We start from the raw sequence: 226,852 nt of genomic DNA, 5'->3' as shown, positions 1-226,852 counted from the left end.
TCGAACGCACCGTCCGCCGCCGTCATCCCAACGACTATCTTGCCGCCATGCAGAGCAATCCGCATGAAGCAGTCGAACGCAAAACTGTTGCTGCCGAAGACCTTCCATTTGAATTCATGATGAACGCCCTACGCCTGACCGACGGCGTACCTGCCGCAATGCTGCAAGAACGTACCGGTGTACCCACTGCAAAAATCATGGCACAAATCGAAACCGCCAGACAAAAAGGCCTGCTTGAATCAGACCCGACCGTGTTCCACCCGACAGAGCAAGGCCGTTTGTTCTTAAACGATTTGTTACAGTGTTTTTTATAAATGCGGTTTTACAACAGCTAAAACATTTTTAGATTTGCTTAATTTTCCACAAGAAAATACAATCAGAATAATTGTTGGGGTAGGTGCTCATGTGGCTGTTAATCATGCTTCAACAAAAGTTGAGACAGCTAATTCATATTATGAACGCAGTGATACTAAAACTGGTGTTGGAGCAATGGCTGGCGTAAGCTACGAAGTAACACCTAACGTTGCATTGGATGCAGGCTATCGCTATAACCATTGGAGCAAGATCAATAACGTTAAGCTCCATACTCACGAAGTATCTGCCGGTGTACGCATAAAATTCTAATATTTGAATACTTGGCATGAAGCAATCATTGCTTCAAATATCAAGTAACAAAAGGCCGTCTGAAACCTGTTTCTCAGGATTTCAGACGGCCTTTAAGTTTTTTAAATATATCTAACTTTTTGCTGCTTTTACTTTTGCTGCAAACCACAGCGCTGCAGTCGTACCTGCCATATCGGCAATACCGTCCGCGATCGAACCTTGGCGCGTAGCAGTCAGAAATGCCTGAGCCAGCTCGCTTCCTACTGCAAATAATAAAGCGGCAAACAGAATGCCTTTATAGGGAATATTCCTATTGTCTTGAATAAATATTTTTGCACACAACCATGCCTGACCGAAAAACAGTCCGAAATGGCCGACTTTATCAAAATGGGGAAATGGCGGCGGGCTATTACCGCCCTCTTTGAAAAGTAAGGCATAAATGGCGGCGGCAAACCAGATTAAGGCAGCGACAGTAAATTTGTTTAATGGTAAGGCTTTCATTTTTCGGCCTCTTCATCCAGCCATGTTTGGCAAATACTTGCCAAGCGGACAAATTTCCCACCCCGCGCCTTCAAAATATCACGCCATTGTTCCACTTCTTCTGCATTTGGGGCATCTTCAATACTGCATTCGTAAAGGCAGAAGTCTAATGTTTCGCCAACAATGCCTGGGGCTTCGGTCTGCATCAGGCTGGTCAGTTCGTTCATATTTACTGTTTCTTTAATTAGTTTATCGCTAGCCAGACTGCGCCGTCTGTTTTCAGGCCGTCTGAACATGATGTGCAAAGCTGCCCATTCGGCTTACTTACTGTGCAAAAAACGTATTGCTTCTTCCCATTCGCCATTCAACACGGCCGGCAATCCTTGCAGGGATTTGGCGATGGAATCATCAATTTGCTGTCTATGTTCCGCCGACGGTTTATTCAACACATAACCGACAACCAGATTACGGTCGCCCGGATGATCAATACCCAAGCGCAGGCGGTAAAAATTAGGCGTACCCAAACGAGCCTGAATGTCTTTGAGGCCGTTGTGTCCGCCGTTGCCGCCGCCAAGTTTGAATTTGATACGGCCGCATGGAATATCCAGCTCGTCATGAACCACTAAGATTTCCTCCGGCTTGATTTTGTAAAACTGAGCCAAAGCTGCTACTGCCTGACCGGAGCGGTTCATAAAAGTCATGGGTTTGAGCAGCCAAACATCGCCATCAGGCGTAGCAGCGCGCGCTACTTCGCCGTAAAATTTCTTTTCGTCTTTAAAATTGACTTTCCATTTCCACGCCAGTTCGTCCAACAGCCAAAAGCCGACATTGTGGCGCGTTTGTTCGTATTCTTGGCCTGGATTGCCCAAACCGACGATTAATTTAATTTTCAAGCTCATTACTGTTCTTTCAGTTTGACAGGCCGTCTGAAAAAGTTTCAGACGGCCTTGGATTTATTCTTGCCCGGCGCGTTTACGTCGCGCTTCTTTCGGATCGATCAACAATGGACGATAAACTTCAATCCGATCGCCATCGCGCAACACCGTCTCGTCTTTCACCGCCTTGCCGAAAATACCCAAAGGCGCTTGTTGCAAATCCAACTCTGGAAACTCTACCTCCAAACCGCTTTGCAGGGCGGCTTCGCGTACGGTTGTACCTTCGGTAACGGTCATACCCTTCAACACTTGCCTATCGGCCAGTCCGTAAACAATTTCAATCTCAAGCATAGCGGCGGTCGGCCTCTTTAATAAAAGCATCCACCAGCGTGCCGGCAAGATGGCCGAACACCGGGGAAATCATGGCAGAGAGTACGGCATTGGAGAAATCGTATTCTAATCTGAATTCGACTTTACACATATCATCGCCCAAATCGATAAATTTCCAAGTGCCGCGCAGGGTTTTAAATGGCCCTTCGAGCAAATCCATGCGGATTTCCTGCCCCGGGATATTGTGGTTGTGCGTCGCAAACGACTGTTTGACGCGCATATAGTCCATAAACAGGCGCGCTTTGAGCTCGTTGCCTTTGCGTTCGATGACTTCGGTCTTGCTGTACCACGGCAAAAATTTTGGATAGTCCTCAACTTTGTCCACTAGCTCAAACATTTCCTTAGCGCTATGCAGCACCAATACGTTTTTCTCGACTTTTTTCATGTTGGTTGTAGACCTTGTTTTTGAATATTCGGGGTTCAGACGGCATGATTTAGAAAAATATTTGCCCTACTTTGGGACAAAATTCCAAATTTAAACCGCTTCGCCATTTTGTTTCGCTTCCAGCCATTCCCAGCGTTCCAGCTTTTCCAAAAGCGACATCTCAATTTCTTCAGCCCTGCTTTGTAACGCACCTGCTTTTTCGTAAGCTTTGAAAATTTCAGGATCGGAAAGCTGGGTATTGATTTCAGCCTGCTCGGTCTCCAAAGCAGCGATTTCGTCGGGTAGCGCGTCGAGTTCGCGCTGCTCTTTGTAGGAAAGTTTGACTGTGCGGTTGGCTTTGGGTTTGACTTTTTCAGGCTCGGCAACCGCTTTAGGCACAGAGGCCGTCTGAATTTTATCTTCCCGCGATTTTGCGTCGATATAGTCCTGATAGCCGCCGATGTATTCTTTCAGACGGCCTTGTCCTTCGAAAACAATGCTTTGGGTAATCACATTATCCAAGAACATACGGTCATGCGAAACAAGGAATACCGTGCCTTGATAATCTCGCAGCAAGTCTTCAAGCAGCTCTTGGGTGTCGATATCCAAGTCATTGGTCGGTTCGTCCAAGACCAAAATATTAGCAGGACGGGTAAAGAGTTTTGCCAACAGGAGGCGGTTGCGTTCGCCGCCGGAGAGCGATGAAACGGGACTTTGTGCGCGGGCTGGATGGAACAGGAAATCTTCCAAATAGCTCATCACATGCTTTTTCTTACCGCCGACTTCAACGTAATCGTTGCCCTGTCCGAGCGTGTAAAACACAGTGTCGTTTTCATTCAAGGCGCTGCGGAACTGGTCAAAATAAGCAACTTCCTGCTTACTACCGATACGGATTCTGCCGTAGGTCGGCTGCAATTCGCCCAAAATCAGCTTGAGGAAGGTGGTTTTACCGATACCGTTTGGACCGATTAAGCCGATTTTGTCGCCGCGCTGCAAAATGGCGGAGAATTTGTCCATGATGACTTTGTCGCCATAGGCAAAAGAAGCGTGTTCCAATTCGGCGATGATTTTGCCGCTTTTTTCGCCGCTGTCGAGCTTAAAGTTGACCTGCCCTTGTACATTGCGGCGCTCGGCGCGCTGGCGGCGCAGCTCTTCCAAACGGCGCACGCGGCCTTCATTACGGGTACGGCGCGCTTCGATGCCTTTACGTATCCACGCTTCTTCCTGAGCATGAAATTTGTCGAAGAGGCGGTTGTGTTCTGCTTCAACCGCCAATTCCTGCGCTTTTTTCTCGCTGTATTTGGAGAACGAGCCGGGATAGGAGCGCAGAATGCCGCGGTCGAGTTCGACGATGCGCGTGGCGATATTGTCCAGAAAACGGCGGTCGTGGGTAATCACGACCAAGCTGCCTTCAAACGCTTTGAGCAGATTTTCCAACCAAATAATCGCATCGATATCCAAATGGTTGGTCGGTTCGTCCAGCAGCAATACGTCGGGCTTTTGCACCCAAGCCTGCGCCAAGGCGACGCGCTTTTTCTGACCGCCGGAGAGGTTGCCGATTTTTTCGTTTTCCGGTAAACCCAGTTCTCCCAAAGTCTGCTTGACTGCCGCATCCAGTTTCCAGCCATCCTTCGCTTCGATTTCAAGTTGCAATTCGTTGAGCTCTTTCAACAAAGCCTCACTCGAACCATTTTCCAACTCATAGCTGACATGATGATAACGGCGCAATAAATCGCGAATTTCGCCCAAACCTTCGGCAACGGTATCAAATACGGTTGCGTCCTTATCAAAAAAGGACTCCTGCGGCACATAAACGATTTTGAGGTTGTTTTGGACAATAATCTGCCCGTCATCGAGCTTTTGTACACCGGCGAGGATTTTTAAAAACGAAGACTTACCCGCACCATTACGACCGATCAAACCGATTTTCTCACCGCTGTCGAGTTGAAAAGAAGTTTTGTCGAGCAAGGCGACGTGGCCGACGGCAAAAGAAGCATTTTCTACGGATAAGATATTCATGGGGAAACTTCAAAAAAGAAAAGGGGAACATTTTAACCGATTATCGGCAGATATTTGCCGACAATCATATAAAATTGAAAGTATCAGGCCGTCTGAAAGCAGTTTTCAGACGGCCTTCATTATTATTCTTGAACCTTCAAGCCGAAATGCAGATAAGCTCGTTCGGTTGCTACGCGTCCGCGCGGTGTGCGCTGCAAAAAGCCTTGTTGAATCAGATAAGGCTCAATCACATCTTCGATGGTATCGGTCGATTCGCCAATCGCAGCAGCCACGTTTTCCAAACCGACAGGACCGCCGCTGAACTTGTGCAAAATCGCCTCAAGGAATTTCCTGTCCATCACATCCAAACCTTGCCCGTCCACATCCAGCATACTCAAGGCAGCATCGGCAATTTCCGCATCAATGACACCATTGTTTTTTACATCGGCATAATCGCGCACACGTCGCAAAAGGCGGTTGGCAATACGCGGCGTACCGCGGCTGCGCTTGGCCACTTCCATCGCGCCCTCGTCGCCCATATCCAACTGCAACAATTGTGCAGAACGGGCAACAATAGTTGCCAAATCTTTGTTTTGATAAAACTCTAATCGGGACACGATACCGAAACGGTCGCGCAAAGGATTGGTCAGCATACCGGCACGGGTCGTCGCGCCTACCAATGTAAACGGCGGCAAATCGATTTTGACCGAACGCGCGGCCGGTCCTTCGCCTATCATGATGTCCAACTGATAATCTTCAAGCGCAGGATAAAGGATTTCCTCAACCACTGGGCTTAAACGGTGGATTTCATCGATAAACAGCACATCATGCGGCTCGAGATTGGTCAACAAGGCTGCAAGGTCGCCTGCACGTTCCAAAACCGGGCCGCTGGTTTGGCGCAAATTAACGCCTAACTCTTTGGCGATAATGTGCGCCAAAGTAGTTTTACCCAAACCCGGAGGGCCAAACAGCAAAGTGTGGTCAAGCGCTTCGCCACGTTTTTTCGCCGCCTGAATAAAAATGGCCAACTGCTCTTTTGCTTTATCCTGCCCGATATAGCCGTCTAAAGTTTTCGGACGTAAAGCGCGTTCAAGCAATTCTTCCTGAGCGGAAATATTTTGAGCAGTGATAATACGCTGAGGTTGTGCAGAAGTAAGATTATCGGTTTGTAACATAATGTTTCTAAATTCTAAGACCGTTCCCGACCCGTTATTTCAGACGGCCCGAACAATCAGACAAAGCGGTTAAATTATGATTTTGGCCATTATACCCGATAAGGCCGAACCACTTTTTCCTCAAATTCAAATCACACAAAAATTTTCGTTTTCAGACGGCCAAAGCAACGTATAATAAACGGTTAATTCAAATACCTATCGCATTCAGGAGAACACATGAGCCTCAAGCAAAAAGTCATCGCCATCGACGGCCCCAGCGCATCCGGCAAAGGGACGGTTGCCTCACGCGTAGCCGAAGCCTTGGGTTTTCTTTACCTCGACTCCGGTGCGCTTTACCGCCTGACCGCACTTTACGCACAAAAACAAAATGTTGCCTGGACAGATGAAGATGCCGTCAGCACACTGGCAGAAACTTTGCCCGCACAATTTGAAGGCAGCATCGTGTTATTAAACGGCGAAGATGTATCCGAACAAATCCGTACCGAAGCGATCGGCATGGGTGCATCTGTCGTCGCGCAGTTGCCTAAAGTGCGTACTGCCCTTTTGCAGCGCCAACGCGATTTCCTGACTGAGAAAGGTTTGGTCGCCGACGGCCGAGATATCGGCTCGGTTATTTTCCCTGATGCCGCATTAAAAATCTTCCTGACTGCAAGTGCCAATGTTCGCGCCCAACGTCGTGCCAAACAACTCGGTATCCCATGCGAAGGCGTGGCATTCGAGCGTATTCTGTCGGACATTGAAGCGCGCGACGAAGCAGACCGCCGCCGCCCTGTTGCTCCGTTGAAACAGCTTCCCGACGCCCTGCTTTTAGATACTGATAACCTTTCTATCGAAGAAGCTGTAAAAAAAGTGCTTGATTGGTATCATAAAGTTTAAAATTTGGAGTATAATCGCGAAGTTTTCATTTCAGACGGCCTGTTGACCCTAATAACAAGGCCGTCTGAAAACATTTCCCAACCTGCCGCGCCAAGGACGGCAGGTCATTTCAAACCTAACCCGCACCCCTTGGCGGTGTACCGAAAAGAGTATATATGACTATGGAAAATTTTGCCCAGCTGCTGGAAGAAAGCTTTACCCTGCAAGAGATGAACCCAGGTGAAGTGATTACTGCCGAAGTAGTCGGCATCGATCAAAACTTCGTTACCGTTAACGCAGGTCTGAAATCAGAATCTCTGATTGATGTTGCTGAATTCAAAAACGCTCAGGGCGAGATTGAAGTTAAAGTTGGCGATTTCGTTACCGTTACCATCGAATCTGTTGAAAACGGCTTCGGCGAAACCAAACTGTCCCGCGAAAAAGCCAAACGCGCTGCCGACTGGATCGCTTTGGAAGAAGCTATGGAAAACGGCGACATCCTGTCCGGCGTTATCAATGGCAAAGTCAAAGGTGGTCTGACTGTTATGATCAACAGCATCCGCGCATTCCTGCCGGGTTCTTTGGTTGACGTACGTCCTGTAAAAGACACTTCTCACTTCGAAGGCAAAGAAATTGAATTCAAAGTGATCAAACTGGACAAAAAACGCAACAACGTTGTTGTGTCTCGCCGCGCTGTTCTGGAAGCCACTTTGGGCGAAGAACGCAAAGCCTTGCTGGAAAACCTGCAAGAAGGTTCAGTTATCAAAGGTATCGTTAAAAACATCACCGATTACGGTGCATTCGTTGACTTGGGCGGCATCGACGGTCTGTTGCACATCACCGACTTGGCATGGCGCCGTGTGAAACACCCAAGCGAAGTTTTGGAAGTTGGTCAAGAAGTAGAAGCCAAAGTCCTGAAATTCGACCAAGACAAACAACGCGTTTCCCTAGGTATGAAACAACTGGGCGAAGATCCTTGGAGCGGCCTGACCCGTCGTTACCCACAAGGTACCCGCCTGTTCGGTAAAGTATCCAACCTGACCGACTATGGTGCGTTCGTTGAAATCGAACAAGGCATCGAAGGTTTGGTACACGTTTCCGAAATGGATTGGACCAACAAAAACGTACACCCAAGCAAAGTTGTTCAACTGGGTGACGAAGTTGAAGTCATGATTCTGGAAATCGACGAAGACCGCCGCCGTATCTCTTTGGGTATGAAACAATGCCAAGCTAACCCTTGGGAAGAGTTTGCGGCCAACCACAACAAAGGCGACAAAATCTCCGGCGCAGTTAAATCTATCACTGACTTCGGCGTATTCGTAGGTCTGCCTGGCGGCATCGACGGCCTGGTTCACTTATCCGACCTGTCTTGGACTGAAGCCGGCGAAGAAGCTGTACGCAAATACAAAAAAGGCGAAGAAGTTGAAGCCGTTGTATTGGCCATCGACGTTGAAAAAGAACGCATCTCTTTGGGTATCAAACAACTGGAAGGTGATCCGTTCGGCAACTTCATCAGCGTAAACGACAAAGGTTCTTTGGTTAAAGGTTCTGTGAAATCTGTTGACGCCAAAGGTGCCGTAGTCGCTCTGTCTGAAGAAGTTGAAGGCTACCTGCCTGCTTCTGAATTCGCCGCTGACCGCGTTGAAGACCTGACTACCAAACTGAAAGAAGGCGACGAAGTTGAAGCCGTTATCGTTACCGTTGACCGCAAAAACCGCAGTATCCGTCTGTCTGTTAAAGCGAAAGACGCTAAAGAAAACCGCGAAGCGCTGAATTCAGTTAACGCCGCTGCAACTGCCAATGCCGGTACTACCAGCTTGGGCGACTTGCTGAAAGCCAAACTGTCCGGCGACCAAGAATAAGGTTGCAGACATGACGAAGTCTGAATTGATGGTTCGCCTTGCAGAAGTGTTTGCCGAAAAAAATGGCAACCAACTGCTGGCTAAAGATGTCGAATACAGTGTAAAAGTCTTGGTTGATACCATGACCCGCTCACTAGCTCGTGGACAACGTATCGAAATCCGCGGCTTCGGCAGCTTCGACTTGAACCACCGCCCTGCCCGTATCGGGCGCAACCCGAAAACCGGTGAACGCGTGGAAGTGCCAGAAAAGCATGTTCCTCACTTCAAACCGGGTAAAGAGTTGCGTGAGCGTGTAGACTTGGCATTGCAAGAAAGTGCTCATTAATACTTAGTAGCAAAACGCCGCAGAAATGCGGCGTTTTTTTGTTTTTTCAAAAATACTAAAGCCAGCCCTTTTTACTTGCACCTTAATCGCACACTTTTCCAACTATATTGACAACAAAGCCTTTGCAAAAAACGCAGGCCGTCTGAAATCATTTATAATAGACCGACCATTCCGTAATGAGAACATCATTCCGACTACTGTCCAAATTATTGCGGAAGATGTTTCGACTATCGCCAGCAAAACATAATAAAGGTTATACATGAGCAATAGAGACCAACTATTTACGCCACCGCCATTTGAAAACCACAGCCCATTGACTTGGTATCAGGCCGCCGCCGAACAACCCAACTTCATCCGTGACGAAGCACAAGCACGAGCCATTGAATATTTGGATCGCTTATGGACCGAGCTGATGATGTTCAAACGCAAACGCAACCGTTTTCTCGGCCGTAGCTTGCGTTCCCCTCAAGTACCTAAAGGACTCTATTTTTATGGCGGCGTAGGGCGCGGTAAAAGCTTTTTGATGGATGCTTTTTTCGGCTGCCTCCCTTATCGTCGTAAGCGTCGCGTGCATTTCCATGCCTTTATGGCCGAAATTCATCAACGACTAAAAGCTTTAAAGAGTGAAGCAAATCCTTTAAAAGCCGTTGCAACAGAAATTGCCAAAGAAACACGCGTATTATGCTTTGACGAATTCCATGTCAGTGATATTGCTGATGCCATGATTTTGGGCCGTTTGCTGGAAAACCTGTTGAGTGAAGGTGTAGTCTTGGTAGCCACTTCCAACTACGCCCCATCCGAACTCTATCCTCAAGGCCAAAACCGCAGCAGCTTTCTACCAACCATCGCCCTTATCGAGTCCAACCTGACCGTTTTAAATGTAGATGGTGGCGAAGATTACCGATTGCGCACACTACGTCCTGCCGAAATTTTCTTTGTGCCCAATAATGAAGAGAACGAGCAAAAACTGGCTGCTTTATTTAAAGAAATGAGCGGAATCTCTGAATTAAACCCAGGCATCAGCATTATTCATGGACGGGAAATTCCCCATAAAGCCCAGTCAGAACGCGCCATCTGGTTTGATTTCCGCGCATTATGTTTTGGCCCGCGCTCACAAGCTGACTATCTGTATTTAGCCGAACATTACGAGATGGTTTTCCTTTCAGGATTAGAACGCCTAACCCCTCAAGAAAAAGCAGAAGCACGCCGCCTGACATGGTTAATTGACGTTTTATACGATTTCCGTGTGAAATTGTGTGCCACCAGCGCAGTTGGCGTAAACGATATTTACGTTGAAGGCGATTTTGCCGAAGAATTTACCCGTACAGCCAGCCGTATGATCGAAATGCAATCCGAAGTCTATTTGGAACAACCACACCTGACTTTAAGCAAATAATGCCTTTCCCAAAAAGGGGCGAAATTTGGTAGAATACACTTCCCTCGCCTCTTGGCTACGGCAACTTACCTATTAATAAAAACAAGGACATAACATGGCCATCGAACGTACGATTTCCATCATCAAACCCGATGCAGTAGAAAAAAACGTCATCGGCAAGATTTACAGCCGCTTTGAAGAAAACGGCTTGCGCATTATTGCGGCGAAAATGAAACATCTCTCTGAGCGTGAAGCAAAAGAGTTTTATGCCGTACACAAAGACCGCCCTTTTTATGAAGACTTGGTTAAATTCATGACTCGCAATCCTGTCATGATTCAAGTATTGGAAGGTGAAAACGCCGTTGCCAAAAATCGCGAATTGATGGGCGCAACCAATCCAGCCGATGCAGCTCCTGGCACAATCCGTGCCGACTTTGCAGAATCTGTCAGTGTCAATGCCGTACATGGTTCTGACAGCGTGGAAAATGCTGCAATTGAAATTGCTTACTTCTTCAGCCAAAGCGAAATCTGCCCACGCTAAGAGTAAAAGCCTATAGCCGCTTTACGGCCGTCCGATTTATATCGGACGGCAAAACTGCTTTGTATGTCCTACAAATTAAAGGCCGTCTGAAAACCCAAAGGCTTTTAAAGCAAAGCTGCCCAATAAGCCCCTTTGCTTTAAAAGCTTTACTGAGAAACATAAAAATACATGAAAACCAATCTACTGAACTACGATTTAAACGGACTGACGCAACACTTTGCCGAAATGGGCGAAAAACCTTTTCGCGCCAAGCAGGTAATGCGTTGGATGCATCAAGCCGGTGCACAAAACTTTGAAGAAATGACTGATTTGGCCAAATCATTACGCGCCAAGCTGAATGAACAAGCCACAATCGAAGTGCCTAAATTAATGATGGCACAAGAATCTACTGATGGCACACGCAAATGGTTGCTGGATGTCGGCACGGGCAACGGTGTAGAAACCGTCTTCATTCCCGAAGCCGAACGCGGTACTTTGTGTATCTCTTCCCAAGTCGGTTGCGCATTGGAATGCACCTTCTGCTCTACCGGACGACAAGGTTTCAACCGTAATCTGACTGCCGCTGAAATTATCGGTCAGCTTTGGTGGGCCAATAAAGCCATGGGCGTTACCCCAAAAAACGAACGCGTTATCTCCAACGTGGTGATGATGGGTATGGGCGAACCCATGGCAAACTTTGATAATGTTGTTACCGCTTTGAGCATTATGCTGGATGATCACGGCTACGGCTTGAGCCGCCGCCGCGTAACTGTTTCCACTTCGGGCATGGTTCCACAAATGGACAGACTGCGTGATGCAATGCCTGTTGCTTTAGCCGTGTCTTTACACGCATCCAACGATGAAGTGCGCGATCAAATTGTTCCACTCAACAAAAAATACCCGCTCAAAGAATTGATGGCGGCTTGTCAACGTTATCTAGTCAAAGCCCCCCGCGACTTTATTACCTTTGAATACGTTATGCTCGATGGCATCAACGATAAAGCACAACATGCGCGTGAATTGATTGAATTGGTTAAAGACGTACCCTGCAAATTCAATCTGATTCCGTTCAATCCTTTCCCAAATTCCGGCTACGAACGTTCTACCAACGAAAATATCCGTATCTTCCGCGATATTCTGCAACAAGCCGGCTTTGTCGTTACTGTCCGCAAAACCCGCGGCGACGATATCGATGCCGCTTGCGGACAATTGGCCGGACAAGTACAAGATAAAACACGCCGCCAACAAAAATGGCAACAAATTTTGGTCGAACAATAAGGTTAATTATGAAAATCAAGTTCGGATTCGCTTTACTTACCGCACTGACTCTTTCTGCCTGCGCATCCTCTTCCGGACCAAGTCCCAAAGAACGTGCCATTCAGGTTTCTAATATCAAAACCCAGCTTGCCGTAGAATATATGCGCGGCCAAAACTATCGCCAAGCTACCGAAAGTATCGAAGAGGCGCTTAAATTCAATTCAAAAAACGATATTGCTTGGTTGGTACGCGCTGAAATTTACCAGTATCTGAAAGTCCGCGATAAAGCTCAGGAAAGCTTTCTTAAAGCATTGTCTTTAAAACCGGATAGTGCTGAAGTTAACAACAATTACGGTTGGTTCTTATGCAATCAAATGAATGCACCTGCCGAATCTATGGCTTATTTTGATAAAGCACTGGCCGACCCGACCTACCCGAGCCCCTTTATTGCCAATATGAATAAAGGCATTTGCAGCGCAAGGTTAGGCCAATACTCTTTGGCTCAAGCCTATTTGGAAAGGTCTTTGGCGGCCAATCCACAATTCTTCCCTGCTTTCAAAGAGCTTGCCCGAACCAAAATGATGGCAGGCAATCTGAACGATGCCGACTATTATTTCCGCCAATACCAAAGTAAAGTCGATGTCCTGCAGGCTGATGATTTACTTTTAGGCTGGCGCTTGGCCACCGCCTTGGGCAATAAACACGCCGCATACGAATACGAAGCCCAACTTAGGGCAAACTTCCCTTATTCAGACGAACTACAAACTGTCACAACAGGCCACTAAATGGAAAATAACGATAAAATCAACTACGACACACAAGCCGCCAAAACATTGGGAGATGAATTACGCAAACACAGAACTGATGCCAAAATCGATATTCAAGATGTTGCTTCACGGTTGAAACTGTCTGCCGAACAAATTGATGCTTTGGAAAAAGGGGAATATTCCGGCTTTCCCGGTTTAGTCTTTGTTTCAGGCTATCTGCGTTCATATGCACGATTTCTGAAAATCGACGAACAAACCATCGCCAAACATTTGCTCTCCATTACTCCGCAACTTGAAGACCATGTATACGCGGTAACACGCAGCGCCAACGCCGGCTTAAGCTACAAAGACACTGAAAAACAAGGTTTCCCAAAATGGATATTGGGGATAGCCGCACTGGCTTTGGCTGTAGGCGGTGTTTACTTTTGGCAAAGTAAATCCAGTTTTGAAAACGAGCAGGCAAATATTCAAAACAGCAAAGATGTTGCCGATACGATGAAAACGCCTGCTTTGAAAACGGATAATGTCGCCGTTAGCGAAATGACCGAAGAGGGTAAAAAAGAAATTACCAATAAGCCTGAAGCAGCCAATGAACAAGCAGCTTCAGCTGCTTCTGCCGTTGTAGAAGAAAAGCCTACCGTCAAAGTCGAGAAAGACGAACTGTGGATTAAAGTCCAATACCGGAGCAATCTGATTATTACAGACAAAGATGGAAAAGTAGTATTCAGCCGCATTGTTCCGGCCGGAAGCGAACATCGTCTGAGAGGCGGCGCGCCTTATAATGTTTGGATCGGTATTGCAGCCGGTTCGGAAGCCAATTACGGCGGCACACCAATCGAACCTTTAAAACACCGTGTTGCCGGTGAAAAATCCGCCTCTTTTGTTGCAGGAAAAAACTAAAATGACCACACCTAAACGCCGTCTGACACATCAAGTACAAATCGATCATCTCATCGTCGGTTCGGATGCGCCCGTTGTTGTGCAATCTATGACCAATACCGACACCGCAGATGCAGAAGCAACCGCCCGACAGGTCAAAGAGTTGAGCGATGCCGGCTCGGAAATGGTACGCATCACGGTCAATACTCCGGAAGCGGCTTCCAAAGTCGCCGAAATCCGCAGCCGCTTAGACGATATGGGTTACACCACACCCCTAATCGGCGACTTCCATTTCAATGGCGAACGCTTATTGGCTGAATTTCCCGAGTGCGGAAAGGCCCTGTCTAAATACCGCATCAACCCGGGCAATGTCGGCAAAGGCGCAAAAGGCGATGAGAAATTTGCCTTTATGATTCGTACAGCGGCAGAAAACAATAAAGCCGTACGCATCGGTGTGAACTGGGGTTCACTTGATCAAAGCCTTGCCAAGCGCATGATGGATGCCAACTTAGCCTCTGCCACACCGAAGCCGCCTGAAGAAATCATGAAAGAGGCTTTGATTGTTTCGGCGCTGGAGTCGGCAGAAAAAGCCGTGGCTTTGGGCTTGCCTGAAGATAAAATCATTTTGTCGTGCAAGGTCAGCGCCGTACAAGACTTGATTCAGGTTTACCGCGAATTGGGCAGCCGTTGCCACTATCCGCTCCATCTCGGTCTGACCGAGGCCGGCATGGGCAGCAAAGGTATTGTGGCATCTACCGCTGCCTTGGCTGTATTGCTGCAAGAAGGTATCGGTGACACCATTCGAATCTCCCTAACCCCCGAGCCCGGCAGTTCGCGCACTCAGGAAGTCATTGTCGGTCAGGAAATCCTGCAAACCATGGGCTTGCGTTCCTTCACACCAATGGTTACAGCCTGCCCGGGCTGCGGCCGTACCACCAGTACCGTATTCCAAGAATTGGCGCAAGACGTACAAAACTATTTACGCCAAAAAATGACTGTTTGGCGCACTGAGTATCCAGGCGTTGAATCATTGAACGTTGCCGTAATGGGTTGCGTAGTCAATGGCCCGGGCGAAAGCAAGCTTGCCGATATCGGTATCAGCCTGCCAGGCACTGGAGAGACACCGGTTGCGCCGGTTTATGTAGACGGCGAACGCAAAGTGACCCTCAAAGGCGACAATATCGCTGCCGAGTTTTTGCAAATCGTTGAAGATTATGTCAAAACCAACTATTGTGAAGGTGGCGCAAAACGTAAGCAAAACCGTGTCATTCCGATTCAGTCCGCCTAAAACATTATCAAGCTAAAGAGGCCGTCTGAAAATATGTTGGGCAAACTGGATACTTGGCTGACTGAGCATCCCAAACGCAAGGATTTGCATGGTTGGCGACGCTTTATCGTTGAATTTTGGTTTTTCGGTTTGAAAGAAGCACGAGCCTGCTTATTTGCAGGCTTGTTTTTCATTGCTATGTTTCTTATTCCGAAAACAGGTTGGCTGGGAATTTCGCGCTACGACCTACTGCTGATTTTTGCCGTCTCCGTACAAGCGGCCATGCTGTATTTCAAGCTGGAAACTTGGGACGAAGTAAAATCGATTACGCTGTTTCACTTGGTGGGCTTTGCTTTAGAGTGGTTCAAAACATCGGGCAGTATCCAATCCTGGAGCTATCCGGAAGAAGCATATACCAAAATCGGCGGCGTACCGCTGTTTGCGGGCTTTATGTATGCCGCGGTCGGCAGCTATATTATCCAAGCATGGCGGCTGTTTGACCTCAAAATCAAAAGCCATCCGCCGTATTGGTTGGGCACTTTGTGCGCACTGGCGATTTATATCAATTTTTTCACCCATCACTACATCGGCGACTATCGCTGGTATCTTGCAGCTTTTGCTCTCGGTCTATACGCCCGGACGACAGTCTTGTACACGCCCTATGACACCACTCGCAAAATGCCGCTCCTGCTCGCTTTCGTCCTGATTGGATTTTTCATTTGGCTGGCGGAAAATTTAGGAACTTTATTCGGCGTTTGGCGCTATCCCAACCAAATCGGCGCGTGGGCATCGGTACACATCAGCAAATGGAGCTCATGGGCTTTACTGGTGATGATGACTTTTACCATCGTTGCGAATTTAAAACATATCAAGCATACCATCAGCGTATCGAAAGATTAGTTGTTTAACATTTAAAAAGGCCGTCTGAAACTTTCAGACGGCCTTTCATTTTCAACAATCAATTAAACAAACTTAAGGCTTTCACAAACACCATAATGACGCCGTAGCCCAAAGGAATGCAGACCAAAGCCCAGCGCCACCATACACCGATACCGCCCGCTGATACTTTTTTACTAATCAGATAGGCATCGGATACAGCGGTTTCATCATCGGGATTGCGGCTATGTGCCGCTACTTTAATGTCTTTCTCGTGATGCTTTTCATGAACCGAACGGACACTCAAGTTACACAGCAAACCGACAATCAACAAACCCGCCATGATGTACATGGTAATACTATAAGCCTCGGCAGCCGGAACGCCGCTTTCAATTTGACTTTGGCGGATATAGTTAACCAATACCGGGCCAATAACGGCCGCAGTTGACCATGCCAGCAAAATCCTGCCATGGATTGCACCGACTTGATAAGTGCCGAACAAATCCTTCAAATACGCCGGAATGGCTGCAAAACCGCCGCCATACATGGAAATAATGACGCAAAAACCAATGACAAACAAAGCCTTGTTACCGCTCCCGCCAATAGACGGAATGGCGAAATATAACAGCGAGCCGAGCACGAAGAAAATGGTATAAGTATTTTTACGGCCGATTTTATCGGACACGCTGGACCACAAAAAGCGGCCGCCCATATTAAACAGGCTCAACAGGCTCACAAAACCTGCCGCCGCACCCGCACCAATGGCCGCTTGTTTTCCTACAGATGCCTCGGAAAAAAGCTCCTGAATCATGACGGAAGCCTGTCCCAGCACACCAATACCGGCCGTTACATTCAAACACAACACCCAAAACAAGAGCCAGAATTGCGGCGTTTTCATGGCTTGTGAAACATTGACATGATTGCTGCTGACCAATTTGCTTTTGTTTTTCGGCGCAACATAACCTTTAGGTTTCCAGCCATCGGCAGGTATGCGGATGGTAAACGCGCCGAACATCATCAATACCAAATAAAACAACCCTAAAACCACAAAAGTCTGTGCAACGCCAACCGAAGTTTCACTGGAGAAAAAATTCATCAGCGACACGGATAAAGGCGAGGCCAACATCGCGCCGCCACCAAAGCCCATAATCGCCAAGCCTGTCGCCATACCCGGTTTATCGGGAAACCATTTCATCAAAGTCGATACAGGCCCGATATAGCCCAAGCCCAAACCAACCCCGCCAATCACACCGTTACCCAAATAAAGCAAAAACAGATTGTGCGTATGAACGCCAATAGCCGACACAAAAAAGCCCAAACTAAAACAGCAGGCTGCAACAAACATCGCCTTACGCGGCCCAACGCGTTCCATCCAAGTTCCGAACATGGCCGCAGACGCACCCAACATCGCCAAGGCAATACTGAAAATCCAACCGACCGTGGTCAGCTTCCAATCTCCGGCAGCCGACTCAGTGATACCGATAAGCTTGGTTAAAGGCGCATTAAACACGGAATAAGCGTATATCTGCCCAATGGCAAGATGCACAGCCAAAGCGGCAGGCGGTACCAGCCAACGATTAAAGCCGGGTTTGGCAATGGTCGCCTCACGGTCTAAAAACTTCATAAAATCCTCTTATCTTATGTATGTCAAACGCTGATTCCATATCATATGGAATCGAAAAATTGTTAACAATATTGTAACATTAATCTCCCATTTTCCTTTTTGTCCGCTCCATGATAATTTTGCGCATCAGACAGAAAAAACATTCATCTAAACCATTTTCCTCATCCAATATCAACAAAAAGGCCGTCTGAAAATCTTTCAGACGGCCTTTTCATTCATATCGTTTTATGCGGCGAAGCGTTTGGCAACTTCATCCCAGTTAACGATTTCCCAAAAACCTTTTAGGTAGTTAGGACGGCTGTTGCGGTAGTCGATGTAGTAGGCGTGTTCCCATACGTCGCAAGTCAACAGCGGAGTATTTTCAGTAGTCAGCGGAGTACCTGCATTGGAAGTAGAAACCAGATCCAATTCACCGGCAGGCGTTTTCACCAACCATGCCCAACCGGAACCGAAAGTACCGGCCGCACAGGCATTGAACGCTTCTTGGAATTTCTCGAAGCTGCCCCATTTGGCATCGATGGCCGCAGCCAATTCACCGGCAGGTTTGCCTTGGCCTTTAGGGGTAAAGCCCAGCCAGTAGAAAGTGTGGTTCCAAGTTTGGGCAGCGTTGTTGAACATACCGCCGGAAGATTTTTTCACGATTTCTTCCAAAGGCATTTCTTCAAACTCAGTGCCTTTGATTTGATTGTTCAAGTTGGTGATGTAGGTTTGATGGTGTTTGCCGTAGTGGAACTCCAAAGTTTCTTTGGTCAGATGTGGGGACAATGCGTCCAGTTCATAAGGCAGTTGTGGCAGCTTATGTTCCATTTTTGTGCTCCTGATTGTTGATATTTATATTTTGGTAGTGTGCGTCGTCATATTGACAACATGACTATTTTACCTGCTTTAGCCTAAACAAACCAATTGAACTTACACTGCGTTATAATAGCGGATTACAATTTTCCAGCCAGAGATGCCCGTCATGAGCAATTATTCCGACATGCCGTCTGAAGACCGTGAAATCAGCGCATTATCCTTGCCGCCGCATTCCACAGAAGCGGAGCAATCCGTTTTGGGCGGCCTGATGCTGGAAAATTCTGCTTGGGACCGTATTGCCGATGTCGTTTCCGGCGAAGATTTCTACCGCCACGAACACCGCCTGATTTTTCGTGCCATTGCCAACCTGATTAACGAAAGCCGCCCTGCAGACGTCATTACCGTTCAGGAAAGTTTGGAACGCAATGAAGAATTGGAAGCGGCAGGCGGATTCAACTATCTGATTACGCTGGCGCAAAACACGCCATCCGCAGCCAATATCCGCCGCTACGCCGAAATCGTGCGCGAACGTTCCATCATGCGCCAGCTTGCCGAAGTCGGCACGGAAATTGCACGCAGTGCATACAATCCGCAAGGGCGCGATGCAGGCCAGCTTTTGGACGAGGCGGAAAACAAAGTATTCCAAATCGCCGAAAGTACCGCCAAATCCAAACAAGGCTTTCTTGAGATGCCCGACCTGTTGAAAGAAGTGGTCGAGCGCATCGATATGCTTTATTCGCGCGACAATCCTGATGAGGTAACCGGCATATCGACAGGTTTTATCGATCTCGACAAAAAAACATCAGGCCTCCAACCGGGTGATTTGATTATCGTCGCAGGCCGTCCGTCTATGGGTAAAACCGCCTTTTCGATCAATATTGCCGAACACGTTGCCGTAGAGGGCAAACTGCCTGTCGCTGTATTCTCGATGGAGATGGGCGGTGCGCAGCTGGTTATGCGTATGCTGGGTTCAGTCGGACGTTTGGATCAAAGCGTTTTGAAAACTGGCAGATTGCAAGACGAACACTGGGGCCGTCTGAACGAAGCGGTCGTTAAACTTTCCGATGCACCCATGTATATCGATGAAACTCCGGGCTTGACCGCGCTCGAACTACGCGCCCGCGCCCGTCGCCTTGCGCGCCAGTTCAACGGCAAATTGGGTTTGATCGTCATCGACTACCTGCAATTGATGTCAGGCTCCGGCCGTTCTGACAACCGCGCTTCCGAGCTTGGCGAAATTTCCCGCTCCCTCAAAGCATTGGCGAAAGAGTTGCAAGTTCCCGTCATTGCCCTGTCGCAGTTGAGCCGTACGGTTGAGCAGCGTACCGACAAACGCCCGATGATGTCCGATTTGCGTGAATCCGGCGCAATCGAACAAGATGCCGACTTGATTATGTTCATGTATCGTGATGAATACTACAACTCAGAATCACCCGCAAAAGGCTTGGCGGAATGTATTATCGGCAAACACCGTAACGGTCCCGTCGGGAAAGTATTCCTCACTTGGATGGGTCAATTTACCAAATTTGATAATGCTGCCTATGTTCCAGAATCCATGTTGATGGAAGATTGAGACAGATTGTCTGAAAAACTAACCGAATTTCATATTTCATTAGTCACGCATTACAAAATCGTTTAAAATAAATCTAATAAAAGCAAAAGCATTGCCGCAGGCAAGTGCAAAAGAGAAAACGTCAGTTACCCAACACATTACTACCAAAAAATCACTCATGTATCAGACACAAAAAGGCTTCACCCTAATTGAGTTGCTGATTGTCATTACTATTGCAGCAGTAATGGCCGTCATCGCACTTCCCAATATGAATCAATGGATTGCCTCCAGACGTGCAGCATCGCAAGCAGAGCAAATTGCCAATCTGCTGCGCTTCGCTCGTAATGAGGCCGTCCGTCTAAATCTTCCCGTTTACATCTGCCCGGTCAAAATCAAATCTGATGGTTCGCCCAATAATGGTTGTAATTCCAAATATGCCGGTAATGGTATGTTGGCCTACGCCGATAAAAACGAAGACTTACGCTATCAAAACGATACCGTCGATTTATCCATCCGCTCCATTATTCTTAATGGGGATACCGACAAAGTGGAATACAGCTTCGACTATATCCCTATCAGCAATGACCGTTCTGCCCTCTCTGCTTCAGCTTCAAAAGAAGTCTGGTGGAGATTCCTGCCCAATGGTACATTTAGCCATTCAACTGATGGCAAGGATTATCAATTTTCAGACGGCCACATCAAAATCAGCCTGACAGATAAATCTGCCACCGATGCTGAAACCAAGAAAGCCCGTGCTACCGTACTTTTAATTAATGGCAATGGGCATGTCGAAATCTGTGCCAAAAACGATGAGCGCAAAATGTGCGAATACACTTCCAAATGATAACAACGGTATCTTATGAACATTACTAATCCTACTCATCTCAGATCATTTAAAGGCCGTCTGAAAACCAGCCCAACAAGCTTTACCCCAAAACTTCAATCAGGTATGACCCTGATTGAAGTTTTGATTGCCATGTTTGTCCTTGCTATCGGCGTACTCGCCCTGCTGGCTGTTCAATTGCGTACCGTATCCAACGTACGTGAGTCTGAAAATCAAACCACAGTCGCCCAAATTACACAAAATCTAATCGAAGGTATGCTCATTAATCCGACTCTCTCTGAAGAAACCGATACTGCAGGCGAAAAAACTACCCGTTATAAAAAATCCTATGATGCCTATCTAAAATCCGACTCTAAACAAACTGGAAAATTTGAAGCCAAAATGAGCAAAGCCCAACTTGCACAGGCTCAAATTGCACAGTTTAAGGCCGACTTAGCCAAAGCCCTTCCCGAAGCCCAAGTGTTCTCAACCATCTGCAAAGATTCTTCCGGTGCAGAGCCGACTTACGAAAATGGCTTCCAAGCAAACTGCGATGGCAAAGGCGACACGACCATTGTTAAAGTTTTATGGCTGCAAGATGTCGAAGAAGAAAATAGCGCAAAACATCTCAATACATCGGGGCATCATGTTGTCTATACCTACCAATCACGCGTAAGAGACTAACAATGAACAATAAACGCTTACTCAACCATATTCCAAATAAAAGTGCTATTCGAGGCTTCAGCATCCTTGAATTTCTGGTTGCCAGCCTGCTCAGCATGATCGTCTTAATGGCTGTCAGCTCCACCTACTTTACTGCGCGCGGATTAAACAAGTCTGCCAACGCCCGTATCGGTATTCAACAAGATTTGCGCAACACCGCCAATATGATCGTCCGTGATGCGCGTATGGCAGGCAATTTCGGCTGCTTCAATATGTCGAATTCTCCTGCCTCTGCAGTGATAGAAGACAAAAGCTCAGCTGAATATGCCTTGAAAACAGCCGGTGTTAATAAGCTGTTACCGGTTAAAGAAATCAATTTAAGCTATCCCGGCTTTACTCAAATCGGCCCAGCCCTGCTGTTTCAATACGGTATCGACATCGACAAGGCAAAATCTACTGCAAAAACTGCCATTGTCAGCAGCTGCTCCCGTATTGCCAAACCTCACACAAAAATTAAAGATTTGGATACGGCAAAATCGGCTTTGAATTTAAAAATTACCGACTCTGATCAAAACGGCAGTATCGCCATCATGAAACATGAAATGATTACCTACGCCGTTGGTACGCTTGGCGAAGAGAGCAAAGAGCGCAGCTTATTCCGTTTCCAATTATCTGATGACGGCTCATGGGGTAATCCGCAGCTGTTGATTAAAGGCATCACTGCTATGGATATCCATTATATCTATGCAGAATGTTCTGATTCTGAAAATGCATCAGCAAGTGGAGCAAATGCGGAAACCTTTTATGAAGATAAATTTGATACCTCAAAGGCTGAGGCTTACTCTCTAGCTTCTGTCCAAATCATATTAAATAAGGATAAGGGCAGCATTAACCCCTCAAAAGAACAAGACAATAAAGTCGATATCTATAATATTAATGCCACTATCCGCGGAGGAAACGTATGCGCCGACCGATCACTCTAATCAAACCTGACCGGCAGCAGGGCTATGCTTTGTTTATCGTTTTAATGATGATGGTCGTCATCGCCCTGCTCGTGGTCACAGCTACCCAATCCTACAATACTGAACAGCGTATCAGCACCAATGATGCCGACCGCAAACTGGCAACCACCCTAGCCGAAGCTGCACTGCGTGAAGGTGAAAATCAAATTTTTGATATTGAAGGGAAAAAGACTACTTTTACCGCAAAATGTGAAAAAGGTTTATGTTCCACACCAAATGTAAAATCCAATGGCGATTTTACTGAAGAAGGTAGCCCAACCGTAGATGCTTGGAAGCGTAAATGCGACAAAAGCCTGTGTATTGACACCAATGGTACGGAATATCCTTTAGATAAAAAAAGCGGCATCGCAAACAATCCACGCTACATCATCGAATATTTAGGCAAAACTACCGAGGGTCGAATTACCTACCGCGTTACTGCCAAAGCATGGGGTAAGAATGCCAATACCCAAGTCGTTCTTCAGTCTTACGTTGCCAGCGAATAATATAATGAATACCACCTCTACCAAACAACTAGGCTTTACGCTGGTTGAGATGATGATTGCTGTCGCCATCTTAGCCATCCTGAGCGTGATTGCCATTCCCTCTTACAATCGCTACATTGAACGTGGCTACCAATCACAAGCGCATGCCGAGTTAGTCGCCATCAATTCTGCTTTTAAAAACCAGATGGTTAAAAATCCAAAGTGGGAAACTGATAGGATTGAAAAGGAATTGGATGCCTTTATTTCCTCATATAAAGGCCATAAAGATTTGGCAGACAAATACAAATACTCTGCCGAAATGATTGATACCAGTACAAGCCGAGCCTCCAATAAAAGCCGAGCCTATCGTTTGAAAGCCATTCCCACCAAAACAGGCTATACCCTTTCCGTTTGGATGGATAGTTTGGGCAATGCTTACAAATGTACTGATATTAATTCTGCCAAAGATTCCAAAACTACAATGACCAATGGAAAAGGTTGCGAATCGGTTTCCAAAAAGAAATCTTCTTAGACTGGCAAACATAAAAAAGCAGTGTCATCTTACTGACACTGCTTTTTTATTTTACTGCTTCCAATCATCGTCTCGGCGTTGACGTTTCAACAAAATCCTGACTGCACCATCATTGCCTTGTCGAGGCTCGACATAAGCCAACACATCAGGATGCTGCATCAACCAGCGGCGCGTCATATTTTTTAAAACCGGTTTATAGCCTGCAGAACCCAAGCCGCTGCCGTGGACAATCTCGCCGCAAACGCCGCGTTTTTTCGTAAACTCAATAAACTCGTTCAATACCTGCTGCGCTTCTTCCTGCGTATAGCCATGCAAATCCACATCAGCTACCACAGGATAATGGCCGTTTCGCAAACGCATCAAATCATTTTTACCCTGCCCGTTTTTACTGAACGAAGCCGGCGGTTCTTCCCAGCCGCCGCTACCCACATAAAAATAATCTTCCTGCTCCAAAGTTGCCATTTCTTTAGGTCGCGGCTTGATAGGTGATTTATCACGGGGCTGTTCATAATAGTTACCGGCATTTTTTAACGGCGTAACCTTGCCAACCGCCTTGCTGAAGTCCACATCCTCTACCTGCTTTTTAGCCTTCGCTTCGGCTTCCCGCTCCGCTGCTTCCTTTTTCGCCTGTTTGCCCAAAGCCTTCAGCGTTTCTTGAAAGTTTGCCGTCATGGTTTGTCCTTTCCAAAAAATTGATTGCGCACATTATAGCAAACCCGGCTACAAGGCCGTCTGAAAGACTCTTATCATCGCTTCTTGTTTAGGGTATAGTATTAACGCATTGCCAGTCCTATAAAAGAGAAAAATCATGTTTAAACGCCCGGAAGAAATTATTGTTTTGGTACTTGCCCTATTATGGGTCGCACTCAGCTACTACTTTGCCGCCATCCTGATTTCAGATGCCTACACCATTCTCCTGATTACCGTACTGACTTTCGTTTGGGCGGCCATCTGTTTCCTTTTATGGCAACGCAACTTAAGCCGTCATATTTGGCCGCTGTTCCTCGGCAGCCTAGTTGCCTGTTGGTGGCCGTACTTCACTTGGCTTGCAAGCGATGTTCCCGAAGGTACATGGTATTCAGGCTGGACATTCAAATCCATTATTGCCCTGATTCCCGTTATTGCCGCTTATCTCTTCAAGTGGAAACGAAGCCGGAAAAACAAAATCTCCAATACCCTTGCCTGATACCTCGCGCCGTCTTTTTCAGACGGCGTTTTCCATATCTGACATAACGCTCAGACTGTCAACAATCCCAATAAAATGCTATACTCTTCACACGATTTAACACCCTAAAACAGGCCGTCTGAAAGACTTATCAAGATGATCAGCAAACAAGAATACCAAGCCCAAGCCGCACAAGGTTACAACCGCATTCCACTCGTTCAAGAGCTGCTTGCCGACTTGGACACACCGCTCTCAATCTACCTCAAACTTGCCAACAAGCCTTTCACCTACCTGCTCGAATCCGTTGTCGGTGGCGAACGCTTCGGCCGCTATTCTTTTATCGGCCTGCCTTGCAGCCACTATCTCAAAACCAGCGGCAAACATGTCGATGTGTATCAAAACGGCGAAATCGTCGAACAACACGACGGCAATCCCCTGCCCTTTATCGAAGCCTTCCACAACCGCTTCAAAACGCCCGAAATCCCAAGCCTGCCGCGCTTTACCGGCGGCCTGGTCGGCTACTTCGGTTATGAAACCATCTACAATTTCGAACATTTTGCCCACCGCCTGAAACATACGGCCAAAGCCGATCCGCTCGGTACGCCCGACATCCTCCTGATGCTCTCGCAAGAGCTTGCCGTAGTGGATAACCTAAGCGGCAAAATCTACCTGATTGTTTATGCCGATCCGTCTCAAGCCAACGGCTACGAACGCGCACGCGAACGTCTTGAAGACATCCGTACCCAGCTACGCCAAAGTTGCGCCATCCCGCTTTCCCTCGGCAGCAAACAAACCCAAGCAGTCAGCGAATTTGAAGAAGAACCTTTCAAAGCCTGCGTCAATAAAATCAAAGACTACATCTTTGCAGGCGACTGCATGCAGGTTGTCCCCAGCCAACGCATGAGCATGGAATTTACCGATAATCCGCTTGCCCTCTACCGCGCCCTGCGTACGCTGAACCCATCGCCGTATATGTTCTACTACGATTTCGGCGATTTCCATATTGTCGGCTCTTCACCCGAAATCCTCGTCCGCCGAGAACGCGACGATGTCATCGTCCGCCCTATCGCCGGCACACGCCTGCGCGGCAAAACACCAGCCGAAGACCTCGCCAACGAACAAGACCTGCTGAGCGATGCCAAAGAAATTGCCGAACACGTCATGTTGATTGACTTAGGACGCAACGACGTCGGCCGCATCAGTAAAACCGGCGAAGTCAAAGTCACCGACAAAATGGTGATTGAAAAATACTCCCATGTAATGCACATCGTCTCCAACGTCGAAGGCCGTCTGAAAGACGGTATGAGCAACATGGACATCCTTGCCGCCACCTTCCCTGCAGGCACACTTTCCGGCGCCCCAAAAGTCCGCGCCATGGAAATCATCGAAGAAGTCGAACCGAGCAAACGTGGCATCTACGGCGGCGCAGTCGGCGTATGGAGTTTCAACAACGACATGGACTTGGCCATTGCCATCCGCACTGCCGTGATTAAAAACAATACCCTCTTCGTCCAAAGCGGCGCAGGCGTAGTTGCCGATTCCGACCCAACATCCGAATGGCAGGAAACCCAAAACAAAGCCCGGGCAGTAATTCGCGCAGCGCAAATGGTGCAAGAAGGATTGGATAAATAATTTTCAGACGGCCTGCGCTCTGAAATGACTAAACAATAAGATTATGATACTAAAAGAAAAACAACTAAAATCCATCAGCAAATTCCTCAGCTTTATCTTACGTCATCATCCCGAGCAAATCGGCATTACTTTGGATAAAGACGGCTGGGTGGATATTGATACCCTGCTGACGCAGGTAAATCATCCCGAGCGCGGCTTTACGGGTAATCCGCTGACCTACGAAGTATTGCTGGAAGTGGTCGAAAACAACGATAAAAAACGGTTTACCGTATCAGAAGACGGCAAACGCATCCGCGCAGCGCAAGGTCATTCGACGGCACAAGTTCAAGTTGAACACAAAGTGGCAACGCCTCCTCAGATTTTGTATCACGGTACGGCTGAGCACTCTGTTCCGTCTATTTTGGAGCAAGGCCTGCATTCTGCCTCGCGCCATTTTGTCCATCTGTCTGCCGATGCCGCAACAGCCGTCAACGTCGGCTCCCGACACGGCAAGCCGGTTGTATTGACCATCGACACTGTCGCCATGCTTGCGGCAGGACATCAATTTTATTTGGCGGACAATGGCGTATGGTTAACTGAAAACGTTCCGCCGCAATTTATCGGCAAACTTTAAAACATCAGGCCGTCTGAAACCCATAAACCCTTTTCAGACGGCCTGCAAACACCCTACCCAATTTCTTTATAAAGCGATTATCCATGAACACATCCCCCATCCTCCCTCCTGCTATGCTCGGCATTCTTGGCGGCGGACAATTAGGCAGAATGTTTACTGTTGCTGCCAAAACCATGGGCTACAAAGTAACCGTACTCGATCCCGACCCGAATGCGCCGGCAGCGGAATTTGCCGACTGCCATTTATGCGCGCCATTTGATAATGAAGCAGCTTTGGAAGAATTAGCAAAATGCGCGGCAGTTACGACCGAGTTTGAAAACGTCAATGCCGACGCGATGCGTTTTCTCGCCAAACATACCAATGTTTCCCCCAGCGGCGACTGCGTTGCCATCGCGCAAAACCGCATTCAGGAAAAGGCATGGATACGAAAAGCAGGTCTGCAAACCGCACCATATCAAGCAGTTTGCAAGGCCGAAGACATTACTGAAGAAAGCGTACAATTTTTGCCCGGCATCTTGAAAACTGCCACTTTGGGCTACGACGGCAAAGGCCAAATCCGCGTAAAAACATTGGATGAACTCAAAGCCGCATTTGCCGAACACGGCGACGTGGATTGCGTTTTAGAAAAAATGGTGGGCTTGCGCGGCGAGATTTCCGTTATCGTATGCCGTCTGAACAATGACAACGTGCAAACTTTCGACCCTGCCGAAAACATTCACGAAAACGGCATCCTCGCCTACTCCATCGTCCCTGCGCGTCTGAGTGCCGACATTCAGCAACAGGCGCGACAAATGGCGCAGCGTTTGGCCGATGAATTGAACTACGTCGGCGTATTGGCAGTAGAAATGTTTGTTGTCGGCGATACACATGAATTGGTCGTCAACGAAATCGCACCGCGTCCGCACAACTCCGGCCACCATACCATCGACGCCTGTGCGGCAGACCAATTCCAGCAACAGGTTCGCCTGATGTGCAACCTGCCGCCTGCTGACACCAAATTGCTGAGTTCTTGCTGTATGGCGAATATTTTAGGCGACGTTTGGAAGGAAGACGGCGGCGAACCAGAATGGCTGCCGCTGCAAAGCAACCCGAATGCACATCTGCATCTTTACGGTAAAAAAGCCGCGCGCAAAGGCCGAAAAATGGGCCACTTTACCGTCTTGGCCAACGATGCGGACAACGCGTTCCAAACCGCACAAACCTTACATCAAAGCCTGTAACCTTACCCACTTTTTTCAGACGGCCTTTGATTGCCAAAGGCCGTCTGAAATCAATTTTTCCGACCATCCGCCATGAGCCTTCTGACCATCCTCCGTCCAGCAACCGAAAAAGACTGCCAAGACATACACAACGCCCATCTGCATGCCGTTCAATACGCCTGCATCCGCAGTTACGATGAAACCATTATGCACGCATGGGAAAGTCTGCTCGACATCAACAGCTATTTGGAAACCATCTCCGATAAAAACAAAGCATTGTGGGTGGTCGAATACAAAGGGCTGATTCAAGGCTTCTTCCAAGTCGATTTCAAAGAAGCGCAACTGGACGCCTTATACGTCCATCCGCTCTTCCACAATCTCGGCTTGGGCACGGCCCTGCTCAGCCGCGCCGAAGAAATGGCACGAAATGCAGGCCTCAGCTTTCTCAAACTGTATGCCTCACTCAATTCCGTGCCTTTTTATCGGCTCAATCGCTACGAGTCGCTCGGTACTGCCGTGTTGCAGCTGAACAAAACCGTCCGCGTCGAATGCGAATTGATGCGCAAATACCTGTAATTTCCCCTTCCGCCGTTGCTTTTTTGAAAGAAACCAATGTCCCGAATTGCCGCCCTGCCCGACCATCTTGTCAACCAAATCGCCGCCGGCGAAGTGGTCGAACGTCCTGCCAACGCCTTGAAAGAAATCGTTGAAAACAGCATCGATGCAGGCGCGACAGCGATTGATGTCGAGCTGGCCGGCGGCGGCATCCGCCTGATTCGCGTCAGCGACAACGGCAGCGGTATCCATCCGGACGACATTGAGCTTGCGCTCCACCGCCACGCCACCAGCAAAATCAAAACTTTAAACGATTTGGAACACGTTGCCAGCATGGGCTTTCGCGGAGAAGGCTTGGCAAGCATCGCCTCCGTCAGCCGCCTGACCCTGACCAGCCGTCAAGAAGACAGCACGCATGCGACCCAAGTCAAAGCCGAAGACGGCAAACTCAGCAGCCCTACCGCCGCCGCCCACCCCGTCGGCACCACCATCGAAGCCGCCGAACTCTTCTTCAATACCCCTGCGCGACGCAAGTTCCTCAAATCTGAAAACACCGAATACGCCCACTGCGCTACCATGCTCGAACGCCTCGCGCTGGCGCATCCGCACATTGCCTTCTCACTCAACCGCGACGGCAAACAAGTGTTCAAACTTCCTGCACAAAGCCTGCATGAACGGATTGCCGCCATTGTCGGCGATGATTTTCAGACGGCCTCATTGGAAATTGACAGCGGCAATGGCGCGCTAAGGCTCTATGGCGCGATTGCCAAGCCGACTTTCGCCAAAGGCAAAACCGACAAACAATTCTGCTTCGTCAACCATCGTTTTGTCCGCGACAAAGTCATGCTCCATGCCGTCAAACAGGCATACCGAGACGTTTTGCACAACGCGTTGACGCCTGCTTTCGTCCTCTTTCTCGACCTGCCGCCCGAAGCCGTGGATGTCAACGTCCACCCGACCAAAACCGAAATCCGCTTCCGCGACAGCCAGCAAGTACACCAACTCGTGTTCCACACGCTCAACAAAGCCCTTGCCGACACGCGTGCCGACTTGACCGAAAGCGTCAGCAACGCAGGCGAAGTGTTGCATGACATTACCGGCGTTACGCCTGCACCAATGCCGTCTGAAAACAACAGCGAAAATCTGTTTGATAGCGCATCCAACTACCCGACAGGCAACAAATCCGACACACGCAATGCCTTTGGTTCATCAGGCAAAACCGCGCCCATGCCTTACCAAGCTGCACGCGCACCGCAACAACGCAGCCTGTCCCTGCGCGAAAGCCGCGCGGCCATGAATACTTACGCCGAACTCTACAAAAAAACCGACGATATCGACCTTGAGTTGAGCCAATTCGAGCAGGCACGTTTCGGCAATATGCCGTCTGAAATCCCTACCCAAAAAACAGATACGCCGCTTTCAGACGGCCTTCCATCACAATCCGAACTGCCGCCGCTCGGCTTTGCCATTGCCCAATTATTAGGCATCTACATCCTTGCCCAAGCCGAAGACAGCCTTTTGCTCATCGATATGCACGCCGCTGCCGAGCGCGTCAACTACGAGAAAATGAAACGCCAACGTCAGGAAAACGGCAACCTGCAAAGCCAACGCCTGCTTATTCCCGTAACCTTTGCCGCGTCCCACGAAGAATGCGCCGCCCTTGCCGATCATGCCGAAACGCTGGCAGGCTTCGGGCTGGAACTGTCCGACATGGGCGGCAATACCCTTGCCGTCCGCGCAGTTCCCGCCATGCTCAGCAAAGCCGACGTCGTTTCATTGGCCAAAGATGTTTTGGGTGAACTTGCCCAAGTCGGCAGCAGCCAAACCATCGAAGAACACGAAAACCACATCCTCGCCACCATGTCCTGCCACGGCTCCGTCCGCGCCGGCCGCCAACTTACCCTGCCGGAAATGAATGCGCTCCTGCGCGATATGGAAAATACGCCGCGCAGCAACCAGTGTAATCACGGCCGTCCGACTTGGGTCAAACTGACTTTAAAAGAATTGGACGCACTGTTTTTGCGCGGACAGTAATGCCAATAAAAAGGCCGTCTGAAACTGCTTTCAGACGGCCTTTTAATTGATTGACCCTTAACGAATATCCATAGGTGCAAACGATTTCACGGTTTCATCAATCGCTTTAACACGGGTCAGGAAGTCTTCCAATTGGGCAAGCGGCAATGCGCTTGGGCCATCGCATTTGGCTTGGTCTGGATTGGCATGGGATTCGAGGAACAAACCGGCCAATCGGGTTGCCATGCCGGCAAGCGCCAAGTCCAATACTTGGGCGCGACGGCCGCCTGATGCGGCAGCACCGGATTCGCGCGTTTGCAGGGAATGGGTTACGTCAAAAATAACGGGCAGGTTGTGACACGTTTTTTTCATCACGCCAAAGCCGAGCATATCGACCACCAAGTTGTCGTAGCCGAAGTTTGCGCCGCGTTCGCACAAAATGATTTGCTCGTTGCCTGCTTCTTGGAATTTCTCGACGATGTTTTTCATTTGAGACGGGCTGAGGAATTGCGGCTTTTTGATGTTGATGACATTGCCGGTTTTCGCCATTGCCACCACCAAATCGGTTTGGCGTGCCAAGAATGCTGGCAGCTGGATGACATCGCAGACTTCGGCAACCGGCTGACATTGGTAAGGCTCGTGAACATCGGTAATCACGGGAACATTAAACTCGCGCTTCACCGCTTGAAAAATCTTCATGCCTTCATCCAAACCCACACCGCGGAAAGAGTGGATGGAAGAGCGGTTTGCCTTGTCGAAAGAGGCTTTGAACACGTAAGGGATGCCGAGTTTATCGGTTACTTTAACGTATTGCTCACAGGCTTTCAGCGTAGAGTCGAGGTCTTCAAGGACATTGATGCCACCGAAAAGGGTAAAGGGCGCATCGTTGCTGACGGTGATGTTGTTGATTTGGATATTCACGGCAAAGCCTTTCAGATAAGTTGAATTTGGGAAACAGGCCGTCTGAAACGTTTCAGACGGCCTTTGTTTGAATATTACAACACGGTGTGCGGCGGCTCATAAGAAATCACGTCGCGGATTTTATTGTTTTCATCGACAAGGACGACTTTCGGCTCATGCGCTGCAATTTCGGGTTCGGACAACATGACGTAAGACATGATGATCACGATATCGCCTTTTTGAACCAAACGCGCAGCCGCGCCATTCAAGCAAACGACGCCGCTGCCGCGTTCACCGGGGATGGTGTAGGTTTCAAGGCGTTCGCCGTTGTTATTGTTGACGATGGCGACTTTTTCGTTCACGCAAATACCTGCCGCATCCAGCAGGTCTTGGTCAACGGTAATGCTGCCGACGTAGTTGAGGTCGGCTTCGGTAACGGTGGCACGGTGGATTTTGCCGCCGAGCATGGTACGGAACATGGGTTTCCTTTTTGATTGTGGGTTGATTTGCGGTTTTAACTTCAGTGAAGCTAAAACCGCTGTTTGTGTGATTGAGGATTAGTTATTGGGAAAGTCTGCTTCGTCAAACTCAGGTTCCGGGTCGCTTTGAAGGACTTTTCCGTTTAATTTCAACTCGCTGTTTTGCAGAGTCAGATGGGTTTTGACATTATCGTCTTCTAAGGTCAGATATTTCTCGCTTGCCATGCTTTTGATGGTGCTGTCTACCATCAGGCGCAAGGTCTCGTTGATATCGTCAATACTGGCGCGGCCTGCGGCTTCATCTTCGGCATTGACGCTAAACAGGCTGCTTGCCTGGTTGACGGCGAGCTGCTCCAACAATTTTTGCGGTACGCTCATGTTGAAGTCGGCTTCGGTTTTCTTCAGCATATCGCCCAAATTGTTGAGGTCTTTGGCTGCCAAACCTTTAAACGCGAGTTTGCCGCTGACATCGACATCGCCATGAGGCATGGTGAATTTGAAGGTTTTGACGTTTAAAACCGGATTATTGGTAAACAGGCCCGAAGCCTCGTTTTTGGCCGTCTGAATCAAGGAAGCCTGAATTTCTTCTTCGCTCATTTTCTTCACGGACACTTCGGCAATTTTGTTTTTCAATGCCAAAAGTGATGCCGCATCCAAATGCTCGGCAGCGACATTGATGTCCAGAGGGCCGTATTTGTCTTCGCCATAAGTCAGGCTTTCAAATTGGAAGCGGCCTTCACTGTTGATGAATTTATCAACTTCGCCGGTCTGAGTATCGAAACGCAGTTTGCTGACTTCGATTTTAGATGGAGCAATCGTGCCGGTCGGATTGATGAATGCACCGATTTGCAGGTTGGTCACAAGGTTGACCAGTTCGTTCAACTTAACGTTGTAATCGATGTTTTCTTTCCATTGCAACAGGAATTTATCCAGCGTAATGCTGCTCTTGCCCAAAGCAAGCTTGGTCAGGCCGTCTTCCGTTTCGGATTGGAAGTGCAGGTTTTCCAAAGACACATCGCCTTTGTCGGCCAATTTGACTTGTAAAGACGGCGCAAGGTAATCGTGGCGATAGCTTTTGAAGCCTTGGCTGTAATCGGTATTGCCGCCAAAGCCTTTCCAGTTGAGCTTGATACCGGAAAGCTCTTCATAGTCGAAGGCAGGGATATTGAGGCTGAGTTTGCCGTCGCCGGAAAGGTAAACCGTATTGGTCATGGTCAACGGCGTTTGCTGGCCGAAGAAGCGGTCCAAAACTTTTTTGGTTTCCGGATGATATTGGAACTCGGTCTCTACGTGTGCACGCGTACCGAAGCCGCCGGCAAACGGGCCGTGGGTCACGTGGTTGATGACCGTAATCGGCTCTTGCAGGACGGTTTTCAAATTGTCCGGCAGGTATTTTTGCGTATTTTGAAGCAGGGTCGGTTTGAGGCGGATGACGGTCGTCTCGGTTGAACTGAACCAGCCGCGATCGTATTGGTGGGACTCAACGGTCAGGAAACCGGATTCCTGCAACAGCTTTTGTTGCTCGGTCAGGCTTTCTTCCGCTTTGACACCAAGATAATAAGGCGTGCCGAGCGCAGCGGCGACAACGACGGCGGTAGTCGGGATAAGATACTTTTTCATCACTTCAAACAGATTAGGTTCAAAACATAAAGCATAGCATTTTTTAGTTGTTTTGTCTTATCCGCCGTTTCAGACGGCCTTTTGGGCTATGGCTTGCTGATTTCAGACGATCTTTTTAATTTAGTTGGGTTTTAAACCCAACCTACGCTTACTACAACTTACTAAATTTCATTTAAAAAATCAGGATTTTCAAATAACTTATAAATAAAACTCTCTATTGAATCAGCTAAGGGATTTTCCATATCCCATATCCAATAGACAGGTTGTTTAGGCTTATTTAAATTTCGCCTATCAAAACAAATAAAATATTCACTAAATCTTTCGAAAAATGGTACTTGATATGGCTCAATAATAAAATTAGAAGAAACTTGTTCTGACTCCCCAATCAATATATCTAAAATGGATAAAGGATCCATAATTCGATTATCGGACTCTGATCGAATACTTCCACTTTCATTTACAGTAAGAAAACCATAACCAATTTCTTTCCAAAAGCAGAATAAATCATATGGAATTTGGATATGCTTTTCTAACTCTAGAAAATCACTATCTAGTAATTTAAAAAATAGATTTTTCTCTTGGCATAATGAATACTCATTGAAATTATTCACAATAATAGAAGAATTTTTTATTCGTTCAAACATATTATCTATCCAATTTTTTTTGAAGATTTCTTAATGGTCCATCTGCCCGATGAATGCCGCCTTGATGCTGTTCAGGATACCTAGCTGGAGTAATGTTTTGCCAAATATTACCACCATTATTTTCTAATGGTTGAATATGGTGAGCATCATACTTACTTCCTGTTGGCTTTATAAGCCTACCAGTTCTGGAAGATATTACAGGTTCAGTATAAGTTGGCCATTTTTTCCCTGTATTCTTTTCCCATTCTCGAATCAAGGCATCTCGATTTTTACCAAATTCTGCCCTACGTCTAGCTAACTCCTGCTGGCTTGGTTTGACCGTACCATGAGTTCTTATGTATTTAAGTAATCCTAAGGTAAAGATTGTGATATTATGCAAACATAAACGATTTTTACACTTTTGGCAGGCCTTATCCTGTCTGCCAAAATGTCATTAAAGGTTTGCAAATGCTTTTATTCATTGATAATTACGACAGCTTCACCTACAACATCGTCCAATACTTTGCCGAATTGGGGCAGGAAGTTTTGGTTCGCTGCAACGATGAAATCACCATCGAAGAAATCGAAGCCCTGAAACCTCAATATCTGGTCATCGGCCCCGGCCCTTGTTCCCCGAAAGAAGCAGGCATTTCTGTTGCGGCCATGCAGCACTTTGCCGGCAGGCTGCCCGTTATGGGCGTGTGCCTCGGCCATCAAACCATGGGCGAAGCGTTCGGCGGCAATGTCGTGCGCGCGCAAACGATGATGCACGGCAAAGTCTCCCCCGTTTTCCATCACGGCACAGGCATGTTTAAAGACCTGCCCAATCCGGTCAACTGCACGCGCTACCACAGCCTGGCCATCGACCGCACCACCCTGCCCGACTGCCTCGAAATTACTGCATGGACGGAAGACGGCGAAATCATGGGCGTACGCCACAAAGAATATGCCGTCGAAGGCGTACAGTTCCACCCCGAAGCCCTGCTGACCGAACACGGCCACGATATGCTGAAAAACTTCTTGGAAGAATTCAAAGACTACCGCCCACAAAAATCTTAATGAAAGGCCGTCTGAAATGTGTTTGACAGTGTTCAAACCGCATTTTCAGACGGCCTGAATCACATCGGACACGAACAAAGGAACAATCATGATTACCCCTCAACAAGCGATTGAACGCCTCATCAGCAACAACGAACTTTTCTACGATGAAATGACCGACCTCATGCGCCAAATCATGAGCGGCCAAGTTCCGCCCGAGAAAATCGCCGCCATTCTGACCGGTCTGCGGATTAAAGTTGAAACCGTTTCCGAGATTACCGCCGCAGCCAGCGTAATGCGTGAATTCGCCACCAAAGTGCCGCTGGAAAATGCCGATGATTTGGTCGATATTGTCGGCACAGGCGGCGATGGTGCCAAAACTTTCAATATTTCCACGACTTCCATGTTTGTCGCAGCGGCGGCTGGCGCGAAAGTCGCCAAACACGGCGGCCGCTCCGTTTCTTCATCCAGCGGCGCTGCCGATGTCATGGAACAAATGGGCGCCAACCTCAACCTCAACCCCGAACAGGTCGCCCAAAGCATTCAGCAAACTGGCATCGGCTTTATGTTCGCACCCAACCATCACAGCGCCATGCGCTATGTCGCCCCTGTCCGCCGTTCGCTCGGTTTCCGCAGCATCTTCAATATCTTGGGCCCGCTGACCAATCCGGCCGGCGCAGCAAACCAACTCTTGGGCGTGTTCCACATCGACTTGTGCGGCATTCTTTCCCGCGTATTGCAACAACTGGGCTCCAAACATGTTTTGGTTGTATGCGGCGAAGGCGGTTTGGATGAAATCACGCTGACCGGCAAAACCCGCGTTGCCGAACTGAAAGACGGCAAAATCACCGAATACGATATCAGCCCGGCCGATTTCGGCATGGAAATCCGCCGCAATTTGGACGAAATCAAAGTCGAAAACGCGCAAGAATCCCTGCAAAAAATGAACGAAGTGCTGGATGGCAAAGTCGGTGCCGCACGCGACATCGTCGTCCTCAATGCAGCCGCCGCGCTCTACGCAGGAAATGTGGTCGCATCGCTGGCGGACGGTGTCAAAGCCGCGCAAGAAGCCATCGACTCCGGCAAAGCCAAAGCCAAAAAAGACGAGTTTATCGAATTTGGCAAACAGTTTGCCTAAACTTTAAAACCATAAACAAAGGCCGTCTGAAAAATCTTTCAGACGGCCTTTTATTCTTTAAATATTAAAATTTGCTTTTAATATCATTAATCAAGCCTTCAGCTTTTTCTTTGGCTTCTTCAGCCAAGTGTGCTACTTTCTCTTTGGCTTCACCTGCAAAGTTTTCTACTTTTTCTTTAGCCTCGCCTGCGAAGTGCGCCGCTTTTTCTTTGGCTTCACCTGCAAAGTTTTCTGCTTTTTCTTTAGCATCCGCAGCAACTTCTTTTGTCTTACCGACGCCTTGTTGAACTACGCCTTCAGCTTTGAGTTTGGAATCGTCAAGAACTTCGCCGGCTTTCTCTTTTACTTCACCGCTGATTTGATCTAATTTGCCAGTCATCATTTATTCCTTCTTAGTTTCATGTTGATAAGAGTAATCACTATATCCCAAAAGATATTGGGTTGCAACTTAAAGTCTGTCTCAATATTAAAAACATAATAAAAATGGATTACGTCAAGTTAGCACAACTGTTTCAATATCGCTTCGGCTACTGCCTTGCCTATCATCTTACTGCCAAACTCATTGAAATGAAGCCCGTCGCACAGCATCACATCAGTCAAATCCTGCTCAAACATCAGGCTGTATAAATCATTGATGGCAAAGCCATATTGCCTTGCCAAATCCTCCGCCACACGGTTATAGGCCTTCAAATCAGCCAGATAGCGGCGCGAGGGTTTGACGATATTGTGTACGCTTTCCAAAAACGGCGTACTGCACGCCCAAATAATTTTTGCACCTGTCTGTTTCAAATAATCAAAAATTTGAATCAGGTTGCTGCGATAGGTTTTTATATCGGCCACCGGCTCATTACAGCCTTGATTATGGCGGATGTCGTGCAAACCGCAATTGATGTGGATAATGTCTCCCACAGTCGCGCCCTCTGTCCATTGCCTGATATGCTCTAACACATCATGCGACGAACGGCAGTTTTCCGATGGAGAAACAATATCCACCTCAGGCAAAGCGGCGCGCGTGTAAGGCTCCGAAGCAAGCCGAACGGAGTCGCCGATTAAGTAAACGGTCATTTTTGTTCTCCTCCCTTTATTTGAACCAACAGCAAGGCCGTCTGAAATATCACTTATATTATTATAAGAGTGCTATTTCAGACGGCCTTAACTTCAGTCAAGTTCTATCGTTAAATTATCAATTAACGCTGACTGTTTTTATAAAAATCAATTAATTGCTTGGCCTGCAACATGGGCAGCCCAAAACGGTCGCTCACGGCTTTCAAATCCTTCCATTCCTGACCGGTCAGATTCTGCCCAACCCATTTGAGGTTTTCCGGATTGCTTTTGATTTTCTCAAAATACGCCTGCTTGCGTTTCCAGTTACGCGACCACACCAGCAACATGGTAAAAATACATAAAACAATCAATACAATATTGGTAAACAACATCATGTCCATACGACATACTCCCGCTTGAGTCTCGAAATCAGAAAATATGGATTAAAGGCCGTCTGAAAAACAATCTTCAAACGGCCTCAGCGTGACGCTCAACGTTGCATTTCCATCATTAACGCCTGACAAGCGGATTCGTTTTCCAAAGCACAAGATTCGCTCAGTTGGTTTAAACGGCTGTCGCGGTCTGGTGTATTGCCTTGCGCCATCTCTGCTTTAGTTTCTTCAAAATTGGTACAGGCATTTTCATAACCGCCTTTACAGGCTCGCTCGTAGAGCTTGACTGCGGCGGCATAATCCATGCCTAAACCGCTGGACGGATTGAGATACAGATTACCCAAAACATTGCAGCCGCGCATATTGCCGCCATCGCAGGCTTTTTTCAGAAACGGATAAGCATGAGCAGGCGCTTCAAGATAATCGCGCATCCAAACGGCCGCAGTGACACAACTTTCCAGATTGTTCCGATTGCATTCTCGTATCAGCTTATCGTGCTGCTTCTCGCTGTAATCCCCAGCCTGCACGCTAAACCCCGTAGCAACCAATGCCAAGCCAAACAATAAACGAAGTGTTCTCATCTGATTATTCCTTCAAAAATACTTAAATGACAGGCCGTCTGAAAAACAATCTTCAGACGGCCTTTATATTATCACTCAATCTTCACCCGTTTCAGGCGCAAGGCATTGCTCAACACGGAAACCGAGCTTGCCGCCATTGCCGCACCTGCGATAACAGGGTTTAGGAAGCCGAGCGCGGCGAGCGGAACACCCAATATATTGTAGAAGAAGGCGAAGAACAGGTTTTGCTTGATGTTTTTCAAGGTTGCCTGCGACACCAGCAGGGCATCGGCGAGTTGGTTGACCGAATGCTGCATCAGCGTGGCGGATGCGGTATGTTCGGCAACGTCCGCACCGCCCTTCATGGCGAAACTGACGTTGGCGGCGGCGAGCGCGGGCGCATCGTTGATACCGTCGCCGACCATCGCCACGGTTTTGCCGGCAGCTTTGAGTTTCTGCACTTCGGCAGCTTTATCGCGCGGACTCATATTGCCGAAGGCGTGTGCGATGCCCAGTTGTTTGGCGACGTATTCGACCGTGCCTTGGTTGTCGCCGCTCATGATGTAAACATCGATATTGTGTTTTTTCAGACGGCCTATGGCTTCGGCGGTATCGGCTTTCAACGCGTCGGCAAGTGCGAATGCGCCGATAGGTTTGTTATCGACTGAGACTGCAACAATGCTTGCAATATCCCAAACGCCGTCTGAAAACTTCGGCAAGGTCAATTCGGCAAATTCGGCTTTGCCTGCTTTCACCAAACCCACGCCTTCCACTTCGGCGGTAATGCCTGCGCCGACAACAGTTTGCGCGTTTTGTGCGGCAGGAATCTCCAAGCCGCGCGCTTGGGCGGCGGAAACGATGGCGCGGGCAAGCGGATGAGCGGCGTTTTGTTCGACGGCGGCGGCGATGCGGTACAAAGCGTCTTCGTCAAAGCCGCTGTCGGGAACGCAATAAACGGCGGCAACCTGCGGCCTGCCTTCGGTCAGCGTGCCGGTTTTGTCCAACACGACGGCATCGACATGGGCGGCTTCTTCCATCGCCGCCGCGTCTTTGAACCAAATGCCGTGTTTCACCGCCTTGCCCATGCCGACCATAATCGCAGCGGGCGTCGCCAGACCGAGCGCGCACGGACAAGCAATTACCAAAACGGCAACGGCGTGCATCAGAGCAACCGTCCAATCGCCTTTCACCAGCCAAGTGGCGATAAAAGTCAGAAGCGCGATGCCCACGACGGCAGGCACAAACACCGCCGCCGCCTTGTCTGCCACGCGCGCAATCGGCGCTTTACTGCCCTGCGCTTCGGACAGCGCGTTCATCATGTCGCCAAGCAGGGTTTGGCTGCCGAGTTGTGTGGCGCGGTACACCACGCTGCCTTCGGTCATCAACGCACCCGCCAATACTTTTCCGCCCGCTTTTTTCTCTTCGGGGTTGGATTCGCCGGTAAGATGGCTCTCATCCGCCCAACCGCTGCCGCTCTCGATGATGCCGTCGGCGGCAATGCGTTCGCCGTGGTTGGCGCGGATAAGGTCGCCGATTTGCACTTGGTCGATGGGCAGTTGTTTCCATTCGCCATCGCGTTGCACGTTGACTTGGGTCGGCGTGAGTTTGAGCAGCAAGCCCAAGCTGTTCAGGCTGGATTTTTTGGTGCGGTGTTCCAAAAATTTGCCCAGCGACACAAAACCGATCACCATCACGCCTACTTCAAAATACACGTGTGCCATGCCGTGCGCCGCGTGCGGGCTGAAAAACAGCATATAGACGGAATACAGGTAAATCGATACCGTACCGATGGTAACCAGCACGTCCATGTTCGCCAACCCGCCCTTAATGCTCGCCCACGCGCTTTTGTAAAACGGCACCGCCAGCCAAAGCTGCACCACGCTCGCCAGCGCAAACTGCCATACAGGCGGAATCATCCAATCGTGCCGCCCGATCATCATCCCTGCCATGCCGATAAGGAACGGAATATTGATGGCCAACAAAAGCCACAGCCTCCAGCTTACATGCGCTGCTTCTTCGGGCTGCGGCAGCGCGTCTTCCGTTTTTTCCTTCGCGCCGTAGCCGGTTTTCTCGATAATTTTGGCGATGTCGGCTGCGGAGGTTTTGCTGTCGTCAAACGTAACCTGCGCTTCCTCGCTGGCAAAGTTCACCCCTGCCGATTCGACAAAATCTTTTTTGTTCAACACTTTTTCAATACGCGAAGCACAGGCCTGACAAGTCATGCCTTCGATTTGAAAACGGACTTTTTGTTGCATGGTTTCTTCCTTCTGAATGTGGTTGGGCTACCTGAAAAAAGCGGAGCAGGATTTCAGGTAGCCTTTGGGGTGTTGCAGTCGATTTGTTGCGATTCGATTTACAAAGCCGCATCAAAGCCGCCGTCTTCCACCGCTTCTATCAGCGCGGCGGGGTTGGTTTGGGCGGGGTCGAATTCCACGACGGCATTCTTGTTTTCCAGGCTCACTTCGGCCTTGTCCACGCCGTTTACGCCTTCGAGGATGCTGGTAACGCTTTTCACGCAGCCGCCGCAGGTCATGCCTTCGATGTTTAATGTGATGGTTTGCATAGGGTTTCCTTTCTGTTGGAATGAGGCTGAGGTTTTAAAGCCCGTTGCAGCCAAAGCTTTCAGGTAACCTGAAATGATGGGTCTGCTCTTGCTTTCCCGCTAAGTGCCGCCACTATAAAGCTTTACCCGAAGTAAAGGTCAAGCATCATGATGAACATCAGCCAGGCCGCGGCCGAGAGCAGCCTTTCCGCCAAACAAATCCGCGACTACGAAAAGCACGGCCTAATCGCCCCGGCCGCGCGCAGCGAAGCGGGCTACCGCCGCTACGGACATGCCGACCTTGTCCGGCTGCGCTTTATCCGCCATGCGCGGGAAGTGGGCTTTTCGCTGCCGCAGATCGGGCAGCTTTTGAGCCTGCAACACAACCCGCAGCGTACCAGCCGCGAAGTGAAAACGCTCACCGCGCGGCACATCGCCGAGCTGGAGGCCAAAATCGAACGCTTGCAGGGCATGGTGGCCGAGCTGCAACGTTGGCACGATGCCTGCGCGGGAGACGACTGCCCGGATTGTGCGATTTTGGCCGGACTGGAGGAGCGTTAGGCGGCTTGGGCAGAATAGAAACAGGTTACCTGAAAAGTTTCAGGTAGCCTTAGTCGGCCGCTAACGGTTTGGTACAGGCCTCGTCGTAATACGGCAGCCACTTGCCGCCGCTTTGCTTCAGATATGCGCGAAAACTTTTGTTTACCCGTGTGGCGGTGTAATCCAAATAATGGCAAAAAGTAAGTGATCAAGAGACAAAGGCCGTCTGAAGCGTTTCAGACGGCCTTTATTCAAAAATACGCTTATCGGTTACAAAGCCACATCGTAGCCGCCGTCTTCTACGGCATCAATCAGCGCGTCGGTATCTGTCTTGCTTTCATCAAAAGTAATCACTGCATTTTTGTTTTCCAAGCTGACTTCTGCTTTTTCCACGCCTTCTACGCCTTCCAAAAGACGGGTTACGCTTTTCACGCAGCCGCCGCAGGTCATGCCGTCGATGTTGAGGGTAACAGTTTGCATTTGTATTTCCTTTCATTCAAACAAATATGGTTGCCAAACACTTTACTCCTTACGCAAACAGCTTGCAAATTCTTTATTAAGGCCGTCTGAAAAATGCAGATAGGCGTACAATAACGCCTTTTGCTTCATCAAACGGACATAATAATGACTTCAACATTCAAACAATGGGTTAGCGTATGCGCGCTGGCGGTGGGGGCGTTTATTTTCAATACCACCGAATACATTCCGATTGCGCTTTTGAGCGACATTGGTCAGAGCTTTGGCAAACCGGCAACGGAAGTGGGCATGATGATTACGGTGTATGCGTGGATTGTTGCGCTCCTATCGCTGCCGCTGATGCTGATGACGAAAAACATCGAACGGCGCAAATTATTGCTGATGCTGTTTGCACTGTTTGCGCTGTTTCACGCGCTGTCGTTCTTTTCTTGGAACTTCAACATCCTCTTGGTCAGCCGTATCGGGATTGCGCTGACACACGCGGTATTTTGGTCGATTACGGCCTCGTTGGCAGTCCGCCTTGCGCCAGACGGTAAGACCAATCAGGCTTTGGGCCTGCTCAGTACGGGTACGGTTTTGGCGATGGTGTTGGGTATTCCGCTCGGACGTGTGGTCGGGCAATATTTTAGCTGGCAGCTCAGTTTCCTGCTGATCGGCGTCTGTGCTGCCGGCGTAATGCTGGTGTTGGCTAAAAACCTGCCTGCTTTACCCAGCCAAAATACCGGCTCTTTAAGCAGCCTGCCGAGTTTGTTCAAACGCCGTAACCTGATGCTGCTCTATGCCATGACGGTGTTGATTATTACGGCACATTTCACGGCATACAGCTATATCGAGCCTTTTGTGTTGCAAGTTGGCGGATTTAAGGCAGAACAAGTTACCATCGTTTTGAGCCTGTACGGTTTGGCAGGATTTGCCGCGTCTTATCTGTTTGGCAAATGGTTTGCCAAAGCGCAACGTTTGTTTATGCTCGGCGCGGTGGCGGTCATCCTGCTCTCCGCCCTGCTGCTTCTGCCGCTTGCCTCTTTCCCGTATGCGGTATATGCGCTAGTGTTTATTTGGGGCGTGGCCATCGTCATCGTCAGCTTGGGCATGGTATCGAAAGTCTTGGCATTTGCCTCGGATGCAACTGATGTGGCCAACTCGATTTATTCAGGTTTGTACAATGTCGGTATCGGCGGCGGTGCACTTTTGGGGCATTATGTGACCGTCTGGTTCGGCCTTTCCAATATCGGCATTGCAGGCGCGCTCTTAGCTGCTGCAGGTTTTGCCGTTTGCGGTTTGTTGTTTAAGGAACAAGACAATCTGACGCAAAATGTTTAAATCCATATAAATCAGGATGGTATTACTGACTCTGCCGTAATTTTGGCAATTTTACCGATTTGTCCTGATTCTTATTAGCTCACAATGGGTTTTCATTCCACCGGATAAGCAGTTTTCTTGCTGCTTATCCGGTTTTCATTTCATTTTTAAAAAATAATTTACAATTTGTTTACACTACATCAAATTACAAATATACTGTCGCCTATTAGGCCGTCTGAACGTACGGCTGAAAAGAAAAACCAATCATGTTTCAGAGGAATACATCATGGACTTAAACGCCAAGGATAAAACTCAGCATCCTGAGAACGTTGAGCTTCTCAGTGCGCAGAAGCCGATTACCGACTTTAAAGGACTGCTGACGACCATTATCTCTGCTGTTGTCTGCTTCGGCATTTATTACATCCTTCCCTACAGCACCGATGCCAACAAAGGTATCGCACTGTTGATTTTCGTTGCGGCACTTTGGTTTACCGAAGCCGTACACATCACGGTAACCGCATTGATGGTACCAATTCTCGCCGTCGTACTCGGCTTCCCCGACATGGACATCAAAAAGGCGATGGCGGGCTTTGCCGATCCGACGATTTACATCTTCTTCGGCGGTTTCGCGCTTGCAACCGCCCTACACATGCAACGTCTCGACCGTAAAATCGCTGTCAGCCTGTTGCGCCTGTCCCGCGGCAATATGAAAGTTGCCGTGTTGATGCTGTTTGCCGTTACCGCCTTCCTGTCTATGTGGATCAGTAACACTGCTACTGCAGCGATGATGTTGCCTTTGGCAATGGGTATGATGAGCCACCTCGACCAGGAAAAAGAACGCAAAACCTACGTTTTCGTCCTGCTCGGTATCGCCTACTGCGCCAGTATCGGCGGCTTGGGTACCGTGGTCGGTTCTCCGCCGAACATGATTGCCGCCAAAGCGCTGAACTTGGACTTCGTCGGCTGGATGAAGCTCGGCCTGCCGATGATGCTGTTGATTCTGCCGTTAATGCTGTTCTCCATGTACGTCATCCTCAAACCTAATTTGAACGAGCGCGTGGAAGTTAAAGCCGAATCTATCCCTTGGACTTTACACCGCATGATCGCGCTGTTGATTTTCTTGGCCGCCGCCATCTCTTGGGTATTCAGCTCCAAAATCAAAGACGCATTCGGTATTTCCAACCCCGATACCGTTATCGCCCTGATTGCCGCCGTTGCCGTCGTTGTATTCGGCGTGGCGCAATGGAAAGAAGTTGCCCGCAATACCGACTGGGGTGTATTGATGCTCTTCGGTGGCGGCATCAGCTTGAGCGCTTTGTTGCAATCTTCCGGCGCATCTGAAGCACTGGGTCAGCAAGTTGCTTCCACGTTCGCCCACTCTCCTGCATTGCTGGTGATTTTCGTGGTTGCAACCTTCATCATCTTCCTGACCGAGTTCACCAGTAACACGGCTTCCGCCGCCCTGCTTGTGCCTATTTTCGCCAGCATCGCCGCGCAAATGGGTCTGCCTGAACAAGTCTTGGTATTCGTTATCGGCATTGGCGCATCTTGTGCCTTCATGCTGCCGGTTGCCACGCCGCCTAACGCGATTGTGTTTGGTACAGGCTTGATTAAGCAACGCGAAATGATGAATGTCGGCTTATTGCTGAATGTCCTCTGTATCCTGTTGGTTGCGCTGTGGGCTTATTTCGTCCTGATGCCGTAAACCCGTAAACATAGTCCAGGCCGTCTGAAAGAATATTTTTCAGACGGCCTTGAAGTTTGTCGTTCAGACACAATTTAACGAATGATTCAAAACCGGATTCTAACGAAAGGAAACCCATGATTATCCTGCACACCAATAAAGGCGACATCAAAATCGAACTCGATTTCGACAAAGCCCCCATTACTGCTAAAAACTTCGAGCAATACGTTAAAGACGGCTTCTACGACGGCGTAATCTTCCACCGCGTTATCAAAGGCTTTATGATTCAAGGTGGCGGCATGGATGAAAACATGAACGAAAAAGAAACCCGCGATCCGATTCAAAACGAAGCGTCCAACGGTTTGCCTAACGAAAAATACACCATCGCCATGGCGCGTACTTCCGATCCGCACTCTGCCAGCGCGCAATTCTTCATCAACACTGCCGACAACGCTTTCCTGAACTTCCGTTCTAAAGAATTGTACGGCAAAACCGTCGTCCAAGACTGGGGCTACGCCGTATTCGGCAAAGTCGTTGACGGTTTTGATGTAGTCGATGCCATCGAAGGCGTTTCTACCAAACGCCACGGCTACCACGACGATGTACCGAGCGAACCCGTCATCATCACCAAAGCCGAAGTGGTTTAATTGATTTGATTTCCCATAAAAACAGCCTGTCCGAATTAAAACCGGACAGGCTGTTTTTCAATAATGACGCATACCGTCACACATCATAAGTACCGACTACGCATGCCGAATCCAACACATGGCCCTGCATGGCAAAATGCAGCTCATTAAAGCGGAAACCGCGCGGCAAATCCAAAACAGTGTCCAGCGCGTACACAATCAGCTCGTAACGATGGCGGTTGTTCGGTGGCGCCATACCGCCATAAAACGAAGCCTCTTCGATTTCAAATTTACCCAACGCGCTCGCCCAAGTGTTCGCGCCTTGCGTGAAATCCGTTGCAGAAATACTTTCATTTTCTGCCACGGAAGTACGTTTCAAATCCGAAATCAACCAATGCGTCCATACGAAACCCGATGCCGAAATGGCATCTTTGTCTTCCAATACCACGGCAAACGATTTTGTTCCCTCCGGCGCATCTTCGATCTCAAAAGGAATCGAATAAGAAGGCATACCGCTCGGGCTAAACTGGCTGCCGCGCTTGCCGTATTTGTCTTCAAATTCACCGTTGACAATAGCTTTACTGCTAACTTTCATCTTATATCTCCCAATAGTAGGTTTGTTCATTCTAACAAACACCAAGGCCGTCTGAAAGATACTGCCGTTTTCACTTTCCCGATACCGCATTTTCAGACGGCCTCCAGCAATATTCGCAATTCGATCAAACACATTCGACATTCCATAGTATAATCCGCCGCATGAAAACTACACAGGATACACATTATGGATTGGAAAGGTCGTGAACAAAGCCAAAACGTCGAAGATCGCCGCGGAAGCCGTGGCGGCGGCGGCAAAACGCCGGGCATACTCGGCATTATCGTGGTTTTGGTCGGCGCATATTACGGCGTGGATTTGAGCGGCTTGGTTGGCGGCTCATCTTCGATGGGCATTCCTACCCAGCAAGCCTCCCGACTCGACAGCCAACAAGAAGCCGAGTTGAATGAGCTGTCCCGCGTCGTCCTTGCCGATACGGAAAAAGCATGGAGCAAATATTTCCAACAACACGACCAACGCTATACACCGGCAATCATGGTGTTGTATGAAGGCGGTACGTCCACTGCCTGTGGTACGGGTCAATATACCATGGGTCCGTTTTACTGCCCGGGCGACCAAAAAGTTTATTTGGATTTGAGCTTCTACGAAGACATGCGCACCAAGCTCGAATCCGCCAGCGATGCCGCGTTTGCCTACGTTATTGCCCATGAAGTCGGCCATCACGTTCAAAACCTGCTCGGCATCCTGCCTAAAGTCCACAAAATGCAGCAGCAAGTCGGCAAGAAAGAGGCCAATGCCCTTTCCGTCAAACTCGAATTGCAGGCCGACTGTTTCGCCGGTATTTGGGGACACTACGCCGTCAACAACAATATCTTCAAAGCCGAAGACATTCAAAAAGCCATGCTTGCCGCCGAATCCGTCGGCGACGACCGTTTGCAGAAACAGGCTCAGGGCTATGTTGTTCCCGACAGCTTTACCCATGGCTCATCCGAAGAACGCATGACTTGGCTCAAGCGCGGTTTGGAAAGCGGCGACATCAACCAGTGCAACACTTTTAACAATTGATTCGTCCAAGCAACACTGTTCTTTGATGTAACGACAAAAGGCCGTCTGAATTCTTCAGACGGCCTTTTAGCCGTGTTAGAATAACGCCTATTATTTTCCCTTAAATTCAAAGGAAATCCACATGGCAAATATCGCCCGCGACATTTTCAAAGCCTACGACATCCGAGGCATCGTCGGTAAAACCCTGACCGACGATGCTGCCTACTTAATCGGCAAAGCCATTGCCACCAAAGCCTCCGAAAAAGGCATTACCCGTATCGCACTCGGCCGCGACGGCCGTTTGAGCGGTCCCGGCCTGATGGCACAAATTCAACGCGGTTTCACAGACAGCGGCATTGACGTCCTCAACGTCGGCATGGTTGCCACCCCTATGCTCTACTTCGCAGCCATCAACGAATGCGGCGGCAGCGGCGTGATGATTACCGGCAGCCACAATCCGCCCGATTACAACGGTTTCAAAATGATGCTCGGCGGTGACACGCTTGCAGGCGAAGCCATTCAAGAACTTTTAGCTATTGTTGAGAAAGACGGTTTTGTTGCCGCCGACAAACAAGGCAGCGTAACCGAAAAAGACATCTCCGGCGAATACCACAACAACATCGTCGGCCACATCAAGCTCAAACGCCCGATGAAAATCGTGATTGATGCGGGCAACGGTGTCGGCGGCGCATTTGCAGGCAAACTCTACAAAGGTTTGGGCAATGAAGTTACCGAACTTTTCTGCGAAGTGGACGGCAATTTCCCTAATCACCACCCTGATCCTTCCAAACCGAAAAACCTGCAAGACCTTATCGTCGAGCTTAAAAACAGCGATGCCGAAATCGGCTTGGCATTTGATGGCGATGCCGACCGCTTGGGCGTGGTCACCAAAGACGGCAACATCATCTATCCAGACCGCCAACTGATGCTTTTCGCGCAAGACGTGTTGAGCCGCAATCCTAAAGCCAAAGTGATTTTCGACGTCAAATCCACCCGTCTGCTCGCGCCTTGGATTAAAGAACACGGCGGCGAACCTGTAATGGAAAAAACCGGCCACAGCTTCATCAAATCCACCATGAAAAAAACCGGCGCACTGGTTGCCGGTGAAATGAGCGGCCACGTTTTCTTTAAAGAACGCTGGTTCGGCTTCGACGACGGCATGTATGCCGGCGCACGCCTCTTGGAAATCCTGTCTGCCTTCGACAATCCGTCCGAAGTGTTAAACAAGCTGCCGCAAAGCATTTCCACTCCGGAACTCAACATTGACCTGCCGGAAGGCAGCAACGGCCACAAAGTGATTGAAGAGCTGGCTGCCAATGCCAAGTTTGAAGGTGCGACCGAAATCATCACCATCGACGGCTTACGCGTTGAATTCCCTGACGGCTTCGGCCTGATGCGTGCTTCCAATACCACGCCGATTTTGGTATTGCGTTTTGAAGCGGATACGCAAGAAGCGATTGAGCGTATTCAAAACCAATTCAAAGCAGTCATTGAAAGCAATCCAGCATTGAAATGGCCGCTGTAAGGGTTTAGGCTAAAAAAGGCCGTCTGAAAATCATTTCAGACGGCCTTTAATATTAAACATTGATTATTTAAAAGTTTGAAAACCGAGAATATCCCGGCTTAATTATCCGACTTGCGCTAACTGCTGACGCATTTCATCGATAACGGCTTTGTAATTCGGTTTGCCAAAAATCGCCGAACCGGCCACAAACGTATCCGCACCTGCCGCCGCAATTTCAGCAATATTGTCTGCCTTCACGCCACCATCGACTTCCAATGCGATATGGCGGCCGCTTTGCCGTTCATACTCGTCCAACATCTCGCGCACTTTGCGGATTTTCACCAGCGTATTCGGGATAAAGCTTTGTCCGCCGAAGCCCGGGTTGACCGACATCAGCAACACCATATCCAGTTTGTCCAAAACGTTTTCCAGAATATTGACCGGCGTAGCAGGGTTCAATACCAAACCTACCTGACAGCCGTATTCTTTAATCAAACCCAAGCTGCGGTCGACATGGCGGCTGGCTTCCGGATGAAAAGTAATAATATTGGCACCGGCTTTGGCAAACGAATGAATCAAATCGTCCACCGGCTCAACCATCAAATGCACATCGACCGGCACGGTTGCATACGGTTTCAAAGCCGCGCAAACCATAGGGCCGAAAGTCAGATTCGGCACATAATGATTGTCCATCACGTCAAAATGAATCAAATCCGCACCGGCGCGGATAACTTCGGCAACCTCTTCGCCCAAGCGGGCAAAATCGGCAGACAAAATACTGGGGGCAATACGGTAGTCGGTCATGTTTATTCTCCTAAAGTGTGTTCCTTTGTCATTATCGCATTTTTAATCCTATGTTGTATGCTGCCGACAACATCTCTGCCGTCATTTTTATGAATTTACATTTCATATACATTAATGAAACTTATAATCACATAGTAAGGCTTTGAAAATAAATTATTAGATTACATACATCTGCAAAAAAATCTAACATCATTAACAAAAGTTAACTGCATTGATACTGCCTTTCACACGCTTATCGGTTATATTTCCAAACCTGATGAAACATTAGGAAAACACCGTGTCTGTCGCACTTTCCCGCTATCCGACTTTTACTTTCTTAGCACTCGCCCTACTCTGTTCCAGCCTGCCTGCCCATGCAGGTCCGTTTCTGGCCACTTTGGACGACTTCCACCCCAATTGCGATATCCGACAGCTTAATCTATCCGCCGACCAACACGCCGCCCTGCGCCGCCTGCGTACCGACTTCAAACAAATCAACGATAAAGCCTACCGCAAAACCGTACGCTCTGACCGCAACCGCCGTCAAACCATCATCAAAATCCTCTCCGGCGACTCATTCGATTCAAACGCCGCCCGCGACTATGTTGAAAGTCGCTACCTCTCCAGCATGGACTATGCAGTGGATGAAATGGAAATCCAATACCGCCTCTATCATCTGCTCAATCCGCGCCAACGCCAGCAGTGGTTGTCTTCATGCTTGCGCTGATGGATAAATAAAAATACAAAAGGCCGCCTGAAACCATATTCAGACGGCCTTTACTTTTCAGCCTTAATCTAGCACTCTTTCTTCCGGCAACCGTCCTGCCCAGTCGCAGGCAAACTGCCACGCCGAACGGCCTGAACGGCTGCCGCGCATTTGCGCCCATTGCAACGCGGCTTGGCGCGCGGTATCGTCAAAAGGCACATTGAAATCGTCCAACCAGTTGGCTACAGCGGTCAAATAATCGTTTTGGTCAAAAGGATAAAAACTCAACCATAAGCCGAAGCGGTCGGAAAGGGAAATTTTCTCCTCGACGGCTTCCTTCTGATGGATTTCGCCGCGGGTGCCCGTAGTACCGCCGTTTTCATCCATGTATTCGGGAATTAAATGGCGGCGGTTGGACGTGGCATAAACCAAAACATTCGTGCAACGTTGCGACAGTCCGCCGTCTAAAGCAGTTTTCAAGGCTTTATAGGTTTCATCACCACTTTCAAACGACAAATCATCGCAGAAAACGATAAATTTCTCGGGACGCTCGGACAACAGTGTCAACAAAGCCGGCAGACTGATCAAATCGCTTTTGTCCACTTCAATCAGTCGCAGGCCGCGCTCGGCGTATTCGTGCAACAACGCTTTAACCAAGGAAGATTTACCCGTACCGCGTGCGCCGGTCATCAAGACATTATTTGCTGGGCGACCTGCCAAAAATTGCTCGGTATTGCGTTTCAGCCTGTCAGTTTGCGAACCGACTGCCGCCAATCTGCTCAAAGGAAACGTATGCGGACGCGGCAGGCTTTCCAAAATACCTTTTTTGCCCACGCTGTGCCAACGGTAGGCCAAAGCGCGCCAGTCGGTTTTACCGGCTTCGTCAGGCAGGATTAAATCCAGACGGTTTAAAACGGAATTAGCTTTTTTCAAAAAATTGGATAATTTCATTTCGGCTTTCTTTTTTTCAGACGGCCTTTTGTGCCAATACTCGCATCACGGTATCGACAACGGCTTGGGTTTGCGGATCGATTTCAATATTGATGAGGTCGCCTTCTTTGCGGCTGCCAAACAGGGTACGCTCCAAAGTCTCCGGAATCAGGTGTACGCAAAATTCGCTGTCGCCGACTTCGCCTATGGTCAGGCTGCAACCGTCCAAACCGACAAAGCCTTTGGTCAGGATATAGGGCTTGAGGTTTTCCGGCAGCTCAAACCAAACTGTACGGTTGAACTCGCTGGATTCGATACGGGAAATTCGGGTAACCGCCATCACATGGCCGCTCATCACATGGCCGCCGATTTCATCGCCAAACCGCGCCGCGCGTTCCAAGTTGACACTGTCGCCGACTTTCAAGCTGCCGAGATTGGTTTTGCGTAAGGTTTCGTCCATCAAATCAAAGCTGACTTTGTTGCCGTCGATTCGGGTAATGGTCAGGCAGCAGCCGTTGTTGGCGACAGAAGCGCCGGTTTGCAGATTGTCGGCGATTTCGGGGGGCAGCTCGACAGTGTGGGTACGAAAGTCGGGCGAAGGTTGGACGATGTCTGTAATTTTGCCCATGCCTTGTACGATGCCTGTAAACATGATGTCTTCTTTCCGATGGTACGATAAGGCGGATATTGTAGCATTTTCCAGGCACAAAGGCCGTCTGAAAGCGGTGGTGTCGATGGTTTGGGGTATAATCGGATTTTTATTTCCGCCGCCCAATCATGCTCAGCTACCGCCACGCCTTCCATGCCGGCAACCATGCCGATATGCTCAAGCACTTTACCCTCTTCCTCGTCCTCGAATATTTCAACCGCAAAGACAAGCCTTATTGGTATATCGATACGCACAGCGGTGCCGGTTTGTATGATTTGGGCGGCGACGAAGCGCAAAAAGTCGGCGAATACAAACAAGGCATTGCGCTCTTGGAACAAGCTGACAAGCTGCCTGCCGAATTGGCCGAATTTATAGGCCGTCTGAAACAAATCCTGCCGCAAGACAACCTTTACTGCGGCTCGCCTTGGCTGGCACAGGCGCTCACGCGCGACAGCGACAAAATGCGCCTCTTTGAGCTGCATCCTGCCGATTTTGTCCATTTGCAAAACAATATGCGCGAAGTCCGTCCGACGCGCAAAGTACAGGTCAGCCAAGCGGACGGTTATCAAGGCCTGATTTCGCTCTTGCCTCCTCCGCCCCGCCGCGCCGCCGTCTTGATTGATCCGCCCTACGAAGAAAAACAAGACTACCGCCGCGTCGTCCAAGTTTTGAAAGATGCTTTAAAACGCTTTGAAACCGGCTGCTACATGGTTTGGTATCCCTGCTTGAGCCGCGAAGAAAGCCGCAAACTGCCGGACGAACTCAAAAAAATCGCTCCCGACAATTATCTGCACGCCGAGCTTCATGTCCATACGCCGCGCAGCGACGGCTTCGGTATGCACGGCAGCGGCATGTTCGTCATCAATCCGCCCTATATGCTTGCCGAACAGTTGCAAAACAATCTGCCCGAGCTTTCCAAAATTCTGGCGCAAGATGCCGGCGCGCATTATGTATTGGAAAGCAAAACGAAATAAACGTTGCCGTCTGAACGCATACCCAAGCGCTTCGATTTTGCCGCCATACCCGTTCAGACGGCCTTAAACCTTTATACTTAAGCCTTTTTCCACTACAATTCACAACATAACAATTAACGGCCGTCCACTCATGAATATACGCACACCCCTAGCCTGCACGCTCCTGCTTTGCGCATGCAGCGAATCTGTAAAAAACGAATTTAAAGAAGAATTTACCCAAAGTTTCCGCACCGAATTTGTCCGCTCGGCAACCGAAGCCTGCGTAGAAAAAGCCTCCGGAAAAAGCCCGTTTGATTCCGTGACCACTGAAAAAATCTGCCGCTGTATCGGTGAAAAAACAGTTGATAAAATCAGCCCTGAAGAAGCAACCTCGCTTTTGGGCGGCAGCAACACCATGAGCGACGAGCTGAAAAAACACATCAAGGATGTCAGCATCGCCTGCACTAAAGAAGTTTTAGGCATGGCCGAGAGCAAAACCAAATGAACACGCCGTTTTCAGACGACCTGAAATTGAAAAATATTCGATTCAAACTTAGGAAAAGAGTGAAACCATGAAGACATTGAACCAATTCTTAGCCCAACACCTGCCCGAACACAAACTGCCGCAAGAGCTGGCCGGCGTACTGGAATCCGTAGCCGCCGCCTGTTTGGACATCAACGCCAAAGTCCGCCTCGGCGCGCTTTCCGGCGTTTTAGGCATGGCCGGTACCGGCAACATCCAAGGCGAAGACCAAAAGAAACTCGATGTCATCGCCAACAACATCATGATTGATGTTTTAAAAGCCAATGCCAACATCGCAGGCCTTGCCAGCGAAGAAGAAGACACCTATGTCGCCACACACGACAACGGCGGCTATTTGGTATTGTTTGACCCGCTGGACGGCTCTTCCAATATCGACGTCAACATCTCCGTCGGCACCATCTTCTCCATCTTGGCGAAACCTGAAGGCGCATTGACTACCGAATCCTTCCTGCAAAAAGGCCGCGACCAAGTGGCCGCAGGTTATGTTTTATACGGTCCGCAAACCCAACTGGTACTGACTGTCGGTCACGGCGTATTCGTATTCACTCTGGACGATGCCAACCAATTCCTGCTGACCAAAGAAAATCCGCGCGTTCCCGAATCCACTAAAGAATTCGCTATCAATATGTCCAACCAAAGACATTGGTTCGCCCCTGTTCAACAATACATTGACGAATTGCTGGCAGGCGAAACCGGCGTACGCGGCAAAAACTACAATATGCGCTGGGTAGCCAGCATGGTTGCCGAAATTCACCGCATCCTGATGCGCGGCGGCGTATTCATGTATCCGCAAGACAAACGCGACCCATCCAAACCGGGCAAACTGCGCCTGATGTACGAAGCCAACCCGATGAGCCTGATTATGGAACAGGCCGGCGGCGCATCAAACAACGCCATCGAAGCCATGCTCGACATCCAACCTACCGGTCTGCACCAACGTGTTGCCGTATTCATGGGCAGCCGCGAAGAAGTCGAATACGTTTACAATCTGCATCAAAAATAATCAGATGTATTGATTTCAAACCCAAAAAAGGCCGTCTGAAATATAATTTTCAGACGGCCTTTGGTTAAAAAATAAAAGAAACAAAAAATCAAAAGGCAGACTCAAATCTGCCCTTTGCTGCTTCCCATCTAATCTTTATTGGATTACGCCGAACGAGCCAGCTCTTCCGCCGCTTTTTGTACTCTATCCGGCGTCAGTTTGTTCAAACAATCCGTATGCCCCAACGGACATTCGCGCTTGAAACAAGGCGAGCAATCTAAATTCAAGCTGACGATTTTTGCCTTTTGGCTGAGAGGCGGCGTATGGTCAGGGCTGGATGAGCCGTAAACCGCAACCAATTTCCGATCAAGCGCGGCCGCAAGGTGCATCAGACCGCTGTCGTTGCACACGACCGTATCGGCGCAAGACAACAAATCAATCGCCTCCGAAAGATTGGTTTTGCCGCAAAGATTGGTACACAGGCCGTCTGAAAACCGGTTGATTTCATCTGCAATATCGAAATCTTTTTGCGAACCAAACAGCCAAACCTGCCAACCCTCAGCCAAATAGCGGCGGCCCAGTTCGGCAAAATGACGCGCAGGCCAACGCTTGGCCGGGCCATATTCAGCACCGGGACAAAATGCCAAAATCGGTTTATCCGTCGCTAAGCCATGTTTTGCCAAAGCGGCTTGACGGCTTTCGGGATCAATCTTAAAACACGGATTATCGGAATGCCCGTTAAAATCCGCTTGGGTCGGATACGCCAGCGCAGTATAGCGGTCGACCATCAGAGGCAACGCGGCCTTATCCAACTTGCGGATATCGTTCAGCAAAAAATAGCGCGATTCGCCGACGTAGCCCGTACGCTGTTTAATACCCGTAGCCAAGGCAATGATGGCGGATTTGAGCGAACCGGGCAAAATAATCACTTGATCATAGCCTTCTTTTCCCAATTCACGCCCGATACGCCAGCGTTTTTTCAATTCCAACGCACCATGTCCAAACGGATTTTCCATCACACGGTTGATTTCAGGCATACGCTCAAATACAGCCATCGACCATTTGGGTGCAAAAGCATCAATGGTGCAGCCGGGATACAGCTCATGCAAACGGCGATAAAGCGGTTGGGTCATGACGCAGTCGCCAATCCAGCTTGGGGTAATAATCAGGATTTTTTTGGACATAATGGAATGTGTTTTTAATTTTGGCTTATTGTAATACGATTTTTAAAAGGCCGTCTGAAACTTGGTTTAATCGCTCAGTTTAAAACGTACTAGTTGATACACGTCATTTCAACAGATGCACTCTGGTTTGAGCGCTTGAAGCGTTTGTCTTCCCAATTATTCTGCAAATACCACGCCCCAAATACTAAGCATAACGTCAGCAAGCAATATTCTCTTCATTTTTAAAACTTTATAAAAACAGAAAGGCCGTCTGAAATATTTTCAGACGACCTTTTTATAGTGGTTTAACGATGGTAGTTAGGCGCTTCTTTAGTAATTTGTACGTCGTGAACGTGGGATTCGCTCATACCGGCAGAAGTGATTTCCACAAATTCTGCTTTCTCGTGCATTTCAGCAATATTGGCGCAACCCAAGTAACCCATGCTGGAGCGCAGACCGCCGGTCAGTTGGTGGATGATGTTCACAATCGGGCCTTTATAAGGAACGCGGCCTTCAATGCCTTCAGGAACATATTTGTCTGTGCTGTCGGTTTTGTCTTGGAAGTAGCGGTCGGCAGAGCCTTGGCTCATCGCACCCAATGAACCCATGCCGCGGTAAGACTTGTAAGAGCGGCCTTGGTAGAGTTCGATTTCGCCCGGTGCTTCTTCCGTACCGGCAAACATACCGCCTAGCATGACGCTGTATGCACCTGCTGCCAGAGCTTTGGCAATATCGCCGGAGAAGCGGATACCGCCATCGGCAATCAGGGGAACGCCTGTACCTTTCAGGGCTTCGGAAACATTGTGAATCGCAGTCAGCTGAGGCACGCCCACGCCTGCCACGATACGGGTCGTACAAATAGAGCCCGGGCCGATACCGACTTTAACGGCATCCGCACCTGCGGCCACCAAATCCAAAGCGGCTTGGGCAGTCGCGATGTTGCCGCCAATGACTTGGATGTGCGGATAAGTTTCTTTTACCCAGCGCACGCGATCGATAACGCCTTGGCTATGACCGTGGGCAGTATCGACTACAATCACGTCCACGCCTGCTTCTACCAATGCTTTGACGCGCTCTTCGGTATCGCCGCCGGTACCCACCGCTGCACCAACGCGCAGACGGCCTTCGGCATCTTTGCTGGCATTAGGGAATTCGGTTGTTTTCAGAATATCTTTAACGGTAATCAGACCTTTGAGTTCATCTTGGTCGTTCAATACCAAAACGCGCTCTACTTTGTGCGCATGCATGATTTCGCGTGCTTCGTCGATGCTGGTACCTTCAGGAACGGTAACCAAACGGTCGCGGGGGGTCATGATGGCAGAAACCGGCAGATCGACACGGTTTTCAAAACGCAGGTCGCGGTTGGTCACGATACCGACCACTTTGCCGTTTTCAACAACAGGCAGACCGGACATTTTGCGTTTACGTTGTGCGCGCATTTCCAATACGTCGCGGATCAATGCGGTCGGCGCAACGGTAACGGGATCTTTCACCACGCCGCTCTCATGGCGCTTCACTTTGGAAACGGCACGCGCTTGCAACTCCGGCGTCATGTTTTTATGGATAATGCCGATGCCGCCTTCTTGAGCCATAGAGATGGCCAGACGCGCTTCAGTAACGGTATCCATTGCAGCAGAAAGTAGAGGGAGGTTGAGCGTGATATCGCGGGTGAGTTTGGTTTGAAGTTTGACATCTCGAGGCAGCACGTTTGAGTGCGCTGGAACCAACAAAACGTCGTCGAAAGTATAGGCTTTTTCTACAATACGCATGATGCTCGGTCTTTCAGTTTGTGCAAGATGCACGGCATTATATCACACCGGCTTGATGCTAACATTGGCAATACACGTTTTAACGTTATTTTTTTACATGATTTGATTTGGCGTACAAAAATATGCCAACGCATTGCAGTTTCAAGTAAAATAAGCCGCATGAGAACATCATTTACATAAGGGAAACCCATGAAATCTTCCGTACTCAAAACCTGTCTGACAGCAGCCCTTCTCTCTTCCGCCGCCCTGACCGGCGCGGCCGAGGTTTACACTTGGAAAGGCACATCGGGCAACAGCTATTCCGATACGCCAAACCGCCTGCAACCGAAGCGTTCCGGCGTGGTCAACATCCGCACGCACAACGTCAAACCTGCCGTTGCGCCTGCTGTTGCAGCATCTGAGCCGGTTGCCGAGCAGCCTAATGAGCAGGTTGCGGAACAAAACAAACAAATCGAAGAGCGCAATAAAAAAATCGAAGAGCAAAACCGCCAAAACAAGCTGGAAAACTGCAAAATCGCCAAAATCAACCGCCAAGTCGCCGAAAGCGCACGCTTGGCCAATCGCGACAGCCTGATTAAGCAATACCAAAACGACGTCAATAAATACTGCAATTAAGCTCTCGGATAACAATATCAAAAAGGCCGTCTGAAATTTAATTTCAGACGGCCTTTATTTTTCAATCCATCAATAATACAGTTGAACCAACAACAAACCGAAAGCCAAACTAAATACCATGCTCAACAAGCCCGGTATCATGAAGCTGTGGTTGAAGATGAATTTGCCGATTTTGGTCGAGCCGGTTGTATCGAAGTCGATAGCGGCAATAATCGGACCGTAGTTTGGAATGAAGAAATAGCCGTTTACCGCAACGAATGTACCGATAATGATGGGCGCAGGAATACCCAGTTTGATGGCGATTGGGAACAGCGTCGCCACTGTCGCGCCTTGGCTGTTGACCAATACCGACAAGATAAACAGGGCAAAGGCAAAGGTCCACGGTGCAGACTCAACCAAATGGCTGACGGTCGACTCCACTTCTGTTAAGTGGCCGTTCATCAAGGTATCGCCTAACCAAGCCACGCCAAACACCGCAATCACGGCACGCATACCGGCATGGAATACCGAACCTCGGGTAATCGCATCGCCATTGGGTTTACACGCCAAAATAATCAGCGCAGAAGCAGACAACATCACGATTTCAATCGTATGCGCCATGCCCATAGGCTTAATCGCGCCATCGTGTTCAAAAGCCGGACGCAACTCAGGTAGCGCCCCCATCACGACCACCAGCAATGCCGCAGTCAAGAAAATACCGACCGACAATTTGGCTTTCGGCGAAATAGTGACATCGGTTTGTTGTTCCTCCACATCGATGTATTCTTTCACATAGTTCGGGTCTTTCAGCAAAGCCTGATAATGCGGATCGTCTTTCAATTCTTTGCCCAGTTTGTTTACGAACACGCAAGCCAAACCGATACCCAAAATCGTGGACGGAACGGTTACTTTCAACACGTCTGCCATCGTGATGTGTTGCGGCTCAAGCATGGTGACACAGGCAACAACGGCGGCGGCAATCGGGCTGGCGACAATCGCAAATTGGGAAGCGATAACCGCCATCGTTAGCGGACGGGAAGGACGGATGCCATTGCGACGGCTGACTTCGGCAATCACGGGCAAGACCGAGTAAGCCACATGGCCCGTACCTGCCAAGACGGTAAAGGTGTAAGTTACCGCCGGTGCGATAAAGGTGATGTATTTCGGATTGCGGTGCAACACGCGCGTGGCAATCTTAATCATATAGTCCAAACCGCCGCTGGCCTGCATGGCCGCCGCGGCAGACACTACCGCCATAATCATCAGCATCACATCAATCGGCGGGCTGGTCGGCTGAAGATGGAAACCAAAAGACAATACGGCCAAGCCGATACCGCCGAGCACGCCCAAACCAATACCGCCAACCTGCGCACCAATCAGGATACACAGCAGCACAATGGCAAACTGGATAAAAAACATAGTTGACATCACAACTCCCAAAATCCGGCCTTAGCCGAAATAAAATTACAAACGGTTGGATTATAGAGTAAACCCTCTTCCATAACCATACTTTACCTAATTATACATACTGATCTATATCAAATAAATAATATTCTCATTTAACCGCTAGGTTTTTAAAAACACAAAAAAGGCCGTCTGAAGATTTTCAGACGGCCTCTATGATTTAAAAAGATGATAAGGCTATTTTCCGGCTACTTCTTCATCTTTTACAAAATCCGATACGCCATGGACACAGCGGATTTTGCGTTCCGACAACGTTGCCTCCAACAAGGCATCGTTTTGCGGCAATGAATCGCGTTCTGCCTCATTGTGCCAGAGGTGGTACGCAATGCCGGCAAATTTCAAATTATGGCGTTTCATACCGTTATGATAGCAACGGGCGACAAATTCGCTGTCTTCCCTGCCCCAACCGACAAAGCTATTGTCAAACCCATTGACAGCAAGCGCATCGCTGCGGAAAAAGCCCATATTGCAGGTTTTGATGCCTTTGTGCTTGCGGTTGCCTTTTCGGCCTGCCAATTTGGCCAAACAACGGCAGCGCAGGGCGGACAGCCGTTTTTCTATTCCCGAGCTGAACATAGACAAGGCAGGCAAATCGCCTTCGTCTAAAATATCCTGCGTTTTATCCTTAGTCAAAATCACGCGGGAACCCTGTATCAGACGTCCTTTGCGGGCAATCTTTAAATGATCGGCGATAAAAGACGGATCCAAAACCATATCGCCGTCAATCAACACAATATAATCGCTTTTCGCCTGCGCCAGCGCACGGTTGCGCGATTCGGCGGCACGAAAGCCTCTATCCGGCTGCCATGAATGTTTGATCGGAATGCTTGTCCTACGGCGGATAAAATCAACCACTTCGGTGGTTTCCTGCCTTGAGCCGTCATCTGCGACAATAATCTCATCCGGCAGACGGGTTTGCGATAAAGCCGATTTCAACACCAGCTCCAAAGCATCGGGGCGATTGTAAGTGGTGATGATGAGGGAGACGGTTATCGTGCGGTTGCGCTCGTAGAGTTTGACATATTTGTAATACGAACCTTGTGCGTTGGAAACTGAAATCGTCAGGCCGTCCGCACCATAAGCAAAACCGCGCTTGAGCAGGTAATTTTTCACAAACGATACGCCGCCATGCAACAAAGCCTTAAACGGCGAACTGTCTTTCTTGAAGCGGTTTTCTTCCGCATACAGCGAGCTGTACTGCTGCATTTTCTGAATCAGCCCTTCGGCGTTTTCAAAAGAATAATGTTTCAGACGACCATCAAGTTGTTTAACCTTGGCCTCCTGCGGCAACACCAAAGACTCATGCACCTGACGGTCGGAAAAACGGGTAAATCTGCGATGATAAAGGCGCGGAATAATATCCGGATACCAGCCGCAGCCCTTAATCAGTCTGCCGTGATAATGGTTCAGACGGGAAAGCGAAAAAATATGCTCCTTCTCATTTTCCAAAACGGCCGCACGAATGGATTCGATTAAAGCCTCATCCGCCACTTCATCGCTGTCTATGCTGAAAATCCAATCGTTTTGCGCCAGTCTGGCCGCCAGATTTTTCATCGGGCCAAATCCGATAAAGTCATGCTTGTAATAGCTGACATTGGGAAAGCCCTTGGCAATTTCAAAAGTACGGTCGGTCGAGCCGTTGTCCAACAGCAGGATTTCGTCAAAGTCTTTCAGCGCACTCAAAACTTCTGAAAGATAACGTTCTGAATTTTTTACCAACATGGCGGCGGTTGCCGGAATTGTGTGCATCATAAAAAGGCCGTCTGAAAAAGGAAGCTGTATTTTAACCGATATACCGCTACAATATGTCCTCCTTTTTTCAGACGGCCTGACCCATGCAGCTTATTCTTGCCCCCATGCAGGGGCTGGTGGATGATGTGATGCGCGACCTGTTAACGCGTATTGGCGGATTTGACGAATGCGTCAGCGAATTTGTCCGCATTACGCACACGGTCCACTCACGCGCCACTTGGCTTAAATATGTTCCCGAAATCGCCCATGCCAACCGCACGCCGGCCGGCACGCCCTGCACTGTCCAGCTTTTGGGCAGCGATGCGGAAAACATGGCCGTCAATGCTTTGGAAGCCGTGCGTTTCGGTGCGGACAAAATCGACCTCAACTTCGGCTGCCCCGCGCCGACTGTCAACAAACACAAAGGCGGCGCGGTCTTGCTTAAAGAGCCCGACTTGATTTACCACATCGTCCACACCCTGCGCCAACGCCTGCCGCAACACATTCCGCTGACTGCCAAGATGCGGCTCGGTTATGAAGACAAAAGTCTGGCATTGGAATGCGCCTCCGCGATTGAAAACGGCGGCGCATGCGCGTTAACCGTCCATGCGCGCACCAAAGTCGAAGGCTACGAACCGCCGGCACATTGGGAATGGGTGCGCAAAATCCGCGATGCAGTCAGTATTCCCGTTACTGCCAACGGCGATGTATTCAGCCTTCAAGACTATCTCGACATTAAAACCGTCAGCGGCTGCAACAGCGTGATGCTGGGTCGAGGCGCGGTTATCCGTCCCGACTTGGCGCGGCAAATCAAGCAATATGAAAATGGCGAAACAGTGAAAGACACCGACTTTGCCGAAGTCTCCTCATGGATAGTCCAATTCTTCGACTTATGCCTTGCCAAAGAAGCCAACAACAAATATCCGGTTGCCCGTTTGAAACAATGGCTGGGCATGATGAAAAAAGAGTTTGAACAGGCGCAGATATTGTTCGACCGCATCCGCGCCGTCAAAGAAGCGGATGAAGTAAAACAGATTCTGCTGTCGTTTGAACAAGAGATGCATTCATGATTTAAAAAGGCCGTCTGAATTTCAGACGGCCTTTAATATGATTACTGACAGATATAATCAGCCAACAGTCTGCCTTTTTCCGCGCTGGCTGCATTGGCCATATTCACATGCCTGGTCTCAGGGCCATTCTTGGATTTCAGGGCTTCGCCATATTTTTTGGCGAACTCTTCATTGGCACTGGTCACTCTTGACTCAGTGGCATCCAATACAAACCCGTCTTGCTCATATTTGCCTTGCGCAGTGATAATCAAGATATTTTCAGGCGAAGGATAATCCGGAAAATTAACATAGTTGGTAACCAGCTTGTAGGAAACGCCTTTGCCGTGTTTCATATCCTGACAGATGCCGTTAGGCGCGGTAAAGACTGCGTGGCCGATACGGCCGTGGCCGAAATCGTAAAAATCGATTCTCTTAGCGGAAGCCAACAGTTTTCTATCGTTGCCGTCATTGATATTTAATGACTTGCCGTTTACCAGAAACAGGGTTGGCAACAAGGGGCTGCCATGAGAGGCTTCCAAATTATATGCTTCGCCCAACAGCTTGCCCTGGCGATACACCGTCAAGACAGGCTTTTTCAGACCATTTTCCGGATTGCCGGTTTTCTTAAAAGAAATCTTCTGAACCACATTGCCAAATTCATAATAAGGCCGCGACTGCACGCCTGTTTTCGTATCCTGCAAGGCGCTCCAGTTGCCGTCCGTCGTTTGGGCGCACGCAGTCAGAGCAACAAACAGAATACCCGATAGTAAAACTTTAGAATGTTTCATTCATAAACTCCTTCTCAAGTAAACAAAAGAACGGATGTGTGCCTTTACTGCCTAATTTTGTTTCTTTGTTAAAATTTTAGAACCATTGCACTAAATTAGCAAGGGATTAAACAACAGGCCGTCTGAACATTCAGACGGCCTTGATTAACCTCAAATTTTAAGAAGCCAAAACGCGGTGGAACAAAATCTCATTTTCCAAATGGATATGGTCTTTCAAATCATCCACCATCTCTTTGGCCAAAGTATACAAACGGGTCCAGCTGCCGCAAGCGCCTTCGGGAAGCTCAAAATTGTTGGTCAATTCTTCCAAACGCGCGATGGCTTGGTCGTGTTCTTCATGCTCGTGCATCATCACGCTGATGGGCATTGCCGCACCACGGCCCACGCCCTGATTAATCATCGGGAACAACATTCGCTCCTCTTTCATCATGTGCATCAACAGCTCGTTTTGCATATAGGCCAACAAATCAGGAACTTCGGCAGGGAAAGTATCAGCATGAACCTGCGCCACTTTTTGCGCCAGCGGAACCAACTCTTCAAACTGGGCGCGGTGGACATTGTGGTAACGCTGCAAAATATGGTCAATGGTGGAATTGAAAGGTGCGGTTTCCCAAACGGTAAAGTCGGTCATGGCTGTGTTCCTTTAAAGATTGATATTGGATGAATGTTAGACATAAGGATACACGCTGCAAACGGCTTTGTATAGTTTTTTTAATTGCTTAATTAATTGATAATAAAAGTTATTTTCAAAATTAAAATACCAAACAGGCCATCTGAAACATAAAGTCAAAGTTTCAGACGGCCTGCCCTTTTCTTAAATAATCCAACGATATAAGGCAATCATTACCGGCATGGTTACCACGCAAAGCAAGGTCGTCAACCCATAAATCGCACTGGCTTTTTGGGCATTTTTGCCGTAAACAACCGCCATTTGGGTAACTGTCGAAGCGGCAGGCGAAGTCGTTGCCAAAAAGCTGATTAACACAACCGTATCCGCATGCGCATCATGATGGGCAAAACCGCAGGCTTTGACGGCGAAAAGCAATAATACCGGAATCAAAATCAGCCTTAAAAAAGCAACGAGATAAAGCCTCGATGTCCACACAATCGAACGCAACGGCAAAGAGGCCAGCAGCATGCCCGCCACCAACATGGCAACCGGGCCAATCATACTGCCCACCGTCGCCAAAGTATTATCGACAATGTGCGGCAGCTTGATTTGAAAGGCAAACATCAGCAGCCCGACCAACATGGATAAAATGTTGATATTGGTAAAAATGGTTTTCCAAGCCACATTGCCGCGGCCGCAAATCAACAGGCGCAGATGTGTCCAAAACAAAAATGTCTGCACCATGATAAAACCGCTGGTGTAAATCACCCATTCCGCACCAAAGACCGACATCACCAAAGGGATAATCAGGTTGCCCGAATTACTGTACACCGTAGCCGCGTGTTCGAGCGCATCGAGTTTGAACAAGTGTTTAAACAATCTGCCCAAAACAATCAACACCACATGGAAAAACACCGCCAGCATGACGGAAAGCTTCAACCCTTCGATAATCTGCGGCGTATTGTCCATCTGAAAAGCGTGAATCATGACGGACGGGCTGATCAGGTAAAGCGCAATGACCGAGAGCGTGTAGCTGTTTTCCGATTTCAACAGCCCGGCCTTCACCAAGGCCACGCCCATCAAAACAATCAGCGTCAGCTCGGTAATTTTTCCGGCAAGCAGGAAAGAGGTTTCCATGATAAAAAAGCGGCAAAAACGTTGATTTTACGCTTCTACCGCTTCGCATGCCAAATTCAGACGGCCTCAACATTCAAGGCCATCTGAAATTTTCTACCACAGATAGGTTACGCTGGCTCCACCGCCTGCACCACCCTTAGATGCGCCGACAGCCGAACCTTTCACCAGCCATTTGCCGCTGGCGGATACTTTCGAGACTCCGACAGCAAAACCGGCCTTTCCGCGCCAAACGCCGCTGCCAATGGATACCGCACCCTGTCCCGGCTGGTAAGCTTGTCCCAGATTACCCACCGCAATCGCAGCGGCAGAGCCGGCATCCGCACGGTCTTCCAGTTTTTTCATTTCTACGCGTGTTTCAGCTCGTATCTGATTGATTTGAGCAGCCACCGCCGACTCTTTTTGCTGACTATCGGCCTGCCATCTTTCCGCAAGCCTTTTAACCTGAGCCACATTTACCGCATCCGTATCCTGAGTACCGGCAGCCACATGGGTAATTTGACGGCTGTCCTTTTCATTGCCAACCGAAACCGCGCCCAATGTCGATTTCCATGCCTTTTCTTCAGATTGACTTACCGACTGTGTCGCAAAATCATAGCCTGCCTGCCCTGCAGCCAAATCCGCAATACTTTGCGCACCCAGAGCCACCCCTTTCTCGGCTTTACCTTTGGCTTGGAAACCGAGTGCCAAAGATTTCTCTTCCAAAGCCGATGCACCGCCGCCGACTGCCGTACCACCTTCTTTACGCACACTGGAGCTGGTGCCGACAGCCAGACCGTTCAAGGCTGTAGCGGAAGACTCGACACCCAAAGCTACACTGTTTACGGCATTCGATACCGCACGCGTACCAACCGCCACTGCTTGATAACCTTCTGCTTCAGCAGCCGATGCCAGCGCAAGTGATTGAGTTCCACGTGCTTTAGCTCGATCACCTAAGGCCGTCGCGCTGAGCGCATCCGCCTCACTATCTCTGCCGATAGCTACTGCATCAATATTACTTGCCTGAGCGCCATTACCTACCGCAACGGCACGCAAAGCCGAAGCCTTGGACAGCAGACCGACTGCAACGGATTGACCGCCAGAAGCAGCCGCTGCGCCACCGACTGCTACATCATTTGTTCCCTTGGCATGGGCCCGAAAGCCAACCGCCACCGACCGCAATGCCTCAGCTTTGGATTCGCCACCCAAAGCAGTTGCGCTCAAACCGGAAGCGGCAGAATCATAACCCAAAGCAGCCGCCTTATAGCCACCTGCTTTAGCCTTGTCGCCAACTGCAGCGGCATTTTCGCCCGATACGGATTCCTTACCGACAGCCAAAGAACCCATCTTGTGCATGGTTCCAGCAACAATACCTCCGTCCGCATACGCAGTACCGAAAAAAAGCGCTAAAGCCAAACACAAAGGACTGAGCGATACATTCAGTTTCATCTTTATATTCTCCATTTTTTAAATATTAAAAATATCTCGTTCAATCGAATTAATACTTTTGAACTAGTTATATTGTATATATTTTTATTCTCATATTAAATAGTTCGGATAAATATTTTGATTTATGTCATAAATTTCAAACATCCTGGCAAATGTTCCTGACCATCCTTCTAAACAACCATCAGTTTCAGACGGCCTGAAGCCTTTTTCCAACAACCCGATATAATTTGCCCTGCCGCAAAGCAAATCAATATAAATCTGCCCGTATATCCGCTATAATCAGCCATTTTCTTCAAATAGGAAACATCATGTCCCCCAGCCGTTTCAATCAAACGGGCCCCAAAATCGGCCTGAGCGTACGCCTTGCAGAAACCCAAGCTGAAATCGAAGCCGCCCAAAGATTGCGCTATCAGGTTTTTGCCCAAGAACTGGGGGCGGAAATCGAAAGCGATGACGGCCGCGATGTCGATCCTTATGATGAACATTGCCACCATCTGCTCGCGTTTGACGATGCAACCGGCGAAGTTATCGGTTGCTACCGCCTGATTACCGAAGAAACCGCAAAAAAAGTCGGCGGCTGGTACAGCGAGCATGAATTCGACCTTGAGCCTTTGAAAGACATTCTGCCGCAAACCGTCGAACTCGGCCGCGCCTGTACCCACCCGGACTACCGCAACGGCGGCTTGGTCATGCTGTTGTGGACCGGTTTGGTCAAATTCATGAAAGACGAAAACCTGCGCTTTATGATTGGTTGCGGCAGTATCGAAATGCGTGACGGCGGCAACGATGCGGCCGGCCTGTATCATGCTTTGAAAGACAAATACCTTGCTCCGGAACAATGGCGCGTCAAACCGCTCAACCCGCTCAAATGGGACAGCATCACGCCGTCTGAAAATCCGCCTGTACCCGCCCTGATCAAAGGCTATCTCAAAGCAGGCGCGTGGTTCTGCGGCGAGCCTTGCGTCGATGAAGCATTCAACTGCGCGGATGTGCTGATCATGATGGACATCAACCACCTTTCCGACCGCTACTTGCAGCGTTTTGCCCCTAAAACCGATTCATAATAAAAGGCCGTCTGAAACTTCAGACGGCCTGCCTAATCTTTATAAAAACACACACAATGACCGCTAAAATCCGTTTTATCTTCCGCCTTCTCTGTATTGCCGGCTGCCTTTTATACGGCATGGCTGAAATGTTTTTTCTGTTTCCCTTTTACAGCAGCAAACGCAAACTGCGCGCAATCCAATTATGGTCGCTGCGCGTGCTCGCTTCCTGCGGCATGAAACTGCAAACTTTCGGCACGCCGCCGCAAGAGGGCCGCGGCCAAATGCTTATCAGCAACCATATTTCATGGTTGGATATTATGGCTGTCAACGGCGCATTCCCCGGCCGTTTCGTAGCTAAAGACGATGTAGCCAAATGGCCGGTGGTCGGTTATCTCGCCACACAGGCGCAAACGGTTTACGTCTCGCGCAACCGCGGCATCAAAGGCAATTCCGCCAAAATCGCCGGCGTGACCGAAGCACTGAAAAATGGCGATACCGTCACCATTTTCCCCGAAGGCACCAGTACCGAAGGCCGTGAAATCCTGCCGTTCAAACCCAGCTTTTTTCAGACGGCCTATGATGCAGGCGTACCGATTATTCCGACGCTCTGCCGCTATCCGAATCCGGACGGCAGCAGCCCCAATCCGCACACTGCCTACTACGGCGACATCAGCCTCTGGCAATCTATCTGCATGGTCATCAGCCAGCCTTCCAGCACGGTCGAGCTGCATTTCCTTGATCCGATTGAAGCAGGAGAAGATCGCTACGCTACCGCGCTTCACGTACATGCCCTTTTGAGCGAAAAGCAAAAACAGTTGGGCTGATCAAACAAAAGGCCGTCTGAATGTTCAGACGGCCTTTTCCATTATCTTATGTCTTAAGATGAATATTGTACCGAATCGCTACCGCTTTTCTTTTGAATAAATTCAATTTTGTAGCCGTCCGGATCTTCGACAAACGCAATCACGGTCGTACCGTGTTTCATCGGACCGGCTTCGCGTACCACTTTACCGCCCATTTCTTTGACACGTTCGCACGCGGCGTAAGCATCATCGACTTCAATCGCGATGTGGCCGTAAGCATCGCCCAAGTCGTAAGACTCGGTATCCCAGTTGTGGGTCAGTTCCAAAACAGTATGATCCGCCTCATCGCCATAACCGACAAAAGCCAAAGTAAAACGGCCTTCAGGATAATCGCGGCGGCGCAGCAGTTGCATGTTCAATACGTTTTGATAGAAATCCAAAGAGCGTTCGAGATTGCCGACACGCAACATAGTATGAAGCAAGCGCATGATTTTGTTCCTTTCTGAATTATGTTTGGTCATGGATTATAACACATCAGGCATTTGCCCCCTCATCTTAGAAAATGCCGATACATACACCGTGTAGAAATGAAGCGTATCCTCTATCGCCATTTGAATTTCATGTATTAACAAGCACACCAACCGACTAAATTGCTATAATCGCCACACTTACAACACAACACTTCAAACCGCCATGAAAACCTTTGTTCTTCCCGATACCCGCCCTTATCCGCAAAGCCCTATCAAAAACCATCTTCTGCTCAATGCCTATCAGCTGGCGCACAACTCCTCCTCCGCATCACGCAAGCTTTCGGCCGGCCAACTGCAAACCGAAATCCGCACCATGCTCAGCCAAAACCATTACATCAACCTTTCATTGGCGATGACCATGGCGCCCGATGTCGGCACTTACACCAGCCTGATCCAAAGCGTGGGCGAAGTCCTGAAGGCAGAAAACGATAACGAAGCCCAATGGTTTGCCCTGCCTGTGGTTTTGGTTGCCGGTTGCAAAAAAGAACAAACCCTGCCGCTCACGCTGCCTACCGAATCCCTCTTCGCCTGCCTGCAAAACTACCCCAACCTGCGCGCCCTCACGCAAAACACGCAATGGCTGCCCTACCTCGTCCAATCGACTGATTTGAGCAGCGTTACCCCGGGCGAATGGTTCCAAGCCAAGCAAAACGATGAAGCGGCAGGCGCATTCCTGCAAAAATTCGAATACAAACCATTGACGCTGCCCGAAGGTCAATCCGTCCATGTTGTTTACGCGCTGGGCTACGGCGATAAAAGCATTCAGACGGCCTTGGGCCTCAACCTGCAACAGGCAGGCCTGCCGCTGATGCAGGTCTGGCAAGAGCATCTCGCCCTCGACGGCGTTACCCTCTTCACCAACCCGCTCTCGCCCAATACACCGCTTGACGCACTGACCGACGGCAGCCATACCCGCCAACGCATGGCCATGGACGTTTTTGCCACCAACGCCATCCGCGCCATCCGCATGCAAAGCCCGCGCGTCGGCGTTGTTGCCGCAGCCAAGGCGGACGGCAAGCTCCAGTTCAGCTTCAACGCGACAGACAGCGCGTTTGAAATCGTTCCGCAGACCTTCACTTGGGAGCTGGCCTCAACCGACAATATCGCCATCGTGCAGCAAAACTTCCTCGACCTGATGGCCGAATGCCGCATCGAGCACCTCTACCTGCTGCACAACCCACTGGGCGAAAACGAGAACATCCCGACTTATGCCCAAGCGTTGAAGCTGGAAGGCCACAATCCTTTCTTCAGCAATGTAAACTAAATTGAAAATGCAACACGCAAGGCCGTCTGAAAACGGTTCAGCGTGTTGCATTGATTTTCAAACCTTACCGCTCATTTTCATAAACATGAAAACCCACAAAATCCTTTTCGTCTGCCTCGGCAACATCTGCCGCTCCCCCATGGCCGAATACGTCCTGCGCCACCGCGCCCGCGAAGCAGGCATGGGCAATGCCGTCATCACAGCCAGCGCAGGCACATCAGGTTGGCACGACGGCGAAAACATGCACGAAGGCACGCGCCGCGCACTCAAACAACACGGCATCGACCCGTCAGGCTTTACCAGCAGCAAAATCAAACCCAGCGATACCGAACATTTCGACTACATCATCGTGATGGACGACAACAACCTCAGAGAAACTGAAAAGCAGCTCGGCTTCCACCCCGGCAAAATCTTCAAACTGACCGACCTTATTCCCGATTCAGGTTACAACCATGTTCCCGATCCGTGGTACACAGGCGACTTTGACGAAACCTACCGTCTGGTCGATGCCGGCAGCTTGGCCTTGTTGGAAAAATTGAAACAGGCTTAAACCGGCTTTAAGAATAAAAGGCCGTCTGAACAGGTATCCGCAAAGCCATGCTTTCGTGATTACCTGTTCAGACGGCCTTTATCTATGACCGCAATCAACCTACGCGATAAAACGCCAGACTGCCTAATAAATTCGGCAGATGTTTGACCTGTCGGTTTCCTGTCATGACCGCACGCTCAAGCACGCGGATTTTGTTTTTGGCGCACAATAAATCAAAGTCTTTAAGGGTACACCAATGGATATTGGGCGTATCATACCAATGATACGGCATTCGCTCGGAAACCGGCATATGGCCGCCAACGGCGATTTGAAAACGGTTGCGCCAGTAGCCGAAATTAGGGAAGCTGACAATGGCCTGTTTGGCCACGCGCATCAGGCAGCGCAGGATTTTTTCCGTATTCTGCATCGCCTGAATGGTTTGGCTCAAGACAATCACATCAAAACTTTGATCGCCAAACGCCACCAAGCCTTCTTCCAAATCGGCTTGAATGACGTTCACGCCGCGGGTCATGGCGGCAATCACGCTGTCGGTATCGATTTCAACACCGTAGCCGGTGCAGTTTTTATGTTCCACCAACGCAGCCAACAGTTCGCCGTCGCCGCAGCCCAAATCGAGTACGCGGCTGCCTTCGGGTATCCAATCGTAAATGAGTTGCAAATCATCGCGCAGATTCATTGTTGGCAGTCCTTGTAAACGTTGTTCATATAAGCGGTAACCGCGCGGATATAGGCTTCGTCTTCCATCAAGAAAGCATCGTGGCCGTGATTGGATTTGACTTCAATGTATTGCACGGATTTTTGCGCGGCGATTAATGCCTTGACCAATTCATGCGAACGTTGCGGCGAGAAGCGCCAGTCGGTACTGAAGCTGGCAACAAAAAACTTGGCCTGCACATTCTCCACGGCGCGCGTGAGGTTGTGGCCGTAATCGGCGGCCGGGTCGAAGTAGTCAAGCGCCTTGGTCATCAACAGATAAGTATTGGCATCAAAACGGCCGACAAACTTGTCGCCTTGATAACGCAGATAAGATTCCACTTCAAATTCAACGCCGTAACCATACTGGTAGCCGTCTGATTTTAAATCACGGCCGAATTTTTTACCCAAACCGTCTTCGGCAAGATAGGTGATGTGCCCCATCATGCGCGCGATACGCAAACCGCGTGAAGGAACGGTATGATGGCTGCGGTAATTACCTTCGTGGAAATCGGGATCGGTCAAAATCGCCTGACGGGCAACATCGTTAAACGCGATGTTTTGGGTGGAAAGTTTAGGCGCGGAAGCGATAACGAGTGCGTGGGCAACCCGTTCGGGCAAAGAAATCGTCCATTGCAATGCCTGCATGCCGCCCAAGCTGCCGCCGACAACGGCCGCCCATTTTTGAATGCCGAGATAATCGGCAAGCATGGCTTGGGACTTCACCCAGTCTTTGACGGTTACAACCGGAAAATCCGCACCATATTCGCGGCCGGTTTCAGGATTCTCGGACAAAGGGCCGGTGCTGCCGTCGCAGCCGCCCAAGTTGTTCAAACCGACCACAAAAAAGCGTTCGGTATCGATGGGTTTGCCGGGGCCGACCATATTGTCCCACCAACCGGCGTATTTATCCTCCGCACTGTGCTTACCGGCAACATGATGATTGCCTGATAAAGCGTGGCAGATAAGGACGGCATTGCTTTTGTCGGCATTGAGCGTGCCGTAGGTTTCAATCATCAGGTCGAAACGAGGTAAGGTTTTGCCGTTTTCCAGAGCAAGCGGTGTGTCAAACGGAATTTTCCGGGGCGTTACAATGCCCACTGAGGCATTTGTTGTCATTTGTAATTTCCAAGTGATGCGGCAAAAGGGGTATTATAACGTTTCGTTTTTGTTTTGTGCATGAGGCTTCAGACGGCCTGCCCTAATTAGAGGCAATATTTTTGGGAGGATATGGAATGATAGGCAGGCTTTTGCGATTTTTTTTCTTTTGCGCCATCGCGGCATTGATTGTGAACCGTCTGTTCAGCCGCCAACAAAAGCGCACCATTCGGGAAATCGCCAAAATCAGCGCGTGGGTATTGCTGGGGGCGGCGGCGGCTACACTGTTTTGGTATCTAATGATGCTGTTTTTCAAGCATATGCCCAATTCTTATTGAAATAAAATATAAAAGGCCGTCTGAAAACCTTAATCCAGCGTTTTCAGACGGCCTTTTGATATTCAAACTTAAAACAGCTCTTCCGGAATCTTGCAAACCGGAATCGGATTGACTTTGTGCTGCATGGCTTTGTGCAATCGGGTATAGATTGCCAAAACTTCGCGCTGTCTGCCTTCAAAATCTTCAGGCTTGTGGCTGCCGTACACGCTCATCGCCCATTCGAGTTCGGGATAAGATGCGCCCATTTGCTCTTCATCGGTACGCTCGGTATCCCAAAGTCCGTCTGTCGGTACGGCTTTTTGAATGTCTTCCGATACGTCCAACTCGGCTGCCAGCGCGTACACTTGAGTCTTGGTCAAATCGGCAATCGGACTGATGTCCACGCCGCCGTCGCCGTATTTGGTGAAGAAACCGACGCCGAAATCTTCAATTTTATTGCCCGTCCCCGCCACCAGCAAACCATGCAGCTGGCCGTAATAATAAAGCGTCGTCATGCGCAGGCGGCTGCGTGCATTGGCCAGTGCCAGCTGTTTATTGGGAAATTCGGTTTCGCTGACGTCAACAGTATCGGCAAAAGTATCGAACGTTTGGGTCAAGTCAACACTTTGCGCTTTTACATTGGGATAACGCTGTTTCAGACGGCCCATGTGTTCTTGTGCGCGGTTGACTTGGTCGGACTTCTGACGAATCGGCATTTCCAACAACAAAACCGACAAACCGGTTTGCGCGGCAAGGGTGGAAACCACGGCAGAATCGATGCCGCCGGATACGCCGACGACAAAACCTTTGGCACGCGCCTGCTCGGCGTAATCTTTGAGCCATTGAACGATATGGCGGATGATGGCTTGGGTTTGCATAGGGATAAATGTTCGCTTCAAATAAACCGAATGATAGCCTGATTTGCACTTGTCTGAAAGACGACAGGGTATAATGTTTCTTTTATTTCTTGCACACACACCATGTCCAAACCCATCCTTCTGCGCTGGCTCGCCGTCTGCCTGATTCCGCTCGCCACCCTTTTGTGGTTTGCCCTCAACCCACCCGAAGACAAAACGCAACACCTCATCAACGGCATCATCCTTGCCTGCGAAGCCACGTTCCTATTTAAATTCGTCCTCTTTGACGTCATCAAACACCACCTCAAACAAGAGCCCGAATTGAAACGGCAAAGCATATGGATGTTTATCCCGATTGTTTTGCTGATTGTTTATTTGTTCCACTATTTCGGCGCATTCTGATATTTCAGACGGCCTTGGGCATATTTTTCCATGAACACTCCCCCACCTTATACCTGCTGGATTTTCTGCAACGTCATCGACAACTTCGGCGACATCGGCGTTTCATGGCGGCTGGCGCGTATTTTGCAACGCGAACTCGGCTGGCAAGTGCATTTGTGGACAGATGATTTCCGATCCCTTCAAGCAATCTGCCCTGATTTGACCTCGATTCCCAACATCCATCAAGGTATCGGCATTCACGCTTGGCAAGCCGACCATGCCGAAGATACCGACACAGCCCCTACTCCCGACATCGTCATCGAAACCTTCGCCTGCGAACTACCCGACAACGTTCAATCCATCATCCGCCAACACCGACCGCTTTGGCTTAACTGGGAATACCTCAGCGCAGAAGACAGCAACGAAAGGCTGCACTTAATGCCCTCGCTCCAAGCCGGCGGCATACAGAAATATTTTTGGTTTATGGGTTTCAGCGAAAAAAGCGGCGGCCTGCTGCGCGAATGCGATTACGCTGAATCTACCAGCTTTGATACAGAAGCCTTACGCCGACAACTCAAACTTCCTGCAAAAAATGCGCCCGAATGGCTGCTTTTCGGCTATCAAAGCGATATTTGGGCAAAGTGGCTGACCATGTGGCAACAGGCCGGCCAACCCATTACCTTGCTGCTTGCAGGTACACAAATCATCGCCAGCCTGAAAAACAGCGGCCTAGTGCCGCAAAACGCCCTGCTTGAAGACGGCGATGTGTATCAGAGCGAACACATTACCCTGATCAAAATCCCTTTCGTTGCCCAACAAGATTTCGACAAACTGATCAATCTGGCCGACGGCGCCGTCATACGCGGCGAAGACAGCTTTATTCGCGCCCAGCTCGCCGGAAAACCTTTCTTTTGGCACATCTACCCGCAAGAAGAAAATATCCACCTCGACAAGCTGCACGCGTTTTGGGACAAAGCGCATCAGATTTATCCGGATGTTGTCGCCACAGCACACCGCCTCCTTTCCGACGAACTCAACAACGGCGAAGCACTCAGCGACAACCAACGCCTGCAGGCATGGCAAACCCTGACGGCACATCAAAACGAATGGCGCCAAAGCGCGGCAAAATGGCGGGACGGACTTTTTGCCCAAAAAAGTGCCGTCGAAAAACTTGCCGCCTTTATTTCAAAGCACAAAAAAATACGCTAAAATAGCGCGTTTTATTACAACCGATTTGATTGGAAAACCACAATGAAAACAGCACAAGAACTGCGCGCCGGCAACGTATTCATGGTCGGCAACGATCCTATGGTCGTTCAAAAAACCGAATACATCAAAGGCGGCCGCTCTTCCGCCAAAGTCAGCATGAAACTGAAAAACCTGCTGACCGGTGCCGCTACTGAAACCATTTACAAAGCCGACGACAAATTCGACGTCGTGATCCTGTCCCGCAAAAACTGTACTTACAGCTACTTTGCCGACCCAATGTACGTCTTCATGGACGAAGAGTTCAACCAATACGAAATCGAAGCTGACAACATCGGCGACGCGTTGAAATTCATCGTTGACGGCATGGAAGACGTATGCGAAGTTACTTTCTACGAAGGCAACCCAATCTCCGTAGAATTGCCTACTATCATCGTTCGCGAAGTTGAATACACCGAGCCTGCCGTTAAAGGCGATACCTCCGGTAAAGTAATGAAAACCGCACGTCTGGTCGGCGGCACTGAAATCCAAGTGATGTCTTACATCGAAAACGGCGACAAAGTCGAAATCGATACCCGTACCGGCGAATTCCGCAAACGCGCCTAATCAGCCCGTAATACAAAAAGGCCGTCTGAAACAAGTTTCAGACGGCCTTTTATCAATCTGCCTTATTGTTTCTTCAAGCCCTTGGCTTCGACAGTGGCAATCGTACCGTCAATGCCTTTGCTCTTAATCAGCTCGCCAAATTGATTTCGGTATACCGTTACCAAGCTGGTACCATCCACGCGGATATTGTAAATCTTATACGCACCACCGCTTTGGTAAAGCTGGTAGGCCACTTCATACTTAGTGCCTTTTTTGGTCTGAATTTCCGAGAAAACGTCAAACTTATTGCCGTTTGCCGTCATCTTCGGCAACAGGCGCACATTCGCATCCGCCGCACCAATCAGTGCAGAATGCGAGTACATCGCAATCACCATATCTTTGAATGCACGGATAAAATCGGTTTTCTGTTTGGCAGAAAATTCACGCCATGGCGCACCGACAGCCAAAGCCGAAATACGTTCATAATCCAGATAACGGTTGGCATACTGCTCAACCTGTTTCACACGTTGCGCTTCTGTCAAAGACGTATTGCGTGCAATTTTCAACACAGCATCAATATTCTGCTGCATCTGCTTTTGTGCCGGATGCGTTTCCGCCGCCACATAAGGCGCGGCAATTACCATCGGTGCGGCCACAATCAAAGTCTGAAGAAAACGGTTCATGACGATATCCATCCAAAATAAAACCGCATTGTAAAAACAATCTATTCCAAAAAACTTAATTCTTTGTAAAAGCAGTCATGAGCAATGAAAAATCCTGCAATCAAATTTCAGACGGCCTGATAAAAATAAGATAACATGTGAACGCTATTTTAAAAGGAAAAAGCCATGCCTTATGTCAACATCAAAGTAACCGGCGGCAGCGAAGCCCCGAGTGCAGAGCAAAAAGCCGAATTAATCCGCGGCGTCACCGAATTACTCTCACGCGTTCTCAACAAAAATCCTGAGACAACCGTCGTCGTTATTGACGAAATCGATATGGACAACTGGGGCATAGGTGGCAAAAGCGTGACGGTTCGCCGCGCTGAAGCACGCAATAAGTAAGCTTTGGCCGTCTGAAACCCTTTTAATTTACCCGCAAAAAGAGTACATTTATCCCATTGTCTACAATTTTACGGAACACACATCATGGAGAAATTCCCCAAATCATCCAAACTGGACCACGTTTGCTACGACATCCGCGGCCCGGTTCATAAAAAAGCCCTACAACTGGAAGAAGAAGGCAACAAAATCCTCAAGCTCAATATCGGCAACCCTGCCCCATTCGGCTTTGAAGCGCCTGATGAAATCTTGGTTGACGTTATCCGCAACCTGCCGACTTCTCAAGGCTATTGCGACTCCAAAGGCCTTTACTCCGCACGCAAAGCCATCGTCCATTACTATCAAACCAAAGGACTGCTCGACGTTACCGTCAACGACGTTTACATCGGCAACGGCGTGTCCGAGCTGATTACCATGTCCATGCAGGCATTGCTCAACGACGGCGATGAAATCCTGATTCCTGCACCTGACTATCCACTGTGGACCGCCGCTGCAACACTGGCCGGTGGCAATGTGCGTCATTATTTGTGCGACGAAGAAAACGACTGGTTCCCGAATTTGGCCGATATAGAAGCCAAAATTACACCAAAAACCAAAGCCATCGTCGTCATCAATCCCAACAACCCTACCGGCGCGGTGTACAGCAAAGAAATCCTGCTGGAAATCGCCGAATTAGCGCGTAAACACGGCCTGATTATTTTTGCCGATGAAATTTACGACAAAATTCTTTACGATGGTGCCGTACACCATCACATTGCCGCCCTCGCCCCCGACTTGCTGACCATTACCTTTAACGGTCTCTCCAAAGCCTACCGCGTAGCCGGTTTCCGCCAAGGCTGGATGGTGCTCAACGGTCCGAAACATCATGCCAAAGGCTATATCGAAGGCCTCGACATGCTCTCCTCCATGCGTCTGTGTGCCAATACGCCGATGCAACACGCCATTCAGACGGCCTTGGGCGGCTATCAAAGTATCAACGAGTTTATCCTGCCCGGCGGCCGCCTGTTGGAACAACGCAATAAAGCATGGGAACTGATCAACCAAATCCCCGGTGTTTCCTGCGTTAAACCGATGGGTGCAATGTATATGTTCCCGAAAATCGACACCGAAATGTACGGTATTCAAGATGACATGAAATTCGTCTACGATTTGCTCGTGCGTGAAAAAGTCTTGTTCGTCCAAGGTACAGGCTTCAACTGGATACGCCCCGACCACTTCCGTATCGTTACCCTGCCGCCCGTTCATCAAATCGAAGAAGCCATGGACAAACTCAAACGCTTCTTGCAAAACTACCATCAATAAATCTAAACCAAACAGGCCGTCTGAAAAAGCAAACTGCTGTTCAGACGGCCTTTTCAATCAATCGGCAGCTTGGCAAAGCACGCTGACATGCGTATAATCGACTTTTCCTATCTGGGGGCGATCTTGGTTTCGACGGGGGTTGCAAAGCAGATGCGGGCATACCGGGGTCTCAGATTCCCCGTAAAACACTGAATTTAAATAGTCGCAAACGACGAATCTTACGCACTGGCCGCTTAAGGCCTGCCGTTGCAGCAGTTGGTCAATGGGCTGTGTAGCGCAAGCTACCGCAACGTCATTCTACATTGACTGGTTTTCTGTCGGGTTACTTGGCAGGAAACGAGATTTAAGGTAACTGGTTCTCTGAAGGCCTGTTGGTCGGCATGATGGGGACGAGATTCTAAATAGACACAACTAAGTATGTAGAACGCTCTGTAGAGGACTTTCGGACGGGGGTTCGATTCCCCCCGCCTCCACCATACCCAATTTTCAGCAGTATCCTGTAATACGCATAAAGCCTTGAGCCATAACGGTTTCAAGGCTTTTTTATTGCCTCGAATATGCTGGCGTATGCTTGAGTTTTCATCATTTATGGGGTAACTTTTAGGGTAACTTTTCAGGAATTACCCAAAAAACAAGCCCGAAAAGTGGGCAAATTAGCCCTATTTTTTTAAACAAGTTACCCCAAAAATCCATAAAACCAATTATTAACAATGGCTTAATGAGTTTTTAAAAGTTACCCCAAACTGGATTAAAAATGCCTAAACAGACGCTGCCACTTACAGATAGCCAATGCAAAAAACTACAACCGCCGAATCAATTATCAGACGGCGGCGGCTTATATCTTCAAGCAAGGGGAAACGGCAAATACTGGCGTTTTCGTTACTACCGGCCAAGCGACAACAAACGCGATGAAATGCGACTGGGTGTCTATCCTGAAATCAGCTTAAAAGAAGCAAGAGAAAAACGCGAAGAATTACGCGGGCTGATAGCAAAAGGGATAGACCCTAAGCTACACCAGCAAGACAAAGCACAGAGGCAGGCAGAGCAGCTAAAAAACACATTTGAGGCTATTGCGCGCAAATGGCACAGCGACCAAGTAGCAAAGCCGAATAAATGGAAGCCCGACCATGCACAAAGAGTTATCCGCAGCCTTGAGCTTCATATTTTCCCTGACCTTGCAACACGCAAAATAGACGAAATCATGCCGCTTGAGGTTTTAGGACTGTTACAGAGGCTGGAATCGGCGGGGAAATATGACACGGCACAAAAAATTTATGACGTAGTAAACCAAGTTTTCAAATATGCCGTGAAACTTCGCTTGAGCCTATTCAATCCCGCCGCCGAATTGCGGGGAGAGCTGGCAAAGGTGGAGCAGAAACATTACCGTTTCATTAAAGACCCGCAAAAGCTAGGCGAAGTGTTACGGGCTTTTGACGGTTACACTGGCTTTCCGCAAACACGCGCCCTATTACAGCTTTCCCCTTATGTATTTGCCCGCCCTTCCGAATTGCGTTTATTGCGCTGGTGTGAAATTGATTGGGAGGAGCAGCAATACTATAAAGACGGCGTAAACATGAAGAACAAGATAGACCATATTGTCCCCTTGAGCCGCCAAGCCTTAGCAATACTGGACGGCTTGAAACCTGTAACAGGGCATTATGAATATGTATTTTGTAACACCAGCAAAAAACAGCCCTTGAGCGAGGGAGCAATACGAAAAGCATTAGACCGTCTAGGATTCTTGGAAGAAACCACACAGCACGGCTTTAGACATACAGCCAGCACGATATTGAATGAGATGGGCTATAACGCCGATTGGGTAGAGCGACAACTAGCCCACAAAGACCCCAATACGACAAGGGCAGCCTACAACCATGCAAAATATTTAGAACAACGCGCCGATATGGTTCAAAAATGGGCTGATTATCTTGATGAATTGAAAGCACATTCAGGCATATTGCAGGAAACGGCAGAATAAACTATCATCTTAAGCATTACGAAAGAAAACCATGCGGATATTTAGAAACCAGTGGATAACGAAATTTGCCAAGAAACACAAAATCAGCGATTCCGAGCTAATAGAAGCAGTAGAGCGGGCAGATGACGGACTGATAGACGCAGATTTAGGCGGCGGTGTTATTAAGCAGCGCATAGCAAGGCAAGGACAAGGCAGAAGCGGCGGTTATCGTAGCCTGATATTTTTCAGGCATGGAGAACGGGCGTTTTTCATGACCGCTTTTGCCAAGAACGACCGCGAAAACATCACGGACAAAGAACTTGCAGAATTAAAGAAAGCCGCCGCCATCATCTTGGCAATGACGGAAACCGACATAGAACAAGCCAAATCAAACGGCACTTTCACGGAGATACAGCCATGAAATACAAAAGCGAGATTTTTGCAGCAATACATGAAACCATGCAGGGTTTGCACGACATCGGCATTATCGACAAAAAAACCATGCGCGATTTTGACAAATCATGCCTGACCGAAATCAAACCATTGAGCGGCGAAGACATCAAGGCAATCAGAGAGCGTGAAGCATTATCTCAAGCCGCTTTTGCCATGTATCTAAACATCGGTAAAAACCAAGTTTCCGAATGGGAGCGGGGTATTAAAAAGCCGAGCGGCGCAGCTTTGAAGTTGCTTACCATCGTCAAGAACAAGGGAATTGAGGCGATTGCCTAAAAATACGTCTGAAAATATCCGCTTCAAGTTATCGGGGAAATTTAAGGCTAACATAATGAGAACATGGGAAGAATTAGAAAATTTGGCTTGGCAGGCTAGTAGCTTTTCAGCACCAGCTACAAGCAGACTGTTAGCAGCGTTAAAGCGATTGTTGCAGAACAGGACGCATGAGCAAATTGAATATGCTATTAGATTGATTGATGAAAACATCGAATATTATTTTCAAGAGGAAGAAGATACAGCCATTCGTGAACTAAAAGAAGCCCTTCACTTTGATGATAGTCTGCATGATTTGTTCGAGTGGGATTATTCAGATGGAGAGGTAAATTGTTATCCAACACATCGAGCTATCGAATATATCCAAGAGACATCATACTTAGAAACAGAGGAAAACACTGAGGATTATGAAGCACTACTAGGGTATGTTGAGAGATATGGGATAGATGATGAAGATGATGAGCTTCCAAATGTAAAAGAGTTTGAATTAGTCGCAGTTTTAGCTTTAAAGCATTTTGAAAATGCTATGAGTGGGTTTTACCCACAAACTATTGAAGATGAAGCAAGTGATATAGATTTTCCAATCCCTCTTCAAGAATGGAAAGAGTTTCGTAGAAAAAATGCAGTGAGCGATTTATTGAGGGCATGGAACATTTTAAGGATTGCTGAATATGATTTTATGAGCAGTCAGAGAGATGAGGAACTGAAGAAACTTATAAAAGAAGTAAAAGAAAATGCAATTTCGGAAAACGCTAAAAGAGCAGGAAAAGCCAAGCAAAGCCCTTATGAAAAAGCAGGAACGATAGCAGCCGTAAATCAGTTATTGGAGGAAAGAAAGGAAAAGTTAAATCAAAGAGGAGGAAAAGCTGAATTAATCAGCCTGATTATCCGTAAAATTAATAACGGTGAAATCCCCGCCCCTGATGTTCCAACAGAAAGAACGGTTGTAGAGTGGATAAAAAAATTTGAGCAAAACATGAAATCAACTAGCTGACTTCATGAAATCAACACGCTATTTCATGAAATCAACACGCTACTGCCTAAACAGCCGCCCATTGAGGCGGCTATATTTGTGCCTATCGAAACGCCAGCAACCCGCAGGCGTGATTAGCCAAACGGAGGCAATAAATGCACATTATCAATATCGACAACTTACCTGATACCGCGCAATTAACTATTGCAGAACTTGAGACCAGCCAAGCGAAAGGACGGCGCGGAATCACTCGCTTGAGCAGCAGCCAAATTAGACGACTGGAGGCAGCAGGACAATTCCCACAATCACGCCAAATCACAGGCACACGCAGCCGCTTTTATGTAGCAGGAGAAGTGAAGAAATGGCTTACAGAACAGGCAAGCTAATGAAAGGAGAACAGGAGTTTTCGTAACAGTACGCGCCCGCGCGCGCGATTGTAACTCAAGACCTAATTTTTGAAAAATAAAACCGCCTGAACGGACATTCAGACGGCAGAAAGAAGAGTAGATTATGAAATTTGATTGTATCAATAACAAGCCCAAAACGCCAAGCCAAAGAGAGCGCATTTTAAACCGATTGAGAAAAGGGAGCGTTACATCATGGGAGCTGACACAGATGGGCATACTTGGCTATAACACGCGCATTATGGAGCTTCGCAGAGCGGGGCATGAAATCATAACCGTGATGGAAGAAGTGCAAAACCAATTCGGGGAGACCGTGAAACGCGGGCGGTTTTCTTTGCTGGTGTCGGAAAGGAGCAAGTCATAACGCCAAGCGCGCCTGTAAAACGTGCTAGACGAGGCATAAATCCTTTTAATTAAAAGCAGAATCAGGCGCTTATAAAAATACCGTCTGAAAAGTATTTACAAACACCAAGCAAAACGGCAAGATTATCAAACCTGTTCAATAGCAGGTCAGCCGTAGGAAGCTGAAACAAACAGGCAGATACAAAGCCGCCTAGCGGTTTTTTTTGTATCTATCCCCTAGCTTTACCTTTCATGGTGGGCGGGGGCAAGGAGGGCATACGCCCGCTGGTACTGTTTGCCAGTTTCCTACCCTTGCCCTTTGCCCGCCGCCCCACCGTGTAGGAACGGAAAGGCGGTATTAGCCAAACAGAAAGGTAACATCTCATGAAATCTTCAAATTCTACCCAAATCCAAACCATTCAAAATCAATCCCAAACGGTAACCATCCCTTTAGAGCTGGCAAACCGCATTATGGACGCGCTGTACTACGGCGGCGAATTTATCGCCAATACGGGCGCAATCATCGACACCATTTGCGACAACATGGCCGCCCATCCCGTCCACAACGCCCCCATAAGTGCGATCATAAGCACGGCACGCCTTGCCACAGTCATTCAAACCCTAGTCCCCCATGCGGAAAACTTGGAATCTTTCGGTTTGTCATCCGAGCTTGAGGGATATATTCAAAACCGACCCCACCCCGCGCCCTGACGATTCAGACGGCGGCGGCTACATCTGCAACCAATGCCCCCCCAAAGGCGGCAGCGGTTTTGACCTGCTGACGTTGGTGTTTGGTTACAGCTTTACGGAATCTGTAAATCAGGTTTCCGCCCTGCTTGGGCTTTCAGACGGCCTGAAAGAATGGGCTTCTTACAGCGTAACCCACGCCGGTTAAGCCCACCTATTCCCTGACATCTACCCGCCTTTATGCCGCCTATTTCAGACGGCATAGGGCAAACTTCACCCTAGTGTTTTTATAACCTATTGATTTTATTAGATTCATGTTTTGAAACACTGGAGGCAGAGCAAAGGATAAAACCATGAAACAGACCAATAAATCCGACCGTTTTCGCCGGTATTTAAACCGCGCTTTGCTGGTGTTTTGGGTGTTGCTTTTGGCTTTGGTAGTCCGAGCCTGTAACCAGCCCGCCCACGCTGACACGGAGCAACTAGAGCAGGAAACGCCCGCGATATGGGAAACAGACCCGACCGCCGGAATTGTTTTAGAGCCAATATCAGAGGAGGCAGAGCAATGAAAACCATCATGGATAAACTGGCAAACCAACTAAACAGCAAAGAAAAGGCAATCGCAGCGGTGGACGTTGTAAGCACTATCTTGCTGATTGTGAATGACGGATCAAGCCAAAAAGAGGCGATTCATACTGTATCAGTCATAGCCCGCGAAGCTATGGACAGATTCGAGGAGGTAGGAAAATGAAACCAACATACAAAGAAATCAGAGCGGCCGCGCAATACCGCTGGCCGGAAATCCACGCCGCTATCGGCATAGACCCGCGATACCTGAAAAACAAACACCAGCCCTGCCCCGCGTGTGGAGGGAAAGACCGTTTCAGATATGACGACAAGGACGGAAACGGCACATTCATTTGCAGCCATTACAACAACGGTGCGGGCGATGGTTTCGGCTTGGTAATGCACTATTTGCAATGCGACTTTCAGACGGCTTTAAAGCAGGTTTCAGGCGTTTTAGGCATGGACAATGCAGACCCCTTGCCGATACCGTCAACACGCCCACAAGAGCAACCATGCCCCGAAAAAGACCAAATCGAGAAACTGGCCGAATTGTGGAGAAGCACAGAACCTATCCGCCCCGATTCCCCTGTTATCCAGTATTTGAAATCACGCGGTTTGGAGATGGCGCATTTACCCGAAAACGTCCGTTTCCTACCTGAAAAAGACTATTGGGCAACGGGAGCGGATAAGCCGCTTTTGCTTGGTAGTTTCCCGTGTATGGTTTGCGCTATCCGCGATATGGACGAGGAGTTACAAGGCTTGCACCTGACCTATTTGCAGGCGGGCTATGACAAGCCATGCGGAGAGGACGGACTACACGCCCCGCGCTATCAGAAACTGGAAATCAAAGACCCTGAAACGGGCGAAACATTACCGGCCAAGAAAATGCGAAACCGTAAGCAAGGCAGCATATCGGGGCAAGCCGTCCACTTGTTCCCGATTCCTGAAAATGGCCGTCTTGTCATTGCAGAGGGCATAGAAACCGCCCTTGCCGCCCGCGAATTGTGCAAGGCTTACGATTGGGGCTTATACGCGGCCTTGAGCGCAAACAGCATGGCAAATTTTCACTTTCCGAACGGTATAAAAGAAATTGCGATTATTGCCGATAACGACACGCCCCGCCCTGTTGGTTACAGAGCCGCTTATGACTTGGCAATGCGAGCCTTTAAGCAGGGAATCATGGCGAAAGTATGGAGAAGCAAAACGCCCGGCTATGACGCACTAGACGAACTGAACGAGAAGAAGCAATCAGACAACCATTTCGGAGGACAGACAGCATGAAAAATACCGAAACAGCGAAGCAGGAAAGTACCAACGATTACAACCTTGAAAATATCGAGTCATTCCGTCCACACCCTCGCTTTGACACCAATAATCGGGGCGTATGGTGGATAAACGTTAGAACCGACAAAGACGGCGATATTGTCGAAGCAGAGCCGCTATTGCTTTCCGACCCTATCGACATTATAGGCACGGGGCAAGACAATGATGGCGCGTATTATCGGATTATCAAGTTTAAAGACAAAATCACACGCCAACAAAAGACCACCGCCCTACCACAAGCAGAAATCGGCACAGTTCAAGGCTGGCAGCGTTTGCAGAATTTCGGCCTAGTCATCATGAGCGGGCGGGCAAAAAGGGAAAGACTGGCAGACTATTTGCAGAAAGAGGGAAGCCAGGCGGCCTTTACCATTACCGACCGCGCAGGCTGGCACGAAGACAGCTACATTATGCCTAGCGGGGAAACCATCACAGCGACCGACAAAGACCCCGCCATTATCTACAACGGCGACACCAGCCAAGCAAAGGCATATCAGCCAAACGGAGAGCTTACCGACTGGCAGCAAAATATAGCCCGATATGCAGTAAGAAATAGCCGTTTATGCCTTGCTTTGGGAGCTTCATTTGCCGCCCCGTTACTTTCCCTGTTAAACGAAGAATCGGGGGGCTTCCACTTGATGGGCGATTCTTCAGACGGTAAAACCACAGCCGCAAAAGTAGCTTTGAGCGTATGGGGCAAACCATCAGGCAGCCTGTTGTCTTGGAGCGGTACGAAAATAGGCTTTTCCAACACAGCCGCCGCCCGTAATGATGGCTTGCTGGTGTTGGACGAAATAGGACAGGCAAGCCCGCACGTTATCGGCGATACTGTTTATAGCGTTATGAACGGGATCAACAAAGTGCAAGGCGCAAAACAAGGCGGAAACCGCGCTTTAAGCCGCTGGAAAGTGATGATGTTTTCCACCGGCGAAAAGACCCCTGATTCCATCTTGAAGCACCATAAGGGCGATTGGAACGCAGGACAAGCCGCCCGTTTGCCTAGTATCAGAGCCGCCGCGCAATACGGCATTTATGACACATTGCACGGATTTGAAGATGGCGCATTGTTGAGCGAACATATCGCCCAATCAACAGAAAAATATCACGGAACGGCAGGAAGACTATTTATCCGACAGCTTTTAGACGACCTAGAACAAGCCAAACAGCAGGCAACGGAGCGCATGGCCGCATTTATGGCAACCATTCCCGAATTATCAGGACAGGCGCGAAGAGTAGCAAAACGCTTTGCGATTGCCGCCGCTGCTTTGGAACTTGCCGCCCCTGTTACCGGCTTGCCCGTAGGTGTAGGCATGGCAGGCGTGAAAAAATGCTTTGATGAATGGCTGGAAGCCAACGGAGCAGGAAAACACGAAGACCGCCGAATTATTGAGCAGGCAGAGGATTTTATCGCCCAACACGCATTAGGCACGCGGTTTATGGAATGGAGCGATAAAAGCACCAATAAAGATCATGCAGGATATAGGAAACAGGAGGGGGAAAAATTGGAATTGTGGGTAATCCGCCGTGTCTTTGCCGATGAAATCGCCCAAAGTTTCGATGAATCAAAAGTATGCCGTGTGTTGGCAGATAATGGATTGTTGAAATATAACCACAAAAACAGAGGCTATCAACACCAGCGGAAAGGTAACGGCTGGTTTCATGTTTTAGCTACAAATATAGAACTGGACGACTAATCATTTACATGGGGTTAATTCCAAAATCCCAACCAAGCCCGCTATTACCGACACAGGCGGGCTTTTTTACGTCTAAACATTCAGGCAGACCAACCAAGAAAGCATAAAATCAACAGGAAGCCCCTAAATATCAAAAATTAGAGCCATTCACACCCCGCCCTATACCTACCCATACCAAGTCAACAAAACACGCTTACAGCGCAATTACGCCCTATTCCCGCCATATCTACCAAAAAAGCAAGCAGAGGAATAAATAATTTCAAGACCAATACGCGCGCGCGTAATAATGCAGCCCTTGAATTTTTGGAGTCCATAAAAAGGAAAGAAGACCAAGACACGCGAATAGATAAAACCATATGCGCGAGACAAAATCACTTGTTACCTTTGTTACCACAAAATTTAACATTTATAACTATATGAATATAAATATAAAAACATAGAAAAAACGGTAACAAATGAACATAACTTTACTTGTTACCGATTTGTTACCACTTGTTACCCTTTTATATTCAGATGGTTACGCTTAAAAAATAGGAGCGGTAACAAATGGTAACAAGGTTAAAATATGTGTTTTGTTACCACGAAAGCCACGAATGGCAAGGCTTTCAGCCATTGGTAACAAGGTAACAAACGATTTTTGCGTTTTTTTCTGTATATACGCTTTTTTTGTTTGGGCGCATGACTGACAGAGCCGATACAAACAAAAGCCGCCTGAGAGGCAATATCAGACGGCTGGAAGAAGAAAGCAGAGAACACCCCACAAGCGCGGATAATTTCCAGTGTTACAATTCAACCATGTTTACAGCTTGGCAGAAATGCCGCAAAATATTTTCGCCCTGCTACCCAAACGGCTTAAACTGGCAATCTAACAAAGAGAAAAATAGTGGCAAAAAAATGCACCTACCTGACATTTTTGGGGTAACTTTTGGGGTAACTTTTACCGAATATAAAGATATGATTCCATTTAAATCAATGAGTTAATCTCAAAGTACGGTTGACCCCGCCTCCACCAGATTTAAAGCGCAAACTTTTGATATAAAAAGGTTTGCGCTTTTTTATAAACTTAAACAGGCCGTCTGAAACTTTTCAGACGGCCTGTTTTTGTCTCAAATATCTGAGTGAAAAAACTTTTTAATACATTACCACCAATAGTGCTTTAAAAAATTTCAGCCTTACATTTTTCTATCTGATTTCATATTCATTTTACGATGAGGCCTAACCGTTACACTCAAGGGCAGATGATCTGACAAATGTTGCCAGTCTTTACTGTTGTGAATTTCAGAATCGATGACATCAAGATTGCGCGTATAAATGCGGTCGAGGCTGAGGATGGGCAGGCGCGAAGGGAAGGTTTTGGGGCGTTTGCCTGTATTATCGACGAATACTTCGTTCAAATCTAATGCCCTACCCAGCTCACGCGCTGATTTCTGCCGCCAGTCATTGAAATCGCCGGCGATAATCAACGGGCTTTCCGGACGAATGTATCGGCCAACGTAGTCGCTGATGGCGCGGTATTGTTTGAGGCGGTCCGGCTCGCGCAGATTGAGATGCACGCACAAACATACTAGCGGATCTTCCCAACCTTCGGGCACGACTTCGCAATGCAACAGGCCGCGTTGTTCGAGTTTATTGACGCTGATGTTGAGGTTGTTTTCCGTTTTCAGCGGCAGGCGGCTGAGAATGGCGTTGCCGTGGTGTCGTTTGGGATAGACGGCATTTTTGCCGTAGCTGCGATGATAATCGAGGCTGTCGCCGATGATGTCGTAATGCGGTGCATCGGGAAAGTCGGTACGGCGGCTTCTGTTGAGATGTTGTCCTTGGACTTCTTGTAAAAACAAAACATCCGAACCCAATGCACCCAGCGCGTCAGCCATGCGGTTGACTTGCACTTTGCGGTTGAGTGCGGACATGCCTTTGTGCATATTGTAGGAAGTAATGGTAACTGGACGGGGAGACATGATGTATGATGAAGCGGTTTATTTGTTTCAGTATAGCACCGGAGCGTGTGGTTTTACGGCAATTTTGGTTATACTTGTTTAAAGAATAAAACAGCGTTTTGACAGGGAATTTCCCAATCAAAACGCCTTCTGTTTTTCAGACGGCCTTGCGTCCGAATCAGTTATTGATTACTTCAACATTGGTTTCAAAAGTAACAGTGTGCTGATATTTAGATGCGGTTTTGCGTTTTGGATAAGGATATTTGGAAACGCTTTTCACTGCACGTTCGTCCATTTCAGGATTGCCGCTGGATTGAATGATATTCACGCGGTCAACGTTGCCGGCAGGAGTCGTGAAAACATCCATCAAAACGGTTTTAACGCTGCCGTTTTGCGCTTTCATGGCTTCCAGAGTTTCGGTATCGGCTGCTTGTGCGGTACCGAATACAGTGGCAAACAACAGGGCTGAGGCGAGGAGTTTAGTCGTTTTCATGTTTTAGTCCTTATTAGGGTTGTGGTTAGGTTAAATATTTCAGACGGCCTGATTCGTCGTTATTTGAAATTCAAAATCGGCCAACCTTTTGCTTTGGCTTCTTTTTCCAGCTCGGCATCCGGATTGACGGCGACAGGTTCGTCCACGATACGCAGCAGCGGCAAGTCGTTTTTGGAGTCGCTATAAAAATAAACCTTGCCGTAGCTTTCAAAGGTCTGGCCGCGCTCGGCAAGCCATTGGTTCAATCGGGTAATTTTGCCTTCTTTCAGGCTGGGCGTACCGACATAGTTGCCGGTATATCGGCCGTCTTCGCCGGTTTCAAGCTGTGTGCCGATAACGTTGTGAATACCGAAAAGATGGCAGATTGGAGTAATGATAAATTCATTGGTCGAAGAAATAACCAACATTTCGTCGCCTGCCATTTGATGGCTTTGCACCAACATACGCTGCATCAGAGAAATATGCGGAACAATATATTCGGCCATAAACTCGCGATGAAACTCAGCCAATTCTTCCTTGCTGAAACGGGCCAAAGGCGCGAGATGGAATTTAAGAAAGGCATCAATATCAAGACAACCGTTTTGATAGTCTTGGTAAAACTTTTCATTTTGCGCCTCGGTTTCAGCCGCATCGACTATGCCTTTTTTAATCAGGTATTGCGGCCAGGAGTGATCCGAATCGGTATTGATCAAGGTATTGTCGAGATCGAAAATGGCAAGGTTTTTCATTGGGTTTCCTGTTGTTTTAAAAGCTGGCGCAAAAGCGGTAAAGTAATGCGCTTACCCATCATAACGGCGTAGTTGTCGAGGGTATCGAGCATTTGTATCAGACTGTCCATATCGCGCCGCCAATGGTTCAGCAGGTATTCGAAGATTTCCGGGTCGATGGTTACCTGACGGGCAGCCGCCATGCTGACGAGCGCATCGATTTTTTCCCGGTCGGTCAACGGTTTGACTTCGTAAACCAAGCAATACGCCATGCGTGTGCGCAGGTCTTCTCGGATAACGAGCTGCTGCGGCGTATATTCGGAACTCAAAAGCAAAAAGCCTTTGCCGCTGTTGCGGAAGCGGTTGAAGATGGCAAACAGTAAAGCCTGTTCTTCATTATTGAGCTTTTCGATTTGGTCAATGGCAAGATATTCCGCATCCAGCGCAGCTTCTGTCAGCGGCGTGGCGGCGGCGTCAATATAGAGGGCATTTCGTCCGGCATCGAGCGCCTGGGCGACCCATGCCTGCAAGAGATGGCTTTTGCCTGCGCCCTCTTCTCCCCAAACATAGATAAATTGCCCATGTTTGTGCTGCAACACATACACCAGCTCGGCATTTTCTGTTCCCAGAAATTTGTCGAAGCCGGGATAATCATGGCTGGCAAAATCGAAGATGAGCTGGTTCACAAAGGCGCACCGGTTAGGTTGAAATCGGCTTTATTTTACGTTGTTTTGCGGTTCACCATCAAGGATAAAGGCCGTCTGAAGCCTATACCTGCAACATATCTGCACTTCTAAACAGCTTACGGCATTGGTTTTATTCCGCTTTGGTTTTACAATGTCGAACTTCTCGCCGAAACATTTGTCTGTTCTTTTTCAGACGGCCTTTTTATTTGGGAACCCTAGTGATTTCTACCATTATCGATTTCATCCTCCATATCGACCAACACCTTGTCCACCTCTCCGCCCAATACGGCCCGTGGATTTACGCGATTTTGTTTGTTGTGATTTTCTGCGAAACTGGTTTGGTCGTAACGCCATTTTTACCCGGCGACTCGCTGCTTTTTGCCGCCGGCGGTATTGCGGCCATCGGCGGCATGAACATCCACGTCATGGTATTGCTGCTCTTGGCGGCCGCCATTTTAGGCGATGCGGCCAACTTTATGATTGGCAAGTATTTTGGACAAAAACTGTTTGCCAATCCGGATTCCAAAATTTTCCGCCGTTCGTATTTGGAAAAAACCCATGCGTTCTATGAAAAACATGGCGGCAAAACCATCATCATTGCGCGCTTTGTGCCGATTGTGCGGACGTTTGCGCCATTTGTCGCCGGTATGGGCGATATGCACTACGCGACGTTTATCCGTTACAACATTATCGGCGCGGTGTTGTGGGTATTGTCGTTTTCCTATGCAGGCTACTTCTTCGCCAACATCCCCGTCGTCAAAAACAATTTGGGCTTAGTCATGGCGGCAATCATCGTGATTTCGATTTTACCCGCGGTAGTCGAAGTCATCCGCGCCAAACTTAACGCTAAAAAATAACAATCAATCGAAAAGTTTGAAAGTTTAAACACATCAAGGAATTGTCATGCCGTTGTTGTCTATTGAGTTTGCGGTATTCTTTATCGTATTTTTGCCGCTGTACTGGGCATTTGCACGTTTGCCGAAAGTTCAAAACGTTTTACTTTTGGTTGCCGGGCTGGGCTGGCTTTACCGTATCGACCCCATTTTTGCCGCGCTGATTTTGGTTTACTCGTCTGTGGTTTACCTGATCAGCGTGCTGATGTTTTCTGAAAACGAGAATATCCGCAAATTTTGGCTGGGTTGCGGTATTTCGGCGGCATTGACTGTTTTGTGTTTCTTCAAATATTTCGACTTTTTCCGCCCGATTATTCAGCAATATACAGGGCAAAGCGCCATCATCGACATTATTTTGCCCTTGGGCTTATCTTATTACACCTTCCAATCGCTGGCTTACTTGGTGTATTGCTACCGCGAGCCTAAAGGAGACCGTTTTGAATGGCACGAGCTCCTACTGCATCTGAGCTTCTTCCCCACCATCACATCCGGCCCGATTATCCGTGCAGCCGCTTTTAAAAGCATAGACGGAGAACAAGCGGGCGCATTGGCGCAAATCCGCACCAAACAGACACGCCAGCTGATTTACCCGGCGTTGGCGGTCGGCCTGATTGTATTGGGCATTGCCAAAAAATGGTGGCTTGCCGGCGTATTGGCAGAAGGCTGGGTATCGCCTGTTTTTGAAAATCCGGCCCAGTTCGACGGCTGGGGCGTGTTGTCTGCGATTTATGGCTATACCTTCCAACTCTTTTTCGACTTTTCCGGCTATTCGGATTTGGTCATCGGTTTGGCCATGCTGCTCGGCTTCCAGTTGCCGAAAAACTTTGCCGCGCCGCTTCGCGCCATCAACATCCGCGACTTCTGGGACAGATGGCACATCAGCCTGTCCACTTGGATTCGCGACTATATCTATATCCCTTTGGGCGGCAGCAAAAAAGGCTTCGGACGCACCCAGCTCAATCTGATGATTGCCATGTTGCTTTCCGGCATTTGGCATGGCTACGGCTGGAGCTTTTTGATTTGGGGCGCGCTGCACGGTGCGGCTTTGGTATTCCTTAACTGCGGCGACAAAATCGTCGGCCGCAATGCCTTAGGCCGTCTGAAAATCGGCAAACCGCTCGCCTGGCTGTTTACCTTCCATTTCGTTTGTTTCGCTTTCGTCGTGTTCAACAGCGCAACGCTTGCCGATACGGAAATGCTGTTCAGCGCCTTATTTGCCAATGATAAAGGTTGGAACGCGCCTCTGCCGACCGACCTTATGTTGCTGGGTGCATTTGCGATGATGCTTTTGCTGTACCCGTATTTGCTTCGCTTATTTGAAGCATCGGTAAAAGGCTTGGACAAACTGCCTGCATGGCTGTGGTTCATCCCCATCACGCTGATCCTCGCCCTGATTATCGTCTTCGCCCCGTCCGGCATTCCCGGCTTTATTTACGCCAACTTCTAAGGAGCAGAACATGAAACGCTTTATCTCCCTGTTTGTTTCGATTCTGCTCAGTGCAGTTGTGCTGACGTGGTTTGCCCAAAACTCCATCAATGCCTATTGGCAGCAGACCTATCATGAGAACAGTCCGCTTGAGCCTTTATCCGAATACGCTTGGTGGCGTATCGGTGCGGATTGGCAACAAAAAGCCTACGAATTTTCAGACGGCCTGAAAGCTTCGCTGGAAGCAGAAGACGCTTTAGCTTCGGAAGACTCTGGCATTGAAACAACAGGGCCGTCTGAAAATACGGAAGACATTGAAGTATCGGACAATCAAAAAGAGACTGCCGCTTCTGATGCTGCTAACAATACGGATACCGCCGCCAGCGAGCCAAGCAATCAGGCTGATCAGTCGGCAACGCAGGTTGTATTGAAAAAAGGCAACAAAGTTTTCTTTGCCGGCGACTCGCTGATGCAGGGCGTTGCACCTTTCGTACAAAAACACCTCAAGCAAGAATATGGCGTACAATCGATCAACCTCAGCAAACAAAGCACCGGCTTGTCCTACCCCAACTTCTTCGACTGGCCGAAAACCATCGAACAAACTTTGCAAAAAGAACCCGACATCCGCGTTTTGGTTGTATTCTTAGGCCCCAACGACCCTTGGGATTTCCCGATGGGTAAAAAATACCTGAAGTTCGCCTCCCCAGAATGGGAAGCGGAATACCTCAGCCGCGTCCGCCGTATTCTTGATGCAGCCTCCGCACATGATGTCCAAGTCATTTGGCTGGGCATTCCTTACATGAAAAAAGCCAAGCTCAACGAACAGATGCGCTACCTCGACAAAATCCTGTCAGGCACAGTGTCGCCTCAAGCCATCTGGCTGCCGACCGACAAACTGTTGAGCAATGGCGCAGAAGAATATGCCGACTCCGTCAAAGTCAACGGAAAAATCATCCGTTACCGCAGCAAGGACGGCATCCACTTTTCCGCAGAAGGCCAAAAACTACTGGCCGAAAAAATTATGGAAAAAATTAATTTTACACACGATACACAACCATGAAATTGAATAAAACCTTACTCCTCACGCTTCTTGCACTCCCTATGACCGCCTGTGCCGCCGATGACGGCCTATTAAGCAACTACGGCTCCAACCGCCCTGCCTGGCTGAACAAACTGCAACAGCTCAACAATACTTCAGACGGCAAGTTCCGCATTATCCAAGTTGGCGACTCACACACCGCCGGCGACTATTTCACCGACCGCCTGCGCCGCCGTTTACAACAACAATGGGGCAACGGCGGCATCGGTTGGGTTTATCCCAACACCGTCAAAGGCCAGCGCATGGCAACCGTCCGTTACAGCGGCAGCGGTTGGAACACCATCAGCAGCCGCAAATCACACAGCGATTTCTCTTTCGGCGGCATTGAAGCACGCGCCGATGGTGGCAGCGTTACCTTAAGCGCGGCCGACGGCAACATGGACATGCAACAAATCTCCATTTTCGGTAAACCGGTTTGGTCCGAGCAAACCCTGATTGTCAACGGCCGCGAAATCCCGGCCAAACAAAACGGCTGGCAACTGTTGCATACCAACGCATCCCTGCCGATAACCCTCAGCAGCAGCATGCCTTGGCAAATCAGTTTCATTAATATCGAACGCCCCGGACGCGGCGTAACCGTTTCCGCCATGGGCATCAACGGCGCGCAATTGTCCCAATGGTCAAAATGGCGGCCGGGCATGTGGGAAGATTTGGCACAAACCAAAGCCGATTTAATCATTCTTGCCTACGGTACCAACGAAGCCTTTTCCGGCAACCTCGATATTTCCTCTACCGAGCGGACATGGCGCAACTACATCCGTCAAATCAAAAACACCCTACCCAACGCAGGCATCCTGATCCTCGGTGCGCCGGAATCTTTGAAAACCGCCTACGGCAGCTGCGGCAACCGCCCTGTCTTGCTCAGCGAAGTACAACAAATGCAGCAACGCATCGCCCGTGACGAAAAAATCATGTTCTGGTCCTGGCAAGATGCAATGGGCGGAGCATGCAGCATGAAAAACTGGATGGCTCAAGGCTTGGCAGCCAAAGACGGCGTTCACTTCTCCGCACAAGGCTATGAAACTGCAGCCGATAAGCTTGCCGACAGCCTGATCCGCTTTGCCCAATAAATTGGCAAAAGCCTAAGTGCTTTTCATTAACAGTACACAAAAGGCCGTCTGAAATTCATATTTCAGACGGCCTTTTATTTATGGCTTATTCAATAAACTGCTTTATTTTTAAGCCAATATATTGCTGCTTATTCGTTGCGTTTGATTTTCTGTAAAACGAACCAATCTTGCCTGCTTGTCAAAGCCTAATGGCTTGGCGACAAGGCGGTTGGGCAATTTGTTTAAATGGTGGTTGTAGCTTCCGGCTCTGCGGTTGTAAGTGCGGCGTGCCGATGCGACTTCTGCTTCTGCGGCATCCAGCATTTCCATCAAACCGGCCAATTTCTCATCAGGATGTTGTTTCAACAGGCTGTTGACGGCGGTTTGTAATTTTTTCAGCGCATGATTCAATGCTGTTTCGGTTTCGCACAGATGTTTGATTTTGGATTCGGAAAATGTTTTGGCAGTTTGCGCCAATGCGGTTTCAACTTCGGCACACATCTGCTGAACGTTTTGATCCGATGCAATGCCCTGCTCTTGCAGGTGTTTGCTGTATGCATCCAATACATGACGGACGGCATGATGTCGGCAGTCGAGCGCAATGCGCAAAGAGACAAAGGATTCGCGACAGTCTTTTTTGCGGTCTTTCAACTGTTGTTTGAAATACAATAAGACGGCGGCGATTGATACGAAGATAAGTGCAAGACTGATAATGCCCATAGTGAGTTCCCTAGTTATGATGCCACTCATATCGGTGGCTGATTTTATTTACATCGATTATAATCCAATTTCAATATTTTTTCCCAATTTTCATAAAAAAGGCCGTCTGAAATTCAGACGGCCTGAAGTTTATATTTCTATTTCAATGCTTTGACTTGATGTCAATCACCCACACTTCTGATTGCGAACCCAAACGCAGGGGAATGCCCCAGAAGCCGTAGCCCGAAGTGGTGAAGAAATGGCCGTTGCCGATTGCCTCGTAGCCGTAAGCAAGACGATAAAGCGTACGGACGATAAGGTTGGCGGGTGCGACTTGGCCGTTGTGGACATGGCCGGAAACCTGCACATCAATCGGCAGCCGGGCATGGGTTTCAATTGAAGTAGGACGGTGGTCCATCAGCAAAACCGGTAATTGGGTATTTTGACCTTCCAAAAGCTGCTCCGCACTGGGGCGTTTGTGATCCAAATCATCGCTCCGCCCCACCAGCAACACACCATTCACTTCCAAAACCTGATTGGCCAAAACCGTCAAACCTGCCGCTTCCAATTCATGTTTGATGCGTTTCTGATCACGGAACCAATCATGATTGCCCAAAGTGGCGTAAACGCCCATCGGCACAGTCAGCTTCTGTAAATGCGGTTTCATGTTTTCTTTCAGGTACGCATCAACGGTATCGTCCATCAAATCCCCCGGCAGCAACACCATATCGACTTGTTCCCGCTTCATAATGTCCGTCAGCTTGTCCAATTGACGCGCGCCGAACAAAATCCCCAAGTGCAAATCGCTGGCCACGCCGATACGCAGCGGTTTATCCATTTTCTTATTGATGAATACAGTCTGATGGCGGACAACGGGCGTATAGGCGTTATACATCCCCAAACCGAGCAAACCGATCACAAACAAAGGCGCAAACAAACGCAGGCTTCGAGAAAGCGGTTGGCGCGCCACAAAACGGCGCAGCAAAAGATACAGGATAAATGTCGCCAACGCGGCATACATCACAAACAGCAAGATTACCATCCAAAACGCCACCACGCGGAACATCATATGCCCCAACTCCAGCAGCAAGCCGACCAGCAAGCCGTTTGTAATGAAATAGGAAATACCCATCAGCCAACGCCTGCCGACTTTGCCGATCCAAGGCGCAAACAGCCATTGCAGCGAACGCCCAAGCCCGAATGTAAACACTTGCAACAGAATGACGCTCACAAAAAACATCTTGCCAAACATGCCTTTCCGCCCTGAAAAATCAAAAGGCAGATTTTAGGCCGTCTGAAACTTTCAGTGTATAATCCACCGCGTAAAAACCCATAATATTTTGAAAGGAATCATCATGAGCCATCCCCAATCAGCCATTATTCCTGATCACGCACAAGCCGGTATTTTTATCGAAGCAGATATTTCAGACGGCCGCAACGAAGACATCAAATCTGCCTGCCGCCTTTCTTTGGAATCCTTGGCCAAACTGAAAACCCGTTTTCCAAATGATATTTTAGGTTTGACCATTGCCTTCGGCAGCCGCGCATGGCAATCGTTCGGCCATACTGAAGAAGGCAGCGAAATCAAACCTTTCCCTGAATTGGGCAACGGCCTTGCACCTTCCACCCAACACGACCTCTATATCCACATCCAAGCTACCGAGCAAAAAGCCGCCTATGCCTTGGCACAATCCGTATTAAGCGCATTCGGAGACAGCATCCGCGTAGCTACTGAAGAACACGGCCTGCGCCTGTATGAAGACCGCGGTTTGGACGGTTTTGTCGATGGCACGGAAAATCCGCAGGGCGATGACAATGTGCGCAATGTTGCCATCATTCCAGAAGGCAAGCCGGATGCCGGCGGCAGCTATGTTTTGCTGCAAAAATACCTGCACGATTTGAAAAAATGGGATGCTGTTTCTACTGCCGAACAAGAAGCCAGCGTGGGCCGCAGCAAAGAAACCAATGACGAATTCAGCAAAGACGTGCGCCTGCCCGACTCCCATCTCGGCCGCGTCAATGTCAAAGAAAACGGTGTTAGCCTGGAAATCGTCCGCCGCAGCCTGCCCTTCGGCAAAATCAGTGGCGAACACGGTCTGATGTTCACTTCCTATTGCAACACGCTGCACAATATTGAAGTTCAACTGCTCAATATGTTCGGCGATGCAGACGGCAAAACCGACTTACTGCTGAAATATTTGTCTAAAGCCGTATCAGGTGCTTACTACTACGCACCTTCTGTCGAACGTTTGCAAAATCTTTAACGGCTCAAAGGCCGTCTGAAAAAACCTGCCTTTTCAAAGGCAGGTTTTTGTTATTCAAATCCCATTAATATTTTTATGGTATCATCATAGAAATTGATTCCATTATTGCTTCATAAACCCTGATTGCAGACAACGATAAAAACTGATACGCCCCAGACAGCTATTTTCGATAAAATAAACCCGATTATTATCCCTATAAAATTACGACACCATGTATAAATCCCGCCTCCTTCCCCTGCCCGTATTGATTCTCTCCGCTCTGAACGCCTATGCGGCCAATACGCCAAATCCGCCTGATCAAATCGATAAAAACGTATCCAACCAATTCGACAAAGACTTCCGCGACAATCTCGACCAGATTCATTCGGTTGAAATCCAAAAACGCGAGCAGTCGGCATGGGATTTACAGAAAAAACAAGATAACGACGCGGTTGCACAAGAGGTGCCGTCTGAAAACAATACCGAATGTTTGGATTACACCGGTATCGAACTTTCCGGCATTACGCTCATCGATTCCAAAAAGATTGAAGCCAAGCTCCCAAAATGCATCAATCAAAACAACATCAACCAACTGAACCGGGATATCGTTGCCGAATATATCGCTCAAGGCTATCCGCACACGCAAATCAAATTTGAAACCACGCCTGAACGCATCCTGAAATTAGCAGTCATCGAAGGCAAAATCCGTGAGATTACCGGCGGCTCCCGTACAGTTAACGTCGACACCCTCTTCCCCAATCATCAAGGCAAACCGCTAAACATCCAATACCTCGACCAAGGTATCGAACAGGCAAACCATGTTGCCGGCAACAACGTCAGCATCGATGTTTATCCGCATGATGACGGCACCGCCTCCATCCAACTCAACAACGATGCCGAAAAACATTGGGGCGGCAGCATTACCATCGACAATAAAGGCAGCAAACCCAATACCAAGACGCTGCGCGGCAGCCTGAATATTGGCAGCCCGTTGGGATTGAGCGACTCCCTTTATCTAAACGGCTACACCAATCTAAACAACCACGACAGCCATTACAGTCGCGGCGGCAGCCTGTTCTACCAAGTTCCTTATGGCGCATGGACATTCAGCACTTACGCTGCCGCGTCGCAATCGCAAAGCATCCTAACACCCAGCGTAACGCGCTACGCCTACCGCTCCCAATCCAAAGCGGCAGGAATCAAAGCAGACCGAGTATTCTCACGCAGTCAAAAACACATTGCCTCCGCCTATGCCGGCATCGATTATGTGAAACAGACTGCAAAATTTGCCGACAGCAAACTGGAATTGCAAAGCCCGGAAATCTATTCGGCACAAGTCGGCCTGTCGCACACGGCCATCCTGCCAAACGGCATTTGGCTCAACAATATCGGCGTGGAACAAGGGTTTGCGAAAAATACCGAACACACACCGTTCGACAAACGCTATACCTCTGTATCCTTGCAAAGCAATTTGATTCAAAACCGCCCATTGGGCAAATGGATCGTGCGGAACCATCACCAAATCGATGCCCAATATAGCCCGCATGATTTGTTTGCCGCCAAAGAAATGGACATCGTCGGTTATCAAAATGTACGCGGTTTCCGTTCGACTTCTTTGAGCGCAAACAGCGCAGTCTTGTTAAGCAATACCGTTTATTTCCGCCGCAATACGCCTCACGGCATCTATATCGAACCTTATCTGGGCGCAGACATCGGCGTTGCCAAAAATCATCACGAAGGTTCGCAAAGCGCCATGGGCTTAGTGGCAGGTTTGAATTTGGGCAAGGCGGACAAATGGCAGCTTTCTGCCGATTACGGCAAAGGGTTTGCACGCATGCCCAACCAATCAAATAGCGAAAAACAGGATCATGTGACTGTTTCTTTGCGCATTCCATTTTAAAGTTATGTAAATATATATCCTTTTATCCAATATATAAACCGCCCATCTTAACGTTATTAATTTTCCATTAATATCAATGAGATGATCGGTTTATATTTGCATTTGAAATAGTGCACACAAGACCGTACTAGTGGTATGATTGTAAAAAAATTTATAACAATGTTAATACATTCAAAAATTTCCTCAACAGAAATCCCATACCCAATATGGGATTTCTGATTCAATCTCCATCACGATAAATAAGGATTAAAATCCATGAAAATCGACACTTTATATCAGCCTAAGCTCTCAGCTTCCGGCAAAGTAACTGTCGCCGTGTGCTTTGCATTCCTGGGAAATGCAGCGGTAGCGGCCAATATCGAAGCCATCGGCCAAACTTCGGTACAGCAGCAGAACAATGTCGACATCGTCAACATTGCCGCACCGACGGCCCAAGGTCTTTCTCACAACCAATACAACAAGTACAACGTTTCCCAACACGGCGCCGTTTTGAATAACGCCCTGTCCGCCGGTAAATCCCAACTGGCCGGAAACCTGTCTGCCAACAAAAACTTCCAAGGTCAGGCCGCATCTGTGATCTTGAATGAAGTGGTCAGCAAAAACCCTTCCCTGATTTTGGGTCAACAAGAGATCTTCGGTATTGCCGCAGACTATGTTTTGGCAAACCCTAACGGCATTACCCACAACGGCGGCAGCATCCTGAATGCCAACCGCGCATCCTTGGTTGTCGGTACGCCAACCGTTTCAGACGGCGCGTTGAAATCTTTCCATATCAGCGACAATGGCAAACAGCTGCAAGTAAACGGCAATTTGAGCGGCAACCGCGTGGTTGACCTGCTCGCGCCGCAAGTTGTGGTCGGCAAATCAGCCAACGTCAATGCCGCCGACGCCATCAACGTTTCTTCAGGCAAAAGCAACTTCGACTACAAAACTGCACAAATCGAAGCCTTGGACGCTGCTTCAAATGCGCCGGTTCTTGACGGCCATATCTTCGGCAGCATGCGCGCCGGTACCATCCGCATCCACGCGACCGACAAACGCGCCAAACAAAACATTCAAAATGCCACCATTACCGGTACCCGCTACCTGAATATCGACAGCAAAGGCAATCTGAGCCTCCAGTCCGCCAATCTGACCGGCGCACAAATGGAACTGTTTGCCCGCGATACCGACATCAAAGGCACGGTTACTAGCCATTCAGCCAACAAATCTTCCAGTGGCAAAGAGGCGAAAAATGTTCAGCACTTCCGCTCGGACCGCAACAAAACGGAAACCTTTACCGCCAGCAATATCAATGCATCCGAGTCATTGACTTTGAACAATAGCGGCAGCCTCAACCTGAGCGCGGCCAACATCAATGCCGGTGCGCTGACTGCATCTGCCACGGGTAACATCAATTCTAACGCGGTCAAAACAACCAACCGTACAGAATCCGACCACACTCAAAGCAAAGGCCTTTGGTACAACAACAACCTGAGCTCCTCTACTGATGAAAGCCTGCATCAAACCAAAATCAATGCCGGTTCTGTCAATATTGCCACCACAGGCAAAGTCCAATTGGATGCGACCGAACTGAACTCGGCTGCTGATGCTCGCATTGCCGCCCAACAAGGCATCGTATTGAGCAGCAACAGCGAAACCGACAGCAGCTCGACTTATGTCAGCTTCAAAAATGAAACCGCCGCCCTGAAAACCGGTATCGCAACAAAATCTTCCAAAAACTCTACCGCCCATCAAACCAAAATCTCCGCAGCCGGTGATATCGGTTTGATTTCCGAAGGCGATTTGAGCACTTACGGCGCAAGCATTGCGGCAAACGGCAATGTCGTTACCGATGTCAACAAGATCAACTTGGGCACTCAAACCACCACTAATACCAACAGCCTCGACGACCAGAAAAAATACTGGGGCGGCCTGTTCGGCGGTGAAAGCCAAGTTCAAAACAACCGTACCGAAAACCTGCACGGCAGCAGCATTACTGCCAACTCAAACGTAGTCTTGGGTGCAAAAAACGGTGTCAACGTTTACGGCAGTACCGTTGAAGGCCAAGCCGGTACATTCGTCAGCTCCAAAGCAGGCAATGTTGATATTAAAAACGCCACCAGCACCGACACTTCCTCACAAAGCGCGCGTAAAGGTACGATTTTCAATATCACGACCTCCAAAACCAGCAGCAACAGCAGCATTGAAAAAGTAACCGGTTCAACCCTGGTTTCCAATGCCGACCTGACCGTTGTTTCCAACAAGGACATCAATGTAATCGGTTCTGCATTGTTTGCGGCACAAAAACTGCAACTGTCTTCCGCAGGCGATTTGACCATCGATGCTGCCAAAGCAGTAGAAAACAAACAGGTCAACGAGTATTCCATCAAAGGCTACTCCGGTACTGAAACCAATAAAGAAAACGGCAGCGTGACTGCCAAAGCCGGTATCAAATTCACCGATACCCACACCGACACCCATTCTGTCGGCCTGAGTGGCAGCATTTTGACCGGTAAAAACACCCAGTTGTCTTCCAACTCAAACGTTACCGTCAGCGGTAGCCAAGTCAACGGCGAAGAATCCGTCAACATTTCCGCAGCAAATGACGTCAATGTTGTTGCCTCCAAAGGCAGCAACACTGTGACCGAATCCGGCCGCGTAACGGATTTGGGCGTATCTGCTACTGCATACGGAAAAAATAACGTTGCAGGCATCGGCTTGTCTGTCGGCATTACCAGCACCAAAACAGATGCAACTACCGTAACGAATACATCCCATGTATCCAACATCAACACCGGTGGCAACACTACCATCACTGCAAACGGCAATATTAATCAAGAAGGTACCGTGATTAATGCGACTGGCAATGTGGTTGAATCTGCCAAAAACGTTACCCATGCAGCGGCACACAGCGGCGCGAAATCCGATGTAAAACAAAACGGCGGCGGTTTAGTCGTTTCTGTCGGCATCAGCACCAACAAAGGCATCGGCGGTGAAATCACTGCACAAGGTCAAGGCAACTCTTCGACCCACAATGAATCCACTGCAACCGTCACCACCATCAACGCAGGCAATGCCATCGTTTTGGCAAATAACAAAGTGTCTGATGAAGGTACAAAATACGATGTTACCGGTGCGATCAACATTGATGCAGGTTCATACCACAATACTGCCGCACACAACACCAGCAACAGCAGCAGCAAACAAGGCGGCGCTTCTTTGACTATCGGCGCATACACCAAAGACGGTTCAAACGTTGATGTGAATGCCAACCTGAACGTCAACTACGCTGATGAAAACAAAAAAGAATCTACCGCCGTCAAAGGCGATATGAATGCGACCAATGTTGTCATCAACGCCAAAGACTCTGCTGAAATCGCATCCAACATTACTGCCAACAACAACGTCAACATTACCGCAGGCAACGGCGTAACCTTCACCGAGTCAGCCAATACTGCCTCCAACCAAGGTACAGCCGTTAATGTCGGTATCGGCGCTGGTGCGACAATCAATGTTGAAACCGGTGTTGCCGTTCCTCACGTCAACGGCTCTGTCGGCGTCAACAAAACCGATAACGCTTCTTCTACCGCCACAGGCGCGAATGTAGCGGCCGGCAACGATATTAAAATCAATGCCAACAACGGAGACGTCAACCTGCACGGTACCAACCTGGTATCCAACAACTCCGTTGAAGTAGAAGGCAACAAAGTCAATACTTCCGGCGCGATCAGCAGCGTTAACGAAAAAAATCTGACCGTCAATGTCAACGGCAGCTATGCTTCAGGCAAACCAAACGGCAACATCAACGCCAAAGGTAAAAACGAAGCTACCGTAACCAATACGGCAAACACCATCCAAAGCGACAATGTCGTTATCACTACCGGCTCTCCAACCGGTTTGAGCGTCAACAATACGGCCATCAACGGTAATAATGTTGCGTACTACTATGACGACAGTAAAGCTCCTGCGGCGAACCGTTATACCTATCGTCCCCGCCAACCAAGCTACGCCAAACGCCGTTTGCGTTACTAAGATGCGCTATTGAAGTCATTTGAATAGCCATTAAGACATGCCGTCTGAAAACAGAAAGTTTTCAGACGGCATTTTTATCATCGATGCAAAACCACACACTATCTCTGTTATGATAATGCCTCGCTAATATTATTCCGTTCCAACCATGTCTTCCGCCCTTCCTTTTGACGCGCTCACACTTTCCATCGACGGCACCAACCTGATCGAAGCTTCTGCCGGTACGGGTAAAACCTACGGCATTGCTGCGCTCTTTACCCGACTGATTGTTTTAGAAAAAAAAGACATCGAGAAAATTCTGGTCGTTACCTTTACCAAAGCGGCGACGGCAGAACTGAAAACCCGTTTGCGTGCGCGTTTGGACGAAGTGTTGCAGGTTTTAAACGAAATCCAAACCTTGGGCGGCAAGCCGGAACATATTTCAGACGGCCTGAACAAATATTACGAAAAAGAGAAAAAATCCCCCGATGACTTTCTCAATCGCTTGATTCCTTTGGCTTTAGGCGAGCAAGACGGACAAGAAAGCTGCCATCGCCTGATTCTCCGCCTCAAAGCCGCGCTGAGCCAGTTTGACAACGCTTCGATTTACACCATCCATGGCTTCTGTCAGCGCGTCTTGCGCGATTACGCGTTTTTGTGCGGCGCGCCTTTGGATGTCGAGCTGTCGGACGACTCGCGCGAGAGGCTGCTGATTCCAGCGCAGGACTTTTGGCGGCAGAAAGTGGCAACCGATGCCACATTGGCACAATTGGTTTTTGACCGAAAATGCACGCCCGAAGAAATGCTTGCCGAAATTAAAAGCTATACCGGCCGCCCCTATCTGAAATTCAGACGGCCTGAAGGCGATTTGAAAGAAGCCCAAGCCAACCTTCAAGAAACATGGCAAAAAATTTGCGGCCAGTTGGAAGACTTGGAAAAAGCGTTTTGGGCAATTTTTCCCAAACTTAACGGCCAAACCTACAAAAGAAAAACCTTTGAAAATGTTTTTACCGATTTAAAAACAAACGCCGAATCCAACCGTCTGCTCCGCCTGAGCAAACAAACGCTAGAAAAATTAAGCCTCTTCAGTATCGACACGCTCAACAGCAAACTGAAAAAAGAATATAAAGCCGATGCCGATGCGCCGGAAATTATTCAGCTGCAAGCCTTGGCCAATCTCGGTCGTGACTTGCAGGCAATGGAAAGTGCGGAAGAAGCAGTCTTCATCTGCCTGCAACTCGACCTCCTTTCCCACATCAACCAATCTATTGCCGAACAAAAAAAATCACGCCGCGAGCGCGTGTTTGACGATTTGCTGCTGGACGTCCATCAGGCATTGACCACCAATGAACACGGCAACACATTGGCAAAAACGGCGGCGGCAAACTGGGAAATTGCGCTGATTGACGAATTCCAAGATACCGACCCGTTGCAATACGAAATTTTCCGCCAAATTTTTATCGAACAAAGCTGCCCGCTGTTTCTCGTTGGCGACCCCAAACAGGCGATTTACAGCTTTCGCGGTGCGGACATTTACGCCTATCTGCAAGCCGCGCAAGATGCGGACAGGCATTACACCCTCGCCGTCAACTACCGCAGCCATGCCAAGCTGATCAACGGCATCAGCGCCTTGTTCAAACAAAAAAAACACCCCTTCGTGTTGGAAAACATCGATTACAGCGAGATCTCCGCCAGCCGTGCCGAAAGCCGGCTGTCGCCACACCGCCCCGCCATCCAAGTGCGCTGGCTCAATACGGACGATCAAACCGGCAAAGAGATTTTGCGCAGCCGAGCCGCCGAATATTGCGCCGATGAAATTGCCTTTGCGCTCAATGAAGCAGCCGAAGGCCGTCTGAATTTCAAAGGCCGCGCGCTGGAATCCGGCGATATTGCCGTCTTGGTGCGCACCAACAACGAAGCGGCGATGATTGCAGGGAAACTGAAACAGCGCCGTATCCAAAGCGTGTTGCTGTCGCGCCAGTCCGTTTTCGATTCCGCCGAGGCCGACTCGCTGTCCGCGCTGATCGGCTTTTGGCTCAACCCAAGGCAAACCGACTGGCTGCGCTTTGTCTTGACCGGCGTTTTGTTCGGCTATACCGCCAAAGAGATTTACGAACTCAACCATAACGAACACCAGCTGCTGAAATGGCTGGAGTCGTCTGCCGAGGCCATGGAAAAATGGCGGAAAGGCGGCATTTTTGCCGCCGTGCAGCAGTTTGCCGCCCTACATGACATCGAAACACGCCTGCTCAAAGGCGGCAACGAACGCAGCCTGACCAACTACTATCAAATTCTGGAGCTTTTAGCCGAAGAAGACAGCCAAAGCCGCAACCCTGCCGCCCTGCATAAATGGCTGAACGAACAAATCAGCCGTGCGCGCAGCGGCCATTTCCCGTCAGACGCGCAAACCATCCGTCTTGAAAGCGACGAAAAACTGGTCAAAATCGTTACCATGCACGCGTCAAAAGGTTTGCAATATCCTTTGGTTTACTGCCCCTTCGCGTGGGATACCAAAGACAATTCCAAAGAAAACTGGAAAATCCTACATACCGAAAACCACGAAACCGAGCTGCTGGCAAAATCGCAAACCTCGGAAGCAGAACTAAGCCATCTTGCCGACGAAAAGACGGCAGAAGATTTGCGCCTGCTCTATGTCGCCCTTACCCGTGCCGAAGAACAGCTCAACATCTACGCTGCCGCCAACAAAAACTGTACGCCAAACAATCCTTTTGCCTATCTGCTCGAAGGTTTGCCGGATGCCGGCCGCGAAAGCGTCAGCCAAAGCTATAAAAGCGCGACAGACGTTGTAGAAATGCTTAAAACCAACTGGCAACGCTTTATTAAAAATGCGCCCGAAAATACGGAATTCACCTTCACGGAAGAAGCCCCGCCGGAAACCATCTATCAATACAGCCGCCAACAAGACCAAGCTTTGAATGCACAGAGCATTAAACGCCGCAATTTTGACTTTATCCGCCACACCAGCTTTACCGGTTTGAGCCGGCACACCAAGTCAAGCGACGAGCAACACGAGCCTTTGCAACCTGCCATCGACCCGGCAGAAAGCGCAGACCGTGCCATGCCGTCTGAAAACCTGCCGTCCCCGCTTTCAGACGGCCTCGATATCCATCATTTCCCCCGCGGCACCAATGCCGGCGTATGTTTGCATGAAATGCTGGAAAAACTCGACTTCGCCGCCTCTGCCGAGAGCCAATCCGAAATGATTGCCGAAGTTTTGCAACGCCACAGCTTTGAAGACAAATGGCTGCCAACGGTAAGCACCATGCTCGACACTTGCCGCCTGACGCCTTTAATCAACGAGAGCCTGTCGCAGATTCCGCCGACCCGACGCCTGCCCGAAATGGGGTTCACCCTGTACATGGACGATTTCAAACTGGACGACTTACGCCGTTGGTTTGCCTCAAGCGAAGCAAACCTGCCGCCCGAATGCGTCCAAACCGCGCAACTGCTTGATTTCCATGATTTACAAGGCTATTTGAACGGCTTTATCGATATGGTTTGCCAAGATTCAGACGGCCATGTCGTTTTAATCGACTACAAATCCAACCATTTGGGCAACGATGCAAGCGCCTACACGCAACAGGCGATGAACGAAGCCGTGGCGCATCATCACTACTACCTGCAAGCCCTGATCTACGCCGTTGCCATCGCGCGCTACTATGCCCTGCGCGGCAAGCCCTTGCCCAAGATCGCCATCCGCTACCTCTTCCTACGCGGCATGGACGGCTCGGATCAAGGCATATGGAAATGGGACATCGATACCGCCCTACTTTCCACTTTCGTTGAGCGAAAAACAAATTCTTGATAAATATTTTGTTAAACCGTCAAAAAGGCCGTCTGAAACGTTTTCAGACGGCCTTTGATTATTTGTGCAAACCACATTCCTTACTGTCTTTACTTTCCCACCACCATCGCCCGGCGCGGATATTTTCGCCCAGCTTGACCGGACGCGTGCAGGGTTCGCACCCGATGCTGGGATAGCCCTGATGATACAGCGCATTGAGCGGAACTTGGTGCTCGTGCGCATATGCCCAAACATCCTGCTCTTCCCAATCGAAAATAGGATTGAATTTGGCGATGTTGCGGCCTGTATCCTGCTCTTCAAAATTCAATTCGCTGCGCGTTTCGGACTGGCTGCGGCGTTGTCCGGTCAGCCATGCGGGGGCGTTATGCAAAGCGCGGTTGAGCGGTTCGATTTTACGGATATGGCAACAACGGCGGCGCAACTCGACGCTGTCGTACATGGCGGTCGTGCCGAATTCCGCTTCAAATTCATCGGCGGTTTGCTGGTTGGGATAAAACACTTCCAATTCGGTTTGATAACGCGCATTGGTTTCGGCAATCAGCGCGGCGGTTTCGGGATTGAGTTTGCCCGTATTGAGCGTAATGATGCGGATGGGCAGTTTCAGACGGCACACGGCATCGGTAATGACCATATCTTCAACCGCAAGGCTGGATGCGAACACGGCTTGCGGATAGCGCGCGGCAATGTCTTGCAAACGACGCTCCAAAGCAGCCACCAACTCAGGCAGGCGGCGGCGTTCGGCATCATTGGTTTCGGGGATTTTCCAAAATTGAGGACGGAATAAAGACATGGCTGGTTGTTCCTAATAATTTTCAGACGGCCTGTTGAAACGGCTGTCGATATGGTTATGGAACGATATTGTCCTGCGCCCTATCTTCAAACGGAAAGAATGCTTTTCTATTTCTTTATAACCAAAGCGTCTGCTGCTGGTTTTTCGGCAGCAAATGGCTCACTCCGATGCCGATCAGGCGGAAGGCGTCTTCGCGTTGCGGCGGTATGCGTTGCAGCAAAGTATGCGCCGCCTGAAGCAGCGAGGCGCTGTCGGGAAGGACGGAAGAATACGTCAGCGAACGCGTAATAATGCGGAAATCGTGGGTTTTGAGTTTGAGGGTAACGCCTTTGGCTTCGACGTTTTTGCGCTCAATCTGCCGCCAAAGGTCTTCGGCAAGGTGCGGCAAATGGCTTGAAGCCTGCTCTAAAGACAAATCTTCGGGCAAAGTGATTTCGGTTGAGATTTGCAGGCGTTCGCGTTCGGCTTTGACCGGCCGCTCGTCGATACCGCGTGCCAAATCGTAAAGGCGGTAGCCGTAGCGGCCGAAATGGTTTAAAAGTTCGCCGCGCTCAAAACGGCGTAAATCGCCGGCAGTCTGCATGCCGAGGGCATTCATCTTTTTCAGCGTGACTTTGCCGACACCGGGAATCTTACCCAACGGCAGGCTCTCCAAAAACGCCATGATTTTTTGCGGCGGCAGCACAAACTGTCCGTTCGGTTTGCGCCAGTCGGATGCGATTTTGGCCAAAAACTTATTGGGCGCGATGCCTGCGGAGGCTGTCAAACCGGTTTCTTCAAAAATTTCGGCACGAATGCGTTTGGCCACCTCGCTGGCGTACGGGATATTTTCAAAATTTCGGGTAACATCCAAATAAGCCTCGTCCAAAGACAAAGGCTCGATCAAATCGGTATAACGCCGAAACACGGCATGAATCTGCGCCGACACTTGACGGTACAAATCGAAATGCGGCGGCACAAACACCGCCTGCGGACACAGCCTTTTCGCCGTCGCCACCGACATGGCCGAGTGCAAACCGAATTTGCGCGCCTCATAAGAAGCGGCACAAATGACCGACCGCGTACCGTCCCACGCCACAACGACGGGCAGCCCTTTCAGGTGCGGCTGCTCGCGCAGTTCTACCGAAGCGTAGAATGCGTCCATATCGATATGGATGATTTTGCGTTGAGACATGGGAAAAGGTGGATAAGAAAAAGGCTTATTGTAGCAAAAGGCCGTCTGAAGTTTCAGACGGCCTCTATATTCAAGCCTTATTTTTTACTGGAAAGCTGGTCAAACAATCCACCATCGGCAAAGAATTTTTTCATGATTTCTTCCCACGGGCCAAATTTCTCATTCGGATTAAACGTCTCAATCTCAGGGAAATCGGCTTTGTGTTTCGCCAATACTTCGGCGTTGCGCGGACGCAGGTAAAGATTGGCGGCCAACTCTTGGGCCGGTTCGCTCCAAAGGTTTTGCAGATAGGCTTCGGCAGCGGCGCGTGTGCCTTTCTTATCGACTACGCTGTCCACGACGGCAACCGGCGCTTCAGAAAGAATAGTGTAGCTTGGGTAGACAATTTCAAATTGGTCTTGGGTCAGCTTTTTGCTGACGTAGTTGGCCTCATTTTCAAAGGTAACCAAGACATCGCCGATATTGCGTTGGCTGAAGGTCGTCGTTGCTGCGCGGCCGCCGTTTTCAAACACAGGCGTGTTTTTCAGCAATGCGGCCACAAAATCTTTGGTTTTACCTTCATCGCCGTTATTGACTTTCAAACCATAACCGTACGCACCCAAAAAGGCGTAGCGGCCGTTGCCGGTGGTTTTCGGGTTGGCCAAAACGATTTGCACGCCGTCTTTGGCCAAATCGCCCCAGTCTTGGATGTGTTTCGGATTGCCTTTGCGTACCAAGAAAACGACGTTGCTGGTATAAGGCACGGCATTGTCCGGCAGGCGCGTGTTCCAATCGGCTTTGACCAAACCTTTTTTCACCAAAAGCTCGATATCGGAAGTCTGGTTCATGGTCACCACATCGGCAGCCAAACCGTTGGCGACAGCCAAAGCCTGCTTGCTGGAGCCGCCGTGCGACTGTTGGACTTCAACCGTCTGTCCGCCGTTTTTTGCAGCAAACTCTTTGACAAATAAAGGGTTGTATTCTTTATAAAAATCGCGGGCAACATCGTAGGAGACGTTCAGCAATTTGACTTCGCCCCCCTTACCTCCGGCAGCTTGAGAGGCATTGTCGGCGGATTGTTCGGTTTTTGGCGAGCACGCGCTCAAAGCCAGCGCGGCGGTCAAAGCGGCAAAAGAAAGCGTACGGATATTCATGGTCGGCTCCTGTTGAAAATATGGGAGCACTTTATCGGGATTGGATGCAAACTGGAAATAATGTTTGCTTTCGCGTTTATCAGTTTTGGTTATATACAATCCGGGCGGAAGTTGGGAAAAATGCCCACACAGATAAGCATTACGATAAATTATATATACATCAATCAGATAAAGATTAAAGCAGCTATTTATACAAGATAAACATACGTTGCAAACAGCATTGCCCAATGCGTCAGGCCGTCTGAAAATCCAATATAAATAATTATTTATAATTAAAAAAATATAATCCTTATTATTTACAAAAAATGCAAATAAGAGTAATGTTCCTACTCGCCAAAATACAAGGCCTTTCATTCAACAACAAAATGGAGTGTAGAAACTATGAAACAATGGATGCTTTTAGGATTGCTGGGATTGGGCGCAGTGGCGCAGGCGCACGATGTTTGGGTGGCCGCACCGACACATCAGCCTGCCGGCCAAATCCTGCATGCGGATTTGGGTTACAGCCATGACTTCCCCAATGTCGAAAAAATCGCCGATGACCGCGTGCATATTTTCAAACCACTGCAATTGACCGGCAGCTCAAAGAAAACCGTTGATTTGGTAAATAAAGGCGAAAACTATCAATACGTTTCTAAAGCCGCTTTGCCTGAAGGCTCCTACTGGGTCAGCGCAACCTACCAACCGACTTTCTGGTCGAAAAACCAAGACGGCTGGAAACAGCAAACCTTGAAACAGCTGGCCGGTTCAACCTATTGCGAACAATCGCAAATGTTCGGAAAGAGCTTTGTCCAAGTGGGCAACGGCGCAGTTGATGAAGCTGTGTTGACCCGCCCTATCGGCCAAGAGCTGGAACTTGTTCCGCTGAAAAATCCGAACGAAGTCAAAGCGGGCGGTATTTTGCCGGTCAAAGTCCTGTACAAAGGCGAGCCTTTGGTTAAAGCCACCGTTACCGCCAGCTCGGACACTTTGGCCGAAATGGACTTGGAATCGACCCATGACCACCGCGAGCCTCAAGGCTTCTCCGGCAAAACCGATAAAAACGGCGTGGTCAATGTGATTACGTTGATTGACGGTTTATGGAAAATCAAAGTCGTGAACGAGACCGATTACAGCGATAAAAGCGTATGTCAGAAAGACAATACTTACGCAACGCTGATCGTACCTGTTGGCACCAAACGCGCGGCTGCACGCCATGCCCATCAGCATTAACAGCCATTAAAAAAGGCCGTCTGAACTTTCAGACGGCCTTAATTTATTCCCATTCATAACCTAAATTTCTAAAAAAACGGGAGTATGTTTCCAATTTATCCTCATTCAATTGGGCAAACCGGACACGGTTGCAGCCGGTCAAGACCACATTGCCCATCCAGTGCGCCCCAAAGACGCGCTCTAAAGGGACATTCCTCATTTGATTGATAAACGGTACTTCTGAAGAAAATTGCGTAGCAATATTCGGAGGCGCAAATTTCAAACCCAAGTCCTGCAATCTATAACGGTGTTGCGCCGTCAAAAACATATCTTCGTGGTGCAGCCGTACCAGCCATTCCATATCGGCAATTTTTTCGTCTTTCGGCGGCAAAGGCGGTCGGATTTCTACATTTAAGCCCAGTTGTCGTGGCATGGTTAAAAGCCGTCTGCTGCGCAGGCTGAAACCGCCGTTCTGCGGCTCGTCCAAACTCGGAGAAGTCTGAATCAGATGTTGTTTGGCCAAATATTGGTCGGTTCCCTTCAGGAAAAACTGCCCGTCGGCTTCGGTTTCCAACAAAATCGGCAAAGGTGCGCCGATATAGTCATATTCCCGATAGGCATCCTGCCAGTTTTGACCGTTCAACACCCAGCCGTCATTCTGAACAATCAGACAATAATCGGTTTCGATGTAATACATCAGTTGGTACAAAACAAACAGATTGTATTCGAGATAACCGAATGGCCGGCAAGGCTGATGCAGGATATTTTCCGGCAAACCTTGCGGACGGCTCGGGCTGATCAGCAATCCACGGCTGCCGGGCAATTCGGCACAGCTGCGGGCAACAGCATACATCGTGCCCTCGGTATAAGAATCTGCACCGGTAATACCAACCACGGTAATGTCAGCAAAACTCATTATATGTTTCCCCTGTTTCAGACGGCCTTTACGTTGTTTACGACACCTTGTTGCAGATTTCTTTCAAGCGATACAAGGCATCCAAGGCTTCGCGCGGCGTGAGGTTGTCGGGCTGGATTTGCGCCAACGCTTCGGCCAACTCATCGGTCTGGGCATGGCAAACCGGTTCAATTTCCTGTTCTTCCTCACCCACTCTATTTTCAGACGGCATGGCGCTGAAAATATCCAACTGCGGACGGTTGGCAGCGGCTTGGGCTTCGAGTTCGTCCAGATGTTTTTGGGCGGCTTTGAGGGCGCGGTTGGGCAGGCCGGCGAGTTTGGCGACGGCGATACCGTAGCTTTTGCTGGCGGGGCCGGGTTCGATGTGGTGGAGGAAGACGATGTCTTGTCCTTGTTCGAGCGCAGAGAGGTGCATATTGACCGCCGTTGCGTGGGCTTCGGGCAGGCGGGTCAGCTCGAAATAGTGGGTGGCGAAGAGGCTGAAGGATTTGTTTTTTTGCAGCAAATGTTCGGCGATGGCTTGGGCAAGGGCGAGGCCGTCAAAAGTCGAAGTTCCGCGACCGACTTCGTCCATGAGAACGAGGGATTGCTCGGTGGCGTGGTGGAGGATGTAGGCGGTTTCGCTCATTTCGACCATGAAGGTGGAACGGTTGGAGGCGAGGTCGTCGGAGGCGCCGATGCGGGTGAAGATTTGGTCGATGGGGCCGATTTGAGCTGAATCGGCAGGCACGAAGCTGCCGGTGTGCGCCATGAGGACGATGTGGGCGACTTGGCGCATGTAGGTGGATTTGCCGCCCATGTTGGGGCCGGTCAGGAGCATGAGGCGGTGTTTGTGGTCGAGGCGGGTGTGGTTGGCGGTGAAGTGGCGCACTTGTTGCTCGACGACGGGATGGCGGCCGTTTTCGATATGGATGACGGGGTAGTCGGCAAACTCTGGGCAGACGAAGCCGCGTTCGGCAGCGGTGGCGGCGAAGGTGGAGAGTACGTCCAGCGCAGCGGCGGCTTTGGCGGCTTTTTGAAGCTGTGGCAAGGCCGTCTGAACTTCTTTCAGCAGGGCTTCAAACAGGCGTTTTTCCAATGCTAATGCTTGCTCTTGCGCGGTCAGGACTTTGTCTTCGAAGGTTTTGAGTTCGGGGGTGATGAAGCGTTCGGCGTTTTTCAGGGTCTGGCGGCGTTGGTAGTCGGCGGGGGCTTGTTCGGCCTGGACTTTGGATAGCTCGATGTAGAAGCCGTGGACGCGGTTGAACTCGACTTTGAGGGTAGAGAGGCCGGTGCGTTCGCGTTCGCGCGCTTCGAGGTCGAGCAGGAATTCGTCGCCGTGGTTTTGGATGTGGCGTAACTCGTCGAGTTCCGCGGAATAGCCTTGGTTGATGACGCCGCCGTCTTTGAGCCAGACGGAGGGTTCGGGCATCACGGCGGCTTTGAGGGTTTCGGCGACGGGCAGGGTTTCGGGGAAAACGGCTTTGAGGGTTTCTAAGAGACTGCTGCCCTCGGCGGACAGTTCGATTTCATTCAGGGCAAACAGGCTGTCGCGCAGGGCGGCGAGGTCGCGCGGGCGGGCGTTGCCGACGGCGATGCGGGCGGCGATGCGTTCGATGTCCGCGATGTTTTTCAGACGGCCTTGCAGGGTTTCGTATTGCGAACCCAACGCGGCAACGGCTTCTTGGCGGGCGCGGATGTGGGCGCGGCTGCGTAAGGGGTGGTGCAGCCAGAGTGCCAAGAGGCGGCTGCCCATGTGGGTGGCGCAGCCGTCCAGTATGGAAAACAGGGTCGGTGATTTTTTGCCGGAGAGGGTTTGCGTGATTTCGAGATTGCGGCGCGTGGCGGCGTCCATGCCGATATATTGGCTGTCGGTTTCGAGCGAAATGCCGTCTAAGTGTTGCGGCATCAGGTTTTGCGTCAGGCGGATGTAGTTCAACAGCGCGCCCGCCGCGCCGACGGCGGCTTCGTGCTCCTTGCCGTCCAAACCGAAACCGTGTAGGTCTTGGCAGCCGAAGTATTCGGTCAATAATTTTGCGCCCGCGTCGGCGGCAAACTGCCATGAGTTCAGGCGCGTGATGTTGGCGGAGGTCGTCTGAAAACCATTAGGCAGACTTTTGCCTTCGGGCAACAGGATTTCCGCCGCCTGTAAACGCGCCAGCTCGTCGGCGAGTTTGTCCGCCGTCGTCAGCTTGGTTTTGAATTCGCCGCTTTGCAAAGATGCCCATGCGATGGCGATGTGTTTTTTATCCGCGTTCACCGCCGCGATGCGGTTGGTTTCCTTATCTTCCAAAAACGCCGCGTCGGTCAGCGTGCCGGGCGTAACGATGCGCACGACTTTGCGCTCTACCGGCCCTTTGCCCGCGCCGACTTCACCCACCTGCTCGCACACCGCCACGCTTTTGCCCATCTTCACCAGCCGCGCCAGATACTGCTCCGCCGCGTGAAACGGCACACCCGCCATCTTAATCGGCACGCCGTCCATCTGCCCGCGCGTGGTCAGGGTGATGTCCAACAGCTTCGCCGCTTCCACTGCGTCATCCAAAAACAACTCGTAAAAATCGCCCATGCGGTAAAACACCAGCTTGTCGGCGTGCTGCGATTTGATGGCGAGATACTGCTGCATCATCGGGGAAACGGTGGGTTTGGACATGGAAAAGCCTTAGAAACGCAAAAGCGTTATTGTAACAAAAGGCCGTCTGAAAAACAGGTTTCAGACGGCCTTTACCAGCGGCTTGGTTTTAAGCCAAAGTCACTTCCACATTATCAATCAGGCGCGTGGTACCCAAACGGGCGGCGGCAAGCACCACCAATTCTTTATCGCCGACATGAGCCACTGCCAAGCTGTGTGCATGGCGGATTTCAACGTAATCAACCACCCAGCCGGCATCGGTCAAACGGCGGATACATTCAGCCTCGAGCTGGGCGTAATCTAGATTGCCGTTTTTCAAGGCGGCGGCAATGTTTTGCAACTCTTGATAGAGGCGGGGCGCTTCTGCGCGCTCTGCTTCGCTCAAATATTGGTTGCGGCTGGAAAGTGCCAGGCCGTCTGAAGCGCGGCCGGTGTCAACTGGGACGATTTCGATATTGAAATTCAAGTCTTCGACAAAGCCTTTGATAATCGCCAGCTGCTGATAGTCTTTTTTGCCGAAACAGGCGGTATCGGGTTGAACGATGTTGAACAACTTGGTCACAACGGTCGCAACGCCGCGGAAATGGCCCGGACGGAATTTGCCGCACAATTCGTTTTGCAGGTGCGGAGGCTCGACATTGAAACGCTGTTCCACATTCGGATACAGCTCTTTTTCATCAGGCGCAAACACGACGGCAACGCCCTCGCCTGCCAATTTGTCGGCATCTTGCTGCAAAGTGCGCGGATATTTGTCGAAATCTTCGCCTTGTCCGAATTGCAGGCGGTTGACAAAAATACTGACCACAACGTTATCGGCACGTTTTTTCGCTTCGCGCACCAGCGCAAGATGGCCTTCGTGCAGATTGCCCATGGTCGGCACAAATGCCACTTTTCCGGCAGTTTTGCGCCACTCGCGCAATTCTTTAATCGTATGAATGATTTGCATGGTTTGAAAAATCCTTTATCTTTTCCGCCGTTTCATCAACGGAAATCACGCGCCGATTATACGCTTTTATTCATTAAAAAGGCCGTCTGAAATAAGTTTCAGACGGCCTGGAGTGTATTTTATCCGGCAAACGTATGTTCGACAGATGGGAACGTTTTTGCTTTGACTTCGTCCACATAGGCTTTGACCGCAGCTTGAACGCTGTCTTTACCCTGCATAAAGTTCTTCACGAATTTGGCGGTTTTACCGGGGAAAATGCCGAGCATATCGTGCATCACCAAAACCTGACCGTCGCAATCCACGCCTGCGCCAATACCGATGGTCGGGCAAGAAACGGTCTCGGTCACTTTTTTCGCCAATTCCGCAGGAACGCACTCCATCAATACGATTGCCGCACCTGCCGCATCATGCGCTTTAGCGTCGTTGAGCAACGCTTCCGCCTTGTCGCCTCGGCCTTGAACTTTATAGCCGCCGAATGCAAACACGGATTGCGGGGTCAGGCCGATGTGGGCGCAAACAGGGATACCGCGCATTTGCAGAAATTCAGTGGTCTCCGCCATCCAGACGCCGCCTTCGAGTTTGACCATATGCGCGCCGGCCGCCATCAATTCGGCCGCCGCCGCAAATGCCTGCTCTTTGCTCTGCTGATACGCACCAAACGGCAAGTCGCTGACAATCATGGCATTTTGAGTGCCGCGAGCCACGCATTCAGTGTGGTAGCACATATCCTGCAAGCTCACCGGCAAAGTGGACTGACGACCTTGCACCGCCATGCCCAAAGAATCGCCGACCAGCAATACATCTACGCCGGCATTGTCCATCAGTGCGGCAAAGCTGGATTCATAAGCGGTCAGCATGGCGATTTTCTCGCCCTCTGCTTTCATTTTTTGCAAAGTGTTTACGGTAATCATGGTGTTGTGTGTTCTGCCCGGTGGGCAGCCCTTTGTTATAAATGGAAACGCGGTATTATAAGGTCTGCTTTTAAAATATCAAAGCATAAGCAAAAAGCCCGACTGCTTTCACAATCGGGCTTTTAATTGGTGCCGGCACCAAGAGTCGAACTCGGGACCCCCTGATTACAAGTCAGGTGCTCTACCAACTGAGCTATACCGGCTTACTGAAATGCCTTACAGCACCATCAGTCTTTAACTGGTGCCGGCACCAAGAGTCGAACTCGGGACCCCCTGATTACAAGTCAGGTGCTCTACCAACTGAGCTATACCGGCAAGGAAGTCGGCATTATGCCGACAAGTTCCCATCTTGGCAAGCATTTTCAAACAAAGTTACTCACGAAATTATAAAAACCAATGATTTTAAAGAAAATTAAATACATGCCTTATCTTTCCATCCAACACACTCAAAGGCCGTCTGAAAACCGCTCCAGCGCAAAACATCATGGTTTCTGTTAAAATAACGCCTTCTACATCTTTCCGTCTTTGCCCATGCCGCCCCGCCATCCTTACCGCCGCCTGCGCCCTGCCAAATCCCATCTGCCCGAAGTCGGCATTTCCGAAGAAGGCAATATCCGTTCCCTGCACTTGGGCAGCGACACCATTCAAAGCTCCATGAATGTCGATCATCCGTCCGAGCTGGTGTTGTCGTACAGCCGCGCCATGATGGGTTGGCTGCTGTTTGCAGAAACCCCGCCCAAACACATCACCCAAATCGGCTTGGGCGGTGGCTCGTTTGCCCGTTGGATAGACAGCTATCTGCCCGATACCAAGCAAACCGCCATTGACATCAATCCGCAAGTCATCGCCGTGGCGCGCAGCCTGTTTGAATTGCCGCACGAAGGCGAAAATTTTGAAATTATCGAGGCAGATGGCGCGGAATATATTAAAGTGTTCCGCCACAATACCGATGTAATTTTGGTAGATGGTTTTGACGGCGAACAGATTATCGATGCTTTGGTGGAAGAACCCTTCTTCCAAGACTGCCGCAACGCCCTCTCCCCCGACGGCGTATTTGTCACCAACTGGTGGAGCGGCGACCAGCGTTATCAACGCTTTATCGAACGCCTGCTCAACGTCTTTGACGGCCGCGTACTCGAGCTGCCGGCCGAGAGCCACGGCAACGTAGCGGTTATGGCGTTCCAAAGCAGCCCCAAAGAACAAAATCTCGACAACCTGAAAAAACGTGCCGAAAAATTAAGCGAAAAATACGGCTTGGACTTCAAACGGATGCTTGCTGATTTGAAAGCCAACAATCAAAACAACGGCAAGAATTTTTATCTGTAAACCGTTTCAGGCCGTCTGAAAAAACAAACAAGGACACACCCATGCTCAAACCCGACATCATTCAAATCCCCGGCCCGGCCGGTTTGCTGGAAACCATCTACCTGCCAAGCACACAAGAGTCCGCCCGCGGCGTCGCCGTCATCAACCACCCCAATCCCCTGCAAGGCGGCACCAACACCAACAAAGTCATCCAAACCGCCGCCAAAGCCTTATCGCAACTCGGTTTTCACTGCTATCTACCGAACCTGCGCGGCGTAGGCAATAGCGAAGGCGAACACGACTACGGCCGCGGCGAAACACAAGACTGCATTGCCGTTATCGACTACGCCCGCGCGCAACATCCAGACGCACCGCAATTCGCCCTGGCCGGCTTCTCATTCGGCGGCTACGTTTCTACCTTTGCCGCCCAAGAACGCACGCCTGATTTGCTGTTGCTGATGGGCGCAGCCGTCCATCACTACAAAGACCGCCCGGAACCATCCGACGTTCCTGATGTCGCCAAAACATTGATGATTCATGGCGCGGAAGACGAGGTCGTCGAAATCAACAAAGCCCTGACATGGGCAGAACCCCAAGGCCTACCGGTTGTGACCATTGCCGGTTCGTCCCACTTCTTCCACGGCAAACTCATCGTTTTACGCGATACGATCACACGGTTCGCACCGGCTTTATTAGGTTAAAATCCGGCTACAAAATAAAACAAGGCCGTCTGAAAGCTTTTTCAGACGGCCTTTTGTTTGTCTCTTAACATATCAATTTTGAGTCAACCAATACTGCAAACCAATCAAAGTCTTACCATCTTTGATTTCATCGTTTGCCAATGCAGCGCGCACCTCTTCCTTGCTCATCAAGACGGTTTCAGTAATTTCATCTTCATCATTGCTCAACTCGCTGCCCAAACGCACGCCTTGCGCTTGGTAGAGATACATTTTCTCATCACAAAAACCGACTGCCGTGTAAAAGCTGTACAACAATTTAACACTGTCGGCAACGTATGGCGTTTCTTCCGCCAACTCACGCAAAGCGCATTCGGCAGGATCTTCGCCTGCAATATCCAATTTACCCGCCGGCAATTCCAACGTCGCCTGATCAGCGGCATAACGCCACTGGCGAACCAAAACAACTTTGCCGTCTTCCGTTTCCGCCAACACACACGCAGCACCCGGATGGCGGATCACAACCCGTTGGCTTTCATTGCCGTTGGGCAGGCGCACCCGATCGCGGCTGATGGTAACAAAAGAACCTTCATAGATTGGCTCGCTGCTTAATTTAGTTTCTTTCAAATCCATTTTTTTACCTCATTTCCAAATTATTGAATATTAAAGGCCGTCTGAAATTTTACAGAAAATAAACTCAGAGGATGCCTTTTCTAATAGTTACCGCTGATGTCGTTGTTGCAAACGCTCCGTATGTGTTCGCAGCTTCTCACTATTTGCTTGGTAGTCACTTGAAGACAATACAGCAACTATTGCCTCTACCTCATGAGGAAGCAATACAGCCGTCTGAAAATTCCTAATATAAGCCGCCGCCTTCCTAATACGGCAAACATTGGGTGGCATTTTCGATTTCAATTCACAATCACCTAAGAAAACTACCATTGAATGAAACTTCTCCTCAGGAAATTGCAATAGTTCTGACAATGCTTTGATATGAGCATAATTCTGACGCAACGGGTTTTGGAAATAATGTTTCTGTTTATAGATGATTTGAGTCCATTTAGATTGCTTTTCACTACCAAAAATCCAACCTGTATAATTTTTAGTTTCTATCACAAATATTCCAAAAATTGAGACATAAATATGATCAATTTGTGTCGTACCATCTCGAGACGGAATAATTAAATCGTGAAACTCAAAATAAGTTTTCTCATCTAAATTTTTTCCAATTACAGAACGAACTGCTATTTCCCCCATGCTTCCCTTTATTTTAGGATTTCTCAACAGTGCTTTTAATAAAAGCAAAGGAATAATGATCAGAAAAATCCAAAATATACCTGACATACTTCCCAATATTTGTTCAATCATGACGTTTTCTTTTTTATTTAAACCTAAAAATTTATATATTTATGGTTTATTCCCGAGTACGTTCAATTTCAATACCGACCTGTGCCACATCGGGCAAGATACCCGGTTTCACAATACGGACGCGCACTTTGACCGCACCAAAATCATTTAAAATCAATTGGGCGATATGTTCCGCCAACGTTTCCAGCAGTAAAAAATCCTGTTCGGCAAGGTTGCGGCGTACGACTTCACATACTTCGCCATAATGGATGGTGTCGCCGATATCGTCGCTCGTGCCCGTACGCTCGGGAACACTGATTTCCAAATCCAAAATCAAAGTCTGTTTACGCTCGCGTTCCCAATCATATACGCCGATTAAAGTATCGGCCTTCATGCCGTACAAAAAGATTTTATCCATTTGCCTGTCCGTTTTTTTGATAGAATAACCATTCCCATTTTAAGTAAAGCACCCAAAATGTTCAATGTACTCGCCATTATTGCCGCCTATCTTATCGGCTCCCTGTCTTTTGCCGTCATCGTATCAAAATATTACGGCATGGACGATCCGCGCACTTACGGCTCCGGCAACCCCGGCGCCACCAACGTCTTGCGCAGCGGTAAGAAAAAAGCAGCCGCACTGACTCTGCTCGGCGATGCAGTAAAAGGCTTGGTTGCCGTCATCTTGGCGCGCTGTCTGCAAGATGCTTTAAATTTGTCTGATGCAACAATAGCCCTGGTCGCCATCGCCGCACTGGTCGGCCATATGTGGCCAATATTTTTCAATTTTAAAGGCGGCAAAGGCGTAGCCACCGCATTGGGCGTCTTGCTCGCCCTCTCCCCCGCAACCGCCCTGCTCTGCGCCTTGATTTGGCTGGTCATGGCATTCGGTTTCAAAGTATCCTCCCTCGCCGCACTGGTCGCCACCGTCTGCGCCCCTATCTTCGCCTTCTTCATGATGCCGCACGCCTCTTGGGCATGGGCAGCCGTATTCATTGCCGCATTGGTGTTATACCGCCATAAAAGCAATATTCAAAACCTGATTCAAGGCAAAGAAAGCAAAATCGGGGATAAAGCCGGAAAATCTTAAAAGCGTAGTTACCATGCATAAAAGGCCGTCTGAAGTCTATTTTTCAGACGGCCTTTTGTAGTTTCATTCGCATTATTCACGCGTAATCAGTCAATCTTAATATACTCCACCGACAAAATCTCTATAACCTCCTGCCCTTCCGGCATATTCAAGACAACTTCATCGCCTTCGCGCGCTTTAATCAGGCTGCGTGCCAAAGGGGAAATCCATGAGATTTTGTTTTTAGCGGTATCGATTTCATCTACGCCGACGATTTTGACGGTTTGTTCTCGACCGTCTCCGCGCAGTAAGCCAACAGTTGCGCCGAAGAAAATCTGGTCCGTGGCTTCGCGCGCTTCTGGATCGACGACGACGGCGGCTTCCAAGCGTTTGGTTAGGAAGCGGATACGGCGGTCAATTTCGCGCATACGGCGTTTGCCGTAAAGATAGTCGCCATTTTCGCTGCGGTCACCATTGCTTGCTGCCCAATTAACGATTTGGACGATTTCCGGGCGTTCTTTGTTGACCAGATGATAAAGTTCGTCTTTCAGTGCCTGCCAGCCGGTAGGCGTGATGTAATTTTTGGTTTCGGTACTCATGATGTGTCTAAAACATAATTAAAGGCCGTCTGAACGTTGATTTTCAGACGGCCTTTATTGTAAGTCAATTTACTTTATTCTTCATCATCGCTATCGCTGATACTGATGCTGTGTTCCATTTTGCTTGGATGTACTTTCAAGCCGCCGCAACCTGATTTTTCGGCGGAGAGGCGGTTTAGGTATGCTTCGTCGATATCGCCGGTTTGATAAACACCGTTGAAGCATGAAGAATCAAAGGATTCGATTTTTGGATTGAGTGCTTTGACTACTGCTTCCAAGTCTTCTAAATTTTGGAAGACGATACCGTCCGCGCCAATTTCGACTGCGATTTCTGCCGCGCTGCGGCCGTTTGCAATCAATTCTTCACGGGTCGGCATATCGATGCCGTACACATTCGGATAGCGTACTTCAGGAGCGGCAGAAGCGATATAGACTTTGCGTGCGCCTGCCGCGCGTACCATTTCGACGATTTCACGGCTGGTCGTACCGCGTACGATGGAATCATCCACCAATAAAACGCTCTTGCCGTTAAACTCGGTTTCCATCGGGCTGAGTTTTTGGCGTACTGATTTTTTGCGTGTTGCCTGGCCAGGCATAATAAAGGTGCGGCCGATATAACGGTTTTTAATCAGACCTTCGCGGTAAGGTTTTTCGAGATGGACGGCAAGCTCCATCGCGCTGGGCCGGCTGGTATCGGGAATAGGCATAACAACATCGATATCGTCGACAGGCAGCTCGCGTTTGATTTTTTTTGCCAAAGATACACCCATATCCATACGGGACTGATAAACGGAAACGCCATCGATGACGGAATCCGGGCGGGCAAAATAAACATATTCGAAAAGACAAGGGCTTAATTTGGCTTTATCGCTGCATTGACGGGAAATAATCGTACCGTCAAAACCAATAAATACGGCTTCGCCCGGATGGATATCGCGTTCCAAATCATAGGCAAGCGCATTGAAGGCAACGGATTCGGAGGCAACGGCATAAGATTTTTTACCGGATTCGTCAATTTGCGAACCCAAAACCAACGGACGGATACCGAAAGGATCCCGGAAAGCCAGCATGCCGTATCCTGCAATCATGGCTACTACGCCGTATGCGCCGCGCACCAAACGGTGCACTTCGGAAACAGCGTTGAAAATATTGTCGATGGTGAGTTGGTAAGGAACTGTATTTTTAGAGACTTCGCGGCGCAATTCATGCGCGAATACATTGAGTAATACTTCGGAATCGGAGCTGGTATTAACATGGCGCAGGTGTTTGTTGCACACATTCTCATACAGCTCTTCGGTATTGGTCAGATTACCATTATGTGCCAAAACAATGCCAAACGGAGAGCTGACATAGAAAGGCTGGGCCTCTGCACTGCTGCCTGCATTGCCGGCGGTCGGATAGCGGACATGTGCGATGCCGGCATTACCTACCAAGTCGCGCATGTTTCGGGTACGGAACACTTCACGCACCATGCCTTTGCCTTTGTGCATATGAAACGTGCTGCCCTCTGCAGTCACAATGCCTGCCGCATCCTGACCACGATGCTGCAGCATCTGCAGACCGTCATACAGCAGCTGATTGACCGGCTCATGACTGACCAAACCTAATACACCACACATATCGACACTCTCCGAGTTTTAGGGTTAAATGGGTAAGGCGTCATTATAAAATAATTTAGAGGAGTTTGCCCAAATTGTTGACAATATAATGCTACCTTCAGACAAATAAAAAACGGTTTCAAACGACCTTCAGGCCGTCTGAAACCGTTAACATCAATCATCCGCTTCCTCATGCGTATCTTCTTTTTCCGGCAGATACGGCATTGCGGCATCGGCAAGTGATTCAAAATACGGAATTGTGTGCGAACTTTGCCACTCTTCCGTTTTCGACAAATCAGTGTGTGAAAAAACCATCACTGCCAGTGTCACCAAAATCACACCTTTCACTGCACCGAATACGCCGCCAAGCAAACGGTTGATGCTTCCCAGACCAACGGCAGACACCAAACTGCTTAACAGCGACCGTGCCAGTTTTTGCAACAGCCACGCCAGAAAAAACACAGCGGCAAAACCCATGGCAACCGCCAAAGCATGCGGCTCAACCGATTTAAAGACCACATCGGCAAACGGCACGGCAAGCGTTCTGGCAGCAATAAACGACACGACCCACGCCACCATCGCCCCTGCTTCGGCAATAATCCCCCGCGTCAGCGAGATAATGATGCAGATGACGATGACGGCGGCAACCAACAAATCGGCGACAGGCAAATTACTCACTGGTTACCTGACCGGCAATGCCATGTACACGCAATTTGTTCAAATCACGCTCGGCATCGCGTGCATTTTTATAACTGGCTGATTTCACGCGATACACCTTACCTTTATCGGTCATGACTTCAGTAATGGTCGAATCGATACCTGCCGCTTTCATTTTACGTTGCAGGCTTTGTGCGCGTTCTTTTTCAGCATAACCAGCCTGAATAGCGGCTTTTTTTGCAGGTTTGGCTTCTGCTGTTTCTTTTTCGGCTTTAGGCTTGGCTTTTTCAGACGGCTTCTCAGCAGTTTTTACCTTATCGGCTTTTTCAGCTTTGGCAGTTTCCGGTTTAGCCTTTTCATTTTTTGGTTTTTCAACTTTGGCTTCTGCTTTCTTAGCAGGTTCGGCCTTGTCTTTTACGCTGTCTTTGCTGTTTTTGGCAGATTTACGCTCGGCAATGGCTTTCTCTGCTTTTTCCAATTGTGCCAATTTATTGCGTTCGGCAGCGGCTTCACGCTCTGCTTTCTCAGCACGCGCTTGAAGTGCGCGTTTTTTAGCTGCCAATGCGTTTTCTTTTTCATCCGCTTCCTGTTGGGCTTGTGCCTTGCGTGCCGCAGCACGTTGTTCTGCCTGACGTTGGCGGCGTTCTTCGGCTCGGCGTTCGGCAGCTTCGCGTTTGGCGGCCTCAGCGCGTTGAATACGTTCGGACTCTTCCAAACCTTTAATATTGCCGTCATCCAAAGTATCGTTAATCAAAACCAACGGCTCGCCGACATCTTCGGGAGCGGATTCACGGCTCGGCTTCAGCACTTCGACCGGCGCATTATCTTCTTCATCGCCGGCATTTTGAGGTTTATTTTGCGCTTCGGCATCCGCATGGCGGGCTGCCTCTTCAGCCATCGCGACATCCTCTTTATTCGGCTCTAGGACAACAGCCTTGCTGGGCTCATCCGCCGTTTTGACTTGGCTCTGACCGACAGGCGCTTCTTTAAACGGTGAATTTTTATCGTCGCCGGAAGTCAGTGCCAGACCGAACAGCATACCCGATGCCACTACCAAGCCGGAGGCCAAGACCAAGCGACGGCGGTTGCGACGTTTGAGTTGTTCGTAACCGTCTAAATCGTATCCGTTTGGAGTTTCTTTTTGTTTATTGTCGGACATGATAATTTCCTCGTTAGTGTTCTTTCAAAACAGCCATTACATCGGCAACAGTATGGAATGAGCCGAAAACAACGATTCTATCATTTTCGGTTGCTTTAGCCAAAGCAGCGCGGTAGGCAGCAGCGACAGTTTCAAAAACATTTACATTGTCGATACCGTGTTCAGCCAATTTGGCCTGCAAAGCCTCTACCGTCATGCCGCGCGGCACATCTAAAGGCGCGATATTCCACTCGTCAAACTGGTCTCTAACGATTTCCAGCACGCCGTCAATATCTTTGTCGGACAACATACTGAATACGGCGGTACGTTTTTGTGCAAAGGCAAGGTTAATCAGGCTGCGGCGCAAAGCACGGGCTGCGTGCGGATTGTGGCCGACATCCAAAACCACCAGCGGACGGCCGGGCAAAACTTGGAAACGCCCAGGATTCTCAACCAACAGCAAACCGCGTTTAATCGCGCCGATATCAACCGGCAATTGTTCGTTCAAACATTCCAACACCGTCAATGCACACGCGGCATTGGACAACTGATAGGCACCGCGCAAAGCAGGAAACGGCAAAGAATTGCGGTTACGGCTTTGGCCGTCTGAAGATTGCGGATGAAAGCGGTAGTTCCACTGTACGCTTTCCATTGATGCAAAATCAAAATCTCGCTGAACCATCAACAGCTTTGCGCCAATTTCTTCTGCGTGTTTGACCAATGATTCAGGCGCAGGATTCTGACCGCATACAGCAGGCTTACCGCTACGGAACACTCCGGCTTTTTCAAAACCGACCTGCTCGACAGTATCGCCCAAAAATGCCTGATGATCCAAATCCACGCTGGTAACGACCGAACAGTCGCCGTCAAATACATTCACAGCATCCAATCGTCCGCCCAAACCGACTTCCAAAATCATTACGTCCACATTTTCATGCATGAAAATATCAACGGCAGCCAAAGCATTAAACTCAAAATACGTCAGAGAAATTTCGCCGCGCGCCGCTTCGATACGCTCAAATGAGGAAACAATCAATTCATCTGAAACCGGCTGAGTGTTGATGGCGATTCGTTCGTTGTAACGCAGAAGATGAGGACTGGTCAGCGTACCGACTTTAAAACCGGCCTCTTTATAAATATGCGACAAATAGGCACATACGGAACCTTTACCATTAGTACCCGCCACCACCACGACAGGACATTGCGGCACCAAATTCATGCGTTTTTTCACTTCTCCCACGCGTTCCAAACCCATATCGATAAGGCCGGAACTATGGGCAGTTTCCAAATGAGAAAGCCAGTCTTGTAATGTTTTCATTAGTATTTATCACTTCAAAAGGCCGTCTGAAACAGCCGTTTAATCCATATCTGCCGCAAGTTCTGCTTTGTCTTCTTTTCCCCGGCACCAGCGTGCCCACACTTTCAGACGGCGGTAGGCATCGCGGTCGGTCATGTCGGGCAAGATGCAGTGTTTAACCATTTTTCCGTCAACACTCCATTGCAGAAACAAAGCATAAACTGTCAACATACTGCCATCTTGCAAAACCGCGCTTCTTCCTTCTTTCTCGTCATTCAAGTAAACCGTTGCACGGTATTGACGGTCGATGATAATTTTTCTGACCGCATTTTGAGTCTGAAAATTAACGTTGCGCCAAGCATAGGTAAAACTGCCAGCCAATGCCGCCAAACCCAGCCACATCATCCAGCCGTAAAACTCGGCAAGGCATAAGGCAACTGCCGAAAGGTGTAAGAAGACAATCAGAATTTTCAAAGAACGCGAGGGCTTTAAGGCCGTCTGAAAACTTCGCACGGCTTTACATCATATTGTCGAAAACAGGCGTAATGTTCAATTCCGCCTCTTCCATATCCAAAACCATATCGTGGATTTCGGTATCGAAAAATTCCCAAAAAGCCTTCAGGCTCATGTCTTGCGGCCATTTGCTTTTATCGATGTCCCAGCCTGCCAATTCGGCTTCAAAAATCTGCTGGTAGCGTTCGTCAAAATAAGAAATGACAGATTCTGGCTCGTCAAATTGCGGCACAAGGAATACGGAACAGTTGGTGCGCAGTTGCTCGACGGTCAAATCGGGCATATTCTCATCGGAGGATTTCAACCATTCTAAAAAACGGGCGGTCGGCTTCAGCACGACAGCAGTACGGTCAACAAAATACATAATGTTCAACTTTCAAAATCATTCAAACCGATCATGCCGTCTGAAATTTCAGACGGCCTGAGTTTAATGTGTCATCACCTGTTGCAGGAATTGTTTGGCACGCTCGTGTTTCGGATTGGTAAAAAACTCTTCCGGCGTTTCATCTTCCAGAATCTGGCCTTTATCGACAAAAATCACACGGTCGGCGACTTCGCGCGCAAAACCCATTTCATGGGTTACACACATCATGGTCATACCGCTTTCCGCCAAGTCTTTCATCACTTTTAATACTTCGCCGACCATTTCAGGGTCAAGCGCAGAAGTCGGCTCGTCAAACAACATCACGCGCGGCTCCATCGCCAAACCGCGTGCAATCGCCACACGCTGCTGCTGACCGCCGGAAAGCTGGCCGGGCAGCGCGTCTTTTTTATGCGCCAAGCCGACGCGTTCCAAAAGCTCCATTGCTTTCTTTTCCGCCTCTTCACGGCTTTGGTTTTTTACTTTCATCGGAGAAAGAATAATGTTCTCCAAGACAGTCAAATGCGGATACAGATTGAACCCTTGGAACACAAAGCCCACTTCTTCGCGCACTTTGTTCAAATCGGTTTTCGGATCGGCAACATTGATGCCGTCCACCCAAATCTCGCCGCTTTCAATGCGCTCGAGTTGGTTTACCGTACGAATCAGCGTAGATTTGCCACTGCCCGAAGGACCGCATACAACGACTACTTCGCCTTGTTTGACTTCCAGATTCACGCCGTTGATAACGTGCAAATCTTTAAAATGTTTGTGTACATTTTTGAATTTAATCATTATTTCTTTCCAAACTGCCAAAATTTTCGGAGCTTGAGTTGCGTTTGCCGCTGCCAAAGCAAAGGAATAGCAATTTCCAGCCAAAAGCGACAACTGACTATGTCGCCGGAGATTCCGCCTTTATTGTACCGATTGACTTTAAATTGCTCTTCCCTATCGAGACGATGCCCGGTCAATACCCAAACTGCGCCGATAATTGCTGCTTCAAAACGATGCCGCTCAGGCGGCATATCCTTACCGGAAAAATACTGCGCCAACTCGCACCACAAATATGAATCACCCTGAACCTCCCATTGAATAGGAGGTTGCTTAAAAATTGCCATCACTGCTTCAGACGGCCTTTTGAACCAGATAATTGCTCAATTCCACATATTTCTCAGCAGCAATGTGTTCTGCCCTGTCCTGCGGATTAATGCCGACTGCCTGCAAATCATCATCGCCGGCAAGTTCCTTCAAATTATTGCGTATGGTTTTGCGGCGTTGATGGAAAGCCAGTTTCACCAGTTTGGCAAAATGTTCAAAATCTTCTGCTTTGCCGATACGGTGTTTCACCGGAATCATGCGCACGACGGCCGAATCCACTTTCGGCGCAGGATCAAAGGACTCGGGCGGTACTTCAATCAACATTTCCATATCGAAGAAATATTGCAGCATTACGCCCAGACGGCCATAGTCGTTGGTTTTCGGCTGCGCCACCATGCGTTCGACCACTTCTTTTTGCAGCATAAAGTGCATATCGATCACATCGTCTGCCACTTTGCTCAATCGGAACAAAAGCGGTGTGGAAATATTGTACGGCAGGTTGCCGACAATTTTTTTCTTGCCTTCAATACTGTTGAAATCAAACTGCAATACATCGCCTTCGTGTATCACCAATTTATCTGCAAACGGCAAGGTTTTCAGACGGCGTACGATGTCTCGGTCGATTTCGCAAACATGCAGGCGATTGAGTTTTTTCGCCAAAGGCTCGGTAATAGCTGCCAAGCCCGGGCCGATTTCAATCACAATATCATCGGGCTGCGGTCTGACCGCGTTGACAATATCGCTAATAATCCGCGTATCCCGCAAAAAATTCTGCCCGAAGCGTTTCCGGGCCTTATGTTCTTTCATATCTTTCTTCAAACAAGCTATTTAAGGCAGTATTGTAACTGAAACAGGCGTTTTTGTCGGCACGCTTTCAGACGGCATTTGCCTAATTTTAAGCAAACGGCGGCGCTGCCAAACCCAAAGATTTCAGTAGTTGCGCGGTCTCATAAACCGGCAAACCCATCACGCCGGTAAAACTGCCCTGCAAATGCTCGACAAATACGCCGCCCAAGCCCTGAATCCCATACGCACCGGCTTTATCCATCGGCTCGCCGCTGGCAACATAGGCTACAATCTCCTCAGTCGTCAACGTTTTAAAGCGCACTTCGCTCGTCTGCACCACATCATGGCGCACGCCTTGCCAGTAAACGCATACAGCCGTCAGCACTTGATGCGTCCGTCCGGACAAACGTTCCAGCATATCGACCGCATCCGCTTCGGATTCCGGTTTACCCAAAATAACTGCACCATCCGCCACCGTCGTATCCGCCGTCAATACAGCAAACTCAGGCTCTTGATCATGAGTAGCAAACCATTGCGCCACTGCCGCCTGATTTTTCTCGCAGGCCATACGGCGCACATACTCTACTGCTGCTTCGCCTTCTTTAGGGGTTTCATCAATATCCACAGGAAGGCGGCGTACCGTGAAACCCAAATTCTCCAAAATCTCACGACGGCGCGGACTGCCCGAAGCCAGATAAATTGCGTTCATTGTATTGGTTTTCCTTATTTTGAAATTTTATGCTGGCCGGACAGGCGGACATAATGCGCGGACGAATACGTCAAAAATTCCTTTTCCTCATCCGTCAGCGGACGCACTTGTTTCACAGGCGAGCCAACGTATAAAAAACCGCTTTCCAAACGTTTGCGCGGAGGCACCAAACTGCCCGCGCCTATCATCACATCATCTTCGACAACCGTATCATCCAAAATAATCGAGCCCATGCCCACCAACACACGATTCCCAATTCGGCAGCCATGCAGCATGACCTTATGCCCAATCGTCACATCATCGCCGATAATCAAAGGTGAACCGTCAGGCTTCGCCGCATTCTTATGCGACACATGCAAAACGCTGCCGTCCTGCACATTGCTGCGCTTGCCGATAGAAATGCTGTTCACATCGCCACGCAATACGGCATAAGGCCAAACGGATACATCTTCCGCCAGCGACACTTCGCCAATCACAACCGAAGTCTCATCTATAAAACAAGACTCATCAACCGACGGCACATAATCCAGAAACGCACGAATAGGGTTTGCCATTTCCAATATCCTTTTCTCAAAACCAAAACTGATCAGGCCGTCTGAAAACACGGCGTAAAACGATTTTATACTACAACCATACTAAATCAAGCCAAAAAATCATCAAAAGGCCGTCTGAAACAGCTTTCAGACGGCCTTTCATCATAAACCTTTATCTTGGCTTACCACTATTTATCATTAGCGCCTCATCCATCTTTTATGGAATAATCGTCTTCATTTGATTGATGGAGAAGCCGATGGAGACACGTTCGGGAAATTATGCAGCATCCCTATTGGTCGTCGGCTGCGTCGTCTTCGGCTTGGGCAGTTTGATCGTCAAATTTGTCGATGTCGGCTCTTACGCCATCGCATTCTGGCGTTTGCTGATTGCCGCCCCCATATTCTTCCTGCTCGGGCGTTTTTTCAGACAAAAAATGCCCACGAAAAGAAAAACGGTTGGCTACGCAATCTTATCCGGCGTTTTCCTCGCATTCGACCTCGCCCTTTGGCACGAAAGCATTCACGCCGTAGGCCCCGGCATTTCCACCTTGCTCAACAGCCTGCAGATTTTCTTTTTAGCCGCCATCGGCTTCTTCTTTTATTCGGAACGCCTAAGTACCTTACAAATTTTAAGTTTGATATTGGCCACCATAGGCGTAGCCTTGATCGGCAGCCCGGAGTTCGGTCATAACGACAATGCCGCATGGGGATTTGTCAGCGGCGTAGTATCCGGTGCCATGCTGACCCTGTCTATGGTTTTCGTACGCAAAACCCATGAGCAGGAAAAAGTCGGTTTGTTTCCGCTCATGATGATTTTAAGCTTCGGCGGTGCAATGGCGCTGGTCATCCCATCTCTACTATTCGATGCCGCCCATCTCTACCCCAAAACTTTAAACGATGTGATTCTTGTCTCCATCTACGGCATCGTCATGCAATGCTTCGCTTGGGCATTAATTGCTTACACCATCCCGCTTTTATCCTTGTCACTGACCGGCCTACTACTGCTCTCCGAACCAGTCGCCGCCATGTTGATTGATTATTTCTGGTTGGATAAACCGATTAATATCGTCCAATGGAGTGGCGCCACTTTGACTTTATTGGCAATTTATTTGGGTTCGTTAAAAGACAAAAAATAGATACAAAAAAGGCCGTCTGAAAAATTTCAGACGGCCTTTTAATCTGTTTATTGCTTATTGGATGCTGGTACCGATACGGCTGAGTTCGCCAAAGTTCATCCAAACAAAGAAGGCTTTACCAACGATCAGTTTGTCATCAACAAATCCCCAATAACGGGAGTCGGCGCTGTTGTCGCGGTTGTCGCCCATCGCGAAATAACGGCCTTCGGGAACTTTACAGATAAAGCCATTGCCGTCTTCTGCGTATTCGCAATTTTCCAAACCGCTTGTTTCAAGCGAGTAATTGCTTTCAGGCATTACTTCGGAGGTGTATTTGTTCAATACGGCAATAGATACGGAAGGCTGACCGGCCTCTTTGATAACGTCAAAATTTTTGCCGTTTAAGGCCGTCTGAAAACGCTCAAGTGTATGAATCATAGACGGATCGGTATCATCTGCGTATTGATAATTGCCGTTTGGTTTTTCGGGAATAATTTCACCGTTAACAGTCAAAACCTTATCACGGTACTCCACAACGTCGCCCGGGATACCGACGATACGTTTGATGTAATTCATCTCAGGCTGGAGCGGATAATTGAACACCACGACATCGCCTCGGGCAATATTGCCGACAGGGATAATGACCTTATTCAAAATCGGCAGGCGGATACCGTAAGAGAATTTGTTCACCAAAATAAAATCGCCTTTGACCAAGCCCGGACGCATGGAGCTGGACGGAATTTGGAACGGCTCGGCAATAAAGCTGCGTAAGACAAAGATAACCAAGATGATGGGAAAAAAACCGCCCATGTAGTCGGTAAAATGCGCATTGTCTTCGCCGGCCTCACTTTTTTTCAGACGGCCTTTATGAATTGCCCAAACAATACCGGTGAACACGACAAACACCAGCAATACGGCGGTAAAGCTCATAAATTCGGACAAAATACCGAATACGCCGACCATGCACAGGAGATAACTCCATTGCAGGCCGGAGCTCCATTCGCCGTTTTCCTGACGCTCTTTACTGCTTTTGAAGTTAAGGACCAAGCCGGCCAGCAGTACAACGATTGCGCCTAAAGTCAGATTTATACTCATTATTTATCACTCACTTGCAGAATCGCCAAGAATGCGCTTTGCGGGATTTCCACATTGCCCACTTGTTTCATGCGGCGCTTACCTGCTTTTTGTTTTTCAAGAAGTTTTTTCTTACGCGTAATATCGCCGCCGTAACATTTCGCCAAAACGTTTTTACGCAGGGCTTTGACGTTTTCACGGGCGATAATCTGACTGCCGATGGCGGCCTGTACGGCAATATCAAACATCTGGCGCGGAATCAGTTCACGCATTTTTGCTGCCAGCTCACGACCGCGGTGAACGGCGCTTTGACGGTGGACAATCAGGCTCAAGGCATCGACTTTTTCGCCGTTGACCATGATGTCGAGCTTAATCAAATCAGACGGTTGGAACTCTTTGAAATGGTAATCCAACGAAGCATAGCCGCGCGAAGTCGATTTAAGCTTATCGAAGAAATCCATTACAACTTCGTTCATCGGCAAATCATAAGTCAGCATGACTTGACGGCCCATGTATTGCATATTGACCTGAACACCGCGCTTTTGGTTACACAAAGTCATGACGTTGCCGACATATTCCTGCGGCACAAGAATGGTCGCGGTAATAATCGGCTCGAGAATGGTTTCGATGCTGCCGATGTCGGGCAGTTTGGACGGGTTTTCGACTTCGATTTTCTCGCCGCTTTTCAACACGACTTCGTAAACCACCGTTGGCGCGGTGGTAATCAAATCCATGTCGAACTCGCGCTCCAAACGTTCCTGCACGATTTCCAAATGCAACAGGCCCAAGAAGCCGCAACGGAAACCGAAGCCTAATGCCTGGGAAACTTCAGGTTCAAATTTCAACGAAGCATCGTTCAGTTGCAATTTTTCCAAAGCATCGCGCAAGGCTTCATAGTCGTGGCTTTCCACGGGATAGAGGCCCGCAAATACTTGGCTTTGTACTTCTTGGAAACCGGGCAGCGGCTCAGAGGCAGGGTTGGCAACCAAAGTAACCGTATCGCCGACTTTTGCCTGTCCCAATTCTTTTACGCCGGTAATCAAAAAGCCTACTTCGCCGGCTTTCAGTTCTTGTTTTTGAACTGATTTTGGTGTGAAAACGCCCAGCTGCTCAACCTGCGTTTCCGCTTTGGTGCTCATAAAGCGCACTTTGTCTTTCAGCTTGATGGTGCCGTTTTTCACACGAATCAGCATGACCACGCCGACGTAATTGTCAAACCACGAATCGACAATAACCGCTTGCAACGGCGCATTTTCATCTCCGGTCGGCGCGGGGATTTTGGCAACGATTTCTTCCAAAACATCTTCCACACCAATGCCGCTTTTGGCAGAACATTGCACCGCACCGACGGCATCAATGCCGATAATGTCTTCGATTTCCTGCTCAACACGATCGGGTTCTGCGGCAGGCAAGTCGATTTTGTTCAAAACAGGCACAACTTCCACGCCTAAATCAATCGCGGTATAGCAGTTCGCCACGGTTTGCGCTTCTACACCTTGGGACGCATCGACCACCAAAAGCGCGCCTTCGCAAGCTGAAAGCGAACGGGATACTTCGTAAGAGAAGTCAACGTGTCCCGGAGTATCAATCAGATTGAGTTGATACACCTGCCCATCGCGTGCTTTATAGTTGAGCGCGGCGGTTTGCGCTTTAATGGTAATACCGCGCTCTTTTTCGATGTCCATGGAGTCGAGCACCTGCGTACTCATTTCGCGTAAATCCAAACCGCCGCAGTATTGGATAAAACGGTCGGCAAGCGTCGATTTACCGTGGTCGATGTGGGCAATAATGGAGAAATTCCGTATGTTTTTCATATTGTTATTAAGATAAATGCAATTAAAGTCGGAAAGGCCGTCTGAAAAAACAGGGATTCGGTTTTCAGACGGCCTTAGAATAAGGTTGAATCGTTCCGTATTCTAACGGAAATTCAACGTTTCTGCATGATTTTATAGCGATTTGACAATCTCGGTAACCATCTTCGCCGAGCTGACGGCAGCCGTTTTCAAAAACTCTTCAAAGCTGATGTCCGCTTTCTCATCTGCCGAATCGGATACGGCGCGAATAATCACAAACGGCACTTCCAACTGGTAACAAGTCTGCGCAATCGCCGCAGCTTCCATTTCCACTGCTTTTACTTCTGGGAAATGGCTGCGGATTTCCGCAACACCTTCGCTGCTGTGCACAAAACGGTCGCCACTGACAATCAGGCCTTGCGTGACAGCCGCTCCGTCAAACACTTGCGCCGCCTTTTCTGCTTGGCGAATCAAGTTTGAATCCGATGCAAACACGGCAGGAAGTTGCGGTACTTGTCCCCAAACATAACCAAAAGCCGTTACGTCAACATCATGATGCGCCACAGTTTCGCCGATGACCACATCACCGACCTTCAGGCCCTTGCCCAAACCGCCTGCACTGCCGGTATTGATGACGCAATCCGGTGCAAACTGATGAATGACCCAAGAAGTCGAAACCGCCGCATTGACTTTACCGATACCGCTCAAAACCAATACCATACGTTTTCCGGCCAATTCACCTTCATACGCCGAGAATTTACCGAAGGACACATGCTTGACATTGGTCATGCTTTCACGCAAAAGCTCGATTTCCTGTTCCATTGCGCCGACCACGGCAATTGTTTGTACTGACATCTCGTTACCTTTCCATTCACTAATCGGGCAACATTATAACAGCAGAATTTAAAATCACAGGGATACTGAAAAATCTGCTATATTCCCAGAACGACACCCAATTTAAAACAGATTGATGCTCTAGCTAGCAATCAGCAAATGATGATTGCCTCTGTTATAATTACTATAGATAAAATAACTCTATTTTAAATACCTGAATTCTTATGTTTGACGAAAATACTCCGGGCGCAAAAGAAGAATTGTTCGCTTGGCTACGCCATATGAACAAATACAAAGGCTCCGACCTTTTCATTACCACCAATTTCCCGCCAGCCATGAAAGTGGACGGCAAAATCACGCGACTGAGCGATGAGCCGCTGAGTGCTGAAAAATGTATGGAAATCGCTTTTTCGATTATGTCTTCCAAACAAATCGAAGAATTTTCTTCCACCAACGAATGCAACTTCGCCATCAGCCTGCCCGATACCAGCCGCTTCCGTGTCAATGCCATGGTTCAACGCGGTGCGACTGCTTTGGTGTTCCGCTCCATTACCAGCAATATCCCGAAATTTGAAACGCTCAATCTGCCCCCTATTCTGAAAGACATTGCCCTCAGAAAACGCGGTTTGGTTATTTTTGTTGGCGGTACAGGTTCGGGCAAGTCCACCTCCCTCGCCTCCCTTATCGACTATCGAAACGAAAACAGCTTCGACCATATTATTACCATCGAAGACCCGATTGAATTTATCCACCAACATAAAAACTGCATTATCACCCAACGCGAAATCGGCGTAGATACCGAAAATTGGCCGATTGCGCTGAAAAATACCCTGCGCCAAGCGCCGGATGTTATCCTGATTGGCGAAATCCGCGACCGCGAGACCATGGACTACGCCATTTCCTTCGCGGAAACCGGCCATTTGTGTATGGCAACACTGCACGCCAACAGTACCAACCAAGCGCTCGACCGCATCATCAACTTCTTCCCCGAAGAGCGCCGTAACCAATTGCTAACCGATTTATCGCTCAACCTGCAAGCCTTTATTTCACAACGCCTGATTCCCCGTGAAAGCGGACGGGGACGCGTAGCGGCTGTCGAGGTTTTGCTCAATTCGCCCATTATTGCCGACTTGATTCGAAAAGGCGAAGTCCACAACATCAAAGAAATGATGAAAAAATCAACCGGCATGGGCATGATTACTTTTGACCAGGCTTTGTATGATTTGTATGAAAACGGCGATATCAGCTATCAAGACGCTATTAAAAATGCCGACTCCGCACACGATTTGCGCCTAGATATTCAATTACGAAGCCGTCGCGCACAAAATGCCGGCCCGGATTTAGAATTGATTTAAAAGTAAAAGCTTCAAAGTATAAAAAAGGCCGTCTGAAACCTCATTGCGGGTTTCAAACGGCCTTTATTCCATCAAATAATCAAGCCTGTTTCAGTTTTGCATCGGCATCACGCAATGCAGTACGCAGACCTTCCTCGATAACCGGATGATAGAACGGCATATCCAACATTTGTGGAATCGTCATTTTCATTTGATGCGCCCAAGCCATCAAGTGTGCCAAATGTTCGGCAGCAGGGCCGACAACTTCCGCACCAATGAAACGGCCGGTTGCTTTTTCGGCATACAAACGCATATGGCCTTTGTTTACCAACATAACGCGACTGCGGCCTTGGTTTTTAAACGATACTTCGCCGACAACAAATTCTTCAGGTTGATATTTCGCCGCAACTTGCGCGTATTTCAAGCCGACAGAGGCAATTTGCGGATTGGTGAACACCACGCCGATTACACTACGGCGCAAACCACCCTCAATATTCGGGAAAATAGCGGCATTGTGACCGGCAATTTTGCCTTGGTCGGAAGCTTCGTGCAACAAAGGCAATTGATTGGACGCATCGCCTGCGATAAAGATGTGCGGAATGCTGGTTTGCATGGTCAGCGGATCGGCAACAGGCACACCACGCGCATCTTTTTCGATATTCAGGTTTTCCAAACCGATATTGTCTACGTTCGGACGGCGACCGGCGGCAGCCAAAGCATATTCGGCATGGAATACACCTTTTTCGCCATCTTGTTCCCAATGAACTTCAACATTGCCTTCTGCATCCAATTTAACTTCGGTTTTGGCATCCAAATGCAAAGTCAATTCTTCGCCAAAAACGGTTTTGGCTTCTTCAGCGACAACAGGGTCTGAAATACCGCCAATCGCGCCTGCTACGCCAAAAATTTCAACTTTTACGCCCAAACGGTGCAAAGCCTGACCCAACTCTAAGCCGATTACGCCAGGACCAAACACGGCCACACTCTTAGGCAGGGTATCCCAAGAGAAAACATCATCGTTCACAATCAAGCGATCGCCCAAAGCTTCCCACTGAGGGAAAATCACAGGGCGCGAACCGGTAGCAATCACAAAACTTTTTGCAGTGATTTGAGTGTGGTCATCGATTTGGACGGTGTGTTCGTCAACAAATTTTGCCGTACCCATAATACGCTTGTCGGCAGGCCACTCTTCTACATCGCTGACTACAAAACCGACAAAACGGTCGCGTTCGGATTTGACGCGTTGCATGACTTCTTCGCCGTTTACCGTTACGCTGTCTTTATCCAAATGCACGCCAAACGGATCGGTATGCAAAGCATGATGGCGCGCCTCCGCAGCCGCAATCAGCAATTTGGACGGCATACAGCCGACACGCGCACAAGTTGTTCCGAATACATTGTTTTCAATCAGGTAAACATTGTCTGTTTGAAGTCGGGCATTGCGAAATGCGCCCATACCGGCTGTACCGCCACCCAGTACTACCACATCTGCTTGAATCTTTTTCATATTTTATCCTTACTGTCTATATCCAAACCGATATTGCCATCAGGTTATCCGTTTTCAGACGGCCTAAACTTCATAAACTATCAAAATTTAAAAATCAATAGTTAATACCTAAATATCGATTTAAAACAATAATCTCAAATTCTACTTGTAAATATAGAGTTATTCAGAACGCCGATTTGCAAACGTCGTCTGAATAACTCTATATTTGGGTCTTTCAGACGGCCTTTTCAAGCCGTCTCAAGCATACAGGCAATTAGTTTTTAGCCAAGTAAGCTTCCAAGTCTTCGCTGCCGCCGATGTATTTGCCGCCGATGAATACTTGAGGAGCAGTCATCTTGCCGGTAATAGCGCGTACGGAAGTAACAGTTGCATCTTTACCCAATACGATTTCTTCGTAAGACAAGCCTTTGTCTTGCAGCGCTTTTTTAGCTTTAGCACAGAATTGGCAGCCAGGTTTGGTGAAGATGGCAACAGACTCTTGAGCTTTCCAGTCAGGAGCAATGTATTTCAACATAGTGTCAGCGTCAGACACTTTGAAAGGATCGCCTGGTTCTTCAGGTTCGATAAACATTTTTTCAATCACACCGTCGTTAACCAGCATGGAGTAACGCCAAGAGCGTTTGCCGAAGCCTAAGTCTTCTTTGCCAACCAACATGCCCATGCCTTCAGTGAATTCACCGTTGCCATCAGGAATCATGTAGATGTTGTCAGCTTCTTCTTCAGCAGCCCAAGCGTTCATTACGAAAGTGTCGTTTACAGATACGCAGTAGATTGCATCAACACCGTTTTCTTTGAACGCGCCAAACAATTCGTTGTAGCGTGGCAGGTGAGAAGAAGAGCAAGTCGGAGTAAATGCGCCAGGCAGAGAGAACACGACTACTTTTTTGCCTTTGAACAAATCATCAGTAGAAACATCTTTCCAAGTGTCGCCGACACGAGTGCGGAATACTACGGAAGGTACTTTTTGACCGGTACGATCTTGCAAAGCCATTTTTAAGCTCCTTTTAAAAATTCGGGTTAGAGAAATGAATCAATGCTTGTATTGTAATGCAGGCCTATCGATTTGTATAATTTATAGTTCAAATAATATTAATTATATTAAACTATCAATTTAACCCAACCGAAAACAGCTAAATCATTAAATAAAGGCTATCTGAAATAAAACAAGTACCTGACTGAAATTATTTTTTAGGTAAGGGCTGAACGGGAGAATCCGAAGCCACAATTTCGCCGATGGCTGTTTCCGCAATATCCTTCAAAGCATAGCGGTCTTTATCCGGCATATCTGTCGGTTTGTATTGAGGCGAGAAATCCAAACGGATACGGATTTTCTTCATCGAAACAATGCGCCATAAAGACTGAAACAGGTTTACCTCCGCATAGGATGGCAGATCCGTCCGTTGTCCTTCGTCATCATAATAGCGCAAAGTTACTGCCTGAATCGGCGCTTTCGCATCAATAGCCGATTGAAACAGGGCAGCTTTAAACGGCAAAATGCTCAAGCCAGAAGAAGTGCGCGCTTCGGGGAAAAAACTTACATTCTGCCCTGCTTTCAATGCCGCACAAATCGCCTGATTAATCGGCTCGACATCACGGCGGGAATTGCGGTTGATAAATACCGTACCGGCATTTTTACCCATTTTCCCCAAAACCGGCCAACTGCTGATTTCCTGTTTCGCAATAAAACTGCTCGGATAAACGGCACTCATGGCAAAAATATCCAACCAAGATACATGATTGGCCACCACCAAAGTACCGCTCACATTTCCTTGAGGCGGTACGCCGATTTCCAATTCGATATCCAAAGCATCCAACGCACCTTTTCCCAAAACAACCACAGCGTGATTGCGTTCCTCTGCATTGTTGCCATCGATGGCACGCAAATCCCGGCCGGTTCTGAATAACCAAGCTGCCAAACGGCAAAGTCGGCTCAGACGTTTAAAAAAAGGAGCTTTTTGTTTAGACATAAAATTTCTTCTGTATTGTGTTCATTATTTTCAGACGGCCTCTGACATTTAAGGCAGTCTGAAACTATTTCTGGCAATTTGGACAATAAAATGTTCCACGCTGCCCCAAAGTTTCTTTAAAAATCAACCCGCCACATTGGACACAAGGCTCATTGTGGCGTCCATAGACCGTATATTCCTGCTGAAAGTAGCCGCTTTTCCCATCGCTATTAACGAAATCTCGCAGCGTACTGCCACCGGTTTCAATCGCCCTTTGCAGAACCGCTTTAACGGTTTCCACCAATAATGCGCATTCTTTCTTGGTCAGCTTATTCGCCGGACGCAATGGCGAAATACCTGACTTAAACAGACTTTCATTCGCATAAATATTACCAACGCCAACCACCACCACATTATCCATCAATGCTAATTTGACTGCTCGCTTTTGGGTTTTCAATTTCTGATACAGGTAATTTGCATCAAAATCGTCCGAGAGCGGCTCCGGTCCCAACTTTTCCAACAGCGGATGATGCTCGGCAATACCCTCATACCACAACACCGCACCAAATTTACGCGGGTCGTGATAACGCAATACGGTACCGTCATCAAATACAAAATCTAAATGATCGTGTTTATCCGGCGTGGCGATACGCTCATCATCGGCGGTAAAAATCCGTAAACTGCCGGACATACCCAAATGAATAAGTAAAATACCCGTTTCAAAAGTAATAATCAAATACTTCGCACGCCGGTTGCATGCCAAAACTTTGCGCCCAGCCAAAATTTGCGCCAAGTTCGGATGAATAGGCCATCTCAATTTAAACTGGCGAATAATGACTTTTTCTATCTTTTTGCCATCAATATGCGGCTCTATCCCGCGTAAAGTCGTTTCCACCTCAGGTAATTCAGGCATCATTATTCTCCAAATTCATCATTAATATACAGGCCGTCTGAAAACTATTCGGCCAAACGTGCCGTACTTAAAGCAACCGTATTGCCATCAAATGCAGATTCCAATTCAGGCAAAGGATGGACACCAATCAAATGTTTCGTTAACACCATCCCATAAACCGCCGCACACTGCGGCCACCACCTATCCCCCGCCTTTTCCATAAACCGCCAAAACTTCAAAGCAGAAGGCGAATTCACAGCAGGCAGATAATCCATAAACTGCCCATATTCCATTTCAAAACCAATATCCGCAATTTTTCGTTTCAGCTCGGCTAAAGCCAAACATTGAGATTTCAAAGGCAGCTTTTCCCCATCAAACCAAGAGCTCAACCCCCACAAAGATTTAGGGTTGAACCCCGTCAAAATCAACCTGCCTTCAGGTTTTAATATCCTAAACGCCTCTTGCAACACCAAATCTGCAGATGAAACTTCCAAAAGATGAGGCATCAATAACACATCCACGGAATGCGTTTCAAATGCCAACATTTCAGCATCCATCCGCACATCGCGGGGCACTACAATCATGTTTTCAGACGGCCTCTGCCATACACCGCCCAATTGAACCGCCACCTGCCTATTCAAATACTGCAAATGCCGTCTGAAAAAATCCGCCTCTTTTTGAGCAAGATATTGCCCCATTGGCGTTTGCATAAAAAAAACTTCCATTCAAGGCTCCCCTATGCATCCCGACTTGTGTGACAGAATTTTAACACCACGGCCACATCACACAAGCAAATTCCCTGCTCGACTTGACGTTTAAATGCTGAAACGATACTATCAAAAAGACGAAATTTTATTATATATTTGATAACTTTATTTACTATGGCAAAACTAAAAACCATCGCTCTGACCGTTTCAAGCCTGTCGGCGGTTTCCGCCACAGCCTACGCACAAAACGCTACACCCAACCAAGTCGGCATGGCCATGATGCGCCTCAACTCCGCCCTGCTCGACCAAGCCAAAGCACAAACCTTCGGCTCCGGCAGTTTATGGGCATCGTTGCGTAAAGACTTCCGCATCAACGAAGTCAACACAGAACTGGTTCGCCGCCATGAAAACAAATTTGCTGCAAACAGCGCATATTTCGACCGCACCATCTCACGCAGCAAACCTTATATGTACCATATTGCCAATGAAGTTAAAAAACGCAATATGCCCGCCGAAATCGCTTTGCTGCCTTTCATTGAAAGCGCATTCGTAACCAAAGCCAAATCACACGTCGGCGCATCCGGCCTGTGGCAATTTATGCCGGCTACCGGCCGCCACTTCGGCTTGGAAAAAACACCTTTGTATGACGGCCGCCACGACGTTTACGCCGCTACCGATGCTGCATTGAACTACCTGCAATACTTGCACGGTATGTTCGGCGACTGGTCTTTGGCCCTTGCCGCTTACAACTGGGGTGAAGGTAACGTCGGTCGCGCCGTAAACCGTGCCCGCGCGCAAGGTTTGGAGCCGACATACGAAAACCTGCGTATGCCGAACGAAACACGCAACTACGTTCCCAAACTTTTGGCCGTCCGCAATATCGTTGCCAATCCGCAAACCTTCGGTATGAATATCAGCGAAATCAGCAATCAGCCGTATTTCAAATCTGTCAGCATCGACAAACCTATTGATAACAGCACAATTGCTCGCTTTGCAAACATCAGCGAAAGCGAACTGTTGGCGCTCAACCCAGGTTTCAATGCCCCGGTATTCATCCCTAAAAACAATCGTCGTCTGTTATTGCCTGTTTCTGCGGTTTCCGCATTTGAGAAGAACTACCGCAATGCCAATCCAGATACCCTGATGTCTTGGGATATTTATACTTCTTTGGGCAACAAAAAACTTAATGCCATCGCCAACGATACCGGCATGAGCGTAGCCGAACTCAAGCGCCTCAATGGCCTGAGCGGTAGCGCCATTTCTGAAGGCCGCAGCATTTTAGTGGCTAAAAACTCAGCTATCCAAAGCCAAGACATTATTAACTTTATTGACAAAGACAATACGGCGGATACTTACCAATCCAATATGCCGGCCATGTCTCCGATTATTGCTTCCAACGTAGCAGAACCGGTTAAAGTCGCTCAAACTACCGTGACCAATATTGTTGCACCTGTTGTTCCTCAGTCCACTAAACCGGTTGACTTTATTGCACACAGCAAAACTGAAAACGTTACTTCCGTAGCGGTAACAGAAACCAAACAGCAGCCTCAAGTTGCAAGTATAGAAATGACCGCCCCAGTTGTAGCCATGGTCCATACTGCTATTGAGCCTGCTACCACAAATGTTGCAGAAGCACCCAAAGCGGCTATCCCTGCCGACTTGACTGCACCGACTGTTGCCGCAAACAATGTAGCCCCTTCTCCAGCAGTTGAATCTGTTGCTGCTGCGCCGGTTCAAGAAGAGCATGATGACCTGATGGCTTTGGTACAAAGCCGACCTGCAGAGGAACCTGCAGCGACTGTTGCTGAAGCGACTCCTGAAACCAAACAAGTTCAAACTGTTGTCACTACTGAAAACGCTCGTACAGAACGTATCGCAGCCAATACCGTTAAACAACAAAGCCGAATCAATGCACGTCTTGCCCGTGTAAGTGGTCAACAAAACACACAAACTGCAGCACTTGCAGCAGGCACACACCGTGTGGAAGATGGCGATACGCTGTTTAACATCTCCAAACGTTACAACTTAAGCGTAGCCGATTTGATTATTGCCAACAACATCAAAGGCAACAATATCAAAAAAGGCCAAATCCTCCGTGTTACAGCTGCTCCGGCAAAAGTCCGCGGCAACCCGATTCAAAACATTTCCTACACTGTACGCAAAGGCGATACTTTGAACACCATTGCCAGCCGTTTCAATGTTGATGTTAATGATATTCGTCGTTGGAACCGCAATACCCGTACTGTGACCCCTGGTCAACGTTTGAAACTGATTGGTAGCTAATACTTGCTTCAAAACAAAGGCCGTCTGAAATATTCAGACGGCCTTTTTCTTTATGATAAATAATCAATTCAATTTTTAAAAACAAAATAGCTATATAAGCATCTGTTCAATAACTACCACATAGAAAAAAGAGTGTGCAAAAACACACTCTTTTTCAAACAGATTGCCATCAAATTCTACTCTTAACACCTGCATTCAAACATATAAATCCTGTATACACATCACTATGCCGGTGAAAAAGCATCACAGAAGAAGGCATCTTCCGGTAAAGCGCATTTTTGAGTCAGCAAACTTTGCGCATTCTCCGTCATGGCTGGTGACCCGCAAGCATAAACTTCATATTGGCTCAAATCAGGATAATTTTGTGCGGCAACATTTTGCACGTATCTACTCCCCCCTTTCCAATCGGAATCAGGCTTAGAAAGAACAGACGAGAATTTCGCATTTTTCAGACGGCCTATTAATGCTTCTGCTTCTTCCAATGCGTACAAATCCTCCTGCTGACGTGCCCCCCAGTAAAAATGAACCTGACGTTCGCTATTCTGATGAATCAAATCAAGCAAAATACTGCGGATAGGTGCGTAACCTGTACCCGTTGCCAACAAAATCATCGGTTTATTGCTGTCTTGTTGCAAAGTAAACGTACCCAATGGGCCTTTAACGCGGACAATGCCTTTTTCTTTGATTTTAGGCTCGGCACCAAAAATCATTTCCGAACATACGCCATTTTCACGTTTACGGATATGCAGCTCCAAAACACCTTCTTGGTCAGGAGAATTGGCGATTGAATAGCTGCGGCTGATATTGCTGGGAAGCAGCAAATCAATATATTGTCCGGCATAAAATGCAAATGACGGCGCTTTAGGTAAAGCCAATCTCAACAAAGCAACATCATGTTTGATTTCAATCGTTTCGATGCGTACAGGCAAAGTGCGCACCTGCAAAGCATTCGGATTAAACCCCGGCACATTGATTTTCAGGTCACTCTTCGCAGTAGTACAGCACAATAGCACTTTGCCCTGCGCTTTTTCTTCTGCGCTGATGGCTTTATCAATATGATCGCCCATTTCAAATTCGCCACTCATCAACTCGGCCTTACATTGTCCACAGGCGCCACTTTTACAAGAATGGGGCAGATTTAAATTCTGACGGGTCGCAGCAGCAAGAACGGTTTCATCATCGTTTGCCGTAAATGTTATTTGATCTGATAAGGTAATAGTATGTGTCATGGTATTTAGAATAATTTTAGAATCAAAAATAAAGGCCGTCTGAAAAATAAGACCTATTTTTCAGACGGCCTGTCCTATCTATCAAGCTAATTTGGCTTTAATCAGCTCTTGAACTTGAGCCGGATTGGCCTTGCCTTTACTTGCTTTCATCACTTGGCCGACAATCGCATTCAAGGCTTTTTCATTGCCGGAACGGAATTGCTCAATGGCTTTCGCATTGTTTGCCAATACTTCATCTACCATCACTTCAATTGCACCAGTGTCAGTAATTTGTTGCAAACCATGTTTCTCGATAATTTCGGCAATACCTGCTTCAGACTCAGCCCACATTGCTTCAAAAGCTTTTTTCGCCAATTTGCTGCTTAATGTTCCATCCGCAACTTTAGCAACCAACTCGGCAAGGCGTGGAGCTGTAATCGGGCTTTCAGCCAATTCCAAACCTTCTTTGTTCAAAGTAGCTGCAAGCTCGCCGTTCATCCAGTTTGCCGTTAATTTACCTTGGCCGCAGGCTTTGGCTGCTTCTTCAAAATAGGCGGCTTGAGCGCGGCTGGCAGTCAACAGACGCGCATCATAGTCAGACACGCCGTAGTCGGCAACAAAACGCGCCGCCATTTCATGTGGCAATTCAGGCATTTGCTCTTTGGCTTTTTGCAACTGGCCGTCTGAAATAATGACCGGCAGCAAATCTGGATCTGGGAAATAGCGGTAATCGTGCGCATCTTCTTTCAAACGCATCACACGGGTTTCACCTTTTTCAGGGTCAAACAACATGGTTGCCTGCTGTACTTTACCGCCGTCTTCCAAGATTTCGATTTGCGCTTCCACTTCATAATTGATGGCTTGTTCCAAGAAGCGGAAAGAGTTAAGGTTTTTGATTTCACGGCGTGTACCGAACTCCGCCTGACCTTTTGGGCGTACAGAAACGTTGGCATCAACACGGAACGAGCCTTCCGCCATATTACCGTCGCAAATGTCCAGCCAAGTTACCAAACCATGCAACGCTTTAGCATATGCCACAGCTTCGGCTGCAGAGCGCATTTCAGGCTCGGAGACAACTTCCAACAAAGGCGTACCGGCACGGTTCAAGTCGATACCGGTAGCACCGTTCAAACCTTCATGTACGGATTTACCCGCATCTTCTTCCATGTGCGCACGGGTAACATTAATGGTTTTAACCTCATCGCCCACTACGATTTCCAGCTTGCCGTGTTCCACAATCGGCAAATCCAACTGGCTGATTTGATAGCCTTTTGGCAAATCAGGATAAAAATAGTTTTTACGGTCGAACACGTTTTTCTGATTGATTTTCGCATCCAAAGCCAAACCGAGTTTGATGGCTTTTTCGACGACTTCGCGGTTCATTACCGGCAATACGCCCGGCAACGCACACTCAACCACGCTGGCGTGGGCATTAGGCTCGGCACCGAATGCAGTGGATGCGCCGCTGAAGATTTTGGATTGGGTGTTGAGTTGGACGTGGATTTCCAGTCCGATTACGGTTTCCCAAGTCATAAGGGTCTTTCTGTCGAAAAAAAGTTAATCGGTTAAATGAGTGATTCGTTTTTCAGACGGCCTGAATAAAAAACCATAACAGGCCGTCTGTAAGATAAGTTTATTTCCTGCGGCGTTGGAAACCGGGCAGTTGCCAATGGAAACGGTATGCAGTCAGGCGAAACAACAATCCGCCGGCAAAGAGCAGGTTTAACGTAAAAATATTAATCCAGCCCAAATGTCCGAACAGATAAATCAGCCCGCCAATCAAAATAGCCACGCTGCCGTAAAGGTCGGTGCGCAAAATCATCGGCACATCATTGACCAAAATATCGCGCGCAATACCGCCACCAACAGCAGTCACAAAAGCCAAAGAAATAACGCCGAACAGATTGAGCTGCAAGGCCATACCGATTTGTGCACCGGTAATGCTGAACGCAGCCAAACCAATGGCATCGGCAATAATAAAAGCAGCGGCCAAATAGGTGCTGCGATAACGTTGCACCCTTATCAACCATGCAATGGAAAGCGTAGCAAACACAACAATCAGCGCATCGGTTTGCAAAAATACTTGCGGAATCCGACCGACCAAACCATCGCGTATCATGCCGCCGCCGACAGCCGTCAGTAACGCAGTAATGACAACACCGAGTACATCCAATCGCTTGTTGTAGCCGACCAAATAGCCGGAAATAGCAAACGCGGCTGTCCCAATGATTTGAATGAAGTCGGTAGCTGTCATGTTTTTAAATATCTACAATATGCAGCACCTCAATACATTCAGGCGCTTTTATATGGTTTATTTTCAGACGGCCTTGAATCATCAAGGCCCTAAAACATTATTCCGGCGCTTTGGTGTGCCAATCGCTGCTCAGCTGAACTTGATGTGCGGCACCCAAAATTTTGGCTTCGGAGAAATAGTTGCCGATAAATTGCACACCAATCGGCAGACCGTTTGCGCTGAAACCGGCAGGCAGAGTCAGTGCAGGCAAACCGGCAAGGTTCACGGCGATGGTGTAAATATCGGACAAGTACATTTGCACAGGGTCGTGAATGTCGCTGCCAAGTTTTGGCGCAGCAGTCGGTGCAGTCGGCGCCAAAATGAAATCACATTGACCAAAGGCCGTCTGAAAATCATTGGCAACCAGACGGCGCAGTTTTTGCGCTTTCAGATAATAAGCATCGTAGTAACCATGGCTCAATACATAAGTACCGATCATGATACGTCGTTTGACCTCGCTGCCGAAACCTTCGGCACGGGTGTTGCTGTACATTTCTTCCAAATCGCCGAATTGCGCCGCACGATGGCCATAACGTACGCCATCGAAACGGGACAAGTTGGTACTTGCTTCCGCAGAAGCGAGAACGTAATAAGCGGGAATCGACAATGATGTTTGCGGCAGGGAAACTTCAACAGTCTCCGCGCCTTGGGCTTTGAGCAAATCGATAACGCTTTGTAAGGCCGTCTGAACATCGGCATCTGCGCCTTCGCCAAAATATTCTTTAGGCAAACCGATTTTCAAACCTTTGAGCGGCTTGTCCAAATCACGGGTGTAGTCTTCTTTGTCGCGCTCCAAACTGGTGGAATCGCGCTCGTCAAAGCTGGCCATAGCGTTCAACAAAATCGCGCAGTCTTCGGCTGTTTGCGCCATAGGGCCGGCTTGGTCGAAGCTGGAAGCATAGGCAACCATACCAAAGCGTGAAACCGTACCGTAAGTCGGCTTAATGCCGGTAATGCCGCAATGCGATGCAGGCTGACGGATAGAACCGCCGGTATCCGAACCCAAGGCAGCCGGTGCCAAACGCGCCGCAATCACGGCAGCTGAACCGCCTGACGAACCGCCGGGAACATGTTCAAGATTCCATGGGTTTTTGGTTGCGCCGTAGAATGAAGTCTCATTGGTTGAGCCCATGGCAAATTCGTCCATATTGGTACGGCCGAGAGTAACCATGCCGGCATCCAACAGATTTTGCACCACAGTGGCAGTATAAGGGGAAACAAAGTTATCCAACATTTTGGAACTGCATGCACTGCGCCAACCTGTTTGGCAGAAAATATCTTTGTAAGCAACCGGCACACCGGTCAAAGCCGTTGCATTACCGGCCGCGATACGCGCATCGGCTGCTTTGGCTTCAGCAAGGGTCTTATCTTGATCAATGGTCACATAGCCGTTGATGGCGGGGTTTTTCGCAGCAATAGCGGCCAAATATTCGGTCGCCAATTCGACTGCGGAAATTTGTTTGGATTGCAGCAGGCTGCTGGCTTGTTTGAGCGTGTAAGCGGTCATTGTGCCGTACTTTCTATAAAACAGTTTTTGCTTTCAAAACAGATATTGAAAACATCCGTTTAAATCAATAAATCGGGCCGTCTGAACAGAATATACTTTCAGACGGCCTTGCAATAGGGGCTTGCCGATAAGCAAAGGCCGTCTGAAACCTTATTCCTCAATCACTTGAGGAACGATATACAGACGATTGCGCACTTCGGGGGCAACAGCCTGATATTCTGCAGCATGGTCGGTTTCAGTCACTTTATCTTCGCGCAGGCGCAAAGCGGCTTCGTGCGGATGCGCCATAGGTTCGATGCCGTCGGTATTGACGCTTTGCATGTTTTCAACCATGGCGAAAATGTCGTTCAACTCGGCAAGCGTTTTGTTTTTTTCTTCGTCCGTTAAAGTGAGGCGCGAGAGTTTTGCGATTTTTTCCACGTCATTTAAGCTTAAAGCCATAAAAAATCCTTGTCTGATAGCAATGCACCTTGGGTTTGGGGTATCATTGCATTTCGTCTTCTATGAAGCGAAGAATTATAACCGAAAACCAAACAGGTTGGCATGGTGTTTTGATTCAGACGGCCTTTTAAGGGCGCATTTATCCGTCTAAAACCGTGTACCTGTTTTTCTTATTTTAAATACTGCTTAACGCATCCGGGCTGGGCCGGAATTTCAGGAATCCTAATGTTTCGTCTTTTATCTCGTTTCCTCTCCAATGATATTGCCATCGACTTGGGCACGGCCAACACGCTGATTTTTGTACGCGGCAAAGGGATTGTTTTGGATGAGCCGTCCATGGTTGCGATTCAATCCGGCGCAGGCAATAAAAGTAAAATTATGGCAGTGGGCACGGAAGCCAAAAAAATGCAGGGCCGTGCGCCGCGCAATATCGAAATCGTCCGCCCGATGAGGGACGGTGTAATTGCCGATTTTGTGATTACCGAGCGTATGCTGGGTATGTTGATTAAAAAAGCCACCGAAGGACGGTCTTTGGTTCCGCCCCGTGTGGTTATCTGTGTTCCGGGCGGCTCTACCCAAGTGGAACGTAAAGCGATTTTGGATTCTGCGTTTGCTGCCGGCGCGGCAAGCGTGCATTTGATTGAAGAACCGATGGCCGCCGCTTTGGGCGCAGGTTTGCCGATTGAAGATGCGGCAGGTTCGATGATTGTCGATATTGGCGGCGGTACGACTGAAATCGGTATTCTTTCACTGGGCGGTATGGCCTATTCTGCTTCCGTCCGCGCAGCCGGCGACGAATTCGATAAAAGTATCATCCATTACCTGCGCCGTCATCGCGGTGTCTTGATCGGTGAAGCGACGGCAGAAGAATTGAAGAAACAAATCGGCTCGGCCTCGGGCTTTGAAACCGAAACAGCCATGCGCATTAAAGGCCGCGACCTGGCTGAAGGTACGCCCAAATCCTTGGCGGTTACGTCAAATGAAATCCGTGAAGCATTGAGTGAAACGGTAAATCAAATCATCCGTGCCGTCCGTCTGGCTTTGGAACAAGCTCCGCCCGAACTGGCCGGCGACATCGCCGACCGCGGCATTATGCTGACCGGCGGCGGCGCGCTTCTGCACGGTATCGATACCGTCTTGGCCGATGCAACCGGACTGCCCGTCGGCATTGCCGACCAGCCTCTAAACTGCGTCGCCTATGGTGCCGGTAAGGCTTTGGACTATATCGGCAAATGGGATACCGTGTTTACGGAAAACCCATAAGGTAGATGGCTATGGAACGCTCTTCTTTGCGCTTTGACGAGGCAAAAGGCCCTAAGCTGTTGCCTCGTTTTGTCGTTTATGTCGCCCTGGCGGCCGGCCTGATGCTGGCAGATTATCGCTTTTCATTGATGCAGCCTGTGCGTGCGGCGGTAATGCCCATGCTCTATCCTGCTCAATGGCTGGCCAATCAACCCGTTCAACTTTATCAATATTTTGCCGATCTTTCCCAATCCAAATCCGAGCTTTTGGAACAAAACCGCCGGCTTTTGGAAGAAAATGGCCGTCTGAAAATCGATTTGCAGCGGGATAAAGTCAATACCGATGAATTGCGCGAATTAAAAAAACTGTACGGTTTGCAACAAAAAGGCATTCACAACGTTATCGGTGCGGAAGTCATTTCCAATGGCAAAGATCCGCTTTCCGAAAGACTGATTATCGGCAAGGGCAGTCAAGACGGCTTGAAAGTTGGCGATGCGGTCATCGATCAAAGCGGTTTGATCGGCCTGTTGACACAAGTTCACACACAAAGCGCGGAAATTGAGCTAATCTCAAGCGGACAAAGTATTGTCCCCGTCGCCGTCAGCCGCACCGGTGAACGCAATTTGGCATACGGCAATGGCAGCGGTTTGGATTTGCGCTATTTCCCAACTGGCTCAGACTTGAAACCCGGCGATGTTCTGCTGACTTCCGGTTTGGACGGTACTTATCCGGCCGGGATTCCCGTTGCAACCGTCAGCAAGGTTGTCCGCGCATCGGGAACGCCTTATTACGATACGCAACTGACGCCTTTGGCCGCTTTACGCAGCAGCCGTTTTGTCTTGGTACTTTCTTCCGCCCCTTCTTCCCCACGCTGATTTCATGAACGATTTTGACGATTCTTACCGTGCAGTACCGCTACACATCATGGCGACCAGTCTCATCGTGATGATGATACTGGACTTTATGCCGTTTTCCTTTGACGGATTCTTCTGGCTGCCTGAAATGACGGCACTGATGTTGCTGTATTGGACATTACACCAGCCGCAACGCGCAGGCATGGGACTGGCTTTTGCCATCGGTCTGATTGTCGATGCAGCAACCGCCGCGACTTTGGGTTTGCACGCCCTGTCTTACGTTGTGATGACTTATTTCATCTTAAACCGACGCCGCCAAATCATGCTGTACGGCCACATTATGCAATTGGCCGCTGTCTTGGCTGCGTTGTTGCTCAATCAGGCCGTTTTAACTGCTGCCCGTCTGTTCCTCAATCATCAGGTCATCACTTTGCAAGGCTTTGTTGCCCCATTTGTCGGCGCATTGCTTTGGCCGATACTCAGCCAGCTGATGCTGATTGTGACCCGTATTTACCGCGCGCACTGAAAAGATGAAACCGATTCTTCCACGCCGTCTTTCCGGTGGTCAACATACCAAAAAACCTTCCGCTCAGGCAGCACAAGCCGATGCTTTATTACGCCTGCTCGTTGCGTTTATCCTGATTGTTATCTTCTTTTCCATTTTGCTGGCGCGGTTCTTTTACTTACAAGTAACCCAACACAATGAGTTTTCCGGCCAAGCATCGAGCAACCGCATCACCCTGATTCCAACGCCGCCCGTACGCGGCGAAATCGTCGATATCAACGGCGTTCCTTTGGCCAAAAACTATGCCGTCTTTTCGCTTGAAGTTATTCCCAGCCGCATTGAAGGCAAGATGGAAGATGTCATTGAAGCATTGAAAAAATACGTCGATATTACGCCGACAGATTTAAAACGCTTCAAAAAATACCGCGAAAGCTATCGAAAATTTGAAAATATCCCACTCAAACTCAGACTGACCGATGAAGAGGCAGCCCGTTTGTCCGTGCATTTGCGCGAATTCAAAGGCGTAGAGGTCAACTCACGCACATTCCGCGAATATCCTTACGGCAAACTGACTTCCCATTTCTTAGGCTACATCGGCCGTATTAGCGATAAAGACAAAGAAATGCTGGAAGAAGAAGGCCTGACCGCCCTCTACCGCGGCAGTACGCATATCGGCAAATCCGGCTTGGAAAAATATTACGAACACCAGCTTCATGGCGTTCCAGGCTATCAGGAAGTCGAAAAAGACGCTTACGGCAATATCATCCGCGTATTGAAAAATGTCCCGTCCAAAATGGGGCAAACCTTGCGCCTAGGAATGGATATCCGTATGCAGCAGGAAGCCGACCGAATCTTGGGCGACCGCCGTGGCGCATTGGTGGCCATCAATCCACAAGACGGTACTGTTTTGGCATTTGTTTCCAAACCTTCTTTCGATCCCAACCTCTTTATTGACGGCATCGACAGCGATACTTGGAAAATGCTGAATAACGATTGGAAAAAGCCTTTGATCAACCGCGTTACTCAAGGCCTCTATCCGCCGGGCTCTACATTCAAACCCTTTATGGGCATGGCTTTGTTGGAAAGCGGCAAAATCACTCAAAACACCATCGTCCCTGCCCCCGGCGCATGGAGCATACCCGGCAGCCGCCATATTTTCCGCGACTCTGTCCGCAGCGGTCACGGCTCGGCCAACTTGAGCAAAGCCATTCAAGTATCCTCAGATACTTTCTTCTACCGCTTGGGTTACGAAATGGGTATCGATAAAGCCTCTCCGTATCTGGCGCAATTCGGTTTCGGCCAAAAAACCGGCATTGACCTGCCCAGCGAATACGCAGGCGTTTTGCCCAGCCGCGAATGGAAAGCCAAACGCTTTGCCAAATCTTCCGACCCGACCGCCAAAGAATGGCGCGCCGGCGAGATGGTTTCCGTCAGTATCGGCCAAGGCTACAATGCCTACACGCCTTTGCAAATGGCACATGCGACAGCTTCTCTTGCCAATGACGGTGTCGTCCATCAGCCGCATTTGGTCAAAGAAGTATTGGATTTCGGCGCACGCAAAATTACCCGTATCAACCCCAATCCCGAGCGTCAAATTCCGTTCAAAGCCGACAACTTCGAATACGTCAAACGCGCAATGGAGAAGGTATTGAAACCGGGCGGTACGGCACACCGTATCGGTGGCGGACTCGCTTACACAATGGGCGGTAAAACCGGTACGGCCCAAGTCGTACAAATTAAACAAGGCGGCCGCTACAATGCCGCAGCCCTGCGCGAACAACACCGCGACCACGCATGGTTTATCTCGTTTGCGCCATTGGAAAAACCTGAAATCGCCATTGCCGTTATTTTGGAAAACGGCGGCTGGGGTGCGTATGCCGCGCCATTGGCCCGTGAAATGACTGATTTTTATATGCTTCACGTCAAGCCGCAACAGTTTTCAGACGGCCTTGAAACAGATTCGGCCAAAACTGAAAAAACTGATAAACATCAGCCTATTACCAGCATTTTCCAATCTGCCTACGGACTGACGCCGACAAGCCCTGCCTCACAGCCGGAGGTTCATCATGAATAACACATCAGCGTGGAAAAATTTCAAATCCACCATTGCAGCCCCGATTGACCCTTGGCTGTTTTTTGCCATGCTCGCCATCTACATCATGAGCCTGTTTTTGCTCTATTCTGCAGATGGGCAAGAGTTCGGCCAATTGGAAAACAAAACCATCCATACCGTTTTGGGCTTTGCCCTTTTATGGATTATCGCCGTATTCAAGCCGCAAACGGCCGCCAAAGTTGCCCTGCCTGTTTACATTGTCGGCGTATTGCTGCTGATTGGCGTCGAAGTTGCCGGCGTTACCGTCAACGGCTCGACCCGTTGGCTGAGCCTCGGCTTTACCCGTATCCAACCTTCCGAAATCATGAAAATCGGTATTCCCATGACTGTCGCGTGGTATTTCCAACGCTATGAAGGCCGTCTGAAATGGATACATTATATTGTCGCCCTTGTGCTGATTCTTGTTCCTGTCGCCCTGATTTTGAAGCAGCCCGACCTCGGTACAGCCGCGCTGATTATGGCTTCGGGCATTTTTGTCATCTTTTTTGCCGGATTGCCCTGGAAAGCCATTTTTGCCGCTATTATTGCCTTTGTGGCCGCCCTGCCGCTCTTGTGGAACTACGGCATGCACGACTATCAAAAAACCCGCGTCCTCACCTTGCTCGACCCGACCAAAGACCCGTTGGGTGCAGGCTACCACATCATCCAATCCATGATTGCCATCGGCTCGGGCGGCGTATGGGGTAAGGGCTGGCTCAACGGCACGCAAACCCATTTGGACTATATTCCCGAATCAACGACTGACTTTATTTTTGCGGTATTCGGCGAAGAATTCGGCCTGATCGGCAATATCCTTTTGCTGCTGGTTTACCTTATCATTTTGGCACGCGGATTGTGGATTGCCGCACAAGCGCAATCCCTTTACAGCCGTACTTTGGCAGGCGCATTGACCATGACCTTTTTCTGCTACGCCTTTGTAAACATGGGCATGGTCAGCGGTATTTTACCCGTTGTCGGCGTCCCCCTCCCCTTGGTCAGCTACGGCGGTACGGCTACGCTTTCTATCATGGTGGTGCTGGCCCTATTGATGGGTATCGCCAACGAACATAAAAACCTCCGCCGTCGCAATATGGACAACGACAACCTGACTGAAAGCGAGGAATAATATGGAACTGGGTGTAGAAATCGGCAAGCTGCTCGTGGCATTTCTCGTGCTGATTAATCCTTTCAGCGCGCTCTCGATTTATCTTGATCTGACACAAGACCACAGCACCAAAGAAAAGCGCAGAATCGCGCGTACTGCCGCATTGGCTGTTTTCATCGTGATTGTCGTCTTTGCACTGGGCGGCGGTATCTTATTGAAAGTACTCGGCATCAGCGTTGGCTCTTTCCAAGTCGGCGGCGGAATTCTGGTTTTGCTGATTGCCATCTCCTTAATGAACGGCAACGACAACCCGGCCAAACCCAAAATTGATCCCCATTCAGAAGAACATCAAAGTGCGCAACAAGTCCGCCGCAATGAAAAAGCGATTGCCGTCGTTCCCATTGCCATTCCGATCACCATCGGCCCCGGCGGTATCTCCACTGTCATCATTTACTCCTCTGCCGCCAAAAATTACAGCGATATTGCTCTGATTATTATCTCCGGCTTCTTGGTCAGCCTGATTTGCTATTTCATTTTGGTCGTGGCCGGACGCATCAGCAAACGCTTAGGCACGACCGGCCTGACCATCCTCAATCGCATCATGGGCATGATGCTTGCTGCCATTTCCGTAGAGATTATTGTTGCCGGTTTAAAATCTATTTTTCCCCAACTGGTCGCTTAAAGTACAATCATCACAATAAAAGGCCGTCTGAAACATTTTCAGACGGCCTCATAAAAACATAAAAACAAAGGAGCCTAACCATGTTTCACAGCACCTATGTCTTTACCGGTGAAACCATTTGCCACCGACCGGCACAAAGCTACACCGAATTTACCGACGAATTAAACCGCCTCCAAACCCTTCAGCAAACCTTCGCACAATCAAGCATTATCGAGCGCACCGCCCTCTTACAGCAATTTGCCGACAGCCTCACCCAAAACCAAGAACGCCTCGCCGAAATGGTTTGCGAAGAAGTCGGCCGCTGCCTGCATGAATGCCGCGCCGAAATCAGCAAATCCATCGAGCTTATCCGCTACTACGTCCGCCTCGCGCCCGAACTGCTCTCCCATAAAACCATCGCCACCCAAGCCAGCCTCAGCCAAGTCCGCTTCGAGCCTTTGGGCGTTGTTTTGGCAATCATGCCGTGGAACTACCCTGTTTGGCAGATTTTACGATTTGCCATCCCTGCCCTGTGCGCCGGCAATGCCTGCGCGGTCAAACCTGCGCCCAGTGTCGCCCGCGTCAGCGAGACCCTCTTCAGCCTCGTCCCCGAAGGTTTGCCGCTTATCGGCGCATGGTTAAGCCATGAAGACACGCTTAAAGCCATTGAAGATACCGATGCCATGGCATTTACCGGTTCAACCCATACCGGCCGCCTGCTAGCCGCCCATGCGGGCAGACATCTGAAAAAAACCGTCCTTGAACTGGGCGGCAGCAATCCGTTTATCATCCTGCCCGATGCCGATCTGCAACGCGCAGCCATCGATGCCTGCTATTCGCGCTTTCGCGATGCCGGACAATCCTGCAATGCCGCCAAACGCATCATTGTTACCCAAGATATTGCCGAACAATTTATCCCTCTCTTCCTTACCGAGTGCGCCAAACTGCAAACCGGCAATCCCAAAGACCCGAACACCACCCTTGCCCCGCTTCACCGCCAAGACTTGCGTCAAACCGTACACGAGCAGGTTCAAGATGCGGTTGCACACGGTGCGCAATGTTTGAGTGGCGGCCATATCCCTGAGGGAGAAAGCTGGTTTTACCCTGCCACGGTATTGGATCAAGTCAACCCCAACTGCCGCGTTTGGCATGAAGAAGTCTTCGGCCCGGTTGCCATGATCTTACGCGCCGACAATCCGGATCACGCCGTTGCACTTGCCAACGACACACCTTTCGGCCTCGGCGCCTGTATCTACACAGCCGACACGGCAAACGCATGGCAATACGCCGAAAGAATCCAAGCAGGCTCTGTCTTTATCAACCGCCACACCAGCAGCGACCTGCGCCTCCCCTTTGGCGGCGTCAAAGCTTCCGGCTATGGACGCGAGCTATCAGAATTCGGGCTGTACGAGTTCGTCAACGTCAAAACCTATTGGCAAAAATAAACCGTTTCATTAACTCAGGCCGTCTGAAACCCGTTTTCAGATGGCCAAACAGCGGGAAACACAGCGTTTTATGGTAAAATCCGTCGGTTTTCCCGTATCTTCCGTCATCCATTTTTAAGAAAGCCGGCCGCTTTGGACTCGCTCAACACTTTCTTCCTCATCATCGCCCTGCTGTTGTTCATCAGCGTCGTCGCATCGCGTGTTTCCTCGCGTTTCGGCATGCCCCTGTTGCTGGTTTTCCTCGTCGTCGGCATGTTGGCGGGCGAGGAAGGTTTGGGCGGCATCAAATTCGACAACTTCGCCTTCGCCAACATGGTCGGCCAGCTCGCCTTGGCCATCATCCTGCTCGATGGCGGCCTGCGTACCAAATTCGACAGTTTCCGCCTCGCCCTCAAGCCTGCCGCCGTTTTGGCCACTTGGGGCGTGATTGCCACCGTCACCCTGCTCGGCATCTTCGCCACCTTTTTTCTCAATATCGACTGGAAATTGGGCGTATTGATGGCCGCCATTGTCGGCTCGACCGATGCGGCAGCGGTTTTCTCGCTGTTGCGCAGCAGCGGCGTGCGCCTCAATTCGCGTATTTCCGCCACCTTAGAGTTGGAGAGCGGCTGCAACGACCCGATGGCCATCCTGCTGGTCAGTGCCTTTATCGGCCTCATCATGAACCCTGCCGAAACCGACTCCGCCTCCATGCTGACACTGCTGGCCACCCAGCTCGGACTGGGACTGTTTTCCGGCTATGCGGCAGGTAAATTACTGGCGAAAATATTGGAACGCATCAGCCTGGCCGAAGGGCTGTACGCCATTTTAATCGCCTCGGGCGGCCTGCTGGTGTTCGCCGTTACCAACCTGCTCGGCGGCAGCGGCTTTCTGGCGGTTTACTTGGCAGGCGTGTTCATCGGCAACTCGCGCAACAGCTCCACCGAACACGTTTTGAATGTGATGGACGGCCTGGCCTGGCTGGCCCAGGCATCGATGTTCCTCGTCCTCGGCCTGCTGGTCAGCCCCGCCAGACTGATTGAGACCGGCCCCAAAGCCGTCGTCATCGCCGCCTTCCTCATCTTCGCCGCCCGCCCACTGGCCGTCTGGACTTCGCTCAAATTTTTCAGCTACCGTTCGCGCGAAGTCGCCTACATCAGCTGGGTCGGACTGCGCGGTGCCGTACCGATTACCCTTGCCATCACGCCCGTGATGATGGACGTGCCCGGCTCCCTGATGCTGTTCGACGTTGCCTTCGCCGTCGTCATCCTCTCACTGCTGATTCAAGGCGCAACCATCCCGTTTTTCGCCCGCCTGCTGAAAGTCGATTTACCGCCCAAGCCGGAACCGCTGTCGCAACGAGAAATTTGGTTGGCCGACAAACTGGCCGTATCCCTGCAATCGTTCAAAGTCGAGGCAAATTCCGACGCGGAAGACAGCCACCCGTCCGCCATGACGCGCGACAGGTTTTCAGACGGCCGCATCTTTGCCCTGCTCCGCAACGGTGAAAACATAGCCGTCCTGCCCAGCACGAAGATGAAGGCAGGCGACATTGTATGGTTCATCCTCGACGAACAGCTGGGCGATGACTTTGCCCAGCAATTTGCCGGCAACAACCACGGCGAACAAACCTTCTTCGGCGCATTCAATCTGAACCCCGAAGCCATTGTCGGCGACCTTGCCGAAGCCTACGGCCTGCCCGTGGACGAACACGAACGCAATCTCCGCCTGGACGAACTGTTCAGACGGCGTTTCGGCGATATGCCCGTCGCAGGCGACCGCATCGATTTGAACGGCTTTAAAATCACAGTGAAAGAATTAGACAATAAAGCCCAGATTCGCCAGCTCGGCTTGAAAACTCCGGATTGAGGCATTTTCATACCTTGAGTTGGCCAAAACCGGCAAGGTATCAATCAAACAGATGAAAAATATAAATTTGGAAAAAACATAAATTTGGAAAAAACATAAATTTGGAAAAAACATGAATTTGGGAAAATCATTTATTTGAACCATTATGTTCCCCAATCAGGCAGAAATTCAACGTGAACATTTAAACGGTCTGAGACCTTTGCAAAATACCTCTCTTCACCTTTTCCCCAACAGCCGAAATCCAAACACAGGTTTTCGGCTGTTGGAAGGAAAGGAATTTTGCAAAGATCTCAGATTATTATATGCTTTATTCCGATTGCTGCATTAAGCCGTTTCTAAAATACCCAATAAACAAAAAGGCCATCTGAAATACAACTTTCAGACGGCCTTTTCAATCAAGCACTACTTACTGAATTACAGTTTCCATTCAGCCAATTTAGCAGCGTACGCATCCAAGTCAGCGATTGGACGGGTAGCCACGCCGCTTTCCATAGCTGCTTTAGCGGTAGCAGAAGCAACGCGAGGCAACAGGCGGGAGTCGAATGGGGTAGGAATCAGGTATTCCGCGCCGAATTCAAATTTCTTACCGTAAGCGGCAACCACTTCTTCAGTTACCTCTTCCATTGCCAAGTCAGCCAAAGCGTATACGCAAGCGCGTTTCATTTCTTCGTTAATGGTGGTCGCGCCGACATCCAATGCGCCACGGAAGATGAATGGGAAGCACAATACGTTGTTTACTTGGTTCGGGAAGTCTGAGCGGCCGGTACCGATTACCACATCCGGACGGGTTTCTTTTGCCAATGGAGGCAGAATTTCCGGATTTGGGTTTGCCATAGCGAACACAATTGGTTTCTCGTTCATGGTGTTCAGCATTTCAGGAGTCAGCAGGTTTGCACCGGACAGACCCAAGAAAATGTCTTTACCTTTAACGGCATCAGCCAATACGCGTTGGCCGTTGTCTTCGATGGCGTAGAATTGTTTGGATTCGTCCATCGCGTCTTTGTCTTCGCGGGTTTTGTAAATCACGCCTTTAGAGTCGCAGACGGTTACGTTTTCACGTTTCAGACCCAAATCCAGCAATTGGTTCAAGCAAGCAATCGCTGCGGCACCTGCACCGGAGCACACCAAAGTTGCTTCTTCAATTTTGCGGCCGGTATAACGCAAGGCATTCAATACGGCGGCAGCGGTAATGATGGCGGTACCGTGTTGGTCGTCGTGGAATACAGGGATTTTGCAACGTTTGCGCAATTCGCGTTCGATGTAGAAACACTCAGGCGCTTTGATGTCTTCGAGGTTGATGCCGCCGAAAGTCGGTTCCAAAGAAGCGATGATGTCTACCAATTTTTGCGGGTCTTTTTCATCGATTTCGATATCGAATACGTCAACGCCGGCGAATTTTTTGAACAATACACCTTTGCCTTCCATTACAGGTTTACCGGCCAATGCACCGATATTGCCCAAACCCAACACTGCGGTACCGTTGGAAATCACGGCAACCAAGTTGCCTTTGGCAGTGTATTTGTAGGCAGTTTGAGGATCGGCATGGATTTCCATACAAGGAGCGGCTACGCCCGGAGAGTACGCCAACGCCAAGTCTTTAGAAGTAGCCAAAGATTTGGTTGGGGTAACGGAGATTTTGCCCGGCACGGGGAATTCGTGGAACTGCAGGGCGGCTTCTTTTAATGAATTTTCCATTTATCGATCCTGTTTGCGAGAGAGATTTTACAGCGAACAAGTCTGAAACAGGCTGCTTCAGACGTTTAAAATTTCTAAAGTCGGCTTGTTAACAGACCGGCTTTGTAAGAGGCCGTAATTTTATCATGTTCTTTTGGTGGCGCATACCGATATTTATTACATTTGTTTTGATGTTTCGTTTTATTTGGTTTTATGTCTAAAAACTTCTGTAATAATATTTCTTCACCACATTACCCTTCTTTCAGACGGCATTTTATTTAAACTTAAACATTCAATCCAAAATGACTGTCTAACGCGGTTTCAATCTGATTTTTTACCGCGTCCAGACTTTGGCTGCTGTCGATGACGGCATAGCGCTCCGGCTGTTTGTTAGCACGTTGCAGATACACTTCGCGCACCCGATTGAAAAACTCGGCTTCTTCTTGTTCAAAGCGGTCTTTCTCACGCGTTTGGTTGATGCGCGCCATTGACACCTCCAACGGCACATCCAACAGCAAGGTTAAATCTGGGCGGAAATCGCCCTGCACCCAATGCTCAAGCGTGGCAATATCTTGCAAGGGAACGCCGCGTCCACCGCCTTGATAGGCAAACGTTGCATCGGTAAAGCGGTCGGAAACCACATGCGTGCCGTTTTTCAGGGCAGGCAGAATGACCGTTTCCAAGTGTTGCTGTCTGGCGGCAAACATCAACAGGGTTTCGGTGCGCAGGCTTACTTGGGTGGCAGGGTTGAGCAGGATTTCGCGCAATGCTTCTCCGGCAGGCGTGCCTCCCGGTTCGCGCGTAAACAATACGGGCAGTTGGTGTTTCTCAAACCATGCTTTCATTACGGCGAGGTTGGTGGATTTGCCTGCGCCGTCTATGCCGTCAAGGGTAATAAATCTGGGTTTCATATGGATATCATTAATCTAAAGGCCGTCTGAAACTGGGATTATAAATGTTTCAGACGGCCTATTCGGTTTATTTCTTCAAAATATATTTGCGTACGGCGGCGTTGTGTTCAGAAAGATTGTGGCTGAACTCGCTCAGGCCCGTACCATCCATTTTTGAGACGAAATACAGATATTTTTCATTAGACGGATGACCCGCCGCCTCAAGCGCGGCCTTGCCGGGAAGCGCAATCGGCGTCGGCGTCAAACCTCTGCGCGTATAAGTATTGTAAGGCGTATCGCGTTGCAGGTCGGCTTTGCGGATTCTGCCCTTATACGCATCGCCCATGCCATAAATGACAGTCGGGTCGGTTTGCAGGCGCATGCCGATATTCAGGCGGTTGACGAATACGGCGGCCACATGGGCGCGGTCGTCTTCGTGCGCGGTTTCTTTTTCAATCAGACTCGCCATAATCAGCATTTCGTACGGATTTTTATAAGGCAGGCCGCTTTGACGGTCGTCCCATGCTTCTTGCAGGTTTTCCCGCATTTTACGGTAGGCGATTTTGTAAATTTGAAGATCGCTGCCGCCGGCATCAATTTCGTAACTATCCGGGAAAAACTGTCCTTCAGGATTGCTGCTCAAGGCATCGGGCGCCACTTCGGCCATCAGTTTTTCATCGCTCCAGCCGCGCGTATCATGGGCAATATCGGCAGTGTTGTCGATAATACGGCGCATTTGGACAAACCGCGCGCCCTCTAGAATTTGCACGCTGACCGAATCAGGGCGGCCTTTTTTAATGCGTTTTAAAATGTCCCAAGCCGATACTTTGGCAGACAGACGGTAAGAGCCGGCATTGAGTTGGTTGTGTACGCCCATCACATATGCAGCGGCTACCAACACATAACGGTTATAAACAATGCCGTCTTGAGCCAGTTTGCGGCTGACGGAAGAGATACCTTGGTTTTTGGTAATGGTAATACGGTATGGTTTGCCGTTGTCTTTCGGAACAAACAACAATGCGGCAACCACAGCGGCAAATGCCGTCAAAAATACGGCCAGCCATTTCAACAATTTTTTCAGCATGGTAGGATTCTTGGTTTGTGAACGTGTCGGGCGACAGTATAACCGAAAACAAGTCCACCACGCCCGCTACCTTCCCCAACGTATGTTTTCCTATCCCGAAAGGCCGTCTGAAACCATGAATTCTCCTTCAAAAAACACTTGGCAAAACGGCCGTTGGCTGAATGCACGCCAAACTCATTCGCCCAATTTCAGCCCGCGCGAACCGGATGAAAACGTCTCATTGGTTGTCCTCCACAATATCTCCCTTCCTCCTTTTGAGTACAACACGGGTGCAGTGGAAAAATTGTTTACCAACCAAATCAACCCTGACGAGCATCCTTTCTTCAGCATCATTCACACCTTGCGCGTCTCCAGCCATTTTTTCATCAGCCGTAAAGGCGAAACCGTCCAATTCGTTTCCTGCGACGACATGGCCTATCATGCAGGCATATCGTCGTTTCAAGGCAGAGAAAAATGCAATGCCTTCTCCATCGGTATCGAACTGGAAGGCTGCGATTTCGAGCCTTTTACCGAAGCACAATACACCAGCCTGCAAGCCTTGTTGACCGCCATTTCCGAACATTATCCGATTCAGGCCGTTACCGGTCATCAGGACATCGCGCCGGACAGGAAAACCGATCCCGGACATTTCTTCGATTGGTTTCGTCTTCAAAAAGCAGGTTTTCCCGTCCGGCGCGGATAACTTTCAGACGGCCTGAACACTGATTGGCAGACATAATGCTGTCACAACCGTTTATTTTCGTTATAATTCGGCTATTCATTCGGACGCATAAAGTCCGGCTCCAACGAACTGCCCGCGCAGCAAGATTCCGCACCCTAAAAAAGACGGAATGCTGCCTTTTTAAAAAGTGATTACTCCATGATTTTCATCGTCTTAGCCCTCGCCGCCCTTTTGGCGGTCATCGGTTACAACATGTACCAGGAAAACCAATACCGCAAACAAGTGCGCGAACAATTCGGCCATTCCGATAAGGATGCACTTTTGACCAGCAAAACCAAACACGTCCGCGACAGCAAAGAAACCGGCGGCCAAGGTTTGTTTATCAAGAAAAACAAAAAAAACGAAGAGGCATTGCGCAACCTGCAGGAACAAGATGAAATCTACGCGGCCAAAGCCAAACTGGCCCACCCTGCCCAGCTTAAAACTGATGTCGAACTGACCGTGGAAGACGACTTTTCCGAAGAAGAAAAAGTCCAACACACCGTTATCGGCTTGAACAACGAAATTACCGTAAGCCCAGCCGAAGCCGCTTCTGCTCCGGTTGAAACTGCAGCCGAGCCTGTGGCACAAGTACCATTGATCAGCCTGGACGAATTATCTCAAGTCGAGCTGCCTTGGTTTGATCCCCGCTTCGACTACATGGCCTATATCTCCCTGAAACAAGCCCAAGAATTGCATGCCCTGCCGCGCCTTTCCGCTACCCACCGCTTCCAAATCATCGGTTGCACCATGGACGACCATTTCCGCGTTGCCGAGCCGATTCCGGGCGTTTACTACCAAGGCTTCGTCATGGGCCTGCAAGCTGTCAGCCGCAACGGTTTGGCTGCGCGTGAAGAGTTGCAACACTTCGACCAACAGGTTGATGCTTTTGCCCAACTGATGGATGGCAAAGTTTTGCATACCGACTTGGACGCGTTCACCGAAGTCGCACAAGCCCTCGACCAATTCTGTGCGCGTGTTGACCAAACCATCGCCATTCACTTGGTTTCCCATTCCAACATCAGCGGCGTAGAATTGCGTGCCGCCGTGGAAGAAACCGGTTTCAAACTGGGTGAAGACGGCGCGTTCCACTTCGGTGACAACAACAATCCTCAATTGTTCTCCATCCATACCTTGGACAACAAACCGTTTACCAATCCTTTGCTGGACAACCAAGCCTACCGTGGCTTCAGCATGCTGCTGGATATTCCGCACGTTCCGGCCGGCGAAAAAACTTTCGACAAATTCATGGACTTGGCAGTCAAACTTTCCGGCCAACTCAGCTTGGATTTGGTTAACGACCAAATGGAAGAAGTTTCCACCCAATGGCTCAAAGACGTACGCAACTACGTTTTGGCCCGTCAGGAAGAAATGCTTAAAGTCGGCCTCAAACCCGGCAGCAAACAAGCCCTGCGCCTGTTCTCTTAAACTTCCTCAAACAAAAAGCGGATATGCAATGACGGCATATCCGCTTTTTTCAGGTAAAATCCCTTCATCTTCAATATTCATCGATTTTCAGACGGCCTCTCTATCATCAGGCCGTTTGAAAACTCTATTCCGATTACACAATGAATCCGACCGCACAACGTATCAAATACCTGACCGACCTCCTCAACCGCTACGCCTACGAATACTACACCCTAGACGCGCCCAGCGTACCCGATGCCGAATACGACAAATTGTTCCGCGAGCTTGAAGCATTGGAGCGAAACCATCCCGAGCTCAAACTGCCCGACAGCCCGACCCAGCGCGTCGGCGGCGAACCTTTGGCAGGCTTTGCCGAAATGCGCCACGAAGTACCGATGCTGTCGCTGACCAACGCCTTCTCGCCACAAGATGAAAACGGCGTGTTCGACCATGCCGAAATGTATACTTTCGATGAGCGCGTGCGTGGCGGTTTAAACGGCGAAAAACCGGAATACGTTATCGAGCCTAAATTTGACGGTCTCGCCATCAGCCTGCTCTACCGCGACGGCGTATTGATTCAAGCGGCAACCCGTGGCGATGGCACAACAGGCGAAGACGTTACCCAAAACGTCAAAACCGTATCCAACATCCCCCTGCGCCTGCATGGAGAAAATATTCCCGAGCTTATCGAAATACGCGGCGAAGTCCTGATGCTTAAAGCCGATTTTGCCACTTTAAACGCACGACAGGCTGAAAACGGACAAAAACCTTTCGCCAATCCGCGCAATGCCGCCGCCGGTAGTTTGCGCCAACTCGATTCACGCATTACAGCACAGCGCAAACTGCATTTCTTCCCCTATTCCATCGCCCGACAACAAGGTGGTTTTATCACGGAAGAACACCTGCAAGAGCTGAGCTACTGTAAAGAGCTTGGTTTCAGCCTGCCCGATGGTAATTTCGGCTGTTTCCAAAATATCGACGAAGTATTGGCATTTTACGAGAAAATGCAGCAAAAACGCCCTACTTTGCCTTACGAAATCGATGGTATGGTCGTCAAAGTCAACAGTCTGGCACAACAAGAAAAACTGGGCTTCATCTCACGCGCGCCGCGCTGGGCCATTGCCCACAAATTCCCTGCCGAAGAAGCATTGACCATTGTCGAAGCCATTGATGTACAAATCGGGCGCACCGGTGCAGTAACCCCTGTCGCCCGCCTACAACCTGTATTCGTCGGCGGCGTTACCGTCACCAACGCCACCCTGCACAATCAGGACGAAGTATCGCGCAAAGACGTACGCGTTGGCGATACAGTCGTCGTACGCCGCGCCGGAGACGTCATTCCCGAGGTGGTGCGCGTGATTTTTGAACGCCGCCCAATGCAGGAGACCAAGATTGCTGTTTCAGACGGCCTGCAAGACGATTTGTTTGCCGAAACACCTTCTAAAACGCAATCCGAACCACTTTACAAACCCTACCGCCTACCCACCCATTGCCCTATCTGTCACAGCGAAATCGAACGTGAAGAAGGCGAAGCAGTTGCCCGATGCAGCGGCGGTATGCTTTGCCAAGCACAACGCGCTCAAGGTTTAATACACTTTGCCTCACGCAAAGCCATGGACATTGACGGACTTGGACAAAAACAAATCGAGCAACTGGTAGCGCAAGATTTGGTTCGTCATTTCGCCGACCTCTATCGCCTCGATATTCCAACCCTGCAAAAAATGAAGGAAACAGCGGATAAAGCATCGACTAATGAGGAAGAATCATTAAACAGTGATATTGAAGACTTTGAAAGCGAGACCGGCAATGCCCTGCTTAGCAAAACCAGTAAGAAACAACCGACCAAATGGGCGGAAAACATCCTCGCAGGCATAGAAGCCAGCAAAACGCCTGAACTTGCCCGCTTCCTTTTTGCCCTCGGCATCCGTCACGTCGGCGAACGCACCGCCAAAACGCTGGCGCAGGCATTCGGTACGCTCGAACAAGTCCGCCATGCACCTGAACCCATCCTCGCCTGCCTGCCCGATATCGGTACGGTGGTTGCTCGCTCCATCGCCCACTTTTTTGCCCAAGAAGCGCAACAGGCGATGATAGACGAGCTGCTGGCTGCAGGTGTTGCCCCGCAAAGCCAGGCTGTCACTATCCCGCCGTTGCGCTATGCCGAGCCGCAACGCTGGATTGCCCACCTGCCTGATTTTAAAATCAGCGAAACCAAAGCACTGGCCTTATGGGAGCTTGCCGGACAAAGCATAGAAGGTTTGCAAACTGACAAAGCGTTGCCTGCCGATTGGCAAACATGGCGCAGTAAACCGCAAAACGCAGCCCTGCTTGAAAATATGAAAACTTTCTTTGATCAAAAGCTGCCTGAGCTTCAAGATGAAACGATTTCAGACGGCATCAATGAGACCATAGCAGGAAAAACCTTTGTATTAACAGGAACTTTACCCACGCTCAAACGCGACCAAGCCCAAGCCATGATTGAGGCTGCCGGCGGTAAAGTTTCTGGTAGCGTATCCAAAAAAACCGACTACGTTGTCGCCGGAGAAGCCGCAGGCAGTAAATTGGAAAAAGCCCAAACGTTGGGCGTGGCCGTATTGAGCGAAGAAGAATTACTGACGTTGCTGGGATAAGACAGTATCTATGACCAATCCTCCTTTTCAGACCGTCTGATACTTTATCATGTGGTATTATCATTACATACGACTACATCTTTACACTTTTTGGGGTATAAACCCACAGTTAAAATAGGATAATAATATGAAACCCATTAAAAAATGCGTCTTCCCCGTTGCCGGTATGGGCACCCGTTTCTTGCCTGCGACCAAAGCCAGTCCCAAAGAAATGCTGCCTATCGTAGACAAACCTCTGATTCAATATGCAGTTGAAGAAGCGGTTGAAGCCGGCTGTACTGAAATGGTGTTCATCACCGGCCGTAACAAACGCAGTATCGAAGACCACTTCGACAAAGCATACGAGTTGGAAACCGAATTGGAATTGCGTCAAAAAGACAAGCTGTTGGAGCACGTTCGCGATATCCTGCCTCCCAACATTACCTGCATGTACATCCGTCAAACTGAAGCATTGGGTTTGGGTCATGCCGTATTGTGCGCGCAGGCTGCCGTTGGTAACGAGCCTTTTGCCGTTATTTTGGCAGACGATTTGATTGACACGCCTAAAGGCGCGTTGAAACAGATGGTTGATGTGTACAACCAAAGCGGTAACAGCATTTTAGGCGTTGAAACCGTTGATCCTTCTCAAACAGGCTCTTACGGTATCGTTGAAGTTGAAAAGCTGAAAAGCTATCAGCGTATCACCAACATAGTTGAAAAACCCAAACCGGAAGAAGCGCCTTCCAACCTTGCTGTTGTCGGCCGCTACATCCTGACTCCGCGTATTTTTGACTTGTTGACCAACCTGCCTCGCGGTGCCGGTAACGAAATCCAACTGACAGACGGTATTGCGCGCCTGCTCGACCATGAGTTTGTGTTGGCTCATGCATTTGATGGCAAACGCTACGACTGCGGCAGCAAATTGGGTTACCTTGAAGCAACCGTGGCTTACGGTTTGAAACACCCTGAAACCGGTGAACAATTCAAAGAATTGCTCAAACAATACGCTTAAGCCCAACCATTATAAAAAAGGCCGTCTGAAATTTCAGACGGCCTTTTTCTCACACTTATTTCTTCCAATATGCCGGAGTAAACAAAATTAAAACGGTAAAAATCTCCAAACGTCCCAACAACATCACCGCCGTACACAGCCACTTCTGCACATCGCTCAGCGCGGCGTAATTATGCGACGGACCGACTGCCCCCAAACCCGGACCTGCATTAGTAATACAGGCAATGACTGCCGTAAAGGCGGATAAAAAGTCCAAGCCTGCCGCCATCAGTAAAAAGCTGAATACAATGACCGTCATAAAATAAATAAAGATGAACGACATGACAGTCAGCGCCATGCGATCCGGAATAGAACGGTTGTTGACCTTTACCGTACGAACCGCGCGTGGGTGCAACAAAATCAGCATTTCGCGCAAGCTGAATTTGAACAATACCAACGCACGCACGTTTTTAATACCGCCCCCCATAGAGCCTGAACTTGCCAATACGTTCGACAGGAAAAACATCCACAACGACACAATCAGCGGCCATTGGGCAAAGTCAGCATTGGAGAAACCGCTGGCCAATCCGATGGACACAAAGTTGAAGCTGACAAAGCGTAAAGCTTCGCCAAGGCTTTGATAAACATCCTGCTGCCATAAATACAATGCCGAAATCAAAATACTGCCCGACAAAACCAGCAACATGGAACGGCATTCCTCATCTTTCCAATACACCTGCAAAGAGCGGTTGCCCAACGCAGTAAAGTGGCTGGCGAAATTGATACCGCCCCAGACAGTAAAAAACATCAACGTCCATTCGACTGCTACAGAATTGAAATATGCAACGCTGTCATCATGTGTCGAAAAACCGCCCAAGGCCACAGCCGACATCGCATGGCACAAGGCATCAAACCAGCCCATACCAGCAATATGCAAGGATACAAAAGCCGCAGCAGTTGTCAGCGCATAAGCAAACCAAAGCCGTTTGGCCACTTGCGAAATACGGGGAGCCATCTTGCTTTCCTTATCCATACCCGGAATTTCCGCTTTGAAGAGCTGTGTCCCCCCCACGCCCAACATCGGCAAAATCGCCACAGCCAGCACGATAATACCCATACCGCCAAGCCAGTTGAGCATGTGCCGCCAAAAATTGACCGACGGATCCAGCGTATCCAAGCCGGAAATCACTGTTGCCCCCGTTGTCGTCAGCCCCGACATCGCTTCAAAAAACGCATCGGTGAAACTCATGGACGGCATATAGAAATAAATCGGCATCGCCGCCACGACGGCAAAAGCCAGCCATAGCATCAATACCAGGGTAAATCCGTCACGCGGCCGCAATTCACGGTTGAAACGCAAAGTCAGCACCCAAGTAACGCACGACACCAGCAATACCGTTAAAGCCGTGTAGGCAAACACGAAAAACGCGCTGTCGTGATAAAAATACGACATCAGTGTCGGCACAGCCAACAGCAGTGAAAACAACAGCCCCAGCTTGGACAATACATGGATAATCGGCACAACCTTACTTACCGCACCACCCAATCTGAAACCCTTATGCAAATACATCATATCCCTATCATCAGAAAACAAAATATTCAGACGGCCTCATGAAAAAAAAGCCGTCTGAAACAGCATATTTTATCAAAATGCCGCAACCCCGTGATAAAGAAAAACCAAAAAACACTTGCCTGCTCTTTTTCTAAGAGTATAATGTTATACTATAACACTCACTGGAGAAAGAAATGAAACCCGATATCCACCCAGACAACTATCGTACCGTCCTGTTTTACGACAGCGGTGCAGACCAAGGATGGCTCATCCGTTCATGTGCCAATACCCACGGAAAAACCATGGTTTGGAAAGACGGAGTAGAGTATCCCCTCTTCTCTCTTGATACCTCTTCCGCGTCCCACCCCGTATACACAGGCAAACAACGCAACGTCAATATTGAAGGCCGCGCCAGCAAATTCAACCAACGTTACCAATCCATGATGTCTTCTTTCAGAAAGGATAAATGATGCAAGTCCTCTCATCCCTGAAAACTGCAAAAAAACGACACCGCGACTGCCAAATTGTCCGCCGAAAAGGCAAAGTGTACGTCATTTGCAAGAGTAATCCCCGTTTTAAAGCACGCCAGCGTTAAGCTGTTCTATCCTTCTTTCAATGTAACTCTCTGAATTTTCCGCACTTTCGTTTACCTCTAGCGCAAGTGCGGCTTTTTTTCAAACGGCATTAATCATTCATATCAAAACTACAAAGAATCCTGCCATACTCCCGAAAACAGGAAGAAAAAGTAAATAATGGTTATCCCTATTGTGAAGCCATAAAGATATTTATAACATGCCGCTACATTCTTCCTTCAACACTGACCATAGGAGTCAAAAATGAAAGTAAAAGCCCTGCTTGCAATTGCCGCCGCCATGAGCCTCGCTGCCTGCGCCGCACCTGAAGCCCATCGCCATGACCATGGTCAACGTCATGAGCACAATCATGCACACGAATATGGCCACCAACATCATGACATGCACAACCATGGCCGTGTTCAATCATTCAGCTGCGAAAACGGCCTGTCTGTACAAGTCCGCAACCTGAGCACCAACCAAGTTGAACTGCGTCTGGACGACAAAGTTGCCACCCTGTCTTCTGCCGTTGCAGGTTCAGGCGAACGCTATGTTGCCAACCAAGGCCTGTTCGGCAAAGGCGCTGAATGGCATCAAAAAGGCAGCGAAGCATTCTTCGGCTTCACTGACCCATACGGCAACAAAGTAGAAACTTCTTGCTCTGCCCGTTAATTTCTACTAAGCAATAGAATAGCTAAAGGCCGTCTGAAAACTTGTTTCAGACGGCCTTTTATATTGGATAAAACGAAAGAGAAATATAGTTTCCGTTCAATGAGAAAATGTAAATATGAGGCTATTTGAAGGTTCAAAATACGTCCATACTCTACGGATAAGTAAGGCCCTTTGAAAAGTGCTTTCTACGAGAATTTATTTCTCAATATACGTTAAATCCACTATACCTATACTGACTATCTCTATTTATCAAAACTACAAATCCCAATTACCCTTCAAAATCTATCCGTTATACGAAACAGATTCAATAAACAAAGGCCGTCTGAAAACCTATTTTCAAAGTTTTCAGACGGCCTTTATCTTAGACCAAACCATTAAGCGTAATGTCTGTCTTCGCCTTTACCGTCAACGTTGTCGGCACAACGTTTACAGATGGTTTCATGGCCTGCAACTGCGCCTACATCGTGGGTGTAGTGCCAGCAGCGTTCGCATTTTTCACCATCGCTGGCTTTAGCGGTCACAGCAAGTTCATCACCGACTTTCACTTCAGCTTTAGACACCAGCAAAGCAAAACGCAATTCTCCGCCCAAAGTGTTCAGATAGTCGGCAATTTCTTCCGGAGCCGTAATTTCGGTTTCGGCTTGCAATGAAGAACCGACAGTTTTATCCGTACGCAGAGGCTCGATGGCGGCAGTTACTGCTTCGCGTGCTTCGCGGATTGCCGTCCATTTTTTCACCAATTCGGCTTCGGCTTTTTCATTGATAGATGGGAACTCATGCCATGTGTGGAAGAGGACGCTGTCTTCTTCGCCGCCACCGATAATATCCCATGCTTCCTCGCCGGTGAAGCACAAAATCGGAGCAATCAGCAGAACCAAACTGCGTGTGATGTGATACAGGGCAGTTTGCGCGCTGCGTCGTGCATGGCTGTCTGCTTTGGTGGTGTAGAGGCGGTCTTTCAGAATATCGAGGTAGAACGCGCCCAAGTCTTCCGAGCAGAAAGAAACAATGTCTTTTACGGCAAAATGGAAGGCATAGCGCGGATAGTAATCGCCTGCCAGACGCTCTTGCAGCTGACGTGCCAATACCACGGCGTAGCGGTCGATTTCGACCATGTCTGCCTGCGGTACGGCATCTTCAATAGGATTGAAGTCGCTGAGGTTGGCAAACAGGAAGCTCAAGGTATTGCGGATACGACGATAGCTTTCAGTTACGCGCTTAAGGATTTCTTTGGAAATCGCCAATTCGCCGCTGTAATCGGTAGATGCCGCCCACAGACGCAGGATATCTGCACCGAATTCGTTGTAGACTTCTTGCGGCGCGACAACGTTGCCGATGGATTTCGACATTTTGCGGCCGTTTTGGTCAACCACGAAACCATGGGTCAGCAGCTGTTTGTATGGCGCGCGACCCATTGATGAGGCACAACCGGTCAACATAGACGATTGGAACCAGCCGCGGTGTTGGTCGCTGCCTTCGAGGTAGAGGTCGGCGGGCCATTCCAATTCTTCGCGTTGTTTCAAGACGGAATAATGGGTCGAGCCGGAGTCGAACCATACGTCCATAGTGTCGGAAAGTTTGTCGTAATTTTCACAATCTTCCGCGCTCAAGAGTTCGCTCTTATCAAGAGAGAACCATGCTTCGATGCCTTTTCCTTCGATTTTTTGGGCAACTTTTTCCAACAACTCGGCAGAGTTTGGATGCAATTCACCAGTCTCTTTGTGAACAAAGAAAGTCATCGGTGTGCCCCAATAGCGTTGGCGAGAAACCACCCAGTCAGGACGACCTTCAATCATGGCTTCTAAACGCGCACGACCCCATGATGGGAAGAATTCGGTGTCATCAACGGCTTTGATGGCTTTGTCGCGCAGGGTTTTACCGTCGGCACCTGCTTTGTCCATACCGACAAACCATTGGCCGGTCGCACGGTAAATCAGCGGGGTTTTGTGGCGCCAGCAGTGTGCATAGCTGTGTTCGATTTTGCTGCTTGCCAAGAGGTTGCCGGTTTCTTCCAACCATTGCAGGATAACGGGATTGGCTTCCCAAACTCGCATACCAGCAACACGAGGTGTTTCACTGATGTATTTGCCTTCGGCATTTACAGGGTTGTAAAGCTCAATGCCGTATTTATTGCAGACAGCGTAGTCTTCCAGACCATGAGCAGGCGCAGTATGCACCAAGCCGGTACCGGCATCGGTGGTAACGTGGTCGCCATTGAGCATGGGAATATCGCGTTCGAGGAACGGATGATTCATGTGCAGGTTTTCCAGCTTGTCACCTGTGGTTTCTGCCAATACATTTAGGTCGTCTGAAGCAAAACCGTAGCGTTTGAGCGCATCTTCTGCCAAATCTTTAGCCAACACCAATTTGCCTTTAGGCGTATCAATCAGTTGATACACCACGTCTGCGCCAGCTGAAACAGCTTGGCTCGCAGGCAAAGTCCAAGGCGTGGTTGTCCAAATAACGGCAAATGCTTTGCCTTCGATACTTGCCAAACCGAATGCGGCGGCAAGCGCGGCAGTGTCTTTAAACGGATAACCGACGTCAATCGCAGGCGATACTTTGTCTTTATATTCCACTTCGGCTTCGGCCAGCGAAGAGCCGCAGTCCAAGCAGAACTGAACCGGTTTCGCGCCGCGGTAGAGATAGCCGGATTTGTAGATTTCGCCGAGCATACGCACGGTATCGGCTTCGGTTTTGAAATCCATGGTCAGGTAAGGATTATCCCAGTCGCCCAACACACCCAAGCGAATAAAGTCTTTTTTCTGGCGGGCAATCTGTTCGGCGGCATATTCGCGGCACAATTCGCGGAAACGGGCTTTAGGCATATCTTTGCCGTGCAGTTTTTCTACCATTACTTCGATAGGCAAACCGTGGCAGTCCCAACCCGGTACATAAGGCGCGTCAAAACCGGCTTGGGTTTTGCTGCGGATAATGATGTCTTTGAGAATTTTATTGACGGCATGACCGATGTGGATGTCGCCGTTGGCATACGGAGGACCGTCGTGCAGAATAAATTTCGGACGGCCTTTGGCGATTTCTCGCAGTTTTTGATAGCGTTTTTGCTCGTACCAGCTTTTCAGCCATGCAGGCTCGCGCTTGGCAAGATTGCCGCGCATTGGAAACGGGCTCTCGAGCAGGTTTACGGTTTTACTGTAATCGGTCATTTTTTGATCTCTATTGTTGCGGTATTTCGGTTTCAGACGGCCTGATTGCTCATTTTGAAAAGAACAGGCCGTCTGAAAAAATTCAAAGGACTTATTGTAGCCCAATTGTCTTGATTTTATAAGCTTCTAGAAGCGTTTCTATGCTTCCCAAACCCTTGCATCTTCCATATCTTGCAAAATTTGGGTTTTCAATGCTTCGATACTCTCAAATTTTTTCTCGTCACGCAGTTTGTGCAGGAAGCGAACGAAGATACGTTGTCCGTACAAATCGCCGTTGAAATCGAACAGATGGACTTCCAGCTTTTGCGAGCGGTTGTTGCTGACAGTGGGGTTAAAACCAAAGCTGGCAACGCCTCGGCGCGTACCGAATGTGCCATCTGCTTCAACGACAAATACGCCGCTTAGCGCATAATGATACGGAGGAAGCTGGACATTGGCGGTAGGCGCGTTGATGGTGCGGCCGAGTTTTTGTCCGTGTTTGACCTTGCCGCTTAAAACGTAATCATGGCCCAATAGTCTTTTGGCGTATTCCAACTTGCCGTCTGAAAGGGCTTGGCGGACGGCGGTACTGCTGGTACGGATGTCTTCAACGATAACGGACGGCGTGCGCTCGGTTTGCATATCGGGCTGTTGAGCCAAGAGTTCAAAACAGCCTTCACGGCCGGCACCGAAACGGAAATCGTCGCCAATCAACAAATAACGCGTGTTGAGCGTTTGGCGCAAAAGCTGGTCGATAAACGCTTGCGCGCTCATATCGGAGAAAGCTTGGTTAAAACGCAAGACCCAAACGGCATCCACGCAGCCGGTTTCACGCAAAAGGCGCAATTTGGTACGCAGCGGGCTGATGCGGTAAGGCAGCTTTTTCCCGGCTTTGCGCGCAAAAAATTCTTTGGGCTGAGGCTCAAAAACAACAACGACAACAGGCAGACCGCGCTGGTCTGCCTCTCGTTTGAGTTTTTGTAGAATGTGTTTGTGCCCGAGGTGTACGCCATCGAAGTTGCCGATGGTTACGGCGGCTCCTTGCGGAAATTTGGGCGCGTGTCGCTGTCCAAGCCAGATGTTCATGGGTGGTGGGTATTGTGTTTGAATAGGCGGCTATTGTAAACGTTATTGCCGTTTCAATAAACCTTAGGCCGTCTGAAACCAATAAATATATGCTTTCAGACGGCCCTAAAGTTTGTTAATACCTTACCACCACCAAGGATAACGGCCAAACGGATAGCCCCAATCGTCGTAATAACGATAGTAACGGGCTTCGCGCAGCTGTTCTTGAGAAATATAGTTTTGCCATGCCATTTTGTAGCAGGCTTGGAACATCGGATCGGAAACTTTGTCGATATATTTGAGGCGGAAGGCTTTTTGTTCCGCAGTTGCGGCACCGGGTTTGCCTTCTTCGTCAAATTTGCGGCGGATCAGCGCGGCAGTCTCCTGATCGCATTGGGCAGCAAGATGTACTTGAAGATCCTGCTCATAGCGTTTCTGCGCTTGGGCGCGTGCGGCTTTTTGCTCAGGCGTGGTGGCGCAGGCGGCAAGTAATGCGGCAGCACCAATCAATACAGTCAGGCGGATAGGATTCATCGGATGTTTCCTTATAGTCATGTATAGCTATTAATGTACGCCCTCATCTTGTAATGGGCAAGTGTGGCAACTTGGGGACACTTTCATATTATTTGTTCTTGGCAGCAGGCAGTTGCATATAAAATACACCCAATATAAATGCTCGCTCCTACCCTCAATCAATGAACGACGACAAACCGCCCCACTCCTACCGATTGCGCCACCACAGGCAACACACGCCGCCGTTTTGGCAGGCGGACCGTCCGTATCTGCACGAACACAATATTTCCGATGCCCGTTTTAGACGGCTGGGCTACATCATGGCCTTTCTTGCCGGTGCGATTAATGCCGGCGGTTACTTCGCATTCTCACGTTATACCTCCCACGTTACCGGCTCAATGTCGCTGTTGGCAGATGTTTTGTATCTTCAAGAGTGGAGTGTGGCCATTATTGCCACAATCAGCGTGTTATGTTTTGTTGCCGGTGCCGCGCATTCGGGTTGGGTGATTTTGTGGACGCAGCAGATGCGTTTCCGTGGCAGCTTTGGGTTTTCCATGTGGCTGGAAGCAGTTTATCTGTTGATATTCGGTTGGTTCGGTATTGCCGCGATGGAATGGGATTTTGGCGGCTCTGATTTTATTATGCCGTCTTTAGCATTGTTTTTATTGTGTTTTATTATGGGCATGCACAATACGGTTATCACGCTTCTTTCCGGCGGTGCCATCCGCTCCACCCACATGACCGGTACGGCGACCGACTTGGGCATTGAAATTTCACGCGCGCTTTATTACTCCAAACAGCATCATCCGCGCCTGCCGCACGTCCGCGTCAACAAACCGAAAATGTGGCTTTTAAGCGGCTTGATGCTGTCGTTTTTGCTGGGCGGCGTGGTTGGCGCATGGGGTTATCATCTGGTCGGCCATCATTTCGCCCTGCCCGTTTCCGCCGTTTTGCTCATACTGGGTGCAGGTTCAGTGGGATACGATGTCAAGGTCAGATTGAAATGGGCATTCGTCAACTGGTATCGCCGCAAGCAGAAAAAACGGAAGAAACTGTAAAAAACTTTGCTTGTTATTTCACGGCAAAACGGCCAAGCTGCCAGAAAAATGCAGAAATGCTTCAGAATTATGTTAACTGGCAAATATTTTCGTAATATCGGGTTAAACCCATTCTTTTGCGTTTCGGATATTGGGTATCATAAATCCGTAATGACCCACGCGGTTTTTATTCATTTTTTTCAGACGGCCTAAGCCGTCATCTAAAAAGAGGATACGACATGAAATTCTTGAAACCCCTGACCGTTATTGCTACTGCAATTCCTTTGGCACTCACCGGCTGTGTGACCGATCCTGCTACCGGTCAACAATCCGCCAGCAAAACCGCTATGTACGGTTTGGGCGGTGCGGCTGTTTGCGGCATCGTTGGTGCGCTGACCCACGGTGGTAAAGGCGCGCGCAACTCCGCATTGGCTTGTGGTGCAGTAGGTGCCGGTATCGGCGGTTACATGGACTACCAAGAGAAAAAACTGCGTCAAAGCCTGGCCAACACCAACATCGAAGTTGAACGTCAAGGCAACCAAATCAAACTGGTTATGCCTGAAAACGTAACCTTCGCTACCGGCAGCGCTGCCCTGAGCGGCCATGCTCAAAGCGCCTTGTCTGCCGCCGCGCAAACTTTGGTTCAATATCCTGACACCACTTTGACCATCAACGGCCACACCGACAATACCGGCAACGATGCCATCAACGAACCATTGTCTCGCAACCGCGCCGAATCTGTTGCCACCTTCCTGCAATCCCGTGGCGTAAGCAGCACCCGTTTGAGCACTTTCGGTTACGGCTCCCGTCAACCAATCGCCTCCAACGCTACTGTTGAAGGCCGTGCACAAAACCGCCGCGTTGAAATCTTGATCAACCCTGACCAACGCGCCATTGACGCCGCTAAAAAACAAATGTAATCCGACATCTGTCTGATTCCCATACTCAAGGCCGTCTGAAATTTCAGACGGCCTTTTTCTTTGTGGATTTTGTTTGCAATTTCTTCTCCGCAACCAAACCTGTCATAAAATTTATTCTTTTATTAACAAGACTTTTCAATTTTTCCTTCAAAAAAACTGTATTAATACTCTAATTTTTACACTAACTTAGAGTATAATTCCTAAAATTTTAAAAACACGCCTCATGCCGTCTGAAAAACGGCGGCGAAAAACACACTTATTTATATACACATCAGTCCGTTATCCAATCCATTTCATAGGATTTCAGACGGCACCATCCAGAATCTATGAAGGAGCATCCATGCAAAACAACTTTGACCCATTGATTATCCGTGGCAAATCACTGATTCCCGTCGTACAAGGCGGTATGGGTGTAGGCGTTTCCGCATCAAAACTCTCCAGCGCGGTTGCGCGCGAAAACGGCGTAGGTACCATCGCCAGCGTCGATTTGCGCCACTTGCACGAAGATTTGCTGGCCGAATCAAAAATCGATTCCAGCGAAGAAAAATACACCCGTATCAACTGCATCGCGCTGGACCGTGAAATCAAAAAAGCCAAAGCCGATTCAGAAGGCAAAGGCATGATTGCCGTCAACGTCATGAAAGCTGTCAAAGACCATGCCGCCTACGTCCGTCAGGCCTGCGAATCCGGTGCAGACGCGATTGTGATGGGAGCAGGTTTGCCTTTGGATCTGCCGGAAATGGCCGAGGGCTATCACAAAGATGTCGCCCTTTTCCCTATCCTGTCCGAATCACGCGGTATCAACATCGTTTTGAAACGTTGGATGAAAAAAGGCATTTTGCCCGATGCCATCGTTATCGAACACCCAGCCCACGCAGCCGGCCACTTGGGCGCGGCAACCGTTGACGGCGTGAACGATGCCAAATTCGAGTTCAAACGCGTTATTGAAGAAACGTTTGAAGTATTCAAAAACTTGGGCTTGGAAAGCGAAAAAATCCCGTTGGTACTCGCCGGCGGCATGGCAAACTTTGAAAAAGTCAAAACAGCCTTGAAAAACTGGGGCGCGTCCGCCGTTCAAATCGGTACCGCGTTTGCCGTAACCGAAGAAGGCGATGCCCACATCAACTTCAAAAAAACGCTGGCCGGTGCGGAAACCGAAAAAGTGGTTGAATTCATGTCTGTTGCCGGTTTGCCTGCACGCGGCGTGCGCACCAAATTCCTCGACAACTACATCAAACGTGAGGCCAAATTGCAAGCCAATGCCAAAAACGATCCGCGCCGTTGCACCCAAGGCCTGAACTGCCTGACCAGCTGCGGTTTGCGCGACGGCTTGGCCAAAGCCGGTCAATTCTGTATCGACATCCAACTTTCCGCCGCATTCCGCGGTGAAGTCGATAAAGGCCTGTTTTTCCGCGGTAAAGACCCACTGCCGTTTGGCAATGCCATCCGTACGGTTCAAGAAACCATTCATTATCTCTTGAACGGTTCCCTGCCCGTCGTCTCTGCCAAATAAACGCATCAATATTCAAAAGGCCGTCTGAAAAACATTTAAACCCTGTTTTCAGACGGCCTTTTTATCCCAATCCATCTAAAAAATGCTAAGATTATTGCCTTAATTTATCGGCAGAAACATCATGAACCCATTATTGAACCATCTCAAACCCTATCCTTTCGCCCGCCTGCGTGAAGCCATGCAAGGCATTGATGCACCCGAAGGCGTAACACCCATTCATCTGCAAATCGGCGAGCCGAAACATCCGACACCCAAAGTCATCACCGACGTGCTGACCGCCTCCCTGCACGAACTGGAAAAATATCCGCTGACCGCAGGCCTGCCCGAACTGCGCCAAGCCTGCGCCGAATGGGTTGCCCGCCGTTATGATGGTTTGAGCCTCAATCCCGACAATGAAATCCTGCCCGTATTGGGCAGCCGGGAAGCATTGTTCTCCTTCATCCAAACCGTTTTGAATCCGGCTTCAGACGGCCCCAAACCGGTTGTTATCAGCCCTAATCCTTTCTATCAAATTTACGAAGGCGCGACTATATTGGGCGGCGGCGAAATCCATTTTGCCAACTGCCCGGCACCCAGCTTCAACCCCGATTGGAGCAGCCTGCCCGAAGACGTATGGCAGCGCACCAAAGTCCTGATTGTCTGCTCGCCCAACAATCCGAGCGGCAGCGTCCTGCAATTAGAAGACTGGAAAGAAATTTTTGATTTGCAAGACAAATACGGCTTCATTATTGCCTCTGACGAATGCTATTCCGAAATTTATTTTGACGACAACAAACCGATCGGCGGCTTGCAGGCTGCGGCGCAATTAGGTCGCGGCACGCACAACATCGTGATGTTCACCAGTCTGTCCAAACGCTCCAATGTCCCCGGTTTGCGTTCCGGCTTTGTCGCAGGCGATGCCGAGTTGCTCAAAAACTTCCTGCTCTACCGCACCTACCACGGCAGCGCGATGAGCATTCCTGTCCAACGCGCCAGCATTGCCGCTTGGAACGACGAAGAACACGTGATTGCCAACCGCCGCCTCTACCAAGAAAAATTCGACCTCGTCATTCCGATTTTGCAACAGGCATTCGATGTCAAACTGCCGGACGCATCGTTCTACATTTGGCTGAAAGTTCCCGATGGCGACGACTTGGCATTTACGCGCAACCTGTGGCAGAAAGCCGCTATCCAGGTGTTGCCCGGCCGCTTCCTCGCCCGCGATACCGAACAAGGCAATCCGGGTGAAGGCTACGTCCGCATCGCTTTGGTTGCCGATGTGGAAAGCTGCGTCAAAGCGGCTGAAACCATGGTTGCTTTATACCGCCAATAAAACAAAGGCCGTCTGAAATTTCAGACGGCCTTTTTAAATCAACCAAGTTATATCACGAAATCCAACAGATAAAAATCTTCTTTGCCTACGCCGCACTCAGGGCATTTCCAGTCGTCGGGAATATCCTCAAACTTGGTTCCGGCAGGCAGGCCGTGCTCAGGGTCGCCGAGGTCTTCGTCATAAATCCAGCCGCAAGGGCCGCACATATATTGAGCCATTTGGTGTTCCTTCTATTTTAAAAGGCCGTCTGAAACCGTATTTTCAGACGGTCTTTCGTGTGTTTTATTGTTGATATTTTGAATTTATTGCGCTGCTTCCAAAGCGGCGATTTCTTTACGCAGGTGTTTGATGGCCGGTGTTACGATGGCAACGAACATGGCCTCGCGGACGCGGCGTTGCGCCGGACTGCGCATCAGATAACCTTTCGCGCCTGCATGCAATGCGGCAGATTGAGTGGCGTTCAGAGCCAATACAGCAGCCGCTTCACGCAGCTTTAAGGTTGCCAGCGTATCAGGTTTGTTGTTCCACGCATCATCGGCAAGGCGTTCGGTTTCCGCCCATGCGCCGTCCAACGCGGCTTTCAAATCATCGTAGTTGTGGTCGAGGTAAGCGTTCACTTCCGCGTTCACTACATTGGCCACGCGGATAATACCGAGCGCACCGTCAATCACACCGGCACCGATACCTATTTGCAGCAAGATAAAACCGGCTTTAATGGTCGGAATATAAGACTGGAACTGCTCAGGCGCAGCGATTACGTCTTCGTCAGGAATGAAAACGTCTTTGAAATTCAGGCTGAACGTGCGCGTGCCTTCGAGGGCGCAAAATTCGGGGCAGGCTTGCAGGGTCACGCCTTCCCATTGGCCGCCGGTGATAAACATCACATAGCTGTCGCCAACTTGGGCGGTATTCGCCCAAATATGGTCTTCGCCGATATTGGATACCCAAGGCAAGGCACCGTTGACTTTGTAGCCGCCCTCAACGCGCTCGGCTTGCAGGTTGTGTTTTTCAATGCCGGCAAGGTGTTTGACAGTATTGGACATGCCCGTACCGGCCAAAACTTTACCCTGCAGAATATCGGCTAAATATTTGTCTTTCACCGCTTGGTTGGGCGATTGGTGCAGATACCACGCGCAAGCCGCCTGACACCATGCACTGAACGAAGTGGCGCCGCATTCTTTACCGATTTCGCGCAATACGGCAATTTGCGTTGCCAAACCCAAACCGTTACCGCCTTCTTCAACCGTACCGGTTGCGGCAAAACCGCCGATTTTGCCCAATTCCAGCATAAATTCTTTCGGATACAGGCCTTTGCGGTCGATGTCGTCCACCAATGGTTTCAGCTTGCTTTTAACGAGTGTGGCAACATTGTTCAGTAAAGCTTCGCGTGTCATGATTTTTTCCTCTGAATAAGGTTTGAAGCGTAGATGGCTCTACTCATGAATTTTCTTAGCAACAAGGATACCCTTGCTTTTTACTAAAAGGCCGTCTGAATTTTCAGACGGCCTTTGATGAAATTAGGCAAATGCCTGCAATTCAGGATTGATTTCAGTTTTGGCAAGGTTGTTGACGTAGTTGCACAAAGTTGCCAAAGCAACACCCATGACGACTTCAACGGCTTGCTGTTGGTTGTAGCCTGCATCGAAGAAAGCTTTCAGCTCGTCGTCGGATACCGCGCCTTTTTTCGCCATAACGGCTTGGGTGAATGTTGCCAAAGCACCCAGTTTGGCATCGTCAAACTCGCCTGCAGCCAATGCGCGTGCGGCTTTGATGGATTGTTCGGACAGCAGTTTTTTCAAGGTAGCCAGTTTGGTGTGGCCGGCAACGCAGAAACCGCATTCGTTAGTACGGGCGGCAATGATTTGAATAACTTCAACTTCGCCGTCAGTCAGGCTGTTGGCCGCATTCAGCTTACCAACTTCTTGATAAAACGCCAAAGCTTCAGGCGCATTGGCCAAAACGCCGATCAGGTTAGGAATAAAGCCGTTGTTTTTCAATACGGCTTCAATGCGTGGTTTAGCAGCTTCAGGAGCGGTTTCAACTGTGTGTATGGTCAAGCGAGACATGTGTATAACCTTCTTATCTGGTGAAATGGAGTGCCCATCATAAGCCATCCGCCTCCATCAGAAAAAGACTTATTGGTTATTTGCCGCGAACCAAAAGTTATAAGGCCGTCTGAACGGATTCAGACGGCCTTATCAAATGATTCAACTCATTATTTCATAAAGTTTTTCAGCAGCATAGAAGCGATGTCGTCCAAGCCGAAACCATCCGCATCTTGAGCCGTGCCGTTAGGCGTGGCTTTATCGACCAAGTCAGGCAATACTTTTGCCAACAAATCGCCTGCTTGACCGGCATCCACGCCGAATTTTTGCGCGATTTGGTTTACCGTATCGCTGCCCAACGCATTTTGCAGGTCGCTGCCGGACACAGGCAGGTTGCTGGATTGGTTGGAAACCCAGCTACTCAGGGCATCGCCCAAACCGCCTTGTTGCAGTTGGTTGATCAGATTGCCCACGCCGCCTTGCTGTTTCACCAAATCCATCGCCATATCGGTCAGAGAACCTTGTGCGCCGTTTTCGCTGTTGCCACCCAACATTTGAGTAGCCGCATTCAAAAGATTGTCCATGAGTGCCATGACTTTTTCCTTGTATTTGTGTCTAAAAAAAAGAAAACGGAGTGTAGCAAAATTTGCACTGAAAAAAATCAGGCTTAACCAAACTAAACTTCTTTTATCCCAAAGCCGTAACAAAACAAAAGCCGTCTGAAACCCGGTTTCAGACGGCCTTTATAATGAATAATGCTATTCTTCGCGGCCATTGAAATACTCGGCCGCTCCACCTTCAAAAAACCCTTGCAAAATCGCCTGCGCCGCTACTTGGTCAAGTACGGATTTTTGTTTTCGGCCAAACACTTGGGCTTCAGCAAGCAAGCTTTCCGCGTATAGGGAAGACATCCTTTCGTCCACCCAATAAACCGGCAAGTTAAAACGTCCGTGCAAACGGCGGCCAAACTTGCGGCTCAAACGGGTCAGCTCATGCTCCGTGCCGTCGGTATGCGTCGGCAGGCCGACCACAAAATACTTGGGCTGCCATTCTTTGACCAGCTTGGCAATGGCCTCGAATTTTTCATCATTGCTGTTGCCGGTTACCGTCGCCAGCGGATGGGTCATGCCCAACTCGGCATCCCCCTGCGCCACGCCGATACGCGCCTCGCCGAAGTCAAAGGCCAAAACCGTGCCTTTTGGTGCATCAGGCATGGCCGACTCCTGAAACCAAGGCGTTCGGATTGACGCCCAATTTTTCAAAAGCGGCGGCATAACGGAGTTCGTAAGGGACATCAAAAAGAATATGCTCGTCTGCAGGGACGGTCAACCAAACATTTTCCGCCAGCTCGCGCTCCAACTGCCCTTTGCCCCATTTTGAATAACCAATACTGATCAAAGCCTTGTCCACCGCGCCTTCTTTAGACAAGTTTTCAATCACATCGCGCGAAGAAGTCAGCGCGACGTTATCGGTTACCACCATGCTGTTTTGCCAGCGGCCGATCGGCGTATGCACGACATAACCGCGCTCAATCTGAACCGGCCCGCCCATCATCACGTTTTCATGTTGCAGGCGCAACGGGATATTGCGGTCGGCGGCGGCGAAAATCATGTCCATGGTAATCGGCGAAGGCTTGTTGATGACGATGCCCAGCGCACCTTCTTCATCGTGTTCGCACACATAAATGACAGTATCCGTAAAAAACGGATCGTCCATATGAGGCATGGCAATCAGGAAATGGTTGGCTAAATTCATATTCTTTTAATCTATAAGCTGATTTTATTATTTTTGTCCGTCGGCAACCGGCGCATCCACCACGCACGCACCGTAAACCGCGCCGCCTACCGGTACCGGCGCATTGGTTTTCGCATGGGCAAAACACGATACCGCGCTCAAAGAGTTTTTCGGCGAACCTTGAACGATTTTATCGCTGTATACCAAATAAGCAAAAGACTTACGTTTCGGGTCGTAGTAGCGGATAATCTGCTGGCTCTTAAATGCTATGCTGGCACTGCGTTTGAACACTTGTCGCGGTTTCAAAACCGCAGCCTCGTTATAACGGATGACTTCCGCACTTTGTACACAGGAAACGGATGCGTCGCTGGCATCTTCTTCCAGATTGACCGTTTCTTTCAAACCGCCTTTTTTCGCGTACGAAATATAACAGGCAACCCCTTGCACATCAGGATCGTCAAAACCTTCCACTTCAATACGGTCGTTTTTACCCAGCATATGAAACACCGTACTGGCGCGTCCGATTTTATCGGTATTGTCACCGCAAGCCGCCAAAACCATGGCACCTAACACTACTAATAAATATTTTTTCATAATATCCCGTCGATGCAGACTGTCAATTTCCAGGCAGACTAAAGCCCGTCCGCCTACTCTATCGTTACTATATAAGAGCGTTCGTCCATATTGCAACCCGATATTATTTTCAGACGGCCTGACAGACAGTATAATCCGTCCTATTGTTCCTACTTTGATAGCAAGATCGAACCATGCGTTACAAACCCCTCATTCTCGCCCTGTTGCTCAGTTTCTCCCTGCCAACCTATGCTGCCAAAGACGCGCCGAAAGAAAAAGCGGCCGCTGTCAAAAAAGCTGCGCCCGTGAAAAAAGAGAAAGAAGCCACTAAGGCAGATGTCAAAAAAGAAACCTCAAAAAAACAAGCGGTAAAAGAAAAAGAGGAAGACAAAAAAGCGGTTAAAGCCAAAGCTGCCAAAGAGAAGGAAACCGCCGACAAAAACGAACGCGCTTCAGCCAAAAACAAAATGGCTAAAGCCTCCGAAGTCGCTGCCGACAATAAAAAGGCCAACCGTAAAGCCGAAGAGCCTAAAGAAACGGCAAAAGACAAAAAAGCCGCAGCCGCAAAATCCGACAAAGCCAAAGAACAAGACAAGAAACCTGTTGAAGATAAAAAAGACAGCAAGGCCAAAGAACCCGTAAAAAAAGCAGACCCTAAGGAAACCAAAGCCAAAGAGCCTGCTAAAAAAGCGGCTGAAGATAAAAAAGACGGCAAAAAAACCAAAGAGCCCGTAAAAAAAGCATCCGAAGACAAAAAGGCCGAAGCTAAAGAGTCCGCCAAAAAAGCTGTCGAAGACAAAAAAGACGCTAAAACAGACACCAAAGCCAAAGAGCAAAACAAAAAAGACGACACTAAAGCTGAGCCTAAAGCCGCTTCTTCAGCCGACAACGATTTCAAAGCAGCCGTAACTGCCGCAGCCAACGACATGGAAACCAAGAAATCCTTTGCCAAACGCAACGAGGGTTTCATTATCCATGTCAATGCCACGCTCAAACAGCTGCAACAAACACGCAACAACCTCTCCGGCATCAACCGCAAACAACGCGACGCATGGGAAAAATTCCAAAAACTCAATGCCGATGCCAACCAGTTGAAAGCCGAAGTGTCCAACACGCGCGCCCAAATTTCGCGCTTTGTGTCCGGCAACTATAAAAACAGCCAGCCCAACGCGGTCGCCCTCTTCCTGAAAAACGCCGATGCCGGTCAAAAAACCCGCTTCCTGCGTTACACGCGTTATATCAACAACGCCAACGACCAAGTCATGAGAGACTTGGAAAAACAACAAAAAGAGCTGGCAGCGCAAGAGCAAAAAATCAACAATGAATTGGCTTACCTGAAAAAACTGCAAGCCAACATCCAATCTTCGTTGCGCCAACAAGGCGTGACCAATACCGCCGAACAAGCCGAAAGCCGCCGTCAAAACGCGGCAATGGCCAAAGAAGCGCAAAAGAAAATCAACCACAGAGAAAACGAGCAGCGCCTCAACAATCTCTTGAAAGATTTGGAAAAACGCAAAGCCGATCAACGCAAAGCCGAAGCCGAAGCACGTAAGAAAGCCGCGGAAGCCCGCTTGGCTGCCGCTGAAAAAGCCCGCAAAGAGCAGGCTGCCGCCCAACAAAAAGCCGAAGCCGAACGCGCCGCCATGTCCACGCTGACTGACGAAGACATGAAACTGCAAGCCCCGGACACCCAAGGCTTTACCGTCAGCAACGCCAACAGCTTCAGCCGTATGCAAGGCCGTCTGAAAAAACCGGTCAACGGCACACTGGCAGGTCTGTTCGGTCAAGACCGCGGCGATGGCGAAGTTTGGAAAGGCGTGTTCTACAATACCGTTCCTGCTCCGGTCAGCAGCATTGCCTCAGGCACGGTTACTTTTGCCGGCGAACTTGAAGGCTACGGCAAAGTGGTCGTCCTCGACCACGGCGACGGCTATGTCAGCATTTACTCCGGCCTGAACGAAATCGACATCGCCCAAAACTACGCCGTCAATGCCGGCAGCAAGATTGGCACCAGCGGCACTTTGCCGTCGGGCGAAACCGGCCTTTACCTTGAAGTCCGCTACAACGGACAAGTCATGAATCCGCTTTCCTGGATTAACTGATGTTTCAGACGGCCTGAGTGAATTTTCCCCTTCAGGCCGTCTGAATTTCATCATAAACTACAATAAAACACGATTTTCACGCCTGTTCAGCACATTAAACAACAAACTTTTACCTTAAACTTATTGTTCCAAGCGTTTAAATCACATAAAGTCAACGGGTTCAGAGAAAACAAAAACCACTTTGCTTACCGTACACAAAAAGAAAGTCAAACGAATGTCAACAAAATCCACTTTGAAAAAAGTTGCAATCTACACTCTCGGCGCATTTAGCGGCATCGCCCTCAGTCTGAGTGTACAAAGTTTTGCCGCCGAAAAAGACAAAAAAGACAACGAGGCCCTTCCCGTGCAAACCATCCGCACCATGGCAGAAGTGTACGGCCAAATCAAAGCCAACTATTACCAAGACAAACCCGATGCCGAGCTCTTTGAAGGCGCAATGAAAGGCATGGTGTCCGATCTCGATCCGCATTCCGAGTATATGGACAAAAAAGGCTATGCCGAAATGAAAGAGTCCACCAGCGGCGAATTCGGCGGCTTGGGCATGGAAATCGGACAAGAAGACGGGTTCGTCAAAGTCGTTGCCCCGATTGAAGACACTCCGGCAGAACGCGCCGGCGTGAAAAGCGGCGACTTCATCGTCAAAATCGACAATACCTCTACGCGCGGCCTGACCGTCAGCGAAGCCGTCAAAAAAATGCGCGGCAAACCGGGTACCAAAATCACCCTAACCCTTTCGCGCAAAAATGCCGACAAACCCATCGTCGTCAACCTGACCCGCGCCATCATCAAAGTCAAAAGCGTACGCCATCACCTGCTTGAAAAAGACTACGGCTACATCCGCGTCTCCCAATTCCAAGAGCGCACTGTTGCCGCGCTCAACGAAGCCGCACAAGCCCTCGTCAAAGAAAACAAAGGTCCGCTCAAAGGCATCATCCTCGACTTGCGCGATGACCCGGGTGGCCTGCTCAACGGCGCAGTCGGCGTATCCGCAGCCTTCCTGCAACCTGACGTCACCGTTGTCAGCACCAAAGGCCGCAACAAAAAAGAAGGCATGGTTCTCAAAGCAACTGCCGAAGACTACATCACCACCAGCGGCAAAGACCCGTTGGCCGGATTACCCGCCGAGCTGAAAACCATTCCTATGACCGTCCTGATTAACGCAGGCTCGGCCTCTGCTTCCGAAATCGTTGCCGGTGCATTGCAAGACCACAAACGCGCCGTCGTCGTCGGCACACAAAGTTTCGGTAAAGGCTCCGTGCAAACCCTGATTCCGCTTTCCGGCGGCAGCGCAGTCAAACTGACCACCGCCCTTTACTACACGCCAAACGACCGCTCGATTCAGGCGCAAGGCATTGTTCCTGACGTTGAAGTCAAAGACAAAGACCGCGCCTTTGAAAGCCGCGAAGCCGATTTGGTCGGCCATATCGGCAATCCGCTAGGCGGACAAGACGTCAACAGCAGCACCGAGACGCCTGCCAACGCAGAAACCAAAGCCGATAAAGACAAGTCTAAAAAAGACAAAGACGAAGACATCTCCAGCCGCCGCATTCCAAATCCGGCCAAAGACGATCAACTCCGTAAAGCCTTGGACTTGGTGAAAAATCCAGCCGAATGGCAAAAATCTTTGGGCTTGGCAGCGAAAAAACCTGCGCCGAAAAAAGATGCAGATAAAGACAGTAAAAAATAAACCTGTTATTTCTCAATAAAAAAGGTCGTCTGAAAACGATATGATTGTTTTCAGACGACCTTTTCTATGTTATTTCACTCCCCAATACACCAGTCCCTTATATGGCAACTTAATATTAGGCAACCAAAAATCTTCTCCCTGCCAACCTTTGTCTTTATTTCCTACTACTTGATAAAGTGTAAGGAATAAATCATTAGGATATTTTTCTCCTAATTTACGGTCGTCTTCCGAAAGCATTGTGCCAGTTGCTCGAGAAAGTTTACGTCCGGTTTTGATCAAAATATAGGTTTTAAAACTTGGACGTTGTGCCTTTAATGCTTCTACACCAGCAATAAATTTTTCCTTATCCCAGTCATCAGGTACATAATTACCAAGCTCATCTAAAATCAAGAATAGATCTTCTATGTCTATTTGATACAAATCAGATTGTACCTTATCTATCAAAACAGATGGAAGAATACCGTTTATAGCCAACAAGTTATTCTCATTCGGACGAAGTGGAAAGTAATTTACACCACCAACCATTTGATTGATACTATCAGCTTTTAATACATTCTTTCTGGTCGGATTGATGTTTTTCGGGTAAATAACCTGAATATTGCCATCTGATTTTTTTGCCTGCTCAATAATCAGATTATTTGCTTGATTGAGTTGTACAAAGAAGTAATAGACATCAAACGGAATATAAAGCCGTAATAATGATTTATCACGGTCATATCCAAAAATACGCGAATGTTGCCAGAAAGTATCTGCATTCGGTTTTTTGGCAGTGCGACTATAATAAACCGTTTGTAATTTCGGAATAGTTAAGCCTCGTCCAATCACATTCCCACCAATAATAATATTAAAGCCTCTTTCTAAATCAAAATCTGATTCTGTCTGCGAGTTAACGACGAGAATATAAATTTGCTTATTTTCTAAAAGTTCTGTTAGTTTTTCATAAATTTCCTCAAAATGATGAATATCAGGCTTGGTCTTTTGTAAATTCAAATAGTCTTCTTTAAAGCTGTCTGCAAGATTCTCCCCGCTATTAATCGCTTGTACCAAATCATTTAAAAAAGCTTGGATTTTTTGAGAGAAGGCTTGATGGTCTTGGATTTTATAACTTGGATGTAAAGCAAAATTACAATTGGTTTTACCGCATAAAGCAAATTCTGCACAAGTAAGCAGAAAACTGTGCAATGCCTGTTTTACCCCTTCGGCAATTTCACCACTCGCATCTTTCATATCGTCCAATTCACTGTCAATGAAGCGAACGATATAGCTTGGAGGATCAGAGAAGACAAAGTTGCCACCGATGTATTTTTCACCAGCTTCAAAGAAATGGATAAATTCAGGTTGCCAATCAGATTCTTCATGTTGCAATAAAAGCGATTGAGGCGTGGCGGTCAACTGAATAAATAGGCTTTGACAACAGGAATTCTTAATGTCATTTAGCAGTTTATTGATAGTACTGACATCTTTATCCGGCTTATCAGCATTAGTATTTAGGCTGGCCGCATCGGCTTCATCGTCCACAATAACCAAAGGATAGCCTTTCAGGCTACTTTGACTAGCAAACAAATTACGCCAACGTTTCAATACACGGGCATTCTTTTTAATCACAACCAAGATGGGATTATTTGCCTTCATTACCTGCATAAAACTTCGGTCATCGTTTTCAGACAACACAATAAAATTTTTCAGATTAGCTTCGGCGCGCTTGACTGTCTGTTCCTGTAAATCTACGCTGTCAGTAGTAAGATACAAAAAAACTTTGTGGTCACCATCATCAGCCAGCGCACTTAATACACCCAAAACCTGTGCCGTTTTGCCACTTTGAACATTGCCCAGCAATAAAACGTTTTGAGCAATTTTCGGTTCGGTTTGTGATAATTTCCCCATAAAACCATCAACGGTATTTTTAACAGAATCAGCTAATTCAGGCGGAGTCAATTGATTCAAGTAGGTTTGCAACATTTAGTTTTTCCCCTTAAATGAGAGTAGCCAAACATCAGGATTGTCGGTTGAACGGAACTCAAAATGATCGTTACCGTATTTATGTAGAGTCTCTTCTGTGACAGGTTCCCCTGTTCTTAAACAATCAGCCGCCTCTAAACGTCCTTTAACCCATTTACCAAATATGGTTTGATCACCTTTTGAACTGAAATTTTTACCATTTTGTCCTGTGGTATTACATTCAAATTGCCAACCATCATCCGTGATGACAGTAAATTCTTTTTGTTTTGGGTATCCTTCTGCACCTAAAAATTTTGTTGATACAATCAACTCTGCTTCATACCATGGCCTAGGTAAATAAAATCCGCGTTTATTTTTACGGCCTTTGGCAAAAAATCGGTTTAAACTGCTTTCTGGGAAAGTTTTAACTGGCAAATCAAAGTGATAAGTCGATATTTGTGAAAAAAGTTGCTCAAGTATAGAATCATTTACTTTTTCAACTCCCAGACAATTCTCCAAATGAAGATTATGTTCTTTAAAATCAGTTGGTTTTGCTACTTGATTAATAGCCACACCCAATTGCTGGATAACCTGATCTATATTTTTATGTAATTTAGATGCCGTCTGAACATCATTCAAATGAACCATTGTTTCATAGGTTCGCTCAGTATTATCCCAAAAGCAAGTAAGATTAGCAGAACCAATCAATCCATGAGTTTCATTCTGATTCTTAAACGAATACATTTTTCCATGAAATTTCACACGTGGAGAAACGTATACTGCCCCACGTTGCTTATCTTGCAAAAAATAATTTAATTCACAAAGACTGTTGTATTGAGGACGACTAAACCCTTCTAAATAATGCATACCAACCAATAATTTGATTTTCTGGTTATGTTCGCTATCTTCTAAAATTTTATGTAACTCTTTGACTGCATCATTAGAAACATAGCCTGTTGCCATTAAAATTTCATTGGCGGACATAAATAAATCCATCCAAACTTTATTTAATGGCTTATCTGTAATTCGTGCATTAGCAATATTAGAAAAAACAGTATTCATCGTTTTCCCCCTCGAATTTTGCTTAGTCGGTCATGAAATAAAACGTCCTTCTCTGCTTTCAATTTCTTATGTAAATCTACTTTTTTATAGTTACCTGAAAAAATTGGTAAGAGGGTTCTTGCTAATTCAACCACACCTTGAGGCGGTACCGCATTGCCAATCTGACGACGTACTTCCGTCGTTGAACCAACAAACTCAAAATCATCAGGAAAACTTTGAAGCCTTGCTCGTTCTCTATTAGTAAAAGCACGCGGTTCAGGAAAATGATAGCCCCAAGTACCACCGCCGCCCGCAGCAATAATCGTTGTAGAAGGTCTATTACGGTGCATTCGACGATAAACAAGGCTTAACATACTTTTTACATACAAAGGATGCTCTTTAGGAATATCGCTATAGTTTCCTCCTTCTGGGATTAGTTCTAAACGTTTACGAGTTTGCTCACTAATTTTCAACAATTCATTATTACTAACATTTTGTGGAATATTAGATATCGCTTGACCAGCAGTTACATATGGTTTTAAGCCATTTTCGCCAGTTTCATTGTGCGTCGGTTCTGGATGATGAAAATCAAATCCTGTATCCAAACGTACTCCGACAATTAGCACACGTTCACGAAATTGAGGTACGCCAAATTCAGCAAAGTTATACAGCTTCGCCTGAACGTAATAACCGCAATTTTCAAAGTCGGTAATAATTTGCTGGATGGCTTTTTTCTTGTTAGCAGTCAACAAACCTTTCACATTCTCAGCAACAAAAACTTTCGGTTTTTTTGCATTTACAAAACGTAAAAAGCTTTTATAAAGATTGCCGCGCTCACCCTCTAAGCCCGGCTGTTTCCAAATCATGGAAAAATCTTGACAAGGGAACCCGCCTAAAATGATGTCGCAATCGGGAATAGTTGGATCATTCGGATCAATTTGTTCAATATCACCTTCTACGATGACATCGCCGATATTTTTACGGAAACTTTCGCAAGCCCAATGGGAAAAATCGTTCGCCCAAACAGTTTCATAACCAGCTTGGTGAAAACCCAAATCTAAACCTCCACATCCTGAAAATAGAGATAGAATTCTGGGTTTATTGTCAGATGAATTAAAATTTGCGATTTGTTTAGATAACATAGGATTTCACTCCTATGCATAGATTTGATAAAAAACCTTGAAGGGATTTTAATAGAGAACTAGGCAAGGCAAGGCAAGGCAAGGCAAGGCAAGGCAAGCTTACCATCACTTTTTTGAAATAAAATCATTTTTCTAAAACTTCCATGTAAATTTTTCCTATTATGCCGCAAAAAAACAGCAAATGCCGCTGCATTAAACAAGTGATGAATACTTGAAATTATAAATAAAGTATTCATAATCCCAAGGCCGTCTGAAAACCTTCCTCACTTTTCAGACGACCTTTTCACACATCAAATATCCATAGGGAAAACACCATGGCAAAAGCCCCCAAAACCATTTACCAATGTTCCGAATGCGGTGGCACTTCCCCGAAATGGCAAGGCAAATGCCCGCATTGCGGCGAGTGGAACACGCTTCAGGAAAGCCTTGCCGCGCCCGAGCCGAAAAATGCCCGTTTCCAATCTTGGGCGGCGGATACTTCGGCCGTCCAATCCCTCTCCGCAGTAACCGCCACCGAAGTGCCGCGCAATCCGACCGGCATGGGCGAACTCGACCGCGTATTGGGCGGCGGTTTGGTAGATGGCGCAGTCATCCTACTCGGCGGCGACCCCGGCATCGGCAAATCCACATTACTGTTGCAAACCATCGCCAAAATGGCGCAAAGCCGCAAAGTGCTGTACGTTTCCGGCGAAGAATCCGCCCAACAAGTCGCCCTGCGCGCGCAACGTTTGGAACTGCCCACCGAAGGCGTAAACCTGCTTGCCGAAATCCGCATGGAAGCGATTCAGACGGCCTTAAAACAGCATCAGCCCGAAGTCGTCGTCATTGATTCCATCCAAACCATGTATTCCGACCAAATCACTTCCGCCCCCGGCTCCGTGTCGCAGGTGCGCGAATGTGCCGCCCAACTGACGCGCATGGCGAAACAGATGGGCATCGCCATGATACTGGTCGGACACGTTACCAAAGACGGCGCGATTGCCGGCCCGCGCGTGCTGGAGCATATGGTCGATACCGTACTGTATTTCGAGGGCGACCAACATTCCAACTACCGCATGATACGCGCCATCAAAAACCGTTTCGGCGCAGCAAACGAACTGGGCGTATTCGCCATGACCGAAAACGGTTTGAAAGGCGTATCCAACCCGTCCGCCATTTTCCTCGCCAGCTACCGCGACGACACACCCGGCTCGTGCGTTTTAGTCACGCAGGAAGGCAGCCGCCCGCTTTTGGTCGAAATTCAGGCTTTAGTCGATGACGCACACGGCTTCACCCCCAAACGTCTCACCGTCGGCCTTGAACAAAACCGCCTCGCCATGCTGCTCGCCGTCCTCAACCGCCACGGCGGCATTGCCTGCTTCGACCAAGACGTGTTCCTCAACGCCGTCGGCGGCGTCAAAATCGGCGAACCTGCTGCCGACCTCGCTGTCATCCTTGCCATACTCTCCAGCTTCCGCAACCGACCCATGCCTGAAAAAACCGTCGTATTCGGCGAAATCGGCTTAAGTGGCGAAGTCCGCCCTGTTGCACGCGGACAAGAGCGGCTCAAAGAAGCGGAAAAACTCGGCTTTAAACGCGCCATCGTCCCCAAAGCCAATATGCCGCGCAATGCCAAAGAGTTTCCAAACCTGAAAATCTACGGCGTCAGCAGTTTGCAGGAAGCGATTGACGTCTGTCGTGACGGGGACTAAACCGTTTCGATAATCTGATTCAAAAAACAATCAGCTAAAAGGCCGTCTGAAAGTTTTCAGACGGCCTCTCTTTAAATTTAAATAATTTTGTTATATTATAACGAACGAATTTATTCTATCTTTTCTACACATCGAAAATCGGAGAGGAATCATGAAAAAAACCGCTTTGCTTATCGCATCTGCCTTCCTGTTCAGCACTGCCGCACACGCTCACCGCGTTTGGGTTGAAACCGCCCACACACATGGCGGCGAATACCTTGAAGCCGAATTGGGCTATGGCGAATTCCCGGAGCTTGAGCCCATCGCCAAAGACCGCCTGCACATTTTCAGCAAACCCATGCAACTGGTGACTGAAAAAGGCAAAGAAAACATGATTCAAAAAGGCACATACAATTACCAATACCGCAGCAAACTGCCGGTCAAAGACGGCAGCTACTTGGTAACCGCCGAATACCAACCGACTTTCTGGTCAAAAAACAGCGCGGGCTGGAAGCAGGCAAGCATCAAAGAAATGCCTGATGCAAGTTATTGCGAACAAACAAGAATGTTTGGTAAAAACATCGTCAATGTCGGCCATGAAAGTGCAGATACCGCCATTATCACCAAGCAAGTCGGCCAACATTTGGAAATCGTACCTTTGGACAACCCTGCCAACGTCCATGTCGGCGAACGCTTCAAAGTCCGCGTTCTCTTCAATGGCGAGCCGCTGCCTAACGCCACCGTTACCGCCACATTTGACGGCTTCGACACCAGCGACCGCAGCAAAACCCATAAAACCGAAGCCCAAGCCTTCTCCGATACTACCGATGACAAAGGCGAAGTCAGCATCATTCCATTGCGCCAAGGTTTCTGGAAAGCCAGCGTAGAACACAAAGCCGATTTCCCCGATCAAAGCGTGTGCCAAAAACAGGCGAACTACACCACTTTGACCTTCCAAATCGGTCATTCACATCATTGATTTTTCCATAACAAAAGGCCGTCTGAATAGTTCAGACGGCCTTTATTCATCCTATTTAAGGACGATGCGGCGCAAACCGCCATTGTCCCAATTCCAAATTCAAATCAAACAGATTCAGACGGCCTATTGCCACACGGACCAAGCGCAAACATGGAAAGCCTGCTTTCGCCGTCATCCTTCGCACTTGGCGGTTTTTCCCTTCCGAAATTTTGATTTCCACCCAAAAATCAGGCACAGACTTACGCACGCGAATCGGCGGCACGCGCGACCATAAAATATCCGCTTCGCCCTCTTCCAATACCCTAACCTCGGCCGGACGGGTGACAAAATCACCCAAATCTACGCCACGGCGCAATAAATCCAATTTGGCTTCATCAGGAGAACCCTCCACCTGCACCCAATAAGTTTTGACCTGCTTGAATTTCGGGTCGGCAATCTGCGCCTGCAAACGGCCATTATTGGTCAGCAGCAGCAAACCCTCGCTGTCCGTATCCAAACGGCCGGCCGGATAAAATCCCGGTTTCTCGACAAAATCCTTCAGGCACTGATGTTTTTCATGTGCAGAAAACTGGCAAATCACGCCATAAGGCTTGTTTAGGATAATCAAATCGTTCATTTCACACTTTCAGACGGCCTCAGATTTCAAGCAATTCCGGATAATAAAAAAGACACCGTATAAACGGTGTCTTTCATATTTGGCGGAGTAAGAGGGATTCGAACCCTCGATGCAGGTTGACCCCACATGCTTCCTTAGCAGGGAAGTGCCTTCAGCCTCTCAGCCATTACTCCTAAGGAAGTCCGCAATATACGCTTTCTGCCCTCCTTCGTCAAGCATTACCGCCTCAAACTTTCTTAACGCCATGAAATCATTTAAATAAAAATATAATATTTTTTGCACCATTCTGTTTTTATACTTCTTTCATATATGTTAAAATGATTCTGCTTTCTGTAAACTTTTTCTACGCCCATTATTACAAAGGAGTTCGCATGTTACGTTTTTCTGCTTTGGTTGCCGTATCCTCCCTGATGCTTGCCGCTTGCTCACAATCCGGCAATTCCCAACCATCCACTTCCTCCTCTCAAACTTCTACTCCAAAAACAACTGCCGCCGGTTCTGCCTGCCGTAGCATGGGTGAGGGCCATAAAGTCCATGGCAAAGGTCAAAACGATATTTATATGTGTAAAGTCGATGTAGCTTTAAACTCTACCGAAGCCAAATCCGCTTTGGATCCTAGCATCCGCGTTCACTACGGTAGCACATCCGGCGCAACTTTGACTTCCCGTCAAATCTCCAACTCAGTCGGCAAAACCCCTGATGAAACCTGCCAACGCGCATTCCTGAGCGCGGTTAAACGCTTCCAAAGCACTGCACATCGCAAAAAAGCCAAATCCGTTCACCTGGTTAGCTACTTTGACAAAGTAACCAAAGGCGGTAACGAGTACGAATGCCACATCGCTACATTCAACAGCCGTGTGGTTTTGAAAGGCAGCTTCCACTAAGTAATGTCAAAAATGCCGGACTTCAATATGAAGTTTGGCATTTTTCTATTTTATGGATACGACACCTCTTCAATGCCTGCTGGCCGATCCGTCTTTTACCGCCTGCTACGACCATGCTTCTCTAAACGCAGCCGATTCCCAACGTTTTGCCGCCACGCCTCAACTGGCGCAGCGTCAGGACTGGCAAGTCAGCCGAGCATTAAAACAGCAAACCGATTTACCGACTGTATCACTGAGCCACAGCCAAGGCTTTGCCGCTTTATTGTGTGCGCCTCATCCCTTAACAGCCGGTATCGATATCGAATTTATCCGCCCGCGTGATTTCAAAGCGCTGTCGGCTTTGGTCTGCACGCAGGAAGAACAAGACTTTTTGGAAACGGCAAACTGGCCGTCTGAAACGTTTTACCGATTGTGGTGTTTCAAGGAAGCCTTGATTAAAGCGGCAAATTTGGATTTCCCGTCAGACATGAAATCGGTCGGCTATGTTTTCGATTCAGGGCAACCCGTCGGTTTACGCGCCGGAAATCAAACCGATTGGCGCGGCACAAGCGCGATTTTGGCGGATACGATGGCACTTTCCTGCGTTTGGCAGGGAAAAGCCGTCGCCCTGCAATGGCAGTTTTTTGGTTCGCTCCAACCCAATGATTTAACCGACCCGCAAACCATCTAATAACTGACAAAATAATAATAATCTGATTTAATTTACTGCACTTTTACTGATTCCACACACCAACAGCAGCATTTGCAAAAGGCCGTCTGAACGATGAATCTTCGCCTCCTAAACCGCCTCTATACTGCCCTTATCCTGTTTCTTACCCTGTTTTTGGTTTATGCCTTTGCTTCACAAGCGCGCATCCAAACCGATTTGACCGCGTTGTTGCCAAGCGAGCAGCAACCCGATGCCTTACTGACGGCTGCGGATAAAGCCGCAGAAGCGCAGCTCAATTCGCAAGTTATTTTGCTTGCCGGCAGTACCGATGCCGAAACCGCTTTTCAGACGGCCTCTCAAATTGCCGATGCATGGCGCAAAAGCGGCGTATTTGAACAAGTCGACAGCAGCATGACGCCAAATTTGGACAAAGTGCGGGCGGATATGCAGAAGCTGAGCTTGGCCGTTTTGCCGCAAGACGAAATCCGCCTGCTGTTTGAGCAGCCGCAAGCCTATTTTCAAGCGCGCGCAGAAGCCGCGGCCAATCCTTTTGCCACCCCCTCCCCTTTGTCTTTAGAACAAGACTGGCTGGGCTTCGGACGCTTTGTTGCCGACAAAGCCAATCCGCAAAGCCGTTTGCAGTGGGACATGGACAACGGCATGTTGTTTGCCGAAGACCAAGGCAAAACTTGGGTATTTTTACGCGGACGGCTCGCCGGCGGCGATCAATTCTCCGGCAACGATGCCCTCTTACCGCTGATGGCGCAAAGCCGTCAAATCGCTTCGGAAAACGGCGCAGAAACCTTAAGCGCAGGTGGCGCATTGTTCGCCGCCGTATCCAAAGCAGCCGCAGAAAAAGAAAGCCGGATAATGAGCATGGTCGGGCTTGGGCTGACTTTTACGCTGCTGTTGTGGGTCTTCCGCAGCGGCCGCGTATTTTTGCTGTCCTTGCCTCTGGCAGCCGGTATGTTGACCGGATTGGCGGTTGCATTATTGACCTTCGGCAAAGTGCATATCCTGACCATCGTCATCGGCACCAGCTTGGTGGGTATGTTGGTGGATTTCCCGTTGCACTGGCTGGCTCCGTCAGTATTCGGGCCGTCTGAAAAGACTGTTTGGCAGGCCGAATCGGCAATAAAACATGTCTTGCCGAGCTTTGCCGTCAGCCTGACGATTACCGTCTTGGGCTACGCACTGCTGTGGTTCACCCCTTTGCCTGTACTGCGCCAAACCGCCGTATTTTCAGGCTTTGCCTTATTTGGTGCGTTTGGTGCCACCGTTTTATGGCTGCCGCCACTGTTTCGCCGCTACCGTGCCAAAACCGTGCCTTTTGCCGCATTAACCGAAAAGCTCTATTCCTTGTCAGGCCGTCTGAAAAACCGCCTGCACAAACGCGGCTGGTTAATCGTGGGCGGAATTTTGCTGGCAGTCGGACTGTGGCGCAGCGACTGGCGTGACGACATCCGTCAATGGGTCAATATGCCGACCGCGATGTTGACAGAAGTACAACAAATCGGCCGGTTGAGCGGTACGGATTTTGGCGGCAAATATTTGGTGGCCGAAGCACAAAGCGAAGATGCCCTGTTGAAGAAAACCGCCGAACTCGGCCACGCCCTGCAGCCCTTAATCGTGCAAGGCAAACTTTCCGGCATCCAATCGCCCGACCAATTCATCCTGGCGACAACGGAACAGCAAAAACTGCAAAACCGCCTGCGCGAATTGACCAAGTTGCCTGATAGCTGGAAACCGCTCACAGAAATCGGTATTCCGCGCAAAACTGTGCGCGATGCCCTGCTTCAAGCCGCCGATACGCAACCATTGTCGCTTTCAGACGGCCTGAATACCGATTTGGCAGAAGCTTGGCGTTCCTTGTATTTGGGCGAAGTGGAACCAGGCCGTTTTGCTGCCGTCGTGCGTTTGAACGGCATGGCCGATGAAGCCGCCGTACGCGCCGCAGTGCAACACATCTCCGGCGTACATTGGGCAGACAAACGCGCCCACTTAAACGAGCTTTTCCACCACACGCGCAATCAGGCCGCATGGTTGAAACTGGCTTCCTATGCGTTGGCATGGCTGCTTTTGTGGAAAATGTTCGGTTTCAAACGCAGCAGCAAAATCCTTGCCGTGCCGCTGGCCGCCGCCATCTGCACCGTTGCCGTACTCGGTTTGGCCGGCATTCCCGTCAGCCTGTTTGCCATGTTCGGCCTGCTTTTAGTATCCGCCATCGGCGTGGACTATGCCGTCTATGCCGCCACTGCACATCACAGCGCGCCGGCAAAATTAGGCGGTATGCTGCTTGCCGCAGCGACGACAGCCATTTCCTTTGCCCTGCTCGCCATCAGCAGCACGCCCGCTGTTGCCGCGTTCGGCATGACGGTTACCATCGGCGTGGCATTCAATATTTGGCTGGCAGGCACATTATTGAAAAATTAGACACAAGATGAAGACGATTGAAGTTGAAACGATATTTTTTTCAACTTCAATCGCCAAGTTGCAAAAGGCCGTCTGAAAAATTTTATATAGCAGTTTAAGCATTATTTAGCATTAAAATCAAAGGTATTTTCAAATACCCGTAGAATTCGACGTTGCCGTTATCGGCGCAGGCCCTTCAGGTTCGGTTGCTTCCGCTTTGCTGAACAAACAAGGCTTTAAAGTTTGCGTACTGGAAAAACAACATTTCCCGCGCTTTGTCATCAGCGAGAGCCTGCTGCCGCATTGGTGGGCGATTTGAAGGTAGAATAAGGACGAATGCCTTTCAGACGGCCTCGCCTGAAAACAGAACAGGCCGTCTGAAAATCTACCCTCATCATTAAATATTTTGACCGATAGATAAAACCTTATGCGATTTATCCCTTTGCTTGCCGCACTGCTGCTTTCTGCATGCGCAACCTCGCTCCCTCATCCGCAAACGCTGCCGCCGCTTTCCAAAGAAGGCCAATGGTTCAAACTCGAGCAGACCAATGCGGCGGGGCAAACCGTTCAAACCAATCTCTTGGCAGTCGAGCCTCATTCAGACGGCATCCGCTTTGTCCAAACCGATGCACTGGGTGCGCCGGTATCGCGTCAATCGGTCAGCACCAAAGGCTGGAAAAACGACGGCTTTGTGATGCCCAATGCCAGTTCGCGCCGACTGTTTGCCGCCCTGTTGCCGCTTTTGGCCGCCGAACACGCCGCCACGCTTTACCCTGAAGCCCGCCAACAAAACGCCACCCATCAAGGCTTCTGCCCTGACGGCAAAGGCGCGGTATTCAGCTACCGTGAGCGTGATTTGTGGTGTGTCGCCCACCATTCCGAACAATTCCTCATCGGCTTCCCCGACCAAACTTTCTGGACGGTCAGCCCGATTGCAGAAGACTAATTCATGAATACTCCTGTTTATCTCAGCCGTCCGGCACTGACCAGCGCATTGGGCAGCGGCTTGCAAGTTCATGCCGATGCCTTACTCACGCCGTCTGAAAACACGCCCCTGACTTTTTCAGACCAATGGGTAAAAGGCAAAACGCATGCTTTCGGTGCAGTCAAAGAAACCCTGATGCCTCTGCCCGACAGCATTCCCGAAGCGCATCACAGCCGCAACAACCAGCTTATCCTGCACGCGCTTTCGCAAATAGACGGACTGATTCAGACGGCCATTGCCCGTTACGGCAAAGAAAGGGTCGCTGTCGTGACCGGTACGTCCACCAGTGGCGCAGACGAAAATATCCCTTTGTTCCAACACGTTGTACAAGGTGGTGAGTGGATGGATGTTCCGTTCAAACAGCTGCAACACACCATGGCTTCGCCCTCCGAATTTATCGCCCAAGTTTACGGTCTGGACGGCTTGCGCTATACCGTCTCCACCGCCTGCACTTCCGGCGCACGCGCCCTCATCAGCGCAGCCCGATTGCTTCGTGCCGGATTGTGTGATGCCGTGATTTGCGGCGGCGCGGATACGCTTTCTCCGCTGACGATTAATGGTTTTGCCTCTTTGGAAGTGCTTTCAGACGGCATCGCCAAGCCTTTTTCTGCCAATCGCAACGGCATCAATATCGGTGAAGCGGCCGCATTTTTCGTGATGACGCGCGATGCCGATTTTGACGGCGAAATGCAGTTGCTCGGCTACGGCGCAAGCAGCGATGCCTACCATATGTCTTCGCCCCGCCCCGACGGTTTGGGTGCAGCCCAATCTTTTCAGGCCGCTTTGGATAAAGCCGGCTTGAAAGCGGAAGAGATCGGCTGGATCAATCTGCACGGCACCGGCACGCAGCACAACGACAGCATGGAAAGCCGAGCTGTTGCCGAAGTATTTGGCAGCCACACCCTTTGCACTTCAACCAAGCCGTCCACCGGTCATACCTTAGGCGCAGCTGGTGCGATCGAAGCCGCGTTTGCCTGGTTGATGGCCAACCACCAATACAATCCAGAAGGCAAACTGCCACCGCAACAATGGGACAACGTACCCGATTCCGAGCTGCCCAACATTGCTTTAACCGACGAAAACAGCCGCTGGCCGTCTGAAAAACGCATTGCCGCCAGCTCATCATTCGCTTTCGGCGGCAGCAATGCCGTTTTGATTATCGGATAAGTCCTTATATTTAGGCTGTCTTTTCAGACGGCCTTTTTCTTTTCCGCAACTTAAAAAACAATAACATCAAAACAACAACCAAATCCGCCGAAATATGCCATAATAGGCTTAGCACATTTCTTCTCGCGATGTGCCCGAAAAGAAAAACTTAACCTACATAGAGAATAATCCCATGACTAAATCCACCATTATCTATACCTACACCGACGAAGCTCCTGCATTGGCCACTCAATCCCTGTTGCCGATTGTGCAGGCGTTTACCCGCCACGCCGATATTGATGTCAAAACCAGCGACATTTCTCTCTCCGGCCGTATTTTGGCGGCGTTTCCCGAATACCTGACCGAAGCGCAACGCGTACCTGATGCGCTTGCCGAATTGGGCGAACTGGTGAAACAACCCGATGCAAACGTAATCAAACTGCCGAACATCAGCGCATCCGTACCGCAACTGACCGCTGCGATTAAAGAATTGCAGTCTAAAGGCTTTGCCGTTCCCGACTATCCCGCCGACCCGCAAACCGATGAAGAAAAAGCCATACGCGAACGCTACGACCGCATCAAAGGCAGCGCGGTAAACCCTGTCCTGCGCGAAGGCAACTCCGACCGCCGCGCGCCTAAAGCAGTGAAAAACTTTGCGAAAAAACATCCGCACAGCATGGGCGCATGGACCAAAGACTCCAAAACCCACGTTGCCACCATGCAAAGCGGCGACTTTTTCCATAACGAACAATCCGTTACCGTACCTGAAGCGACTTCCGTATCCATCGTATTCACCGACAAACAAGGCAACAAGAAAGAGCTGCGCGAGCCCGTCGCCCTGAAAGCCGGCGAAATCATCGACGCGACCGTGATGAGCAAAAAAGCCCTGCTCGCCTTCCTTGCCGAGCAAGTAAAAGACGCGAAGGCAAAAGGCGTATTGTTCTCGCTGCACATGAAAGCCACCATGATGAAAGTGTCCGACCCGATTATCTTCGGACACGCCGTCAAAGTGTTCTTCGCGCCTGTTTTTGAAAAATTCGGCGACAAACTGGCTGCCGCCGGCGTCAATGTCAACAACGGCTTCGGCAACCTGCTTGCCAATCTGGACAAACTGGATGCGGACACTCGCGCTGCCGTCGAAGCCGAAATCGCTGCCGTTTACGCTGCCAACCCCGATTTGGCGATGGTCGATTCCGACAAAGGCATTACCAACCTGCACGTCCCCAGCGATGTTATCGTCGATGCTTCCATGCCTGCGATGATCCGCAATTCCGGCCGTATGTGGGACAAAGACGGCAAAGCGCAAGACACCAAAGCCGTGATTCCCGACAGCAGCTACGCAGGCGTTTATCAAGCAACCATCGACTTCTGCCGCGAACACGGCGCGTTCGATCCGACAACCATGGGTACAGTACCCAACGTCGGCCTGATGGCGCAGGCGGCCGAAGAATATGGTTCGCACAATAAAACTTTCGAAATCGAAGCCGACGGTCAGGTTCAAGTCATTGATGCGGCAGGCAAAGTCCTGATGCAGCACGACGTTGAAGCAGGCGACATCTGGCGTATGTGCCAAACCAAAGACGCGCCCGTCAAAGACTGGGTACAACTCGCCGTCAACCGCGCCCGCCTGAGCAACACGCCCGCCGTGTTCTGGCTCGACGAAAACCGTCCGCACGATAAAAGCCTGCTTGCCAAAGTCAACGCCTACCTTGCCGAACTGGATACAAATGGTCTCGACATCCGCGTCCTCGCGCCCGAAGAAGCCGCCAAGTTCAGCTTGGGTCGTCTGAAAAACGGCGAAGACACCATTTCCGTAACCGGCAACGTCCTGCGCGATTATCTGACCGACCTGTTCCCGATTTTGGAACTCGGCACCAGCGCGAAAATGCTGTCTATCGTTCCATTGATGAATGGCGGCGGTATGTTTGAAACCGGCGCTGGCGGCTCTGCACCGAAACATGTTCAACAATTCCTCGAAGAAAACCACTTGCGTTGGGACTCTTTGGGCGAATTCCTCGCACTCGCCGTATCGTTTGAACATTTGGCGCAAAAAACCGGCAATACCAAAGCCCAAGTCCTCGCCGATACTTTGGATGCAGCCACCGAAAAACTGCTGTTGAACGACAAATCGCCTAAACGCAAAGCTGGCGAACTCGACAACCGCGGCAGCCATTTCTACCTTACCCTCTACTGGGCGCAAGAATTGGCAGCGCAAGACAAAGATGCCGAACTGAAAGCCGCATTTGCTCCATTGGCAGCCGCTTTGACTGCCGGCGAAGCCAAAATCGTTGAAGAACTCTCTGCCGTACAAGGCAAAGCGGTCGACATCGGCGGCTACTACGCAGCCAATCCTGAAAAAGCGGCACAAGCGATGCGTCCAAGCGCGACCTTTAATCAGGCCTTGTCAGCCTTATAATTAAAGCAATAAAAGGCCGTCTGAACTTTCAGACGGCCTCAAACCTTATGGAAGCACAATGAAAAAAACCATTCTTTCTCTTACTCTCCTCATCAGCGCTCCGGCTTTGTGGGCATTTTCCCCTGCCGAATTGGCACAAACCCTGCAAAAACCGCAAAACGTGCAAGGCAATTTTGTCCAACAACGCCAGCTCAAATCCCTCAGCAAACCCATGACCACCAGCGGCAGCTTTACCCTTGTCCCACAAAAAGGCCTACTCTGGAAAATGCAAAAACCATTTGAAACCACCCTGCGCGTGCGTTCAGACGGCATCATGCAATGGAACGGCAGCCAATGGGTCAACCCAAATGCCAGCAAACTCAACGGCCAAAGCCGCCAAATCAAACTCTTCCTCGACCTTTTGGGCGGAAATACCCAAGGTTTGGAAAAACAATTTGATTTGAAATTGAACGGCAACGAGAAAAAATGGACGTTGACCTTAACTCCGAAAACCGCCATTACCCGCCAAATCTTCAACCGTATCGAAATCAACGGCGATACGCTGGTACGAAAAATCGAATTGGACGAAAAACAAGGCGACAAAACCATCATGCAGTTCAACCAAATCCAAACCGATAAAGCTCTGGATAGCTTCAGCCGTACCGCCCTCTAAATTGTCTATCCCAACAAAAGGCCGTCTGAAAATAGATTTCAGACGGCCTTTTATATTAATCGGCTGAAGGCTGCTGCCCTTTTCGTTCCGCCTTTCTGGCTTCGCGAATGGCTTTAAGTTCGGCCTCTTTCTGTCTGGCTTTTTTCAGCCAAGCCTCCCATTGGTTTGGCGTTTCCAACGTGATTCTGCCGATTTTGCCTTCGCGGAAATCGGTCAGGATATTTTCAGCGGCCTTTTGGTAGTTGACCCGTCCGCCGCTCAAAACCGCACCGCGTTTCTTGGCAATCCACTCCAGCCAAGAAGTATCGTCCCAATGACTGCTTGGATCTTTGTCGGCTTGATAGCGCTCTTGCAACAGGGCCAGATAATGGCGGCGGAGGTAATCCAAAAGCTCAAGTGCCACTTCTTCTTCATCCAGCGCGTTGCGTCCAACTGCACCGCCGGCCGCAAGGTTATAGCCGCCTTCTTCGACGATAATTTTTGGCCACAACATACCCGGGGTATCGTAAAGCCAGAAATCGTCTGCAAGGAAAAGGCGCTGTTCGGCTTTGGTAATACCGGGTTCGTTGCCGGTTTTGGCAGATTTTTTGCCGATCATACCGTTAATCAAGGTGGATTTGCCGACGTTTGGGATACCACAAATCAGGACGCGCAATGGCTTCTCGATACCTTGACGATGAGGAATCATGGCGCGGCAGGCTTGGGTAATTTTGCCGTGCGCGCCGGTTTCGGAAGAATCAAGCGCAATCGCGCGGGTATCTTGGCGGCTGTTGTAGTGTTCGAGCCAAACTTTGGTGCGCTCGGGATCGGCAAGGTCTTGTTTATTTAAAATTTTCAGTTTGGGCTTACCTTTAGACAACTGTGCAAGCAAAGGGTTTTCGCTGGAAGCAGGCATACGCGCGTCCAACATCTCAATCACCATATCAACGCTTTTAATGCGTTCGGCAATGGCTTTTTTTGCCTTGTTCATGTGGCCGGGAAACCATTGGATAGCCATGTCTTTTTATTCTTTCTATTCGTATCTGAGGCCGTCTGAAAAATCATTGTTTTTCAGACGGCCTCGGTATTTGGATAATCGGTCAATCAGGATTTAGAGGTTGCCATGCTCGTAACTGTAATAACCTGCTTCATCCATACATTGCTCAAACGTTTTGGATGTATTGCCACGTTTGGTTCCATTTTGAACTTGTGATTTGCAGGTATTGATTTGGCGGGAAACTTCAGCTTCGCTTGCGCCGGTACGGTGCCAACGGTAAGCAGTGACAAGCTCTGTTGCACAGGCGGTCAAGATAAGCAGGGATAATGCGGTCAGACTGATTTTTTTCATGGTTTCTTCCTTTAAGGCCGTCTGAAACGGCAAGTTAGCGTCCTGCCAAGCTTTGAACCTGACGGTGGCGGACAAGGAGTTCGTAACGGCCCTTGAGACGTTCGGCCAGTTTTTCCACGATATAAACGGAGCGGTGCTGCCCGCCGGTACAGCCGATGGCAATCGTTACATAACTGCGGCTCTCTTGTTGCAGGCGCGGCAACCAGCGGCTAATAAAATGGTCGATGTCATCAACCATTTCTTGAGCCAACGGCTGCTGGCCCAAATAATCTTGAATGGGCTTGTCCATGCCGGTAAAGGGGCGTAATTCCGGATCGTAATATGGATTGGGCAGGCTGCGCATATCAAACATAAAGTCGGCATTATTGGGAGCGCCGTATTTGAAACCAAAGGATTCAAGAATAACCAGTAAGCCAATACGTTCAATGTTGAGCCATTGTTGCACAGCATAACGCAGCTGCTGAGCGTTCATTTTGGACGTATCGATGCAATATGCGATGTCTCTAAGCGGAAAGAGCCACTCGCGTTCTTTTTGCAGGCTTTCCAACAAAGTCAGGTTTTGACCAGACAAAGGGTGTCCGCGTCGGGTTTCTGAGAAGCGGCGAACCAAAACGCCCTCTTCTGCTTCAACAAACAGGACTTCAACCTGATGTCCTTCGTCACGCAAATATTGGATTTGCTCTTGCGCTTCTTGGATATTGATACCGGAACGGATATCAACGCTGACACCGAGCTGGGTTTCTTCGCCGCGTTCAATATGGTACAACACCAGCGAAGGCAACATTTCCAAAGGCAGATTATCGACGCAATAATAGCCTAAATCTTCGAGTTGTTTGAGGGCTACGGATTTTCCTGAGCCGGATAAGCCGCTAATCAGGACGATTTTCATGATTTTGTTCGTTTTCTTTGAGTTGTGTTTGGTGACGTTCGAGAAATTCTTTGGTGCTGTCTTTACCACGCAATTGAAGGATGTAATTGCGTACTGCAGCTTCAACCAATACTGCTAAGTTTCGACCGATTGCAACAGGCAGGGTAACGGAACGGACGCTAACGTTGAGGATAGATTCTGTTTCGGTACGGATGCTCAATCGATCGAGTTGTTTCATGTATCCGTCGTCGGCCGGAACCAAATTAATAATCAGCTGAAGGATTTTTTTCGGACGGATGGAGGTTTCGCCAAAAATATGGCGGATATTGAGTATGCCCAAACCGCGTACTTCGAGGAAATCACGCAGCATAGGCGGGCAACGGCCTTCCAGCATTTCCGGGCCGGTACGGAAGAGCTCTACCGCATCATCGGCAATCAGGCTGTGGCCGCGCGAAATCAGCTCCAATGCCAATTCGCTTTTACCCAAGCCGGATTGTCCGGTAATGAGTACGCCCACTTCAAATACATCCAAAAATACACCGTGCTTGATGGTGGAAGTAGCCAATGTACGTTGCAGATAAATCCGCAAAACGTCCATCAGGTGTGGACTTTCCTGCTTGGAAGTCAGCAAGGGGATACTGTTGGTATGGCAATAATCGCGCAATTTGGGCGAAACCGGCAAGCCGTTGGCGACGATAACCAAAGACATAGGGATGTCGAAAAGCTCGCCGAAATCGTAGTTGAGCTCGCCCGATTCCAAGCGGCGCAAATATTCGGCTTCAGCTACGCCGACAACTTGAATTTGGTTGGGATGGATAAAGTTTAAGTGGCCGACCAAGGCCAAGACGGGTTTATCGGCTTCGACACCGATACGGTTGTCCGCGCCGGAATTGCCGGCAGCCCAAGCGAGTTCAAGTTTGTGCTGATTTTCGGAAAACAGGCGGCGGACGGATATGCTGGGCATGAATTACTCTTCGGTCAGGAGTGTGCGTACTTCTTCGGCAGAAGTCGCTGCCATCAATGCTTCACGGATGGCTTTTTGAGAGAATCTGCCGGCCAATTTGGACAAGACTTCCAAATGTTCGCCGGTAGCGTTTTCAGGCACAAGCAGGATGAAAATCAGGGAGACGGGTTTGCCGTCGGGCGCATCAAAGGCAACCGGCTCTTTGGTGCGAATAAACGCACCGGTAGCTTTTTTCACGCATGCGTGACGGCCGTGAGGGATCGCCACCCCCTGCCCCAAACCGGTCGAACCAAGCTTTTCACGGGCAAACAGGCAGTCGAACACGTTGGCATTCGGTAATTCTGCTTCATTCTCTAGCAGCTGTGCAGCCTCTTCAAACAGGCGCTTTTTGCTGCTGACTTCCAAATCCAAAACGATATGGGACAAAGGTAAAATTTCGCCGATCAGGCTCATGTGTATCTCTTTTAAATGTCGCAAAACAATGGGATTGTACCGATTGTCGGTGCAAATCTCAATCCTGAAGGCGTAATTTACACTCGCCCTACTAACATTTTCCATGTTGTTTTTGATATTTTTTAACGAGTTAAAAATAAGCTAACTATTTGCTTATATTGAATTTAAAGTAAAAATCCTATCACTGGTAAAACCATGATTCAAATGAAAAGGGGTATGTCCGGCATACCCCTTTTCCCTTTCTTTTCAGACGGCCTCAACCTAGTTTTTTAAAACAGTTTGGAAACCAAAAACGACCAAAAATAATGGCAGACCAATCCGCAAAACCACGCCAAACCGATGCGGTTGTTGGCCAAAAACGTTTGGAAGCACAACTGGCGATTGCGCGTACGGATGACAACATATTGCTGATACTGCCAATAAACAGTTATCGGCAATATCAACCAATACGGCCAAGTTGCACCGATTTTAATACCCAACACCGCCATCAATACCGTAAACCAAAAATGGCAAAGCATAGAAGCAGTAATGTCGTGATCGCCAAATGTGATTGCCGAAGTTTTAATGCCGATTTTCAAATCGTCTTCTTTGTCCGCCATGGCATAAATTGTGTCGTAAGCCAACGTCCATAAGGCATTGGCGGTAAACATCAGCCACGCTTCGGGAGGCACTCGGCCTTGCACGGCGGCAAAGGCCATGGGAATGCCGAACGAAAATGCCAGTCCTAAATAAAACTGCGGCAACGGGAAAAAGCGTTTGGTAAAGGGATATGTGATGGCAAGGAACAAGGCCGGAAGGCTCATCAGCCAAGTAAAGCGGTTGAGCTGCACCAAGCATAAGGCCGCCATCAGACACAGCATGACGGTCAAAAGCAACGCTTCAATTTTAGAAACCAAACCTTTGGCAAACGGGCGGTTTTTGGTGCGCTCTACTGCGCCGTCAAAATTGCGGTCGGCAAAGTCATTCACGACGCAACCTGCGCTGCGCATCAAAAATGTGCCTGCGCTAAAGGCAATAAAAATATCCGCGTCAGGAACACCTTTAGACGCAATCCACAATGCCCAATAAGTCGGCCACAGCAAAAGCAGGGTGCCAATGGGTTTGTCGATGCGCATCAGTTTGGCGTATATCACCATCCGTCCGACAGCGTAACGCGGTAGAAATTGTAGAAAAAAGCGCCTTATGTTCATTGATGTAATGTGTCGTTGTTTATGTGTCGATTCGGAAGGAAAGGCTTTTTAGAGCCTTAGCTCTTATTATAATTTATTGCCGTCTGAAATCAAACAGATCTTAACAATTTAATTTATTGTATTATATCAGAATTATGACAAACATCGGTAATTGGTTTTATTTTCAGACAGCCTTAGCGGTATAAATCTATTAATTTCAATAAGAAATATTCTGTTAATTCCAATGTTTCGCCATTCCAATCGAAATACGAACGGCGCGCGGTAATAGGCCGTCTGAAAGACGGATGGTCTAAATCGTCAAAACGAAGAAACTCAAAATCCGAACGCTTCAACGGCAATGTACCGTCAAACAGGCGCTCGCCCAAAGGCTGCGTTCCGCAATCCAATAATTCTGTCCATAGACGGCTATCCGGCCGGCACGCGCTTCTGGCTTGTATCACTGTTTCGCCGTCCAGTTTGAGCAAAACATCGCGCACAAAGATTTCGTCTCCGTTTTCTGCTCCCTTCGTCAAACCCAAATACACTGGCTCGACTGAAAAATCCTTACCTGAAGCGCGCAACGCAGCGGTTAGCGAAGAAACGGTCAGCAAAGGTTCGGCCTTAGACGGTAGAAGACTTGAAGCTTCGGCATATGAACAAAGTGTGCCACGCGGTATATCAAACGCCATTTACCACCTCTGTTTTGGCCAACTCCTGCCATTTGGCTTCAGGAAACTCATCTTTCAGACGGCCTTTAAGATATTCCAAGGTATCGCCTGCAATGGTTTCATCTTTGCTGTCGTGAATATGGTTGAAAATCAGGCTATACAAGCTGATACCGTATTGTTTGAGCGCGGAAAAGCTGAGCAGGGTGTGGTTGATGCTACCGAGCCGTCCACTGGTAACGAGGATGACGGGATAGCCTTGCTGACGGATATAATCAATGGTCAACAGATTTTCCGTCAGCGGAACCATCAATCCGCCCGCGCCTTCGACCAAGACGATTTCGTATTGCGTCGCCAACTCTTGAGTGGAGGTACGGATTTTGTCCAAATCCAAAGCCCTGCCGTCAAGACGGGCGGCGAGATGGGGCGAGGCTGGATAGCTGAAGATTTCGGGCATGGTCAGCCCTTGTTTGTCGGCTTCCTGCATGGGTATGCCCATGATTTTGCGGTGGACGGCGATGTCCTCGGCGATGTTTTGGCAACCGGTTTGCACGGGCTTTTGCGTGATCACGCTTTTGCCCTGCTGCAATAATTGTTTTGCCAATACGCCGGTGGCGACGGTTTTGCCGATGTCCGTGTCTATGCCGCTGACGAAGTAAACGCCTTTCATTTGCTGTATTCCTTCAAGATTTGTACGGTTTTGTCGGCAAGTTCGGTCAAGAGGTCGTCTGAAATGATGTAAGGCGGCATGAGGTACACCAGCCTGCCGAATGGGCGCACCCAAATGCTCTGCGCCACGCAATCCGCTTGAAAACGCGCCATATCCACGCCTTTTTCCAGCTCAATCACCCCGATAGCACCCAAAACGCGAACATCTTTCACACCGCGAATGTCCCACGCAGCTTTCAGACGGCCTTTTAAGATGCTTTCGATGCGGCGGATATTTGCCTGCCAATCTTGGGACAAAAGCAGTTTGACCGAAGCGCAGGCTACGGCACACGCCAGCGGGTTTGCCATAAACGTCGGCCCATGCATGAACACGCCCGCTTCGCTGCGAGAAATTATTTCGGTAACTTTTTGCGAAGTGATTGCAGCCGCCAGCGTCATATAGCCGCCGCTCAAACCTTTGCCGATACACATAATGTCCGGCACGACCTCCGCATGTTCGCAGGCAAACATCTTGCCTGTACGCCCAAATCCGGTGGCGATTTCATCAAAAATCAACACGATATCAAATTCGTCGCACAAATCGCGCAATCCTCGAAGATATTGAGGATGATAGAAATACATGCCGCCCGCGCCCTGCACGACCGGTTCCAAAATAAAGGCGGCGATATCCGCATGATGCGCTTCAAACAAAGTGCGGACAGGCTGCAAATCCGCCTCGTCCCATTCATCGTCGAAACGGCTTTTCGGATTATCGACAAAATAACGCTGCGGCAGAGCGCTGCCGAAAATATGGTGCATTCCCGTTTCCGGATCGCAGACGGACATCGCGTTCCAAGTATCGCCGTGATACCCGCGCCGCACCGTCGCAATATTCTGTTTCGCCGTCAAACCCCGTGCCTGCTGGTATTGCACCGCCATCTTCAGCGCGACTTCTACCGAAACCGAACCCGAATCCGCATAAAAAATACGGTCCAGCCCCTGCGGTAAAATCCCGACCAACAACTTGCCCAGTTCCACCGCCGGCCTGTGCGTCAAACCACCAAACATCACATGCGACATCTGTTTAATCTGCGCCTCAACCGCCTGATTCAAAACAGGATGATTGTAGCCGTGTATCGCACACCACCAAGACGACATCCCGTCAATCAGCCGCGTGCCGTCCGCCAATTCGATGTGTACACCCTCCGCTCGGCGCACCGGATAAACAGGCAACGGGTTGGTCATGGATGTATAAGGATGGAGTAGGTGGGCACGGTCAAAATCGAGCAGGGAGGACGGTTCGGACATATTCTTTTTAAAGACTGATTGACAATTTTCGTTATTATATAACATCTTTACCTTTTCAGACGGCGCGTCTTCCATATTGCATCAGCGCCAATCCGATTACGGCCGCCAAACAGCCGGCAACCAAGGAAACATGCAATGCCTCGCCCAAAAACCAAGCGGAACACAAAATGCCGAATACCGGCACCAAAGTAATGTACGCTGCCGCGCTGCCTGCGCCCAAAGTCTTCACGCCCTCGAAATACCACGCATAGCTCAAGACCGTTGCACCGACAGACAGGCCAATCAAAGCAAACCAGCCCCTGCCGTCCATTTCGGCAAGCATACAAAACGGCAGGCCATCTGAAATCAGCGCAGGCGGCAGCAACATCATTGCACCCAGCCAAGCGGTGGCCACGGTTACCGTCAGTGCATCAATCCCCTGCAACACCGCCCGGCCTATCATCGTATAAGTGACCAAGCAGCAAAGGCTGCAAAACACCAGCACTTCGCCCCACCCTATGCCGCCGCCCGACAAAAATGCCGCAATCTCGCCATGCGTGACCGCCCATATCGAGCCTGCCACTGCCAACAATATGCCCGACACAATCTTGCCATTGAGTTTTTCACCAAACAGCAAAGCTGCAAAAAACATCGTCAACACAGGATTAAACGTAACCAACACCGTCGCCCTTGAAGCAGGAATCCGCTGCAAACCCAGCATAGACAATACGGTAAAACCAAATACGCCGAATGCCGCCGCCAGCGCCAATCCAAGCCATTGTTTGCGCGACAAAACCGCCAAAGTACGCAACCGATACCGTGCAAACAGCCAACCCAAAAGCAAGATCGCCGCCGTCAAAAAGCGCAGCATACCGCCCGTTAAAGGCGGCAGTGCCTGTCCCAACATCCGCCCCATCGGCCAAGATGCGCCCCAAAACGCCGCCATGCCCAATAGTTTTAGATGGATTGCCAAATGTTTCATGGTGATAAATAACTTGAATAATCGGTTTTAAGCTTGCGCCAACCATCACGGAAACAAAGGCCGTCTGAAAGACTGAAACCCAGCTTTTTCAGACGGCCTTTACTGCTCAATCAATCAGGCTTACAACCCAATGCCTTTGAGTTTTGCCACGGTGTTAATGTCTTTATCGCCGCGACCGGAGAGGTTGACCAAAATCACTTGGTCTTTGCTCATTTTCGGCGCATTTTTCACCGCCCAAGCAACGGCGTGGCTGGATTCCAGCGCAGGAATAATGCCCTCGAAACGGCAGAGCAAATCAAAGGCTTCGAGTGCTTCGTCGTCTTTGGCAACGGTGTATTCCACGCGGTTGATGTCGTTCAAATGGCTGTGTTCCGGGCCGATGCCTGGGTAGTCCAAGCCTGCGGAAACAGAGTGCGTACCCAAGACTTGACCGTTTTCGTCCTGCATCAAATAGCTGCGGAAACCGTGCAATACGCCGATGGGGGCTTTGCTGGTAATCGGTGCGGCGTGGTCTGGCGTATCCACGCCCAAACCGCCGGCTTCTACACCGACCAAACGCACGTTTTCTTCTTCGATATAGGGATGGAACAAACCGATGGCATTCGAACCGCCGCCCACGCAGGCAACGGCAACATCAGGTTGGCGGCCGATGGCTTCCAACATTTGTTCTTTGGCTTCATTGCCGATCACGCATTGAAAATCGCGTACCATTTCGGGATACGGCGCCGGCCCTGCGGCAGTGCCGATGATGTAGAATGTGTCGTCCACGCGCGCCACCCATTCGCGCATGGCTTCGTTCATCGCGTCTTTCAAAGTACGGCTGCCGCTGTCGACGCTGACCACGTTCGCACCCAATAATTTCATGCGGAACACGTTGGGCATTTGACGTTGGATGTCGTCCGCGCCCATGTACACGTCGCAAGTCATGCCGAAGCGTGCGGCAACGGTGGCGGAAGCCACGCCGTGCTGACCCGCGCCTGTCTCGGCAATCACGCGTTTTTTGCCCATGCGGCGAGCGAGCAATGCCTGACCGATGGTGTTGTTGACTTTGTGTGCGCCGGTGTGGTTCAAATCTTCACGCTTCAGCCAAATTTGTGCGCCGCCCAAATGCTCGGACAATCGCGCGGCATGGTAAACAGGGCTGGGACGGCCGACATAGTGTTTCAAATCATGGCGGAACTCTTCCCAAAATGAAGGATCTTCTTTCGCTGCTTTATAGGCTTCTGCCAATTCTTGCAAAGCCGGAATCAGGGTTTCGGAAACATAAAGACCGCCGTGTTCGCCGAAAAAGCCTTTCTCGTCGGGAGCGTGATAGTTTTTCATGGAAATTTTCCTTGTTCGTTTTATGGTTTCAGACGGCCCGATTCAGTAAAGGGTCGTCTGAAAGTAAAAATTGTCAGCAATTATAGCCGTTTTCCATTCATCTTGTCGGCAACTAATTGAATAATAATATCAGCAGACAAAATAGGAACAACAGCGTACTGCTCGATGTTGCAAGCAATGCCGCACCCAACGGCGGCGCAATATATTTTTCTTCGTTTTTGTTTCTCAGGCATATTTTTAGTGCCAACATCCCCAGCCACAGTGCCAGCAACCAACAACCCAGAAAGTTAAGCGCAAGCAAAGCAATGATCAACGAATCAGTATTTATGGTACTTGTGTTCAAAAATATCCAATTAAGGCCGTTAACAGACATAATGACTGTAGATATTTGTATCACATACAAAAGCGTTCCGCCCAACAATATCTTGATCTGCCATTGTTTGGCCTTCAGCCACACTGAGGCGACATTAAAAAGCCACCACAACGCCATAAACGTCATTAAAGAGATTTCATAACGGTCCATCGCCCTACTCCTGAAAAACAGTCAATCCAGCCGTTTCAAAAAAAGCCCGATACGCCGCCGCTTTTTTCGCCAAACTCAAAGGATAGGCGCGCGAAGTCGAAGGCAGGCGCGTCAGGGTCAACTCACGCCCCGCATAGGGAAACGGCACTGTTTCGCCGGTCTTCGGCATCTTCATGCCGCTGCCTTGAATCTCCAACAAAACTTCGGTTGCCTTGCCGCCGGTGGTGCAAAGATGGCGGCACTCGGGCATTTGCGCCAATACTGCCGCCAAATCGACGGTTTCTATCACTTTTAAAAACTTATCCGAAGCATTGCCATGTTCGCGTATTGCCTTCAACACGGTCGGACAGGATGCAATGCCCTTCTCACTTAAAAACGCTTTGATTTTATCAGCATCAAACGCCTTTTCGCCCTGCTTTTGAAAATGCGCCGCATCGCCGAAAAACACCAGCCCGTACACGCGCCACATATCGTTTTGAAAATTCGGATAATGAAACTGCATCGCGTGTTTTTCTTCTTTAGGCGGAAACGTCCCCATCATCATGACCGTTGCCTGCGGCGGCAACAAGGCTGCGAAGGGGTGGGACTCAACGATTGGCTCTTGCATAGCTGTATTCCGGTTGCTTTGAATTCAAACAAAATTTCAGACGGCCTTTACTGCCTGAATAAACGCCGCCATTTTCTCCCTGCTCTTAACCCCACCAGAGATTTCCACGCCGCCGGACACATCCACCGCCGCTGCGCCACTGATTTTCACCGCTTCGGCAACGTTTTCCGCAGTCAATCCGCCGGCAAGTATCCACGGTTTGCCGATATTGCCGTGCAACATGGTCCAGTCGAAACTTTGTCCCGTACCGCCGTATTCGGTCGGATGATAGGCATCAAACAGCAAGGCACGGGCATTCGGAAATTTGGCACAGGCCGTCTGAATATCGGCAGCGGACTGTACGCGCACGGCCTTCAAATACGGGCGGTCAAACCGACGGCAAAAATCATCGTCCTCATCGCCGTGAAACTGAATCACATCTATCGGCACCTGACGCAAAATCTCACGGATGGCTTGCTCGTTTTCATTCACAAACAAGGCCACCACCGATACAAACGGCGGCAAATTTCTCACAACCGCCTGCGCCTGCTCAATATTCACAGCCCGTTTACTCTTGGCGTAAAACACCAGCCCGATGGCATCCGCGCCCAATTCGGCCGCAGCCAGCGCGTCTTCAGGTCGAGTAATACCGCAAATTTTGGTGCGTATGGTGTTCATGGCAATGGCCTTTTTAAACAGATGGGGCGGATATTATATAAGTTTAAGGCCGTCTGAACATGAAATATCAGGTTCAGACGGCCTTAAACTTTAAAACAACCATCAGCCGATAATTACTAATAACTTTGTAATTATTACCCTATCTTTAAACTGCCTATTTTTTCATCACGATTAATTTATTCTTTATTATCAAATATCAAACCAAACTATCCACAATTGGATTCACACAAAATTTGGATAATGCCCATCAATGAAAAATATTCAGGCCGTCTGAAAAGTCTTTCAGACGGCCTTTTATCCTTTTTACTCAAACGGTTTCTTCTGCCAATAAAACTTATCCTTTTTCAGACGGCCTTGAAATATATCGTCTTGTCCCAAAGCAAACACCAACGCGCCTGACAAATCCGTTCTCAACAAAGTAATTCCGTGCGCGCGGACACGATTTTGTACGGCAACGGTCGGATGTTTGTAGGCATTGGCATAGCCGCTGGATGCCACGGCATATTGCGGCGAAACCGTATGCAGAAAGCTGCCCGACGAAGCCGTGCTGCTGCCGTGATGTCCCAATACCAACACTTGGCTATACAGCGCATTGCCGTATTTCTCAATCAAACCGGCCTCGCCCTTTACGCCCAAATCGCCGGTTATCAACAAGGCTTTGCCGTTTGCCACGACACGCAATACGCAGCTTTGGTCATTATCTTCCTTGCCGGAATTTTCAGACGGCCTGAGCAACTCGAAATCTACGCCGTCCCATTGCCATTTGTCTTCTTGGCAAAACTCTGCATTCGGATAAAACTCAGGTTGTCCGGCAAGCAATTTATCAGCACCGACAGCCGCTACACTTTGAAAACCGCCGTCATGATCAATATCATGGTGCGACAAAATCAAGCTGTCCAAACGGCGCACACCCATAGCATTCAAACTCGGCACAATACCTGTTTGCGCCACTTGCTCCGTTCCTGTATCAAACAAAAGATTACGGTTACGCGTTTGTATCAACACCGACAAACCTTGCCCTGCATCCATCACCGTAACTCTTGCCACCCCCTCCTCCAGCTTGGCAGGACGGTAAAATACAAAACCCAATAAAACCAGACATGCCCAAGGTTTCAAGCCCATTCCTCGTGGCAGCAATAACAGCAAAGCCGCCATCATCGCCAACACCAGCAAAGGCACAGGCGCCGCTGCGACGGCAAATTCAGGCGATACCGTAGCCAGCCATACCAAACCACGCAAAGTGTATTCCGCCAAAAATGCCGCTACCAACTGGACAAGTTCAAAAGAAAAAACCGAACCCAACAAAGCCAACGGCGTCAACACCCAAGAAAACCAAGGAATAGCCAGCGCATTGACCAACGGACTGAACAAAGGTAACGAAGCAAACAAATAGCCCAGCAATACCACCGACAATACAGTTGCCGCCCATTGCCCCCGTACAGCCAAACGCCAGCCCGATTCTTTCAGACGGCCTGATGAAGCCCAAATCAAAGCAGCAACCAAACCGAAAGACAACCACGTTCCCACACCCAATACGGCCAACGGGTCCAACAACAAAACAACGGCCAAAGCCTGCCACCATGCCGTCCAGCCCGAGCCGCCACTGCCGCGCCACCATGCCCACGCAAACGCAGCCAACATCAATACACTGCGTTGCGTCGGTACGGAAAAACCGGCCAAAAGCGCATAAAACAAAGCCCCTGCAACACCGCCTGCCAATATCCACACACGCGGTTTTGCCGGAATCCACGGCAAATAACGGAAAATTCGCTTAATCAGCCAGGCAAACAATACCGCCACCATCGTCACATGCAAGCCCGAAATACTGACCAAGTGCGTCAGTCCCAAAGGGCGGAATGCCTGCCACAAAGGCGGCCGCAACGCCGATTGCTCGCCAATACTCAAAGCACGCATCAGCCCTATGCCGTCTGAAAACTCAGGGTATTTGTCCGCCGTTCCCTGCCAACTTCGGCTTACCGCATCACGCATATTAGCCAAACCAAAACCACCGCCTTGCCGCACGAGTTTCCTATCGCGTCCCAAAGTACCCATGCCATCGATACCATTGGCCAAAGCCCATGTTTCACGGTTCAAACCGCGCACATTCACTTCACCGATTACCGGCCTTACCCGCGCCGACACAGACCACCTGCTGCCCACCGCCCAATCGCGCCGCTGATAATCCGACAACATCAAATCAAAAGCCTGCCCACGCCCATCCCAAGCCCTTGCCACGAACTGCACGCGCCGACCATCATCACGCGGCATATCCGCCACTTCAACCGTCAAAACTTTAGCCGATACCTCCCCCACAAGCCATTGACCAGCCAAAACCAGCCCGGTCCGCCACACTCCAAACGCCATGCCCATACAGACGGCCAGCACCAACCAAGCCACAGCAAATCTTCGACACAACGCAAGCGCGCCAATGATTACAGACAACCAAACCCACCATGGCGGCACAAACGGCAACGCAAACGAAAGCACTACACCCACCACCCAAGCAGGCAACACAAACCGCCACGCCATGAACGTTTTCCCTTAAATTATGATTATTAGATATGTAATAATAAATGCTTTTAGTAGATTATGACAAATGCCAACCTGCATTAGCAAATAAAAAGAGAGGTTCAAATCATTTTAAAACCGATAGATGCAAAAAAGCGCAATCTGAAACAGATTGCGCTTTTTTATAAACTGGCACGCCCACGGGGAATCGAACCCCGGTTACCGCCGTGAAAGGGCGATGTCCTAACCGCTAGACGATGGGCGCGGAGATTTTCTGTGGCGCACCCGGAGCGATTCGAACGCCCGACCCTCTGGTTCGTAGCCAGATACTCTATCCAACTGAGCTACGGGTGCATCAAGAAAGATTTGAATTATAAAGAGAGGGCTATTTACTGTCAAGCGTTTTATTTGGAAAACTTGCAGACAGCGTGTAAAATGCGCATTTGCTATTGAATTTACAGAGAATAAAATGTCAGATTTCGCACGCTGGCCGCTCTTATCCGAAGCATTTTCCCGTTTGGGACGGCCTGTGGTCGTGGTGGATTTGGAGACGACCGGTGGAAATTTCTATCAAGACAGGATAACGGAAGTCGCCCTTGTTCGTTTTGAGCAAGGACGCGCCACACATTACGAGCAATTGGTCAATCCTTGCCGCAGCATTCCCGAATTTGTTGCCAGACTGACCGGAATTCATGATGAAACGGTGAAAAACGCGCCTGTCTTTGCCGATATTGCAGGCGATTTGTTGCCGCTATTGCAAGGGGCTGTAGTTGTTGCGCACAACAGCCGCTTTGACTATACCTTCCTGCGCCACGAGTTTGCCCGTATCCATACTGACTTTGCCGCACCCTCGCTCTGTACGGTTCAACTGTCGCGCCGCCTGTATCCTGAGTTTTACAAACACAGCCTCGACAGCATTATCGAACGCACCGGCATTCAGACGGCCAACCGCCACCGCGCCATGACCGATGTTGCCGCATTGTGTGATTATCTCGAATTAAGTCTGGCAGAAAAAAATCATCAACAATGGGACGAACACGTCCGTGTATTGATGAATCCGAAAATGTTACCCACTTGGCTGCCTGATTCGCTCGCCCAACAGCTCTATGCCCTGCCCGACAGTTACGGCGTATTGGTTTGGTTTGACCATTTCGGCAAAGCCCAAGCCATTGAAGCACATGAACGCGCATACAGTGAAACCGCTACCCTGCTGCACAGCAAAAAACTGCCACCGCACATCAAAGCCGCAACCTCCATCCGTTTTATTCCGGCAGTCGGGCAGCTCCATACATTATGGCTCAAAGCCCAGACCATGCAGGAATACCAACTGATGCCGTCTGAAAAATCCACATCGTTTTCTACCGTCCGCTTTATCGCTGACGAACACGGCAGCCTTCAAGCACGCATTGTCTTGTTAAATAGCGGCACCAGAAATTGGCGCCCTTACGGTTTGTTTGCCCACAAAAAAGCAGCCAAACGCGCTTTGACGCAATGGTCGCAAGAACACAGACTCTGCCCAGATTCGCTCAACATTTTGCCGACCAGCTACGCAAAGGGAGAACCCTGCCCTGTCGAGACCGTCGGCAAATGCAACGGCGACTGCCGCCAGCCAAACGGCATCAAACATCAAAACCAACGTATTACCGAGCTTGCCCACCTACTCCCCGTAACCGATTGGGGCAAAGCGCATGAAATTGAAATTACCGAAACCGACCCCCTGACCGGAAACAGCATTACCCTGCTCTGCGCTGGCGGCGCGTTGGCATTGCCTGACGGCAGCTGGTATTTCGACAGCAGCCTGCCTCTCGTGATCAAAAACAAATTCAGGCAAGACAAAGAAAATATCCGTCTGATTGCTTAAAACAAGGCCGTCTGAAAACCAAATTTTCAGACGGCCTGATGTGGATAACTTTCCGCTTTATTCTCGACACAAAAACTGCCTAAATTTTAATCAGAACTTATTTTTATAATAGCAATCAAATACTAAACCAATTTATACACAAGCTGTTCACACAATTTTCAATGAAAGCTGTGTGTACCCGGCCCGACGAGTGAACCATGAACAATCCTGCAATCATCTTCTTTGACATCGACGACACCCTCTACCGCAAATACACGGATACCTTACGCCCTTCGGTCGCACAAGCCATGCGCGCATTGAAAGCCAAAGGTATTCTGACAGCGATTGCCACCGGCCGTCCGGAAGCCGCCATTCCCGCCAAAGTCAAAACCTTAATTCAAGAATGCGGTATCGACATGCTCGTTACCATCAACGGCCAATATATTTCCTTTCGCGGTGAACCCCTGCAAAGCTACCCTTTGGACATTGCCGACATCGAAACCGCCATCAACCTGCTTGAACAACACAAAATAGACTACGCATTCGTCAACAACCAAGAAATTGCCGTTTCCTCCCATTCTCCGCGCGTTGTCGAAGGCTTATCGCATATCCTGCCCAACTTCCTGACGGACAAAGAATATTTCCGCAAACAGCCTGTTTATCAGATGTTGGTCTTTGTGGACAAGGAAGAAGAAAAAATCCTGCAACCGCTGACCCAGCAACACGGCTTCAAATCCGTCCGCTGGCATGAATATGCTGTGGACCTGCTGCGCAAAGAAGGTTCAAAAGCACGCGGCATCGCCCACGCAGTGGAAAAACTGGGCATTGATATGAGCAAAGTAATGGCGTTCGGCGACAGCTTCAACGACTTGGAAATGCTGTCAACCGTCGGCTTTGGCGTTGCCATGGACAATGGCGAAGAAGCAGCCAAAGCGGCTTCACAATTCGTCTGCCCAAGCGTTGATGAAGACGGCGTATTGCGCGGCTTGCAAGAATTGGGCGTAATTTAAATTATCAAATTAAAAGGAAAAGGCCGTCTGAAAAAATGTTCAGACGGCCTTGTTCTATCTATAAACTTTCTGCTTACTTCGGCAATACCAAAAAGCTAATCAGCAATTCTTTAAATACGAATCCAAACACACCCAAGCCCAAAACCAAGAAGAGCATGGCAATGCCGAATTTGCCGGCTTTGGATTCTTTACCCAAGTTCCAAACAATAAAGCCCAAAAAGATAATCAGGCCGCTCAGTAGGATTTTCATTGCCCATGAGGCGAATTCTGCTTCAGTCATATTCTTTCCTTGTATGGTTCAGATGTGTGTTCATAAATTTCAGACGGCCTTACTGCAACAGGCCGTCTGAAATATCTTTTTTGAACTTATTTGTTCAAGACTTGTTTCAAATCTTCAATCAAATCGTCAACGTATTCCAAGCCGACAGACAGGCGCACCAAGCCCGGGCGGATATTGGCGGCAAGTTTTTCTTCAGGCTGCATACGGCCGTGAGTCGTTGTCCACGGATGGGTGATGGTTGAGCGCACGTCGCCGAGGTTGGCAGTACGGGAAAAGAGTTCTACGCCGTCCACGATTTTCCATGCCGTTTCTTGGTCTGCAACTTCAAAACCTATAACAATACCGCCGCCATTTTGCTGTTTGCGGATCAGTTCGGCTTGCGGATGGTCGGGCAAACCGGTGTAGTACACGGCTTGGACTTGCGGCTGCTCTTTCAACCATTGCGCGATTTTCAGCGCATTGTCGTATTGTTTTTCCATACGCAGCGACAAGGTTTCCACGCCGCTCAACAACTGCCATGCGTTAAACGGAGACATCGCCAAACCGCAAGAGTTGCAATACATGGCAACTTGCGTCATCAATTCTTCCGAACCGGCCAACACGCCGCCCATCACGCGGCCATGTCCGTCAATCGCTTTGGTTGCGGAAGACACGGAAATATCCGCACCGTGTTTCAAAGGCTGCGAACCGGCTGGTGACAAGAGACTGTTGTCTACCACCAAAAGCGCGCCGATGCTGTGTGCCAGTTCTGCCAACGCTTCCAAGTCGGCAACTTCGCCCAAAGGATTGGACGGGGTTTCCAAAAACAGCAATTTGGTATTGTCTTTAACCGCGGCTTTCCACTCGTTCAAATCGGTTGGCGACACATGGCTGACTTCGATGCCAAACTTAGTTACGATATTATTGATAAAACCGACAGTCGTACCAAACAGACTGCGGCTGGAAATAACATGATCACCGGCTTGCAAGAAGGTAAAAAACGCTGCCTGAATCGCGGACATACCGGTCGAAGTGGCTACCGCGCGCTCTGCGCCTTCCAATGCGGCAATGCGTTTCTCAAAGGCGGCAATGGTAGGGTTAGCCGTACGAGTATAGGTAAAACCTTTGATTTTTTTAGAAAACAAATCAGCAGCATGTTGGGCGTTTTCCCACATGAAGCTGCTGGTCAAAAACAGAGCCTGATTGTGTTCATAATATTCAGTTTGCTCTTTGCCACTACGGATGGCAAGCGTTTGAGGATGAAGTTTTTTGCTCATTTATTTTTCAATCTACTGTATGTTCCGATGGGCGCAGTAAACAATGCGCCCGTTTAATTTGTTAACATTTTGCGCTTATTCCTGTCATCTTTCAAGCAGGAGGCCGTCTGAACAGTTACTGGTAAACCTGTCCACCGTGCTTCAGCCAACCGTCTTCATGACGGCCTGCCGGATCATGATGCGTCCAATGGATAACGCCGCCTTGCTCCGACCATTCATATTCGCCGTAAAACGCGACTTTATCACCTTTTTTCAAGCCTTTGATTTTGTCGGCCAAATCGATATTATGCGCCACCAAAAGCGTTTGACCGCTGGAAAGTTTCAAAATAAAGCGTTGATGGCGCGTGCCTTTGTTGTCATCCGGCAGGGTTTTCCATACCGTGCCCTCGCCTTCAACCTGAATATCGCTTTGCTCGTTTTCAAACGCCTGTTTCAAAACCGCTTCGGCTGATTCTTTGCCCGAACCGATTTGCTGCTGAGCCGTATCGGCATTCTTTTTGCCCGCATTATTTTGTTTTTGAACGGCTTCTATTTGCTGCTGATTCTGCGATTGTACCGGCTGCTTGTTTTGCATTTTGTTATAGGCAAATACGGCAACCAAAGCAATCAGCAATACAATGATTTTATTTTTATTCATAACAATCTCAAAAAAAAATGCCCGATTCTGCATCGGGCATATCAACTATTTAGAAAGGATATTTATCACGAAACCGTGAGCCGCCATTATACACGCTTCGTAAAATTTTAAGGGAATTTTACGCCTAAGGCCGTCTGAAATTTTTCAGACGGCCTGGATACTCAACGGCGGTATTTCATTTCAGTCTTCATATCGTCCAAAATACGTTTGACATTGTGTTCCAATACATCTTCCACCAAGCCCGGCGCCTGCTCGTTCAACATTTGTTGCAACTGATAAGTGAACACAGCCATTTGTTTTTGCACGGCAATCCGAATCATGCCGTTGACCGCATCGGCCACATGGGGGCGCAAACGCTTAATCAGACGCTCGGTCAAATCTTTTTCAGAAACACAGAATACTTCCCGGCGGCCGATCGCCTGCGGGTTCAATACATTGATATGGACATTGATGGCCGGTTCTTGTTCAAGGCCGTCTGAAACCGCCTCTTCAGCCGCTTGCGCATCATCATTTTCCGGTTTTTCAGTTTCTTCCACTCCAGGTACATCAAAATCTACAGCACCTGATTTCGGATTCAGTCTGACGGTGCGCGTTGATTCGATATGACGCTCTGAAGCCGCAGCCTGCAATGCCGATTGCGCGCTCAACCAGTTGTCTTGCAAAACCACCATTGCATCGGTTTCCACTGCTTCGCCCTCGTCGGCAAGGGCAGTATTGTGTTCCAACTGCCAGCGGTACAAATATTCTTCCAATACTTTTTCACGATTGTCCGCATCTAATTTATATTCTTTTTTAGGCGCGGTTTTGGGCGCAACATCAACAGCATCGTCCGATTTTTTAACCAATGGCGCATGAGTCGGCACAGTATTGAATTGTCGTGCCTGACGCAATCTTTCCAGGCGTTTTTCCCAATTCAGGTCTTCTTCCTCGAGGGCTGCGGGGTCAAGACGGTTGTTTTCCATAATAATCTCGTTTTTTCATTTTTATTGTGAACCGCATTCAAACCTAAAATCACTTGAAATACGGCCGATGGTTGGACATATCCGGCAAGCCGGCGCAAGCGTCACATTTTAATATTAATTCGCTATATAATCACTATTTTATTTAACTTAAGGATACATCATGAGCAGCATCGAACAACGCCTCGAATATCTGGAAGAGGCCAACGACGCTTTGCGTATGCAAAACCACGTCCTCGCCACCGCACTCAAAGGCCTTATCCGCTCCCTGCCCTCCGACATGGCCAACGATGCCGTAGAATCCATCCAGCTTGCCTTTGAAGACGCGTTGGCGGAATTGAGCTATGAAGACAGTCCGCACACCGACCTCTTCCATGACGTAACCTACGCATTTTTCCGAGAAAAAGACCACTGATTTCGGCTAGTTTGTTCACAAAATTATGCTAAACTAAGATTTTATCCGTTAACATTTTATTAAGAAAGCACATATCATGAACATGAAAAAATGGCTGGCCACTGCCCTCGCTTGTTCCGCCCTTGCCCTGACTGCCTGCGGCGGTCAAAGCAACAATGCCTCTGCTCCTGCCGATAAAGTGTACCGTGTCGGCTCCAACGCCGAATTTGCCCCATTTGAATCTTTGGATTCTGCCGGCAAAGTGGAAGGTTTTGACGTTGACTTGATGGACGCCATGGCTAAAGCCGGCAACTTCAAAGTCGAATTCAAACACCAGCCATGGGAAAGCCTCTTCCCTTCTCTGAACAACGGCGACGTGGACATCGTTATGTCCGGCGTAACCATCACTGACGACCGCAAACAAAGCATGCTCTTCAGCGATCCATACTTTGAAATCACCCAAGTTGTCCTCGTTCCAAAAGGCAAAAAAGTAGCTTCTTCCGAAGACCTGAAAAACATGGCCAAAGTCGGCGTGGTAACCGGCTACACCGGCGACTTCTCCGTTTCCAAACTCTTGGGCAACGACAATCCGAAAATCGCCCGCTTTGAAAGCGTTCCCCTGATTATCAAAGAATTGGAAAACGGCGGTTTGGACTCCGTCGTCAGCGACAGCGCGGTTATTGCCAACTATGTGAAAAACAACCCGACCAAAGGCTTGGATTTCATCTCCCTGCCTGACTTCACCATCGAAAACTACGGTATCGCTGCACGCAAAGGCGACGAAGCAACCATCAAAATGTTGAACGATGCGCTGAAAAAAGTACGCGAAAGTGGCGAATACGACAAAATTTACGCCAAATACTTTGCTAAAGAAGGCGAAAAAACCGAAGCAGCCAAATAATCCGGTATGACTTCCTAAACTAAAGGCCGTCTGAAAACTTTTCAGACGGCCTT

The 226,852-nt window shown here is 49.1% G+C and carries 227 protein-coding genes, 5 tRNA genes, 1 other RNA gene and 2 pseudogenes (1 of these 235 cut by a window edge); 112 read left to right on the top strand and 123 right to left on the bottom strand.

Annotation, left to right across the window (positions count from 1 at the left end; genetic code table 11):
* Positions 1-314, top strand: the 3' portion of a protein-coding gene (gene hemW / locus HMPREF2675_RS02585) for a radical SAM family heme chaperone HemW (RefSeq protein ID WP_070813972.1). 862 nt of this gene lie to the left of the window's left edge; only the last 314 of its 1,176 coding nucleotides appear in the window; its start codon lies beyond the left edge, outside the window; it ends in the stop codon at positions 312-314.
* Between the two features lie 34 nt (positions 315-348).
* Entirely contained in the window at positions 349-624 is a 276-nt protein-coding gene (locus HMPREF2675_RS11495; protein WP_283127779.1) for an opacity family porin, read from the top strand.
* A gap of 111 nt (positions 625-735) precedes the next feature.
* Here HMPREF2675_RS11495 and HMPREF2675_RS02580 read toward each other — a convergent pair whose 3' ends face one another.
* The 7 genes from HMPREF2675_RS02580 to ruvB all read right to left on the bottom strand — a co-directional run bounded on the left by HMPREF2675_RS02580 (position 736) and on the right by ruvB (position 5,885).
* Complete coding sequence (locus tag HMPREF2675_RS02580) at positions 736-1,104, bottom strand: VanZ family protein (protein ID WP_070813971.1); 369 nt, start codon at positions 1,102-1,104, stop codon at positions 736-738.
* A complete protein-coding gene (locus HMPREF2675_RS02575; RefSeq protein WP_070813970.1) occupies positions 1,101-1,310 on the bottom strand; it encodes a dioxygenase in 210 nt (69 codons plus the stop codon). Before HMPREF2675_RS02575 ends, HMPREF2675_RS02580 begins: the two co-directional genes overlap by 4 nt.
* A 93-nt stretch (positions 1,311-1,403) precedes the next feature.
* Complete coding sequence (gene pth, locus HMPREF2675_RS02570; protein ID WP_070813969.1) at positions 1,404-1,982, bottom strand: aminoacyl-tRNA hydrolase; 579 nt, start codon at positions 1,980-1,982, stop codon at positions 1,404-1,406.
* 54 nt (positions 1,983-2,036) lie between these two features.
* Positions 2,037-2,309 (bottom strand): RnfH family protein, encoded by a 273-nt coding sequence (locus tag HMPREF2675_RS02565; RefSeq protein WP_070649640.1) that lies wholly within the window; start codon positions 2,307-2,309, stop codon positions 2,037-2,039.
* The gene (locus tag HMPREF2675_RS02560) at positions 2,302-2,733 is read right to left on the bottom strand and encodes a type II toxin-antitoxin system RatA family toxin (RefSeq protein WP_003683270.1); all 432 of its coding nucleotides are present in this window, start codon (positions 2,731-2,733) and stop codon (positions 2,302-2,304) included. Before HMPREF2675_RS02560 ends, HMPREF2675_RS02565 begins: the two co-directional genes overlap by 8 nt.
* Positions 2,734-2,823: 90 nt before the next feature.
* A complete protein-coding gene (locus HMPREF2675_RS02555) occupies positions 2,824-4,731 on the bottom strand; it encodes an ATP-binding cassette domain-containing protein (protein WP_070813968.1) in 1,908 nt (635 codons plus the stop codon).
* Between the two features lie 122 nt (positions 4,732-4,853).
* Positions 4,854-5,885 carry a Holliday junction branch migration DNA helicase RuvB gene (ruvB, locus tag HMPREF2675_RS02550; protein ID WP_070585489.1) on the bottom strand — a complete coding sequence of 344 codons (1,032 nt, stop codon included), beginning with the start codon at positions 5,883-5,885 and terminating at the stop codon, positions 4,854-4,856.
* Positions 5,886-6,101: 216 nt separating this feature from the next.
* On the opposite strand from ruvB, the gene cmk reads away from it, so the two are divergent.
* The 10 genes from cmk (at position 6,102) to HMPREF2675_RS02495 (ending at position 15,892) form a co-directional block, all read left to right on the top strand.
* Complete coding sequence (gene cmk / locus HMPREF2675_RS02545; RefSeq protein WP_070813967.1) at positions 6,102-6,761, top strand: (d)CMP kinase; 660 nt, start codon at positions 6,102-6,104, stop codon at positions 6,759-6,761.
* Between the two features lie 155 nt (positions 6,762-6,916).
* A complete protein-coding gene (rpsA, locus tag HMPREF2675_RS02540; protein ID WP_003678994.1) occupies positions 6,917-8,602 on the top strand; it encodes a 30S ribosomal protein S1 in 1,686 nt (561 codons plus the stop codon).
* A gap of 10 nt (positions 8,603-8,612) precedes the next feature.
* A complete protein-coding gene (locus tag HMPREF2675_RS02535; protein ID WP_003678992.1) occupies positions 8,613-8,927 on the top strand; it encodes an integration host factor subunit beta in 315 nt (104 codons plus the stop codon).
* 259 nt (positions 8,928-9,186) lie between these two features.
* Positions 9,187-10,323 carry a cell division protein ZapE gene (gene zapE / locus HMPREF2675_RS02525; protein ID WP_070813965.1) on the top strand — a complete coding sequence of 379 codons (1,137 nt, stop codon included), beginning with the start codon at positions 9,187-9,189 and terminating at the stop codon, positions 10,321-10,323.
* Positions 10,324-10,417: 94 nt separating this feature from the next.
* Complete coding sequence (gene ndk / locus HMPREF2675_RS02520) at positions 10,418-10,843, top strand: nucleoside-diphosphate kinase (RefSeq protein ID WP_004519785.1); 426 nt, start codon at positions 10,418-10,420, stop codon at positions 10,841-10,843.
* Positions 10,844-11,011: 168 nt separating this feature from the next.
* Complete coding sequence (gene rlmN, locus HMPREF2675_RS02515) at positions 11,012-12,100, top strand: dual-specificity RNA methyltransferase RlmN (RefSeq protein ID WP_003747025.1); 1,089 nt, start codon at positions 11,012-11,014, stop codon at positions 12,098-12,100.
* Positions 12,101-12,108: 8 nt separating this feature from the next.
* Complete coding sequence (gene pilW / locus HMPREF2675_RS02510; RefSeq protein ID WP_003683469.1) at positions 12,109-12,864, top strand: type IV pilus biogenesis/stability protein PilW; 756 nt, start codon at positions 12,109-12,111, stop codon at positions 12,862-12,864.
* Entirely contained in the window at positions 12,865-13,746 is an 882-nt protein-coding gene (locus tag HMPREF2675_RS02505; RefSeq protein ID WP_070813964.1) for a helix-turn-helix domain-containing protein, read from the top strand.
* Position 13,747: 1 nt separating this feature from the next.
* A complete protein-coding gene (ispG, locus tag HMPREF2675_RS02500) occupies positions 13,748-15,013 on the top strand; it encodes a flavodoxin-dependent (E)-4-hydroxy-3-methylbut-2-enyl-diphosphate synthase (RefSeq protein ID WP_070813963.1) in 1,266 nt (421 codons plus the stop codon).
* A gap of 33 nt (positions 15,014-15,046) precedes the next feature.
* Positions 15,047-15,892 carry a DUF817 domain-containing protein gene (locus HMPREF2675_RS02495; protein WP_070813962.1) on the top strand — a complete coding sequence of 282 codons (846 nt, stop codon included), beginning with the start codon at positions 15,047-15,049 and terminating at the stop codon, positions 15,890-15,892.
* A 58-nt stretch (positions 15,893-15,950) separates the two neighbouring features.
* Here HMPREF2675_RS02495 and HMPREF2675_RS02490 read toward each other — a convergent pair whose 3' ends face one another.
* Complete coding sequence (locus HMPREF2675_RS02490; RefSeq protein WP_070813961.1) at positions 15,951-17,492, bottom strand: L-lactate MFS transporter; 1,542 nt, start codon at positions 17,490-17,492, stop codon at positions 15,951-15,953.
* A gap of 225 nt (positions 17,493-17,717) precedes the next feature.
* Positions 17,718-18,299, bottom strand: coding sequence for a superoxide dismutase (locus tag HMPREF2675_RS02485; protein ID WP_003683473.1), 582 nt, complete (start codon positions 18,297-18,299; stop codon positions 17,718-17,720).
* A gap of 154 nt (positions 18,300-18,453) precedes the next feature.
* On the opposite strand from HMPREF2675_RS02485, the gene dnaB reads away from it, so the two are divergent.
* From dnaB to HMPREF2675_RS02455, 6 genes are all read left to right on the top strand, one after another.
* A complete protein-coding gene (gene dnaB / locus HMPREF2675_RS02480) occupies positions 18,454-19,860 on the top strand; it encodes a replicative DNA helicase (protein WP_036490624.1) in 1,407 nt (468 codons plus the stop codon).
* Positions 19,861-20,017: 157 nt separating this feature from the next.
* Complete coding sequence (locus HMPREF2675_RS02475; protein WP_070814082.1) at positions 20,018-20,683, top strand: GspH/FimT family pseudopilin; 666 nt, start codon at positions 20,018-20,020, stop codon at positions 20,681-20,683.
* Positions 20,684-20,698: 15 nt separating this feature from the next.
* Positions 20,699-21,346, top strand: a complete 648-nt coding sequence (gene pilV, locus HMPREF2675_RS02470) for a type IV pilus modification protein PilV (RefSeq protein WP_210399840.1) — start codon at positions 20,699-20,701, stop codon at positions 21,344-21,346.
* A 2-nt stretch (positions 21,347-21,348) separates the two neighbouring features.
* A complete protein-coding gene (locus HMPREF2675_RS02465; protein ID WP_070813959.1) occupies positions 21,349-22,308 on the top strand; it encodes a PilW family protein in 960 nt (319 codons plus the stop codon).
* Positions 22,287-22,832: a pilus assembly PilX family protein gene (locus HMPREF2675_RS02460; RefSeq protein WP_070813958.1), complete on the top strand. Its 546-nt coding sequence runs from the start codon at positions 22,287-22,289 to the stop codon at positions 22,830-22,832. Before HMPREF2675_RS02465 ends, HMPREF2675_RS02460 begins: the two co-directional genes overlap by 22 nt.
* 4 nt (positions 22,833-22,836) lie before the next feature.
* Positions 22,837-23,343 carry a PilX family type IV pilin gene (locus tag HMPREF2675_RS02455; RefSeq protein WP_070813957.1) on the top strand — a complete coding sequence of 169 codons (507 nt, stop codon included), beginning with the start codon at positions 22,837-22,839 and terminating at the stop codon, positions 23,341-23,343.
* Between the two features lie 51 nt (positions 23,344-23,394).
* Here the strand turns inward: HMPREF2675_RS02455 and HMPREF2675_RS02450 are convergent, their stop codons facing one another.
* Positions 23,395-24,015, bottom strand: coding sequence for a Smr/MutS family protein (locus tag HMPREF2675_RS02450; RefSeq protein ID WP_070632886.1), 621 nt, complete (start codon positions 24,013-24,015; stop codon positions 23,395-23,397).
* A 136-nt stretch (positions 24,016-24,151) separates the two neighbouring features.
* Here HMPREF2675_RS02450 and HMPREF2675_RS02445 point away from each other — a divergent pair, with 136 nt between their 5' ends.
* The 6 genes from HMPREF2675_RS02445 to mutL all read left to right on the top strand — a co-directional run bounded on the left by HMPREF2675_RS02445 (position 24,152) and on the right by mutL (position 30,541).
* On the top strand, positions 24,152-24,529 hold the full coding sequence (locus HMPREF2675_RS02445; RefSeq protein WP_070813956.1) for a hypothetical protein: 378 nt from the start codon (positions 24,152-24,154) through the stop codon (positions 24,527-24,529).
* Positions 24,530-24,664: 135 nt separating this feature from the next.
* On the top strand, positions 24,665-26,140 hold the full coding sequence (gene trpE, locus HMPREF2675_RS02440) for an anthranilate synthase component I (RefSeq protein WP_070813955.1): 1,476 nt from the start codon (positions 24,665-24,667) through the stop codon (positions 26,138-26,140).
* A gap of 43 nt (positions 26,141-26,183) precedes the next feature.
* Positions 26,184-26,753: an RNA 2'-phosphotransferase gene (locus tag HMPREF2675_RS02435; protein ID WP_070813954.1), complete on the top strand. Its 570-nt coding sequence runs from the start codon at positions 26,184-26,186 to the stop codon at positions 26,751-26,753.
* Positions 26,754-26,836: 83 nt separating this feature from the next.
* Entirely contained in the window at positions 26,837-27,973 is a 1,137-nt protein-coding gene (locus tag HMPREF2675_RS02430) for a 5-(carboxyamino)imidazole ribonucleotide synthase (RefSeq protein WP_070813953.1), read from the top strand.
* Positions 27,974-28,045: 72 nt separating this feature from the next.
* Entirely contained in the window at positions 28,046-28,528 is a 483-nt protein-coding gene (locus HMPREF2675_RS02425) for a GNAT family N-acetyltransferase (RefSeq protein ID WP_070813952.1), read from the top strand.
* Positions 28,529-28,564: 36 nt separating this feature from the next.
* Positions 28,565-30,541, top strand: coding sequence for a DNA mismatch repair endonuclease MutL (gene mutL, locus HMPREF2675_RS02420; protein ID WP_070813951.1), 1,977 nt, complete (start codon positions 28,565-28,567; stop codon positions 30,539-30,541).
* A gap of 57 nt (positions 30,542-30,598) precedes the next feature.
* On the opposite strand, the gene kdsA is transcribed toward mutL, so the two are convergent.
* The 5 genes from kdsA to HMPREF2675_RS02395 form a co-directional block, all read right to left on the bottom strand.
* Positions 30,599-31,441: a 3-deoxy-8-phosphooctulonate synthase gene (gene kdsA / locus HMPREF2675_RS02415; protein ID WP_003747068.1), complete on the bottom strand. Its 843-nt coding sequence runs from the start codon at positions 31,439-31,441 to the stop codon at positions 30,599-30,601.
* Between the two features lie 74 nt (positions 31,442-31,515).
* The gene (panD, locus tag HMPREF2675_RS02410; RefSeq protein ID WP_003678944.1) at positions 31,516-31,899 is read right to left on the bottom strand and encodes an aspartate 1-decarboxylase; all 384 of its coding nucleotides are present in this window, start codon (positions 31,897-31,899) and stop codon (positions 31,516-31,518) included.
* Between the two features lie 78 nt (positions 31,900-31,977).
* Positions 31,978-33,519, bottom strand: coding sequence for a YdgA family protein (locus tag HMPREF2675_RS02405; RefSeq protein ID WP_070813950.1), 1,542 nt, complete (start codon positions 33,517-33,519; stop codon positions 31,978-31,980).
* Positions 33,520-33,680: 161 nt separating this feature from the next.
* Entirely contained in the window at positions 33,681-34,163 is a 483-nt protein-coding gene (locus tag HMPREF2675_RS02400; protein ID WP_070813949.1) for a hypothetical protein, read from the bottom strand.
* A gap of 1 nt (position 34,164) precedes the next feature.
* Positions 34,165-34,542, bottom strand: coding sequence for a hypothetical protein (locus HMPREF2675_RS02395; RefSeq protein WP_070813948.1), 378 nt, complete (start codon positions 34,540-34,542; stop codon positions 34,165-34,167).
* Positions 34,543-34,610: 68 nt separating this feature from the next.
* Here HMPREF2675_RS02395 and HMPREF2675_RS02390 point away from each other — a divergent pair, with 68 nt between their 5' ends.
* Both HMPREF2675_RS02390 and trpD read left to right on the top strand, forming a co-directional pair.
* Positions 34,611-35,201, top strand: a complete 591-nt coding sequence (locus HMPREF2675_RS02390) for an aminodeoxychorismate/anthranilate synthase component II (protein WP_070813947.1) — start codon at positions 34,611-34,613, stop codon at positions 35,199-35,201.
* 88 nt (positions 35,202-35,289) lie between these two features.
* Entirely contained in the window at positions 35,290-36,318 is a 1,029-nt protein-coding gene (trpD, locus tag HMPREF2675_RS02385; RefSeq protein ID WP_070813946.1) for an anthranilate phosphoribosyltransferase, read from the top strand.
* A gap of 64 nt (positions 36,319-36,382) precedes the next feature.
* Here trpD and HMPREF2675_RS02380 read toward each other — a convergent pair whose 3' ends face one another.
* From HMPREF2675_RS02380 to HMPREF2675_RS02355, 6 genes are all read right to left on the bottom strand, one after another.
* Positions 36,383-36,697 (bottom strand): CsbD family protein, encoded by a 315-nt coding sequence (locus tag HMPREF2675_RS02380; RefSeq protein ID WP_070813945.1) that lies wholly within the window; start codon positions 36,695-36,697, stop codon positions 36,383-36,385.
* A 119-nt stretch (positions 36,698-36,816) separates the two neighbouring features.
* The gene (locus tag HMPREF2675_RS02375; RefSeq protein WP_070813944.1) at positions 36,817-37,383 is read right to left on the bottom strand and encodes an SGNH/GDSL hydrolase family protein; all 567 of its coding nucleotides are present in this window, start codon (positions 37,381-37,383) and stop codon (positions 36,817-36,819) included.
* A 122-nt stretch (positions 37,384-37,505) separates the two neighbouring features.
* A complete protein-coding gene (locus tag HMPREF2675_RS02370; protein ID WP_004519821.1) occupies positions 37,506-37,763 on the bottom strand; it encodes a hypothetical protein in 258 nt (85 codons plus the stop codon).
* Between the two features lie 89 nt (positions 37,764-37,852).
* Entirely contained in the window at positions 37,853-38,335 is a 483-nt protein-coding gene (locus HMPREF2675_RS02365; protein WP_070813943.1) for an SEL1-like repeat protein, read from the bottom strand.
* A 71-nt stretch (positions 38,336-38,406) separates the two neighbouring features.
* A complete protein-coding gene (locus tag HMPREF2675_RS02360) occupies positions 38,407-40,569 on the bottom strand; it encodes a heavy metal translocating P-type ATPase (protein ID WP_070813942.1) in 2,163 nt (720 codons plus the stop codon).
* Between the two features lie 98 nt (positions 40,570-40,667).
* A complete protein-coding gene (locus HMPREF2675_RS02355) occupies positions 40,668-40,877 on the bottom strand; it encodes a heavy-metal-associated domain-containing protein (RefSeq protein ID WP_003674677.1) in 210 nt (69 codons plus the stop codon).
* Between the two features lie 147 nt (positions 40,878-41,024).
* Here HMPREF2675_RS02355 and cueR point away from each other — a divergent pair, with 147 nt between their 5' ends.
* Positions 41,025-41,417 (top strand): Cu(I)-responsive transcriptional regulator, encoded by a 393-nt coding sequence (gene cueR, locus HMPREF2675_RS02350; protein WP_070813941.1) that lies wholly within the window; start codon positions 41,025-41,027, stop codon positions 41,415-41,417.
* Between the two features lie 249 nt (positions 41,418-41,666).
* On the opposite strand, the gene HMPREF2675_RS02345 is transcribed toward cueR, so the two are convergent.
* Positions 41,667-41,876 carry a heavy-metal-associated domain-containing protein gene (locus tag HMPREF2675_RS02345; protein ID WP_004519826.1) on the bottom strand — a complete coding sequence of 70 codons (210 nt, stop codon included), beginning with the start codon at positions 41,874-41,876 and terminating at the stop codon, positions 41,667-41,669.
* Between the two features lie 144 nt (positions 41,877-42,020).
* Here HMPREF2675_RS02345 and HMPREF2675_RS02340 point away from each other — a divergent pair, with 144 nt between their 5' ends.
* The 3 genes from HMPREF2675_RS02340 to HMPREF2675_RS02330 all read left to right on the top strand — a co-directional run bounded on the left by HMPREF2675_RS02340 (position 42,021) and on the right by HMPREF2675_RS02330 (position 45,503).
* On the top strand, positions 42,021-43,193 hold the full coding sequence (locus HMPREF2675_RS02340) for a sugar transporter (RefSeq protein WP_070813940.1): 1,173 nt from the start codon (positions 42,021-42,023) through the stop codon (positions 43,191-43,193).
* Between the two features lie 265 nt (positions 43,194-43,458).
* A complete protein-coding gene (locus HMPREF2675_RS02335) occupies positions 43,459-44,877 on the top strand; it encodes an SLC13 family permease (RefSeq protein ID WP_070813939.1) in 1,419 nt (472 codons plus the stop codon).
* A 116-nt stretch (positions 44,878-44,993) separates the two neighbouring features.
* Complete coding sequence (locus HMPREF2675_RS02330) at positions 44,994-45,503, top strand: peptidylprolyl isomerase (protein ID WP_070813938.1); 510 nt, start codon at positions 44,994-44,996, stop codon at positions 45,501-45,503.
* A gap of 76 nt (positions 45,504-45,579) precedes the next feature.
* Here the strand turns inward: HMPREF2675_RS02330 and HMPREF2675_RS02325 are convergent, their stop codons facing one another.
* The gene (locus tag HMPREF2675_RS02325) at positions 45,580-46,077 is read right to left on the bottom strand and encodes a YbhB/YbcL family Raf kinase inhibitor-like protein (RefSeq protein ID WP_002232090.1); all 498 of its coding nucleotides are present in this window, start codon (positions 46,075-46,077) and stop codon (positions 45,580-45,582) included.
* A 186-nt stretch (positions 46,078-46,263) separates the two neighbouring features.
* Here HMPREF2675_RS02325 and HMPREF2675_RS02320 point away from each other — a divergent pair, with 186 nt between their 5' ends.
* Positions 46,264-47,100, top strand: coding sequence for a KPN_02809 family neutral zinc metallopeptidase (locus HMPREF2675_RS02320; protein ID WP_070813937.1), 837 nt, complete (start codon positions 46,264-46,266; stop codon positions 47,098-47,100).
* Between the two features lie 121 nt (positions 47,101-47,221).
* Positions 47,222-48,604, top strand: a complete 1,383-nt coding sequence (locus tag HMPREF2675_RS02315) for a phosphomannomutase/phosphoglucomutase (protein WP_070813936.1) — start codon at positions 47,222-47,224, stop codon at positions 48,602-48,604.
* A 102-nt stretch (positions 48,605-48,706) separates the two neighbouring features.
* Here the strand turns inward: HMPREF2675_RS02315 and rpe are convergent, their stop codons facing one another.
* A complete protein-coding gene (gene rpe, locus HMPREF2675_RS02310) occupies positions 48,707-49,387 on the bottom strand; it encodes a ribulose-phosphate 3-epimerase (RefSeq protein ID WP_070813935.1) in 681 nt (226 codons plus the stop codon).
* A 277-nt stretch (positions 49,388-49,664) separates the two neighbouring features.
* On the opposite strand from rpe, the gene HMPREF2675_RS02305 reads away from it, so the two are divergent.
* Complete coding sequence (locus HMPREF2675_RS02305; RefSeq protein WP_036490577.1) at positions 49,665-50,093, top strand: Spy/CpxP family protein refolding chaperone; 429 nt, start codon at positions 49,665-49,667, stop codon at positions 50,091-50,093.
* A gap of 63 nt (positions 50,094-50,156) precedes the next feature.
* Here the strand turns inward: HMPREF2675_RS02305 and HMPREF2675_RS02300 are convergent, their stop codons facing one another.
* Both HMPREF2675_RS02300 and HMPREF2675_RS02295 read right to left on the bottom strand, forming a co-directional pair.
* Positions 50,157-51,023 carry an ATP-binding protein gene (locus HMPREF2675_RS02300; RefSeq protein WP_070813934.1) on the bottom strand — a complete coding sequence of 289 codons (867 nt, stop codon included), beginning with the start codon at positions 51,021-51,023 and terminating at the stop codon, positions 50,157-50,159.
* A gap of 16 nt (positions 51,024-51,039) precedes the next feature.
* The gene (locus HMPREF2675_RS02295; RefSeq protein ID WP_070813933.1) at positions 51,040-51,654 is read right to left on the bottom strand and encodes a riboflavin synthase; all 615 of its coding nucleotides are present in this window, start codon (positions 51,652-51,654) and stop codon (positions 51,040-51,042) included.
* Positions 51,655-51,779: 125 nt separating this feature from the next.
* Between HMPREF2675_RS02295 and rlmJ the strand changes: the two genes are divergently transcribed.
* The 3 genes from rlmJ (at position 51,780) to HMPREF2675_RS02280 (ending at position 54,151) form a co-directional block, all read left to right on the top strand.
* On the top strand, positions 51,780-52,625 hold the full coding sequence (rlmJ, locus tag HMPREF2675_RS02290) for a 23S rRNA (adenine(2030)-N(6))-methyltransferase RlmJ (protein ID WP_070813932.1): 846 nt from the start codon (positions 51,780-51,782) through the stop codon (positions 52,623-52,625).
* A gap of 130 nt (positions 52,626-52,755) precedes the next feature.
* Complete coding sequence (locus HMPREF2675_RS02285) at positions 52,756-53,109, top strand: hypothetical protein (protein WP_070813931.1); 354 nt, start codon at positions 52,756-52,758, stop codon at positions 53,107-53,109.
* A 67-nt stretch (positions 53,110-53,176) separates the two neighbouring features.
* Positions 53,177-54,151, top strand: a complete 975-nt coding sequence (locus HMPREF2675_RS02280) for a class 1 fructose-bisphosphatase (RefSeq protein WP_070813930.1) — start codon at positions 53,177-53,179, stop codon at positions 54,149-54,151.
* A gap of 143 nt (positions 54,152-54,294) precedes the next feature.
* On the opposite strand, the gene waaF is transcribed toward HMPREF2675_RS02280, so the two are convergent.
* Both waaF and guaB read right to left on the bottom strand, forming a co-directional pair.
* Entirely contained in the window at positions 54,295-55,314 is a 1,020-nt protein-coding gene (waaF, locus tag HMPREF2675_RS02275) for a lipopolysaccharide heptosyltransferase II (protein ID WP_070813929.1), read from the bottom strand.
* A 284-nt stretch (positions 55,315-55,598) separates the two neighbouring features.
* Positions 55,599-57,062, bottom strand: coding sequence for an IMP dehydrogenase (gene guaB / locus HMPREF2675_RS02270; RefSeq protein ID WP_036490563.1), 1,464 nt, complete (start codon positions 57,060-57,062; stop codon positions 55,599-55,601).
* A gap of 189 nt (positions 57,063-57,251) precedes the next feature.
* Here guaB and HMPREF2675_RS02265 point away from each other — a divergent pair, with 189 nt between their 5' ends.
* On the top strand, positions 57,252-57,677 hold the full coding sequence (locus tag HMPREF2675_RS02265) for a DUF4124 domain-containing protein (protein WP_049333378.1): 426 nt from the start codon (positions 57,252-57,254) through the stop codon (positions 57,675-57,677).
* A gap of 69 nt (positions 57,678-57,746) precedes the next feature.
* Here the strand turns inward: HMPREF2675_RS02265 and HMPREF2675_RS02260 are convergent, their stop codons facing one another.
* Positions 57,747-59,075 (bottom strand): anaerobic C4-dicarboxylate transporter family protein, encoded by a 1,329-nt coding sequence (locus HMPREF2675_RS02260; RefSeq protein WP_070813928.1) that lies wholly within the window; start codon positions 59,073-59,075, stop codon positions 57,747-57,749.
* Between the two features lie 222 nt (positions 59,076-59,297).
* A complete protein-coding gene (locus HMPREF2675_RS02255) occupies positions 59,298-60,872 on the bottom strand; it encodes a glycosyltransferase family 2 protein (protein ID WP_070813927.1) in 1,575 nt (524 codons plus the stop codon).
* A gap of 83 nt (positions 60,873-60,955) precedes the next feature.
* On the opposite strand from HMPREF2675_RS02255, the gene HMPREF2675_RS02250 reads away from it, so the two are divergent.
* The gene (locus HMPREF2675_RS02250) at positions 60,956-61,921 is read left to right on the top strand and encodes a tRNA dihydrouridine synthase (RefSeq protein WP_070813926.1); all 966 of its coding nucleotides are present in this window, start codon (positions 60,956-60,958) and stop codon (positions 61,919-61,921) included.
* 41 nt (positions 61,922-61,962) lie between these two features.
* Here HMPREF2675_RS02250 and HMPREF2675_RS02245 read toward each other — a convergent pair whose 3' ends face one another.
* The 4 genes from HMPREF2675_RS02245 to HMPREF2675_RS02230 all read right to left on the bottom strand — a co-directional run bounded on the left by HMPREF2675_RS02245 (position 61,963) and on the right by HMPREF2675_RS02230 (position 65,860).
* Entirely contained in the window at positions 61,963-62,688 is a 726-nt protein-coding gene (locus tag HMPREF2675_RS02245; RefSeq protein WP_070813925.1) for a DUF8095 domain-containing protein, read from the bottom strand.
* A gap of 157 nt (positions 62,689-62,845) precedes the next feature.
* On the bottom strand, positions 62,846-63,319 hold the full coding sequence (dnrN, locus tag HMPREF2675_RS02240) for an iron-sulfur cluster repair protein DnrN (RefSeq protein WP_004519850.1): 474 nt from the start codon (positions 63,317-63,319) through the stop codon (positions 62,846-62,848).
* 183 nt (positions 63,320-63,502) lie between these two features.
* Complete coding sequence (locus HMPREF2675_RS02235) at positions 63,503-64,435, bottom strand: AEC family transporter (protein WP_070813924.1); 933 nt, start codon at positions 64,433-64,435, stop codon at positions 63,503-63,505.
* A gap of 93 nt (positions 64,436-64,528) precedes the next feature.
* Positions 64,529-65,860, bottom strand: coding sequence for a YadA-like family protein (locus HMPREF2675_RS02230; RefSeq protein WP_070813923.1), 1,332 nt, complete (start codon positions 65,858-65,860; stop codon positions 64,529-64,531).
* Between the two features lie 308 nt (positions 65,861-66,168).
* Here HMPREF2675_RS02230 and HMPREF2675_RS02225 point away from each other — a divergent pair, with 308 nt between their 5' ends.
* Entirely contained in the window at positions 66,169-66,924 is a 756-nt protein-coding gene (locus HMPREF2675_RS02225) for a GNAT family N-acetyltransferase (RefSeq protein WP_070625413.1), read from the top strand.
* Positions 66,925-66,980: 56 nt separating this feature from the next.
* Positions 66,981-67,730 (top strand): lysophospholipid acyltransferase family protein, encoded by a 750-nt coding sequence (locus HMPREF2675_RS02220; RefSeq protein WP_070813922.1) that lies wholly within the window; start codon positions 66,981-66,983, stop codon positions 67,728-67,730.
* Positions 67,731-67,783: 53 nt separating this feature from the next.
* On the opposite strand, the gene gloA is transcribed toward HMPREF2675_RS02220, so the two are convergent.
* A complete protein-coding gene (gloA, locus tag HMPREF2675_RS02215) occupies positions 67,784-68,197 on the bottom strand; it encodes a lactoylglutathione lyase (protein ID WP_003685011.1) in 414 nt (137 codons plus the stop codon).
* A gap of 205 nt (positions 68,198-68,402) precedes the next feature.
* Between gloA and HMPREF2675_RS02210 the strand changes: the two genes are divergently transcribed.
* Positions 68,403-69,503: a conjugal transfer protein gene (locus HMPREF2675_RS02210; protein ID WP_070813921.1), complete on the top strand. Its 1,101-nt coding sequence runs from the start codon at positions 68,403-68,405 to the stop codon at positions 69,501-69,503.
* Between the two features lie 85 nt (positions 69,504-69,588).
* Positions 69,589-70,053 (top strand): low molecular weight protein-tyrosine-phosphatase, encoded by a 465-nt coding sequence (locus tag HMPREF2675_RS02205; protein ID WP_070814081.1) that lies wholly within the window; start codon positions 69,589-69,591, stop codon positions 70,051-70,053.
* 94 nt (positions 70,054-70,147) lie between these two features.
* On the opposite strand, the gene metW is transcribed toward HMPREF2675_RS02205, so the two are convergent.
* Both metW and HMPREF2675_RS02195 read right to left on the bottom strand, forming a co-directional pair.
* The gene (gene metW, locus HMPREF2675_RS02200) at positions 70,148-70,729 is read right to left on the bottom strand and encodes a methionine biosynthesis protein MetW (protein WP_070813920.1); all 582 of its coding nucleotides are present in this window, start codon (positions 70,727-70,729) and stop codon (positions 70,148-70,150) included.
* Positions 70,726-71,865: a homoserine O-succinyltransferase MetX gene (locus HMPREF2675_RS02195; RefSeq protein ID WP_070813919.1), complete on the bottom strand. Its 1,140-nt coding sequence runs from the start codon at positions 71,863-71,865 to the stop codon at positions 70,726-70,728. Before HMPREF2675_RS02195 ends, metW begins: the two co-directional genes overlap by 4 nt.
* A 116-nt stretch (positions 71,866-71,981) precedes the next feature.
* Between HMPREF2675_RS02195 and HMPREF2675_RS02190 the strand changes: the two genes are divergently transcribed.
* Positions 71,982-72,182: a protein MIGRI gene (locus HMPREF2675_RS02190; RefSeq protein WP_070813918.1), complete on the top strand. Its 201-nt coding sequence runs from the start codon at positions 71,982-71,984 to the stop codon at positions 72,180-72,182.
* A gap of 68 nt (positions 72,183-72,250) precedes the next feature.
* Here the strand turns inward: HMPREF2675_RS02190 and nadE are convergent, their stop codons facing one another.
* Positions 72,251-73,039: an NAD(+) synthase gene (gene nadE / locus HMPREF2675_RS02185; RefSeq protein ID WP_070813917.1), complete on the bottom strand. Its 789-nt coding sequence runs from the start codon at positions 73,037-73,039 to the stop codon at positions 72,251-72,253.
* Positions 73,040-73,141: 102 nt separating this feature from the next.
* Here nadE and HMPREF2675_RS02180 point away from each other — a divergent pair, with 102 nt between their 5' ends.
* The 3 genes from HMPREF2675_RS02180 to efp are packed head-to-tail and all read left to right on the top strand — an operon-like array spanning position 73,142 to position 75,211.
* Positions 73,142-73,420 carry a hypothetical protein gene (locus HMPREF2675_RS02180; RefSeq protein ID WP_003747149.1) on the top strand — a complete coding sequence of 93 codons (279 nt, stop codon included), beginning with the start codon at positions 73,142-73,144 and terminating at the stop codon, positions 73,418-73,420.
* Positions 73,421-73,450: 30 nt separating this feature from the next.
* Entirely contained in the window at positions 73,451-74,608 is a 1,158-nt protein-coding gene (gene earP, locus HMPREF2675_RS02175) for an elongation factor P maturation arginine rhamnosyltransferase EarP (RefSeq protein ID WP_070813916.1), read from the top strand.
* 42 nt (positions 74,609-74,650) lie between these two features.
* Positions 74,651-75,211, top strand: coding sequence for an elongation factor P (gene efp, locus HMPREF2675_RS02170; RefSeq protein WP_003747153.1), 561 nt, complete (start codon positions 74,651-74,653; stop codon positions 75,209-75,211).
* 62 nt (positions 75,212-75,273) lie between these two features.
* Here efp and HMPREF2675_RS02165 read toward each other — a convergent pair whose 3' ends face one another.
* A complete protein-coding gene (locus tag HMPREF2675_RS02165) occupies positions 75,274-75,873 on the bottom strand; it encodes an MlaC/ttg2D family ABC transporter substrate-binding protein (protein ID WP_070813915.1) in 600 nt (199 codons plus the stop codon).
* Between the two features lie 165 nt (positions 75,874-76,038).
* On the opposite strand from HMPREF2675_RS02165, the gene HMPREF2675_RS02160 reads away from it, so the two are divergent.
* From HMPREF2675_RS02160 to HMPREF2675_RS11195, 16 genes are all read left to right on the top strand, one after another.
* Positions 76,039-76,254: a tautomerase family protein gene (locus tag HMPREF2675_RS02160; protein WP_003682441.1), complete on the top strand. Its 216-nt coding sequence runs from the start codon at positions 76,039-76,041 to the stop codon at positions 76,252-76,254.
* 84 nt (positions 76,255-76,338) lie between these two features.
* Positions 76,339-77,553 (top strand): pyridoxal phosphate-dependent aminotransferase, encoded by a 1,215-nt coding sequence (locus tag HMPREF2675_RS02155; RefSeq protein ID WP_070813914.1) that lies wholly within the window; start codon positions 76,339-76,341, stop codon positions 77,551-77,553.
* Between the two features lie 113 nt (positions 77,554-77,666).
* Positions 77,667-78,029, top strand: a transfer-messenger RNA (tmRNA) gene (ssrA, locus tag HMPREF2675_RS02150).
* A gap of 278 nt (positions 78,030-78,307) precedes the next feature.
* On the top strand, positions 78,308-79,531 hold the full coding sequence (locus HMPREF2675_RS02145) for a tyrosine-type recombinase/integrase (RefSeq protein WP_070813913.1): 1,224 nt from the start codon (positions 78,308-78,310) through the stop codon (positions 79,529-79,531).
* A gap of 31 nt (positions 79,532-79,562) precedes the next feature.
* Positions 79,563-79,931 carry a type II toxin-antitoxin system RelE/ParE family toxin gene (locus tag HMPREF2675_RS02140; protein ID WP_070813912.1) on the top strand — a complete coding sequence of 123 codons (369 nt, stop codon included), beginning with the start codon at positions 79,563-79,565 and terminating at the stop codon, positions 79,929-79,931.
* Entirely contained in the window at positions 79,928-80,239 is a 312-nt protein-coding gene (locus HMPREF2675_RS02135) for a helix-turn-helix domain-containing protein (RefSeq protein WP_070460005.1), read from the top strand. The genes HMPREF2675_RS02140 and HMPREF2675_RS02135 overlap by 4 nt, the downstream gene beginning before the upstream one ends.
* A gap of 55 nt (positions 80,240-80,294) precedes the next feature.
* Positions 80,295-81,230 (top strand): hypothetical protein, encoded by a 936-nt coding sequence (locus HMPREF2675_RS02130; RefSeq protein WP_070813911.1) that lies wholly within the window; start codon positions 80,295-80,297, stop codon positions 81,228-81,230.
* 134 nt (positions 81,231-81,364) lie between these two features.
* Positions 81,365-81,595: a helix-turn-helix transcriptional regulator gene (locus tag HMPREF2675_RS02125; RefSeq protein WP_070813910.1), complete on the top strand. Its 231-nt coding sequence runs from the start codon at positions 81,365-81,367 to the stop codon at positions 81,593-81,595.
* 124 nt (positions 81,596-81,719) lie between these two features.
* Complete coding sequence (locus HMPREF2675_RS02120) at positions 81,720-81,977, top strand: helix-turn-helix domain-containing protein (RefSeq protein ID WP_070813909.1); 258 nt, start codon at positions 81,720-81,722, stop codon at positions 81,975-81,977.
* 362 nt (positions 81,978-82,339) lie between these two features.
* Complete coding sequence (locus tag HMPREF2675_RS02115) at positions 82,340-82,666, top strand: hypothetical protein (RefSeq protein ID WP_070813908.1); 327 nt, start codon at positions 82,340-82,342, stop codon at positions 82,664-82,666.
* Positions 82,626-82,850: a hypothetical protein gene (locus tag HMPREF2675_RS02110; RefSeq protein WP_070813907.1), complete on the top strand. Its 225-nt coding sequence runs from the start codon at positions 82,626-82,628 to the stop codon at positions 82,848-82,850. Before HMPREF2675_RS02115 ends, HMPREF2675_RS02110 begins: the two co-directional genes overlap by 41 nt.
* Before the next feature lie 145 nt (positions 82,851-82,995).
* Positions 82,996-83,211, top strand: a complete 216-nt coding sequence (locus HMPREF2675_RS02105) for a PTS sugar transporter subunit IID (protein ID WP_070813906.1) — start codon at positions 82,996-82,998, stop codon at positions 83,209-83,211.
* A complete protein-coding gene (locus tag HMPREF2675_RS02100; protein WP_070813905.1) occupies positions 83,208-83,393 on the top strand; it encodes a polyribonucleotide nucleotidyltransferase in 186 nt (61 codons plus the stop codon). The genes HMPREF2675_RS02105 and HMPREF2675_RS02100 overlap by 4 nt, the downstream gene beginning before the upstream one ends.
* Entirely contained in the window at positions 83,390-84,490 is a 1,101-nt protein-coding gene (locus HMPREF2675_RS02095) for a DUF7146 domain-containing protein (protein ID WP_070813904.1), read from the top strand. The genes HMPREF2675_RS02100 and HMPREF2675_RS02095 overlap by 4 nt, the downstream gene beginning before the upstream one ends.
* The gene (locus tag HMPREF2675_RS02090; RefSeq protein ID WP_070813903.1) at positions 84,487-86,223 is read left to right on the top strand and encodes a DUF927 domain-containing protein; all 1,737 of its coding nucleotides are present in this window, start codon (positions 84,487-84,489) and stop codon (positions 86,221-86,223) included. Before HMPREF2675_RS02095 ends, HMPREF2675_RS02090 begins: the two co-directional genes overlap by 4 nt.
* Before the next feature lie 678 nt (positions 86,224-86,901).
* Positions 86,902-87,204: a hypothetical protein gene (locus HMPREF2675_RS11195; RefSeq protein ID WP_141759938.1), complete on the top strand. Its 303-nt coding sequence runs from the start codon at positions 86,902-86,904 to the stop codon at positions 87,202-87,204.
* A 191-nt stretch (positions 87,205-87,395) separates the two neighbouring features.
* Here the strand turns inward: HMPREF2675_RS11195 and HMPREF2675_RS02085 are convergent, their stop codons facing one another.
* From HMPREF2675_RS02085 to hda, 4 genes are all read right to left on the bottom strand, one after another.
* Complete coding sequence (locus HMPREF2675_RS02085; RefSeq protein WP_070584190.1) at positions 87,396-88,181, bottom strand: endonuclease/exonuclease/phosphatase family protein; 786 nt, start codon at positions 88,179-88,181, stop codon at positions 87,396-87,398.
* A gap of 157 nt (positions 88,182-88,338) precedes the next feature.
* Positions 88,339-88,653 carry a TonB family protein gene (locus tag HMPREF2675_RS02080; protein WP_070813902.1) on the bottom strand — a complete coding sequence of 105 codons (315 nt, stop codon included), beginning with the start codon at positions 88,651-88,653 and terminating at the stop codon, positions 88,339-88,341.
* Between the two features lie 59 nt (positions 88,654-88,712).
* Positions 88,713-89,381: a histidinol-phosphatase gene (locus tag HMPREF2675_RS02075; RefSeq protein ID WP_070813901.1), complete on the bottom strand. Its 669-nt coding sequence runs from the start codon at positions 89,379-89,381 to the stop codon at positions 88,713-88,715.
* Entirely contained in the window at positions 89,378-90,046 is a 669-nt protein-coding gene (gene hda, locus HMPREF2675_RS02070) for a DnaA regulatory inactivator Hda (protein WP_070813900.1), read from the bottom strand. The genes HMPREF2675_RS02075 and hda overlap by 4 nt, the downstream gene beginning before the upstream one ends.
* 218 nt (positions 90,047-90,264) lie before the next feature.
* Here hda and HMPREF2675_RS02065 point away from each other — a divergent pair, with 218 nt between their 5' ends.
* The 4 genes from HMPREF2675_RS02065 to HMPREF2675_RS02050 are packed head-to-tail and all read left to right on the top strand — an operon-like array spanning position 90,265 to position 94,534.
* Complete coding sequence (locus HMPREF2675_RS02065) at positions 90,265-90,903, top strand: DedA family protein (RefSeq protein WP_070813899.1); 639 nt, start codon at positions 90,265-90,267, stop codon at positions 90,901-90,903.
* Positions 90,904-90,949: 46 nt separating this feature from the next.
* Positions 90,950-92,386 (top strand): MBOAT family O-acyltransferase, encoded by a 1,437-nt coding sequence (locus HMPREF2675_RS02060; RefSeq protein WP_070813898.1) that lies wholly within the window; start codon positions 90,950-90,952, stop codon positions 92,384-92,386.
* A 10-nt stretch (positions 92,387-92,396) separates the two neighbouring features.
* Entirely contained in the window at positions 92,397-93,425 is a 1,029-nt protein-coding gene (patB, locus tag HMPREF2675_RS02055) for a peptidoglycan O-acetyltransferase PatB (RefSeq protein ID WP_070813897.1), read from the top strand.
* 41 nt (positions 93,426-93,466) lie between these two features.
* Positions 93,467-94,534, top strand: coding sequence for an SGNH/GDSL hydrolase family protein (locus tag HMPREF2675_RS02050; RefSeq protein ID WP_283127787.1), 1,068 nt, complete (start codon positions 93,467-93,469; stop codon positions 94,532-94,534).
* Positions 94,535-94,642: 108 nt separating this feature from the next.
* Here the strand turns inward: HMPREF2675_RS02050 and HMPREF2675_RS02045 are convergent, their stop codons facing one another.
* Both HMPREF2675_RS02045 and HMPREF2675_RS02040 read right to left on the bottom strand, forming a co-directional pair.
* A complete protein-coding gene (locus HMPREF2675_RS02045; protein WP_070813895.1) occupies positions 94,643-95,233 on the bottom strand; it encodes a LemA family protein in 591 nt (196 codons plus the stop codon).
* Positions 95,234-95,375: 142 nt separating this feature from the next.
* Entirely contained in the window at positions 95,376-96,464 is a 1,089-nt protein-coding gene (locus HMPREF2675_RS02040) for a metallophosphoesterase (RefSeq protein ID WP_070813894.1), read from the bottom strand.
* Positions 96,465-96,567: 103 nt separating this feature from the next.
* Here HMPREF2675_RS02040 and HMPREF2675_RS02035 point away from each other — a divergent pair, with 103 nt between their 5' ends.
* The 4 genes from HMPREF2675_RS02035 (at position 96,568) to recB (ending at position 107,171) form a co-directional block, all read left to right on the top strand.
* Positions 96,568-97,476 (top strand): Dyp-type peroxidase, encoded by a 909-nt coding sequence (locus HMPREF2675_RS02035; RefSeq protein WP_070813893.1) that lies wholly within the window; start codon positions 96,568-96,570, stop codon positions 97,474-97,476.
* A gap of 211 nt (positions 97,477-97,687) precedes the next feature.
* Positions 97,688-99,355 carry a ShlB/FhaC/HecB family hemolysin secretion/activation protein gene (locus tag HMPREF2675_RS02030; RefSeq protein WP_070813892.1) on the top strand — a complete coding sequence of 556 codons (1,668 nt, stop codon included), beginning with the start codon at positions 97,688-97,690 and terminating at the stop codon, positions 99,353-99,355.
* Positions 99,356-99,610: 255 nt separating this feature from the next.
* Positions 99,611-103,369, top strand: a complete 3,759-nt coding sequence (locus tag HMPREF2675_RS02025) for a two-partner secretion domain-containing protein (RefSeq protein ID WP_070813891.1) — start codon at positions 99,611-99,613, stop codon at positions 103,367-103,369.
* Positions 103,370-103,514: 145 nt separating this feature from the next.
* A complete protein-coding gene (gene recB / locus HMPREF2675_RS02020) occupies positions 103,515-107,171 on the top strand; it encodes an exodeoxyribonuclease V subunit beta (protein ID WP_070813890.1) in 3,657 nt (1,218 codons plus the stop codon).
* A 58-nt stretch (positions 107,172-107,229) separates the two neighbouring features.
* Here recB and HMPREF2675_RS02015 read toward each other — a convergent pair whose 3' ends face one another.
* From HMPREF2675_RS02015 to HMPREF2675_RS02005, 3 genes are all read right to left on the bottom strand, one after another.
* Positions 107,230-107,961, bottom strand: a complete 732-nt coding sequence (locus HMPREF2675_RS02015) for a phosphoadenylyl-sulfate reductase (RefSeq protein ID WP_070813889.1) — start codon at positions 107,959-107,961, stop codon at positions 107,230-107,232.
* 115 nt (positions 107,962-108,076) lie between these two features.
* On the bottom strand, positions 108,077-109,135 hold the full coding sequence (gene dinB / locus HMPREF2675_RS02010) for a DNA polymerase IV (RefSeq protein ID WP_070813888.1): 1,059 nt from the start codon (positions 109,133-109,135) through the stop codon (positions 108,077-108,079).
* Between the two features lie 77 nt (positions 109,136-109,212).
* Positions 109,213-110,262, bottom strand: a complete 1,050-nt coding sequence (locus HMPREF2675_RS02005) for a sulfate ABC transporter substrate-binding protein (RefSeq protein WP_210399842.1) — start codon at positions 110,260-110,262, stop codon at positions 109,213-109,215.
* Positions 110,263-110,649: 387 nt separating this feature from the next.
* On the opposite strand from HMPREF2675_RS02005, the gene HMPREF2675_RS01995 reads away from it, so the two are divergent.
* The gene (locus HMPREF2675_RS01995; protein WP_070813885.1) at positions 110,650-111,480 is read left to right on the top strand and encodes a DUF4198 domain-containing protein; all 831 of its coding nucleotides are present in this window, start codon (positions 110,650-110,652) and stop codon (positions 111,478-111,480) included.
* 43 nt (positions 111,481-111,523) lie between these two features.
* Here HMPREF2675_RS01995 and HMPREF2675_RS01990 read toward each other — a convergent pair whose 3' ends face one another.
* From HMPREF2675_RS01990 to HMPREF2675_RS01965, 6 genes are all read right to left on the bottom strand, one after another.
* Complete coding sequence (locus tag HMPREF2675_RS01990) at positions 111,524-112,375, bottom strand: DUF5672 family protein (RefSeq protein WP_070813884.1); 852 nt, start codon at positions 112,373-112,375, stop codon at positions 111,524-111,526.
* A gap of 37 nt (positions 112,376-112,412) precedes the next feature.
* Positions 112,413-115,007, bottom strand: a complete 2,595-nt coding sequence (mutS, locus tag HMPREF2675_RS01985) for a DNA mismatch repair protein MutS (protein WP_070813883.1) — start codon at positions 115,005-115,007, stop codon at positions 112,413-112,415.
* A gap of 88 nt (positions 115,008-115,095) precedes the next feature.
* The gene (gene panC, locus HMPREF2675_RS01980) at positions 115,096-115,932 is read right to left on the bottom strand and encodes a pantoate--beta-alanine ligase (protein WP_070813882.1); all 837 of its coding nucleotides are present in this window, start codon (positions 115,930-115,932) and stop codon (positions 115,096-115,098) included.
* A gap of 119 nt (positions 115,933-116,051) precedes the next feature.
* Positions 116,052-116,843, bottom strand: coding sequence for a 3-methyl-2-oxobutanoate hydroxymethyltransferase (panB, locus tag HMPREF2675_RS01975; RefSeq protein WP_004521070.1), 792 nt, complete (start codon positions 116,841-116,843; stop codon positions 116,052-116,054).
* Positions 116,844-116,970: 127 nt separating this feature from the next.
* Positions 116,971-117,046 (bottom strand) — tRNA-Thr (locus HMPREF2675_RS01970).
* A 36-nt stretch (positions 117,047-117,082) separates the two neighbouring features.
* Positions 117,083-117,158, bottom strand: a tRNA-Thr gene (locus tag HMPREF2675_RS01965).
* Positions 117,159-117,374: 216 nt separating this feature from the next.
* Here HMPREF2675_RS01965 and HMPREF2675_RS01960 point away from each other — a divergent pair.
* Together HMPREF2675_RS01960 and HMPREF2675_RS01955 are read left to right on the top strand one after the other, a co-directional pair.
* Complete coding sequence (locus HMPREF2675_RS01960) at positions 117,375-118,169, top strand: polyamine aminopropyltransferase (RefSeq protein ID WP_070813881.1); 795 nt, start codon at positions 117,375-117,377, stop codon at positions 118,167-118,169.
* A 41-nt stretch (positions 118,170-118,210) separates the two neighbouring features.
* A complete protein-coding gene (locus tag HMPREF2675_RS01955) occupies positions 118,211-118,849 on the top strand; it encodes an alpha/beta hydrolase (RefSeq protein WP_036490483.1) in 639 nt (212 codons plus the stop codon).
* Positions 118,850-118,921: 72 nt separating this feature from the next.
* On the opposite strand, the gene HMPREF2675_RS01950 is transcribed toward HMPREF2675_RS01955, so the two are convergent.
* The 3 genes from HMPREF2675_RS01950 to folB all read right to left on the bottom strand — a co-directional run bounded on the left by HMPREF2675_RS01950 (position 118,922) and on the right by folB (position 120,590).
* A complete protein-coding gene (locus tag HMPREF2675_RS01950; RefSeq protein WP_036490481.1) occupies positions 118,922-119,458 on the bottom strand; it encodes an NUDIX hydrolase in 537 nt (178 codons plus the stop codon).
* Positions 119,459-119,545: 87 nt separating this feature from the next.
* Positions 119,546-120,193 (bottom strand): nuclease-related domain-containing protein, encoded by a 648-nt coding sequence (locus HMPREF2675_RS01945; protein WP_070813880.1) that lies wholly within the window; start codon positions 120,191-120,193, stop codon positions 119,546-119,548.
* 46 nt (positions 120,194-120,239) lie between these two features.
* Positions 120,240-120,590 carry a dihydroneopterin aldolase gene (folB, locus tag HMPREF2675_RS01940; RefSeq protein WP_070813879.1) on the bottom strand — a complete coding sequence of 117 codons (351 nt, stop codon included), beginning with the start codon at positions 120,588-120,590 and terminating at the stop codon, positions 120,240-120,242.
* A 57-nt stretch (positions 120,591-120,647) separates the two neighbouring features.
* Here folB and plsY point away from each other — a divergent pair, with 57 nt between their 5' ends.
* Positions 120,648-121,259 carry a glycerol-3-phosphate 1-O-acyltransferase PlsY gene (plsY, locus tag HMPREF2675_RS01935; RefSeq protein ID WP_070813878.1) on the top strand — a complete coding sequence of 204 codons (612 nt, stop codon included), beginning with the start codon at positions 120,648-120,650 and terminating at the stop codon, positions 121,257-121,259.
* Between the two features lie 86 nt (positions 121,260-121,345).
* Here plsY and greB read toward each other — a convergent pair whose 3' ends face one another.
* The 12 genes from greB to HMPREF2675_RS01875 form a co-directional block, all read right to left on the bottom strand.
* The gene (gene greB / locus HMPREF2675_RS01930) at positions 121,346-121,837 is read right to left on the bottom strand and encodes a transcription elongation factor GreB (RefSeq protein WP_070813877.1); all 492 of its coding nucleotides are present in this window, start codon (positions 121,835-121,837) and stop codon (positions 121,346-121,348) included.
* 74 nt (positions 121,838-121,911) lie between these two features.
* Positions 121,912-123,456: an amidophosphoribosyltransferase gene (gene purF, locus HMPREF2675_RS01925; RefSeq protein WP_070813876.1), complete on the bottom strand. Its 1,545-nt coding sequence runs from the start codon at positions 123,454-123,456 to the stop codon at positions 121,912-121,914.
* Positions 123,457-123,609: 153 nt separating this feature from the next.
* Entirely contained in the window at positions 123,610-124,113 is a 504-nt protein-coding gene (locus HMPREF2675_RS01920) for a CvpA family protein (RefSeq protein ID WP_070813875.1), read from the bottom strand.
* Entirely contained in the window at positions 124,106-125,251 is a 1,146-nt protein-coding gene (gene ftsN, locus HMPREF2675_RS01915; protein WP_070813874.1) for a cell division protein FtsN, read from the bottom strand. Before ftsN ends, HMPREF2675_RS01920 begins: the two co-directional genes overlap by 8 nt.
* Positions 125,252-125,264: 13 nt before the next feature.
* The gene (gene folC, locus HMPREF2675_RS01910) at positions 125,265-126,548 is read right to left on the bottom strand and encodes a bifunctional tetrahydrofolate synthase/dihydrofolate synthase (RefSeq protein ID WP_070813873.1); all 1,284 of its coding nucleotides are present in this window, start codon (positions 126,546-126,548) and stop codon (positions 125,265-125,267) included.
* Between the two features lie 39 nt (positions 126,549-126,587).
* Positions 126,588-127,040 carry a protein YgfX gene (locus HMPREF2675_RS01905; RefSeq protein WP_070813872.1) on the bottom strand — a complete coding sequence of 151 codons (453 nt, stop codon included), beginning with the start codon at positions 127,038-127,040 and terminating at the stop codon, positions 126,588-126,590.
* A 4-nt stretch (positions 127,041-127,044) separates the two neighbouring features.
* Entirely contained in the window at positions 127,045-127,404 is a 360-nt protein-coding gene (locus HMPREF2675_RS01900) for a hypothetical protein (RefSeq protein WP_036490466.1), read from the bottom strand.
* A gap of 63 nt (positions 127,405-127,467) precedes the next feature.
* A complete protein-coding gene (locus HMPREF2675_RS01895; protein WP_003747231.1) occupies positions 127,468-128,196 on the bottom strand; it encodes an amino acid ABC transporter ATP-binding protein in 729 nt (242 codons plus the stop codon).
* Positions 128,196-128,519, bottom strand: coding sequence for a hypothetical protein (locus tag HMPREF2675_RS01890; protein ID WP_070813871.1), 324 nt, complete (start codon positions 128,517-128,519; stop codon positions 128,196-128,198). The genes HMPREF2675_RS01895 and HMPREF2675_RS01890 overlap by 1 nt, the downstream gene beginning before the upstream one ends.
* A gap of 7 nt (positions 128,520-128,526) precedes the next feature.
* Positions 128,527-129,306 (bottom strand): 16S rRNA (adenine(1518)-N(6)/adenine(1519)-N(6))-dimethyltransferase RsmA, encoded by a 780-nt coding sequence (rsmA, locus tag HMPREF2675_RS01885; protein ID WP_070813870.1) that lies wholly within the window; start codon positions 129,304-129,306, stop codon positions 128,527-128,529.
* Between the two features lie 88 nt (positions 129,307-129,394).
* A complete protein-coding gene (locus HMPREF2675_RS01880) occupies positions 129,395-129,994 on the bottom strand; it encodes a Maf family protein (RefSeq protein ID WP_070813869.1) in 600 nt (199 codons plus the stop codon).
* 14 nt (positions 129,995-130,008) lie between these two features.
* Positions 130,009-130,548, bottom strand: a complete 540-nt coding sequence (locus HMPREF2675_RS01875) for a gamma carbonic anhydrase family protein (protein ID WP_070813868.1) — start codon at positions 130,546-130,548, stop codon at positions 130,009-130,011.
* A gap of 236 nt (positions 130,549-130,784) precedes the next feature.
* Here HMPREF2675_RS01875 and HMPREF2675_RS01870 point away from each other — a divergent pair, with 236 nt between their 5' ends.
* On the top strand, positions 130,785-131,663 hold the full coding sequence (locus HMPREF2675_RS01870) for a DMT family transporter (RefSeq protein WP_141759937.1): 879 nt from the start codon (positions 130,785-130,787) through the stop codon (positions 131,661-131,663).
* 54 nt (positions 131,664-131,717) lie between these two features.
* Here HMPREF2675_RS01870 and lepB read toward each other — a convergent pair whose 3' ends face one another.
* From lepB to HMPREF2675_RS01855, 3 genes are all read right to left on the bottom strand, one after another.
* Positions 131,718-132,737, bottom strand: a complete 1,020-nt coding sequence (lepB, locus tag HMPREF2675_RS01865; protein WP_070813866.1) for a signal peptidase I — start codon at positions 132,735-132,737, stop codon at positions 131,718-131,720.
* On the bottom strand, positions 132,737-134,530 hold the full coding sequence (lepA, locus tag HMPREF2675_RS01860; protein ID WP_070813865.1) for a translation elongation factor 4: 1,794 nt from the start codon (positions 134,528-134,530) through the stop codon (positions 132,737-132,739). The genes lepB and lepA overlap by 1 nt, the downstream gene beginning before the upstream one ends.
* Positions 134,531-134,662: 132 nt before the next feature.
* The gene (locus tag HMPREF2675_RS01855; protein ID WP_049328596.1) at positions 134,663-135,364 is read right to left on the bottom strand and encodes a 5'-methylthioadenosine/adenosylhomocysteine nucleosidase; all 702 of its coding nucleotides are present in this window, start codon (positions 135,362-135,364) and stop codon (positions 134,663-134,665) included.
* 203 nt (positions 135,365-135,567) lie between these two features.
* Between HMPREF2675_RS01855 and HMPREF2675_RS01850 the strand changes: the two genes are divergently transcribed.
* Positions 135,568-136,698, top strand: a complete 1,131-nt coding sequence (locus HMPREF2675_RS01850; protein ID WP_070813864.1) for a PilT/PilU family type 4a pilus ATPase — start codon at positions 135,568-135,570, stop codon at positions 136,696-136,698.
* A 79-nt stretch (positions 136,699-136,777) separates the two neighbouring features.
* Here the strand turns inward: HMPREF2675_RS01850 and HMPREF2675_RS01845 are convergent, their stop codons facing one another.
* The 5 genes from HMPREF2675_RS01845 to HMPREF2675_RS01825 all read right to left on the bottom strand — a co-directional run bounded on the left by HMPREF2675_RS01845 (position 136,778) and on the right by HMPREF2675_RS01825 (position 141,747).
* On the bottom strand, positions 136,778-138,184 hold the full coding sequence (locus HMPREF2675_RS01845; protein ID WP_070813863.1) for a dihydrolipoyl dehydrogenase: 1,407 nt from the start codon (positions 138,182-138,184) through the stop codon (positions 136,778-136,780).
* 253 nt (positions 138,185-138,437) lie between these two features.
* Entirely contained in the window at positions 138,438-139,175 is a 738-nt protein-coding gene (locus HMPREF2675_RS01840; protein WP_049348362.1) for a redoxin family protein, read from the bottom strand.
* A 190-nt stretch (positions 139,176-139,365) separates the two neighbouring features.
* Positions 139,366-140,151 (bottom strand): 1-acylglycerol-3-phosphate O-acyltransferase, encoded by a 786-nt coding sequence (locus HMPREF2675_RS01835; RefSeq protein WP_070813862.1) that lies wholly within the window; start codon positions 140,149-140,151, stop codon positions 139,366-139,368.
* Positions 140,152-140,215: 64 nt separating this feature from the next.
* On the bottom strand, positions 140,216-141,043 hold the full coding sequence (gene mutM, locus HMPREF2675_RS01830; RefSeq protein WP_070814080.1) for a DNA-formamidopyrimidine glycosylase: 828 nt from the start codon (positions 141,041-141,043) through the stop codon (positions 140,216-140,218).
* 44 nt (positions 141,044-141,087) lie between these two features.
* Positions 141,088-141,747, bottom strand: coding sequence for a class I SAM-dependent methyltransferase (locus HMPREF2675_RS01825; protein ID WP_070813861.1), 660 nt, complete (start codon positions 141,745-141,747; stop codon positions 141,088-141,090).
* A 156-nt stretch (positions 141,748-141,903) separates the two neighbouring features.
* On the opposite strand from HMPREF2675_RS01825, the gene HMPREF2675_RS01820 reads away from it, so the two are divergent.
* On the top strand, positions 141,904-144,012 hold the full coding sequence (locus HMPREF2675_RS01820) for a LysM peptidoglycan-binding domain-containing protein (protein ID WP_070813860.1): 2,109 nt from the start codon (positions 141,904-141,906) through the stop codon (positions 144,010-144,012).
* Between the two features lie 224 nt (positions 144,013-144,236).
* Here the strand turns inward: HMPREF2675_RS01820 and HMPREF2675_RS01815 are convergent, their stop codons facing one another.
* The 5 genes from HMPREF2675_RS01815 to gatC all read right to left on the bottom strand — a co-directional run bounded on the left by HMPREF2675_RS01815 (position 144,237) and on the right by gatC (position 149,461).
* A complete protein-coding gene (locus HMPREF2675_RS01815) occupies positions 144,237-145,241 on the bottom strand; it encodes an FAD-binding oxidoreductase (RefSeq protein ID WP_070813859.1) in 1,005 nt (334 codons plus the stop codon).
* Positions 145,242-145,322: 81 nt separating this feature from the next.
* On the bottom strand, positions 145,323-146,753 hold the full coding sequence (gene gatB, locus HMPREF2675_RS01810; protein ID WP_070813858.1) for an Asp-tRNA(Asn)/Glu-tRNA(Gln) amidotransferase subunit GatB: 1,431 nt from the start codon (positions 146,751-146,753) through the stop codon (positions 145,323-145,325).
* A gap of 100 nt (positions 146,754-146,853) precedes the next feature.
* Positions 146,854-147,474 (bottom strand): trimeric intracellular cation channel family protein, encoded by a 621-nt coding sequence (locus HMPREF2675_RS01805; RefSeq protein ID WP_070712514.1) that lies wholly within the window; start codon positions 147,472-147,474, stop codon positions 146,854-146,856.
* Between the two features lie 97 nt (positions 147,475-147,571).
* Positions 147,572-149,020 (bottom strand): Asp-tRNA(Asn)/Glu-tRNA(Gln) amidotransferase subunit GatA, encoded by a 1,449-nt coding sequence (gatA, locus tag HMPREF2675_RS01800; protein WP_049336489.1) that lies wholly within the window; start codon positions 149,018-149,020, stop codon positions 147,572-147,574.
* Positions 149,021-149,170: 150 nt separating this feature from the next.
* The gene (gene gatC / locus HMPREF2675_RS01795; protein ID WP_003685110.1) at positions 149,171-149,461 is read right to left on the bottom strand and encodes an Asp-tRNA(Asn)/Glu-tRNA(Gln) amidotransferase subunit GatC; all 291 of its coding nucleotides are present in this window, start codon (positions 149,459-149,461) and stop codon (positions 149,171-149,173) included.
* A gap of 225 nt (positions 149,462-149,686) precedes the next feature.
* On the opposite strand from gatC, the gene HMPREF2675_RS01790 reads away from it, so the two are divergent.
* The 8 genes from HMPREF2675_RS01790 to HMPREF2675_RS01755 all read left to right on the top strand — a co-directional run bounded on the left by HMPREF2675_RS01790 (position 149,687) and on the right by HMPREF2675_RS01755 (position 159,213).
* Positions 149,687-150,724, top strand: a complete 1,038-nt coding sequence (locus HMPREF2675_RS01790; protein WP_039862245.1) for a rod shape-determining protein — start codon at positions 149,687-149,689, stop codon at positions 150,722-150,724.
* Positions 150,725-150,735: 11 nt separating this feature from the next.
* On the top strand, positions 150,736-151,578 hold the full coding sequence (gene mreC, locus HMPREF2675_RS01785; RefSeq protein WP_070813857.1) for a rod shape-determining protein MreC: 843 nt from the start codon (positions 150,736-150,738) through the stop codon (positions 151,576-151,578).
* A gap of 4 nt (positions 151,579-151,582) precedes the next feature.
* On the top strand, positions 151,583-152,083 hold the full coding sequence (gene mreD, locus HMPREF2675_RS01780) for a rod shape-determining protein MreD (RefSeq protein WP_070813856.1): 501 nt from the start codon (positions 151,583-151,585) through the stop codon (positions 152,081-152,083).
* Positions 152,084-152,087: 4 nt separating this feature from the next.
* Complete coding sequence (mrdA, locus tag HMPREF2675_RS01775) at positions 152,088-154,136, top strand: penicillin-binding protein 2 (protein WP_070813855.1); 2,049 nt, start codon at positions 152,088-152,090, stop codon at positions 154,134-154,136.
* On the top strand, positions 154,129-155,280 hold the full coding sequence (gene rodA, locus HMPREF2675_RS01770; RefSeq protein ID WP_070813854.1) for a rod shape-determining protein RodA: 1,152 nt from the start codon (positions 154,129-154,131) through the stop codon (positions 155,278-155,280). The genes mrdA and rodA overlap by 8 nt, the downstream gene beginning before the upstream one ends.
* 1 nt (position 155,281) lies before the next feature.
* Positions 155,282-155,941, top strand: a complete 660-nt coding sequence (locus HMPREF2675_RS01765; RefSeq protein ID WP_070813853.1) for a MarC family protein — start codon at positions 155,282-155,284, stop codon at positions 155,939-155,941.
* Positions 155,942-156,021: 80 nt separating this feature from the next.
* Positions 156,022-157,365 (top strand): aldehyde dehydrogenase family protein, encoded by a 1,344-nt coding sequence (locus tag HMPREF2675_RS01760; RefSeq protein WP_070813852.1) that lies wholly within the window; start codon positions 156,022-156,024, stop codon positions 157,363-157,365.
* A 132-nt stretch (positions 157,366-157,497) separates the two neighbouring features.
* A complete protein-coding gene (locus HMPREF2675_RS01755) occupies positions 157,498-159,213 on the top strand; it encodes a potassium/proton antiporter (RefSeq protein WP_070813851.1) in 1,716 nt (571 codons plus the stop codon).
* A 414-nt stretch (positions 159,214-159,627) separates the two neighbouring features.
* On the opposite strand, the gene HMPREF2675_RS01750 is transcribed toward HMPREF2675_RS01755, so the two are convergent.
* The 3 genes from HMPREF2675_RS01750 to mltG all read right to left on the bottom strand — a co-directional run bounded on the left by HMPREF2675_RS01750 (position 159,628) and on the right by mltG (position 162,861).
* Positions 159,628-160,908 (bottom strand): malic enzyme-like NAD(P)-binding protein, encoded by a 1,281-nt coding sequence (locus HMPREF2675_RS01750; protein ID WP_083323859.1) that lies wholly within the window; start codon positions 160,906-160,908, stop codon positions 159,628-159,630.
* Positions 160,909-161,171: 263 nt separating this feature from the next.
* Positions 161,172-161,798: a dTMP kinase gene (tmk, locus tag HMPREF2675_RS01745; protein WP_070813850.1), complete on the bottom strand. Its 627-nt coding sequence runs from the start codon at positions 161,796-161,798 to the stop codon at positions 161,172-161,174.
* A gap of 67 nt (positions 161,799-161,865) precedes the next feature.
* A complete protein-coding gene (gene mltG, locus HMPREF2675_RS01740) occupies positions 161,866-162,861 on the bottom strand; it encodes an endolytic transglycosylase MltG (protein WP_070813849.1) in 996 nt (331 codons plus the stop codon).
* A gap of 115 nt (positions 162,862-162,976) precedes the next feature.
* Here mltG and ampD point away from each other — a divergent pair, with 115 nt between their 5' ends.
* From ampD to galU, 4 genes are all read left to right on the top strand, one after another.
* Positions 162,977-163,543 carry a 1,6-anhydro-N-acetylmuramyl-L-alanine amidase AmpD gene (gene ampD / locus HMPREF2675_RS01735; RefSeq protein WP_070813848.1) on the top strand — a complete coding sequence of 189 codons (567 nt, stop codon included), beginning with the start codon at positions 162,977-162,979 and terminating at the stop codon, positions 163,541-163,543.
* 177 nt (positions 163,544-163,720) lie between these two features.
* A complete protein-coding gene (locus HMPREF2675_RS01730; RefSeq protein ID WP_070813847.1) occupies positions 163,721-164,989 on the top strand; it encodes a cell division protein ZipA C-terminal FtsZ-binding domain-containing protein in 1,269 nt (422 codons plus the stop codon).
* A gap of 140 nt (positions 164,990-165,129) precedes the next feature.
* Positions 165,130-167,598, top strand: coding sequence for an NAD-dependent DNA ligase LigA (gene ligA / locus HMPREF2675_RS01725; RefSeq protein WP_070813846.1), 2,469 nt, complete (start codon positions 165,130-165,132; stop codon positions 167,596-167,598).
* A gap of 127 nt (positions 167,599-167,725) precedes the next feature.
* Positions 167,726-168,589 carry a UTP--glucose-1-phosphate uridylyltransferase GalU gene (gene galU / locus HMPREF2675_RS01720; protein ID WP_070584091.1) on the top strand — a complete coding sequence of 288 codons (864 nt, stop codon included), beginning with the start codon at positions 167,726-167,728 and terminating at the stop codon, positions 168,587-168,589.
* Positions 168,590-168,644: 55 nt separating this feature from the next.
* On the opposite strand, the gene HMPREF2675_RS01715 is transcribed toward galU, so the two are convergent.
* Positions 168,645-170,141, bottom strand: coding sequence for a TrkH family potassium uptake protein (locus HMPREF2675_RS01715; protein WP_070813845.1), 1,497 nt, complete (start codon positions 170,139-170,141; stop codon positions 168,645-168,647).
* A gap of 173 nt (positions 170,142-170,314) precedes the next feature.
* Between HMPREF2675_RS01715 and HMPREF2675_RS01710 the strand changes: the two genes are divergently transcribed.
* The 3 genes from HMPREF2675_RS01710 to HMPREF2675_RS01700 all read left to right on the top strand — a co-directional run bounded on the left by HMPREF2675_RS01710 (position 170,315) and on the right by HMPREF2675_RS01700 (position 171,364).
* Entirely contained in the window at positions 170,315-170,590 is a 276-nt protein-coding gene (locus HMPREF2675_RS01710) for a type B 50S ribosomal protein L31 (protein ID WP_049328620.1), read from the top strand.
* On the top strand, positions 170,590-170,715 hold the full coding sequence (gene ykgO / locus HMPREF2675_RS01705; protein ID WP_003685279.1) for a type B 50S ribosomal protein L36: 126 nt from the start codon (positions 170,590-170,592) through the stop codon (positions 170,713-170,715). The genes HMPREF2675_RS01710 and ykgO overlap by 1 nt, the downstream gene beginning before the upstream one ends.
* A gap of 241 nt (positions 170,716-170,956) precedes the next feature.
* Positions 170,957-171,364: an MliC family protein gene (locus tag HMPREF2675_RS01700; RefSeq protein ID WP_070461602.1), complete on the top strand. Its 408-nt coding sequence runs from the start codon at positions 170,957-170,959 to the stop codon at positions 171,362-171,364.
* Between the two features lie 374 nt (positions 171,365-171,738).
* On the opposite strand, the gene ileS is transcribed toward HMPREF2675_RS01700, so the two are convergent.
* From ileS to HMPREF2675_RS01685, 3 genes are all read right to left on the bottom strand, one after another.
* The gene (ileS, locus tag HMPREF2675_RS01695) at positions 171,739-174,531 is read right to left on the bottom strand and encodes an isoleucine--tRNA ligase (protein ID WP_070814079.1); all 2,793 of its coding nucleotides are present in this window, start codon (positions 174,529-174,531) and stop codon (positions 171,739-171,741) included.
* A 138-nt stretch (positions 174,532-174,669) separates the two neighbouring features.
* Positions 174,670-175,596, bottom strand: coding sequence for a bifunctional riboflavin kinase/FAD synthetase (gene ribF, locus HMPREF2675_RS01690; RefSeq protein WP_070461603.1), 927 nt, complete (start codon positions 175,594-175,596; stop codon positions 174,670-174,672).
* A gap of 123 nt (positions 175,597-175,719) precedes the next feature.
* On the bottom strand, positions 175,720-176,109 hold the full coding sequence (locus HMPREF2675_RS01685) for a hypothetical protein (RefSeq protein WP_070813844.1): 390 nt from the start codon (positions 176,107-176,109) through the stop codon (positions 175,720-175,722).
* A 161-nt stretch (positions 176,110-176,270) separates the two neighbouring features.
* On the opposite strand from HMPREF2675_RS01685, the gene HMPREF2675_RS01680 reads away from it, so the two are divergent.
* The 4 genes from HMPREF2675_RS01680 to dapC all read left to right on the top strand — a co-directional run bounded on the left by HMPREF2675_RS01680 (position 176,271) and on the right by dapC (position 180,870).
* Positions 176,271-177,146: a YoaK family protein gene (locus tag HMPREF2675_RS01680; RefSeq protein WP_070461604.1), complete on the top strand. Its 876-nt coding sequence runs from the start codon at positions 176,271-176,273 to the stop codon at positions 177,144-177,146.
* Between the two features lie 218 nt (positions 177,147-177,364).
* Entirely contained in the window at positions 177,365-178,045 is a 681-nt protein-coding gene (locus HMPREF2675_RS01675; protein ID WP_049328625.1) for a YiaD family glycine zipper/OmpA-like lipoprotein, read from the top strand.
* A gap of 340 nt (positions 178,046-178,385) precedes the next feature.
* The gene (locus tag HMPREF2675_RS01670) at positions 178,386-179,558 is read left to right on the top strand and encodes an NAD(P)H-dependent flavin oxidoreductase (protein ID WP_070813843.1); all 1,173 of its coding nucleotides are present in this window, start codon (positions 178,386-178,388) and stop codon (positions 179,556-179,558) included.
* Between the two features lie 121 nt (positions 179,559-179,679).
* Complete coding sequence (gene dapC, locus HMPREF2675_RS01665) at positions 179,680-180,870, top strand: succinyldiaminopimelate transaminase (protein ID WP_070813842.1); 1,191 nt, start codon at positions 179,680-179,682, stop codon at positions 180,868-180,870.
* Between the two features lie 47 nt (positions 180,871-180,917).
* Here the strand turns inward: dapC and HMPREF2675_RS01660 are convergent, their stop codons facing one another.
* The 7 genes from HMPREF2675_RS01660 to HMPREF2675_RS01630 form a co-directional block, all read right to left on the bottom strand.
* The gene (locus tag HMPREF2675_RS01660; RefSeq protein ID WP_003680460.1) at positions 180,918-181,088 is read right to left on the bottom strand and encodes a rubredoxin; all 171 of its coding nucleotides are present in this window, start codon (positions 181,086-181,088) and stop codon (positions 180,918-180,920) included.
* Between the two features lie 84 nt (positions 181,089-181,172).
* On the bottom strand, positions 181,173-182,264 hold the full coding sequence (locus HMPREF2675_RS01655; RefSeq protein ID WP_070813841.1) for an acyl-CoA dehydrogenase family protein: 1,092 nt from the start codon (positions 182,262-182,264) through the stop codon (positions 181,173-181,175).
* A 123-nt stretch (positions 182,265-182,387) separates the two neighbouring features.
* On the bottom strand, positions 182,388-182,936 hold the full coding sequence (locus HMPREF2675_RS01650) for a carboxymuconolactone decarboxylase family protein (protein ID WP_070813840.1): 549 nt from the start codon (positions 182,934-182,936) through the stop codon (positions 182,388-182,390).
* A 149-nt stretch (positions 182,937-183,085) separates the two neighbouring features.
* Positions 183,086-183,508, bottom strand: a complete 423-nt coding sequence (locus HMPREF2675_RS01645) for a YidB family protein (RefSeq protein WP_003684921.1) — start codon at positions 183,506-183,508, stop codon at positions 183,086-183,088.
* A 165-nt stretch (positions 183,509-183,673) separates the two neighbouring features.
* Complete coding sequence (gene ruvX / locus HMPREF2675_RS01640) at positions 183,674-184,129, bottom strand: Holliday junction resolvase RuvX (RefSeq protein ID WP_003680463.1); 456 nt, start codon at positions 184,127-184,129, stop codon at positions 183,674-183,676.
* Positions 184,122-184,670 carry a YqgE/AlgH family protein gene (locus tag HMPREF2675_RS01635; RefSeq protein ID WP_003680465.1) on the bottom strand — a complete coding sequence of 183 codons (549 nt, stop codon included), beginning with the start codon at positions 184,668-184,670 and terminating at the stop codon, positions 184,122-184,124. Before HMPREF2675_RS01635 ends, ruvX begins: the two co-directional genes overlap by 8 nt.
* Positions 184,671-184,697: 27 nt before the next feature.
* Entirely contained in the window at positions 184,698-185,243 is a 546-nt protein-coding gene (locus tag HMPREF2675_RS01630; protein ID WP_070813839.1) for a CreA family protein, read from the bottom strand.
* A gap of 173 nt (positions 185,244-185,416) precedes the next feature.
* On the opposite strand from HMPREF2675_RS01630, the gene HMPREF2675_RS01625 reads away from it, so the two are divergent.
* Both HMPREF2675_RS01625 and HMPREF2675_RS01620 read left to right on the top strand, forming a co-directional pair.
* The gene (locus tag HMPREF2675_RS01625) at positions 185,417-187,324 is read left to right on the top strand and encodes a murein hydrolase activator EnvC family protein (RefSeq protein WP_070813838.1); all 1,908 of its coding nucleotides are present in this window, start codon (positions 185,417-185,419) and stop codon (positions 187,322-187,324) included.
* 214 nt (positions 187,325-187,538) lie between these two features.
* Complete coding sequence (locus HMPREF2675_RS01620) at positions 187,539-189,011, top strand: S41 family peptidase (RefSeq protein ID WP_004520081.1); 1,473 nt, start codon at positions 187,539-187,541, stop codon at positions 189,009-189,011.
* 69 nt (positions 189,012-189,080) lie between these two features.
* On the opposite strand, the gene HMPREF2675_RS01615 is transcribed toward HMPREF2675_RS01620, so the two are convergent.
* The 4 genes from HMPREF2675_RS01615 to HMPREF2675_RS11335 are packed head-to-tail and all read right to left on the bottom strand — an operon-like array spanning position 189,081 to position 193,368.
* The gene (locus HMPREF2675_RS01615) at positions 189,081-190,970 is read right to left on the bottom strand and encodes a Z1 domain-containing protein (RefSeq protein ID WP_070813837.1); all 1,890 of its coding nucleotides are present in this window, start codon (positions 190,968-190,970) and stop codon (positions 189,081-189,083) included.
* Positions 190,971-192,011 carry a restriction endonuclease PLD domain-containing protein gene (locus tag HMPREF2675_RS01610; RefSeq protein WP_070813836.1) on the bottom strand — a complete coding sequence of 347 codons (1,041 nt, stop codon included), beginning with the start codon at positions 192,009-192,011 and terminating at the stop codon, positions 190,971-190,973.
* Positions 192,008-193,132, bottom strand: a complete 1,125-nt coding sequence (locus tag HMPREF2675_RS01605) for a DNA cytosine methyltransferase (RefSeq protein WP_070813835.1) — start codon at positions 193,130-193,132, stop codon at positions 192,008-192,010. The genes HMPREF2675_RS01610 and HMPREF2675_RS01605 overlap by 4 nt, the downstream gene beginning before the upstream one ends.
* Positions 193,133-193,191: 59 nt before the next feature.
* Complete coding sequence (locus HMPREF2675_RS11335; RefSeq protein WP_168162055.1) at positions 193,192-193,368, bottom strand: hypothetical protein; 177 nt, start codon at positions 193,366-193,368, stop codon at positions 193,192-193,194.
* 78 nt (positions 193,369-193,446) lie between these two features.
* On the opposite strand from HMPREF2675_RS11335, the gene radA reads away from it, so the two are divergent.
* Positions 193,447-194,823 (top strand): DNA repair protein RadA, encoded by a 1,377-nt coding sequence (gene radA, locus HMPREF2675_RS01600; RefSeq protein WP_070813834.1) that lies wholly within the window; start codon positions 193,447-193,449, stop codon positions 194,821-194,823.
* Positions 194,824-194,974: 151 nt separating this feature from the next.
* The gene (locus tag HMPREF2675_RS01595; protein WP_003685136.1) at positions 194,975-195,781 is read left to right on the top strand and encodes a DUF4198 domain-containing protein; all 807 of its coding nucleotides are present in this window, start codon (positions 194,975-194,977) and stop codon (positions 195,779-195,781) included.
* Positions 195,782-195,836: 55 nt separating this feature from the next.
* Here the strand turns inward: HMPREF2675_RS01595 and HMPREF2675_RS01590 are convergent, their stop codons facing one another.
* Both HMPREF2675_RS01590 and HMPREF2675_RS01585 read right to left on the bottom strand, forming a co-directional pair.
* Positions 195,837-196,397: a pseudouridine synthase gene (locus tag HMPREF2675_RS01590; protein ID WP_070813833.1), complete on the bottom strand. Its 561-nt coding sequence runs from the start codon at positions 196,395-196,397 to the stop codon at positions 195,837-195,839.
* Between the two features lie 80 nt (positions 196,398-196,477).
* Positions 196,478-196,570, bottom strand: a tRNA-Ser gene (locus tag HMPREF2675_RS01585).
* A 198-nt stretch (positions 196,571-196,768) separates the two neighbouring features.
* On the opposite strand from HMPREF2675_RS01585, the gene HMPREF2675_RS01580 reads away from it, so the two are divergent.
* The 8 genes and pseudogenes from HMPREF2675_RS01580 (at position 196,769) to HMPREF2675_RS01550 (ending at position 205,541) form a co-directional block, all read left to right on the top strand.
* Entirely contained in the window at positions 196,769-197,281 is a 513-nt protein-coding gene (locus HMPREF2675_RS01580; protein ID WP_225905469.1) for a hypothetical protein, read from the top strand.
* A 52-nt stretch (positions 197,282-197,333) separates the two neighbouring features.
* On the top strand, positions 197,334-197,951 hold the full coding sequence (locus HMPREF2675_RS01575) for a 4'-phosphopantetheinyl transferase family protein (RefSeq protein WP_070813832.1): 618 nt from the start codon (positions 197,334-197,336) through the stop codon (positions 197,949-197,951).
* Positions 197,952-198,044: 93 nt separating this feature from the next.
* Positions 198,045-200,363 carry an MMPL family transporter gene (locus HMPREF2675_RS01570; RefSeq protein WP_070813831.1) on the top strand — a complete coding sequence of 773 codons (2,319 nt, stop codon included), beginning with the start codon at positions 198,045-198,047 and terminating at the stop codon, positions 200,361-200,363.
* 133 nt (positions 200,364-200,496) lie between these two features.
* Positions 200,497-200,646: pseudogene (locus HMPREF2675_RS10815) on the top strand (NAD(P)-binding protein); the annotation flags it as partial.
* Between the two features lie 123 nt (positions 200,647-200,769).
* A complete protein-coding gene (locus HMPREF2675_RS01565; RefSeq protein ID WP_070608118.1) occupies positions 200,770-201,288 on the top strand; it encodes a hypothetical protein in 519 nt (172 codons plus the stop codon).
* A 3-nt stretch (positions 201,289-201,291) separates the two neighbouring features.
* Positions 201,292-202,494 (top strand): beta-ketoacyl-ACP synthase, encoded by a 1,203-nt coding sequence (locus HMPREF2675_RS01560; RefSeq protein ID WP_070813830.1) that lies wholly within the window; start codon positions 201,292-201,294, stop codon positions 202,492-202,494.
* Positions 202,495-202,666: 172 nt separating this feature from the next.
* Positions 202,667-204,889 carry an NADP-dependent isocitrate dehydrogenase gene (locus HMPREF2675_RS01555; protein ID WP_070813829.1) on the top strand — a complete coding sequence of 741 codons (2,223 nt, stop codon included), beginning with the start codon at positions 202,667-202,669 and terminating at the stop codon, positions 204,887-204,889.
* A gap of 58 nt (positions 204,890-204,947) precedes the next feature.
* Positions 204,948-205,541 carry a LolA family protein gene (locus HMPREF2675_RS01550; RefSeq protein WP_004520070.1) on the top strand — a complete coding sequence of 198 codons (594 nt, stop codon included), beginning with the start codon at positions 204,948-204,950 and terminating at the stop codon, positions 205,539-205,541.
* 55 nt (positions 205,542-205,596) lie between these two features.
* Here HMPREF2675_RS01550 and ylqF read toward each other — a convergent pair whose 3' ends face one another.
* The 17 genes from ylqF to HMPREF2675_RS01465 all read right to left on the bottom strand — a co-directional run bounded on the left by ylqF (position 205,597) and on the right by HMPREF2675_RS01465 (position 219,876).
* Entirely contained in the window at positions 205,597-206,538 is a 942-nt protein-coding gene (gene ylqF, locus HMPREF2675_RS01545; RefSeq protein WP_070461623.1) for a ribosome biogenesis GTPase YlqF, read from the bottom strand.
* Positions 206,539-206,631: 93 nt separating this feature from the next.
* Positions 206,632-206,868: a protocatechuate 3,4-dioxygenase gene (locus tag HMPREF2675_RS01540; RefSeq protein ID WP_070813828.1), complete on the bottom strand. Its 237-nt coding sequence runs from the start codon at positions 206,866-206,868 to the stop codon at positions 206,632-206,634.
* A 34-nt stretch (positions 206,869-206,902) separates the two neighbouring features.
* The gene (rapZ, locus tag HMPREF2675_RS01535; RefSeq protein ID WP_070813827.1) at positions 206,903-207,757 is read right to left on the bottom strand and encodes an RNase adapter RapZ; all 855 of its coding nucleotides are present in this window, start codon (positions 207,755-207,757) and stop codon (positions 206,903-206,905) included.
* Positions 207,738-208,700, bottom strand: a complete 963-nt coding sequence (gene hprK, locus HMPREF2675_RS01530; RefSeq protein ID WP_070813826.1) for an HPr(Ser) kinase/phosphatase — start codon at positions 208,698-208,700, stop codon at positions 207,738-207,740. The genes rapZ and hprK overlap by 20 nt, the downstream gene beginning before the upstream one ends.
* A gap of 3 nt (positions 208,701-208,703) precedes the next feature.
* Entirely contained in the window at positions 208,704-209,153 is a 450-nt protein-coding gene (ptsN, locus tag HMPREF2675_RS01525) for a PTS IIA-like nitrogen regulatory protein PtsN (RefSeq protein ID WP_070813825.1), read from the bottom strand.
* Between the two features lie 269 nt (positions 209,154-209,422).
* Complete coding sequence (ubiA, locus tag HMPREF2675_RS01520) at positions 209,423-210,343, bottom strand: 4-hydroxybenzoate octaprenyltransferase (RefSeq protein WP_070813824.1); 921 nt, start codon at positions 210,341-210,343, stop codon at positions 209,423-209,425.
* 173 nt (positions 210,344-210,516) lie between these two features.
* Entirely contained in the window at positions 210,517-211,011 is a 495-nt protein-coding gene (locus tag HMPREF2675_RS01515) for a chorismate--pyruvate lyase family protein (protein WP_070584052.1), read from the bottom strand.
* The gene (bioD, locus tag HMPREF2675_RS01510) at positions 211,001-211,657 is read right to left on the bottom strand and encodes a dethiobiotin synthase (protein WP_070712009.1); all 657 of its coding nucleotides are present in this window, start codon (positions 211,655-211,657) and stop codon (positions 211,001-211,003) included. Before bioD ends, HMPREF2675_RS01515 begins: the two co-directional genes overlap by 11 nt.
* Positions 211,654-212,943, bottom strand: a complete 1,290-nt coding sequence (gene bioA, locus HMPREF2675_RS01505; protein WP_070813823.1) for an adenosylmethionine--8-amino-7-oxononanoate transaminase — start codon at positions 212,941-212,943, stop codon at positions 211,654-211,656. Before bioA ends, bioD begins: the two co-directional genes overlap by 4 nt.
* A 55-nt stretch (positions 212,944-212,998) precedes the next feature.
* Complete coding sequence (locus HMPREF2675_RS01500) at positions 212,999-213,904, bottom strand: DMT family transporter (RefSeq protein ID WP_070813822.1); 906 nt, start codon at positions 213,902-213,904, stop codon at positions 212,999-213,001.
* Between the two features lie 120 nt (positions 213,905-214,024).
* Positions 214,025-215,227, bottom strand: coding sequence for a tryptophan synthase subunit beta (gene trpB, locus HMPREF2675_RS01495; RefSeq protein WP_070813821.1), 1,203 nt, complete (start codon positions 215,225-215,227; stop codon positions 214,025-214,027).
* Between the two features lie 112 nt (positions 215,228-215,339).
* Complete coding sequence (locus HMPREF2675_RS01490) at positions 215,340-215,750, bottom strand: hypothetical protein (protein ID WP_070813820.1); 411 nt, start codon at positions 215,748-215,750, stop codon at positions 215,340-215,342.
* 4 nt (positions 215,751-215,754) lie between these two features.
* Positions 215,755-216,357: a DNA glycosylase gene (locus HMPREF2675_RS01485; RefSeq protein WP_070813819.1), complete on the bottom strand. Its 603-nt coding sequence runs from the start codon at positions 216,355-216,357 to the stop codon at positions 215,755-215,757.
* 36 nt (positions 216,358-216,393) lie between these two features.
* Complete coding sequence (locus HMPREF2675_RS01480; protein ID WP_070813818.1) at positions 216,394-217,014, bottom strand: phosphoribosylanthranilate isomerase; 621 nt, start codon at positions 217,012-217,014, stop codon at positions 216,394-216,396.
* A gap of 303 nt (positions 217,015-217,317) precedes the next feature.
* Positions 217,318-219,543: a DNA internalization-related competence protein ComEC/Rec2 gene (locus HMPREF2675_RS01475; protein ID WP_070813817.1), complete on the bottom strand. Its 2,226-nt coding sequence runs from the start codon at positions 219,541-219,543 to the stop codon at positions 217,318-217,320.
* A gap of 169 nt (positions 219,544-219,712) precedes the next feature.
* A tRNA-Glu gene (locus HMPREF2675_RS01470) sits at positions 219,713-219,787 on the bottom strand.
* A 12-nt stretch (positions 219,788-219,799) separates the two neighbouring features.
* Positions 219,800-219,876: transfer RNA gene (locus HMPREF2675_RS01465), tRNA-Arg, on the bottom strand.
* A gap of 115 nt (positions 219,877-219,991) precedes the next feature.
* On the opposite strand from HMPREF2675_RS01465, the gene HMPREF2675_RS01460 reads away from it, so the two are divergent.
* Both HMPREF2675_RS01460 and HMPREF2675_RS01455 read left to right on the top strand, forming a co-directional pair.
* Complete coding sequence (locus HMPREF2675_RS01460; protein WP_070813816.1) at positions 219,992-221,383, top strand: 3'-5' exonuclease family protein; 1,392 nt, start codon at positions 219,992-219,994, stop codon at positions 221,381-221,383.
* A 197-nt stretch (positions 221,384-221,580) separates the two neighbouring features.
* On the top strand, positions 221,581-222,372 hold the full coding sequence (locus tag HMPREF2675_RS01455; protein ID WP_070813815.1) for a Cof-type HAD-IIB family hydrolase: 792 nt from the start codon (positions 221,581-221,583) through the stop codon (positions 222,370-222,372).
* Positions 222,373-222,445: 73 nt separating this feature from the next.
* Here HMPREF2675_RS01455 and HMPREF2675_RS01450 read toward each other — a convergent pair whose 3' ends face one another.
* The 4 genes and pseudogenes from HMPREF2675_RS01450 to HMPREF2675_RS01435 all read right to left on the bottom strand — a co-directional run bounded on the left by HMPREF2675_RS01450 (position 222,446) and on the right by HMPREF2675_RS01435 (position 225,507).
* Positions 222,446-222,652, bottom strand: a complete 207-nt coding sequence (locus tag HMPREF2675_RS01450; protein WP_003680520.1) for a DUF2788 domain-containing protein — start codon at positions 222,650-222,652, stop codon at positions 222,446-222,448.
* A gap of 86 nt (positions 222,653-222,738) precedes the next feature.
* Positions 222,739-223,908 carry an O-succinylhomoserine sulfhydrylase gene (metZ, locus tag HMPREF2675_RS01445; RefSeq protein ID WP_070813814.1) on the bottom strand — a complete coding sequence of 390 codons (1,170 nt, stop codon included), beginning with the start codon at positions 223,906-223,908 and terminating at the stop codon, positions 222,739-222,741.
* A 115-nt stretch (positions 223,909-224,023) separates the two neighbouring features.
* Positions 224,024-224,585 (bottom strand): annotated as a pseudogene (locus HMPREF2675_RS01440) (DUF3465 domain-containing protein).
* Between the two features lie 121 nt (positions 224,586-224,706).
* Positions 224,707-225,507, bottom strand: a complete 801-nt coding sequence (locus HMPREF2675_RS01435) for a hypothetical protein (protein ID WP_070813812.1) — start codon at positions 225,505-225,507, stop codon at positions 224,707-224,709.
* A gap of 160 nt (positions 225,508-225,667) precedes the next feature.
* Here HMPREF2675_RS01435 and HMPREF2675_RS01430 point away from each other — a divergent pair, with 160 nt between their 5' ends.
* Positions 225,668-225,919, top strand: a complete 252-nt coding sequence (locus HMPREF2675_RS01430) for an NGO1151 family protein (RefSeq protein ID WP_003680526.1) — start codon at positions 225,668-225,670, stop codon at positions 225,917-225,919.
* 76 nt (positions 225,920-225,995) lie between these two features.
* The gene (locus HMPREF2675_RS01425) at positions 225,996-226,799 is read left to right on the top strand and encodes a basic amino acid ABC transporter substrate-binding protein (RefSeq protein WP_070813811.1); all 804 of its coding nucleotides are present in this window, start codon (positions 225,996-225,998) and stop codon (positions 226,797-226,799) included.
* Positions 226,800-226,852 lie beyond the last annotated feature (53 nt).

This window comes from Neisseria sp. HMSC061H08 (genome assembly GCF_001836795.1).
GTDB lineage: Bacteria > Pseudomonadota > Gammaproteobacteria > Burkholderiales > Neisseriaceae > Neisseria > Neisseria subflava_A.
Note: the sequence above shows the minus strand (reverse complement) of the source record. Positions and strands in the feature narration are given on the sequence as shown.

Excerpts from the sequence above, each read along its gene's own strand:
- HMPREF2675_RS02580 (WP_070813971.1), bottom strand. The coding sequence starts at position 1,104 with ATGAAAGCCTTACCATTAAACAAATTTACTGTCGCTGCCTTAATCTGG.
- HMPREF2675_RS02575 (WP_070813970.1), bottom strand. The coding sequence starts at position 1,310 with ATGAACGAACTGACCAGCCTGATGCAGACCGAAGCCCCAGGCATTGTT.
- pth (WP_070813969.1), bottom strand. The coding sequence starts at position 1,982 with ATGAGCTTGAAAATTAAATTAATCGTCGGTTTGGGCAATCCAGGCCAA.
- HMPREF2675_RS02565 (WP_070649640.1), bottom strand. The coding sequence starts at position 2,309 with ATGCTTGAGATTGAAATTGTTTACGGACTGGCCGATAGGCAAGTGTTG.
- HMPREF2675_RS02560 (WP_003683270.1), bottom strand. The coding sequence starts at position 2,733 with ATGAAAAAAGTCGAGAAAAACGTATTGGTGCTGCATAGCGCTAAGGAA.
- HMPREF2675_RS02555 (WP_070813968.1), bottom strand. The coding sequence starts at position 4,731 with ATGAATATCTTATCCGTAGAAAATGCTTCTTTTGCCGTCGGCCACGTC.
- ruvB (WP_070585489.1), bottom strand. The coding sequence starts at position 5,885 with ATGTTACAAACCGATAATCTTACTTCTGCACAACCTCAGCGTATTATC.
- cmk (WP_070813967.1), top strand. The coding sequence starts at position 6,102 with ATGAGCCTCAAGCAAAAAGTCATCGCCATCGACGGCCCCAGCGCATCC.
- rpsA (WP_003678994.1), top strand. The coding sequence starts at position 6,917 with ATGACTATGGAAAATTTTGCCCAGCTGCTGGAAGAAAGCTTTACCCTG.
- HMPREF2675_RS02535 (WP_003678992.1), top strand. The coding sequence starts at position 8,613 with ATGACGAAGTCTGAATTGATGGTTCGCCTTGCAGAAGTGTTTGCCGAA.
- zapE (WP_070813965.1), top strand. The coding sequence starts at position 9,187 with ATGAGCAATAGAGACCAACTATTTACGCCACCGCCATTTGAAAACCAC.
- ndk (WP_004519785.1), top strand. The coding sequence starts at position 10,418 with ATGGCCATCGAACGTACGATTTCCATCATCAAACCCGATGCAGTAGAA.
- rlmN (WP_003747025.1), top strand. The coding sequence starts at position 11,012 with ATGAAAACCAATCTACTGAACTACGATTTAAACGGACTGACGCAACAC.
- pilW (WP_003683469.1), top strand. The coding sequence starts at position 12,109 with ATGAAAATCAAGTTCGGATTCGCTTTACTTACCGCACTGACTCTTTCT.
- HMPREF2675_RS02505 (WP_070813964.1), top strand. The coding sequence starts at position 12,865 with ATGGAAAATAACGATAAAATCAACTACGACACACAAGCCGCCAAAACA.
- ispG (WP_070813963.1), top strand. The coding sequence starts at position 13,748 with ATGACCACACCTAAACGCCGTCTGACACATCAAGTACAAATCGATCAT.
- HMPREF2675_RS02495 (WP_070813962.1), top strand. The coding sequence starts at position 15,047 with ATGTTGGGCAAACTGGATACTTGGCTGACTGAGCATCCCAAACGCAAG.
- HMPREF2675_RS02490 (WP_070813961.1), bottom strand. The coding sequence starts at position 17,492 with ATGAAGTTTTTAGACCGTGAGGCGACCATTGCCAAACCCGGCTTTAAT.
- HMPREF2675_RS02485 (WP_003683473.1), bottom strand. The coding sequence starts at position 18,299 with ATGGAACATAAGCTGCCACAACTGCCTTATGAACTGGACGCATTGTCC.
- dnaB (WP_036490624.1), top strand. The coding sequence starts at position 18,454 with ATGAGCAATTATTCCGACATGCCGTCTGAAGACCGTGAAATCAGCGCA.
- HMPREF2675_RS02475 (WP_070814082.1), top strand. The coding sequence starts at position 20,018 with ATGTATCAGACACAAAAAGGCTTCACCCTAATTGAGTTGCTGATTGTC.
- pilV (WP_210399840.1), top strand. The coding sequence starts at position 20,699 with ATGAACATTACTAATCCTACTCATCTCAGATCATTTAAAGGCCGTCTG.
- HMPREF2675_RS02465 (WP_070813959.1), top strand. The coding sequence starts at position 21,349 with ATGAACAATAAACGCTTACTCAACCATATTCCAAATAAAAGTGCTATT.
- HMPREF2675_RS02460 (WP_070813958.1), top strand. The coding sequence starts at position 22,287 with ATGCGCCGACCGATCACTCTAATCAAACCTGACCGGCAGCAGGGCTAT.
- HMPREF2675_RS02455 (WP_070813957.1), top strand. The coding sequence starts at position 22,837 with ATGAATACCACCTCTACCAAACAACTAGGCTTTACGCTGGTTGAGATG.
- HMPREF2675_RS02450 (WP_070632886.1), bottom strand. The coding sequence starts at position 24,015 with ATGACGGCAAACTTTCAAGAAACGCTGAAGGCTTTGGGCAAACAGGCG.
- HMPREF2675_RS02445 (WP_070813956.1), top strand. The coding sequence starts at position 24,152 with ATGTTTAAACGCCCGGAAGAAATTATTGTTTTGGTACTTGCCCTATTA.
- trpE (WP_070813955.1), top strand. The coding sequence starts at position 24,665 with ATGATCAGCAAACAAGAATACCAAGCCCAAGCCGCACAAGGTTACAAC.
- HMPREF2675_RS02435 (WP_070813954.1), top strand. The coding sequence starts at position 26,184 with ATGATACTAAAAGAAAAACAACTAAAATCCATCAGCAAATTCCTCAGC.
- HMPREF2675_RS02430 (WP_070813953.1), top strand. The coding sequence starts at position 26,837 with ATGAACACATCCCCCATCCTCCCTCCTGCTATGCTCGGCATTCTTGGC.
- HMPREF2675_RS02425 (WP_070813952.1), top strand. The coding sequence starts at position 28,046 with ATGAGCCTTCTGACCATCCTCCGTCCAGCAACCGAAAAAGACTGCCAA.
- mutL (WP_070813951.1), top strand. The coding sequence starts at position 28,565 with ATGTCCCGAATTGCCGCCCTGCCCGACCATCTTGTCAACCAAATCGCC.
- panD (WP_003678944.1), bottom strand. The coding sequence starts at position 31,899 with ATGTTCCGTACCATGCTCGGCGGCAAAATCCACCGTGCCACCGTTACC.
- HMPREF2675_RS02405 (WP_070813950.1), bottom strand. The coding sequence starts at position 33,519 with ATGAAAAAGTATCTTATCCCGACTACCGCCGTCGTTGTCGCCGCTGCG.
- HMPREF2675_RS02400 (WP_070813949.1), bottom strand. The coding sequence starts at position 34,163 with ATGTTTGAACGAATAAAAAATTCTTCTATTATTGTGAATAATTTCAAT.
- HMPREF2675_RS02390 (WP_070813947.1), top strand. The coding sequence starts at position 34,611 with ATGCTTTTATTCATTGATAATTACGACAGCTTCACCTACAACATCGTC.
- trpD (WP_070813946.1), top strand. The coding sequence starts at position 35,290 with ATGATTACCCCTCAACAAGCGATTGAACGCCTCATCAGCAACAACGAA.
- HMPREF2675_RS02380 (WP_070813945.1), bottom strand. The coding sequence starts at position 36,697 with ATGACTGGCAAATTAGATCAAATCAGCGGTGAAGTAAAAGAGAAAGCC.
- HMPREF2675_RS02375 (WP_070813944.1), bottom strand. The coding sequence starts at position 37,383 with ATGACCGTTTACTTAATCGGCGACTCCGTTCGGCTTGCTTCGGAGCCT.
- HMPREF2675_RS02370 (WP_004519821.1), bottom strand. The coding sequence starts at position 37,763 with ATGGACATGATGTTGTTTACCAATATTGTATTGATTGTTTTATGTATT.
- HMPREF2675_RS02365 (WP_070813943.1), bottom strand. The coding sequence starts at position 38,335 with ATGAGAACACTTCGTTTATTGTTTGGCTTGGCATTGGTTGCTACGGGG.
- HMPREF2675_RS02360 (WP_070813942.1), bottom strand. The coding sequence starts at position 40,569 with ATGCAACAAAAAGTCCGTTTTCAAATCGAAGGCATGACTTGTCAGGCC.
- HMPREF2675_RS02355 (WP_003674677.1), bottom strand. The coding sequence starts at position 40,877 with ATGCAAACCATCACATTAAACATCGAAGGCATGACCTGCGGCGGCTGC.
- cueR (WP_070813941.1), top strand. The coding sequence starts at position 41,025 with ATGATGAACATCAGCCAGGCCGCGGCCGAGAGCAGCCTTTCCGCCAAA.
- HMPREF2675_RS02345 (WP_004519826.1), bottom strand. The coding sequence starts at position 41,876 with ATGCAAACTGTTACCCTCAACATCGACGGCATGACCTGCGGCGGCTGC.
- HMPREF2675_RS02340 (WP_070813940.1), top strand. The coding sequence starts at position 42,021 with ATGACTTCAACATTCAAACAATGGGTTAGCGTATGCGCGCTGGCGGTG.
- HMPREF2675_RS02335 (WP_070813939.1), top strand. The coding sequence starts at position 43,459 with ATGGACTTAAACGCCAAGGATAAAACTCAGCATCCTGAGAACGTTGAG.
- HMPREF2675_RS02330 (WP_070813938.1), top strand. The coding sequence starts at position 44,994 with ATGATTATCCTGCACACCAATAAAGGCGACATCAAAATCGAACTCGAT.
- HMPREF2675_RS02325 (WP_002232090.1), bottom strand. The coding sequence starts at position 46,077 with ATGAAAGTTAGCAGTAAAGCTATTGTCAACGGTGAATTTGAAGACAAA.
- HMPREF2675_RS02320 (WP_070813937.1), top strand. The coding sequence starts at position 46,264 with ATGGATTGGAAAGGTCGTGAACAAAGCCAAAACGTCGAAGATCGCCGC.
- HMPREF2675_RS02315 (WP_070813936.1), top strand. The coding sequence starts at position 47,222 with ATGGCAAATATCGCCCGCGACATTTTCAAAGCCTACGACATCCGAGGC.
- rpe (WP_070813935.1), bottom strand. The coding sequence starts at position 49,387 with ATGACCGACTACCGTATTGCCCCCAGTATTTTGTCTGCCGATTTTGCC.
- HMPREF2675_RS02300 (WP_070813934.1), bottom strand. The coding sequence starts at position 51,023 with ATGAAATTATCCAATTTTTTGAAAAAAGCTAATTCCGTTTTAAACCGT.
- HMPREF2675_RS02295 (WP_070813933.1), bottom strand. The coding sequence starts at position 51,654 with ATGTTTACAGGCATCGTACAAGGCATGGGCAAAATTACAGACATCGTC.
- rlmJ (WP_070813932.1), top strand. The coding sequence starts at position 51,780 with ATGCTCAGCTACCGCCACGCCTTCCATGCCGGCAACCATGCCGATATG.
- HMPREF2675_RS02285 (WP_070813931.1), top strand. The coding sequence starts at position 52,756 with ATGAATATACGCACACCCCTAGCCTGCACGCTCCTGCTTTGCGCATGC.
- HMPREF2675_RS02280 (WP_070813930.1), top strand. The coding sequence starts at position 53,177 with ATGAAGACATTGAACCAATTCTTAGCCCAACACCTGCCCGAACACAAA.
- waaF (WP_070813929.1), bottom strand. The coding sequence starts at position 55,314 with ATGTCCAAAAAAATCCTGATTATTACCCCAAGCTGGATTGGCGACTGC.
- guaB (WP_036490563.1), bottom strand. The coding sequence starts at position 57,062 with ATGCGTATTGTAGAAAAAGCCTATACTTTCGACGACGTTTTGTTGGTT.
- HMPREF2675_RS02265 (WP_049333378.1), top strand. The coding sequence starts at position 57,252 with ATGAAATCTTCCGTACTCAAAACCTGTCTGACAGCAGCCCTTCTCTCT.
- HMPREF2675_RS02260 (WP_070813928.1), bottom strand. The coding sequence starts at position 59,075 with ATGTTTTTTATCCAGTTTGCCATTGTGCTGCTGTGTATCCTGATTGGT.
- HMPREF2675_RS02255 (WP_070813927.1), bottom strand. The coding sequence starts at position 60,872 with ATGATGCACACAATTCCGGCAACCGCCGCCATGTTGGTAAAAAATTCA.
- HMPREF2675_RS02250 (WP_070813926.1), top strand. The coding sequence starts at position 60,956 with ATGCAGCTTATTCTTGCCCCCATGCAGGGGCTGGTGGATGATGTGATG.
- HMPREF2675_RS02245 (WP_070813925.1), bottom strand. The coding sequence starts at position 62,688 with ATGAAACATTCTAAAGTTTTACTATCGGGTATTCTGTTTGTTGCTCTG.
- dnrN (WP_004519850.1), bottom strand. The coding sequence starts at position 63,319 with ATGACCGACTTTACCGTTTGGGAAACCGCACCTTTCAATTCCACCATT.
- HMPREF2675_RS02235 (WP_070813924.1), bottom strand. The coding sequence starts at position 64,435 with ATGGAAACCTCTTTCCTGCTTGCCGGAAAAATTACCGAGCTGACGCTG.
- HMPREF2675_RS02230 (WP_070813923.1), bottom strand. The coding sequence starts at position 65,860 with ATGAAACTGAATGTATCGCTCAGTCCTTTGTGTTTGGCTTTAGCGCTT.
- HMPREF2675_RS02225 (WP_070625413.1), top strand. The coding sequence starts at position 66,169 with ATGTCCCCCAGCCGTTTCAATCAAACGGGCCCCAAAATCGGCCTGAGC.
- HMPREF2675_RS02220 (WP_070813922.1), top strand. The coding sequence starts at position 66,981 with ATGACCGCTAAAATCCGTTTTATCTTCCGCCTTCTCTGTATTGCCGGC.
- gloA (WP_003685011.1), bottom strand. The coding sequence starts at position 68,197 with ATGCGCTTGCTTCATACTATGTTGCGTGTCGGCAATCTCGAACGCTCT.
- HMPREF2675_RS02210 (WP_070813921.1), top strand. The coding sequence starts at position 68,403 with ATGAAAACCTTTGTTCTTCCCGATACCCGCCCTTATCCGCAAAGCCCT.
- HMPREF2675_RS02205 (WP_070814081.1), top strand. The coding sequence starts at position 69,589 with ATGAAAACCCACAAAATCCTTTTCGTCTGCCTCGGCAACATCTGCCGC.
- metW (WP_070813920.1), bottom strand. The coding sequence starts at position 70,729 with ATGAATCTGCGCGATGATTTGCAACTCATTTACGATTGGATACCCGAA.
- HMPREF2675_RS02195 (WP_070813919.1), bottom strand. The coding sequence starts at position 71,865 with ATGACAACAAATGCCTCAGTGGGCATTGTAACGCCCCGGAAAATTCCG.
- HMPREF2675_RS02190 (WP_070813918.1), top strand. The coding sequence starts at position 71,982 with ATGATAGGCAGGCTTTTGCGATTTTTTTTCTTTTGCGCCATCGCGGCA.
- nadE (WP_070813917.1), bottom strand. The coding sequence starts at position 73,039 with ATGCAAACCCAAGCCATCATCCGCCATATCGTTCAATGGCTCAAAGAT.
- HMPREF2675_RS02180 (WP_003747149.1), top strand. The coding sequence starts at position 73,142 with ATGTCCAAACCCATCCTTCTGCGCTGGCTCGCCGTCTGCCTGATTCCG.
- earP (WP_070813916.1), top strand. The coding sequence starts at position 73,451 with ATGAACACTCCCCCACCTTATACCTGCTGGATTTTCTGCAACGTCATC.
- efp (WP_003747153.1), top strand. The coding sequence starts at position 74,651 with ATGAAAACAGCACAAGAACTGCGCGCCGGCAACGTATTCATGGTCGGC.
- HMPREF2675_RS02165 (WP_070813915.1), bottom strand. The coding sequence starts at position 75,873 with ATGAACCGTTTTCTTCAGACTTTGATTGTGGCCGCACCGATGGTAATT.
- HMPREF2675_RS02160 (WP_003682441.1), top strand. The coding sequence starts at position 76,039 with ATGCCTTATGTCAACATCAAAGTAACCGGCGGCAGCGAAGCCCCGAGT.
- HMPREF2675_RS02155 (WP_070813914.1), top strand. The coding sequence starts at position 76,339 with ATGGAGAAATTCCCCAAATCATCCAAACTGGACCACGTTTGCTACGAC.
- HMPREF2675_RS02145 (WP_070813913.1), top strand. The coding sequence starts at position 78,308 with ATGCCTAAACAGACGCTGCCACTTACAGATAGCCAATGCAAAAAACTA.
- HMPREF2675_RS02140 (WP_070813912.1), top strand. The coding sequence starts at position 79,563 with ATGCGGATATTTAGAAACCAGTGGATAACGAAATTTGCCAAGAAACAC.
- HMPREF2675_RS02135 (WP_070460005.1), top strand. The coding sequence starts at position 79,928 with ATGAAATACAAAAGCGAGATTTTTGCAGCAATACATGAAACCATGCAG.
- HMPREF2675_RS02130 (WP_070813911.1), top strand. The coding sequence starts at position 80,295 with ATGAGAACATGGGAAGAATTAGAAAATTTGGCTTGGCAGGCTAGTAGC.
- HMPREF2675_RS02125 (WP_070813910.1), top strand. The coding sequence starts at position 81,365 with ATGCACATTATCAATATCGACAACTTACCTGATACCGCGCAATTAACT.
- HMPREF2675_RS02120 (WP_070813909.1), top strand. The coding sequence starts at position 81,720 with ATGAAATTTGATTGTATCAATAACAAGCCCAAAACGCCAAGCCAAAGA.
- HMPREF2675_RS02115 (WP_070813908.1), top strand. The coding sequence starts at position 82,340 with ATGAAATCTTCAAATTCTACCCAAATCCAAACCATTCAAAATCAATCC.
- HMPREF2675_RS02105 (WP_070813906.1), top strand. The coding sequence starts at position 82,996 with ATGAAACAGACCAATAAATCCGACCGTTTTCGCCGGTATTTAAACCGC.
- HMPREF2675_RS02100 (WP_070813905.1), top strand. The coding sequence starts at position 83,208 with ATGAAAACCATCATGGATAAACTGGCAAACCAACTAAACAGCAAAGAA.
- HMPREF2675_RS02095 (WP_070813904.1), top strand. The coding sequence starts at position 83,390 with ATGAAACCAACATACAAAGAAATCAGAGCGGCCGCGCAATACCGCTGG.
- HMPREF2675_RS02090 (WP_070813903.1), top strand. The coding sequence starts at position 84,487 with ATGAAAAATACCGAAACAGCGAAGCAGGAAAGTACCAACGATTACAAC.
- HMPREF2675_RS11195 (WP_141759938.1), top strand. The coding sequence starts at position 86,902 with ATGACTGACAGAGCCGATACAAACAAAAGCCGCCTGAGAGGCAATATC.
- HMPREF2675_RS02085 (WP_070584190.1), bottom strand. The coding sequence starts at position 88,181 with ATGTCTCCCCGTCCAGTTACCATTACTTCCTACAATATGCACAAAGGC.
- HMPREF2675_RS02080 (WP_070813902.1), bottom strand. The coding sequence starts at position 88,653 with ATGAAAACGACTAAACTCCTCGCCTCAGCCCTGTTGTTTGCCACTGTA.
- HMPREF2675_RS02075 (WP_070813901.1), bottom strand. The coding sequence starts at position 89,381 with ATGAAAAACCTTGCCATTTTCGATCTCGACAATACCTTGATCAATACC.
- HMPREF2675_RS02060 (WP_070813898.1), top strand. The coding sequence starts at position 90,950 with ATGCCGTTGTTGTCTATTGAGTTTGCGGTATTCTTTATCGTATTTTTG.
- patB (WP_070813897.1), top strand. The coding sequence starts at position 92,397 with ATGAAACGCTTTATCTCCCTGTTTGTTTCGATTCTGCTCAGTGCAGTT.
- HMPREF2675_RS02050 (WP_283127787.1), top strand. The coding sequence starts at position 93,467 with ATGACCGCCTGTGCCGCCGATGACGGCCTATTAAGCAACTACGGCTCC.
- HMPREF2675_RS02045 (WP_070813895.1), bottom strand. The coding sequence starts at position 95,233 with ATGGGCATTATCAGTCTTGCACTTATCTTCGTATCAATCGCCGCCGTC.
- HMPREF2675_RS02040 (WP_070813894.1), bottom strand. The coding sequence starts at position 96,464 with ATGTTTGGCAAGATGTTTTTTGTGAGCGTCATTCTGTTGCAAGTGTTT.
- HMPREF2675_RS02035 (WP_070813893.1), top strand. The coding sequence starts at position 96,568 with ATGAGCCATCCCCAATCAGCCATTATTCCTGATCACGCACAAGCCGGT.
- HMPREF2675_RS02030 (WP_070813892.1), top strand. The coding sequence starts at position 97,688 with ATGTATAAATCCCGCCTCCTTCCCCTGCCCGTATTGATTCTCTCCGCT.
- HMPREF2675_RS02025 (WP_070813891.1), top strand. The coding sequence starts at position 99,611 with ATGAAAATCGACACTTTATATCAGCCTAAGCTCTCAGCTTCCGGCAAA.
- recB (WP_070813890.1), top strand. The coding sequence starts at position 103,515 with ATGTCTTCCGCCCTTCCTTTTGACGCGCTCACACTTTCCATCGACGGC.
- HMPREF2675_RS02015 (WP_070813889.1), bottom strand. The coding sequence starts at position 107,961 with ATGTCTTTATTCCGTCCTCAATTTTGGAAAATCCCCGAAACCAATGAT.
- dinB (WP_070813888.1), bottom strand. The coding sequence starts at position 109,135 with ATGTCTCAACGCAAAATCATCCATATCGATATGGACGCATTCTACGCT.
- HMPREF2675_RS01995 (WP_070813885.1), top strand. The coding sequence starts at position 110,650 with ATGAAACAATGGATGCTTTTAGGATTGCTGGGATTGGGCGCAGTGGCG.
- HMPREF2675_RS01990 (WP_070813884.1), bottom strand. The coding sequence starts at position 112,375 with ATGAGTTTTGCTGACATTACCGTGGTTGGTATTACCGGTGCAGATTCT.
- mutS (WP_070813883.1), bottom strand. The coding sequence starts at position 115,007 with ATGTCCAAACCCACCGTTTCCCCGATGATGCAGCAGTATCTCGCCATC.
- panC (WP_070813882.1), bottom strand. The coding sequence starts at position 115,932 with ATGCAAATCATTCATACGATTAAAGAATTGCGCGAGTGGCGCAAAACT.
- panB (WP_004521070.1), bottom strand. The coding sequence starts at position 116,843 with ATGATTACCGTAAACACTTTGCAAAAAATGAAAGCAGAGGGCGAGAAA.
- HMPREF2675_RS01960 (WP_070813881.1), top strand. The coding sequence starts at position 117,375 with ATGCCGCCCCGCCATCCTTACCGCCGCCTGCGCCCTGCCAAATCCCAT.
- HMPREF2675_RS01955 (WP_036490483.1), top strand. The coding sequence starts at position 118,211 with ATGCTCAAACCCGACATCATTCAAATCCCCGGCCCGGCCGGTTTGCTG.
- HMPREF2675_RS01950 (WP_036490481.1), bottom strand. The coding sequence starts at position 119,458 with ATGGATTTGAAAGAAACTAAATTAAGCAGCGAGCCAATCTATGAAGGT.
- HMPREF2675_RS01945 (WP_070813880.1), bottom strand. The coding sequence starts at position 120,193 with ATGATTGAACAAATATTGGGAAGTATGTCAGGTATATTTTGGATTTTT.
- folB (WP_070813879.1), bottom strand. The coding sequence starts at position 120,590 with ATGGATAAAATCTTTTTGTACGGCATGAAGGCCGATACTTTAATCGGC.
- plsY (WP_070813878.1), top strand. The coding sequence starts at position 120,648 with ATGTTCAATGTACTCGCCATTATTGCCGCCTATCTTATCGGCTCCCTG.
- greB (WP_070813877.1), bottom strand. The coding sequence starts at position 121,837 with ATGAGTACCGAAACCAAAAATTACATCACGCCTACCGGCTGGCAGGCA.
- purF (WP_070813876.1), bottom strand. The coding sequence starts at position 123,456 with ATGTGTGGTGTATTAGGTTTGGTCAGTCATGAGCCGGTCAATCAGCTG.
- ftsN (WP_070813874.1), bottom strand. The coding sequence starts at position 125,251 with ATGTCCGACAATAAACAAAAAGAAACTCCAAACGGATACGATTTAGAC.
- folC (WP_070813873.1), bottom strand. The coding sequence starts at position 126,548 with ATGAAAACATTACAAGACTGGCTTTCTCATTTGGAAACTGCCCATAGT.
- HMPREF2675_RS01900 (WP_036490466.1), bottom strand. The coding sequence starts at position 127,404 with ATGTATTTTGTTGACCGTACTGCTGTCGTGCTGAAGCCGACCGCCCGT.
- HMPREF2675_RS01895 (WP_003747231.1), bottom strand. The coding sequence starts at position 128,196 with ATGATTAAATTCAAAAATGTACACAAACATTTTAAAGATTTGCACGTT.
- HMPREF2675_RS01890 (WP_070813871.1), bottom strand. The coding sequence starts at position 128,519 with ATGGCAATTTTTAAGCAACCTCCTATTCAATGGGAGGTTCAGGGTGAT.
- rsmA (WP_070813870.1), bottom strand. The coding sequence starts at position 129,306 with ATGAAAGAACATAAGGCCCGGAAACGCTTCGGGCAGAATTTTTTGCGG.
- HMPREF2675_RS01880 (WP_070813869.1), bottom strand. The coding sequence starts at position 129,994 with ATGAACGCAATTTATCTGGCTTCGGGCAGTCCGCGCCGTCGTGAGATT.
- HMPREF2675_RS01875 (WP_070813868.1), bottom strand. The coding sequence starts at position 130,548 with ATGGCAAACCCTATTCGTGCGTTTCTGGATTATGTGCCGTCGGTTGAT.
- HMPREF2675_RS01870 (WP_141759937.1), top strand. The coding sequence starts at position 130,785 with ATGGAGACACGTTCGGGAAATTATGCAGCATCCCTATTGGTCGTCGGC.
- lepB (WP_070813866.1), bottom strand. The coding sequence starts at position 132,737 with ATGAGTATAAATCTGACTTTAGGCGCAATCGTTGTACTGCTGGCCGGC.
- lepA (WP_070813865.1), bottom strand. The coding sequence starts at position 134,530 with ATGAAAAACATACGGAATTTCTCCATTATTGCCCACATCGACCACGGT.
- HMPREF2675_RS01855 (WP_049328596.1), bottom strand. The coding sequence starts at position 135,364 with ATGTCAGTACAAACAATTGCCGTGGTCGGCGCAATGGAACAGGAAATC.
- HMPREF2675_RS01850 (WP_070813864.1), top strand. The coding sequence starts at position 135,568 with ATGTTTGACGAAAATACTCCGGGCGCAAAAGAAGAATTGTTCGCTTGG.
- HMPREF2675_RS01845 (WP_070813863.1), bottom strand. The coding sequence starts at position 138,184 with ATGAAAAAGATTCAAGCAGATGTGGTAGTACTGGGTGGCGGTACAGCC.
- HMPREF2675_RS01840 (WP_049348362.1), bottom strand. The coding sequence starts at position 139,175 with ATGGCTTTGCAAGATCGTACCGGTCAAAAAGTACCTTCCGTAGTATTC.
- HMPREF2675_RS01835 (WP_070813862.1), bottom strand. The coding sequence starts at position 140,151 with ATGTCTAAACAAAAAGCTCCTTTTTTTAAACGTCTGAGCCGACTTTGC.
- mutM (WP_070814080.1), bottom strand. The coding sequence starts at position 141,043 with ATGCCTGAATTACCTGAGGTGGAAACGACTTTACGCGGGATAGAGCCG.
- HMPREF2675_RS01825 (WP_070813861.1), bottom strand. The coding sequence starts at position 141,747 with ATGGAAGTTTTTTTTATGCAAACGCCAATGGGGCAATATCTTGCTCAA.
- HMPREF2675_RS01820 (WP_070813860.1), top strand. The coding sequence starts at position 141,904 with ATGGCAAAACTAAAAACCATCGCTCTGACCGTTTCAAGCCTGTCGGCG.
- HMPREF2675_RS01815 (WP_070813859.1), bottom strand. The coding sequence starts at position 145,241 with ATGACACATACTATTACCTTATCAGATCAAATAACATTTACGGCAAAC.
- gatB (WP_070813858.1), bottom strand. The coding sequence starts at position 146,753 with ATGACTTGGGAAACCGTAATCGGACTGGAAATCCACGTCCAACTCAAC.
- HMPREF2675_RS01805 (WP_070712514.1), bottom strand. The coding sequence starts at position 147,474 with ATGACAGCTACCGACTTCATTCAAATCATTGGGACAGCCGCGTTTGCT.
- gatA (WP_049336489.1), bottom strand. The coding sequence starts at position 149,020 with ATGACCGCTTACACGCTCAAACAAGCCAGCAGCCTGCTGCAATCCAAA.
- gatC (WP_003685110.1), bottom strand. The coding sequence starts at position 149,461 with ATGGCTTTAAGCTTAAATGACGTGGAAAAAATCGCAAAACTCTCGCGC.
- HMPREF2675_RS01790 (WP_039862245.1), top strand. The coding sequence starts at position 149,687 with ATGTTTCGTCTTTTATCTCGTTTCCTCTCCAATGATATTGCCATCGAC.
- mreC (WP_070813857.1), top strand. The coding sequence starts at position 150,736 with ATGGAACGCTCTTCTTTGCGCTTTGACGAGGCAAAAGGCCCTAAGCTG.
- mreD (WP_070813856.1), top strand. The coding sequence starts at position 151,583 with ATGAACGATTTTGACGATTCTTACCGTGCAGTACCGCTACACATCATG.
- mrdA (WP_070813855.1), top strand. The coding sequence starts at position 152,088 with ATGAAACCGATTCTTCCACGCCGTCTTTCCGGTGGTCAACATACCAAA.
- rodA (WP_070813854.1), top strand. The coding sequence starts at position 154,129 with ATGAATAACACATCAGCGTGGAAAAATTTCAAATCCACCATTGCAGCC.
- HMPREF2675_RS01765 (WP_070813853.1), top strand. The coding sequence starts at position 155,282 with ATGGAACTGGGTGTAGAAATCGGCAAGCTGCTCGTGGCATTTCTCGTG.
- HMPREF2675_RS01760 (WP_070813852.1), top strand. The coding sequence starts at position 156,022 with ATGTTTCACAGCACCTATGTCTTTACCGGTGAAACCATTTGCCACCGA.
- HMPREF2675_RS01750 (WP_083323859.1), bottom strand. The coding sequence starts at position 160,908 with ATGGAAAATTCATTAAAAGAAGCCGCCCTGCAGTTCCACGAATTCCCC.
- tmk (WP_070813850.1), bottom strand. The coding sequence starts at position 161,798 with ATGAAACCCAGATTTATTACCCTTGACGGCATAGACGGCGCAGGCAAA.
- mltG (WP_070813849.1), bottom strand. The coding sequence starts at position 162,861 with ATGCTGAAAAAATTGTTGAAATGGCTGGCCGTATTTTTGACGGCATTT.
- ampD (WP_070813848.1), top strand. The coding sequence starts at position 162,977 with ATGAATTCTCCTTCAAAAAACACTTGGCAAAACGGCCGTTGGCTGAAT.
- HMPREF2675_RS01730 (WP_070813847.1), top strand. The coding sequence starts at position 163,721 with ATGATTTTCATCGTCTTAGCCCTCGCCGCCCTTTTGGCGGTCATCGGT.
- ligA (WP_070813846.1), top strand. The coding sequence starts at position 165,130 with ATGAATCCGACCGCACAACGTATCAAATACCTGACCGACCTCCTCAAC.
- galU (WP_070584091.1), top strand. The coding sequence starts at position 167,726 with ATGAAACCCATTAAAAAATGCGTCTTCCCCGTTGCCGGTATGGGCACC.
- HMPREF2675_RS01715 (WP_070813845.1), bottom strand. The coding sequence starts at position 170,141 with ATGATGTATTTGCATAAGGGTTTCAGATTGGGTGGTGCGGTAAGTAAG.
- HMPREF2675_RS01710 (WP_049328620.1), top strand. The coding sequence starts at position 170,315 with ATGAAACCCGATATCCACCCAGACAACTATCGTACCGTCCTGTTTTAC.
- ykgO (WP_003685279.1), top strand. The coding sequence starts at position 170,590 with ATGCAAGTCCTCTCATCCCTGAAAACTGCAAAAAAACGACACCGCGAC.
- HMPREF2675_RS01700 (WP_070461602.1), top strand. The coding sequence starts at position 170,957 with ATGAAAGTAAAAGCCCTGCTTGCAATTGCCGCCGCCATGAGCCTCGCT.
- ileS (WP_070814079.1), bottom strand. The coding sequence starts at position 174,531 with ATGACCGATTACAGTAAAACCGTAAACCTGCTCGAGAGCCCGTTTCCA.
- ribF (WP_070461603.1), bottom strand. The coding sequence starts at position 175,596 with ATGAACATCTGGCTTGGACAGCGACACGCGCCCAAATTTCCGCAAGGA.
- HMPREF2675_RS01685 (WP_070813844.1), bottom strand. The coding sequence starts at position 176,109 with ATGAATCCTATCCGCCTGACTGTATTGATTGGTGCTGCCGCATTACTT.
- HMPREF2675_RS01680 (WP_070461604.1), top strand. The coding sequence starts at position 176,271 with ATGAACGACGACAAACCGCCCCACTCCTACCGATTGCGCCACCACAGG.
- HMPREF2675_RS01675 (WP_049328625.1), top strand. The coding sequence starts at position 177,365 with ATGAAATTCTTGAAACCCCTGACCGTTATTGCTACTGCAATTCCTTTG.
- HMPREF2675_RS01670 (WP_070813843.1), top strand. The coding sequence starts at position 178,386 with ATGCAAAACAACTTTGACCCATTGATTATCCGTGGCAAATCACTGATT.
- dapC (WP_070813842.1), top strand. The coding sequence starts at position 179,680 with ATGAACCCATTATTGAACCATCTCAAACCCTATCCTTTCGCCCGCCTG.
- HMPREF2675_RS01660 (WP_003680460.1), bottom strand. The coding sequence starts at position 181,088 with ATGGCTCAATATATGTGCGGCCCTTGCGGCTGGATTTATGACGAAGAC.
- HMPREF2675_RS01655 (WP_070813841.1), bottom strand. The coding sequence starts at position 182,264 with ATGACACGCGAAGCTTTACTGAACAATGTTGCCACACTCGTTAAAAGC.
- HMPREF2675_RS01650 (WP_070813840.1), bottom strand. The coding sequence starts at position 182,936 with ATGTCTCGCTTGACCATACACACAGTTGAAACCGCTCCTGAAGCTGCT.
- HMPREF2675_RS01645 (WP_003684921.1), bottom strand. The coding sequence starts at position 183,508 with ATGGCACTCATGGACAATCTTTTGAATGCGGCTACTCAAATGTTGGGT.
- ruvX (WP_003680463.1), bottom strand. The coding sequence starts at position 184,129 with ATGCCTGATGCACCAAAAGGCACGGTTTTGGCCTTTGACTTCGGCGAG.
- HMPREF2675_RS01635 (WP_003680465.1), bottom strand. The coding sequence starts at position 184,670 with ATGAATTTAGCCAACCATTTCCTGATTGCCATGCCTCATATGGACGAT.
- HMPREF2675_RS01630 (WP_070813839.1), bottom strand. The coding sequence starts at position 185,243 with ATGAAAAAATATTTATTAGTAGTGTTAGGTGCCATGGTTTTGGCGGCT.
- HMPREF2675_RS01625 (WP_070813838.1), top strand. The coding sequence starts at position 185,417 with ATGCGTTACAAACCCCTCATTCTCGCCCTGTTGCTCAGTTTCTCCCTG.
- HMPREF2675_RS01620 (WP_004520081.1), top strand. The coding sequence starts at position 187,539 with ATGTCAACAAAATCCACTTTGAAAAAAGTTGCAATCTACACTCTCGGC.
- HMPREF2675_RS01615 (WP_070813837.1), bottom strand. The coding sequence starts at position 190,970 with ATGTTGCAAACCTACTTGAATCAATTGACTCCGCCTGAATTAGCTGAT.
- HMPREF2675_RS01610 (WP_070813836.1), bottom strand. The coding sequence starts at position 192,011 with ATGAATACTGTTTTTTCTAATATTGCTAATGCACGAATTACAGATAAG.
- HMPREF2675_RS01605 (WP_070813835.1), bottom strand. The coding sequence starts at position 193,132 with ATGTTATCTAAACAAATCGCAAATTTTAATTCATCTGACAATAAACCC.
- HMPREF2675_RS11335 (WP_168162055.1), bottom strand. The coding sequence starts at position 193,368 with ATGAATACTTTATTTATAATTTCAAGTATTCATCACTTGTTTAATGCA.
- radA (WP_070813834.1), top strand. The coding sequence starts at position 193,447 with ATGGCAAAAGCCCCCAAAACCATTTACCAATGTTCCGAATGCGGTGGC.
- HMPREF2675_RS01595 (WP_003685136.1), top strand. The coding sequence starts at position 194,975 with ATGAAAAAAACCGCTTTGCTTATCGCATCTGCCTTCCTGTTCAGCACT.
- HMPREF2675_RS01590 (WP_070813833.1), bottom strand. The coding sequence starts at position 196,397 with ATGAACGATTTGATTATCCTAAACAAGCCTTATGGCGTGATTTGCCAG.
- HMPREF2675_RS01580 (WP_225905469.1), top strand. The coding sequence starts at position 196,769 with ATGTTACGTTTTTCTGCTTTGGTTGCCGTATCCTCCCTGATGCTTGCC.
- HMPREF2675_RS01575 (WP_070813832.1), top strand. The coding sequence starts at position 197,334 with ATGGATACGACACCTCTTCAATGCCTGCTGGCCGATCCGTCTTTTACC.
- HMPREF2675_RS01570 (WP_070813831.1), top strand. The coding sequence starts at position 198,045 with ATGAATCTTCGCCTCCTAAACCGCCTCTATACTGCCCTTATCCTGTTT.
- HMPREF2675_RS01565 (WP_070608118.1), top strand. The coding sequence starts at position 200,770 with ATGCGATTTATCCCTTTGCTTGCCGCACTGCTGCTTTCTGCATGCGCA.
- HMPREF2675_RS01560 (WP_070813830.1), top strand. The coding sequence starts at position 201,292 with ATGAATACTCCTGTTTATCTCAGCCGTCCGGCACTGACCAGCGCATTG.
- HMPREF2675_RS01555 (WP_070813829.1), top strand. The coding sequence starts at position 202,667 with ATGACTAAATCCACCATTATCTATACCTACACCGACGAAGCTCCTGCA.
- HMPREF2675_RS01550 (WP_004520070.1), top strand. The coding sequence starts at position 204,948 with ATGAAAAAAACCATTCTTTCTCTTACTCTCCTCATCAGCGCTCCGGCT.
- ylqF (WP_070461623.1), bottom strand. The coding sequence starts at position 206,538 with ATGGCTATCCAATGGTTTCCCGGCCACATGAACAAGGCAAAAAAAGCC.
- HMPREF2675_RS01540 (WP_070813828.1), bottom strand. The coding sequence starts at position 206,868 with ATGAAAAAAATCAGTCTGACCGCATTATCCCTGCTTATCTTGACCGCC.
- rapZ (WP_070813827.1), bottom strand. The coding sequence starts at position 207,757 with ATGAAAATCGTCCTGATTAGCGGCTTATCCGGCTCAGGAAAATCCGTA.
- hprK (WP_070813826.1), bottom strand. The coding sequence starts at position 208,700 with ATGCCCAGCATATCCGTCCGCCGCCTGTTTTCCGAAAATCAGCACAAA.
- ptsN (WP_070813825.1), bottom strand. The coding sequence starts at position 209,153 with ATGAGCCTGATCGGCGAAATTTTACCTTTGTCCCATATCGTTTTGGAT.
- ubiA (WP_070813824.1), bottom strand. The coding sequence starts at position 210,343 with ATGAACATAAGGCGCTTTTTTCTACAATTTCTACCGCGTTACGCTGTC.
- HMPREF2675_RS01515 (WP_070584052.1), bottom strand. The coding sequence starts at position 211,011 with ATGGCGTTTGATATACCGCGTGGCACACTTTGTTCATATGCCGAAGCT.
- bioD (WP_070712009.1), bottom strand. The coding sequence starts at position 211,657 with ATGAAAGGCGTTTACTTCGTCAGCGGCATAGACACGGACATCGGCAAA.
- bioA (WP_070813823.1), bottom strand. The coding sequence starts at position 212,943 with ATGTCCGAACCGTCCTCCCTGCTCGATTTTGACCGTGCCCACCTACTC.
- HMPREF2675_RS01500 (WP_070813822.1), bottom strand. The coding sequence starts at position 213,904 with ATGAAACATTTGGCAATCCATCTAAAACTATTGGGCATGGCGGCGTTT.
- trpB (WP_070813821.1), bottom strand. The coding sequence starts at position 215,227 with ATGAAAAACTATCACGCTCCCGACGAGAAAGGCTTTTTCGGCGAACAC.
- HMPREF2675_RS01490 (WP_070813820.1), bottom strand. The coding sequence starts at position 215,750 with ATGGACCGTTATGAAATCTCTTTAATGACGTTTATGGCGTTGTGGTGG.
- HMPREF2675_RS01485 (WP_070813819.1), bottom strand. The coding sequence starts at position 216,357 with ATGCAAGAGCCAATCGTTGAGTCCCACCCCTTCGCAGCCTTGTTGCCG.
- HMPREF2675_RS01480 (WP_070813818.1), bottom strand. The coding sequence starts at position 217,014 with ATGAACACCATACGCACCAAAATTTGCGGTATTACTCGACCTGAAGAC.
- HMPREF2675_RS01475 (WP_070813817.1), bottom strand. The coding sequence starts at position 219,543 with ATGGCGTGGCGGTTTGTGTTGCCTGCTTGGGTGGTGGGTGTAGTGCTT.
- HMPREF2675_RS01460 (WP_070813816.1), top strand. The coding sequence starts at position 219,992 with ATGTCAGATTTCGCACGCTGGCCGCTCTTATCCGAAGCATTTTCCCGT.
- HMPREF2675_RS01455 (WP_070813815.1), top strand. The coding sequence starts at position 221,581 with ATGAACAATCCTGCAATCATCTTCTTTGACATCGACGACACCCTCTAC.
- HMPREF2675_RS01450 (WP_003680520.1), bottom strand. The coding sequence starts at position 222,652 with ATGACTGAAGCAGAATTCGCCTCATGGGCAATGAAAATCCTACTGAGC.
- metZ (WP_070813814.1), bottom strand. The coding sequence starts at position 223,908 with ATGAGCAAAAAACTTCATCCTCAAACGCTTGCCATCCGTAGTGGCAAA.
- HMPREF2675_RS01435 (WP_070813812.1), bottom strand. The coding sequence starts at position 225,507 with ATGGAAAACAACCGTCTTGACCCCGCAGCCCTCGAGGAAGAAGACCTG.
- HMPREF2675_RS01430 (WP_003680526.1), top strand. The coding sequence starts at position 225,668 with ATGAGCAGCATCGAACAACGCCTCGAATATCTGGAAGAGGCCAACGAC.
- HMPREF2675_RS01425 (WP_070813811.1), top strand. The coding sequence starts at position 225,996 with ATGAACATGAAAAAATGGCTGGCCACTGCCCTCGCTTGTTCCGCCCTT.